At 67.2% G+C, this 228063-nt stretch carries 184 protein-coding genes and 7 pseudogenes (1 of these 191 running past the window's edge); 93 read left to right on the forward strand and 98 right to left on the reverse strand.

Translation table 11 applies throughout. The annotated features are described in order from the left end of the window. Window positions 1–44: 44 nt before the first annotated feature. A complete protein-coding gene (locus HSX14_RS16630) occupies window positions 45–611 on the reverse strand; it encodes an antibiotic biosynthesis monooxygenase (protein WP_111263907.1) in 567 nt (188 codons plus the stop codon). A gap of 49 nt (window positions 612–660) precedes the next feature. Continuing rightward, window positions 661–1098: a DoxX family protein gene (locus tag HSX14_RS16635; RefSeq protein ID WP_173180350.1), complete on the reverse strand. Its 438-nt coding sequence runs from the start codon at window positions 1096–1098 to the stop codon at window positions 661–663. Between the two features lie 255 nt (window positions 1099–1353). On the opposite strand from HSX14_RS16635, the gene HSX14_RS16640 reads away from it, so the two are divergent. The 3 genes and pseudogenes from HSX14_RS16640 to HSX14_RS31655 form a co-directional block, all read left to right on the forward strand. Beyond that, window positions 1354–2775 (forward strand): mechanosensitive ion channel domain-containing protein, encoded by a 1422-nt coding sequence (locus HSX14_RS16640; RefSeq protein ID WP_175384265.1) that lies wholly within the window; start codon window positions 1354–1356, stop codon window positions 2773–2775. 489 nt (window positions 2776–3264) lie between these two features. After that, window positions 3265–4197: pseudogene (locus HSX14_RS31650) on the forward strand (cache domain-containing protein); the annotation flags it as partial. A 306-nt stretch (window positions 4198–4503) separates the two neighbouring features. Further along, window positions 4504–5103: pseudogene (locus HSX14_RS31655) on the forward strand (methyl-accepting chemotaxis protein); the annotation flags it as partial. A gap of 295 nt (window positions 5104–5398) precedes the next feature. Here HSX14_RS31655 and HSX14_RS16650 read toward each other — a convergent pair. Together HSX14_RS16650 and HSX14_RS16655 are read right to left on the reverse strand one after the other, a co-directional pair. Next, window positions 5399–5752: a winged helix-turn-helix transcriptional regulator gene (locus HSX14_RS16650; protein ID WP_173178127.1), complete on the reverse strand. Its 354-nt coding sequence runs from the start codon at window positions 5750–5752 to the stop codon at window positions 5399–5401. A gap of 242 nt (window positions 5753–5994) precedes the next feature. Beyond that, window positions 5995–6879, reverse strand: coding sequence for a LysR family transcriptional regulator (locus HSX14_RS16655; protein WP_173178126.1), 885 nt, complete (start codon window positions 6877–6879; stop codon window positions 5995–5997). Between the two features lie 100 nt (window positions 6880–6979). Between HSX14_RS16655 and HSX14_RS16660 the strand changes: the two genes are divergently transcribed. Continuing rightward, the gene (locus tag HSX14_RS16660; RefSeq protein ID WP_173178125.1) at window positions 6980–7966 is read left to right on the forward strand and encodes a cyclase family protein; all 987 of its coding nucleotides are present in this window, start codon (window positions 6980–6982) and stop codon (window positions 7964–7966) included. A 128-nt stretch (window positions 7967–8094) separates the two neighbouring features. Next, complete coding sequence (locus tag HSX14_RS16665; protein ID WP_173178124.1) at window positions 8095–8940, forward strand: EamA family transporter; 846 nt, start codon at window positions 8095–8097, stop codon at window positions 8938–8940. A 4-nt stretch (window positions 8941–8944) separates the two neighbouring features. Here HSX14_RS16665 and HSX14_RS16670 read toward each other — a convergent pair whose 3' ends face one another. The 5 genes from HSX14_RS16670 to HSX14_RS16690 all read right to left on the reverse strand — a co-directional run bounded on the left by HSX14_RS16670 (window position 8945) and on the right by HSX14_RS16690 (window position 13765). After that, complete coding sequence (locus tag HSX14_RS16670; RefSeq protein WP_173178123.1) at window positions 8945–9601, reverse strand: DUF2848 family protein; 657 nt, start codon at window positions 9599–9601, stop codon at window positions 8945–8947. A gap of 248 nt (window positions 9602–9849) precedes the next feature. Next, the gene (locus HSX14_RS16675; protein ID WP_173178122.1) at window positions 9850–10191 is read right to left on the reverse strand and encodes an I78 family peptidase inhibitor; all 342 of its coding nucleotides are present in this window, start codon (window positions 10189–10191) and stop codon (window positions 9850–9852) included. Between the two features lie 226 nt (window positions 10192–10417). Then, window positions 10418–11713 carry an MFS transporter gene (locus HSX14_RS16680; protein ID WP_173178121.1) on the reverse strand — a complete coding sequence of 432 codons (1296 nt, stop codon included), beginning with the start codon at window positions 11711–11713 and terminating at the stop codon, window positions 10418–10420. Window positions 11714–11759: 46 nt separating this feature from the next. After that, window positions 11760–13094 carry an amidase gene (locus tag HSX14_RS16685; protein ID WP_173178120.1) on the reverse strand — a complete coding sequence of 445 codons (1335 nt, stop codon included), beginning with the start codon at window positions 13092–13094 and terminating at the stop codon, window positions 11760–11762. Further along, window positions 13091–13765: a DUF2848 domain-containing protein gene (locus HSX14_RS16690; RefSeq protein ID WP_173178119.1), complete on the reverse strand. Its 675-nt coding sequence runs from the start codon at window positions 13763–13765 to the stop codon at window positions 13091–13093. The genes HSX14_RS16685 and HSX14_RS16690 overlap by 4 nt, the downstream gene beginning before the upstream one ends. 292 nt (window positions 13766–14057) lie before the next feature. On the opposite strand from HSX14_RS16690, the gene HSX14_RS16695 reads away from it, so the two are divergent. Beyond that, entirely contained in the window at window positions 14058–14945 is an 888-nt protein-coding gene (locus HSX14_RS16695) for a pseudouridine synthase (RefSeq protein WP_173178118.1), read from the forward strand. 572 nt (window positions 14946–15517) lie between these two features. Continuing rightward, on the forward strand, window positions 15518–16918 hold the full coding sequence (gene lpdA, locus HSX14_RS16700; protein WP_173178117.1) for a dihydrolipoyl dehydrogenase: 1401 nt from the start codon (window positions 15518–15520) through the stop codon (window positions 16916–16918). Between the two features lie 357 nt (window positions 16919–17275). Here the strand turns inward: lpdA and HSX14_RS16705 are convergent, their stop codons facing one another. After that, window positions 17276–18562: a sigma-54-dependent transcriptional regulator gene (locus HSX14_RS16705; RefSeq protein WP_173178116.1), complete on the reverse strand. Its 1287-nt coding sequence runs from the start codon at window positions 18560–18562 to the stop codon at window positions 17276–17278. Window positions 18563–18878: 316 nt separating this feature from the next. On the opposite strand from HSX14_RS16705, the gene HSX14_RS16710 reads away from it, so the two are divergent. The 4 genes from HSX14_RS16710 to HSX14_RS16725 all read left to right on the forward strand — a co-directional run bounded on the left by HSX14_RS16710 (window position 18879) and on the right by HSX14_RS16725 (window position 25582). Continuing rightward, entirely contained in the window at window positions 18879–20756 is a 1878-nt protein-coding gene (locus tag HSX14_RS16710; RefSeq protein WP_173178115.1) for a di-heme-cytochrome C peroxidase, read from the forward strand. A gap of 69 nt (window positions 20757–20825) precedes the next feature. Continuing rightward, window positions 20826–21992, forward strand: coding sequence for a catalase family protein (locus HSX14_RS16715; protein WP_173178114.1), 1167 nt, complete (start codon window positions 20826–20828; stop codon window positions 21990–21992). 104 nt (window positions 21993–22096) lie between these two features. Next, on the forward strand, window positions 22097–24721 hold the full coding sequence (locus HSX14_RS16720) for an NACHT domain-containing protein (protein ID WP_173178113.1): 2625 nt from the start codon (window positions 22097–22099) through the stop codon (window positions 24719–24721). Between the two features lie 351 nt (window positions 24722–25072). Beyond that, complete coding sequence (locus HSX14_RS16725) at window positions 25073–25582, forward strand: BRO-N domain-containing protein (RefSeq protein ID WP_173178112.1); 510 nt, start codon at window positions 25073–25075, stop codon at window positions 25580–25582. Window positions 25583–25920: 338 nt separating this feature from the next. Here the strand turns inward: HSX14_RS16725 and HSX14_RS16730 are convergent, their stop codons facing one another. The 9 genes from HSX14_RS16730 to HSX14_RS16770 all read right to left on the reverse strand — a co-directional run bounded on the left by HSX14_RS16730 (window position 25921) and on the right by HSX14_RS16770 (window position 37302). Continuing rightward, window positions 25921–26298: a cupin domain-containing protein gene (locus tag HSX14_RS16730; protein WP_173178111.1), complete on the reverse strand. Its 378-nt coding sequence runs from the start codon at window positions 26296–26298 to the stop codon at window positions 25921–25923. A 76-nt stretch (window positions 26299–26374) separates the two neighbouring features. Beyond that, window positions 26375–27184: an AraC family transcriptional regulator gene (locus tag HSX14_RS16735; RefSeq protein ID WP_173178110.1), complete on the reverse strand. Its 810-nt coding sequence runs from the start codon at window positions 27182–27184 to the stop codon at window positions 26375–26377. Next, the gene (locus HSX14_RS16740) at window positions 27181–27606 is read right to left on the reverse strand and encodes a DUF1801 domain-containing protein (RefSeq protein ID WP_173178109.1); all 426 of its coding nucleotides are present in this window, start codon (window positions 27604–27606) and stop codon (window positions 27181–27183) included. The genes HSX14_RS16735 and HSX14_RS16740 overlap by 4 nt, the downstream gene beginning before the upstream one ends. Before the next feature lie 368 nt (window positions 27607–27974). Then, window positions 27975–29015: a hypothetical protein gene (locus HSX14_RS16745; RefSeq protein WP_173178108.1), complete on the reverse strand. Its 1041-nt coding sequence runs from the start codon at window positions 29013–29015 to the stop codon at window positions 27975–27977. A 107-nt stretch (window positions 29016–29122) separates the two neighbouring features. After that, complete coding sequence (locus tag HSX14_RS16750) at window positions 29123–29899, reverse strand: APH(3') family aminoglycoside O-phosphotransferase (RefSeq protein WP_173178107.1); 777 nt, start codon at window positions 29897–29899, stop codon at window positions 29123–29125. 145 nt (window positions 29900–30044) lie between these two features. Continuing rightward, on the reverse strand, window positions 30045–31568 hold the full coding sequence (locus tag HSX14_RS16755) for an MFS transporter (RefSeq protein ID WP_173178106.1): 1524 nt from the start codon (window positions 31566–31568) through the stop codon (window positions 30045–30047). Continuing rightward, window positions 31565–32989 carry an efflux transporter outer membrane subunit gene (locus HSX14_RS16760; protein WP_173178105.1) on the reverse strand — a complete coding sequence of 475 codons (1425 nt, stop codon included), beginning with the start codon at window positions 32987–32989 and terminating at the stop codon, window positions 31565–31567. Before HSX14_RS16760 ends, HSX14_RS16755 begins: the two co-directional genes overlap by 4 nt. Before the next feature lie 5 nt (window positions 32990–32994). After that, window positions 32995–36126: an efflux RND transporter permease subunit gene (locus HSX14_RS16765; protein ID WP_173178104.1), complete on the reverse strand. Its 3132-nt coding sequence runs from the start codon at window positions 36124–36126 to the stop codon at window positions 32995–32997. A 27-nt stretch (window positions 36127–36153) separates the two neighbouring features. Next, window positions 36154–37302, reverse strand: a complete 1149-nt coding sequence (locus HSX14_RS16770) for a MexC family multidrug efflux RND transporter periplasmic adaptor subunit (protein WP_173178103.1) — start codon at window positions 37300–37302, stop codon at window positions 36154–36156. A 169-nt stretch (window positions 37303–37471) separates the two neighbouring features. On the opposite strand from HSX14_RS16770, the gene HSX14_RS16775 reads away from it, so the two are divergent. Then, on the forward strand, window positions 37472–38035 hold the full coding sequence (locus tag HSX14_RS16775) for a TetR/AcrR family transcriptional regulator (protein WP_173178102.1): 564 nt from the start codon (window positions 37472–37474) through the stop codon (window positions 38033–38035). 143 nt (window positions 38036–38178) lie between these two features. Here the strand turns inward: HSX14_RS16775 and HSX14_RS16780 are convergent, their stop codons facing one another. Together HSX14_RS16780 and HSX14_RS16785 are read right to left on the reverse strand one after the other, a co-directional pair. Further along, a complete protein-coding gene (locus HSX14_RS16780; RefSeq protein WP_173178101.1) occupies window positions 38179–39309 on the reverse strand; it encodes a M14 family metallopeptidase in 1131 nt (376 codons plus the stop codon). 99 nt (window positions 39310–39408) lie between these two features. Further along, the gene (locus tag HSX14_RS16785; RefSeq protein ID WP_173178100.1) at window positions 39409–40062 is read right to left on the reverse strand and encodes a YceH family protein; all 654 of its coding nucleotides are present in this window, start codon (window positions 40060–40062) and stop codon (window positions 39409–39411) included. Window positions 40063–40441: 379 nt separating this feature from the next. Here HSX14_RS16785 and HSX14_RS16790 point away from each other — a divergent pair, with 379 nt between their 5' ends. Continuing rightward, window positions 40442–40966, forward strand: a complete 525-nt coding sequence (locus HSX14_RS16790; protein WP_175384266.1) for a hypothetical protein — start codon at window positions 40442–40444, stop codon at window positions 40964–40966. Between the two features lie 130 nt (window positions 40967–41096). Here HSX14_RS16790 and HSX14_RS16795 read toward each other — a convergent pair whose 3' ends face one another. After that, complete coding sequence (locus tag HSX14_RS16795; RefSeq protein ID WP_173178098.1) at window positions 41097–41552, reverse strand: Lrp/AsnC family transcriptional regulator; 456 nt, start codon at window positions 41550–41552, stop codon at window positions 41097–41099. 131 nt (window positions 41553–41683) lie between these two features. On the opposite strand from HSX14_RS16795, the gene HSX14_RS16800 reads away from it, so the two are divergent. After that, window positions 41684–42304, forward strand: a complete 621-nt coding sequence (locus HSX14_RS16800; protein ID WP_173178097.1) for a LysE family translocator — start codon at window positions 41684–41686, stop codon at window positions 42302–42304. On the opposite strand, the gene HSX14_RS16805 is transcribed toward HSX14_RS16800, so the two are convergent. From HSX14_RS16805 to HSX14_RS16815, 3 genes are read right to left on the reverse strand one after another with little or no spacing between them, the layout of a single operon-like run. After that, window positions 42301–43425 (reverse strand): ABC transporter permease, encoded by a 1125-nt coding sequence (locus tag HSX14_RS16805; protein WP_173178096.1) that lies wholly within the window; start codon window positions 43423–43425, stop codon window positions 42301–42303. The genes HSX14_RS16800 and HSX14_RS16805 overlap by 4 nt on opposite strands. Before the next feature lie 3 nt (window positions 43426–43428). Further along, complete coding sequence (gene rbbA / locus HSX14_RS16810; RefSeq protein ID WP_173178095.1) at window positions 43429–46158, reverse strand: ribosome-associated ATPase/putative transporter RbbA; 2730 nt, start codon at window positions 46156–46158, stop codon at window positions 43429–43431. Next, window positions 46158–47228, reverse strand: a complete 1071-nt coding sequence (locus HSX14_RS16815; RefSeq protein ID WP_173178094.1) for an HlyD family secretion protein — start codon at window positions 47226–47228, stop codon at window positions 46158–46160. Before HSX14_RS16815 ends, rbbA begins: the two co-directional genes overlap by 1 nt. Window positions 47229–47446: 218 nt before the next feature. On the opposite strand from HSX14_RS16815, the gene HSX14_RS16820 reads away from it, so the two are divergent. Then, complete coding sequence (locus tag HSX14_RS16820) at window positions 47447–47635, forward strand: hypothetical protein (RefSeq protein WP_173178093.1); 189 nt, start codon at window positions 47447–47449, stop codon at window positions 47633–47635. Window positions 47636–47697: 62 nt separating this feature from the next. Here the strand turns inward: HSX14_RS16820 and HSX14_RS16825 are convergent, their stop codons facing one another. Both HSX14_RS16825 and HSX14_RS16830 read right to left on the reverse strand, forming a co-directional pair. Beyond that, window positions 47698–47994 (reverse strand): hypothetical protein, encoded by a 297-nt coding sequence (locus HSX14_RS16825; protein WP_173178092.1) that lies wholly within the window; start codon window positions 47992–47994, stop codon window positions 47698–47700. Between the two features lie 204 nt (window positions 47995–48198). Continuing rightward, a complete protein-coding gene (locus HSX14_RS16830) occupies window positions 48199–48642 on the reverse strand; it encodes a bleomycin resistance protein (RefSeq protein WP_373874713.1) in 444 nt (147 codons plus the stop codon). A gap of 132 nt (window positions 48643–48774) precedes the next feature. On the opposite strand from HSX14_RS16830, the gene HSX14_RS16835 reads away from it, so the two are divergent. Further along, entirely contained in the window at window positions 48775–49005 is a 231-nt protein-coding gene (locus HSX14_RS16835; RefSeq protein ID WP_173178091.1) for a DUF2789 domain-containing protein, read from the forward strand. A 93-nt stretch (window positions 49006–49098) separates the two neighbouring features. On the opposite strand, the gene HSX14_RS16840 is transcribed toward HSX14_RS16835, so the two are convergent. Beyond that, entirely contained in the window at window positions 49099–49842 is a 744-nt protein-coding gene (locus HSX14_RS16840) for an SDR family oxidoreductase (protein ID WP_173178090.1), read from the reverse strand. Window positions 49843–49980: 138 nt separating this feature from the next. On the opposite strand from HSX14_RS16840, the gene HSX14_RS16845 reads away from it, so the two are divergent. Further along, window positions 49981–50895 (forward strand): LysR family transcriptional regulator, encoded by a 915-nt coding sequence (locus HSX14_RS16845; RefSeq protein ID WP_173178089.1) that lies wholly within the window; start codon window positions 49981–49983, stop codon window positions 50893–50895. 261 nt (window positions 50896–51156) lie between these two features. On the opposite strand, the gene HSX14_RS16850 is transcribed toward HSX14_RS16845, so the two are convergent. Continuing rightward, a complete protein-coding gene (locus HSX14_RS16850) occupies window positions 51157–52161 on the reverse strand; it encodes a zinc-dependent alcohol dehydrogenase family protein (RefSeq protein ID WP_197970197.1) in 1005 nt (334 codons plus the stop codon). 232 nt (window positions 52162–52393) lie between these two features. On the opposite strand from HSX14_RS16850, the gene ptrC reads away from it, so the two are divergent. Beyond that, complete coding sequence (ptrC, locus tag HSX14_RS16855; protein WP_173178088.1) at window positions 52394–52585, forward strand: type III secretion system co-regulatory protein PtrC; 192 nt, start codon at window positions 52394–52396, stop codon at window positions 52583–52585. A gap of 24 nt (window positions 52586–52609) precedes the next feature. On the opposite strand, the gene HSX14_RS16860 is transcribed toward ptrC, so the two are convergent. From HSX14_RS16860 to HSX14_RS16875, 4 genes are all read right to left on the reverse strand, one after another. Further along, window positions 52610–54847, reverse strand: coding sequence for a xanthine dehydrogenase family protein molybdopterin-binding subunit (locus tag HSX14_RS16860; protein ID WP_173178087.1), 2238 nt, complete (start codon window positions 54845–54847; stop codon window positions 52610–52612). An 11-nt stretch (window positions 54848–54858) separates the two neighbouring features. After that, window positions 54859–55317 carry a (2Fe-2S)-binding protein gene (locus tag HSX14_RS16865; protein WP_173178086.1) on the reverse strand — a complete coding sequence of 153 codons (459 nt, stop codon included), beginning with the start codon at window positions 55315–55317 and terminating at the stop codon, window positions 54859–54861. Window positions 55318–55456: 139 nt separating this feature from the next. After that, window positions 55457–56383 (reverse strand): AraC family transcriptional regulator, encoded by a 927-nt coding sequence (locus tag HSX14_RS16870; protein ID WP_173178085.1) that lies wholly within the window; start codon window positions 56381–56383, stop codon window positions 55457–55459. A gap of 218 nt (window positions 56384–56601) precedes the next feature. Next, window positions 56602–57621: a zinc-dependent alcohol dehydrogenase family protein gene (locus tag HSX14_RS16875; RefSeq protein WP_173178084.1), complete on the reverse strand. Its 1020-nt coding sequence runs from the start codon at window positions 57619–57621 to the stop codon at window positions 56602–56604. Between the two features lie 166 nt (window positions 57622–57787). Here HSX14_RS16875 and HSX14_RS16880 point away from each other — a divergent pair, with 166 nt between their 5' ends. The 5 genes from HSX14_RS16880 (at window position 57788) to HSX14_RS16900 (ending at window position 65113) form a co-directional block, all read left to right on the forward strand. Beyond that, window positions 57788–58705 (forward strand): LysR family transcriptional regulator, encoded by a 918-nt coding sequence (locus tag HSX14_RS16880; protein WP_228723450.1) that lies wholly within the window; start codon window positions 57788–57790, stop codon window positions 58703–58705. Window positions 58706–58929: 224 nt separating this feature from the next. Next, window positions 58930–59187 (forward strand): hypothetical protein, encoded by a 258-nt coding sequence (locus HSX14_RS16885; protein WP_173178083.1) that lies wholly within the window; start codon window positions 58930–58932, stop codon window positions 59185–59187. A gap of 93 nt (window positions 59188–59280) precedes the next feature. Then, a complete protein-coding gene (gene mexE, locus HSX14_RS16890; RefSeq protein WP_173178082.1) occupies window positions 59281–60522 on the forward strand; it encodes a multidrug efflux RND transporter periplasmic adaptor subunit MexE in 1242 nt (413 codons plus the stop codon). Window positions 60523–60533: 11 nt separating this feature from the next. After that, window positions 60534–63722 carry an efflux RND transporter permease subunit gene (locus HSX14_RS16895; protein WP_173178081.1) on the forward strand — a complete coding sequence of 1063 codons (3189 nt, stop codon included), beginning with the start codon at window positions 60534–60536 and terminating at the stop codon, window positions 63720–63722. Further along, complete coding sequence (locus tag HSX14_RS16900) at window positions 63719–65113, forward strand: efflux transporter outer membrane subunit (protein WP_173178080.1); 1395 nt, start codon at window positions 63719–63721, stop codon at window positions 65111–65113. Before HSX14_RS16895 ends, HSX14_RS16900 begins: the two co-directional genes overlap by 4 nt. Before the next feature lie 375 nt (window positions 65114–65488). Here HSX14_RS16900 and HSX14_RS16905 read toward each other — a convergent pair whose 3' ends face one another. The 6 genes from HSX14_RS16905 to HSX14_RS16930 form a co-directional block, all read right to left on the reverse strand. After that, the gene (locus HSX14_RS16905; RefSeq protein ID WP_173178079.1) at window positions 65489–66112 is read right to left on the reverse strand and encodes an NIPSNAP family protein; all 624 of its coding nucleotides are present in this window, start codon (window positions 66110–66112) and stop codon (window positions 65489–65491) included. Between the two features lie 82 nt (window positions 66113–66194). Continuing rightward, window positions 66195–67184: a 3-hydroxybutyryl-CoA dehydrogenase gene (locus HSX14_RS16910; RefSeq protein ID WP_173178078.1), complete on the reverse strand. Its 990-nt coding sequence runs from the start codon at window positions 67182–67184 to the stop codon at window positions 66195–66197. Next, window positions 67184–68290 (reverse strand): NAD/NADP-dependent octopine/nopaline dehydrogenase family protein, encoded by a 1107-nt coding sequence (locus HSX14_RS16915; protein ID WP_173178077.1) that lies wholly within the window; start codon window positions 68288–68290, stop codon window positions 67184–67186. Before HSX14_RS16915 ends, HSX14_RS16910 begins: the two co-directional genes overlap by 1 nt. Before the next feature lie 486 nt (window positions 68291–68776). Further along, window positions 68777–69706 carry a catechol 1,2-dioxygenase gene (gene catA, locus HSX14_RS16920; protein WP_173178076.1) on the reverse strand — a complete coding sequence of 310 codons (930 nt, stop codon included), beginning with the start codon at window positions 69704–69706 and terminating at the stop codon, window positions 68777–68779. A 54-nt stretch (window positions 69707–69760) separates the two neighbouring features. After that, a complete protein-coding gene (catC, locus tag HSX14_RS16925; RefSeq protein ID WP_021217318.1) occupies window positions 69761–70051 on the reverse strand; it encodes a muconolactone Delta-isomerase in 291 nt (96 codons plus the stop codon). 26 nt (window positions 70052–70077) lie between these two features. Continuing rightward, on the reverse strand, window positions 70078–71199 hold the full coding sequence (locus HSX14_RS16930) for a muconate cycloisomerase family protein (RefSeq protein ID WP_173178075.1): 1122 nt from the start codon (window positions 71197–71199) through the stop codon (window positions 70078–70080). Window positions 71200–71323: 124 nt separating this feature from the next. Between HSX14_RS16930 and HSX14_RS16935 the strand changes: the two genes are divergently transcribed. Continuing rightward, complete coding sequence (locus tag HSX14_RS16935) at window positions 71324–72205, forward strand: LysR family transcriptional regulator (RefSeq protein ID WP_173178074.1); 882 nt, start codon at window positions 71324–71326, stop codon at window positions 72203–72205. A gap of 360 nt (window positions 72206–72565) precedes the next feature. On the opposite strand, the gene HSX14_RS16940 is transcribed toward HSX14_RS16935, so the two are convergent. From HSX14_RS16940 to HSX14_RS16990, 11 genes are all read right to left on the reverse strand, one after another. After that, on the reverse strand, window positions 72566–73843 hold the full coding sequence (locus HSX14_RS16940) for an OprD family porin (RefSeq protein WP_173178073.1): 1278 nt from the start codon (window positions 73841–73843) through the stop codon (window positions 72566–72568). Between the two features lie 281 nt (window positions 73844–74124). Then, on the reverse strand, window positions 74125–74625 hold the full coding sequence (locus HSX14_RS16945) for a flavin reductase (protein ID WP_111262706.1): 501 nt from the start codon (window positions 74623–74625) through the stop codon (window positions 74125–74127). 18 nt (window positions 74626–74643) lie between these two features. After that, a complete protein-coding gene (locus HSX14_RS16950) occupies window positions 74644–75600 on the reverse strand; it encodes a PDR/VanB family oxidoreductase (protein WP_173178072.1) in 957 nt (318 codons plus the stop codon). Window positions 75601–75677: 77 nt separating this feature from the next. Then, a complete protein-coding gene (locus HSX14_RS16955; protein WP_173178071.1) occupies window positions 75678–76418 on the reverse strand; it encodes an SDR family NAD(P)-dependent oxidoreductase in 741 nt (246 codons plus the stop codon). Window positions 76419–76462: 44 nt separating this feature from the next. Then, the gene (locus HSX14_RS16960) at window positions 76463–76939 is read right to left on the reverse strand and encodes an aromatic-ring-hydroxylating dioxygenase subunit beta (RefSeq protein ID WP_173178070.1); all 477 of its coding nucleotides are present in this window, start codon (window positions 76937–76939) and stop codon (window positions 76463–76465) included. 178 nt (window positions 76940–77117) lie between these two features. Beyond that, window positions 77118–78392 carry an aromatic ring-hydroxylating oxygenase subunit alpha gene (locus HSX14_RS16965; protein WP_173178069.1) on the reverse strand — a complete coding sequence of 425 codons (1275 nt, stop codon included), beginning with the start codon at window positions 78390–78392 and terminating at the stop codon, window positions 77118–77120. Window positions 78393–78483: 91 nt separating this feature from the next. Then, window positions 78484–79005: a nuclear transport factor 2 family protein gene (locus tag HSX14_RS16970; protein ID WP_173178068.1), complete on the reverse strand. Its 522-nt coding sequence runs from the start codon at window positions 79003–79005 to the stop codon at window positions 78484–78486. Window positions 79006–79010: 5 nt separating this feature from the next. Next, window positions 79011–79373, reverse strand: coding sequence for a hypothetical protein (locus HSX14_RS16975; protein ID WP_021217328.1), 363 nt, complete (start codon window positions 79371–79373; stop codon window positions 79011–79013). Window positions 79374–79400: 27 nt separating this feature from the next. Beyond that, entirely contained in the window at window positions 79401–80573 is a 1173-nt protein-coding gene (locus HSX14_RS16980; protein WP_173178067.1) for an acyl-CoA dehydrogenase family protein, read from the reverse strand. Window positions 80574–80597: 24 nt separating this feature from the next. Next, window positions 80598–81710: an amidase gene (locus tag HSX14_RS16985; protein WP_173178066.1), complete on the reverse strand. Its 1113-nt coding sequence runs from the start codon at window positions 81708–81710 to the stop codon at window positions 80598–80600. A gap of 4 nt (window positions 81711–81714) precedes the next feature. Beyond that, window positions 81715–81876, reverse strand: coding sequence for a hypothetical protein (locus tag HSX14_RS16990; RefSeq protein ID WP_173178065.1), 162 nt, complete (start codon window positions 81874–81876; stop codon window positions 81715–81717). Between the two features lie 619 nt (window positions 81877–82495). Between HSX14_RS16990 and HSX14_RS16995 the strand changes: the two genes are divergently transcribed. The 7 genes from HSX14_RS16995 (at window position 82496) to HSX14_RS17025 (ending at window position 90803) form a co-directional block, all read left to right on the forward strand. Then, complete coding sequence (locus HSX14_RS16995) at window positions 82496–83647, forward strand: ABC transporter substrate-binding protein (RefSeq protein WP_173178064.1); 1152 nt, start codon at window positions 82496–82498, stop codon at window positions 83645–83647. 160 nt (window positions 83648–83807) lie between these two features. Then, complete coding sequence (locus HSX14_RS17000; protein WP_173178063.1) at window positions 83808–84845, forward strand: branched-chain amino acid ABC transporter permease; 1038 nt, start codon at window positions 83808–83810, stop codon at window positions 84843–84845. After that, a complete protein-coding gene (locus tag HSX14_RS17005) occupies window positions 84842–86644 on the forward strand; it encodes a branched-chain amino acid ABC transporter ATP-binding protein/permease (RefSeq protein ID WP_173178062.1) in 1803 nt (600 codons plus the stop codon). Before HSX14_RS17000 ends, HSX14_RS17005 begins: the two co-directional genes overlap by 4 nt. Before the next feature lie 5 nt (window positions 86645–86649). After that, window positions 86650–87435, forward strand: a complete 786-nt coding sequence (locus tag HSX14_RS17010; RefSeq protein ID WP_373874714.1) for an ABC transporter ATP-binding protein — start codon at window positions 86650–86652, stop codon at window positions 87433–87435. A gap of 49 nt (window positions 87436–87484) precedes the next feature. Next, entirely contained in the window at window positions 87485–88465 is a 981-nt protein-coding gene (locus HSX14_RS17015) for a ketopantoate reductase family protein (RefSeq protein WP_173178060.1), read from the forward strand. A gap of 14 nt (window positions 88466–88479) precedes the next feature. Continuing rightward, complete coding sequence (locus HSX14_RS17020; protein WP_173178059.1) at window positions 88480–89244, forward strand: class II aldolase/adducin family protein; 765 nt, start codon at window positions 88480–88482, stop codon at window positions 89242–89244. Between the two features lie 2 nt (window positions 89245–89246). Beyond that, complete coding sequence (locus HSX14_RS17025) at window positions 89247–90803, forward strand: methyl-accepting chemotaxis protein (protein ID WP_173178058.1); 1557 nt, start codon at window positions 89247–89249, stop codon at window positions 90801–90803. A gap of 172 nt (window positions 90804–90975) precedes the next feature. Here the strand turns inward: HSX14_RS17025 and HSX14_RS17030 are convergent, their stop codons facing one another. Then, window positions 90976–92028 carry an AraC family transcriptional regulator gene (locus HSX14_RS17030; RefSeq protein WP_228723451.1) on the reverse strand — a complete coding sequence of 351 codons (1053 nt, stop codon included), beginning with the start codon at window positions 92026–92028 and terminating at the stop codon, window positions 90976–90978. A gap of 254 nt (window positions 92029–92282) precedes the next feature. Here HSX14_RS17030 and HSX14_RS17035 point away from each other — a divergent pair, with 254 nt between their 5' ends. From HSX14_RS17035 to HSX14_RS17045, 3 genes are all read left to right on the forward strand, one after another. Further along, complete coding sequence (locus tag HSX14_RS17035; RefSeq protein WP_173178057.1) at window positions 92283–93626, forward strand: spinster family MFS transporter; 1344 nt, start codon at window positions 92283–92285, stop codon at window positions 93624–93626. 160 nt (window positions 93627–93786) lie between these two features. Further along, window positions 93787–94263, forward strand: a complete 477-nt coding sequence (locus HSX14_RS17040) for a MarR family winged helix-turn-helix transcriptional regulator (protein WP_173178056.1) — start codon at window positions 93787–93789, stop codon at window positions 94261–94263. Between the two features lie 192 nt (window positions 94264–94455). After that, a complete protein-coding gene (locus tag HSX14_RS17045; RefSeq protein WP_173178055.1) occupies window positions 94456–95028 on the forward strand; it encodes a hypothetical protein in 573 nt (190 codons plus the stop codon). A 132-nt stretch (window positions 95029–95160) separates the two neighbouring features. Here the strand turns inward: HSX14_RS17045 and pvdQ are convergent, their stop codons facing one another. The 3 genes from pvdQ to HSX14_RS17060 all read right to left on the reverse strand — a co-directional run bounded on the left by pvdQ (window position 95161) and on the right by HSX14_RS17060 (window position 99423). After that, window positions 95161–97422 carry a bifunctional acylase PvdQ gene (pvdQ, locus tag HSX14_RS17050; protein ID WP_173178054.1) on the reverse strand — a complete coding sequence of 754 codons (2262 nt, stop codon included), beginning with the start codon at window positions 97420–97422 and terminating at the stop codon, window positions 95161–95163. 58 nt (window positions 97423–97480) lie between these two features. Continuing rightward, window positions 97481–98815: a lysine N(6)-hydroxylase/L-ornithine N(5)-oxygenase family protein gene (locus HSX14_RS17055; RefSeq protein WP_173178053.1), complete on the reverse strand. Its 1335-nt coding sequence runs from the start codon at window positions 98813–98815 to the stop codon at window positions 97481–97483. Window positions 98816–98937: 122 nt separating this feature from the next. Then, a complete protein-coding gene (locus tag HSX14_RS17060; protein WP_173178052.1) occupies window positions 98938–99423 on the reverse strand; it encodes a sigma-70 family RNA polymerase sigma factor in 486 nt (161 codons plus the stop codon). Between the two features lie 185 nt (window positions 99424–99608). Between HSX14_RS17060 and HSX14_RS17065 the strand changes: the two genes are divergently transcribed. The 4 genes from HSX14_RS17065 (at window position 99609) to HSX14_RS17080 (ending at window position 105306) form a co-directional block, all read left to right on the forward strand. After that, window positions 99609–100640: a FecR family protein gene (locus tag HSX14_RS17065; RefSeq protein ID WP_228723452.1), complete on the forward strand. Its 1032-nt coding sequence runs from the start codon at window positions 99609–99611 to the stop codon at window positions 100638–100640. Between the two features lie 123 nt (window positions 100641–100763). After that, a complete protein-coding gene (locus HSX14_RS17070) occupies window positions 100764–101906 on the forward strand; it encodes an efflux RND transporter periplasmic adaptor subunit (RefSeq protein ID WP_173178051.1) in 1143 nt (380 codons plus the stop codon). Next, the gene (locus HSX14_RS17075) at window positions 101903–103879 is read left to right on the forward strand and encodes a MacB family efflux pump subunit (RefSeq protein WP_173178050.1); all 1977 of its coding nucleotides are present in this window, start codon (window positions 101903–101905) and stop codon (window positions 103877–103879) included. Before HSX14_RS17070 ends, HSX14_RS17075 begins: the two co-directional genes overlap by 4 nt. Further along, on the forward strand, window positions 103876–105306 hold the full coding sequence (locus HSX14_RS17080; RefSeq protein ID WP_173178049.1) for an efflux transporter outer membrane subunit: 1431 nt from the start codon (window positions 103876–103878) through the stop codon (window positions 105304–105306). Before HSX14_RS17075 ends, HSX14_RS17080 begins: the two co-directional genes overlap by 4 nt. Before the next feature lie 700 nt (window positions 105307–106006). On the opposite strand, the gene pvdP is transcribed toward HSX14_RS17080, so the two are convergent. Continuing rightward, window positions 106007–107638, reverse strand: a complete 1632-nt coding sequence (gene pvdP, locus HSX14_RS17085) for a pyoverdine maturation tyrosinase PvdP (RefSeq protein ID WP_173178048.1) — start codon at window positions 107636–107638, stop codon at window positions 106007–106009. Between the two features lie 178 nt (window positions 107639–107816). On the opposite strand from pvdP, the gene pvdM reads away from it, so the two are divergent. From pvdM to ppk2, 11 genes and pseudogenes are all read left to right on the forward strand, one after another. Next, window positions 107817–109190, forward strand: a complete 1374-nt coding sequence (gene pvdM / locus HSX14_RS17090; protein ID WP_173178047.1) for a pyoverdine-tailoring dipeptidase-like protein PvdM — start codon at window positions 107817–107819, stop codon at window positions 109188–109190. After that, window positions 109190–110479, forward strand: a complete 1290-nt coding sequence (gene pvdN, locus HSX14_RS17095) for a pyoverdine-tailoring periplasmic protein PvdN (protein ID WP_173178046.1) — start codon at window positions 109190–109192, stop codon at window positions 110477–110479. The genes pvdM and pvdN overlap by 1 nt, the downstream gene beginning before the upstream one ends. A gap of 26 nt (window positions 110480–110505) precedes the next feature. Further along, window positions 110506–111360 carry a dihydropyoverdine dehydrogenase gene (gene pvdO, locus HSX14_RS17100; RefSeq protein WP_173178045.1) on the forward strand — a complete coding sequence of 285 codons (855 nt, stop codon included), beginning with the start codon at window positions 110506–110508 and terminating at the stop codon, window positions 111358–111360. A 112-nt stretch (window positions 111361–111472) separates the two neighbouring features. Next, window positions 111473–113125, forward strand: coding sequence for a cyclic peptide export ABC transporter (locus tag HSX14_RS17105; RefSeq protein ID WP_173178044.1), 1653 nt, complete (start codon window positions 111473–111475; stop codon window positions 113123–113125). Between the two features lie 141 nt (window positions 113126–113266). Beyond that, window positions 113267–119173, forward strand: a pseudogene (locus HSX14_RS17110) (amino acid adenylation domain-containing protein); the annotation flags it as partial. 147 nt (window positions 119174–119320) lie between these two features. Continuing rightward, window positions 119321–121069, forward strand: a pseudogene (locus HSX14_RS31795) (amino acid adenylation domain-containing protein); the annotation flags it as partial. Window positions 121070–121155: 86 nt separating this feature from the next. Then, on the forward strand, window positions 121156–132903 hold the full coding sequence (locus HSX14_RS17115; protein WP_228723453.1) for a non-ribosomal peptide synthetase: 11748 nt from the start codon (window positions 121156–121158) through the stop codon (window positions 132901–132903). Window positions 132904–132965: 62 nt separating this feature from the next. Beyond that, window positions 132966–133916 (forward strand): alpha/beta hydrolase, encoded by a 951-nt coding sequence (locus HSX14_RS17120; protein WP_173180272.1) that lies wholly within the window; start codon window positions 132966–132968, stop codon window positions 133914–133916. Window positions 133917–134214: 298 nt separating this feature from the next. Further along, window positions 134215–134595 (forward strand): DUF3302 domain-containing protein, encoded by a 381-nt coding sequence (locus HSX14_RS17125; RefSeq protein WP_173180273.1) that lies wholly within the window; start codon window positions 134215–134217, stop codon window positions 134593–134595. A gap of 3 nt (window positions 134596–134598) precedes the next feature. Further along, window positions 134599–135558 (forward strand): HlyD family secretion protein, encoded by a 960-nt coding sequence (locus HSX14_RS17130; protein ID WP_173180274.1) that lies wholly within the window; start codon window positions 134599–134601, stop codon window positions 135556–135558. A gap of 13 nt (window positions 135559–135571) precedes the next feature. After that, window positions 135572–136375 (forward strand): polyphosphate kinase 2, encoded by an 804-nt coding sequence (gene ppk2, locus HSX14_RS17135; RefSeq protein WP_173180275.1) that lies wholly within the window; start codon window positions 135572–135574, stop codon window positions 136373–136375. 421 nt (window positions 136376–136796) lie between these two features. Here the strand turns inward: ppk2 and HSX14_RS17140 are convergent, their stop codons facing one another. The 5 genes from HSX14_RS17140 to HSX14_RS17160 all read right to left on the reverse strand — a co-directional run bounded on the left by HSX14_RS17140 (window position 136797) and on the right by HSX14_RS17160 (window position 141415). Then, window positions 136797–137654, reverse strand: a complete 858-nt coding sequence (locus HSX14_RS17140) for an SDR family oxidoreductase (RefSeq protein ID WP_173180276.1) — start codon at window positions 137652–137654, stop codon at window positions 136797–136799. A 108-nt stretch (window positions 137655–137762) separates the two neighbouring features. After that, window positions 137763–138212 carry a DUF421 domain-containing protein gene (locus HSX14_RS17145; protein WP_173180277.1) on the reverse strand — a complete coding sequence of 150 codons (450 nt, stop codon included), beginning with the start codon at window positions 138210–138212 and terminating at the stop codon, window positions 137763–137765. A 12-nt stretch (window positions 138213–138224) separates the two neighbouring features. Continuing rightward, window positions 138225–138746 (reverse strand): hypothetical protein, encoded by a 522-nt coding sequence (locus HSX14_RS17150; protein WP_173180278.1) that lies wholly within the window; start codon window positions 138744–138746, stop codon window positions 138225–138227. A gap of 34 nt (window positions 138747–138780) precedes the next feature. Further along, window positions 138781–140619 (reverse strand): glycoside hydrolase family 15 protein, encoded by a 1839-nt coding sequence (locus HSX14_RS17155; RefSeq protein WP_173180279.1) that lies wholly within the window; start codon window positions 140617–140619, stop codon window positions 138781–138783. Continuing rightward, the gene (locus HSX14_RS17160; protein WP_173180280.1) at window positions 140612–141415 is read right to left on the reverse strand and encodes a glucose 1-dehydrogenase; all 804 of its coding nucleotides are present in this window, start codon (window positions 141413–141415) and stop codon (window positions 140612–140614) included. The genes HSX14_RS17155 and HSX14_RS17160 overlap by 8 nt, the downstream gene beginning before the upstream one ends. 480 nt (window positions 141416–141895) lie before the next feature. On the opposite strand from HSX14_RS17160, the gene chrA reads away from it, so the two are divergent. Then, window positions 141896–143278 (forward strand): chromate efflux transporter, encoded by a 1383-nt coding sequence (gene chrA / locus HSX14_RS17165; RefSeq protein ID WP_173180281.1) that lies wholly within the window; start codon window positions 141896–141898, stop codon window positions 143276–143278. A 242-nt stretch (window positions 143279–143520) separates the two neighbouring features. Then, complete coding sequence (locus HSX14_RS17170; RefSeq protein ID WP_173180284.1) at window positions 143521–146091, forward strand: bifunctional diguanylate cyclase/phosphodiesterase; 2571 nt, start codon at window positions 143521–143523, stop codon at window positions 146089–146091. Window positions 146092–146151: 60 nt separating this feature from the next. Here HSX14_RS17170 and HSX14_RS17175 read toward each other — a convergent pair whose 3' ends face one another. Next, window positions 146152–146970: a helix-turn-helix transcriptional regulator gene (locus HSX14_RS17175; RefSeq protein ID WP_175384267.1), complete on the reverse strand. Its 819-nt coding sequence runs from the start codon at window positions 146968–146970 to the stop codon at window positions 146152–146154. A 136-nt stretch (window positions 146971–147106) separates the two neighbouring features. Between HSX14_RS17175 and HSX14_RS17180 the strand changes: the two genes are divergently transcribed. From HSX14_RS17180 to HSX14_RS17200, 5 genes are all read left to right on the forward strand, one after another. Continuing rightward, window positions 147107–147376 (forward strand): helix-turn-helix domain-containing protein, encoded by a 270-nt coding sequence (locus HSX14_RS17180; RefSeq protein WP_173180452.1) that lies wholly within the window; start codon window positions 147107–147109, stop codon window positions 147374–147376. Window positions 147377–147605: 229 nt separating this feature from the next. Beyond that, window positions 147606–148160, forward strand: coding sequence for a hypothetical protein (locus HSX14_RS17185; protein WP_173180453.1), 555 nt, complete (start codon window positions 147606–147608; stop codon window positions 148158–148160). Between the two features lie 170 nt (window positions 148161–148330). After that, window positions 148331–150925: a DNA ligase D gene (gene ligD, locus HSX14_RS17190; protein ID WP_175384268.1), complete on the forward strand. Its 2595-nt coding sequence runs from the start codon at window positions 148331–148333 to the stop codon at window positions 150923–150925. Beyond that, on the forward strand, window positions 150925–151149 hold the full coding sequence (locus tag HSX14_RS17195) for a DUF2188 domain-containing protein (RefSeq protein ID WP_173180460.1): 225 nt from the start codon (window positions 150925–150927) through the stop codon (window positions 151147–151149). The genes ligD and HSX14_RS17195 overlap by 1 nt, the downstream gene beginning before the upstream one ends. A gap of 68 nt (window positions 151150–151217) precedes the next feature. Beyond that, on the forward strand, window positions 151218–151421 hold the full coding sequence (locus tag HSX14_RS17200; RefSeq protein WP_175384269.1) for a hypothetical protein: 204 nt from the start codon (window positions 151218–151220) through the stop codon (window positions 151419–151421). 968 nt (window positions 151422–152389) lie between these two features. Here HSX14_RS17200 and HSX14_RS17205 read toward each other — a convergent pair. From HSX14_RS17205 to HSX14_RS17220, 4 genes are all read right to left on the reverse strand, one after another. Continuing rightward, complete coding sequence (locus HSX14_RS17205) at window positions 152390–152638, reverse strand: DUF1652 domain-containing protein (RefSeq protein ID WP_173180370.1); 249 nt, start codon at window positions 152636–152638, stop codon at window positions 152390–152392. A gap of 123 nt (window positions 152639–152761) precedes the next feature. After that, the gene (locus HSX14_RS17210; RefSeq protein ID WP_173180371.1) at window positions 152762–153007 is read right to left on the reverse strand and encodes a hypothetical protein; all 246 of its coding nucleotides are present in this window, start codon (window positions 153005–153007) and stop codon (window positions 152762–152764) included. 593 nt (window positions 153008–153600) lie between these two features. Next, window positions 153601–154119 (reverse strand): helix-turn-helix domain-containing protein, encoded by a 519-nt coding sequence (locus tag HSX14_RS17215; protein WP_173180372.1) that lies wholly within the window; start codon window positions 154117–154119, stop codon window positions 153601–153603. A 110-nt stretch (window positions 154120–154229) separates the two neighbouring features. After that, complete coding sequence (locus HSX14_RS17220; protein ID WP_111260280.1) at window positions 154230–154916, reverse strand: hydrolase; 687 nt, start codon at window positions 154914–154916, stop codon at window positions 154230–154232. Window positions 154917–155189: 273 nt separating this feature from the next. Here HSX14_RS17220 and HSX14_RS17225 point away from each other — a divergent pair, with 273 nt between their 5' ends. Next, window positions 155190–155660: a Rid family hydrolase gene (locus tag HSX14_RS17225; protein ID WP_173180373.1), complete on the forward strand. Its 471-nt coding sequence runs from the start codon at window positions 155190–155192 to the stop codon at window positions 155658–155660. Window positions 155661–155670: 10 nt separating this feature from the next. Here the strand turns inward: HSX14_RS17225 and HSX14_RS17230 are convergent, their stop codons facing one another. Then, window positions 155671–156645 (reverse strand): LysR family transcriptional regulator, encoded by a 975-nt coding sequence (locus tag HSX14_RS17230; RefSeq protein ID WP_228723454.1) that lies wholly within the window; start codon window positions 156643–156645, stop codon window positions 155671–155673. Window positions 156646–156837: 192 nt separating this feature from the next. Then, window positions 156838–157773: an alpha/beta hydrolase gene (locus tag HSX14_RS17235; RefSeq protein WP_173180374.1), complete on the reverse strand. Its 936-nt coding sequence runs from the start codon at window positions 157771–157773 to the stop codon at window positions 156838–156840. A gap of 106 nt (window positions 157774–157879) precedes the next feature. Between HSX14_RS17235 and HSX14_RS17240 the strand changes: the two genes are divergently transcribed. After that, window positions 157880–158431: a TetR/AcrR family transcriptional regulator gene (locus HSX14_RS17240; RefSeq protein ID WP_173180375.1), complete on the forward strand. Its 552-nt coding sequence runs from the start codon at window positions 157880–157882 to the stop codon at window positions 158429–158431. A gap of 295 nt (window positions 158432–158726) precedes the next feature. Next, window positions 158727–160772 (forward strand): P-loop ATPase, Sll1717 family, encoded by a 2046-nt coding sequence (locus HSX14_RS17245; protein WP_173180376.1) that lies wholly within the window; start codon window positions 158727–158729, stop codon window positions 160770–160772. A gap of 448 nt (window positions 160773–161220) precedes the next feature. Here the strand turns inward: HSX14_RS17245 and HSX14_RS17250 are convergent, their stop codons facing one another. Then, window positions 161221–162201: an AraC family transcriptional regulator gene (locus HSX14_RS17250; RefSeq protein ID WP_175384270.1), complete on the reverse strand. Its 981-nt coding sequence runs from the start codon at window positions 162199–162201 to the stop codon at window positions 161221–161223. A gap of 565 nt (window positions 162202–162766) precedes the next feature. Here HSX14_RS17250 and HSX14_RS31660 point away from each other — a divergent pair. Then, a pseudogene (locus HSX14_RS31660) lies at window positions 162767–163396 on the forward strand (PAS domain-containing protein); the annotation flags it as partial. A 222-nt stretch (window positions 163397–163618) separates the two neighbouring features. After that, window positions 163619–163987 (forward strand): annotated as a pseudogene (locus HSX14_RS31665) (methyl-accepting chemotaxis protein); the annotation flags it as partial. Window positions 163988–164093: 106 nt separating this feature from the next. On the opposite strand, the gene HSX14_RS17260 reads toward HSX14_RS31665, so the two are convergent. Continuing rightward, window positions 164094–164984 carry a LysR family transcriptional regulator gene (locus HSX14_RS17260; protein ID WP_173179607.1) on the reverse strand — a complete coding sequence of 297 codons (891 nt, stop codon included), beginning with the start codon at window positions 164982–164984 and terminating at the stop codon, window positions 164094–164096. A 103-nt stretch (window positions 164985–165087) separates the two neighbouring features. Here HSX14_RS17260 and HSX14_RS17265 point away from each other — a divergent pair, with 103 nt between their 5' ends. Both HSX14_RS17265 and HSX14_RS17270 read left to right on the forward strand, forming a co-directional pair. Beyond that, window positions 165088–166614 (forward strand): NADH-quinone oxidoreductase subunit L, encoded by a 1527-nt coding sequence (locus tag HSX14_RS17265; RefSeq protein ID WP_173179605.1) that lies wholly within the window; start codon window positions 165088–165090, stop codon window positions 166612–166614. Next, entirely contained in the window at window positions 166611–169058 is a 2448-nt protein-coding gene (locus HSX14_RS17270) for a YbcC family protein (protein WP_173179603.1), read from the forward strand. The genes HSX14_RS17265 and HSX14_RS17270 overlap by 4 nt, the downstream gene beginning before the upstream one ends. A gap of 54 nt (window positions 169059–169112) precedes the next feature. Here the strand turns inward: HSX14_RS17270 and HSX14_RS17275 are convergent, their stop codons facing one another. Next, the gene (locus tag HSX14_RS17275; RefSeq protein WP_173179601.1) at window positions 169113–169901 is read right to left on the reverse strand and encodes an EAL domain-containing protein; all 789 of its coding nucleotides are present in this window, start codon (window positions 169899–169901) and stop codon (window positions 169113–169115) included. 187 nt (window positions 169902–170088) lie between these two features. Here HSX14_RS17275 and HSX14_RS17280 point away from each other — a divergent pair, with 187 nt between their 5' ends. After that, on the forward strand, window positions 170089–170253 hold the full coding sequence (locus HSX14_RS17280; protein ID WP_173179599.1) for a hypothetical protein: 165 nt from the start codon (window positions 170089–170091) through the stop codon (window positions 170251–170253). On the opposite strand, the gene HSX14_RS17285 is transcribed toward HSX14_RS17280, so the two are convergent. Further along, window positions 170220–171653 (reverse strand): MFS transporter, encoded by a 1434-nt coding sequence (locus HSX14_RS17285; protein ID WP_173179597.1) that lies wholly within the window; start codon window positions 171651–171653, stop codon window positions 170220–170222. The genes HSX14_RS17280 and HSX14_RS17285 overlap by 34 nt on opposite strands. Before the next feature lie 208 nt (window positions 171654–171861). On the opposite strand from HSX14_RS17285, the gene HSX14_RS17290 reads away from it, so the two are divergent. Next, window positions 171862–172716 (forward strand): LysR family transcriptional regulator, encoded by an 855-nt coding sequence (locus HSX14_RS17290; protein WP_173179595.1) that lies wholly within the window; start codon window positions 171862–171864, stop codon window positions 172714–172716. Window positions 172717–172730: 14 nt separating this feature from the next. Here HSX14_RS17290 and HSX14_RS17295 read toward each other — a convergent pair whose 3' ends face one another. Further along, window positions 172731–173228: a hypothetical protein gene (locus tag HSX14_RS17295; protein ID WP_173179593.1), complete on the reverse strand. Its 498-nt coding sequence runs from the start codon at window positions 173226–173228 to the stop codon at window positions 172731–172733. Between the two features lie 132 nt (window positions 173229–173360). Between HSX14_RS17295 and HSX14_RS17300 the strand changes: the two genes are divergently transcribed. Then, window positions 173361–174284, forward strand: a complete 924-nt coding sequence (locus HSX14_RS17300; protein WP_173179591.1) for an AraC family transcriptional regulator — start codon at window positions 173361–173363, stop codon at window positions 174282–174284. Between the two features lie 49 nt (window positions 174285–174333). Here the strand turns inward: HSX14_RS17300 and HSX14_RS17305 are convergent, their stop codons facing one another. Beyond that, window positions 174334–175107, reverse strand: a complete 774-nt coding sequence (locus HSX14_RS17305; protein ID WP_173179589.1) for an SDR family oxidoreductase — start codon at window positions 175105–175107, stop codon at window positions 174334–174336. A gap of 118 nt (window positions 175108–175225) precedes the next feature. On the opposite strand from HSX14_RS17305, the gene HSX14_RS17310 reads away from it, so the two are divergent. Continuing rightward, window positions 175226–176122 (forward strand): LysR substrate-binding domain-containing protein, encoded by an 897-nt coding sequence (locus tag HSX14_RS17310; RefSeq protein ID WP_173179587.1) that lies wholly within the window; start codon window positions 175226–175228, stop codon window positions 176120–176122. 13 nt (window positions 176123–176135) lie between these two features. On the opposite strand, the gene HSX14_RS17315 is transcribed toward HSX14_RS17310, so the two are convergent. Continuing rightward, window positions 176136–177575, reverse strand: coding sequence for an HD domain-containing phosphohydrolase (locus HSX14_RS17315; protein ID WP_173179585.1), 1440 nt, complete (start codon window positions 177573–177575; stop codon window positions 176136–176138). 86 nt (window positions 177576–177661) lie between these two features. On the opposite strand from HSX14_RS17315, the gene HSX14_RS17320 reads away from it, so the two are divergent. After that, window positions 177662–178435: an alpha/beta hydrolase gene (locus HSX14_RS17320; protein WP_173179583.1), complete on the forward strand. Its 774-nt coding sequence runs from the start codon at window positions 177662–177664 to the stop codon at window positions 178433–178435. Window positions 178436–178542: 107 nt separating this feature from the next. On the opposite strand, the gene HSX14_RS17325 is transcribed toward HSX14_RS17320, so the two are convergent. The 4 genes from HSX14_RS17325 to HSX14_RS17340 form a co-directional block, all read right to left on the reverse strand. Next, window positions 178543–179805: a cyanophycinase gene (locus HSX14_RS17325; protein WP_173179581.1), complete on the reverse strand. Its 1263-nt coding sequence runs from the start codon at window positions 179803–179805 to the stop codon at window positions 178543–178545. A 250-nt stretch (window positions 179806–180055) separates the two neighbouring features. Further along, complete coding sequence (locus tag HSX14_RS17330) at window positions 180056–181351, reverse strand: OprD family porin (RefSeq protein ID WP_111260266.1); 1296 nt, start codon at window positions 181349–181351, stop codon at window positions 180056–180058. A gap of 65 nt (window positions 181352–181416) precedes the next feature. Then, window positions 181417–181743 (reverse strand): hypothetical protein, encoded by a 327-nt coding sequence (locus HSX14_RS17335; RefSeq protein WP_173179579.1) that lies wholly within the window; start codon window positions 181741–181743, stop codon window positions 181417–181419. 85 nt (window positions 181744–181828) lie between these two features. Then, complete coding sequence (locus HSX14_RS17340; protein ID WP_228723455.1) at window positions 181829–183595, reverse strand: cyanophycinase; 1767 nt, start codon at window positions 183593–183595, stop codon at window positions 181829–181831. 432 nt (window positions 183596–184027) lie between these two features. Here HSX14_RS17340 and HSX14_RS17345 point away from each other — a divergent pair, with 432 nt between their 5' ends. From HSX14_RS17345 to arsH, 7 genes are all read left to right on the forward strand, one after another. Then, the gene (locus HSX14_RS17345; protein ID WP_173179575.1) at window positions 184028–184801 is read left to right on the forward strand and encodes an ABC transporter substrate-binding protein; all 774 of its coding nucleotides are present in this window, start codon (window positions 184028–184030) and stop codon (window positions 184799–184801) included. A gap of 69 nt (window positions 184802–184870) precedes the next feature. After that, the gene (locus HSX14_RS17350) at window positions 184871–185983 is read left to right on the forward strand and encodes a succinylglutamate desuccinylase/aspartoacylase family protein (RefSeq protein ID WP_173179573.1); all 1113 of its coding nucleotides are present in this window, start codon (window positions 184871–184873) and stop codon (window positions 185981–185983) included. Window positions 185984–186053: 70 nt separating this feature from the next. After that, a complete protein-coding gene (locus tag HSX14_RS17355) occupies window positions 186054–186983 on the forward strand; it encodes a MurR/RpiR family transcriptional regulator (protein ID WP_111260261.1) in 930 nt (309 codons plus the stop codon). A 122-nt stretch (window positions 186984–187105) separates the two neighbouring features. Beyond that, window positions 187106–187444, forward strand: a complete 339-nt coding sequence (locus HSX14_RS17360; RefSeq protein WP_173179571.1) for a metalloregulator ArsR/SmtB family transcription factor — start codon at window positions 187106–187108, stop codon at window positions 187442–187444. A 21-nt stretch (window positions 187445–187465) separates the two neighbouring features. After that, window positions 187466–188749, forward strand: coding sequence for an arsenic transporter (locus tag HSX14_RS17365; protein ID WP_173179569.1), 1284 nt, complete (start codon window positions 187466–187468; stop codon window positions 188747–188749). 16 nt (window positions 188750–188765) lie between these two features. After that, window positions 188766–189236: an arsenate reductase ArsC gene (locus HSX14_RS17370; protein WP_173179567.1), complete on the forward strand. Its 471-nt coding sequence runs from the start codon at window positions 188766–188768 to the stop codon at window positions 189234–189236. Between the two features lie 13 nt (window positions 189237–189249). Beyond that, window positions 189250–189948 (forward strand): arsenical resistance protein ArsH, encoded by a 699-nt coding sequence (gene arsH, locus HSX14_RS17375; protein ID WP_173179565.1) that lies wholly within the window; start codon window positions 189250–189252, stop codon window positions 189946–189948. Here the strand turns inward: arsH and HSX14_RS17380 are convergent. Further along, the gene (locus tag HSX14_RS17380) at window positions 189916–190614 is read right to left on the reverse strand and encodes a phytanoyl-CoA dioxygenase family protein (protein ID WP_173179563.1); all 699 of its coding nucleotides are present in this window, start codon (window positions 190612–190614) and stop codon (window positions 189916–189918) included. The genes arsH and HSX14_RS17380 overlap by 33 nt on opposite strands. Continuing rightward, window positions 190611–191168, reverse strand: coding sequence for a M15 family metallopeptidase (locus tag HSX14_RS17385; RefSeq protein ID WP_173179560.1), 558 nt, complete (start codon window positions 191166–191168; stop codon window positions 190611–190613). The genes HSX14_RS17380 and HSX14_RS17385 overlap by 4 nt, the downstream gene beginning before the upstream one ends. A gap of 194 nt (window positions 191169–191362) precedes the next feature. On the opposite strand from HSX14_RS17385, the gene HSX14_RS17390 reads away from it, so the two are divergent. Both HSX14_RS17390 and HSX14_RS17395 read left to right on the forward strand, forming a co-directional pair. Then, window positions 191363–192013, forward strand: coding sequence for an SMI1/KNR4 family protein (locus tag HSX14_RS17390; RefSeq protein WP_173179558.1), 651 nt, complete (start codon window positions 191363–191365; stop codon window positions 192011–192013). 27 nt (window positions 192014–192040) lie between these two features. Further along, window positions 192041–192598, forward strand: a complete 558-nt coding sequence (locus HSX14_RS17395) for a hypothetical protein (RefSeq protein ID WP_173179557.1) — start codon at window positions 192041–192043, stop codon at window positions 192596–192598. Between the two features lie 285 nt (window positions 192599–192883). On the opposite strand, the gene HSX14_RS17400 is transcribed toward HSX14_RS17395, so the two are convergent. Both HSX14_RS17400 and metE read right to left on the reverse strand, forming a co-directional pair. After that, entirely contained in the window at window positions 192884–194959 is a 2076-nt protein-coding gene (locus tag HSX14_RS17400; RefSeq protein WP_173179555.1) for a phosphocholine-specific phospholipase C, read from the reverse strand. 520 nt (window positions 194960–195479) lie between these two features. Then, a complete protein-coding gene (metE, locus tag HSX14_RS17405) occupies window positions 195480–197783 on the reverse strand; it encodes a 5-methyltetrahydropteroyltriglutamate--homocysteine S-methyltransferase (RefSeq protein WP_173179553.1) in 2304 nt (767 codons plus the stop codon). Window positions 197784–198022: 239 nt separating this feature from the next. Between metE and HSX14_RS17410 the strand changes: the two genes are divergently transcribed. After that, entirely contained in the window at window positions 198023–198274 is a 252-nt protein-coding gene (locus HSX14_RS17410; protein WP_173179551.1) for a hypothetical protein, read from the forward strand. Between the two features lie 130 nt (window positions 198275–198404). Continuing rightward, window positions 198405–199577, forward strand: coding sequence for a hydroxymethylglutaryl-CoA reductase (locus HSX14_RS17415; RefSeq protein WP_173179549.1), 1173 nt, complete (start codon window positions 198405–198407; stop codon window positions 199575–199577). A 49-nt stretch (window positions 199578–199626) separates the two neighbouring features. Here HSX14_RS17415 and HSX14_RS17420 read toward each other — a convergent pair whose 3' ends face one another. The 5 genes from HSX14_RS17420 to HSX14_RS17440 form a co-directional block, all read right to left on the reverse strand. Continuing rightward, complete coding sequence (locus tag HSX14_RS17420; protein ID WP_173179547.1) at window positions 199627–200988, reverse strand: CSLREA domain-containing protein; 1362 nt, start codon at window positions 200986–200988, stop codon at window positions 199627–199629. A 155-nt stretch (window positions 200989–201143) separates the two neighbouring features. After that, a complete protein-coding gene (locus HSX14_RS17425; protein ID WP_173179546.1) occupies window positions 201144–201908 on the reverse strand; it encodes a CHAD domain-containing protein in 765 nt (254 codons plus the stop codon). A 200-nt stretch (window positions 201909–202108) separates the two neighbouring features. Next, the gene (locus HSX14_RS17430) at window positions 202109–202324 is read right to left on the reverse strand and encodes a DUF3079 domain-containing protein (RefSeq protein ID WP_173179544.1); all 216 of its coding nucleotides are present in this window, start codon (window positions 202322–202324) and stop codon (window positions 202109–202111) included. Window positions 202325–202584: 260 nt separating this feature from the next. Continuing rightward, window positions 202585–203214: a LysE family translocator gene (locus HSX14_RS17435; protein WP_173179542.1), complete on the reverse strand. Its 630-nt coding sequence runs from the start codon at window positions 203212–203214 to the stop codon at window positions 202585–202587. Window positions 203215–203346: 132 nt separating this feature from the next. Next, a complete protein-coding gene (locus tag HSX14_RS17440; protein ID WP_173179540.1) occupies window positions 203347–204486 on the reverse strand; it encodes a hypothetical protein in 1140 nt (379 codons plus the stop codon). 336 nt (window positions 204487–204822) lie between these two features. On the opposite strand from HSX14_RS17440, the gene HSX14_RS17445 reads away from it, so the two are divergent. Continuing rightward, window positions 204823–205212 (forward strand): YkvA family protein, encoded by a 390-nt coding sequence (locus HSX14_RS17445; protein ID WP_173179538.1) that lies wholly within the window; start codon window positions 204823–204825, stop codon window positions 205210–205212. A gap of 555 nt (window positions 205213–205767) precedes the next feature. After that, the gene (locus tag HSX14_RS17450) at window positions 205768–206739 is read left to right on the forward strand and encodes an IS110 family RNA-guided transposase (RefSeq protein WP_175384271.1); all 972 of its coding nucleotides are present in this window, start codon (window positions 205768–205770) and stop codon (window positions 206737–206739) included. Window positions 206740–206918: 179 nt separating this feature from the next. On the opposite strand, the gene HSX14_RS17455 is transcribed toward HSX14_RS17450, so the two are convergent. Beyond that, on the reverse strand, window positions 206919–207122 hold the full coding sequence (locus tag HSX14_RS17455; RefSeq protein ID WP_175384272.1) for a hypothetical protein: 204 nt from the start codon (window positions 207120–207122) through the stop codon (window positions 206919–206921). 153 nt (window positions 207123–207275) lie between these two features. Between HSX14_RS17455 and HSX14_RS17460 the strand changes: the two genes are divergently transcribed. Next, entirely contained in the window at window positions 207276–207737 is a 462-nt protein-coding gene (locus HSX14_RS17460; protein WP_173180305.1) for a methyltransferase family protein, read from the forward strand. Between the two features lie 7 nt (window positions 207738–207744). Here HSX14_RS17460 and HSX14_RS17465 read toward each other — a convergent pair whose 3' ends face one another. The 6 genes from HSX14_RS17465 to HSX14_RS17490 all read right to left on the reverse strand — a co-directional run bounded on the left by HSX14_RS17465 (window position 207745) and on the right by HSX14_RS17490 (window position 214481). Further along, window positions 207745–208962 (reverse strand): MFS transporter, encoded by a 1218-nt coding sequence (locus tag HSX14_RS17465; RefSeq protein ID WP_173180304.1) that lies wholly within the window; start codon window positions 208960–208962, stop codon window positions 207745–207747. A gap of 224 nt (window positions 208963–209186) precedes the next feature. Further along, a complete protein-coding gene (locus HSX14_RS17470) occupies window positions 209187–209387 on the reverse strand; it encodes a hypothetical protein (protein WP_173180303.1) in 201 nt (66 codons plus the stop codon). Between the two features lie 14 nt (window positions 209388–209401). Next, window positions 209402–211462 carry a pyridoxamine 5'-phosphate oxidase family protein gene (locus HSX14_RS17475; RefSeq protein ID WP_173180302.1) on the reverse strand — a complete coding sequence of 687 codons (2061 nt, stop codon included), beginning with the start codon at window positions 211460–211462 and terminating at the stop codon, window positions 209402–209404. A gap of 49 nt (window positions 211463–211511) precedes the next feature. Further along, a complete protein-coding gene (locus HSX14_RS17480) occupies window positions 211512–212141 on the reverse strand; it encodes a glutathione S-transferase family protein (RefSeq protein WP_173180301.1) in 630 nt (209 codons plus the stop codon). Window positions 212142–212670: 529 nt separating this feature from the next. Continuing rightward, entirely contained in the window at window positions 212671–213561 is an 891-nt protein-coding gene (locus HSX14_RS17485; RefSeq protein ID WP_173180300.1) for a LysR family transcriptional regulator, read from the reverse strand. After that, the gene (locus HSX14_RS17490) at window positions 213558–214481 is read right to left on the reverse strand and encodes a LysR family transcriptional regulator (RefSeq protein WP_173180299.1); all 924 of its coding nucleotides are present in this window, start codon (window positions 214479–214481) and stop codon (window positions 213558–213560) included. Before HSX14_RS17490 ends, HSX14_RS17485 begins: the two co-directional genes overlap by 4 nt. A gap of 657 nt (window positions 214482–215138) precedes the next feature. Here HSX14_RS17490 and HSX14_RS17495 point away from each other — a divergent pair. The 3 genes from HSX14_RS17495 to HSX14_RS17505 all read left to right on the forward strand — a co-directional run bounded on the left by HSX14_RS17495 (window position 215139) and on the right by HSX14_RS17505 (window position 217282). Further along, a complete protein-coding gene (locus HSX14_RS17495) occupies window positions 215139–215630 on the forward strand; it encodes a GNAT family N-acetyltransferase (RefSeq protein WP_173180298.1) in 492 nt (163 codons plus the stop codon). Further along, window positions 215627–216043 carry an NUDIX hydrolase gene (locus HSX14_RS17500; protein ID WP_373874792.1) on the forward strand — a complete coding sequence of 139 codons (417 nt, stop codon included), beginning with the start codon at window positions 215627–215629 and terminating at the stop codon, window positions 216041–216043. The genes HSX14_RS17495 and HSX14_RS17500 overlap by 4 nt, the downstream gene beginning before the upstream one ends. A 234-nt stretch (window positions 216044–216277) precedes the next feature. Then, window positions 216278–217282, forward strand: a complete 1005-nt coding sequence (locus HSX14_RS17505) for an acetoacetate decarboxylase (ADC) (protein WP_173180297.1) — start codon at window positions 216278–216280, stop codon at window positions 217280–217282. Window positions 217283–217322: 40 nt separating this feature from the next. On the opposite strand, the gene HSX14_RS17510 is transcribed toward HSX14_RS17505, so the two are convergent. Together HSX14_RS17510 and HSX14_RS17515 are read right to left on the reverse strand one after the other, a co-directional pair. Next, complete coding sequence (locus tag HSX14_RS17510) at window positions 217323–218048, reverse strand: TrmH family RNA methyltransferase (protein WP_173180296.1); 726 nt, start codon at window positions 218046–218048, stop codon at window positions 217323–217325. 11 nt (window positions 218049–218059) lie between these two features. Further along, window positions 218060–219679 (reverse strand): NAD(P)/FAD-dependent oxidoreductase, encoded by a 1620-nt coding sequence (locus tag HSX14_RS17515; protein WP_173180295.1) that lies wholly within the window; start codon window positions 219677–219679, stop codon window positions 218060–218062. A gap of 258 nt (window positions 219680–219937) precedes the next feature. On the opposite strand from HSX14_RS17515, the gene rlmE reads away from it, so the two are divergent. The 3 genes from rlmE (at window position 219938) to HSX14_RS17530 (ending at window position 222024) form a co-directional block, all read left to right on the forward strand. Then, on the forward strand, window positions 219938–220558 hold the full coding sequence (rlmE, locus tag HSX14_RS17520; RefSeq protein ID WP_173180294.1) for a 23S rRNA (uridine(2552)-2'-O)-methyltransferase RlmE: 621 nt from the start codon (window positions 219938–219940) through the stop codon (window positions 220556–220558). A gap of 147 nt (window positions 220559–220705) precedes the next feature. Beyond that, a complete protein-coding gene (gene yddG, locus HSX14_RS17525; protein WP_173180293.1) occupies window positions 220706–221605 on the forward strand; it encodes an aromatic amino acid DMT transporter YddG in 900 nt (299 codons plus the stop codon). A 65-nt stretch (window positions 221606–221670) separates the two neighbouring features. Continuing rightward, window positions 221671–222024, forward strand: coding sequence for a VOC family protein (locus HSX14_RS17530; protein ID WP_173180292.1), 354 nt, complete (start codon window positions 221671–221673; stop codon window positions 222022–222024). A 136-nt stretch (window positions 222025–222160) separates the two neighbouring features. Here the strand turns inward: HSX14_RS17530 and HSX14_RS17535 are convergent, their stop codons facing one another. Then, window positions 222161–222832, reverse strand: coding sequence for a DUF3313 domain-containing protein (locus HSX14_RS17535; protein WP_173180291.1), 672 nt, complete (start codon window positions 222830–222832; stop codon window positions 222161–222163). A gap of 409 nt (window positions 222833–223241) precedes the next feature. Between HSX14_RS17535 and HSX14_RS17540 the strand changes: the two are divergent. The 4 genes and pseudogenes from HSX14_RS17540 to rimI form a co-directional block, all read left to right on the forward strand. Next, window positions 223242–224738: pseudogene (locus HSX14_RS17540) on the forward strand (RimK family protein); the annotation flags it as partial. Between the two features lie 14 nt (window positions 224739–224752). Next, window positions 224753–225697 carry a magnesium transporter CorA family protein gene (locus tag HSX14_RS17545; RefSeq protein ID WP_173180289.1) on the forward strand — a complete coding sequence of 315 codons (945 nt, stop codon included), beginning with the start codon at window positions 224753–224755 and terminating at the stop codon, window positions 225695–225697. A gap of 73 nt (window positions 225698–225770) precedes the next feature. Beyond that, window positions 225771–225917 carry a hypothetical protein gene (locus HSX14_RS17550; protein WP_173180288.1) on the forward strand — a complete coding sequence of 49 codons (147 nt, stop codon included), beginning with the start codon at window positions 225771–225773 and terminating at the stop codon, window positions 225915–225917. Window positions 225918–225940: 23 nt separating this feature from the next. Beyond that, window positions 225941–227098 (forward strand): ribosomal protein S18-alanine N-acetyltransferase, encoded by a 1158-nt coding sequence (rimI, locus tag HSX14_RS17555; protein ID WP_173180287.1) that lies wholly within the window; start codon window positions 225941–225943, stop codon window positions 227096–227098. Here the strand turns inward: rimI and HSX14_RS17560 are convergent. Further along, entirely contained in the window at window positions 227041–227709 is a 669-nt protein-coding gene (locus HSX14_RS17560; protein WP_173180286.1) for an O-methyltransferase, read from the reverse strand. The two genes, rimI and HSX14_RS17560, sit on opposite strands and share 58 nt — an antisense overlap. Window positions 227710–227804: 95 nt before the next feature. On the opposite strand from HSX14_RS17560, the gene HSX14_RS17565 reads away from it, so the two are divergent. After that, on the forward strand, window positions 227805–228063 hold the beginning of the coding sequence (locus HSX14_RS17565; protein WP_173180285.1) for a TetR/AcrR family transcriptional regulator. It continues 377 nt past the right edge of the window; 259 of the gene's 636 nt are visible here — the first part of the coding sequence; its start codon is at window positions 227805–227807; its stop codon lies beyond the right edge, outside the window.

Here is a 228063-nt window from a genome sequence, read left to right on the forward strand (position 1 = left end):
CGGCGGCCCCGGTTGGTGTCGTCGTTGTCCATGGTGTTCTCCGATCAGCGGGCGTTGAGCCAGCCGGCGAACAGCCGGGTGGCACGGGGCATGAAGAGGTAGACGACCAGCAGCACGATGCTCGCGGTGATCACCAGGTTGCTGCCCAGGTAGCTGCCCAGCCAGGGCAGCCGCGCGAAGGCCGGTTGCCACAGCAGCGGCACCACCAGGCTCAGCGGCAGGATCACCAGGAAGGTCACGCAGGCCTGCTTCCAGCGCGGCGGCTGGGGGGCGTCCGGCGCCTGCGGGGTGAACCAGAACTCGCGTTCGTCCTGCACCTCGATGCGGTCGCCATCGGCCAGCAGCGGCTCGGCTTCGGCGATCAGGGCGCGGCGTTCGCTGGAGTCCAGCCAGTCCTGCAGCTGCCCGGTGCTGGCGAAGCGCAGCACGCAGGTGAACAGCGCGAGGCCGGCCTCGTGGCCGCGCATCACGTCGATGCCCAGGTGCCCGGGGTAGCCCCGTGCGGTGGTGATGGTGCGGCGCAGCCAGGCTTCGTAGTCGGCCTCGCTACCCGCGCGGATACGGTGGCGTACCAGCAGGGTGACGACTTCCCGCGTGAGTTCATCGGGCATGTCCAGCTCCTGTCGAGGGGTTGAGCGCCGGCAGCCGGCGCCGGAAAAATCAGCGTAGCAGTGCCGTTGCGCCCCGCCCGGCAAGGCGCGGCAGGGGCCAGGCGAGCGCCCCCGGGCCACTGATCAGCAGAGTGGTGAAGACGATCAGCAGCAGCCAGGCGAACTGGCCTTCGGCGATGGTCCAGCCCGGGTGCACGACGACGAGCGAGACCAGCAGCACGACCAGGATCGGCACGCAGGCCAGGCGGGTCAGGGTGCCGCAGAGGATCGCCAGCGGGCAGGCCACCTCGGCGAGGATCGCCAGCAGCAGCGTCGGCAGCGCGCCCAGGTGCAGCGGGTCTTCGATCACCTTCAGCTCCTGGCTGAAGCCCAGCAGCTTGGGCAGGCCGTGCACCCAGAGCAGCAGCAGCGCGCCGCCGGCACGCAGGAACAGCAGGCCCCAGTCACTCGGCCCAGCCGGCGGCAGTGTCGTGGCGGCGTTCGCCATGGTGTCGCTCCGGTCGGTTGGATTGGAGGCCATGGTGCCGCGCCAGGCCGGGGACGACTTGTATGGATGTGCTGCCTTGGCCCCGATGTGCGCTCGCGATGGCCATCCTGGCGTTCGGGGGCTGGCGAATGCTGTGCGCTGGGCCAGAATGGCATCGCCCCCTTGCGCCACGAGCGAGCCGGCGAGATGCTGCGCGCCCCCGGCCCTATGCGCCTGCCCGACCCCGTCATCGCCACCACCCGAGGCCCGTTCCGAATGCCCGACATGCTGCAGAACTACCCGCTGATCTTCGGCATCGCCCTGGTGCTGGCCGACCTGATCGCCTGGCGCCTGCTGCCGGCCAACCCGGCGGCGTGGCGGGTGCTGGCGCGGCTCGGGCTGTTCCTCGCCTACAGCGCGCTGATCATCAACGCCGGGCTCAGCCCGCTGCTGCCGCCGCCCGGCGCCGACACGGCCCAGGCACTGACCGGCACGCTGCTGGAGATCGTCTGGTGGCTGTACTGCGCGCGCACCCTGACCGTGGTGCTGGGCCTGCTGCTGATCTCCCGCAGCGGCCACACCGGGCGCCTGCTGCAGGACGTGATGGGCGCGGTGATCTTCCTCGTCGCCATCGTCGCGGCAGCCGGCTACGTGATGCAGCTGCCGGTCAAGGGCCTGCTGGCCACCTCCGGCGCCATGGCGATCATCGTCGGCCTGGCGTTGCAGAGCACCCTGGCGGATGTGTTCTCCGGGATCATCCTCAACACCACCAAGCCCTATCAGCTGGATGACTGGATCTCCATCGACGGCACCGAGGGCAAGGTCATCGAGATCGACTGGCGCGCCACCCACCTGCTCACCAGCCAGGGCAGCACGGCGGTGATCCCCAACTCGGTGGCGGCCAAGGCGAAGATCCTCAACAGCAGCCGCCCCAACGACGCCCACGGGGTTTCCATCAGCCTGGAGGTGCCCGCCAGCGTGCGCCCGCGCCGGGTGCTGGACGCCCTGGAGAAGACCCTGCAGGGCTGCAGCGCCCTGCTCGCCGCCCCCGCGCCCAAGGTGGCGATCAAGAGCGCCGGCGCCTCGGTCAATGTCTACGAGGCGAGTGGCTTCGTCGGCCCGAAGACCAGCAAGGTGGAGGTGCGCAACCTGATGTTCGACCTCGCCCATCGCCACCTGGAAGCCAGCGGCGTGGTGTGGAAGGCCGATGCCCTGCCCCAGGCGCGCCAGCGCCTGTTGCTGGACGAGGTGAAGATCTTCCGCGCCCTCGGCAACGAGGAGAAGGACCTGATCGCCCAGGCCATGGACGCCCGCGACTACCTGGCCGGCCAGGTGGTGCTGGATGTCGGCGAGGTGGCCGGGCACCTGCTGGTGATCGGCACCGGGGTGATCTCGGCGGCGGTGCCCGACGGCGATGCCTGGATCGAGGCCGGGCGCATGGGCCCCGGGGAGATCATGGGCGAGGAAGGCATCATCGACGACGCCCCGTCCAGCGCCCGCTTCACCGCCCTCACCTCCTGCCGCCTGTACCGCATCGACCGCGACAACATCCGCACCTGCCTGGAGCAGCGCAGCGAAATCCGCACCGCCCTCAACCGCCTGCATGCCTTCCGCGAACAGGCCAGCCACTCCCTGCTGCTGCAAAAGCCCACCGCCATCCGCAAGGGTGGCTTCCTGCAGTGGCTGCAGAAGCGCTGACGCGGGCCCATCCCACGGACTGCGCCCACGGGAGCCAGGGAGCGGGTAGCACCCGGTTGCACCCGCTCGTCCGGCTCATGCTGCAAAAGTGACCGAGGGGGATTCACCAGTCAAATCCAAAATGCCATCATGCGCGCCGCCCGGCGCCAGGCTTCCCGCGCCGGCACGTTCGGCGATGGAATGCCCGCAGTTACAAAGGCCCGCAACCCGGCCTCATGCCCCACGGCGCCAACGCGCCCGGGCTCTTCTCCGCGTCCTGCGGAACCCCCACAGCGTCCAGCCAAGGCCCGCCTCGTGCGCCGGCCAGGCCCTGGCTGTGTTCGCGGCCAGACGGCGACCCCGTACTCCGCGCTGTAACGACTATCCCGCAGCCTGGCAAAACCCGGCTGACGAATAACAGGCACACCCGCTGCCAGAACACGTGGATACCTTGCGATGCCCAACAACCTGAAATTCAGCCACAAGATCCTCCTGGCAGCGTCCCTGGTGATGATCACCGCCTTCGCCTGCTTCGTCCTGTTCAACGACTACCGCCAGCGCCAGACCCTGCGCACCGACGTGCACAACTCGCTGCAGGACCTCGGCGCGCTGACCACCAGCAACATCAAGAACTGGCTCGAAGGCCGCATCCAGCTGCTCGAATCCCTCGGCCAGCAGGTCGCCGCCAACGGCACCGAGAAGGAGCAACTGGCCCGCTCCATCGGCCTGCCGGTCTATGGCCAGCGCTTCCAGCTCAGCTATTTCGGCGGTGAAGACGGCCTGATGTTCTCGGTGCCGGCCGGCAACCGCCCCGCCGACTACGACCCGCGCCAGCGCGGCTGGTACAAGGCCGCCAGCGCCGCCCAGGGCACCATCCTCACCGAGCCGTACATCGCCGCCTCGTCGGGCAAGCTGGTGATCACCATCGCCACCCCGGTGCGCGTCGATGGCCGCTTCGTCGGCGTCGCCGGTGCCGACATGGACCTGGACAGCATCACCCGGCTGATCAACTCGCTGAACTTCAAGGGCAACGGCCACGCCTTCCTGGTCAGCGCCCAGGGCAAGGTGCTGCTGCACCCGCAGAACCAGTACATCCTCAAGAACCTCGGCGACCTCTACCCCGGCGCCACCCCGGCCATCCGCCCGGGCGTCTCCGAGATCGACGTGGACGGCCGCACCCAGTTCATCTCCTTCACCCCCATCGAGGGCGTGCCGTCGACCGACTGGTACATCGCCCTGGTGCTGGACCAGGACGCCGCCTTCTCCATGCTCGGCGAGTTCCGTACCTCGGCCATCATCGCCACCGTCATCGCCGTGGTGCTGACCTTCATCCTGCTGGGCATGCTGATCCGCGTGCTGATGCAGCCGCTGCTGGTGATGGGCCGCGCCATGGGCGACATCGCCGAGGGCGAAGGCGACCTGACCCGCCGTCTGGAGGTGCATTCCCAGGACGAATTCGGCGAGCTGGCGCAGGCCTTCAACCGCTTCGTCTCGCGCATCCACGCGTCGATCCGCGAGGTGTCCTCGGCCACCATCCAGGTCAACGAAGTGGCCAAGCTGGTGGTCAACGCCTCCAACTCCTCGATGCACAACTCCGACGAACAGGCCCAGCGCACCAACAGCGTGGCCGCCGCCATCAACGAGCTGGGCGCCGCCGCCCAGGAGATCGCCCGCAACGCCGCCGACGCCTCGCACCAGGCCTCCGACGCCCGCGAACTGGCCGAGGAAGGCAAGCAGGTGGTCGGCAGGACCCTCACCGCCATGCACGAGCTGTCCAGCAAGATCAGCGCCTCCAGCGCACAGATCGAGACCCTCGCCGGCAAGACGGTCAACATCGGCCAGATCCTCGACGTGATCAAAGGCATCTCCGAGCAGACCAACCTGCTCGCGCTCAATGCCGCCATCGAAGCGGCCCGCGCAGGCGAACAGGGTCGCGGCTTTGCCGTGGTCGCCGACGAGGTGCGCAGCCTCGCCCACCGCACCCAGGTGTCGGCCCAGGAGATCCACCAGATGATCGAGGAACTGCAGGTCGGCTCCCGCGAGGCGGTCGGCACCATGACCGAGAGCCAGCGCTACAGCCAGCAGAGCGTCGAGATCGCCAACCTGGCCGGCGAACGCCTCTCCAGCGTCACCCAGCGCATCGGCGAGATCGACGGCATGAACCAGTCCGTCGCCACCGCCACCGAGGAACAGACCTCCGTGGTCGAAGCGCTGAACATGGACATCACCGAGATCAACACCCTCAACCAGGAAGGCGTGGAAAACCTCCAGGCCACCCTGCGCGCCTGCGCCGACCTGGAGCAACAGGCCGAGCGGCTCAAGCACCTGGTGGGCAGCTTCCGCATCTGATCGGCAGCGCCGTGCCCGCTGGGTTGAGTGGATCCCCGCGTTCGCGAGGATGACGAGGGGGCGGAAAGGTTCGCGTTACCCCGTCACCCCGTGGGAGCGAATTCATTCGCGATGCGGCGCCCCAGGCAACGCCGTGCCCGCCGGGTTGAGTGGTTCCCCGCATTCGCGAGGATGACGGTGCGGCACACGCCATCGCCACACACCGTCACCCCCGCGCACGCGGGGGCCCACTGAACAGGTGCAACCCTGCCCTACGCCCGGCGCAACCTCGTAGGCCGGGCGGAACCCGCGTGCCCTACTCGTCTTCCATCACCCTCGGTGGCAGGCCGATCTGGCCGCCGTGGCGTCGGCCCCAGTCGTCGAGGACCTTGAGCGCGTCCACCAGGGAGGCGCCCAGCGGGGTGATGCGGTATTCGACCCGGGGCGGCACCTGCTGGTAGTCGCGGCGCAGCACCAGCCCTTCCAGCTCCAGCTCGCGCAGTTGCAGCACCAGCATCTTTTCGCTGATGCCACCGACCTGCCGGCGCAGCTCGCCGAAGCGGCGCGCCCCGTCGCCGAGGCTGTAGAGGATCTGCGCCTTCCACTTGCCGCCGATGACCTTCATGACGGCATCCAGGCCCGGGTTGCCATGTTTTTCGAAGCTGCTCATGAACGCGGCCCCCTGCTGCCGGGGTCTACGCGGGCTATTGAGGACATCGCCTGCCCCTCCGTAGGAGATTTCTGAAAAGACAGCTATTGGGCAGCAATAGGCAAGTGACGACCCTGACTTCAGTCAAATCGCACGCACAAAAACACCGGTACTCACCTTCCGGGTGGTGCCGGGCCGTTTTCGGCGCTCGATGCACAACGCCCTGCATTCAGACGATCAGCGCAACCCGCTGTGAAACGCCCTCAGCCGGCCAGCCGTTGTGCCAGGAAGTCGACGAACACCCGCACCTTCTGCTGCAGATGGCGGTTGCTGGCGTACAGGGCGTAGATGGTGCGCCGGGCCAGTTGCTGTTGCGGGAGCACCCGTTGCAACTGGCCGCTGGCGAGGTGCGGGTCGGCGATGAAGGATGGCAGCGCGCCGATGCCGGCACCGGCCAGCAGCAGGTCGCAGAGCATCAGGCTGTTGTCCACCGAGAGCCGGGTGCGCAGCTCCACGCCGCGCCCCTTTGGGCCGTCCAGGCGCCAGCCGCCGGGGTTGTCGGCCAGGCGGTAGGCGAGGCAGTCGTGGCCACACAGGTCCTCCACCTGCCGGGGCGTGCCCCGCGCCGCGAGATAGCCGGGCGACGCGCAGATCACCTGCTCCACCTCGCCCAGGCGCCGGGCGATGAGGCTGGAGTCGGGCAGGCTGGAGCGGATGCGCAGCGACACGTCGAAGCCTTCGGAGACCGGGTCGAGCAGGTGGTCGTCCAGGGTCAGCTCCACGCTCAGTTGCGGGTACAGCGCCATGAACTCCACCAGCAGCGGCGACAGCACCTTGAGGCTGAACGACAGCGGCGCGTTCACCCGCAGCCGCCCGCTCACCTCCCCCGTGCCCAGGGCGGTGGCGTGTTCCAGGGCATCCAGCTCGTCCAGCAGGCGGCAGCACTCGGCGAAGTAGGCGCGCCCGGTGTCGGTGAGGCTCATGCGCCGGGTGGTGCGTTGCAGCAACAGGCTGCCCAGGCGCGCCTCCAGCTGGCGCACCTGCTTGCTCACCGCAGCGGTGGACTGGCCCAGGTCGACGGCGGCCTTGCTGAAGCCATCGAGTTCGACGACACGGCGGAAGGTCCGCATGGCAACGAGCAGGTCCATATTTTCCCTCGGGTTGAATGTCTTTCAGCAGAGGCGGAGATTATCTCTTCAGGGCTGACAAATACCATCGCGGCATCCATCACCCACGAGGAACACCGCCATGCCCCTGCCACGTCCCCTTTCCCGCCTCGCCGCCCTGCCCCTGCTGCTGTCCCTGGCCCAGGGCGCCCTCGCCGCCGAGGAAGTCGGCAAGAGCCCCTGGGGGCCGAAGGACGAGATCGGCCGCCTCAACCTGATCACCCCCGAGTCCCGCGCCGCCATCCTCGGCCGCCTCAGCGGCGGCAAGGCCTACGACCTGGCCGTGGAGTACTTCATCGGCATGCCCAGCTGGCAGGCGGCGGGCGACCCGCCCTACCAGATGTGGATGACCCACACGCCCCACGGCAACCTGCTGGCCGACCCGATGGGCGTCGGCGAGGCGATGAACCGCCACGTCAGCTACACCGGTTCGGCGGTGTCGATGTACGCCCACATGGGCACCCACATCGACGCGCTCAACCATTTCGGGCTGGAGGGCAAGATCTGGAACGGCTACGCCGCCGCCGACCACCTGGGCGACCGCGGCTGGAACGTGACCGGCGCGGAGAAGCTGCCGCCCATCGTCGCCCGTGGCGTGCTGATCGACATCCCCGCCGCCAAGGGCGTGGAGCTGCTGCCGGACAGCTACCGCGTCACCCGCCTGGACCTGCAGCAGGCGCTGAACAAGCAGGGCGTGCGCCTGCAGAAGGGCGACGTGGTGCTGATCCGCACCGGGCGCATGCGCGACTACGAGAACGCCCAGCGCTACATGACCAAACCGCCGGGCCTGAGCCTGGACGCGGCGAAGTTCCTCGTTGAGGACGGCGGCGCCATGGTGGTGGGGGCGGACAACCTCAGCTTCGAGACCTTCCCCACCGAGGTGCCGGACAACTACATCCCCGTGCACACCTACCTGCTGGCCCAGCAGGGCACGCCGATCATGGAGCTGGTGGACCTCGAAGGCCTGTCTCGGGACAAGGTCTACGAATTCGCCTTCATCGGCGCCTCGCTGAAGTTCCGCGGCGCCGACGCCGCCCCGATCCGCCCGGTGGCGCTGCCGATCGACTGAGGCGCTTCCCGGCCCACGTAGAAGGCACGGAGGTTTCACAGCAGTGCGCGGGCTGTGTCACTATCGCGCCTCTTTCGCGGCGCCCCTCGCTGGGCGCCGCACCTCCGTCGGTACAAGGAACGTCGCGTTTGGACACCTCGGTATTTCTCGTGGTGATGGCGGCCGCCGCCCTCCACGCGGGCTGGAATGCCCTGCTGAAGATCGGCCTCGACCGCCTGCTCACCGCCACCCTGATCCAGATGGCCGCCGGCCTGGTGGCCATGCTCGCCCTGCCCTTCGTGGCCTTCCCGGTCGCGGCCGCCTGGCCCTGGATCATCCTCTCCGCCGTGCTGCACATCGGCTACAACAACTTCCTGTCCCGCGCCTACCAGTACGGCGACCTCGGCCAGGTGTACCCGCTCTCGCGCGGCAGCTCGCCGCTGATCGTGGCGCTGCTCTCGGTGCTGTTCCTGCATGACGGGCTCGACCATGCCGAGCTGCTCGGCCTGCTGACCCTGGTGATCGGCATCTGGCTGATGGCCTGGCGCGGCGGGCGCAGCAGCGCCGGGCTGAGCCGGCCGATGCTGTTCTGCTCGCTGATGACGGCGGCCTTCATCGCCGGCTACACCCTTTCCGACGCGGTCGGCGCACGCAGCAATGGCGACGCGCTGTCCTACGCCGCCTGGCTGTTCGCGGTGAATGGCTGGGTGATGGCCCTGGTGATCGCAGTGCAACGCGGGCCACGCGTGTTCCTGCAACTCGGCCCGTACTGGAAGAGCGGCCTGGCGGGCGGCGCCATGTCGCTGCTGGCCTACAGCATCGTCATCTGGGCCATGACCCGGGCGCCGGTGGCGCTGGTCTCGGCATTGCGCGAGACCAGCGTGGTATTCGCCCTGCTGATCGGCTGGCTGGCGCTCAAGGAGCCGATGCCGGCGATCCGCCTGCTGGCCTGCCTGGTGATCGCCATCGGCGTGGTGGTGATGAAGCTCGGCTAGCCGGCTAGTCCAGCGCCTGCACCCGGTAGCTGTGGCTGAGGCTGCGCCCGAGCACGGGGTCATGCAGCTCCACGCTGAAGTGCTCACCGGGCACGGGGTCGCCGATGAAGGGCAAGGTGCCGCAGAACATCGCGGTGCCGGCCGGCAGGCTGGCATCGCCGGTGCGCAGGGCGATCAGCTCGCGCGGGTCCAGCAGCGTCGCGGCGAGCCCAGCCTGGTACAGCTCGTCACGCCCCTCGACATGGCGCCAGCAACGCAGGCGCAGCTGGTCCCAATGCCCCGCCACTTCATGGAAACGCCACAGTTCGCGGCCCACCGGCTTGAGGCAGAGCTGCCGCGAGACGGCGATGTCGTACCCCTCGACGCGACGGTCCGCGTGGTCGGAACCGATGCCGACGTAGAGCGCCGTGCCCGTGGAGAAGAGCACGCACTCGACCTCGGCCGAGGAGTCCCTGCCCGGCACCTGGAAGCCGTCGTCGGTGCACAACAGGTCGGCGGACAGTTCATAGAAGCAGGGCAACGTCTCCGGCGAGCGCGCGCCAAGCTCGCGTACCTGCGCGGCGACGCTGTCGGCATCGCGCCCCGTCCAGCCGGCGACCACCAGGCTGCGTACATCGAACGCGAGGGATTCCCCGCCGGCCACGGTGAAGTGCAGTGTCATGGCTAACTCCTGTCGAACTGATTCGAGTGTTCCCGCGCAGCGTCGCGCCGGAGCGACGGAAGACGTCCGGGCAGGCGGGAAGCGGTGGAAGCCACGATGCTAGAGCGTACGCACGGAGGGGCACAGAGGAAGAATCCGCAACCCGTGAAGGACGGCACCACAACGTGTGTGGACAGAAACCCGAGCTGGCGAAAGGGAGAACGCGAGGAAGGAAACGGGCCCGCAGGCGCGGGCCCGGAGGGGGCGGTTCAACCGCAGCTGACGCCCTTGATCAGGTTGGCGTCATCGGTGTCGATGTTCAGGCGGCGGGAGTTGTATTCCAGGGTCATCACGCTGCCCGGCTTGAGCACGCGCACGTCGCTGGCACCGGCGGCCTTCTTCGCCTGTTCGACCAGGTCAGGGGTCGCGGCCTTGCCCACCAGCGAACGCACGGGGCCGGACGAGCAGCGGCCATCCTCGGAAGGCGCAGCGACCGGCAGGCTCTCGCTGGCAGCCGCGGCGGGCTTCTCCGCCGGCGCGTCGGTGGAGCTGCAACCGGCCAGCAGAGCGCCCATGAGCGCCAGGCCGAAGGTGATGGAAGTGCGAGACATACTGCGATCCTCATAGTGAAAACGAAGCTGAAATCGGTGGCAGGGAAAGGCCCGGGCCGCGTGCATGGGACACGCGCCGCCGCCTCGCCGTTCCCGACGCAGGCGCGCATTGTAGCGCGGCGCCGGCCTGGTGCAGGCGTGGCGCATCTCGCTAACCGCCTCAGCCGTCGTACTGCTCGTCAATCCGCCTGGACGTCGCGGGCTTCCCTTTCCACGGGCAAGCCCCCTACCCGCGACGCGCCTTGCGGATGAACACCACCACCAGCACCGCCGCCAGCAGCTCCAGGCCGGCGACCATGTAGAGCCCACCGGCCAGTGCGCCGGTGCGGTCCTTCACCCAGCCGATGAGATAAGGCGCGGCGAAGCCGGCGAGGTTGCCGATGGAGTTGATCACCGCGATGCCGCCTGCCGCCGCGGTGCCGGTGAGGAACAGGGTGGACAGCGACCAGAACACCGGGAAGGCGGCGAGGATGCCCACCGCCGCCAGGGTCAGTGCCAGCATCGCCGCCACGCCGTGCCCCATCAGCGCGGCGCAGGCCGCCAGCCCGACCCCGGCCAGGGCCGCCGCGCCGGCGCAGTGCAGGCGCCGCTCGCCGCTGCGATCGGAGTGGATGCCGTTGAGCACCATCGCCAGGGTGCCGACGGCGAAGGGCAAGGCCGCCAGCAGGCCGATGCGCAGGTTGCCTTCCACGCCCAGCTCGCGGATCAGCGTCGGCACCCAGAAGGCGATGGTGGCGTTACCACTCACCAGGCAGAAGTAGATGGCCGCGCACAGCCACACGTGCGGGTTCAGGAAGGCATCGCGCAGGCGGGATGCCTTGCCCGGCGCGGCGGCGTCCCGCGCCACCTCGGCGCTCACCAGCGCCCGCTCCTCCTCGCTCAGCCAGCCGACGTCCGCCGGCCGCTCCGGCAGGTAGCGCAACACCGCGAGGCCGGCGAGCACCGAAGGCACGCCTTCGACGATGAACAGCCATTGCCAGCCGGCCAGGCCGCCGAGGTCGGCCATGCGGTCCATGATCAACCCCGCCAGCGGCCCGCCTATCACCCCGGCCAAGGCGAAGGAGGTCATGAACAGGCCGTTGACCCGCGCGCGCCGAGCGGTGGGGAACCAATAAGTTAGGTAGAGCACCACACCGGGAAAGAAGCCCGCCTCGAACACCCCGAGCAGAAAGCGCAGCACGTAGAACTGGGTGGGCGTGGTCACCAGGAACATGGCGGTGGAGATCAGCCCCCAGCAAATAGTGATGCGCGCCAGGGTGCGCCGCGCGCCGATGCGCTCCAGCAGCAGGTTGCTCGGCACCTCGAAGAGGAAATAGCCGATGAAGAAGATGCCGGCTCCCAGGCCGTACACCGCCTCGCTGAAGCCCAGGTCGTCGAGCATCTGCAGCTTGGCGAAGCCTACGTTCACCCGGTCCAGCCAGGCGAGGATGAACAGCGCCACCAGGAAGGGCACGAGGCGCCAGGTGATACGGCGGTAGGCCCGCTCCAGCAGCTCTGGGCGGTGCGTGTCGTGGTGGGGCATGGGATCAGCCTCCAGCGGGCGCGACCGCCCGCGCAGGTGGGACGGTTCAGCCCAGGCAGCGCTCCATGGCGGCGCCCAGCTGGAGGATGCCCGCGTCCTGGCCGCCCAGGCCGCAGACGCCAAGGGCGATACCGGGGTGCTTCGGCAGCGGGATCGACAGTGCACAGCCATCGATGAAGTTGACCACGCTCGGGTTGGCCAGCACCCGTGCGTTGATGCGGTGGTAGGCGTCCTCGTCGAGGATGTCCGCCAGGCGCGGCGGGGATACGGACACGGTGGGCATGAGCCACGCATCGGCGCCCCGCAGCACCTCGGCGGCGCGGGCCTTCAGCCCCGCGCGTTCGAGCAGCAACTCCGTGTAGTCACGGGTGCTCAGCCGACCGCCACGCTCGATACGCTGGGCGACACGGGGGTCGTAATGCCCGCTTCCGGCCAGCAGGCGCTCGCGGTGCCAGTGCCAGGACTCGGCGGCCGCTATGCCGCCGGCGGCGTTGATCTCCGGCAGGCGTTGCAGTTCGGGGAAGCGGAATTCGACGATCTCGACGCCCTGCTCCGCCAACCGCGCCAGGGCCCAGTCGAAGGCTTCGGCCACGTCCGCGTCGAGGTCCTCGAGCACATGGTCCGCCGTCACGAACAAGCGCCGGTCCCGCAACGGCAACCCGGCATCGCACCAGGGCCCGGCACCGGTCAGCAGCGCGTCCACCTGCGCGCAGCAGGCGACACTCGGGGCCAACGGCCCGATGGAATCCAGGCTCGGCGCCAGCGGCACCATGCCCTCCAGCGCCAGCCGGCGCGCCGTCGGCTTGAAGCCGGTCACCCCGCAGAAGGCTGCGGGAATACGCACCGAGCCGCCGGTGTCGCTGCCCAGTGCCACCACCGACATGCCCAGCGCCACGCTCACGGCGGCGCCGGAGCTGGAGCCCCCGGCGATGACGCCCTTGCCCCGGGGTGACAGCGGGGTGCCGAAGTGCGGGTTGAGGCCAAGGCCCGAGTAGGCGAACTCGGTCATGTTGGTGCGCCCCATGAAAACCGCGCCGGCCTCCCGCAGGCTGGCCACCACCGGGGCATCGTCCGCCGCAGCGGGTTCGCCCTCCAGCACCCGCGAGCCGGCACGGGTGACCTGCCCGGCGACGTCGAACAGGTCCTTGATCGACACCGGCAGCCCGTCCAGCGACGAAATGCGCCGCCCCAGGGACAGCCGGTGGTCGGCGGCCTCGGCGGCGGCGCGGGCGCCCTCCTCGTCCAGTTCGATGAAGGCGTGGCCGCCGGAGGCGAAGTGCCGCTGGGCGCGCTCCAGCATGATCTCGGTCAGCTCGCGGCTGCTGATGCGCCCCTTGGTGAGGCGCGTGGACCACTCCGCCAGGGTGATGAGGGGATTCATGCGTCCACCTCCAGCACCTGCACGCGGTAGCTGTGGCTCAGGGTGCGCTCCAGCACCGGGTCGTGCAGCTCGACGGTGTAGGCCTCGGCGGGGGCGATCGGCTCCAGCGCCGCCAGGGTGCCGCAAAACATCACGTTGCCCTGGGGCAGGGTCATGCCACCGTTGCGCCGCTCGATCAGGTCCAGCGGATCGAGCATGCTGCCGGCCTCGCCCTCCTGGTACAGCTCGCGGCGACCCTCGCGCTCGCGCCAGCAGCGCAGCACCAGGCTGTCCCAGTGCCCGGCCACTTCATCGAATGGCCACAACTGGCGGCTCACAGGCTTGGCGCAGAGCTGCTTGGACAGGGTGATGTCCAGCGCCTCCACCTGGCGCTCGGTGTGGTCGGAACCGATGCCGACGTAGAGCCCGTCCCAGCCGGCGATCAGCACGCATTCCACTTCTCCGGTGGAATGGTCGCGCGGCACCTGGATGACCTCGTCAGTGGTGAGCAGCGAGGCCGCCACCTGGTAGAAGCACGGCACCTGGGCTGGTGGAGCGATGCCCAGCGCCTGCAGCTCGGCGATGTGACGCTCGACGGCCTCGTGGTCGCGTCCGGTCCAGCCGGCGATCACCAGCTCCAGGGGTTCGAAGGCCAGGCGACGCTCGCCCGCGATGATGAAATCCAGTGCCATGGTCAGTCTCCGTGCTTGCGTTGTTCGTCCCACCGGCCCCGCCTCGGATACCCGTCCCGACAGCGGGGACGAGCACGCGCCCCCGAAAAGCGTGGGTTGCCTTGGGCGATGCCCGAGCGGTGACGTGGCCGTGATCCTAGGCTCAAGCTCGATGGGCTCGACAGGTGAAAGGGTCCGCTTGCCCTGCCGGATGACGCCACGCTGGGCGGAGGGAAACCGACACGCCCGGGTTTGACCGCCCGCGCCCGCTGCGGCCTAATGCGCGCCCCGCCAGGCTTGACCGGAGATGGCCATGAGCACCGAACCCAATGTGCGCCCCAGCACGCTGCACCTGCCCCAGGGCCCCTGGACGACGGTGCTCGACTGCCTCTGCGCGCATTTCCCGGCCATCGACCGCGCCACCTGGCTCGACCGCATGGCGCGTGGCCGGGTGACCGATGGCGAGGGCCGCCCGGTGGATGCACTGCGCCCCTACCAGGTGGGGTTGTGCGTGCGCTACTACCGCGAGGTGGCACAGGAGCGCGAGATCCCGTTCGAGGAGCACGTGCTCTACCAGGACGAGCGCCTGGTGGTGGTCGACAAGCCGCACTTCCTGCCGGTGATGCCCGCTGGCGAATACGTCGAGCAGACCCTGCAGGCGCGCCTCACCCGGCGCCTGGGCATACCCGGCCTGGTGCCGCTGCACCGCATCGACCGGCACACCGCCGGCCTGGTCCTGTTCTCCCGCGAGCCGGCCACCCGTGGCGCCTACCAGGCGCTGTTCCGTGAGCGCCGCGTGCACAAGCGCTACGAAGCGGTGGCCGCGCCGCTGCCACAGCTGGAATTCCCCCTCACCCTGCGCACCCGCCTGGAGCCGGGCGAGCCCTTCTTCCGCATGCAGCAGGTGGACGGCGAGCCCAACACCGAAACCCGCCTGGAGGTGATCGAGCGCGGCCCGCAGCTGTGGCGCTACGCCCTGCACCCCGTGACCGGCCGCAAACACCAGCTGCGCGTGCACATGGCCGCCCTCGGTGCCGGCATCCTCAACGACGGCTTCTACCCCGACCTGCACGACACCCAGGCCCCCGACGACCATGCCCGCCCCCTGCAACTGCTGGCCCGCGAACTGGCCTTCGTCGACCCCATCAGCGGCGACGCCCTGCGCTTCGAAAGCACCCTGCGGTTGATGGCTATCGCGTAACGGGGCCCAACTCCGCCATGTTGGGTTTCGTGCCTCTACCCAACCTACGGATGCCGAGCGCCCACCCCCTCTGTGGGAGCGAATTCATTCGCGAAAGACCCACAGCCCCACCAACACAACCCGCGTCCCGCCTGTAGGGGCGAATTCATTCGCCCAGCGGTGCACAGCGCCGCATCCGGTGCCCGGCCCCGCGCTCTGCTGCGTTGGGCTTCGTGCCTCTACCCAACCTACGGATGCCGAGCGCCACTCTTGTGGGAGCGAATTCATTCGCGAAAGACCCGAGTCCCGCGCCCGGTGTGTTGTTCAGTGGAACCCCGCGTTCGCGAGGATGACGAGGGACCTGGGAGGCCTCGCCCCACCCGTCACCCCCGCGAACGCGGGGGCCACTTGAGCGCGCCGCTCCGTTCGCGAATGAATTCGCTCCCACAGCGCCCTGACCCCCACGAACTTTTCTTGACCGCTCATTCAGGCGCGAGGATATTACGCCCGTCATCCAAAGCCGATGGACGCGCCGTGAAGCTCCACTACGCTTGCTGGGTCGATAGACATCAACAGAGATAGAGGAAAAGTTCATGAGCCAATACGACGTGGTAGTGATAGGCGGCGGGCCGGGTGGTTACAACGCGGCGATCCGCGCTGGCCAGCTCGGCCTGAAGGTGGCCTGCGTCGAAGGACGCGAGACACTGGGTGGAACCTGCCTGAACGTCGGTTGCATGCCGTCCAAGGCGCTGCTGCACGCCTCCGAGCTCTACGAGGCCGCTACCGGCAAGGAATTCGAACTGCTCGGCATCGAGGTCAAGCCCACGCTCAACCTCGGGCAGATGATGAAGCAGAAGGCCGACAGCGTGAGCGCGCTGACCAAGGGCATCGAATTCCTCTTCCGCAAGCACAAGGCCGAATGGATCAAGGGCTGGGGGCGCATCGACGGCCCGGGGCGCGTCGTCGTCAAGGGCGCCGATGGCAAGGAGCAGGTGCTGGAAACCCGGCACATCGTCATCGCCACCGGTTCCGAGCCCACGCCGCTGCCGGGCGTGGAGATCGACAACAAGCGCATCCTCGACTCCACCGGAGCCCTGTCCCTGCCCGAGGTGCCCAAGCACCTGGTGGTGATCGGGGCCGGCGTGATCGGCCTGGAGCTGGGCTCCGTCTGGCGCCGCCTGGGCGCCGAGGTCACCGTGGTGGAGTACCTCGACCGCATCTGCCCCGGCCTGGACGTGGAAACCGGCAAGACCCTGCAACGCGCCCTGGCCAAGCAAGGCATGAAGTTCAAGCTCGCCTCCAAGGTCACCCGCGCCAAGAGCGGCAAGAGCGGCGTCGAACTCAGCGTCGAGCCGGCCGCTGGTGGCGAGGCCGAAACCCTCCAGGCCGACTACGTGCTGGTGGCCATCGGCCGCCGCCCCTACACCCAGGGCCTGGGCCTGGAGACGGTGGGCCTGAGCGTCGACAAGCGCGGCATGCTGGCCAACGAGAAGCACCAGAGCGCCACGCCCAACGTCTGGGTCATCGGCGATGTCACCTCCGGCCCGATGCTCGCGCACAAGGCCGAGGACGAAGCCATCGTCTGCATCGAGCGCATAGCCGGGCACAAGGCCGAGGTGAACTACGAGGTCATCCCCAACGTCATCTACACGCGCCCGGAAGTGGCCACCGTGGGCAAGACCGAGGAGCAGCTGAAGGCCGAGGGCCGCGCCTACAAGGTCGGCAAGTTCCCCTTCACCGCCAACAGCCGCGCCAAGATCAACCACGAGACCGAAGGCTTCGTGAAGGTGCTGGCGGACGAACGCACGGACGAAGTGCTGGGCGTGCACCTGGTCGGCCCCAGCGTCAGCGAGATGATCGGCGAGTACTGCGTGGCGATGGAGTTCTCCGCCTCCAGCGAAGACATCGCGCTGATCTGCCACCCCCACCCGACCCGCTCCGAAGCGCTGCGCCAGGCCGCCATGGACGTCAGCGGCTGGGCGATGCAGAGCTGACGGCGTGATGCCCATGAAAAAGGCGCCTCTCCGGCGCCTTTTTCATGTGAGCCTCGCCAACCACGCCCCCTGGGCGAGGTGGCCTGTGAAGAGCTGAGCCCCCGCAGGATTAACACGTGCGCACCTCCGCACGGGGCTTCCGGCGGACTCCCAGATGCGCGCGGCACACCCTACATCCGCACCCCGAAGCCTGGCCAAGCCCCCTGGCCAGGAGGACGGGTTGTGACCATTCGAATTGAAGCCTCAGAGGATGAACACGTGCCATAGGGTGTGCCGTGCGCACCTCCCCACGGAGCTCCCGGCAGCCCCCCAGGTGCGCGCGGCGCACCCTACATCCACACTCCGAGGTCTGGCTGCCTATAGAAGCTGGTGCTTGTGCAGCAGCCGGTAGAAGGTCGGCCGCGAGATGCCCAGCACCCGTGCCGCCAGGCTGAGGTTGTTGCCGTAGCGCGCCAGCGCGTCGCACAGCGCCTGGTACTCCGCGCGGCGCTTGTAGTCGTCCAGGGTGCCGATCAGCACGCTGTCCATCGGCACGCTGTGCAGGCCCAGGTCCGCCGCCTCGATCTGCTCCCCCTCCGCCAGCGCATAGCCGCGCCGCACCCGGCTGGCCAGCTCGCGCACGTTGCCCGGCCAGTGGTGGCGCACCAGCGCGGTCAGCGCCTCCTCGCTGAACTGCCGCGGCTTGTGCCCGGACTCCAGGCTGTAGAGATCGGCGAAGTAGTTGGCCAGCAGCGCGATATCGCCCTGGCGGCGGCGCAGCGGCGTCAGGCGCACCTGGTGCGGCGCCAGCAACTGGTAGAGCTCCGGGAGGAAGCGCCCCTGCTCGGCCATCAGCTCGATGTCGCGGTCCGAGGCCACCAGCAGGCGCACGTCCAGGCTGCGTGCCGGGCCCTGGGGCTGCGGCAGCTTGCGGGTACGCAGGCAGTGCATCAGGGTGCGCTGCACCTCCAGCGGCAGCTCGCTCACCGCATCGAGGAACAGGCTGCCGCCGCTCGCCGCCTGCAGGCGCCCCGCCGGGCCGAACAGCGCGGCGCTGCAGCCGGCCTCGTCCAGCACCCCGCAGTTGAAGGCCACGAAGGGCCCGCCCACGCGGCGTGAGTAGCGATGCAGCGTGCGCGCCACCAGCTCCTTGCCGGTGCCGCTCTCGCCGAGGATCAGCACCGGCCGGTCCAGCGGCCCGAACTTCGCCAGCTGCTTGCGCAGGTCACGCAGCGGCCGGCTCTGCCCCAGCAGCTCGTGGTCGGCGCCCTGGCGGCTGCCCAGACCGCGCAGCCGGGCGATGCCGAAGGCCCGGCCGAGGAGCCCTTGCAGGCGCGCGGAATCCACCGGGACTTCCACCGTGTCGAAGAACCATTCGCCGGCGAAATCCTCGACCCGCTCCTGGGGCGCGATGTCCCGCCCCAGTAGGCCGATCCACTCGGTGCCGCTGCTGCTGATGAGCGTCTTGATGCGTTCGGGGTTGTCCAGGTGCTCATGCCGCAAGCACAACAGGCCAACGTCATAACCGCCCGCCTGCGCCTGCTGCGACTCGCGACTCTCCACCGTCCAGCCGCTGGCCTGAAGGCGCGGCAGCAGCTGTCGGCACTCCTCACAAGGGTCGATCATCAGCACGCGGCGAGCAGTCGGGGTGATGGTGTCCAACATGTCCCATCCTTGGCGCCAATTTTTTGATTAATGCAATAAAAACAATGGTTTGGCGCTTCTAACTGTAACGCTAGCAATATCTTTGACGGGCTATGGAACCATTTCTTATAGGCATCATCGCGAAGGGTTCTTAAAACACCGAAGCCATCGGGCGCAGGCCCTGCGCAGTGAAAAACCCCGGAGAATCGGCCTCTCGAAAACATGACGCAGCCGACAAAACGCCCCTTGCCCAGGACATTGGTAATAGCACCTTGCCAATAGTCGTATTGATTGGCATAACGTAGGCTTTTCCCCACTAGTTACAAGGATGTATCTGATGCGAATCCTGCGTCGCACGCTGGTGCTTCTGCTCGTTCTGATCCTCCTGGGCCTGGCCGTCGTCCTTTATTACGTCGCCAACCCCAACCTGCCGACCTACAAAGCCCCCGAGCAGCTGCACTACCTCAACCAGTGGGACGAACAGGCTCGCCAGACCTACTACTACACGCCCCAGGGCACCACGGTTAAGGGCCTGCGCTACGACTGGTTCACCGCGCTCGAACTGCCCTTCTCCAGCGACAGGTTCGCCCGCCCGGAATACCTCGCCCGCTTCGGCTTCCTCGTCGACCCGCTGCAGAAGGCCACCGAGATCAACCCCGGCAACCTGCCCGTCGGCTTCGCCCGCCATGAAGACGACGACACCGGCCAGCAGTACCTCGACATCACCTGCTCCGCGTGCCACACCGGCGAGCTGCACTACAAGGGCCAGGCCGTGCGCATCGACGGCGGCGCCGCCCTGCACTCCCTCGCCTCCACCGTGCCCACCCTCAGGGGCGGCGGCTTCGGCCAGGCGCTAGGCATGAGCATGGCCTTCACCTACTACAACCCCTTCAAGTTCAACCGCTTCGCCAAGACCGTGCTCGGCAGCGAATACCCCAAGGGCAAGGACGAGCTGCGCAGCGACTTCAAGGACGTGCTCGACCGCCTGCTCGGCACCGCCTGGAACGACACCCACCGCGGCCTCTACCCCACCGAGGAAGGCTTCGGCCGCACCGACGCCTTCGGCCGCATCGCCAACAGCGTGTTCGGCGACGCCATCGACCCCGCCAACTACCGCATCGCCAACGCCCCGGTGAGCTACCCGCAGCTGTGGGACATCTGGAAATTCGACTGGGTGCAGTGGAACGGCTCCGCCATGCAGCCCATGGCCCGCAACATCGGCGAATCCCTGGGCGTCGGCGCCAGCCTCACCCTGCACCAGGAGAACGGCCAGCCGGTGCCGCTTGACCAGCGCTACGCCTCCAGCGTGCGCGTGCGTGACCTGCACACCCTGGAAGAAACCCTCAAGACCCTGAAGCCGCCGACCTGGCCGGAAGAGGTGCTCGGCAAGATCGACCTGCCCCGCGCCAGCCAGGGCCGCGCCCTGTTCGCCGAGAACTGCGCTTACTGCCACGCCCCCAACCCGCAACCGGTGGACAAGCGCCTGGCGCCCGACCGCGACCCGGAGTGGAAGATGCGCATGATCGCCACCGACAAGATCGGCACCGACCCCACCACCGCCGACAACATCGCCGACCACCGCTTCGACATCACCAAGCTCGGCTGGACCAAGGAGCAACTCTCCAAGCTCGACGTCGTCCTGTTCAGCAAGCCGCCGCTGCAGGACCTCGACTTCAGCAAGATCTCCAGCGCCAAGGGCCTGGCCTACCTCACCGCCTACGTCGAAGACCGCGCCTACGAGCAGGCCGGCATCAGCGGTGAAGAACGCAAGCAGATGGACGGCTACGGCCTGAAGATCGGCGTGCGCGAACTGCGCGCCTACAAGGCCCGCCCGCTGGACGGCATCTGGGCCACCCCGCCCTTCCTGCACAACGGCTCGGTGCCCACCCTCTTCCAGCTGCTCTCCCCCGTGCCCGAGCGCGCCAAGGAGTTCTACGTCGGCAACTTCGAGTACGACCCGCAATTCGCCGGCTTCAAGCACGACAAGTTCCCCGGCGGGTTCCTGTTCAAGACCTCCGTCACCGGCAACAGCAACCAGGGCCACGAGTTCCGCGACGGCTGCCGCCAGAACGGCGTCATCGGCCGCGCCCTCTCGCCGGACGAACGCCTCGCGCTGATCGAATACCTCAAGGTCATGGGCAACCAGAGCCTGGAAGAAAAGCTCAGCCCGGTAGCGCCCAAGCCCTGGACGCCCGGCCCCGCCTGCGAAGGCTGATAGACCGCTGTCACACCCCTCCCCGCCACGGGGAGGGCCTGGGAACGAACAACAAGGACTCCAGCTCCCATGCTCAAGCGCTTCTGGCTCTGGCTCGGCCGCCTCCTCGGCAAGCTCACCCTCACCCTCCTCGTCGTCGGCCTGCTGGGCTGGGGCATCGGCTCGCTCTACTACAGCTGGAAATTCTCCGGCCCCGTCTCCGCCGACGAACAGATCCCCCCGACCGAGGCCAGCGACGCCAAGGCCATCATGGAATCGGCCGTGCGCGTGGTCGAACAGCACCGCGACAACACCCGCGTCCTGCGCGACGCCCACGCCAAGGCCCATGGCTGCGTGAAGGCCGAAGTCACGGTCGCGAAGGACCTCGCCAGCGACCTGCGCGCCGGCGTGCTCGCCGAACCGGGCAAGACCTGGCAAGCCTGGATGCGCCTCTCCAACGGCAACGCCTACCCTCAGTTCGACAGCGCCCGCGACGCCCGCGGCATGGCCATCAAACTGCTCGACGTGCCCGGCCAGAAACTGCTCAACGCCCCGGACCACGCCAACGAACAGGACTTCGTGATGTTCAACCACGACGTCTTCTTCATCCGCGACGTGGCCGAATACCGCAGCAACTTCGAAGCCCAGGCCAACGGCCAGAAGGTCGGCGCCTTCTTCCCCAGCCTCGACCCGCGCACCTGGGAGATCCGCCACATGCTGATCGCCCTGCAGACCCTCGCCCCGGCCCCGGACAGCCCCACCGACACCGTGTACAGCTCCGTCTCCCCGTACAAGCTCGGCCAGGCCAACATCAAGTACCGCGTCATCCCCGACCCGCAATCCTGCCCCGAGTACAAACTGCCCAAGCAGAACACCGACCTGCCCAACTTCCTGCGCAACGCCCTGTACCAGCGCCTCTCCCTGGACCGCGTACCGGCCTGCTTCGCCCTCCAGGTGCAGGTGCAGAACCCGCAGTACTACATGCCCATCGAAGACACCAGCGTGGCCTGGAGCGAGAAGATCTCCCCCTTCCAGACCGTCGCCACCATCAAGGTGCCGGCCCAGGACTTCGATAGCCGCGAGCAGAACGAATTCTGCGACAACCTCTCCTTCAACCCCTGGCACGCCCTCCCCGAACACCGCCCCATCGGCGGCATCAACCGCCTGCGCAAGGTGGTGTACGAAACGGTGAGCGTGTACCGGCATGAACGGAATGGCGTGCCGCAGCCGCAGGCTGAGGTGAAAGAGAGCGAGTGATGAGAGAGGCGAACATCTGAAACTTACCATTCAGAAGCCTCAAGTAGAGCCACGCTTCCTGCCGGAATCGAGAAGCCCAAGCTGACACAAGGAGTGGATTTTTTGTGAGCAGAATCGAAGTAATAGCAGAAAAACTTGCGAACTTGATGGACGTCAAACTTTTTCACATCGAAAAAGATCTCCCTGCTTTTTTGATCGAAACAGCATTATGGATCTTTGTTGACAAGGAAAAAGCCAGCAGCATCACAGAAGCAAAAGAGAACTTAAATCTCAGTGCACTGAAGATACCTGACCAAGCAGCAATTGTTCATATCGTACTCGACAATAACGACCCATCAGAACCAGAAACAACAAGATTACGCCTCGGATTTGATGGAGTAAAACTAAAATACGCATTACAAAGAATACTAGACCTACCGGACACATTCTTTAAAAACCAAGAACAAATGATACAGGAGGCTCTTCGACCGATAGAGGGTCTCTCAGGAGGAGCGATAAAGATGCGCTCTCGCTCTACAGGACCAAACCCTTGGAGCGAATGCAGCGACGCACATAACAGTATAGCGGCATGGACCAATGCATCACTTAGTAGCAATTTACTTTTTGTCGAAGCCGAAGCTGGAAAAGGGAAAACAATACTTTTAGCCTCCTTAGCAAAAAACATATTCGACACAAGCACCGACAAACTCTCTATATACATACCCCTCCGCAAACTACCTTTATCAACCGGTATAAGCTGGGAGAACATCTCTCAACTTATTGGTGTCGTTGGCCTTGGCGCAGAGCGTCTAGCAAAGGCAGTAAAGCTGGGACTTGTAATCATATTTTTAGATGGAATCGACGAAGTCTCTGGGAGATATGACAACACACTAATAAGAGACCTTCTTGAACTCCTGACCGAAAAACTATCCAGCCAAAACTCAAAAGTCATACTCTCAGGACGAAAATCCGAAGCAAGAGCTATAGAAAAAGCCATTTGGACGACGATATCCATAGAATTGCCCTCCCCAGAAAGCCTTGAATTCGAAAGATATATAAATTTTACGATAGAAAAACTTCTTGAGGACTGGAATTATTTTTCCAAAAGCATCCCAATAGAATATCAAGAGCTTCTCGGAAATATTAATGCAGATGAAAAATTAGAGCGTGAAATCCCCGAGATAGCAAACTGGATCGCAACGGTATTCCCTGAAGTCGGCAAAGAGTCCTCTCTATTCTTCATACAAGGGCTCGCCGCTATTGCTATAGGGCGCAGAGCCGGAAATAGGCTTCCGCTAAACCTAGGGAAAAAGCTATTCATTCCGACACTAATGGATGTTTGCATTGCAGCAGCAATATTTGCCTGCCTCCGAGAGCAGAAGAAAATTGATGACATTGCAGAGAGTGCTTACACCGCACCGAAGCAATTAGAAGTTCTCAAAGGCTTTGCTCTACTGGCGTCTGCCTCCAACCAGAGAGATTTACCTACCCCTAATGAGTTAACAGCCAAAGCATTCAACGTCAATACCGTGCACGACCCAGAAATCTACGTAGCGATAAACCGCCAAAACGCAAAGCATGCACTTTTATACTCCACCGAAGCGGTTGGAAACTATCGACCTCAGTTTTTAAGCGATTGGATACGATGCGCCTTTGCTGCACGCCTTCTCAAAGAAAACCCCTCAAGCCTTGGCATATCAGACGATACTGTAGCCTCCACTATTTTTACATCAGATCGATCGCGATATTTATTTTCCGAATTCATGCCCGACATACTAAAAGGCAATTCAATTCCTTTACTTTGGAGAGAGTTCCTTTCAGGAGAAACATGGGCAGACTCTGAACATGCAGTTGCAAATATCTGGCAACTTAGAGCCGCAATAGGCGATGAAAATGTCACATTCAACATACCCAATCCCCTCCCTTTCGCTCAACTGGACCATGCCGAATTCTCTAATTGCAATATTAATCAAGAGCTAAGCGGCGAATCCTTCTATCTTGACAATGCCATATTTTCCGCCTCAACACTAAACAACGTCACCCTTTCCGGCGTCTCACTTGAGCATGTAATATTTCGAGACTGCCAACTTAGCAATATCACAATCAAAGACCGAAGCACAGGTCCAATAACATTCGAGCGCTGCACTCTTCAGAACTTTAAACTCATCGAAACGACATCCACAACCGCGCCCGCAGCAACCTTTATAGACTGCGATTTCGAAGGCTTAGATAACTTAATATCTCAACCTTTTCCAGCTCACGACTCAACAAGCTACGAAGCCTTTGCTGTCTTCCAAAACTGTACAACAGAAACACCCATAAACAAGTTACTCCAAGGAGATTGGATTAATTTACAGCGCCCCATAGAAGGCCTGAAGCCGTTCAGTGCAGAGGTGTCCGACCCTTCGATCGAATGCCTTCGCAGAACACTGGCACCCTTCTTCCCTTCTAGGGTGGGAAGTAGTCCAGACATACAGGCAAGGCGCTATATTCGCCTTTCTGCACTTGGCCGCGGACGCATGCCCGCTAAGTCACCTAGCCCAGATGAACTAAAAAGCATATTGGAAAGCATAGGATTCGCAGATGGGGGTAGATCTGACCACCTGTATGCACCTTGGGCAAGCGTCTTAGGGGGAGCTGAAGAAGAAAGAAAAATCCGAGAGGATATTATTAATTTTTTAATGCATAAGGACATTGAGAGCCCAACAATACAAAAGCTACTGCGAAGAATCAGCCCTTACTTCGTATAAATTATGGCTGTGTCAGCCTTTAACTAGCGATCTACGAGTTAGATAAACCTTGCCCTCCCCGCCCCACCTCCCTATCCTCCCCCGGTCGCGGTAAATCCCGCGACCGGGTTTGACAGCCCGACGAGCTAGGCGCGATTGCGCCACCAGGTGCATGCGAAAAACGGCGAATGTTTTTTGCAGGCATCGGTACGCATGCAGTTTTTGCAACTGCACCGCTTTATGGCGGATCGCGCGGGGAGACCTTCGTGGTCTGCCGGCCCTAGCTCCGGTCTGTCAACCCCGCGCGGTCCGTCACCCTTCGTTTGACAGCGGGTGGTGACGACTCCAAAGACCTCAGCTAGGAGTTACACCATGCACGAAGCACACACCCCTCTGTTCTTCCACCGCAACAGCTACCCCCTGCGCGCCGTGATGATCGACAACCAGCCCTGGTTCGTCGCCGTGGATTTCGCGCGGATGATCGGTGCGCTGCGCCCCTATCGCCTGCCCCAGCGCATGGACCCGTACCAGAAGCGCTGGGTGCTGCTGGAATACGGCACCGGGCTGCGCGAGGAACTGGAGGTGATCAGCGATGCCGGTGCCTACAAGGCGCTGTACCGGTTCAACCACCCGGAGCACCGCAACATCGGCCGCTGGCTCAGCGAGGCGGTGTTGCCGACGCTGTACGACCACCACCGCGACGAAGGGGCCGCGCCGAAGCGGGCCTTCATGAGCTGGGCAAACCAGCAGGTGCATGTGCTCAAGTGGCAGGGCGAGATCTGGCTCGCCCGGGGTGACCTGCCGGTGTTCCTCGCCGTGCACGACGAGCCGGCGCTGCGCGAGTTGCCGAGCTGGAAGCGCGTGCCGCTCGAAGAGTTCTAGCGGCCGGCGCGAACACGGAACGGGCCCTGCGGGGCCCGTTTCCGTGCGGCGTAGGTTGGGCTGAGGGACGAAGCCCAACGTGGCGGGGGGCGTGGTTGCACCCTGCCCCCGCCTATCGCGAATGAATTCGCTCCCACGGAGGCGTGATGCCGGGCATCGCTGGGCGACTGAAGTCGCCCCTACCCCTGCGTGCGATCGCATGCGTAGCCTGGCTTCAGCTTCGCCGGGAGCACCGAGCGTAGGTGCGCGCGGCACACCCTACGGCAGGTGTTTGTCCTGTCAGCGCCCGGTTCGAACCCTGACGGCCTGTCGCGAATAGGTGCGATGCAGGCGGGCGATCAGATCCAGACGTCGTTCTGCGCGGTGCGGTCGCCGCCCTCCTCGCCGGTGTTGAGCACGCCACGGGGCTCGATGAGCATCATCTTCACTTCACGTTCGGCATAGGGTTTGTGCTCGACGCCCTTGGGCACCACGTAGAGCTCGCCGGGGCCGAGCAGGACGGCGCCGTCGCGCAGGTCGATGCGCAGCTGGCCTTCAAGTACCAGGAAGGCTTCGTCGGTGTCGGCGTGGGCATGCCAGATGAAGTCGCCTTCGATGCGCACGACCTTGAACTGGTAGTCGTTCATCTCGGCGACGACCTTGGGGTTCCACTGTTCGCTGAACAGCGAGGTCTTCTGCAGCAGGTTGATGCTCTGGTGATTGGGCTGAAGGGCCATGGTGCGGCTCCGGGTTGGGGAATGAGCCGCCAGACTAGCGAGCCCCGCCGCGCCGCTCTTGTACGATCCTGCAGCTTCAGCGGGCGTGCATGCGCAGCCAGCGCGACGGCGGCAGGCCGTAGCACTGGGTGAAGTGGCGGGTCATGTGGCTCTGGTCGAAGAAGCCGGCGGCCAGGGCGGCGTCGGCGAGGCTGAAGCCGTCGAGCAGCATGCGCCGGCAACGGTCGAGGCGGCGCAGGGTCAGGTAGCGGTAGGGGCTGGTGCCGTAGAGCGCGCGAAAATCGCGGGACAGGCTCCAGCGTTCGCGGCCGCTGGCGTGCTCCAGTTCCTCCAGGCTGAGGTTGCTGCCGAGGTGGCTGTGGATGTAGTCCCGCGCGCGCTCGGCCGAGGCGAAGTCGAAGGCGCGGCGCCCTCGCCGTTTGCCGCCCACGGCCTGCAGCGCCTGGGCCAGGTCGAAGATGGCGTCCTGCTCCTCCAGCGCCTGCAGCGGGTGGTCGATGGCCTGCATGAAGGTTTCGGTCGCCCGGCGCAGGCGCGGGTCGTCGGAGAGGCCGCCGGTCACGAAGGGCAGCGGCTGGCCGCCAAGCACCTGCTGGATCAGCACCGGCTCGACGTAGACCATCCGGTAGTGGAAGCCGGCCTCGGTGCCGGCCATGCCGTCGTGGAGTTCGTCGGGGTGCAGCACCAGGGTGCCGCCGGGCAGGCTGTGGCGCAGGCTCTTCTGGTAGCTGAAGCTCTGCACCCCGGAAAGGGTGCGGCCGATGGCGTAGGTGTCGTGGCGGTGCGGGTCGTAGCCGTGGCCGCCGAAATAGGCCTCGATGCGCTCGATCCGCGCCGGGTGGTCGCTGCGCCGCACCCAGTCCCGCGTGCCGGGCAGCTCGGTCATCCGGCGCGCTTCCGGGGCTTGGCCGGGCGCTCGGTATTGAGCGCCACGGCGGCGAGGAACAGCGCCTGCAATGCGGCCTCGTCGATGCGCTCGCCCGGGTGGATGTCGATGGCGCGACGCGTGTTGCCTTCCAGGCTGGCGTTGAACAGCCCGGCCGGGTCGGCCAGCGCGGCGCCCTTGGCGAAGGTGAGCTTCACCACGCTCTTGTAGGTCTCCCCGGTGCAGACGATGCCGGCGTGGGACCACACGGGCACGCCGCGCCACTTCCACTCCTCGACCACCTCCGGATCGGCGGCGCGGATCAGCTCGCGCACCCTGGCCAGGGTTTCACCGCGCCAGCCGGCGAGCTCGGCGATGCGGGCGTCGATCAGGCGGGCGGCGTCGAGGGCGCCTTCTTCCTCCTTGCTGATGTCCTTGCTCATCGGGTTGTCTCCAGGCGTCGGGGGTTGGTGCCAGGGGGCCGATTGAATACCAGCCAGCGTCAACGCGCCATAGGTGCATGAAGGTGGTGAACGGGGTGGACCGCGCTTCATCGGTCCACCATTTGGGCTCGCCGGTCACTCTGCGGGTGGATGGAAAGAGCGCCATCCACCCTACGCGGCGAAGCCCTGTTGCCGGTTCGGAGGCCCAGCGCTCGCGGGGGTTACGGTGCGTGAGGGTGATGAACCGGGCGTAGGGTGGACCGCGCTTCATCGGTCCACCATTCGGGCTCGCCGGTCACTCTGCGGGTGGATGGAAAGAGCGCCATCCACCTGCGCAGCGCTGCAATCGCGTCGCCCGCCGGGCAGGCTTATCGGGTCAACGACAGCGGCACGCCCCAGAGCGGGTCTTCCTTGCCCTGCTGGCGCAGCGGGGTGAGCTGCAGGGGCACGAGCCGGGACAGCATCTCCTGGTGCCTGTCGCTCAGGTAGCGCGGGGAGATGACGGAGGTGGCGAAATCCATGGGTGCCGGCCAGGTGTAGACGGTCAGGTTTTGCAGCGGGCACTCGATCTTCTGCGCATCGGTCGCCCGGCACTTCGATTTCTGGAAGGCGTAGCTGGGGCTTTTCAGGTGCATGCGCGGGGCCAGCACCAGCTGCCCGCCCTGGACGGTGAAGCTGGCCAGCGCCTTGTCCGCCGGCAGGCGCGCCTGGACCTTGATCGAGGGGACGTCCCGGGAGTCGGTCTGCTGGTAGTAGCCAGCCCCCGCGCCCTGTGTGGTCTGGCTGTATTGTTGCTCGCCCCAGGCCACGCAGGCGCCGCTGGCCACGTGCACGGCGGTGCAGACTTGCTGGGTCTTGATTTCGCTGCCGTAGGTGGCGTCCTTCCACACCTCTTCCCGGTAGTACTCGCGGTACAGCTCGGTGGAGAGGTACGCGGTGCCGTTGGGGCCTTTGCCCGAGCCGGCCGGGCCACTGCGGGCGCCGACCTCGTCGAGCACGCCGCGGATCTGGTAGTCGTCGCCCCCGGTGAGCAGGTACTTGCCGGGCGGCAGGATGTGCACCTCGAAGGCCGTGAACAGGTTGTTGGGCTTGGGGTCGCGCTGCAGCTGGTTGGTCTTGAAGCGGCGGCCGAAGGTGATGTTCGGGTCGTTCTCGTTCTGCCAGATCACCGTGGGCGTCCATTGGGTCATGGTCAGCGCATCGTTCAGCGTCTTGTGCGGCATCACGTCGGCCACCAGCACCACGGCCATGTTCGCCTTCAGCGCGGCGTCGATCTTGTCCAGCATTGGCCCGTTGCTCGGGTCGTCCATGCCGTAGCCGCTCGTGTAGGGCTCGGGCACGCAGCCGGCGAGGGAGAAGGCAAGCAACAAGGCGGCGGACAGGGCAAAAAGCGGGCGCGGCAGTCTCATGCATCGATCCTTGATAGAGGGACCGGCGATTGTCACCGCCCCGACGCGCCAGCGAAATAGTGCGGATGGGCTAGCCCGGCACGCTCGACGAGCGTGCCGGGCGCTGCTCAGAACATCTCGTCCAGCTGCTCGAAGAACAGGCGCCTGGCCGGCTGGTCCGGAATGCCCATCCGGGCGATGAAGCGGTCGGCGGTTGCCGGCGACAGCTCCTCGGCGATGTTGCGGTGGGCGAAGGCGATGTCCAGCCAGCGATCCGCCAGGCCGCCGCGCCCCAGGTCGATGAAGTGCAGGCGTTCACGGGCGTCGATGAAGAGGTTGGCGTCGCACAGGTCGCCATGGGAGAAGACCCGGTCCTCGGTCGGCACGCTGGCGTGCAGGTGGGCGATCAGCGCCTGCGGGGTCGGCAGCTCGGGCCAGGTGTCCGGGTCCCAGTCATCGGCGATCAGCCCCTGGTCGACCAGGTACTTAAGCTCATGCAGGCGCACGGCGGCCGAGGAATCGAACGGGCAGCCGTCGACCGGCACCGCCTGCAGCAGGCGCAGGGCCTCGGCGAAGGCCTGGTACACGGAGGGCTCGTCTTCCATCAGCTCGGCGAGCGGCCTGCCGGGCACCGCGCGGGTGATCATGAACTCATGCCCCTCGCCGGCGGCGCAGGCCACCACTTCGGGCACCTGGAGCTTGCCGTCGAGCCACTGCAGGACGCTGGCCTCGCGCATCACGCTGTAGGTGGTGGGCGCGTAGATGGCGGCGCTCGCCTTGAGGAAGAAGCGGTCGTTGCCACGCTCGAACGCGTGGACTTCGCATGGGGACTCACCGACGCAATCCCGCGTCAGGGGCGCGCCGTCGATGAAGCGCGCGATGCTCTGGGGCAGTACGAATGGCATGGAACCCGCCTGTCGTGGATGGAAAGCGCGCAACGATAGCGCAGCCGGCGGGCCCTGAATGGGTGGAAATTGTGACAGGCCTTGAATGCGGAACCCCGGCACAGGGCCGGGGTTCAAGAGGCGGCGCGAGGCGCTGGCGCAGCCTTCAGTGCCCTGCCGCTGCCGCCTCGCGCCCCTCCTCCCTGCCCAGCGACAGGAACACCACCAGCGCCAGGACGGCGAGCAGCACCGCAGCTGACAGCAGCACCGTACCGTGGGCCGCGGCGAAGGCTTCGCGCCCGGCGTGGGCCAGTGTCGCGGCCAGGCCGGCGTCGAGGTGCCCGGCGGTGACCAGGGTGTCCGCCAGCGAGCGCATCGCCTGGTCCCCCAGGGCCTCGGTCAAGCCGCCCGGCAGCTGGATGGCGGCACCGTAGACGCTGGAGAGCAGCACGCCGAAGGCGGTGATGCCCAGCCCCGTGCCCATCTCGTAGCCGGTGGCCTCCAGCGCGCCGGCGGCCCCCGCCTTGCTGGCCGGCGCGGCGCCCATGATGGCGATGGACGATGCGGTGAGGCCGGTGCTCAGGGCCAGGCCCAGCAACACCAGCAGGCCAGCCACCCACACGCCGTCGTTCAGGTCGCTCAGCCCCAGGCCCGCCAACGCGGTGGCCGAGCACAGCAGCGTGGTGGTCGCCACCCGGCGCAGGCCGACCAGGGCGACGAGGTAGCCGGCCAGCGGCCCGCCGACACCGGCGGCGATCATCAGCGGCAGCAGGAACAGGCCCGCTTGCAGCGGCGTGCGGCCGAGCACCAGCTGCAGCTCCTGGGCGATGGTCAATTCGGTGCCGGCCAGGGCGCCGGAGACCACCAGCGCCATGATCAGGCCGGAGCGGATGGCCGGCCGCGCGAACAGGCCGAGGTCGAGCATCGGCTCGGCGCTGGTGAGCTGGCGGCGCACGAAGTCGGCCAGCAGCGCCAGCCCCAGCAGCAAGGTGGCTGCGCTGGCCCAGGACGGGCCGCCGGGCGTGAGGCCGGACTTGAGCGCGTGCACGGTGGCGATGATGCCGGCGATCAGCAGCAGCGCCTGGCCGATCTTCCAGCCGCCAGCGGCGCTGCCTTCGTCACGGGGCACCAGGACATGGGCCAGGGGCCAGATGAGCACCATCAACGGCAGGTTGATGAGGAACACCGAGCCCCACCAGTAGTGCTCCAGCAACGCACCGCCCACCAGCGGGCCGAGGGCCGCACCGGCGGAGGCGACGGTGCCCCACAGGCCCAGGGCGATGCCCCGCTCCCTGGGCGATTCGAAGGCGCGACGGATGATCGCCAGGGTGCAGGGCAGCACCATGGCACCGCCCACCGCCATGCCCGCGCGGGCGGCGATCAGGGCCGCGGCCGTGGGTGCGTAGGCCGCCGCGCAGGACATGGCGACGAACATCAGCAGGCCGGCGAGCAGCATGAAGCGGCTGCCGATGCGGTCCGCCAGGGTGCCCATGGGCACCAGCAAGCCGGCCATGATCAGCGGGTAGATGTCGATGATCCACAGCACCTGCTCGCCGCTGGCCCCGAGGGACAGGGTCAGCGACGGCACGGCGATGTGCAGCACCGTCATGTCGATGACGATGGGCAGGTAGGCCAGGACTACCACCAGCAGGACCAGCCAGCGGTTGCCCGGTGGATGGCCCGCTCTCATCGGCTCTCCACGGCGGCGTCGGCACCGCTCCAGCCGCCACCCAGGGCGCGGAACAGGTCGACCAGGGCGAGCTGCCGCTGGGTGCTGGTCTCGATCAGCGTCGAGTCGTTGAGGAAGGCGTTGCGCTGGGCGTCGAGGTAGCGCAGGTGGCTGTCGACGCCACCCTCGTAGCGGGCCTTGGCCAGCTTCAGGGTCTCGTTGCTGGTGTTGGCCAGGGCGCGGCGGGCCGCTTCCTCGCGACGCAGGGTGTCGGTGGCGGCCAGGGCGTCGGCCACTTCGCGGAACGCGGTCTGGATGCTGCCTTCGTAGGCGGCCACGGCGGCGTCCTTGCGCACTTCAGCCAGGTCCAGGTTGGCGGCGTTGCGACCGGCATCGAAAATCGGCAGCGTCAGGGTCGGCATGAAGCTCCAGGAGCGCGAGCCGCCATCGAACAGGCCGGACACCTCGGCGCTGGAGCTGCCGAAGCTGCCGGTGAGGCTGATGCGCGGGAAGAACGCCGCGCGGGCGGCGCCGATATCGGCATTGCGCGACTTCAGCCGGTGCTCGGCGGCGAGGATGTCGGGGCGCCGCTCCAGCAGTGCCGAGGGGGCGCCGGGGGCGATGTCCTGGATCAGCAGCGGCTCGTCACGGGGCGTCTCGGGCAGCGAGCGGGCGGCATCCGGGGTGCCGACCAGCAATACCAGGGCGTTGAGCGCCTGCTGCTTCTGGCGCTGGTTGGCCTCCAGCTCGGCACGGGACTGCTCCACCAGCCCGAGGGCTTCCTGGTGGTCCAGCGCGGTGGCGGCACCGGCGGCGCGGCGCTGTGTGGTGAGGTCGAGGGAGTCCTCGCGGCTGGCCAGGGTCTGCCGGGTCAGGGCCAGGCGGCGCTGGGCACCGTCGTAGGTCAGGTAGGCCTGGGTGACTTCGGCGACCAGGGCGATGCGCGCGCTGCGGCCCGCCTCCTCGGTGGCCAGGTATTGCTCCAGGGCCGAGTCGGTGAGGCTCTTCACCCGGCCGAACAGGTCCAGCTCGTACTCGGGCAGGGACAGGCCCGCCTGGTAGCTGCTGGTGACGGTGGAGGCACCGGTGCCGGAGAGGTCCCCCGGCACACGCTGGCGGCTGCCCGAGGCGCTGGCGGAAAGCCCCGGCACGCGGTCGGCGCGCTGGATGCGGTATTGCGCGCGGGCCTGCTCGATGTCCAGCAGGGTCTGGCGCAGCGAACGGTTGTTGGCCAGCGCCTCCCCCACCAGCCGGCGCAGGTCGGCGTCGACGATGAAGGTGCGCCAGTCCAGCTCGCTGGCGGCCTGGCCCTGCCTGGCGGCGGGGCCGGTCCATTGCGCGGCCACCGGGGCTTCGGGGCGTTCGTAGGTGGGGGCCATGGAGCAGCCGCCCAGGGTCAGTGCGATCAGGAGCGCCGATGCGCTGAAGGCGTTTCTGTGCATGGCGATCACTCCAGGACCTTGGTGGTTTCTTGGCTGGCCGCCGGGCGGCTGCGCAGCAGGGACAGCACCCAGACGAAGCAGATGGGCACGAAGATGACGCCCAACAGCGTGGCGCTGAGCATGCCGCCGATGACGCCGGTGCCCAGGGCGCGCTGGCTGGCGGCCCCGGCGCCGGTGGCGAGGGTCAGCGGCACCACGCCGAGGATGAAGGCCATGGAGGTCATGATGATCGGGCGGAAGCGCAGGCGCGCGGCCTCGATGGCGGCCTCGCGCAGGCTGTGGCCCTGCTCCCAGAGCTCCTTGGCGAACTCGACGATGAGGATCGCGTTCTTCGCCGCCAGGCCGATGATGGTGATCAGGCCGACCTTGAAGTACACGTCGTTGGGCATGCCGACCGAGGTCACCGCGAGCACCGCGCCGAGGGCGCCGATGGGCACGATGAGCATCACCGACAGCGGGATCGCCCAGCTCTCGTAGAGCGCCACCAGCAGCAGGAAGACCACCAGGATGGCCAGGGCGAACAGTTGCACCGCCTGGCCGCTGGCGACCTTTTCCTGGTACGACAGGCCCGTCCACTCGTAGCCGATGCCTGCGGGCAGCTGGCCCACCAGGTGTTCGAGCTCGGCCATGGCCTCGCCGGTGCTGACGCCGGGCGCGGCGTCGCCGGAGATGCGGATCGACGGGTAGCCGTTGTAGCGCACCAGTTGCACCGGGCCCTCTTCCCAGCGGGTGGTGACGAAGGCGGAGAGCGGCACCTGCTCGCCCTTGGCGTTGCTGACGTAGAGCTTGAGCACGCTTTCCGGGGTCATGCGCTCGCCCTGCTCGGCCTGCACCACCACGCGTTGCTGGCGGCCGGCGTTGGAGAAGTCGTTGATCACCGAGGAGCCGAACGCGGTGGACAGTGCGCTACCGATGGTCTCGAAGCTCACGCCCAGGGCGCGGGCCTTCTCGCGGTCGATCTCCAGGCGCAACTGCGGCGCTTCGGCCAGGCCTTCCATCATCGCGTAGAGGATCTTCGGGTTGCCGTTGGCCTGGCCCAGCAGCTGGTCACGGGCTGCCAGCAGCGCTTCGCGGCCGAGGCCGCCACGGTCCTGCAGGCGCAGGGCGAAGCCGCCGGAGTTGCCCAGGCCGTCGATGGGCGGCGGGGTCACGGCCATGATCGCGCCGTCGCTGACGCCGGCGAGGTTCTGGTTGGCCAGCAATGCCTCGGCCCCGGCCGATTGCTCGTCGCTGCGCTCGGACCAGTCCTTCAGGGTGGGGAACGCCAGCGCGGCGTTCTCGCCCATGCCGGAGAAGCTGAAGCCCATGACCAGGAAGGTGTTGGCCACGGCCTCGCGGGAGCCCAGGTACTGCTCCAGCTGCTGGCCGGTGACGTCGGTGCGCGCACGGGTGGCGCCCGGCGGCAGTTGCACGTCGACGATCATGTAGCCCTGGTCTTCGACCGGGACGAAGGATTCGGGCAGGCGCAAGTAGAAGTAGCCGAGCAGCGCCACCAGGCCGGCGTACACCAGCATGAAGCGCCCGGCACGTTTCACCAGGCCGCCGTTGAGGCGGGTGTAGCCCTGGGTGAGGCCGGTGAAGCCGCGGTTGAAGGCGCCGAAGAAGCCGCGCTTCTCATGGTGCCCCTTGGGGATCGGCTTGAGCAGCGTGGCGCACAGGGCCGGGGTGAAGGTCAGGGCGAGGAAGCCGGAGAACAGGATCGACACCGCCAGCGACAGGGAGAACTGCTGGTAGATGACGCCCACGGAGCCGGCCATGAAGGCCAGCGGCAGGAACACCGCCGAGAGCACCAGGGTGATGCCGAGGATGGCGCCGGACACCTGGCCCATCGCCTTGACCGTGGCGGCGCGCGGCGACAGGCCTTCCTCGGCCATGATCCGCTCGACGTTCTCGACCACGACTATGGCGTCGTCCACCAGGATGCCGATGGCCAGCACCATGCCGAACATGGTCATCATGTTCACCGAGAAGCCCAGCAGGTACATGACGCTCAGCGTGCCCGCCAGGCACACCGGCACCACGATGGCCGGGATCAGGGTGTAGCGCACGTTCTGCAGGAACAGGAACATCACCAGGAACACCAGCACCATGGCTTCGAGCAGGGTGTGGATCACCTTCTCGATGGCCACGTCGACGAAGCGCGAGGTGTCGTAGGGCACCGAGTATTCGACGTCGTCGGGGAAGTTCACCGACAGCTCGGCCAGGCGCTGCTTGATCGCCTCGGCGGTCTGGATGGCGTTGGCGCCCGGGGACAGCTGGATGGCACCGGCCACCGAGGGCTTGCCGTTCAGGCGCGAGGAGAAGTTGTAGCTCTCGCTGCCCACTTCCAGGCGGGCCACGTCCGCCAGCTTCACCGAGGAGCCATCGGGGTTGGCGCGCAGCACGATGCGGCCGAACTCCTGCGGGTCGTCCAGGGTGCCCTTCACCGCGAGGGTGGCGGTCAGCTCCTGCTGGGTGCTGCCCGGCGAGCTGCCGAAGGCACCGGCCGGCACCTGCACGTTCTGCCCACGGATGGCGGCGCTGACGTCGTCGATGGACAGGCCGTAGCCCACCAGCTTCTGCGGGTCGATCCAGACGCGCATCGCCGCTTCCGAGGAGAAGAACTGCAGCTTGCCGACGCCAGTCACCCGGCGCAGCTCGTTGTTGATGTTGCGCGCGGCGTAGTCGCCCAGGAACGTGGTGTCGCTGCGCTGGGCACCTTCCTTGTAGTTGAGGGCGTAGATGAGCAGGAAGCCGGCGCTGGTCTGCTCGACCTCGACCCCCTGGGTGAGCACCGCCTGGGGCAGGCGCGACTCGGCCTTCTTCAGGCGGTTCTGCACGTCCACCTGGGCCAGCTCCGGGTTGACGCCGGGCTGGAAGGTGACCACCACCTCGCCGGTGCCGTTGGAGTTGCTGGTGGACTCGAAATACAGCAGGCCCTTGGCGCCGTTGAGCTCTTCCTCGATCACGCTGGTGACCGAGTCCACCAGCACCTGCGCCGAGGCGCCCGGGTAGGTGGCGGTGATGGTGATCTGCGGCGGCGCGACGTTGGGGTACTGGGCCACCGGCAGCATCGGGATGACCAGCAGGCCGGCCAGGGAGATGAACAGCGCCACCACCCAGGCGAAGTTGGGGCGCTTGATGAAGAACAGAGACATGGATGTTTCCTCGCGGCGATACCGGCCTTACTGGCGGGCTGCCTGTTGCTCCTGGGTGGGACGCGCTTCGACCTTGGCACCCGGCTGCAGGCCGGTGAGGCCACCGACGATCACGCGGTCGCCGCTGGCCAGCCCCTGGCTGATCTGCCAGCGCGCGCCCTGCATGGCACCGGTGTGCACGGGGCGGGCCTCGACACGCTCGTCGGCACCGATCACCAGCACCAGGGCACTGCCGTCGGCCGCGCGCTGCACGGCACGCTGGGGCACCAGGATGGCGTTGGCATCGCTGCCCTGGGGCGCGCTCACCCGGACGTACATGCCGGGCAGCAGCACGCCGTCGGGGTTGGCGAACTTGCCACGCAGGGACACCTGGCCGGTGCCCGGGTCCACCGAGACGTCGGTGAACAGCAGCTCGCCCTGGCGTTCGTAGTCGGTGCCGTCGACACGGATGCGCAGCGCCTGGCTGTCGTCGGCGGAGAGCGTGCCGCCCTTGAGCGCTTCACGCAGGCGCAGGGCGTCGGCCACCGGCTGGGTGAAGTCGGCATAGATGGGGTCGAGCTGCTGGATGCGCGCCATGAGCGTGGTCTCGCCCTGCCCCACCAGCGCACCTTCGGTGACCAGCGCGCGGCCGATGCGACCGGAGATGGGCGCCTTGACCGAGGCGTAGCCCAGGTTCAGGCGCGCGGTCTCCAGGTCCGCCTGGGCCGTACGCACCGCCGCCTTGGCACTGCGCAGGTCGGCGGTGGCGGTGTCGAAGTCCTGCTGGCTGACCGCTTCGATCCTGGCCAGGGGCTCGTAGCGCTTGACCCGCGCCTGGGCCTCGAAGAGGGTCGCCTCGGCCCGCGCCAGCTCGCCCTCGGCGCGGGAAACCGCCGCCTTGAGCGGTGCCGGGTCGATCTGGAACAGCAGGTCGCCGGCCTTGACGTCCGCCCCTTCCTCGAAGCGCTTGTGCACCACGATGCCCGCCACCCGGGCACGCACCTCGGCCACACGCATGGGCTCGATGCGCCCCGGCAGCTCGCTGGTCAGCACCAGCGGCTCGGCCACCACCGCCACGACGTCCACCGGCCTGGCCACTTCGGCAGCCGCCTCCGGCTCGCCCGATCCCCCGCAACCGGCCAGCGCCATGGCTGCAACCCATACCGAGACGGTTCCTACTGCACGCAATCTGCCCATGTTTCACCCGGACCCTAGACTGGAAAGGCGCGCATGATCTTTCATTGATCAAAATGAGTCAATATTGTCTCATTTGAATCTTTTGTTATTAATCATGTCTTGAACCGTTGAAGCCCGAGGGTTTTTCTGCACAATGCGCCCAATCCGAAACTCAAGGCGGGACCCTTCCATGTCGCTGACAGCACAAGACGAACGACTCCTAAAGGCGCTGGCCGTCGCCTTCGTCGAGCGTCCGCGCGCCACGCTGAAGGAGCTGGCGGAAGCGGCCGGCGTGAGCAAGGCCACGCTGCACCGCTTCTGCGGCACCCGGGACAACCTGGTGGAGATGCTCATCAGCCATGGCGAGAATGTCATCGGCCAGATCCTCTCCGGCGGCGACCTGCAGCACGCACCGCCCCTGCAGGCCCTGCACAGGCTGATCGGCGAACACCTGATGCACCGCGAGCTGCTGGTGTTCCTGATGTTCCAGTACAACCCCGACACCCTCGATCCGAAGGCCGAGGACGACCGCTGGCAGAGCTACTGCGTCGCCCTGGACAAGTTTTTCCTGCGCGGCCAGCAGGAGGGGGTGTTCCGCATCGACATCAGCGCGGCGGTGCTCTCGGAGCTGTTCCTCTCGCTGATCTTCGGCATCGTCGACGCCGAACGCCGCGGCCGCATGGCCCGATCCGGCTCGGCGGCGATCCTCGAGCAGATCTTCCTCCACGGTGCGGCGGCGCCGACCCGCGCCTGACGGCGAGAGTGGTCGCAGGTTGCTCCAGCTCCACCGAAGAGCGAACCGCCCCAGCAGCACGCGCGATCGCGAAGGCCACATAAAGAAAAACGCCGCCTCCCCGGCAACGGGGAGGCGGCGTTCTTACAGGGGCGCGGCGCCTGTCAGCGCAGGCCGTCGACCATCGCGGCGGCGACGCTGAGCACGTCCTGGCCGAGCTTCATGGAGCGCTTGCCGTCCCAGCCCGTTTCCGGGTTGGGGTTGTCGTCGTGGTCCTTGAACGGCATCTCGATGGTGAACGACAGGCAGTCGAACTCCATGCCGACGGCGTTGCAGGCCAGGGTGGTGTTGGCCTTGCCGGGTTCGTCCTTGGCGTAGCCGTAGCGGGTCTGGAAGTCGGCGCCCATGTCCACCAGGCGACGACGGAATTCCTCTTCGAGGCGTTCCAGGCGCGGGCTATAGCCCGGGTTGCCTTCGCAGCCGGCGGTGAACACGTGGGGGATTTCCTCGTCGCCGTGGATGTCGAGGAACAGGTCCACGCCGACCTTGCGCATCTGCTGCTGGACGAAGAACACCTCGGGGCTCTCGGCCTCGCTGGCCGATTGCCAGGCGCGGTTGAGGTCCTTGCCGGCGGCGTTGGTGCGCAGGTGGCCACGGAAGGCGCCATCGGGGTTCATGTTCGGCACCAGGTATAGGTCGGCCTTGGCCAGCAGCGCGTTCAGCTCGGCGTCGTCCTTGTTCTTCAGGCGCTCGATCACACCTTCCATGTACCACTCGGCCATGTGCTCGCCGGGGTGCTGCTGGGCGATGATCCAGATCTTGCGCTGGGCCGCCGGGTTGCGGCTGACCCGCAGCAGCTGGATGTCGCGGCCCTCGATGCTCTTGCCGGTGGCGAACAGCTCGGCGCCGGCGTTGGCCAGGGCGTCGACGATCAGGCGGTCGTGGCGTTCGCGGCTGTAGGGCTCGAAGTAGGCGAACCAGATCTGCCCCTCGCGCGGTTGCAGGCCGAAGTGCAGGCCTTTCTCGTCGAAGTGGCTGGGCACGCGGAACCAGTTGACGTGGTCATAGGACGCGGCGGCGTTGTAGCCGGTCCAGGCGTGGGCGTAGGCCGACTGGCCGGCGTTCACCAGGCTGAAGTCGTGGCATTGGCCGGGGGTCATGCCCTCGACCTTGAAATGGAACCACTGGAAGTGGTGGCTCTTGAGGTCCGGGCGCATCGCCAGCAACAGGTGCTGCGGATTGCTGGCGTCCTTCACCTCGATATTGCCGCTATCGAAGTCCGAGCTGATTTTCATGGCTACCTCAGGCGTGGGTATCAGGGTTGCGCGAAAGGATGGCAGGTCGCCCGGCACGGCGAAACGCGCCAGGCGACAAAGAGTTGCGCAGAAGGGTAATCAGCGGGCTTCGAGGCGCGCCAGGCGCTCTTCGAGTTCGGCGACGCGGGCCTCCAGCTGCTCGATGCGCGAGTCGCTGGCGGCACGGCTCTCGCTGCGCTCCGGGGCGCTCTGCCGCGCGGCCAGCAGCTCTTCGAGGTCGGCCTTCTCGCCCAGCAGGTGCATGTAGCGATCCTCGCGCTGGCCCGACTGGCGCGGGATCAGGGTGACGAGGCCACGCGCAGCGAGGCGTTCGAGGTTGTGCTGCACCTGCTCGACGTCGTCGAACTCATGCATGCGGCCGCTGCGGGTCAGCAGCTCGTTGAGGGTCTGCGGGCCGCGCAGCAGCAACAGGCCGAGCAGGATCAACTGGCCGTGCACCAGCTCCAGGGTCTTCTCCGCGCGCTGCTCCCAGCGGTCGGCCCGGCTGCCCATCACCAGCCGCGCGAGCCCGCGCCCCTCGAGCACCCGCATGCCCTGCCCCACCTGGCCTGCGGTCAGGTTCATCACCGGCTCGCGGCTGGTCTTCTGGTTGCTGGCCAGGACCAGCGCATTGAGGGTCAGCGGGTAGGACTCCGGCGTGGTGGCCTGCTTCTCGATCAGGCTGCCGAGCAGGCGGACCTCGACGGCGGAAAGGGGCTCGTTGCTGAAGGGGGTTTCGATCTCGCTGGACATGTCGCCATCCGATGGTGGGAAAGGGCCATAGCCTAGCGTGACTCCCCGCTCCTTTGCACCGCGTTGCGCCCCTGGACTCAGCTGTTCGCTTCCCTGAACAGCCCAACCGGCCGCGACGCCCGGAAAGTGCCGTGATCAAGCAAATCAATCGAATTAATAGATTGTTATCATTTGGCGAAAAAGTCTTTTACGTAAGGTTTCAACGGCCTGAGAACACCCTATTTCATGACGTAAGCCATTGATTCCAAAGCATGCCAATTCAACTATCGACGGGATCGATGTAGACCATTACCGATATCCACTTCTTTATCGATTTTTCATCCGTAACATTGGCCCCGTGTTCACTTTCAACCCCACTTGAAATCACGAGGCACCCAAAATGAAAAAGCAAATCCTTGCCATCCTGTTCATCGCTTCCCTGTCCGCTACCGCGTTCGCCCTGCCCCAAGGCGCCGCCCAGACCCAGCAGACAGTCGCCAGTGGCGCCGAGCGCACCATCAATCGCCTGGCTGAAGATGGCTCCGACCGCACTCCGGGCTTCCGTGTCGCCGAAGACGGCTCCGACCGCACTCCCGGCTTCCGTGTCGCCGAAGACGGCTCCGACCGCACTCCCGGCTTCCGCGTCGCCGAAGACGGTTCCGACCGCACTCCCGGCTTCCGTGTCGCCGAAGACGGTTCCGACCGCACTCCGGGTTTCCGCGTCGCCGAAGACGGCTCCGACCGCACCCCGGGCTTCCGTGTCGCCGAAGACGGTTCCGACCGCACTCCGGGCTTCCGTGTCGCTGAAGACGGCTCCGACCGTACTCCTGGCTTCCGTGTCGCTGAAGACGGCTCCGACCGCACCCCGGGCTTCCGTGTTGCCGAAGACGGTTCCGACCGCACCCCGGGCTTCCGCTTCTCCTGACAGGCCGCTGCACAGGTTGCAATCCGACCCAGGAATCCCGTGCGAGGTCTGAGCGATGTACCCAGCCCGTAAATGCTGAAGGCGCCCTTGAGGCGCCTTCAGTGCTTCTACCCGTCCGCTTTTCCAGCCGTCACTCCGACGCCGTAGCCGGTGGCTGCAGAGGGCGCAGCGGAATCGGCGCCGACATCACGATGGACGTCCGCGTCTCGCCGAAGTGGTTGATGCTGCCGACGAAGCGTTCCAGGTGGCGGATATTGCGCGTCACCACCCGCAGGATGAACGAGTCCTGCCCCGTCACATGCAGGCATTCCAGCACCTCCGGCATCTGCTGCAGCAGCGCCACCAGGCGTGCCTTGTCCGGCTGGGGCGTGGTCATGCCGATCAACGCCATCACCTCGTAGCCGGCATGCTCGGCGGACACGCAGGCGCGATAGCCCTCGATCACCCCGGACTCTTCGAGGCGCTTGAGGCGCTCCGATGTCGCCGGCAGTGAAAGCGCCACCCGGCTGGCCAGTTCGGTGAGCGAAATACGCCCTTCGTCCTGAATGGCCTGGAGGATTTTCCAGGATTTGGCATCGAGCTCCATTTTTTAGGCCCCTATCGAAATTCACGTAAGCAATTCAGGCAAAGCCTGATAATTACCATAGTTACTGCATTCAAAGATCGGCATCAGCTCCGCAGAATAAGGCCATCCCAATGACCTCACCGGTGGCCCGGATGGACCTCACGCTGTTCTTCAAATCCGCCCTGATCGGCCTCTCGATCGCCGCCCCCGTGGGCCCTGTGGGCCTGCTCTGCATCCAGCGCAGCCTGGACCACGGCGCCCGCATCGGCTTTCTCAGCGGCCTGGGCGCCGCGCTGGCGGACGCCTGTTTCGGAGCCCTGGGGGCGTTCGGGGTGCAGGCGCTGATCCAGGCCTTCGTCGCGCTGGCCACGCCACTGGCGCTGGTCGGTTCGGGCTTCCTCGCCTGGATGGGCCTGCGCCTGCTGCGCGCCACGCCGGCCCGCCGCGCCGCCGCCCTGGTCGAGCCCGGCAACGGCTGGAAGGCACTGGCATCGGTCTTCGCGCTGACGCTCACCAACCCCATGACGATCCTCGCCTTCATCGCGGTCTTCGCCGGCCTCGGTGCCGGCGCGACGCCCGGTACGGCGAGCGCGCTGCTGATGGTCGCCGGGGTGTTCTGCGGCTCGGCGCTGTGGTGGCTGGCCCTGGCGCTGGGCGTGGCCGCCGTGCGCCACCACCTGGACGCTGGCCTGCTGCGCCGTGTCGACCAGGCGGCCGGGCTGTTCCTGCTCGGTTTCGCCGCCTGGCAGCTGGCGCGGGTCCTGGCCGCCTAGGCCATCTGGGTGATGGTCCGGCGGAACCGGGTCAGGGCGGCGAAGAAGAAGGCGCTGCCGATGCCGATGATGGCCAGGAACTGCGGCCAGACGATGTCCAGCCCCGCGCCGCGATAGAGGATGCCCTGGGCCAGGGCGACGAAGTGGGTGGTGGGCGCCGCCAGCATGATCTGCTGCACCAGCTCGGGCATGCTTTCGCGCGGGGTGGTGCCCCCGGAAAGGATCTGAAGCGGCATCAGCACCAGGATGGTCAGCAGCCCCAGCTGCGGCATCGAACGCGCCACGGTGCCGAGGAAGATGCCCATCGACGTGGTGGCGAACAGGTGCAGCGCCGCCGCCACCAGGAACAGCCCCAGCGAGCCCTCGATGGGCACCGCCAGCCAGCCGCGCACCACGAACACCAGCGACAGCGCGGCGGCCACCAGCACCACCGCGCCCATGGACCAGACCTTGGCCAGCATGATCTCGAACGCCGACAGCGGCATCACCAGCAGGTGCTCGACGGTGCCGTGCTCGCGCTCGCGGATCAGGGCCGCGCCGGTGAGGATGATCGACAGCATGGTGATCTGGTTGATCACCTCCATCACTCCGCCAAACCAGGCCTGGGTCAGGTTGGGGTTGAACAGCGTGCGTACCGTCAGCTCCGCCGGCATCGCCTTCGCCCCCCGGTAGCGGGCGACGAACTCGTTGACCTCGGTGGAAACGATGTTCTGGATGTAGCCCGCGCCGCTGAAGGCCTGGCCGATCTGCGTGGCGTCGACGTTGAGCTGCACCGCCGGGTTGCGGCCGGCGAGCACGTCGCGCTGGAAGTCGGGCGGGATGTCCAGGGTGAAGGTGTAGAGGCCGGTGTCCATGCCCCGGTCCATGCGCCCCTGGTCGATCAGCTCGGGCACGCGGAAGTACGGTGGCTGGAAGGCGTTGACCAGGCGCGTGGAGAGCTGCGAGCGGTCCTCGTCGACCACCGCGATGGGCGCATGGTGCAGGGTTTCCGGGATGCCGGTGGCGGAGCTGTACACGCCCAGGCTGAAGGCCCAGAGGATCAGCACCAGCATCGCGTAGTCGCGCTGCAGGCTGCGGAATTCCTTGAGCCCGAGGTTGAAGATGTTGGCCAGGCTGCGCATGGGTCAGGCCTCCTGTTTCTTCAGCGCGAGCACGCTGAACAGGGTGAGCAACGGGATGGTCAGCAGCAGCGGCACGAAGTAGTAGGCCAGGTCGGCGAAGCCCAGCGCCTTGGAGAACACGCCCCGGCTGATGATGAGGAAATGGGTGGCGGGATAGGCCTGGCCGATCAGCGCCGCCGTGCCTTCCAAGGACGACACCGGGTGCACCAGCCCGGAGAACTGGATGGCCGGCACCATGGTGGCGATGGCGACGCCGAATACCGCGGCGATCTGGCTGCGCATGAAGGTGGAGAGGAACAGGCCGAGCCCGGTGGCGGCCGTGACGTAGCACAGCGCGGCGAGCACCAGGGTCGGGAAGCTGCCCTTGAGCGGCACGCCGAACACGAACACCGCCAGGGCCACCATCAGCAGGAAGCTGACCATGCCCATCGCCACGTAGGGCAGCTGCTTGCCCAGCAGGAACTCCAGCCGCGTGACCGGCGTGACGTAGAGGTTGGTGATCGAGCCCAGCTCCTTCTCGCGCACAACGCCCAGGGCGGTGAGCATCGCCGGGATCATGATCAGCAGCAGCGGGATCACCGCCGGCACCATGGCCTTGAGGCTTTCCACATCCGGGTTGTAGCGGTAGCGCACCTCGACGCTGGCGGCACTCTGGCCGCCCCCTTCGGGCGACTGCCGGGCCAGCTCGGCGAGGTAGCCCAGGTGCATGCCCTGCACGTAGCCGGCGACGGTATTGGCGCGGGTCGGCATAGAGCCGTCGATCCACACGCCGATGGCGGGGCTGGCGCCACGCTTCAGGTCACGGCCGTAGCCGGGCGGGATCTCCACGGCCAGGCTCAGCTCGCCGCTGCGCATGCGCCGCTCCAGTTCCGCGTAGTCCTGGATCGGCGCGCGCTCGATGAAGTAGCGCGAGCCGGAGAGGTTCAGTGCGTAGGCCTGGCTGGTGGTGGTCTGGTCGCGGTCGAGCACCGCATAGGAAAGGTCCTCGACGTCCATGCTGATGCCGTAGCCGATGATGAACATCAGCAGCACGGTGCCGAGCAGTGCCAGGGTCAGGCGGATCGGGTCGCGGCGCAGCTCCATGGCCTCGCGCCGCGCATAGCTGAACAGCCGCTGCGCTCTGAAGCCGTGCCCGGCACGGGCGGTTTCCGTCGGCCGGGTCGCCGGGGCCGCCTCGGCAGGGGCCTTGCCGGCGATGCCGGCGGCCTCCTCCAGGTAGGCGATGAAGGTCGCCTCCAGGCTCGGCAGGCCGCGAGCGGCCACCAGGTTCGCCGGGGTGTCGCTGGCCAGCACGCGGCCGGCGTGCATCAGCGAGATGCGGTCGCAACGCTCGGCCTCGTTCATGAAGTGGGTGGAGATGAAGATGGTCACGCCATCGTTGCGCGACAGGTCGATCATCAGTTCCCAGAATCCGTCGCGGGCCACCGGGTCGACCCCGGACGTGGGCTCGTCGAGGATGAGGATCTCCGGCTCGTGGATCACCGCGACCGCCAGGGACAGGCGCTGGCGGATGCCCAGCGGCAGCGCGTCGGGCAGCTCGTCGGCCACGCCCGCCAGGTCGAAGCGCTGCATCATCGCCGCCACCCGTGCCTCGATGCGCTCGGCCGGCAGGTGGAACAGCCGCGCATGCAGCACCAGGTTCTGCCGCACCGTCAGTTCGCGGTACAGGGAGAACGCCTGGGACATGTAGCCCACGCGCCGCCGCGTGGCCATGTCGCCGGCATCCACCGGCTGGCCGAACAGCGCGCAACTGCCTTCGCTGGCGGGCAGCAGGCCGGTGAGCATCTTCATGGTGGTGGACTTGCCGCAGCCATTGGAGCCGAGGAAACCGAAGATCTCCCCGCGCTCGATGCGGAAGCTGACGCGGTCGACGGCGACGAACTCGCCGAAGCGGCAGGTCAGCCCGTCCGCCTCGATGGCCACGGCGCGCTCGCCTTTTGGCAACGGCGGGATCACCAGGCGGCGGTGGTCGCGGCGCTTCTCCTCCGGCAGCAGGGCGATGAAGGCCGCTTCCAGGCTGTCGGTGCCGGTCTGCGTGCGGATCTCGGCGGGGCTGCCGGTGGCCAGCACGCGCCCGGCGTCCATCGCCACCAGGCTGTCGAAGCGCTCGGCCTCCTCCATGTAGGCGGTGGCCACCAGCACGCTCATGCCGTCGCGGCCCTGGCGGATGCGGCCGATCAGCTCCCAGAACTGGTTGCGCGACAATGGGTCGACGCCGGTGGTGGGCTCGTCGAGGATCAGCAGGTCCGGGTCGTGGATCAGTGCGCAGCACAGGCCGAGCTTCTGCTTCATGCCGCCGGAGAGCTTGCCCGCCGGGCGCTCGCGGAACGGGTCGAGGCCGGTGCTGCGCAGCAGGTCGTCGATGCGTCGCTCGCGCTCGGCGCGGTCGTGGCCGAACAGGCGGCCGAAGAAATCCAGGTTCTCGAACACCGTCAGCGTCGGGTAGAGGTTCTTGCCCAGCCCCTGGGGCATGTAGGCGACGCGCTGGCAGATGGCGCGGCGGTGGCGAGCCGAGCGCATGTCGCCGCCCAGCACGTCGATCTCGCCCTGCTGCATCTTCCGCGCGCCGGCCAGCAACGCCAGCAGGCTGGACTTGCCGACGCCGTCCGGACCGATCAGGCCCACCATGCGGTTGGCGGGGATCACCAGGTCGACCTCGCGCAGGGCGAAGGTCTCGCCGTAGGCCAGGCTGACCCCGGCCAGGCGGGCGACGCCGCCGTCGGAGGCGTTCATCAGGGCACCTTCACCTGCAGGTGCTGCGGCCATTGCCGTTCGGCATCCAGGCGCAGGTAGGCCATGCCGGGCACGCCGGTCTTCACGGCGGTCATGTGCTGCTTGAGCAGCGCCGGGTCGATGCGCGCCTTGACGCGGAACATCAGCTTCTCGCGCTCGCTGGCGGTCTCCACGGACTTCGGCGTGAACTGGGCGACGCTGGCCACGTAGGAGACCTTGGCGGGGATCACGTACTGCGGCACCGCGTCGATGATCAGCCGCACCTCGTCGCCCAGGTGCACGCGCCCGGCCTGGCCGGCGGGCAGGAAGAAGGTCATGTAGACGTCGCCCAGGTCCACCAGGTTGAGCAGCTTGCCGCCGGCCGGCAGCACTTCGCCCGGCTGCGCCACGCGGTACTGCACGCGGCCGGCGCGGGGGGCCTTGAGCAGGCAGTCGTCGATGTCCGCCTGCAGGCGGGCGACGCTGGCATTGGCCGCCTCGATGGCCGACTGCGCCTCGATCACCTGGGACTTGGCCGCCTCGATGCCGGCCTGGGCGGAGATCACCTGGGAGCGCGAGGCGGCCAGTGCCGCCTGGGCGCTCTGCATCACCGCGCGGTCGTCGTCCAGTTGCTGCTGGGGCATGGCGTTGCGCTTGACCAGGGTCTCGGTACGGGCGAAGCGCTTCTGGGTGGCCACCAGTTCCGCCTCGCGCTGGCTGACCACCGCCTTGGCCGTGGCCTGCTCGCTCTCACGCTGGGCCACCAGCGCCTGGGCGGTGAGCCGCGCGTTCTCGGCCTGGCGCACCTGCGCCTGGGCCTGGGCCAGCTGCGCCTGCAGCACCTGGGTGTCCATCTGCGCCACCGGCTGGCCGGGGGTGAGGAAGTCGCCCTCATCCACCATGATCTCGGCCACGCGGCCGGCGAGCTTGGTCGCCACGTCCACCTCGGTGGCTTCGATCCGCCCGTTGCCGCTGGCAAACCCCTCGCCCAGGCCGACCGGCCGCAGCACCCACCAGGCGCCGGCGGCCACCGCCACGGCGGCCAGCAGCGCCGCCGCCCAGGTCAGTTTCTGCTTGCTTGGCTGCTTCATCTTGGTATCCCGAATGGCTGGATTTCGATGGGGAAATCATCCGCCAAACGGCAATGAGTCACTTTGACTCATGTCAGGTCGGGTCTTTTCCGGCCTCTTCCGGCTCGGTTTCCATCCAGCCGAAGCCACGGCAGTCGCAAACGACTTGATGTATGATTGCGCGCCTCGAACACGGCCAACCACGATCAAACCGGCGCCCATGCGCCCCCGGACCGACCATGAACACCAGCGAAACCACCCGCCCCGAGCAACAGCCCCAGACCGAAGGCAGCGCCGAGGCGGCCGCCCCGGCCAAGGCCGTTAAGAAGCAGAACGTGCCCTGGTACCAGACCCTCAAGACCCACGACCGCGGCCAGCGCCCCGGCGCGGCACCGCGCGGCTCGCGCCGTTCGATGGGCAAGCGCTGATCCGGCGCACCGGCACAAAAAAGCCAGCGTGATGCTGGCTTTTTTGTGGGCGCCCGGCGGGGTTACTGGCTGTTCTTCACCAGGCTCATGCGCTTCTCGGTGAACACGCAGATGACGCCTGCGTTGTTGTACATCACCTCGTGGTTGAAGTTGCAGTACGCCGCGGCAACGCTCAGGGGCAGCTGCTCGTTGCTCCAGCGGGCCGGCTTGAACCAGGACAGCTCGCCTTCCTTGCACTGGCGCGCCTCGGCATCGGAGCTGTAGGTGCAAAGCACCGACTGGTCGACTTCGCCCTTGAAGCAACCGGCCAGGGGAAGGAAGCAAAGGCCTGCCAACAGAAGTTTGGTGTGGGTACGCATGACAGCTCCGGAATCGGCATGTGAAGGAATCAGTGCCGATTTGAACCAGCGCAGCGGCGCGGGTTCCGTGGCGTCGGCAAAGATTTCACGTGCGTTCGCTCGCCCTGCCCCAGCGCTCGCGAGGGTGACAGCGGGCTGCAAGCTCGCCGCCACCTGTCATCCCCGCGAACGCGGGGACCCACTGAAGCAGTGCCCATGCCCCCGTCACGCACCAGGCGGCAAAGCTCCGCCGAACGCGCGCATCCCCAGGCTCTGGTGGAAGCGCAGCAGGTAGCCGTCCGGGTCCTGCAGGAGGAAATTGAGTTCACCGTGCGCCTGCTCGTCCTGGCGGTACCAGCGCTCCTCGGCTCCGCGCCGCAACCTCACCCCGGCCGCCTCGATGCGCGCGATCAACGCCAGCGCGTCGGCGCATCGGATCGACAGGTTGAGTCCGCGCCCGAACGGCGCTTCCAGAGGCTCGACCCGCCACTCCGAGGCCTCGCCGTCGTCCTCCTCCAGCATCAGCTGGGCCTCGCCGAAGCGCAGGTAGGCGAAGCGGTGCTCGGGGCGCTGGTACGCCACTTCGAACCCCAGGACACGGCAGTAGAAATCCAGGCTGCGGGCGAAATCGACGACCAGCAACTCCGGGACCAGGGCATTGAAATGCATGATGGGTTCCTTGCTCGGGTGCCCACCCCGCATGGGCGGGCGCGCCACCTTAGCGCAGGATTCACCGACACTAAAAGCGTGGGGCGCGGGTCTATAGTCCCTGCATCTTTCCCATCCGTAACGGAGCCCTCCATGGATACGACCCCGCACAACCTCGCCACCCTCTTCGAGCAGCTCGGCCTGGAGTCCGGGCACGACAGGATCGAAGCCTTCATCGCCGACCACCCCCTCGCCGACGGGCAGAAGATCCACGAAGCGCCCTTCTGGAACGACGCCCAGAGCGCCTTCCTGCGCAACGCCCTGGTGCAGGACGCCGACTGGGCCGTGGAGGTGGACGAGCTGGCGGTGCGTTTGTCGAAGTGAATCGGCGAACAGCCAGGGAAGCACGTCCACGTTCAAATGAAAAAACGGCCCCTGGGGGCCGTTTCGTTTCGCTGCGCAGGTACGCCCGCTCGATCAGAAGTCCTGCACGGTCGGGCGCAGCACCACTTCGCTGATGTCCACGTCCGCCGGTTGTTCCACCGCATAGGCGATGGCCCGGGCGACGGATTCGGCGGGGATCGCCAGCTTGTAGAACTCGCCCAGGGCCTGGCGGCTTTCCTCGTGGGAGCTGCCCAGCTTCAGTTCCGAATCCACCGCGCCGGGGGAGATGACGGTGACGCGGATGTCGCCGCCCACTTCATGACGCAGGCCGTCGCTGATGGCCCGCACGGCGAACTTGGTGCCGCTGTACACGGTGCCGCCCGGGCTGAACACCTTGTGGCCGGCCACCGAGGCGACGTTGATGAACTGGCCGCTGCGCTGTGCCTGGAACACCGGCAGCGCCGCCGCGATGCCGTAGAGCACGCCCTTGATGTTGATGTCGATCATGCGGTCCCACTCCTCCACCGGGGTTTCGGAGAGCGGCGCGATGGCCATCAGGCCGGCGTTGTTGACCAGTACGTCGATGCGGCCGAAGGCGTCGATGCCGCCCTGCACCAGGGCGCGGACCTGCGCCGGGTCGGTGACGTCGGTGGCGAAGGCCACGGCCTTGCCGCCGGCAGCGGTGATTTCGCTGACCAGCGCGTCGAGACGGTCGACGCGGCGCGCCCCGAGCACCACCGAGGCGCCCAGGGCGGCCAGGTGGCGGGCGGTGGCTTCGCCGAGGCCGCTGCTGGCGCCGGTGATGACGATGACTTTGCCGTTGATGTTGCTGCTCATGTCGGGTTCCTCAGGTTGGCTGCCGGCAGGAGGGGTTCCTGCTGCTGGAGGCCAGTATGGAAATCCGATGACGCCCAGGGAATGGAAGGATTAGGATTGCGGAATTCCAGGATCAGGAACAATCCGAAGGCCGCCGACATGCTCAACCGAATGGAAATGCTGCGCATCTTCTGCATCGCCGCCGAGTCCGCCAGCTTCCGCGAAGCCGCCACGCGCCTCGGCGCCTCACCGCAGACGGTGACCCGGGCGATCAAGGACCTGGAGCAACTGGTGGGCGAGCCGCTGTTCCATCGCAGCACGCGCCAGGTGCAGATCACCGCCTACGGCGAACTGCTGGCAGCCCAGGCGCGGGAGACACTGGGCAGCTTCGACCAGCTGTTCCAGCGCCACGTCCGCCGCGGCCGGGACGAGATGGCCGGCCGCGTGGGCGTCACCGCACCGCGTTCGATCGGCCGGCGCTTCGTGCTGCCGCTCTTGGCCGAGTTGCAGCGCGAGCACCCGGAGATCGTGCTGGACATGCGCCTCTCGGACCAGATGACCGACTCGGTCGACGAGCAGATCGACATCGGCGTGCGCATGGGCTTCATCCGCGACCGCCGCTACATCGCGCGCCCCACGGCGACCGTGCCGCTGTACGTGGTGGGTGCGCCGGCACTGGTCGAGCGCGTCGGCGCCCCGGAAGACACCGACGCCCTGAACCGGCTGCCGACCACCGCGCTGATCGACGGCAATACCGGGCGCCTCTGGCCCTGGACCTTCGCCGAGGGCCGCCAGCTGCAACCGCAGCGTGCCGCCTTCACCACCGACGACCAGGAGTGCGAATGCGAGGCGGTGCTGGCGGGCGTCGGCTTCGGGCAACTGCCCAGCTACCTGGTCACCCCGCACATCCGCAGCGGACGCCTGGTTCGGGTGCTGGTCGACGACGAATCGCCGTCCTGGGAGATGTTCGTCTACCGGCCCCAGCGCGGGCCGGTATCGCCACGGGTAAGGCGGGTGTTCGACCGCCTGGTGGAACGGCTTTCCGACCCGCGATGGGTGCCGCTGGAGCCGTAGGATGGCGTAGAGCGCCGCGGAACCCATCGATCCGCCGGCTTGGTGATGCACCGGCGTGTTGGGTCATCGCGAATGAATTCGCTCCCACGCGGGGAACCCGTAGCTCAGATGAAACCCGGCGCATCGTGAACGGAAAATCGCGGGTTGCACCCAAGCGGGCCTCGTAGGATGGCGTAGAGCGCAGCGAAACCCATCGATCCCGTGGCCGCCAGTGCATGGGGTTCGCACGGCCCTACCCATCCGACGGCTGCAGCTGCGGGATCACTCGGCGATATCGATGACGATCTTGCCGAAGGCCGTACCCTGCTCCACCGCGTCGTGGGCGTCGTGGGCCGTGGCCAGGGTGAAACGGCGCGGGTCGAGGATGGGTTTGAGCTTGCCGGCCTCCACCAGGCGCGTGGCGTCGGCGAGGACTTCGCCGTGGTGGGCGCGGCCTTCGCCGATGAGCATCGGCAGCAACACGAACACGCCATTGACGGTCGCCGCCCGCAGCGAGGATGGCGCCAGGCTGTGGGTGCCGAAGGCGGCACAGCTGACCACATGGCCGCGGATGCGCACCGACTCCAGGGCGTCGTCGAGGGAACTGCCGCCCACGGTGTCGTAGACCACGTCGAAGCCCTTGCCACCGGTGAAGGCCGCAACGTAATCGGCCGCCTTGGTGGTGTGGTAGTCGATGGGCGTGGCGCCCAGCCCGCGCACCATCTCGTGCTTGGCCGGCGAAGCGGTGGCGAAGACCTCGGCCCCGAAGGCCTTGGCGATCTGCACGGCGATATGGCCCACGCCGCCGGAGCCACCGGTGACCAGCACCGTCTGCCCGGCGTGCAGGCGCGCGCTGTCCACCAGGCCTTCCCAGGCGGTGAGGAACACCAGCGGCAGTGCCGCGGCTTCGCGCATGCTCAGGTTCTTCGGCTTCAGCGCCAGCAGGCGCCAGTCCACCGCGGCGAATTCGGCCAGGGTGCCTTGCAGGCCGCGCACGCCGCCGACCAGGCCGTAGACCTCGTCACCGACCTTGAAGCGGCTGACGCCCGCACCCACCGCCTCGACCACGCCGGCCAGCTCGGTGCCGAGCACCGCCGGCAGCACCGGGTCGGCATAGGGCGCCCGGCCGGTGCGGATCTTGTAGTCGATGGGGTTGACCCCGCTGGCCTCGATACGCACCAGGACCTGCCCCTCGCCGGCGACCGGGCGGGCGATCTCCTGCTGGGTGAAACGGCCGCTCTGGTAATCCTCGAGCACGAGGGCGCGCATTTTGACGGGGTTCGACATGGGATTCACTCCTTGGCAATCAGCTTCGCCGGGGCCTGGCCCGGCATCCGGCGCCCACTATAGAGCCGCCGCGAGGGCGAGGAAACAGGCACGCCGCCCCACCGGGCGTCAGCGCAACGGCAAGCATCGACGTCGCTGATACTCACCATCAGCCCCTTTCAATTCTCCGATTGCCAGCGCACCGGCAAGATTCGCTCATCGGCCTTGTGCCCCATGAACCGAGATGCCAGCCATGACCGCCCACTCGAAATTCGTCGACAGCAGCTACCTGGTCACCCACGTCACCCTGGATGAATTCCATCTGCACTTCGAAACCGAAGTCGCCGTGTGCCAGGAGGACGGCACCTTCGAGATGCTCCAGGCCCCGACGCCCATCGCCGAGCGTCGTGCCCTGCGCCAGCTGATCCGCAACCAGGCCGCCTGATTCCGGCGGCCCGGTCGCGCCGCCTCAGGCCTTGACCTGGGCGGGGAACGGCAGGGTCCGCAAGCGCACGCCCACCGCCGCATGCAGGGCGTTGGCCAGTGCCGGCGCCAGGGGCGGCACCCCGGGTTCACCCACACCGGTGGGCTGCTCGGTGGACGGCAGGATGTGCACCTCCACGGCCGGCATCTCGTTGATCCGCAACACCTGGAAGTCGTGGAAGTTGGATTGCTCCACCACTCCGTCCTTCAGCGTCACCGCGCTGTGCAGCGCCGCCGCCAGGCCAAAGCCGATACCACCTTCCATCTGCGCCCGGATCACATCGGGGTTGATCGGCACGCCGCAATCCACGGCGCAGACCACGCGATCCACCTTGTAGGCGCCATCGGCCTTCACCGTCACTTCCACCACCTGGGCCACGTAGCTGCCGAAGGATTCGTGCACGGCGATCCCGCGACCCCGCTTCTCGCCTTCGCCACCGGCCTTGAGCGGCTGCTTCCAGCCCGCCTTGTCCGCCACCAGTTCCAGCACGCCACGATGGCGCGGATGCTTCTCCAGCAGCGCGTGGCGGTAGTCGTACGGGTCCTTGCCGGCGGTGGTCGCCGCTTCGTCGATCAGCACCTCGGCAGCGAAACCGGTGTGGGTGTGGCCCACCGAGCGCCACCACTGCACCGGGACGTGGATGTCCTCGGGGGTGGCCAGCTCCACCTGCAGGTTGGGCACGGCGTAGGAGAGGTTCGCCAGCCCTTCTACCGAGGTGTTGTCGATGCCGTCCTTGATCAGGAAGGACTCCATGCCGGTGCCCTTGATGATGGACTGGCCGACGATGCGGTGATGCCAGGCCAGCAGCTTGCCCTCGGCGTCCAGCGCCAGGCGCGCGCGGTGCAGGTAGGCCGGGCGGTAGTAGCCGCCCCGGGTGTCGTCCTCGCGGGTCCAGACCAGCTTCACCGGCGCCTTGATGCCTTTGTCGCGCGCAGCCTTGGCCACCGCCACCGCCTCCAGCGGGTAGTCGGAAAGCGGGTTGGCGCGGCGGCCGAAGCTGCCGCCGGCGTAGAGCTGGGTGATGGCGACCTTCTCCACGGGGATGCCCAGGTACTTGGCCACCGTCACCTGGTCGCCGGTCTGCCACTGCTCGCCGTTCCACAGCTCGCAGGCACCGTCGGAAAGCCGGACCAGGCAGTTCATCGGCTCCATCGCCGCGTGGGCCAGGTAGGGGAATTCGAAGTCCGCCTCGATCAGCTTCGCCGGCTTGGCCAGCGCGGCCTCCACGTCACCGGTGCGCGTGGCCATCAGCCCGGGCTTGCCAGCGCTCTCGCGGTATTTGGCGAAGATCTCGGCGCTGCCCAGTTTGAAGGCCTTGCTCTCGTCCCATTCGATGACCAGCGCGTCGCGCCCCTGGCGCGCGGCCCAGGTGTTCTTCGCCAGCACGGCGACCCCGGCGCGGCCATGGGGCAGGTCGCGGAACTCGACCACCTCCACCACACCGGCGATGGCCTTGGCCTTGCTCGCGTCCACCGTCTTCGGCACGCCGCCGAAGCGCGGCGGGTAGGCGACCACCGCCACCAGCATGCCGGGCAGCTTGAAATCCTGGGTGAAGACGGCACTGCCGTTGGTCTTGTCGTGGCTGTCCTTGCGCTTGGCGGTCATCTGGCCGATGAGCTTGAAGTCCTTTGGCTGCTTGAGCTTCACCTCGGTGGGCACCGATTCCTGCGCGGCCGCCTCGGCCAGCTCGCCGAAGCCGGCCTTGTTGCCGGAGGCGGCATGGGCGACCACGCCATCGCTGACGGTGATGGCCTCGGCCGGCACCTTCCACTTCTTGGCGGCGGCGGCCACCAGCATGGCGCGGGCGCTGGCCCCGGCCTTGCGCATCTGCTCGAAGGAGTTGGCCATGGCGCTGCTGCCACCGGTGCCCTGAAGGGTGCCGAAGGCCAGGTTGTTGTAGACGGCGGCGTTGGCCGGCGCGCCTTCGACCACCACCCGGCTCCAGTCGGCATCCAGCTCCTCGGCCACCAGGGTGGCGAGGCCGGTGTAGGCGCCCTGCCCCATTTCCACGTGCTTGGCGACCACGGTCACGGTGCCGTCGCGAGCGATGCGCACGAAGGCATTGGGTTCGAAGCGCGCATCGGCGGCGAACATCTCGGCAGCGTCCAGGAGCGGCGAGAAGAGCACGCCCAGGGCCAGCCCGCCGCTGCCCTGGAGGAAGGTCCGCCGGCTGATGTTGAGGATGCCGTTGCCCGGCGTGCTCTGGGTTTCGATCTTGCCCATGTCGTCGTTCCTCAGGCCAGCTGGCCGGCTGCTTCGTGGATGGCCGCACGGATGCGCACATAGGTGGCGCAGCGGCAGATGTTGCCGCTCATGGCGGCATCGATGTCGGCGTCGCTGGGTTTGCGGTTGCCCGCCAGCAGAGCCGTGGCCGCCATGATCTGCCCCGACTGGCAGTAGCCGCACTGCACCACGTCGAGCTTGCGCCAGGCTTCCTGCACCGCCTTGCCCACTTCGCCCTCGCCCACCGCCTCGATGGTGGTGACCTTCTTGCCCACCAGCATGGATACCGGCGTGATACAGGCCCGCGTCGGCTGGCCATCCACGTGCACGGTGCAGGCCCCGCACAGGGCCATGCCGCAGCCGTACTTGGTGCCGGTCATCTCGGCGACGTCGCGCAATGCCCAGAGCAGCGGCATGTCGGGGGCGATATCGAGTTCCTTGTCTTGACCATTCAGGTTCAGGGTGATCATCGGCTTTTCCACCTCTACGGGTATGGATTCATGGGGCGCCGGCCACGGTCGGGCCGGTTCAGGGCACGGTTGTTTCAGGGTAGAAGCTCGCCGGCCATCCCTGCGCCTTTGCGGCGTCGGGACGACCAGCGGAGCGGTATCAGGCGCTCTGGCGCAGGCGGGCGATATCGCGCTGTGGCGGCTCGCCGAACAGACGGCTGTATTCGCGGCTGAACTGCGAGGGGCTCTCGTAGCCAACGCGGCTGCCGGCGGTGGCGGCGTCCAGCGCCTCGGAGAGCATCAGCCGGCGCGCCTCCTGCAGGCGCAGCTGCTTCTGGAACTGCAGCGGGCTCATGGCGGTGACCGACTTGAAGTGATGGTGCAGCGCCGAGGTGCTCATGTTCACCTCACCGGCCAGGGCGCCGATCTGCAACGGGCGGTGATAGTTGTTCTTCAACCAGCTGACGGCCTTGGCGATGCGCTGGGTGTGGCTGCCGACGCAGGCGATCTGGCGCAGTTGCGCGCTGCGCTCGCCCAGCAGCAGGCGATAGAGGATCTCGCGCTCGACCAGCGGCGCCAGCACGGCGATGTCATCCGGGGTGTCGAGCAGGCTCACCAGGCGGATCAGCGCATCCTGCAGCGGCTCGTCCAGGCTGCACACCGAGATGCCCCGCGCGGAGCTGGTGACCATGGGCGAACGCTCCATCTCCAGGAGCATCTGGCTGATGAGCGCGGGCTCCAGGTTCAGGCGCAGGCCGAGGTAGGGCACCTCGGGGCTGGCATCGAGGATCTGGCCGATCACCGGCAAATCGAGGGAGACGATCAGGTACTGGGATTGGCCATAGATGTAAGTCTCGTCGTTGAGCATGGCCTGCTTGCGGCCCTGCACCACGATGCCCAGGGCGGGCTCGTAGAGACAGTGGATGGGCTCGGTGGCAGCGCTGGCGCGGAACAGCGACAGGCGCGGGATCGGCGTTTCATTGACGCCATCTTCCCGGGTGAATCGTTCAATCAATCGTGCGAGGCGTGCCTGCGCGCCCAGGGGAGCGCTTTGCCCCTGCTCTTCGAGGGTTGCGGGTGTGGTCATGGTTTCAGCCCTCCGGATCAGGCGACAACTCTACTTGCGCGCGCGGGGCGCGTCTCGGGTCCGGAAACACTTCGGCAGGATCAGGCAATGATTCTGCAGAATCCTGCTACCGAAGCGGCCACCGGCAGTCGCAGACTGGCGCCCCTTCGACCCCGGGCCGATGCCGCCCAAACGAAATCCGGCGCACAAGGCGCCGGATCGGGTACAGCAGTCGCGGTTCAGTCGGCGACGTGGATCACCACGCGGCCACCGGCCGGGCAGGTTTCCATGTAGCGGCTCGCCTCGACGAAGTCGGCGAACTCGAAGACCCGGTCGATGCTCGGCTTGAGCAGGCGGTCGCCGGTCATCTGGTTGATGTGGGCCAGGGCCCGCTGCACGGCAGCCTCGTCACGCTCCAGGCCGGTTTCCGGATCACCGGTGAAATCCATCACGCAGTGGCGGAAGAACTGCAGGTGCTTCTTGAAGGCGGCGCAGGCCGGGAAGGCCGCATCGTTGCCACCGTTGATGCCATAGAGGATCAACTTGCCGCGCGGCGAGGCGACATCGCCCAGCAGCTTCATCTGCGGGCCGGCGCACTGGTCCAGCACCACTTCGACGCCCTTGCCGGCGGTGAAGCGCTCGACCTCCAGGACCAGGTCCTGCTCCTCGGTGACGATGACCTTGTCGGCGCCCAGCTCTTTAAGGAACGGGCGGCTCTCCGGGTAGCTGGTGGAGGCGATGACGATCGCCCCCAGCGCCTTGGCCAGCTGCACCGATTGCGGTGCCAGGCAATGCCCGGCCTCGGTGATCAGCACGTGCTGCCCGGGCTTGACCTTGGCCAGCTCGACCAGGGCGAAGTAGCCCAGCAGCAGCGGCGTGTAGTGCACGGCGGCCTCGACCGGGGTCAGCACGTCCGGGTAGCGGGTCAGGGCGCGGCGCGGCATCAGCACGATGTCGCCCCAGGCCGGATAGGTATTGGGGGTGGCGGACGGAAAGCTGGCCACGGCCATGCCGGGCTGCAGGTCGTCGACGCCTTCGCCGACGGTCTCTACCACACCGGCCAGCTCGAAGCCGAGCCCGGCAGGCAGCCGGGCCTGTTCGGAGGCCAGGTTCTGCCGCCAGAGCACGTCTTTCCAACTGACGCCCAGCGCCTGGGTGCGCACCAGAACTTCGCCGAACCCCGGTTTGGGGGTGGGCAGCTCTTCCAGCTTGAGCACATCGGCCTCGCCGAATTGATGAAAACGGATCATGCGGGACATCACACACCTCGCCTGTGACTCTGTCATGGCCATGGACTCTATCCGGGCTTTATCCCTAAAACCACCCGCGCGCATCAATAGTTGTCATAAACGCGGATGATGTGAGCCTTGACGACCGCGCTGCAGAGCCTCATTTTTCACACACTCATTTCGGAAGTAGCCCTGCATGAACAGGAACGACCTACGTAGAGTTGACCTCAATCTACTGATCGTGTTCGAGACGCTCATGCATGAGCGCAGCGTGACACGGGCGGCGGAGAAGCTCTTCCTCGGCCAGCCCGCCATCAGCGCCGCCCTCGCGCGGCTGCGTACCCTCTTCGATGACCCGCTGTTCGTGCGCACCGGCCGCAGCATGGAGCCGTCCGCCCGCGCGGTGGAGATCTTCGCCCTGCTCTCCCCAGCCCTGGACTCCATCTCCACGGCCGTCAGCCGGGCCGCCGATTTCGACCCGGCCACCAGCAACGCGGTGTTCCGCATCGGCCTTTCCGACGACGTCGAGTTCGGCCTGCTGCCCGCCCTGCTCCGCCGCCTGCGTGCCGAAGCGCCGGGCGTGGTGCTGGTGGTGCGCCGCACCAACTACCTGCTGATGCCCAACCTGCTCGCCTCCGGCGAGATCTCCGTGGGTGTCAGCTACACCGACGAGCTGCCGGCCAACGCCAAGCGCAAGACCATCCGCCGCTCCAAGTCCAAGCTCCTGCGTGCCGACGCCGTACCCGGGCCGCTGAGCCTGGAGGACTACTGCGCGCGCCCCCACGCGCTGGTGTCCTATGCGGGCGACTTGTCCGGCTTCGTCGACGAGGAGCTGGAGAAACTGGGACGCAAGCGCCGCGTGGTGCTGGCCGTGCCCCAGTTCAACGGCCTCGGCGCCCTGCTCGCCGGGACCGACATCGTCGCCGTGGTGCCCGACTACACCGCCGCCGCCCTCACCGCCGCCGGCGGCCTGCGCGTGGAGGACCCGCCCTACGGCAGCCGCGCCTTCGAACTGTCCATGGCCTGGCGCGGCGCCCAGGACAACGACCCCGCCGAGCGCTGGCTGCGCTCGCGCATCCAGATGTACTGCGGCGACCCGGACAGCCTGGAGTGATCCGCACCCGCGTGCGCAGCGCTCCCCGCGCCACCGAACCCGTAAGGTGGGCCGGGCGGTGTTCCGCTTCAGCCCACCCATGGTCGCCGCGCCAAAGCTTCGCGAGCAGAGCTCGCTCCTACAGCACCGCTTGGCGACTGAAGTCGCCCCTACAGCCCCGCCGCACGTACGCGACCGCTGCATAGGGTGGATGACGCTTTTTTCATCCACCAGCGGAGCCCGCCATGACACTGATGGGAGCGGTTTCAACCGCGAAAGGCATCGCGAATGAATTCGCGCCTACAAGAAGCACCCGCGCGCGCCCCGAATCGATGAAAAGCAACAGTCATTCGCTTCTATCGATAGAACCGCCCCGATTCGCCGTTGCAAGCAATCCCGTGAATGCTCGAAAACCGTGCAGCGGACCGCTGAAATCCCCATTCCAGGGCGGTTTTCCAGGGCAAGCCACTTACTATCAATGGAAAAAAGCGATTCATCACTGACGGTGATATTTATCTTCGTGGCGTTCGATTCGTGCGCGAACGAGCCAGCCAGCAGACTCCGCCCATCTACAAATCCAATTGGCGGAGCTACACATGGAACAGTCCACGAAATCCACCTGGCGAACCGGCCTCACCCTCGCATCCCTGCTGGTGCTGGTGGCGTGCGGTAAAGCCCCCGAAGCCACGCTTGCACCCGCTGCCGCCAAGGTCAGCGTGGCCGAAGTGCTGCAACAGCCGATCAACGAATGGGACGAATTCACCGGCCGCCTGGAGGCACCGGAATCCGTCGAGATCCGCCCGCGCGTTTCCGGCTATATCGACAGCGTGTCCTTCCGCGAAGGCAGCCTGGTGAAGAAGGGCGACCTGCTCTTCCAGATCGACCCGCGCCCCTTCCAGGCCGAAGTGAAACGCCTCGAAGCCCAGCTGCAACAAGCCCGCGCCAGCCAGACCCGCGCGCTGAACGAAGCCCGTCGCGGTGACCGCCTGCGCCAGAGCAACGCCATCTCCGCCGAGCTGGCCGATGCCCGCAGCAGCGCCGCCCTGGAAGCCCAGGCCGCCGTCGCCGCCACCCAGGCCGAGCTGGACAACGCCAAGCTCAACCTCAGCTTCACCCGCATCACCTCGCCCATCGACGGCCGCGTCAGCCGCGCCGAGATCACCGAAGGCAACCTGGTCAACGCCGGCCAGTCGCTGCTGACCTCGGTGGTGTCCACCGACAAGGTCTACGCCTACTTCGATGCCGACGAGCGCGTCTTCCTCAAGTACGTCGAACTGGCCCGCCAGGCCGGCGGCGACGCCCGTGGCGCCAGCCCCGTCTACCTGGGCCTGACCAGCGAGACCGGCAACCCGCACCTGGGCCAGCTGGACTTCCTCGACAACCAGGTCAACCCGCGCACCGGCACCATCCGTGGCCGCGCCGTGTTCGACAACAAGGACGGCCGCTTCACCCCCGGCCTCTATGCCCGCATCAAGCTGGTGGGCAGCGAAACCTACCCCGCCGCGCTGATCAAGGACGACGCCATCGGCACCGACCTGGGCAAGAAGTTCGTGCTGGTGCTGGGCGAGAACAACACGGTCGCCTACCGCTCCATCGAGCTCGGCCCGAAGGTCCAGGGCCTGCGCATCATCCGCAACGGCCTGGCCAAGGGCGAGAAGATCGTGGTCAACGGCCTGCAGCACACCATGCCCGGCGCCACCGTCGATCCGCAGTCCGTGCCCATGGCCGACGAGAGCACCCTCGCCGAACTGGCCCGCCTGCGCCAGAGCGTGGAAAGCCGCGACGCGCCCCGCGTCGCCGAACAGAACGCCAAACCTGCCGTCGCTCCGCGCGGTTGAGGTAGCACGACATGAATTTTTCCCAGTTCTTCATCCTGCGGCCGATCTTCGCCGCCGTGCTGTCGCTGCTGATCCTGATCGGCGGCGCCATCTCGCTGTTCCAGCTGCCCATCAGCGAATACCCCGAAGTGGTTCCGCCCACGGTGGTGGTACGCGCCAACTTCCCCGGCGCCAACCCCAAGGTGATCGGCGAGACCGTGGCCTCGCCCCTGGAGCAGGCCATCGTCGGCGTCGAGGGCATGCTCTACATGTCCTCCCAGTCCACCAACGACGGCAAGCTGACCCTGACCATCACCTTCGCCCTGGGCACCGACCTGGACAACGCCCAGGTGCAGGTGCAGAACCGCGTCACCCGCACCATGCCCACCCTGCCCACCGAGGTGCAGCGGCTCGGCGTGACCGTGGACAAGGCCTCCCCGGACCTGACCATGGTGGTGCACCTGACCTCGCCCGATAACCGCTACGACATGCTCTACCTGTCCAACTACGCCGCGCTCAACGTGAAGGACGAGCTGGCCCGCCTGGACGGCGTGGGCGACGTGCAGCTGTTCGGCATGGGCAACTACTCCCTGCGCGTCTGGCTGGACCCGAACAAGGTGGCCTCGCGCAACCTCACCGCCACCGACGTGGTCAACGCCATCCGCGAGCAGAACCGCCAGGTCGCCGCCGGTGCCCTCGGTGCGCCGCCGTCCGATGCCGGCAACAGCTTCCAGCTCTCGATCAACACCCAGGGCCGCCTGGTCACCGAGGAAGAGTTCGAGAACATCATCATCCGTGCCGGCGACGACGGCGAGATCACCCGCCTGCGGGACGTGGCGCGCATCGAGCTGGGCTCCAGCCAGTACGCCCTGCGCTCGCTGCTGAACAACCAGCCGGCCGTGGCCATCCCGGTGTTCCAGCGCCCCGGCTCCAACGCCATCGAAATCTCCGACTCCGTGCGCAACCGCATGGCCGAGCTGAAGAAGAGCTTCCCCCAGGGCATGGACTACGAAATCGTCTATGACCCGACCATCTTCGTGCGCGGCTCCATCGAAGCGGTGGTGCACACCCTGCTCGAAGCCATCGTGCTCGTCGTGCTGGTAGTGATCCTGTTCCTGCAGACCTGGCGCGCCTCGATCATCCCGCTGGTGGCCGTACCGGTCTCGCTGATCGGCACCTTCGCGGTGATGCACCTGTTCGGCTTCTCCCTCAACGCCCTGTCGCTGTTCGGCCTGGTACTGGCCATCGGCATCGTGGTGGACGACGCCATCGTCGTCGTAGAGAACGTCGAGCGGAACATCGGCCTCGGCAAGTCGCCGGTGGACGCCACCCGCCAGGCCATGAAGGAAGTGACCGGCCCCATCGTCGCCACCGCCCTCGTGCTGTGCGCCGTGTTCGTGCCCACCGCCTTCATCTCCGGCCTCACCGGGCAGTTCTACCAGCAGTTCGCCCTGACCATCGCCATCTCCACCGTGATCTCGGCCTTCAACTCGCTGACCCTGTCCCCGGCGCTCGCCGCCGTGCTGCTGAAGGACCACCACGCGCCCAAGGACCGCTTCTCGCGCATCCTCGACAAGCTCTTCGGTGGCTGGCTTTTCGGCCCGTTCAACCGCGTCTTCGAGCGTGCCGGCAACGGCTACGTCGGCACCGTGCGCCGCGTGCTGCGCGGCAGTTCGGTGGCCCTGCTGGTCTACGGCGGGATCCTGGTGCTCGGCTACATGGGCTTCTCCAGCACCCCGGCCGGCTTCGTGCCGCAGCAGGACAAGCAGTACCTGGTGGCCTTCGCCCAACTGCCCGACGCCGCGACCCTGGATCGCACCGAGGCCGTGATCAAGCGCATGTCCGAGATCGCCTCCAAGCACCCGGGCGTGGAAAACACCGTGGCCTTCCCCGGCCTGTCGATCAACGGCTTCACCAACAGCCCCAACAGCGGCATCGTGTTCACCCCGCTCAAGCCCTTCGATGAGCGCAAGGACCCGTCCATGTCCGCCGGGGCCATCGCCGCCGAGCTGAACAAGGAGTTCGCCGGCATCCAGGACGCCTACATCGCCATCTTCCCGCCGCCGCCCGTACAAGGCCTCGGCACCATCGGCGGCTTCCGCCTGCAGGTGGAGGATCGCGGCAACCTGGGCTACGAGGAGCTGTACAAGCAGACCCAGAACATCATCAACAAGGCGCGCCAGCTCCCCGAGCTGAACCCCATGTCGGTGTTCACCAGCTACCAGGTCAACGTCCCGCAGGTGGATGCCAACATCGACCGCGAGAAGGCCAAGACCCACGGCGTCGCCATCAGCGACATCTTCGACACCATGCAGGTCTACCTCGGCTCGCTGTATGCGAACGACTTCAACCGCTTCGGCCGCACCTACCAGGTCAACGTCCAGGCCGACCAGCCGTTCCGCCTCGAACCCGAGCAGATCGGCCAGTTGAAGGTGCGCAACAACCGTGGCGAGATGATCCCGCTGTCCACCTTCGTCAAGGTCGACAACGCCTCCGGTCCCGACCGCGTGATGCACTACAACGGCTTCATCACCGCCGAGATCAATGGCGCTGCGGCCCCCGGCTACAGCTCCGGCCAGGCCGAGGCGGCGATCGCCAAGCTGCTGCAGGACGAGCTGCCCAACGGCATGACCTACGAATGGACGGACCTGACCTACCAGCAGATCCTCGCCGGCAACACCGCGATCTTCATCTTCCCGCTCTGCGTGCTGCTGGCCTTCCTGGTGCTGGCCGCCCAGTACGAAAGCTGGAGCCTGCCGCTGGCGGTGATCCTGATCGTGCCGACCGTGCTGTTCTCCGCCATCGTCGGGGTGATCCTCGCCGGTAGCGACAACAACATCTTCACCCAGATCGGCCTGATCGTCCTGGTGGGCCTGGCGTGCAAGAACGCCATCCTCATCGTCGAGTTCGCCAAGGAGAAACAGGAAGAAGGCCTCGACCGCCTGGCTGCGGTACTGGAAGCCTGCCGCCTGCGTCTGCGCCCGATCCTGATGACCTCCATCGCCTTCATCATGGGCGTGGTGCCCCTGGTGCTCTCCTCCGGTGCCGGCGCCGAGATGCGCCACGCCATGGGTGTAGCGGTGTTCAGCGGGATGATCGGCGTGACCTTCTTCGGCCTGCTGCTGACCCCCGTGTTCTATGTGCTGATCCGCGGCTTCGTCGAGAAAGGCGAAGCCCGCAAGGCGGCCAAGGCCCAGAAACTCAAGGAACTGCACGCATGATCAACAAGGCTTTCGCCCCTGCCCTGCTGGCCCTCGCCTTGAGCGCCTGCGCCGTGGGCCCGGACTACAAGGCCCCCGACAGCGAGCCCGCGCGGCTCGCTGCCGCGGACGCCGGCCACTACGACCGCGCCCGCTTCGAAACCCTCTGGTGGCAACAGTTCGACGACCCGACCCTGAACCAGCTGGTGCAGCAGTCCCTCGAACAGAACCGCGAGCTGCGCGTGGCCTTCGCCCGCCTGCGGGCCGCCCGCGCCATCCGTGACGACGTCGGCAACGACCAGCTGCCGACCGTCACCAGCCGCGCCAGCGCCGAAGTCGGCAAGGGCCAGCAGCCCGGCCAGACCGAGCAACGGGTCAACGCCGAGCGCTACGACCTGGGCCTGGACATGGCCTGGGAGCTGGACCTGTTCGGCCGCATCCAGCGCCAGATCGAAGCCAGCGATGCCGAGATCGGCGTCGCCCAGGCCGAGCTGCAACAGCTGCAGGTCAGCCTGATCGCCGAGCTGGTGGACGCCTACGGCAACCTGCGCGGCGCCCAGCTGCGTGAACGCATCGCCCGCGAGAACCTGAAGAACCAGCAGGAATCCCGTGGCCTGACCGAGCAGTTGCGTGACGCCGGCGTCGGCAACGAGCTCGACGTGCTGCGCGCCGACGGCCGCCTGGCCGCCACCGAGGCCACCCTGCCGCAACTGCAGGCCCTCGAAGTGCGCTCGCGCAACCGCATCGCCACCCTGCTCGGCCAGCGCCCGGAACAGCTGACCGTGGACCTGGCGCCCAAGCCGCTGCCGGTGATCGCCAAGGAACTGCCCATCGGCGACCCCGCCGAGCTGCTGCGTCGCCGCCCCGACGTCGCCGCCGCCGAGCGCCAACTGGCCGCCGCCACCGCCAATGTCGGCGTGGCCACGGCGGACCTGTTCCCCCGCGTCAGCCTCTCCGGCTTCCTCGGCTTCACCGCCGGGCGCGGCTCGCAGATCGGCTCCTCCGCCGCCCGCGCCTGGGGCGTGGCGCCGACCATCAGTTGGGCCGCTTTCGACCTCGGCAGCGTGCGGGCCCGCCTGCGCGGTGCCGAAGCCGAGGCCGACGGCGCCCTGGCCGGTTACGAGCAGCAGGTGCTGCTGGCCCTGGAAGAGTCCGAGAACGCCTTCAGCGACTACGCCAAGCGCCAGCAGCGGCTGATCTCCCTGGTCCGCCAGTCGGAAGCCACCCGCGCCGCCGCCCAGCAGGCCGCCGTGCGCTACCGCGAAGGCACCGTGGACTTCCTCGTGCTGCTGGACGCCGAACGCGAGCGCCTGGCCGCCGAAGACGCCCAAGCCCAGGCCGAAGTGGAGCTCTACAGCGGCATCGTCGCCATCTACAAGGCCCTCGGCGGCGGCTGGCAGCCCCAGGCCTGAACCTCTCCTCCTGGCTCGGCCGCCCCCCGGCCGACCTCTCGCCCCGCGACGGTGCCCCTGTCGCGGGGCTTTTTTTGCCTGAAGAGTTCCACCGTAGGTTGGCGCCGAGCGCAGCTAGGCCCAACGCCGTGGTGCCGCCGAAAAGCACGGCGCAATGGCAGACCTGCGGCCTGCTGGGCGAATGAATTCGCCCCTACAGGGAGCGCGCGGCTCCATCGTGGGAGCGAATTCATTCGCGATGGGGCATCCCGCCCCATTCACAGCCCGCTGCCGGCGGCGAATCCTTCGCGGCTGAAGCCGCTCCCACAGGGGGTGCCCGTGCCGTTGTAGGGGCGAATTCATTCGCCAAGCGGTGCGCAGCACCGCCGGCCCCCCTCATCGCAACGGCGAGAAACGCGCCGGCAGGCACAGGGTGGAGTGCATGTCGCGCAGCTGCGGGCCGGAGTTTTCCGGCGGCCAGACGCCATCGGCAACGGCGCGGGTGCGCACGTCGAGGCGCTGCTCGAGGCTCGCGTAGGGCCAGATGTGCAGGTAGCGCGGGGTGCGCCCGTCGGTGGCATAGAAGGCCGCATAGACCTGGGAATAGCCCGCGCCGGTACGCGGGCCGACCGCCTTCTTCCAGCCTTCCAGGGTCGGCGCCAGGCCGGAGGGGACCAGGTCGTACACCCGCAGCTCGTAGAACGGCCCATGCGCACCCGGCGCCAAGGGTTCGAGGAAGGGGAACAGCGTGTAGTTCTCCACCTTCATGTCGGTCATGAAGCCTTCGATGCCGAAGGCGTCCCGCGCCAGCAGGTAGCGCTCGCGCTCGGCCTGACGGGCCTGCTCGTCGGCGAAGCCGCGCAGCACGATGACCTGGTTCAGCGGGCCGATCTCCGAGGCCCAGCAACCCATCAGGGTCCAGCCGGGGCTGCCGACGGCCAGGGTCTCTTCCAGGCGCGCCAGGGCATCGGCCGTGGTGCGCACGCGCAGGGTGAAGGTGATCAGTTCGAACAAACGCATGGGTGCCTCGTGGTCCGTGGTTCATGGAAGTACGCCGGCGGGCCCGTGCCCGCCGCCTTGGAACCGGGGCCACGAGGCGCGCTCACGCCCCCTGCAGCGCCCCGTTGAAACGTGGGGCGAGCCCCATCAGGTCGAGCTTGCGGGTGAACTCGCCGAGGCGCTGCAGCTTGTAGGCCTCCACGTCCACGCCCGCGTAGTCGTAGAAACCCTGCCCCTCGCGCAGGCCGTTGCGCCCCTCGTGCATGTTGTCGGCGATCACCTGGGGCGAGGCGAAGCGCGGGTCGATGGCGCCGGCCAGGTAGCGCGAGGCGTAGTAGAGGATGTCGCCACCGCCCCAGTCGATGAACTCCAGCAGGCCCAGCACCGAGAAGCGCAGGCCGAAGCCGACGCGGATCGCCGTGTCGATGTCCTCGGCGCTGGCCACGCCCTCTTCCACCATGCGCGCGGCCTCGTTCATCGCCAGGGCCTGGATGCGCGGCACGATGTAGCCCGCCGCCGGGGCGCAGAGCACCGGCACCTTGCCCACCCGGCGCAGCAACGCCAGCAGGCGCTCGACCACAGCGCCGTCGGTGGCTGCACTGCGGCTCACCTCCACCAGCGGGATCAGGTAGGCGGGGTTGAGCCAGTGGGCGTTGACGAAGCGCCCGGGGTGGCTGACCAGCCCGGCCAGTTCGGTGACCAGGAATGTGGAGGTGGTCGAAGCGATGATGCAGTCCGCGCCGCACTGCCCGCTCAGCCAGGCGAAGCACTCGCGCTTGACCTCCAGCACCTCGGGCACCGCCTCGAACACCAGCTCCGCGCAGGCCAGGTCGCCCCGCGCCTGGTCGCGGTCGCACAGGCGCACGCGGCCCAGCGCCTCGTCCGCCTGCCCGGGCTCGAGCACGCCGAGGCGCACCAGGGTCTGCAGCTCAAGGGCCAGGCTGGCGCGCACCTTGGCGAAGTAGAGCCGCTGCTGCTCGGGCTCGCGGGCCTTGATGTCGATGAGGGTCACCGGCAGCCCGGCATGCATGAAGGCCAGGGCGATGCCTTCGCCCATGCGCCCGGCGCCGACCACGGCGATGCGCGCGGCCATCAGTGGATGCCCTCGCGCAGCAGCTCGACCATCTCCGCGCGGCTGAGCCCGTCCAGGCCCAGGCGTTCCAGGGTGCGGCCCTCGGCATAGAGGTCGAAGCCGGCCACCGCCGAGGCGATGCTCAGCAGGCCCTGGGCGACGGGCATCGGCACGCCGGCCCAGCGGCCGACCGAGACCAGGAAGGACAGGCCCAGGCGGGTGTCTTCGAGCATGTAGCGGTGGCGCTGCAGGTCGATGTCCTCGCGCCAGTCGCCACTGTCGGTGAGCTTGCCGTGGGCGCCACGGCCGTACATCCACTCATCGCCCTCGGTGGTGTTGTAGTGGTCGGCAAGGGGGAAATGCGGCGCCGGGTAGCCGAGGGCCTCACGCAACGCCATGCGCTCGGCATCCAGCGCGGTGGTCACGCGGCGGATAGCCGGCTGGGTGCCTTCGTTGTGGATGTCCCAGGTCTCGAAGTGCTCCAGCGGGCCGGCGTTCATCAGGATCAGCGGCGGGTGGATGATCGGCCCGGCGTTCATCAGCGCGCCGGCGAGGCCGTCCTCGATCGGCTCGACGCTCGGGTAGGCCTGGCGCAGCAGGGCGAAGGCCGGCTCGGTCAGGCGACTGGGGAACACCCCGGTGGGCAGGCGCGTGGCGTAGCCGCTGATCACCACCTCCGCCGCCCCGTGCTTGCGGGCGAGGTAGGGCAAGGTGCCGGTCTCGGCGAAGGCCACGTCGGCGCGGTTACCGGCATCGTGCATGGCCTTGGCGAACAGGTAGCTGCCGAAGGTGCCGGGCGGCAGGAACACCACCTGGCCGTCGCGCAGCAGCGGCGCCATTTCCGGTGCCAGGCTCTCATGGGTGGTGGACGGCAGCGGCACCACCAGCAGCTCGGCGAAGGCCACGGCTTCGGCCAGGTCGTCGGTCAGGCCGAGGTTGGCGCCCTCGCCGCCCACCGCCACCTGGCGGGTGCCCCGGTAGTCCTTCACGGTGAGGCTGCCGATCGCCGCCAGTTCCTTGAGCGCCGCGCCGTCACGCCGCCACAGGCATACGCGATGGCCCTTTTCCGCCAGTTCGATGGCGGCTGCGTAGCAACCGTGTCCACCGCCGATAACGCTGATATTCATGGGTCAAGCTCCTCGTTCAAGAGCCTCGATCCTAGGGGGCCCACCCGCCACAGGCTGCGCGGGATGCGCAAGGAGGATTCGGAATGCGCAAGGGATTGGTGCCGGCTCGGCAATCGATCCCGTAGGGGCGAATTCATTCGCCCAATGGCCGCGCAGTGCTCGCCGACCACTCCGCCTTGGTGGATGAAAAGAGCGTCATCCACCCTACTCAGGTGTTCCTCATCGCTAGGGTGGGAGGGCTTTGTGGGAGCGAATTCATTCGCGATGGGCGGCGGGTTGCACCCGCCCTACGGGCTGGGTATTCCCCCGCCGCGAAGCACACACCTGTAGGGGCGACTTCAGTCGCCAAGCAGGCCGCAGGACTGCCGCAACTCCGGGTCTCCATGGGGCTCCGCTCCGGCACAAAAAAACCACGCCGGCATGACCACCGGCGTGGTTGAAAACAGCGGGGAAAAATCGGGTGAATCCCCGCCGGAACCGGGAGCCTCAGCCTTCCAGGGCGCGGACTCGATCGCGGCGCGCTTCTTCATCAGGCTTGGCGGCGGCCTGCAGCTGGAAGTCGAAGTCGATCTCGGCGAAGCGCCCTTCGATGCCGCGGGCGTCGGCCGCAGCGGCGTCCTCGATGAAGCGCACGTCGGCCACCAGGCCTTCGCGGGTGGCGTAGGCGAAGTCGTCCCACAGGTACTGGTCGCCCGAGAGGTTGATCTGGGTGGTCAGGTGGCGATGGCCGGGGGCGGAGATGAAGAAGTGGATGTGCGCCGGGCGGTTGCCGTGGCGGCCCAGGCTGTCGAGCAGTTCCTGGGTCGGGCCGTCCGGCGGACAGCCGTAGCCGGAGGGCACGATGCTGCGGGCGCGGTAGCGGCCTTCGCTGTCGGTGATGATGCGGCGGCGCAGGTTGAACTCGGACTGGGTGCTGTCGAAGTAGGAATAGGTGCCATTGGTATTGGCGTGCCACAGGTCGACGGTGGCGCCGGCGATGGGCTGGCCATCGGCGTCCAGCACCTGGCCCTGGAGGAACAGCACGGTGCCCGGGTCGGTGCCATCGTCCATGCGTGCCTCGCCCTGGGACAGCGGCGCACCGGCCACGTAGAGCGGGCCTTCGATGGTGCGCGGGGTGCCGCCGCTGTAGCCGGCGGCTTCGTCCTGGGCGTCCAGCAGCAGGTCGAGGTAGTGCTCGACGCCGAGGCCGGCCACCAGCAGGCCGGCTTCCTGGCGGCTGCCCAGGCGGTTGAGGTAGTCCACCGCCTTCCAGAACTCCTCGGTGGTCACGTCCAGGTCCTCGATGATCTTCACGGTGTCGAGGAGGATGCGGTTCACCAGCGCCTTCATGCGCGGGTTGCCCTGGTCGTTGTCGAAGCCGGAGGCTTGCTTGAAGAACTGCTGGACGCTTTCGGTCTGGGAGAGTTTGACAGTCATGGTTGGAACCTCATCTTGTAGTTATTGGCCGGGCTTGGCTGGGCGATGCGGCGATCAGCGATCGTCCTGGTGGATCGACGAAGGGTGGCGGCAGAGCCCGTCGACCTCGATCTCCATGTAGGGGAAAAGTGGCAACTGCATCAGGGTGTCATGCAGCTCCTCGACGCTGGCCAGGTCGAACACGCTGTAGTTGGCGTAGTGCCCGGCGATGCGCCACAGGTGGCGCCATTTGCCCTCGCGCTGCAGGCGCTGGGCCAGTTCCTTCTCGTCGGCCTTGAGCTTGGCGGCCTTGTCCGGGTCCATGTCGAGCGGCAGCTTCACGGTCATCTTCACGTGGAACAGCATGCGTGGGTCTCCTTCTTCAGGCGGTATCAGGTGCGACGGAAGCGCGCCAGGCGCTCCTCGTCCAGGGTCAGGCCGAGGCCGGGCAGGCGCGGTACGTGCAGCTGGAAGTCCTCGTAGCGCGGCGGCTCGGTGACGATCTCCTCGGTCAGCAGCAGCGGGCCGAACAGCTCGGTGTCCCAGGCCAGCTCGGCCAGGGTGATGAAGGCATGGGCGGAGGCCAGGGTGCCGACGCTGCCTTCGAGCATGGTGCCGCCGTAGAGGCCGATCCCGGCCGCCTCGGCGATCGCGGCGGTGCGCAACACGGCACGCGGGCCGCCGTTCTTGGCGATCTTCAGGGCGAACACCGGGGCCGCGCCTTCACGGGCCAGGTTGAAGGCGTCCTCGACGCACTCGATGGACTCGTCCGCCATGATCGGTGCCGGGCTGCGCAGCGCGAGGCGGGCCTGGCCGGCGCGGTTGTTGCGCGAGATGGGCTGCTCGATCAGGTCGATGCCGTTGTCGCCAAGCACCTGGCAAGCGCGCAGGGCCACGGCCTCGTCCCAGTACTGGTTGACGTCCACACGCACGCTGGCGCGGTCACCCAAGGCCTTCTTGATGGCGATGACGTGGCGCAGGTCCTGGTTCACCTCGTTGGCGCCGATCTTCAGCTTGAAGATGCGATGGCGGCGCACCTCCAGCATGTGTTCACCCTCGGCGATGTCGCGGGCGGTGTCGCCGCTGGCCAGGGTCCAGGCCACTTCCAGGCTGTCGCGCACGCGGCCGCCGAGCAGCTCGCTCACCGGCAGGCCCAGGCGCTTGCCCTGGGCGTCCAGCAGCGCGGTCTCCACTGCCGAGCGGGCGAAGGTGTTGCCGGTGATGGTGCGGTCGATGCGCTGCATCGCGGCATTGACGTTGCTGGCGTCCTGGCCGACCAGCAGCGGCGCGAAGTAGCGGTCGAGGTTGGTCTTGATGCTCTCGGGGCTTTCGTAGCCGTAGGCCAGGCCGCCGATGGTGGTGGCTTCGCCGATGCCTTCGACGCCGTCGGCGCAGCGGATGCGCAGGATCACCAGGGTCTGGTTCTGCATGGTGTGCATCGCCAGCTTGTGCGGGCGGATGGTCGGCAGGTCGACGATGATCGCTTCGAGGGACTCGATCGCGGTAGAAATCATTTCAATACCCATCAGGTTCTGTTTTCAATGAACCGGAGCCTAAATCCACGATTGAACCGGTTCCAATATTGAGTTTGTCTGGCACCATACTCGCTAGGTATAGAACCAGCACCACGGAGATCCCATGGAGCTTCGCCATCTGCGCTACTTCCAGGCACTCGCCGAAACCCTCAACTTCACCCGTGCCGCCGAGCGCCTGCACATCGCCCAGCCACCCTTGAGCCGGCAGATCCAGCAGCTCGAGGAAGAGCTCGGCGTCACCCTGCTCGAACGCGGCCGCCCGTTGCGCCTGACCGAGGCCGGGCGCTTCTTCCACGAGCACTCCAGCGCCCTGCTGGAGCAACTGGCCAAGGTCTGCGACAACACCCGGCGCATCGGCCAGGGCGAGAAGACCTGGCTGGGCATCGGCTTCGCCCCCTCGACCCTCTACGGCGTGCTGCCGGAGCTGATCCGCCGCCTGCGCAGCGACGCCGAGCTGGAGCTGGGCCTCAACGAAATGACCACGCTGCAGCAGGTGGAAGCGCTCAAGGCCGGGCGCATCGACATCGGCTTCGGCCGCATCCACATCGAGGACCCGGCCATCCAGCAACAGGTGCTGACCCTGGACCCGCTGGTCGCCGCCCTCCCCGCCGGCCACCCGCTGCTGGCCGCCCCGGCGAGTCTCGAGGCCCTCGCTCGCGAGCCCTTCGTGCTCTACCCGGGCAACCCGCGGCCGAGCTACGCCGACCACGTGCTGGCACTGTTCGCCACCCACGGCTTGCAGATTCGCGTGGCGCAATGGACCAACGAACTGCAGACCGCCATCGGCCTCGTCGCCGCCGGCATCGGCATCACTTTGGTGCCCGCCTCGGTGCAGCTGCAGCACCGCGACGACATCGGCTACACCCGCCTGCTGGAAGGCAACGCCACCTCGCCGATCATCATCAGCCGCCGCGTCGGCGACAGCTCCCCGGCATTGGCGGACTGCCTGGCGCTGATCGAGCAACTGGTGACGCAGGACGCCTGAGCACGCAGGCGCATCGCAATAAAAAAGGCCCGCAAAGGAGTGGCCGGGCCGAGGTGAAAACAAAGGGGTTGGTACGCGATGCGGGCTCACCACCCACACGGTCCGTAGGAGCGAGCTCTGCTCGCGAAGCGCCCTCATGCGGGCTCGCAATCCGTGCCTGTCGGGGCCGCCCGCAGCACATAGGATGGACCGTTCGTAGGATGGGTAGAGCGCAGCGAAACCCATGCTGCGCCGGGGCCGCTGCGCATCCCTTGGCGAATGAATTCGCCCCTACAGATTTGATCCGGCCCGGGCACGCTCTCCCGCATCCCGCAGGATGCGAAGTCGACGACGCCGGGCCGGCCCTTCATGCCCTGCTCCTCAGAACTTGAAGGTGTAGGTGGTGATCAGGCGGTTCTCCTTGTAGTCCGCCCCCGAGGCCGCGCCGTTGCCGTAGCGGGTCTTGACGTCGATGTTGCGCCACTCGAAGCCGACGCCCTTGAGCGGGCCGCTCTGCACCACGTAGCTGAGGAAGATGTTGCGCTCGCTCTCGACGTTCTCGTCCAGCGCGTTGTTGCCCCGGTCGATGCCGGTGCCGCGCATGTAGCGGGTCATCAGCTTGAGGCCGGGCACGCCGTAGCCGGCGAAGTCCAGGTCGTAGCGCAGCTGCCAGGAGCTCTCGTTGGGCTTGACGAAGGCGACGGTGGACCAGTTCACCAGGTACGGCTGCGGCGCATAGCCGTTGAGCGTGGGGAAGGTGCTGTCGCCGAGCATGCGCTGGTAGCCGACGCCGATGGCGTGAGCGCCCTTGCGCAGGGTGGTCATGGCCCCGTAGGAGCGGTTGTCGATCTCGCCGTAGAGCGCCTTGCCGTCTTCCTTGTTGTCGAAGTAGCGCAGGTCGGTCTTCAGGCCGAAGCCGTCGCCCAGGTCGGCGTTATGGGTCAGGCCGCCGTAGTGCTGCTCGTAGATGTCCTCCAGTTGGCCGTAGAAGTAGGTGGCCGAGAGCGAGGGGCTGAAGGCGTAGGTGGCGCCGCCGAAGTTGAGGCCGTCGCTGCGGCGTTTGATGTCCGGGCCGTTGAACAGGTACATCTTCTCCCGGTCGGACGACTCGCGGCTGCTGATCTCGGTGAAGCGCCCGCCGGTGAGGGTGAGCTTGTCGATCTCGCGGGACTCGACCAGGAAGCCATGGTAGGTGGTGACCAGTTGCCGCGAGTCGTCCATGAAGGCCACCGGCAGCATCGGCCGGTGCTCGCCGATCTTCAGCTCGGTCTTGGAGTACTTCACCTTGGCGGTCAGCGCAGCGCGGCCATAGTCGCGCACCTGCTCACCCTTGCTGTCGTCGTAGGGAATGATGCTGTCCGGGCCACGGCCACCGCCGCCATCCAGGCGATAGGCATATTGCGCGGACAGATCGAGGCCGAACTGAATGGGGCCTTCGGTATAACCGGAGATGGCGCGGAAGTCGAAACCCTGGGTCCAGCTGCCGATACGCGACTTCGGTGCATCGCTCTGCTTGTAATCACGGTCGATGTAGAAGTTGCGCAAGCCGAGGCTCACTTGCCGATCATCGATGAAGTCCGCCTGGGCGGTAATCGGCGCGAGCGCACCCATCAGGCTCGCGGCAGCAACGCCGCGGGCCAGCCAGCTTTTCTGAAACATGGGATGTTCCTTTAATACATGTGCAAGGCACTAGAGTGGGAGCAGATTAATTGGCAAATCAGCAAACGCAGGCAGTTAATCCGCAGTGTTGTTTTTATGACCACTTACTGCAAAAAGGCGAAACAGACCCTGTTACCCGAACAGAAGTAACGGGCACCCTCCTTTATTGTTATGTGTTTCATACAGCAGACTTTGCGCGGGAATAACTCGCAAAGTTTCCGGTAACGAGTACCGAAACTTTCAACACCGGGAAGTTGCTCGCCCCCGGTCTCCGGCCCGTGTCAGCAGGCCGCCTTGGAAGCGTCGCCGAGGCGGTGGTAGGCGCGGTCGAAGTACACCAGCCCCTCCCGGTTGTCGCCGTGGCGGATACCCAGCACCTCGCAGTAGAAGATGGTGTGCGAGCCCACTTCATGGGCCTGGGCGATGCGGCAGTCGAAGCTCACCAGCGCGCCGTCCAGCAACGGGGCGCCGCTCTCCAGGGTGCTCCAGCTGGCGGCGGCGAAACGCTGTTCGGAATCCAGTTCGCGGTTGGCGAATACCGCCGAGATGTCCTTCAGCTCGGCGCTCAGCACATTGACGCTGAGCACGCCGTTGCTCTTGAAGTGCACGTTGGAGAACGAGGAGCGGTTCATGCACACCAGCAGCGTCGGCGGCTGGTCGGTGACGCTGCACACCGCCGAGGCGGTGAAGCCGAAGCGCCCCGCGGCGCCATTGGTGGTGATGACCGAGACGGCGCCGCCCAGCAGCGCCATCGCATTACGAAATCCCGTGGTGTCGACCATGGTTCTACCCTCCGGTATTCAGATGTCCAGGACCAGCTTCGGGGTCCTGGCGCGCGAGCAGCAGACCAGGATCTGGTCGTTGGCGGCCTTCTCCTCGTCGGTCAGGTAGACGTCGCGGTGGTCCGGTTCGCCTTCCAGCACGTCGCACAGGCAGGTGCCGCAGACGCCCTGCTCGCAGGAGATCTCCACCTTGATGCCGACGGTCGCCAGGGCTTCGAGGATGCTCTGCCCCTCGGCCACCTGCACCGTCTTGCCGCTGCGCGCGGCGACCACCTCGAAGGCATCGCCACTGGCGTCGACCTCGACCTGGAAGTACTCGCGGTGGATGTTGGCCTCGGCGTAGCCCGCCTCGCGCGCCGCGCCGATCACCCAGTCCATGAACCCGGCCGGGCCGCATACGTAGACGTGCACGTCGGCCTGGGGCGTGCCCAGTACGCGCGGCAGGTCGAGCTTCTGCGCCGGCTCATCGTCGAAGTGGGTCTGCACGCATCCGGCGAAGGGGGCGGCGGCCAGCTCGTCGAGAAAAGCGGTGCGGCTGCGCGAACGGCCACAGTAGTGCAGCTCGAACTCGCTGCCGGCAGCCTGCAGCGCATGGGCCATGGCGATCATCGGGGTGATGCCGATGCCGCCACCGATGAGGATCGAACGGCGCGCATCGGTGGCCAGTGGGAACAGGTTGCGCGGGGTGCTGATCTGCACCTCGGTGCCTTCCAGCAGGCTGTCATGCACGCCCAGGGAGCCCCCGCGCGAGGCCGGGTCCTTGAGCACGCCGAGGCGGTAGAGGCTGGAGTCGGCCGGATCACTGCACAGCGAGTACTGGCGCACCAGGCCGGGGGCGACGTGGATGTCCACGTGGGCCCCGGCTTCGAAGGCAGGAAGCGTCGTGCCGCCGACGGGAAGCAGGTCGAGGACGACGACGCCGTCGCCCTGCAACTGGCGCTTGTGCACCACGACCTTGAGGAGTTGTTCTGTCATCTCGGGTTCACCCGCATTGCACGTCATGGAAAGAAGGCGGCCGTTCGGCGGCCGTCGCATCGTTGTTCGGTTGCGCCTCAGCGCATGTACAGGCCGCCGTTCACATCCCAAGTGGCGCCGGTGGTGAAGTAGGCTTCCGGCCGCGTCAGTTGCACGATCAGGTCGCCGACAAAATCCGCATCGCCCAGGCGCCTGACCGGGATATTGGCCAGCAGCCCGTCCATGCGCTCCGGCGGGATCGCCGCGCGCACCGCCGGGGATTCGATGGGCCCCGGGGCGATGGCGTTGACGGTGACGCCGCTGGCCGCCAGCTCCTTGGCGAAGACCTTGGTCAGGGTGACGATGGCGCCCTTCGAGGCGGCGTAATGCGCGCCGGTGGCGGTGCCGCCGTTCTGCCCGGCCAGGGACGCCAGGTTGACGATGCGCCCGTAGCCGGCCGCCGCCATGTGCGCGCCGAACACCTGGCAGCCGACGAACACGCTGCGGGTGTTGAGGCTCAGCACCCGGTCGAATTCCTCGGGGCTGATCTGCATCACCGGCGTCGTCAGGGTCATCGCGGCGTTGTTGACCACCGCGTGCAGCGCGCCGAAGCGCTCCAGGGTCGCACCCAGCGCCGCCTCGAAATCGGCCTTGCTGGCCACATCCAGCTGCAGCGCCAGGCTGCGTTCACCGCTGGGGTCGAGACGGTCGGCGGCGGCCCGGGCGCGCTCCAGCGACAGGTCGGTGATCACCACCGAATGGCCGGCGGCGAACAGCCGGCCGGCGATGGCGAAACCCAGGCCCTGGGCGGCGCCGGTGACGAGTGCGATCTGACTCATTTCAAGCTCCCAAGGGTCTGCTCATGGGTTTTCATGAAAAGCCCTCAGAGGATGTAGCCGATACCGGCGAGGGTATCGGTGGAGTTGATGAGTTGGATCAGCTTGCGCTGGATGCGGAAGCCCTCGCCTTCGCGCTGGAGCTCGAAGGTGATGTCGGCGGTGTAGTGCTTGAGCACGTCCTTGCGGAACTCCCGAAGGTTCTGTGCGCAGCGCACGGTGACCACGCCGTCCTCGTCGCCCAGCACGCGGAAGCGCGACAGGGCGCGCACGGTGCGGGCGCGCGGACTGGTGGAGATGGATTCGCCACCGATCAGGCGCTGCACGCGCAGCTTGCGCATGTGATGGTCGTCGTAGGCGTAGTTGAGGGTGTTCTCGAAGTCGGTCTCGTTGGGGTCGATGGGGATGATGTAGGTCCCCTTGTCGGCCCAGAGGTCCAGCCAGGCGTCGAATTCGCCGTGGTCGAGCATGTCCGCTTCCTGCCAGATGAAGGCGCTGACGTGGTTGAGCAATTCAAGGTTCATGTTCGGTCTCTCAAGTAGTGCGTCGAGCAGCAGTTCCGTCACTTGTTTCGCTCACAGGAATGGGGTTTTCCCATTCCGTAGGAGCGAGCTCTGCTCGCGAAGCTTTCGTGGCGTCCGTGTTCGCGAGCAGAGCTCGCTCCTACCGGCATGTGCCATCCGGGTTGGATATCGATCCGCCCTAGGCCGACATCATCTTTTTCCACTGCTGGTAGGCGGCGCGCATGCCGGTCTCGGCACTCACGTCGCTGACCCGCCCGTCCTCGCTGGGCTTCTCGCCCGGCAGGCCGCGGTTAAGCATGATCCACAGGTCGGTGCCGGCCTGGGCGCCCTTCTGCACACGCTCCCAGGCCTCGGAATCGTCCGGGGTGCCGAAGCCCATCGGGCCCTGGAAGTGCTCGTGCAGGCGCAGGCGGTAGCGGTTGGCCACGGCCGGGCCGCCGTCCATGGTGATCACCGCGTGGTGGATCTCGGTCTCGTTCACCGAGATCGGCTGCAGCACGCGGAAGAACGCCATGGAGCAGGCGACGTTGGGGAACAGGTTGAGGTTGAAGCCCGAGCCACCGACGGCGCGGACGATGCGGCGCACCTGCTGCTCGTCGATGCCTTCGCCGCGCAGCTCATCGGCCAGGGCCTCGAAGCGCTCGGGGATGGGCTTGTCGAGGTCGGCCTCGAGGTCGATCAGGTCCGGGATCATCACCATCACGCTGTGGCCGTTGCCCAGGTCCTCGACATAGCCCGGGCCCTTCACGAAGTCGAAGAGCTCCAGGGTCTGCTCGTCCACCGAGGACAGGAACGACTTGTGCACCAGCGGGAAGTGGTAGGCGTCGGTGGTGTTCTCCAGCTGGATCTTCCAGTTGCCGGGGAAGCGGAAGCGGTGCTCGCCGGAGACCTTCACGCCGTAGCCGGCGCCCTGCTTCATGAACAGGTCGATCCACTTCTTCGCAGGACCAAGGAAGTCCACCAGCGGCTCGATGTCGTCCTTGAAGGTGGCGAAGATCATGCCGTTGTACTGCTCGACGCGCAGGCTAACCAGGGGCAGTTCGCCCTTGTCCAGGCAGTCGGCGTAGCTCTCCGGGTGCGGCACGCCGCGCAGGCTGCCGTCCAGGCCGTAGCTCCAGCCGTGGTAGGGGCAGACGAAGCTGTTGGCCTTGCCCTTCTTGTGCTCGCAGACGGTGGCGCCACGGTGGCGGCAGCGGTTGAGCAGCACGTGCACGTCCTTCTTGCGGTCACGCACCACGATCACCGGCTGCTTGCCGATGTAGGTGCTCTTGTAGCTGCCGCTGTCGGGGATCTCACTGGCGTGGGCGACCCAGATCCAGGTGCTGTAGAACACCTTCTCCAGCTCCTCGTCGAAGATGCGCCCGTCGGTGTAGAGCGAGGTGTGCACGCGGTCATGCAGTACCAGGTCGGCCGGGGTGGCGGCCAGGTTCACGGTTTCGATCAGGTTGGTCACGATCACTCCTCGTCGGCGCTGAGCACCGACTTGATTTCTAGGGTGGGCTTCGGCCCACGCCTGGCCTTTCTGCGGTGGGCTGAAGCCCACCCTACGTCTGTTGGTTCTTGCCCGGCACCGGCAGGTGCGCGGCGCTGTTCCAGGTATCCACCGGGCGGCTGAACAGGTTCTCGGTCTGGAAGTGCGCCATGCGCCAGGTGCCCTCCTCCTCGCGGAACTCCACCGTCAGGCGCGCCGCATTGAGGTGCGAGCCGCCGGCGGCGAAGGTCGAGGTCTGCAACATCACCCAGCTGCCGGTCGCCACGCCGCCCTCCACGCGGATCAGTTCCGAGCAGAGGAAATGCACGTTGAGGGCGAAGTGCGCGGGCTCGACCATGTAGGTGGCGAACATCGCGGCGATGGCCTCGCGGCCCCGGTAGCCACCGAAGCTCCTGGCGTACTTCGCCCCCTTGCCTTCCCATACCGCATCCGTGGTGAACAACCCGGCCAGCTCGTCGAGCGGGGTGCTGGCATCCAGCGCATCGCACAGCACCATGTAGCGGTTCATGCAGGCGCGTATGGCGTTTTCGCTTTCCAGCTGGCGCAGGCGCGCCTCCAGGGCTTCGGTCGGCATGGCGGTCACGCGCGCTGGATGATCAGTTCGCGGCCGGTGCGGGCCTCGACCTTGCAGTAGCGCCACAGCTTGTAGGGGCCGGTGCCCACGGCGGTGGTGCGGAACAGGTTGCAGGCGGCGTGCACGGTCTCGATGTCCGGCACGTCGGCCAGCAGGTAGGTGGTCCAGGGGTAGCCGGTGGACGGGCCGACCATGCTCTGGTCGTCGTCCATGTTGCCGAACACGGTCACGCCGGGCAGGTCGTGGATGCCGTTCCACATGGCGCTGAACGCGGCCCAGACTTCCAGCTGCTCCTCGCGCGGGGCGTCGAAGAAGTTCTGGTTGATTCCCATGCAGAACAGCACGCGCAGGGCTTTTTTCTCGCTCATCACAATCACCGATCAGTCAGTTGGAATTCACAGGTAGCCGGGCAGCGGCTTGTTGCCGAAGAAGATGGCGCCGGCGTTCTGGTAGGTCATGTCACCCATGAAGGCGTGCTGGGTGATCACCAGGGTGTCGTTGACGAAGCGCGACAGCGGGTTCTCGCGGTACACGCCACTCATGCCGGACAGCATCTGCGCGCTGCGCGCCACCTCGGCGGACACGCGGGTCGCATGGGTCGAGGACAGGCGCAGCAGGTTGGTCTGCTCCACCGATACCGCCTCGCCGGCGAGGATGCTGGCCCAGGCGTTTTCCATCGCCTCGTAGAACCAGGCGCGGGCGGCGCGCAGCTCGGCTTCGGCCTTGGCCACCTGCATCTGCGCCAGCGGGCGGTCGGAGAGCGCCGGTGCACCGGTCACCGAGAAGCGGCCGCTGGCCATGCCGCCGAGGTAGTCCAGCGCGGCGCGGGCGACGCCCAGGCCGACCACGGACAGCACCTGGGTGGCGAAGGACAGCGACGGGTAGCGGAACATCGGCTCGTCGAGGTTGGCCGGGCCGCCACGGACGAAGGTCCAGTCCTCGGGCACCACCACGCCGTCGATCACCACGTCGTGGCTGCCGGTGCCGATCAGGCCCACCACGTCCCAGGTTTCCTCGATCTTCACCTTGTCCCGCGGCATCACCGCCAGGCGCGGCAGGCCGAGCATCTCGCCGTTCTTCGGGGCGATGCCGACGCCGATCAGCGAGGCCCCCATGCAGCCGCTGGAGAACTTCCAGCGGCCGTTCACCTCCAGCCCGCCCTCGACGAAGGTGGCCGGTTGCGGCGGGAAGATGCCGCCGGCGAAGACCACGTCCGGGCCGTTGGCGTAGACCTTCTCCAGGGTCGCCAGCGGCAGCGAGGCCAGGTACACCGGGTTCATGCCGAAGCTCGCCACCCAGCCGGCGGAGCCGTCGGCGATGGAGATGTCCTCGATCATCTGGCAGAACTCCATCGGCGAACGCTCATCGCCACCGAAGCGCCTGGGCACCAGGGCGCGGTACACGCCCAGCGCCTTGAAGCGCTCGATGATGTCCTGGGAGATGTATTTCTGCCGGTCGAATTCCTCGCTCCGGGCGCGCTCGCGGATCTCGCCGAGCAGCGCCTGGAAGGCCTCGCTCGCGGTGATCGACACGGGGCGCTGGTAGTCCAGCTCGCTTAGCGAAGACATGGTGTGCTCCAGGGTTGGCATGGGTTAGGGCTCCAGGCGCCGGACCAGCTCGCGGGCGACTGCGCAAAGCAGCTCGTCCGCGCCCTTGGCGGCGATCAGTTGCAGGCCCACCGGCAGTTGCGAGGCGCCCACCAGGGGGATGCTCAGCGCGGGGTGGCCGGTGAGGTTGAAGGGGCGCACGAAGGCGGTCATGCCGATCACCGCGCGGGTGTCGGCAGCGTCCACCGCCAGCAGCGGGTAGTCGGGCATGGTGGGCATGGCGAGGATCGGGCACTGCGCGAGCGCCGCATCCACCTCGGCGGTGAAGGCCGCGCGGCAGGCTTCGGCTGCGGCCAGCGCCTCGTCGGTGGTGGTGCCGGCGGCTTCCAGGCGGCCGGCGATATCCGCGCCGACCTTGCCGCTGGCCAGCAGGTGCCGGCAGGCATTCCAGGTCTCGCGGTTGATCACCGTGAGGCCGGCGTCATAGGCGGCGCGCATGCCGGGCAGCGGCACGCTGCGCAGGGGGAAATCAGCGCGTGCCAATGCGGCGTCGACGGCGAACTGCACCTCGTCCAGCGCCTGCACCGGCACCACGCCGATGCGCACGCCTTCCAGGGAAGGCAACGGGCCGAAACCGGGGGCGATCAGGCCCATGGCCTCGATCAGCATGTCCATGTCACGGGCGAAGGGCCCGACGCAATCGAGTGTCGACTGCTCCGGCATCACGCCCCGACGGCTCACGCGGCCGAAGCTGGGCTTGAGGCCGAACACGCCGCAGCAGGCGGCGGGGATGCGCACCGAGCCACCGGTGTCGGTGCCCAGCGAGAAGTCGCAGAGCCCGGCGGCCACCGCCGTGGCCGAGCCGCTGGAGGAGCCACCGGGGATGCGCCCGGGATAAAGAGGGTTGTCCGGCGTGCCGGTCCAGGCATTGATCCCGGTGGTGCCGAAGGCCAGCTCATGGAGGCTGGTCTTGCCGATGATGCGGCAACCGCCATCAAGCAGCGCCTGTACCACATCGGCGTTGCGGGTGGCGTCGGGGGCTTCTTCCAAAGCACGGCTGGAAGCGCGGGTCGGGTAGCCGGCGATGTCGATGGTGTCCTTCACCATCACGGTCCTGCCGGACCCTCCCAGCTGCAGTTTCTCGACGACTGTCGCCATGCCTTCACCTGTATTCGATTTGTTCGCGCTGTGCGCTTTCAGGGAAGCCTTCTGCCTGCCGGGGCAGGTGAACGCTTAAATCTAAAATCGGAATATTTACGTGAAATGTCAATTGAATTTTGGCAAATAAATCGGTGTGTAGATTCGGTGCATTTTTCGTCGTCACGCACCCTTTCCGTGCATTTCGGTAACAGCCTGAAAAATGGATCTTTCACTCATCAATCATATATTTATCGTTTATTTTCAATAACTTGAATATTTGTCGAGAAAAATAATCATTCAGTAAACTGTTCCCGACCCGTTATCGAAGCCGCTGCTTTAACCCCATGGAAAAAGAAATTTCAGGCACCCAAAACAGGTCAAAAATGCCACCTTAAAAATGGATTTTTTATCACTGGAAATCCACGATTTTTCGGTCAGGAAATCGGCTTTCCGAAAGCCGTATTGATCCAGATCAACGCCTTGTCGCTTGCGGGATCGAGACGCATCGGCCGCGTTGCGCGAATGGCCGCCGAAACCCCATCGCCGCCCCTTCCTCCAGCACCCGAACGCGGCGTGCCGAAACGCCCCCTGCGCGAATGCGCCGTAACGGGGTAACGATTTTTCCTGGCATGCAACCTGCTATCGCCCTACACGCCACTCGGCCCGACACGGGCTCGACGGCGCCGCCCTGCCCTCGGCAGCGAGCAGCGCACGGGCACCACAACAAGAAGGACCGCGGGCCCGCCAAGCGGCGCCCGTCGGACAACCGCCCCGTATCGCCTTGCAACTCTTCGGAGAAAGTCATGCTCTTCAAGAAAGCTGTGTCCACGTTGCTCCTGAGTGCCGCCTGCGCCGCCCTTGCGCAGGCCGACGTCAAAGTCGGCGTCATCACCTCCTCCACCGGCCCCATCGCCCTCGTGGGCCTGCCGCAGAAGAACAGCGTGCCGCTGCTGCCGACCCAGGCCGGCGACCAGCAGGTGACCTACATCGCCCTGGATGACGGCAGCGACCCCACCGCCACGGTCAAGGCCCTGAAGAAGCTGATCAGCGAGGAGAACGTCGACGCCATCATCGGCCCGAGCGGTTCGCCCAACGCCATGGGCGTGATCCAGTTCGCCGCCGAGGCCGGGGTGCCGCTGCTGGCGCCGGTCGGCACCGCCGCCGTGGTGCTGCCGATGAACGAGCAGAAGAAGTGGGTGTTCAAGACCACCCAGAACGACGACCTGATCGCCAAGGCGCTGGTCGACGACATGGTCGCCCGTGGCGTGAAGACCCTCGGCTTCATCGGCACCGCCGACCCCTACGGCGAGAACTGGTCCAAGGTGATGGGCGCGATGGCGGCCGAGCACGGCATCAAGGTGGTCGCCAACGAGCGCTTCCAGCGCCAGGACACCTCGGTCACCGGGCAGAGCCTCAAGGTGCTGGCCGCGCGACCGGACGCCGTGCTGGTCGCCGCACCCGGCAGCTCGGCGGTGATGCCGCAGACCACCCTGTTCGACCAGGGCTACCGCGGGCAGATGTACCAGACCCACGGCGCCGCCCTGCCCGACTTCCTCAAGCTCGGCGGCAAGAAGGTCGAAGGCACCATCCTGGCCGCCAGCCTGATGCTGGTGCTGGACGAAGTGCCGGACAGCCACCCCTCGAAGAAGGTCGCCGCCGACTACATCGCCGCCTACGAGAAGCTCAACGGCAGCAAGCCGGCCACCTTCGGCGCCAACACCTTCGACGCCGGCCTGCTGCTGCAGAACGCCATCCCCGTGGCCGCCGCCAAGGCCGCGCCGGGCACGCCGGAGTTCCGCGCGGCGCTGCGTGACGCGCTGGAGCAGAGCCACGAGCTGGCCGCCACCCAGGGCGTCTACAACATGACGCCCGAGGACCACAGCGGCTTCGACGAACGCGGCCGCGAGCTGATCCAGGTGAAGAACGGCAACTGGACGCTGCTGCGCGGCAACTGATCGCAGGCACGGGTTCCCCGTAGGGTGGACAGCGCTTTTCTGTCCACCAGGCGGAGCCCGGCTCAACGCCGAAAGGTGGATGAAAAAAGCGTCATCCACCCTACGCACCGGTCATGCCGCACACACCTACGCCCCCCATACCGCAACAAGAGTTCCCACCATGAATTTCCAGATAGCCATGCTGCTCGGCCAGGACGGCATCACCAACGGCGCGATCTACGCGCTGCTGGCCCTGTCGATCCTGCTGGTCTTCACCGTCACGCGCATCCTGCTGATCCCCCAGGGCGAGTTCGTCACCTACGGCGCGCTGACCATGGCCACCCTGCAGGCCGGCCACCCCACCGCACTGGTCTGGCTGCTGCTGGGCCTGACCCTGGTCGACTGCGCGCTGGACCTGTACGACGCCGCGCGCTCCAGCCACGCCTTCCGCTTCCCCAAACGCATCCTCGCCAAGCTCGCCTACGCCCTGGCCATGGTCGCGGCCATCCGCCTGCTGCCGCTGGCCGAGCTGCCCATGGCGGTGCAGGCGCTGCTGACCCTGGCCCTGGTGGTGCCCCTGGGCCCGCAGATCTACCGCCTGGTGTTCCAGCCCATCGCCTCGGCCAGCTCCCTGGTGCTGCTGATCGTCTCCATCGCCGTGCACGTGGCCATGGTCGGCATCGCCCTGCTGCTGTTCGGCCCGGAAGGCGCGCGCACCGCGCCCTTCTCCGAAGCCGGCCTGGAGCTGGGCCCGGTGACCTTCAACAGCCAGACGCTGTGGGTGATCGCGGTGTCCCTGGGGCTGATCATCGGCCTGTTCCTGTTCTTCGAACGCAGCCTCTACGGCAAGGCCCTGCGCGCCACGGCGGTGAACCGCATGGGCGCGCGGCTGATGGGCATCTCGCCGAGCCTGGCGGGCAAGGCCACCTTCCTCCTCGCCACCTTCATCGGCGCGCTGTCGGGCATCCTCATCGCGCCCATCACCACGCTGTACTTCGACTCCGGTTTCATCATCAGCCTCAAGGGCTTCGTCGGCGCCATCATCGGCGGCCTGGCGAGCTACCCGGTGGCCGCCCTGGGCGCGCTCTCGGTGGGGCTGATCGAAGCCTTCTCGATGTTCTGGGCCAGCACCTACAAGGAGATCATCGTCTTCACCCTGATCATCCCCTTCCTGCTCTGGCGCTCGTTCACCCGTCGTCACGTGGAGGAAGAGGAATGAAACCCCGCTACCTGATCCTCGGCCTCGTCATCCTGCTCGGCATCGCGCCGCTGGCGTTGCCGCCGTTCTACGTCACCCTGCTCAACTACATCGGCCTCTACACACTGGTAGTACTGGGCCTGGTCCTGCTCACCGGCGTCGGCGGCATGACCAGCTTCGGCCAGGCGGCCTTCGTCGGCCTCGGCGCCTACACCACCGCCTACCTGACCACCGCCGAGCAGTTGCCGGCCTGGCTCGCCTGGGCCAGCGCATCCCCCTGGCTGACGCTGCTGGTGGGCGTGGCCATCACGGCCCTGGTGGCGCTGCTGCTCGGCGCGCTGACGCTGAAGCTCTCCGGCCACTACCTGCCGCTGGGCACCATCGCCTGGGGCCTGTCGCTGTACTACCTGTTCGGCACCGTGGAATCCCTGGGCGGCCACACCGGCGTCAGCGGGCTGCCGTCGATCTCGCTGTTCGGCGTGCTGCTCGACAAGGGCGAGAAGGTCTTCTACCTGATCTGGGTGGTCCTCCTGCTGGCCATGCTGATCACCCAGAACCTGCTGGACTCCCGCGAGGGCCGCGCCATCCGCGCGCTCAAGGGTGGCCAACTGATGGCCGAATCCATGGGCGTCGACACCTTCCGCTCCAAGCTGGTGATCTTCCTCATCTCGGCGGTGTTCGCGGCAGTGTCCGGCTGGCTCTACGCCCACACCCAGCGCTTCGTGAACCCCACGCCCTTCGGCCTCAACATGGGCATCGACTACCTGTTCATGGCGCTGATCGGCGGCGTCGGCAGCGTCTGGGGCGCGCTGCTCGGCAGCGGCATCCTCACCCTGCTCAAGCAATGGCTGCAGGACCTGCTGCCGCACCTGCTGGGCAGCACCGGCAACTACGAGACCATCGTCTTCGGCCTGCTCATCGTGCTGCTGATGCAGCGCGCACCGGGTGGCCTGTGGCCGCTGCTGGTGCGCCTGGTGCCCAGCCGCCTGCGCCCCCGCCAGCGCCTGCCGGCCGCCGAAGCCCCGGCCCGCGACCTGCCGCAACGGCAGCGCCCGGCCCACGGCGAGGTGATCCTCGAAGCGCGCCACGTCACCCGGCGCTTCGGCGGCCTGGTGGCCAACAACGACATGAGCCTGGAGGTGCGCGCCGGCGAGATCCTCGCCCTGATCGGCCCCAACGGCGCCGGCAAGAGCACGCTGTTCAACCAGCTCTCCGGCGTCGACACCCCCAGCAGCGGCGACGTGCTGTTCATGGGCAGGCGCATCAACGGCCTGGCCTCGCGCCGTGTCGCCGGCATGGGCATGAGCCGCACCTTCCAGCACGTGAAACTGCTGCCCGGCATGAGCGTGCTGGAGAACGTCGCCATCGGCGCCCACCTGCGCGGCGGCAAGGGTGTGCTGGCCTCGGCCCTGCGCCTGGACCGCGCCGAGGAAGCCGACCTGCTGGCCGAAGCACGGCGCCAGCTGGAACGCGTCGGCCTGGGCGAGCACCTGCACGAGGAAGCCGGCAGCCTCGCCCTCGGCCAGCAGCGCATCCTCGAGATCGCCCGCGCGCTGTGCGCCGACCCTTGCCTGCTGCTGCTCGACGAGCCCGCCGCCGGCCTGCGCCACAAGGAGAAGGAGGCCCTCGGCCTGCTCCTCAGCCGCCTGCGCAGCGAAGGCATGGCCATCCTCCTGGTGGAGCACGACATGGACTTCGTCATGGGCCTGGTGGACCGCGTGGTGGTGATGGAATTCGGCCAGCGCATCGCCCAGGGCCTGCCGGAAGAGGTGCAGAAGAACCCCGCCGTGCTGGAAGCCTATCTCGGAGGCGCAGAGTGATGAACATGCAGATCGAACCCCTCAAGAGCGTGCAAAACCAGGTGGCCGACGCCGTGCTGGAGGTCAGCGACCTGTGCGTCGCCTACGGCAAGGTGGAAGCCCTGTCCAACGCCAGCCTGCGGGTCGGCCAGGGGCAGATCGTCACCGTCATCGGCCCCAACGGCGCCGGCAAGACCACCCTGCTCTCGGCCATCATGGGCGTGCTCGGCTCCCGTGGCCGGGTCGAGTTCGATGGCAGCCTGGAAGCGGTGCCGGAGGTGGAGACCCTGGTCTCCCGCGGCCTCGGCCTGGTGCCGGAGAAGCGCGAGCTGTTCACCAGCATGAGCGTGGCCGACAACCTGCTGCTGGGCGCCTTCCAGCGTCACCGCCGGGGCGACCGCAGCCACGCCGCCACCCTGGCCGAGGTCTACGCGCTGTTCCCGCGCCTGTGGGAGCGTCGCGACCAACTGGCCGCCACCCTCTCCGGCGGCGAGCGGCAGATGCTCGCCGTGGGCCGCGCGCTGATGGCCAAGCCCAAGCTGCTGATGCTCGACGAACCCAGCCTGGGCCTGGCGCCGCTGATCACCCGCGAGATCTTCCGCATCATCACCGCGCTGCGCCAGCAGGGGGTCTCGATCCTGCTGGTGGAGCAGAACGCGCGTGCGGCACTGCGCGTGGCGGACTATGCCTACGTACTGGAAACCGGGCGCATCGCCATGCAGGGCCCCGCCGCCCAGCTGGCCGATGACCCGCGCGTGATCGAGGCCTACCTCGGCCTCGCCAGCAAGCATCAGGACATGCTTGCCGGTTGACCCGTGCCCGCCCGGCGATCCCGGGCGGGCCACTCGATGGAGCGACCCCATGAAGCAACCTACCCTGCGTATCTGCATCGCCGGTGCCGGAGCCATCGGCTGCACCCTCGCCGCCCGTTTCGCCGCCAGCGGCCAGCGGGTCAGCGTGCTGGCCCGAGGCGAGACCCTGGACGCGATCCGCCGCGACGGCATCCGCCTGCACGACCTCGACGGCACGCACCTGGTGCGCGTCGACGCCAGCGACGATGCCGCCGAACTGGGCCCCCAGGACCTGGTGTTCCTCTGCACCAAGGCCCCGGCGCTGGCCACGCTGCTGCCACGGATCGCGCCGCTGCTGGATGACGAGACGAGCGTGGTGCCGGTGGTCAACGGCGTGCCCTGGTGGTACTTCCACGGCCTGCCCGGGCGCTTCGCCGGGCGTCGGGTCGCGGCCGTGGACCCGGACGGCGCGCTGCTGGCGGCCCTCGATCCGGCGCGGCTGATCGGCTGCGTGGTGTTCATCACCGCGCAGTGCCCGGCGCCCGGCGTGGCCGAGTCCGGCAACCCGCACCTGATGATCGTCGGCGAGCCGGACAACCGCCTGACGCCCCGCCTGGAACGCCTGCGCTCGGTGATCGCCGACGCCGGCATCGAAGCCCGCGCCAGCGAACGCATCCGCGACCCGCTGTGGACCAAGATCATCGCCAACCTCACCTCCAACCCGTTGTCCGTGGTCAGCGGCGCCACCCTGGAGCAGCTCTACAGCCAGCCCGGCCTGCGCGAGCTGGCCCGCGCCACGCTGAACGAGGCGTTGCTGGTGGCCGCCGGCCACGGCGCACGGGTCGACATCGACCCGCAGACCTTCCTCGAACTCGGCGCCGGCATGGGCGCGGTACGCACCTCGATGCTGCAGGACCACGACAAGGGCCGGCCGCTGGAGCTGGCCGCCATCGGCGACGCCGTGCTGGAACTGGCCGAGCTGCTCGACCTGCCCATGCCCATCACCCGCCACCTCATCGCCCTGGCGCGCTTCCGCAGCGCCAGCCACTGAACAAGGAGCCTTCCATGAACGCCATCGCCATCACCCAGCCCCCTCATTGCAGCGACGAGGAATGGGCCCTGCGCGTGCAGCTCGCGCACTGCTACCACCTGGTGGATTTCTTCGGCTGGACGGAAACCATCTTCAACCACATCTCCGCGCGCCTGCCGGGGCCCGCGCACCACTACCTGGTCAACCCCTTCGGCCTCAACTACCGCGAGGTGACCCCGGCCAACCTGCTCAAGGTCGACCTCGACGGCCACAAGCTGGAAGACTCGCCCTACGACGCCAACCCCGCCGGCTTCGCCCTGCACAGCGCGGTGCACGGCGCCCGCGACGACATCCACTGCCTGATCCACACCCACACCACGCCCATCTCCGCCGTGGTGCAGAAGAAGGCCGGCTTCGGCCACCACGATTTCTATGGCGCGCAGCTGTACGGACGCATCGGCTACCACCCCTTCGAGGGCATCACCCTGTTCGACGACGAGAAGGCGCGGATGATCGAGAGCCTCGGCGACAAGCACATCCTGGTGCTGCGCAACCACGGCATCGCGGTGGGCGAAAGCAGCATCGCCAAAGCCTTCTTCCTGCTCTGGACGGTGCAGCGCGCAGCGGAGATCCAGTGCGCCGCCGGCGCCCTCGGCGGCGAGGACAACCCGCTGCCGGAGGCCGTCAGCCAGAAGTGCGCCGACCTCACCGCCATGCTGATCCGCGAGAGCGGCTTCGCGGTGAAGTTCTTCGACGCCATGGTGCGCAAGATGCAAGCCGAACGCGGCGCGGGCTGGTGAGCATGGGCGCCTCACTCGCCACCCTGCCCGCCTTCGTCGAGCCGCCCATCTCGCGGCTCGCCCCGGACGGCCGCCTGCTGGCCTGCAACGACGCCTACCTGGCGCTCTCCGGCTACCGCCGCGACGAGCTGCTGAACCAGAGCTTCGAGCTGATCAACCACCCGCAGATGCCGGCGCGGGTGATCGAGCGCATGTGGCGCACCCTGCGCGCCGGCACCCCCTGGAGCGGCCCGCTGATGGGCCGCACGCGGGACGGCGCGAGCTTCTGGAGCCAGCTCTACGTGGTGCCGCTGTTCGATGGCGGCGAGCTGGTGGCCCTGGGCACCGTCTACCACCCCATCGACGCCGCCCAGAGCCGCCGCGCCGAGGCACTCTATGCGCGCCTGCGCCAGGGCCGCGCCCCGCTGCCGCTGGCCGGCCGCGTGCAGCAGTGGCTCGCCGGCCAGGGCCTTGGCCTCGCGCTGGCCCTGCTGCTTGGGGGCGCCACCCTCGGCGGGCATGTCGCGCCGGCACTGGGCGGCCTGGCCCTGGCGCTGCTGCTCGGCGCCGCCTGGCAACGGCAGGCGGCCCAGCGCCGCGACCTGCAGCGCGCCCTCGGCGGCCACGCCCAGGTGTACAGCGACGCGCTGCTGGCGCCGATCTACCGCAGTGCATCCAGCGGCAGCGGCCTGTTCGAGATGGCGCTCAACAGCCAGAAGCTGCGCATGCGCACGGTGATGGCGCGGATCAGCATCAACGGCGAGATCCTCCGCGCCCGCAGCGAGGAATCCGCGCAACTGGTGGCCAGCGGCGCCGAGCAGCTCGACCGCCAGCTGCAGGAAGCCGAGCAGTCGGCGGCGGCCATCCACGAGATGAGCGCCACCATCCAGGCGCTGTCACGCAACCTGCAGGAGGCCGCCCAGGCCACCACCCAGGTCGACCAGCTGGCCCACGACGGCGAGCGCCTGGCCGAGCAGAGCCAGGCCTCGATGCAGGGCATGCGCGCGTCGGTGGCGGACATCGACCTCGCCGTGGGCCGGCTGGCGGAGTCCATCGAGTCCATCAGCGGCATCGCCACGGTGATCCAGAGCATCGCCGAGCAGACCAACCTGCTGGCGCTGAACGCGGCGATCGAGGCGGCGCGGGCCGGGGAATCCGGACGCGGCTTCGCCGTGGTCGCCGACGAAGTACGCACCCTCGCCTCGCGCACCCGCGACTCCACGGGGCAGATCCAGCACTCCATCCAGCGCTTGCGCGACGGCAGCGCCGAGGCCCTGGCCACCGCGCGCCGCGGCGAGCTGGCGGCGCAGCAGTCCGCTCAGGACGTGGAGCAGGTGCGCCAGGCGCTGCACCGCATCTGCGGGGAAGTCGGGCAGATCAGCGGCATGAGCCTGCAGATGGCCGCCGCCATCGAGCAACAGGGCCAGGTCGCCGAGGAGGTCAACCGGCAGATCGCGCAGATCGCCGGGCTGGCCGAATGCAGCGCCGGCCAGGCCCAGCGCAACAGCCAGATCGGCCAGGAGCTGCACCAGTTGGCCAACTCCCAGCTGGACCTGGCCCAGCGCTTTCTCGACGGCTGAGTCGTGCCTGTTGCTCCTGCCCCTTCAAGGGAGCGAAAGCCATGCAGCCATCCCGCGTTTCGCCCCTAGGGTGTGCTGCGCGCACCTGTGCCTCGCCGGAAGCACCGAGCGGCGGTGCGCACGGCCCGCCCTGCGGCACGAGGCCAGCTCTTGGCACGGATGCAGGGTGTGCTCACCGGCCGCTGCGCAGGGTCTCCGAAGGCAGGCAGCCGTACTGGCGGCGGTAGTGGGTGGCGAAGTGGCCGAAGCTGCTGACGCCGTGGCGCAGGAGGATGTCGGTGACGCTGTCGCCGGCACCCGCCCGCTGCAAGGCCTCGTGCACCCGCGCCAGCCGCCGGCTGCGCACGTAGTCGGTGGGCGACTGCTGGAGGAAGTGGGCGAAGCCGTTCTGCAAGGTGCGGATGGAGACGCCGGAGAGCTCGGCCAGGGTGGCCAGGGCGATGGGTTCGTCCAGGTGTTCCTCGATGTAGTCGCGGGCCCGGCGCACGTGCACCGGCATCGGCTGGCGACGGTCCTCGCAGAGGGCCGCGGAGTAGTTGTGCGGCAACTGCGTCAGCAGCACCGAAAGCAGGTAGTCCGAGAGGCCGCTGCCCAGGGTCGGAGCCAGGTCCGCGGCCATCGGCCCCTGGTGCAGGCGGCAGATGTAGTCCAGCGTCTCGCGCACCGCCGCCATACCCGGGTGCCCCGGCGCCACCTGGATATCGAACAGCAGCGGCTGCTTCAGCGGCCGCTCCAGCAAGCGCTGCAGCTGGCGCTCCAGGGCATCGCGCTCGACCCGCAGGATGAGGTTGCGGCAGTCCTCGTCGATGCGGATCAGGCTGCGCTCGGAGGGCGAGGAGACGGTCAGGCTGCCACGCTGCATCGCCGCGCTCTGGCGGCCCAGGGTGAGGGTGCCGGAGCCCTGCAGGGTGACGCGCACCAGGTAGTAGCTGGCGATGTCGCCGGCATCGATCTCCACCCGTGCGCCGTAGTGCAGGTCGAACAGCGCGGAGCTGCCGAAGAACACGCCGTAGAGCGCCGAATTCGGAGCCTCGCTGCGCTGCATGTGCATCCGGTGCGGCCACAGGTAGTGGCTGACCTTGTCACGGATCTCGCCGATCCCGGCGGTCGGGTTCAACAGGCGGTGTCGCTGGAGAAGGGATGCGTCGTCGAGCATGCTGGTGGCCCCGCTGTCGCTGCGGCGCGCCCACTGCAGGCGCCGCGAAATGGTGGAAATGGAAAGCAATTTCCACGCCACGCAAAGCAAATCTGCGCAGCCGGAACAGCGGCTGCGCCTGGGGCATAGAGGCCGGGGGAACAAGCGCATAAAAAGACGGGACGGGGCTCCGCGACGACGGGTTCCGCGACTTGGCGATGCATGAAAACAAGAAAGGGCGCACCCGGGCGAGGCGCATCGGTAACGCAGGCGTCACCGATCTACCCCCACCCATTCGACGCTGCCGCAGACCTCATCACCACCGCCTCGAGGGGCCGAACCGAATGACCAGCCAGACACCCACCGACACCACCCGCAAGCGTTACGTCTACGAGTGGTACGTCGTCGCCATCTGCATGGTGGCCTACATCTTCTCCTTCGTTGACCGGCAGATCCTCGCGCTGATGATCGAGCCGATCAAACACGACCTGCAGCTCTCCGACACCCAGTTCAGCCTGCTCCACGGGCTGGCCTTCTCGCTGTTCTACGCCTTCATGGGCATGCCCATCGCGCTGCTCGCCGACCGCTTCTCGCGGCCCCGGATCATCGCCATCGGCGTCGCCTTCTGGAGCCTCGCCACCGCCGTCTGCGGGCTGAGCAGGAACTTCACCCAGATGTTCCTCGCGCGCATCGGCGTCGGCATCGGCGAGGCAGCGCTGTCGCCGGCCACCTATTCGATGCTCAGCGACATGTTCCCGCGCGAGAAGCTCGGCCGCGCCGTGGCCATCTACTCCATCGGCTCCTTCATCGGCGGTGGCGTGGCCTTCCTCATCGGCGGCTACGTGATCGACCTGCTGAAGAACCTCGACAGCGTGACCGTGCCGCTGCTGGGCAGCATGCGCCCGTGGCAGGTGACCTTCTTCCTGGTCGGCCTGCCGGGGCTGCTGGTCGCCCTGCTGATCGCCACCACCGTGCGCGACCCGGCGCGCAAGGGCCTCAAGCTCGATGCCAACGGCCAGGTGCACAAGCCCAGCCTGGGCCAGGCCTTCGCCTTCCTCGGCCACCACCGGCAGACCTTCACCTGCCACTACCTGGGCTTCTCCTTCTACGCCATGACGCTGTTCTGCATGCTCAGCTGGACCCCGGCCTTCTACATGCGCAACTTCGGCCTGGCGCCGAGCCAGGCCGGCTACATCCTCGGGCTGATCGTGCTGCTGGCCAACACCGGCGGCGTGCTCTGCGGCGGCTGGCTGATCGACTGGCTGGCCAGGCGCGGCCATGCCGACGCGCCGATACGCGCCGGTGTGATCGGCGCCATCGGCATGGCGGTGCCCGCGGTGGCCTTCACCCAGGTGGGCGAGCTGTGGCTGTCGCTCGCGCTGCTGGTGCCGGCGATGTTCTTCGCCTCCTTCCCCATGCCCGCCTCCACCGCGGCCATGCAGATCCTCCCGCCCAACCAGATGCGCGCCCAGGTCTCGGCGCTGTTCCTGCTCATCTCCAACCTCATCGGCCTGGGCCTGGGCACCACCCTGGTGGCGCTGCTCACCGACCGCCTGTTCCAGTCGCCGGCGCTGGTCGGCCACTCGGTCTCCCTGCTCAACCTGGCTGCCGTGGTGCTGACCCTGGCCCTGCTGGGCAAGGGCTGCGGGCACTTCCGCCGCAGCCTCGCGCGCGAAGGGATCGCCTGACGCCCCACCTCTCCCTCGCGGCGGCGCAGCCCGCCGCGAGCCCGCCGCCAACGCCCCGCCGAACCTGACCTGCATCAAGGCAATGGCGAGCGCCTGTCGACAGCCCGCGTGCAACCCCCTATAAATCACCCCCACCCACCCGCAGCAGCACGCAGTCACCATGACCACCCCGAAAAAACGCCAGAGCCGCTACAACCCCGCCAGCGACAACTTCCGCAAGGAAGACTTCCCCTTCTACTGGCTGGCACGGGTGCATGGCCGCTACTCCATGGCCATGGAGAAGGCGCTGAAGAAGATCGACATGGACATCCCGCGCTGGCGCATCCTGTTCATCCTCAAGGAGAACGGCGAGTCGAGCATCTCGGAAATCTCCGAGCACGCCATCGCCAAGCTCTCCACCGTCACCAAGATCGTCTACCGCATGAAGGCCGACGGCCTGGTGGACACCAACCCCTGCAGCAACGACGGCCGCGTCACCCAGGTGTCCATCACCGAGGCCGGCCGCCGCACCGCCGAACAGATCCAGGTCACCACCGCGCACATCTTCACCAACAGCTTCAAGGGCCTCAGCGAAGCGCAGATCACCAAGCTCAACGGCACGCTGGAGAAGATCTTCAACAACCTGCCGGAGGATTGAGACCCGCGCGCCCTTCCCGCTCCGGCCGGCGCACCGGGCGCCTCCAGCGCCGGGTCGTGAATCCGTGCAGGCGATTGCCCTGCGAACCGCATCCCAGACACGTCGGCCTTTCATCCGGACGCCTTTCCAATCACCGATCCGTTGCTAACCTTGCTGCGCATCCGATCAATCGCAGCAAGGAACCGGACTCCGATGAAAAAGCGCTACACCCTCGACCAGGACGTGATCTGCCACATCTTCAAATCAGGCAAGCACACCAACAATCTGTCCGAGCCCAACGACGGCGCAGGCGGGCATGCGACCCACGACATCAAGAGCAAAATCACCGAGTACACCATCCTCGCCGTGCCCCAGGCGAAACAGGGCGAGCTGGCAGGCTGGGCGGGCAAGACGCTGTCCGAGCGCATCCTCTGCCCCTATCCCCACGTCGCCACCTTCAAGATCGGCACCCAGTCGTACAACAGCAAGTCGATGTTCCCCGGCACGGGCACCAAGGCCGAACTGATCAAGACCATCGAGCGCGCGCTCACCAGCGGCACCTCGGCGCACACCTACAACGGCTCGGCCAAGGTGAACGCGGCCAGTGGCAGAGCCTGGGTCGCCCCGGCGGACTTCAAGCGGCCGCTGTCGGACATGACGGTGGAGAATGGCGACTACGTCGTCGGTCGCGCCAATGGCCTGCGCATCAAGGGCCAGAAGAAAGGCGCCGGTGGCGCCGGCCTGACCTCGGCCTTCCCCGACACCACCGGGTTCTACTGGGGCTAAGCCACTCCAAACCCCAGGGTGGATCGCGCTTCAGCGGTCCACCTCCCGCGCCTCCCGGCAACTCCGCCGGTGGAGGTAAAAAGCGACCTCCACCCTACGCCCTGCCAATCACGGCGTTGCAGGGAGCACCGCTCACTTCACCCGCAGCACCTTGCGTTCCAGCTCCGGATCGGCCTCGATCTCGGCGTTGGTGAAGGGCAGCTTCTGCCATTGCTGTCGGGCGAAGAGTTCGGTCTGGTCGCTGTGGTGCGGCGAGCCGGCTTCGCTGGATTGGGAAAAGGCCAGCAGCCCGCGCGCCTGGGGCCCTTCGCCGTCGAAGGTCACCAGCTGCAGGTAGCTGGTGCCGCTGACCACTTCCAGGTGGTCGCCCTGCAACTCGCTCTGCATGGCGTTGTAGACGCCGAAATGCCCATCACCACCGGGGATGCCGATGGCGCCCGCGCGCTGGATGTCGCCCCAGCGGGCCTGTTCGGGGATACCGGCCCTGGCCACTTCCTCGCCCGCCGTGACCAACGCCTGGATCACCTCGCCTCGCGCCGCCGGGTTCAGCCCGCGCGGGGTGACGGTCGGGCGCTGCGGATCGAAGGGCTCGCGCCAGCCATTCCCGATCCCGGCGAAGGCCTGCATGAAGTGCTGGAAATGCAGGAAGCCGATGCCGCTTTCGAGGTTGGCCTTGCCATCCCAGGCCGCCAGCGCCTTGCAGGGTGCGGCCAGCCCGGCATTGCCCGCCTCGGTCTTGCATAACGCCAGCAGTTCGGGCAGCAGGCCGGTGGCCAGCCCCACTTCGTTGTCGGTGACCAGCGCCTGGAGGACATCGGCGCCGAGCGGTGCGTCGCCCTGCAGGCGGCCCAGGGCGAAGCGCGCACGCGGCGACAGCTCGCGGCCTTCACGGCTGACCAGCGGCGAATAGCCGGTGAGCGGGCTGGCGGGGTTGCTCAGCCAGGCGCTGTCGTTGGAGTTCTGCACGAAGTCCTCGCGCTGCAGCACCGGCAACTGCGCCGCCGGGGTGATGCCGGGCTGGGCGGCGCCGGCATCGGGGGTCCATTCGCAGTCGCTGCGGTTGCCCTGCAAGGCAGGCAGGCCTTCGGCGGCCAGCTGCGGGATCACGCATTCGGCCAGTTGCCCGGTCAGCAGGTGCGGCACTACGGACTGGTTCATGTACAGCGCCTTGCCGCTGGCGTCGGCGGCCAGGGTGTTGACCCAGGGGATGCCCTGGATCTTCGTCACCGCGGCGCGCAGGGCGTCGACGTCACGCGCCTGGTTGATCGCGTACCACTGCTGCAGCACGCGGGTGTTGCCGAGGTTGGCGTCCTTCAGCGCCCAGGCTTCGCCGGCGGTCCACTCCAGCTTGCCTGGCCAGACGAGCAACGGGCCGAAGCGCGATTCGTAGAGGTCGTGGCTGCGCACCGAGAGGGTGCCGTCGGCATTGCGCACCTGCACCTGCAGGCGGGTCCTGTTCAGCGTCTCGGTGCGGCCGTCGACGCGGTAACGGGTCGGGTCGCCGGGGTCGAGTTCCAGGCGGTAGAGGGTGAAGTGCGCGGAGGTGTCGACGGTGTGGGTCCAGGCCAGCTGCCGGCCGAAGCCGATGTTGACCACCGGCAGGCCGGGCAACGCCGCCCCCATCACGTCGAGCTTGCCGGGAATGGTCAGGTGCAGCTGCCAGAAGCGCAGCGCGCCGCTCCAGGGGAAGTGCGGGTTGGCCAGCAGCATGCCGCGTCCGTTGGCACTGCGCTTGCCGCCCACGGCCACGGCATTGCTGCCGCGCTCCAGGCGGAAACCCTCGGTGCGTGCGGCGGTGTAGCCGGCGTCCAGCCGCGCCTGGCGCACACCGGGCGGGGCGGCACCGATCAGCGCCTCGGCGAACTGCCCGGCGCCACCTTCCACCAGCAGGCGCCGGGTCAGGCGCAGCAGGTCGTCGGCATCGATGGGGCGCAGCCAGCCCTCGCCCAGGCAATGGGTGGTGCGCGCGTCGGCTTCCTGCAGGTAGTGGTTGAAGCCGGCGGCGTAGCCGTCCAGCAGCTGGGCCACTTCGCGACTCTGCGCCTGGCGGAAGGCGGCGACCGAGGCCGGCTGGTTGAGCCAGGCGAAGAAGAAGTCGGACGGCAGGTTGTCGAGGTGGGCGGAAGACTGGCCCTGCTCGCCGAACCAGCGGGAGCGCTCGCCCCGGGCGGTGACGATCTCCTCGGCCAGCAGGCAGGCGTTGTCGCGGGCATAGGCGTAGCCGATGCCATAGCCGAGGCCGCGTTCGTCCGCCGCCTGGATGTGCGGGACGCCGTGGGCGGTCCAGCGGATGAGGGTGTCTCGCGGCGTGGCGGCCGGAGCAGCGGCCAGAACGGAAAAGGCCGGGCACAGCAACAACGCTGCGACACCGGCGGCAAGGCTGCGCATGGGCATCGGAAGTACTCGCAAGGGATGGGGAACCGCGCCGGCGGGGCCGGCGCGGGCGAAGCGGTCAGCTGGCGGTGGCGAGGGCCTGCTGGAGGCCGCGCTCGACACGGGCGCCCGGCTCGATGTGGGCGTAGAGCGAGGCGGCGATCTCGTCGGCGCGGATCGGCAGCACCGACAGCAGGGTGTCGCTGAGCCCGTGGCTGGCCTGGCAGAAGCCCTGCATGTAGACGGCCGCCTGGCAACGCTCGTCGGTGCGGATGCGGTAGTCGCGGCCCACTTCGAAGTCGCCCATCCACTGCGCCAGGGGCTCCAGCAGGTGGCGATGGGCCTGGCGCTCGTAGCCGGTGGCGAGCACCACGGCGTCGTAGCGCTGCACGCTCTGCTCGCCGCTGGCGTTGTTGCGCAGCACCAGCTCGATGCCGTCGGCGCCGGCATTGGCGCGCTCCACGGTGCTGAGGATGTGGAAGGCGTGGCGGCGGATGCCGGAGACCTTCTGGCGGTAGAAGATGCCGTAGATGCGCTCGATCAGGTCGATGTCCACCACCGAGTAGTTGGTGTTGTGGTACTCGCGGATGAAGCGCTCACGCTCGGCACCGGTCTGGTTGAAGATCAGGTCGGTGAACTCGGGGGAGAACACTTCGTTGACGAAGGGGCTGTCGTCCGCCGGCTTGAGCGCCGAGCCGCGCAGGATCATGTCCACCTGCACCGAGGGATAGCTGTCGTTGAGGTCGATGAAGGCCTCGGCCGCGCTCTGCCCACCGCCGATGATGGCGATGCGCATGGGCTTGCCGCCGACGCAGGGTTGCCTGGCGATGCGCTCCAGGTACTGCGAGTGGTGGAAGACCCGGGCATCGTCCTTGAGATGGCGGAAGGCCTGGGGAATGCGCGCGGTCCCCCCGGCGCTGACCACCACCGCACGCGTGGCGCGGACATGGGTCTCGCCGCCGGCATCGCGGGAGATCACCCGCAGCGCCTCGACGCGCTGGCCCTCCAGCACCGGCTCGATGGCCAGCACCTCCTCGCCGTAGCGGCTCTGCTCCTGGAACTGCCCGGCCACCCAGCGCAGGTAGTCGTTGAACTCCATGCGGCACGGGTAGAAGGTGCCGAGGTTGATGAAGTCCACCAGGCGGCCGTGCTGGTGCAGGTAGTTGACGAAGGAATAGGGGCTGGTGGGGTTGCGCAGGGACACCAGGTCCTTGAGGAAGGAAATCTGCAGCTCGCTCTGGGTCACCAGGGTGTTGCCGTGCCAGCGGTAGTCGGCCTGCTTGTCGAGGAACAGCGCATCCAGCGCACCCTGGTGGCGGGCGCGCTCCTGCAGGGCGATGGCCAGGGCCAGGTTGGAGGGGCCGAAACCGATGCCGATCAGGTCGTGGAGGGCGGTGTTCAGGGGCTGAGTCATGTCCAGTGTCCTCTGGAGGCGCCCCGGCGAGGGCGGCAGTCATTCGATGACGGCCCCACTGGCCGCCTGTTGACTAGGAACGAGGACAGGGAAATGAAATTTAGCCGGCGTGTCGGCCGGCGTCAGGCGCACTCCCACTCGCGCATGCGCAGGCGGCAGTGCTTCATGGCGTTGACGATGTGCTTCTCCACCTGAGACCGGGAGATTCCCAGGCGCGCGGCGATCTCGTCATGGGAAAGGCCCTCCAGCCTGCGCAGCAGGAAGGCGTCGCGGCACAACGCCGGCAACTCGTCGAGGGCGCGCTGCAGCAGCCCCAGCCGCTGCCCCTGGGCCAGCGAGCGCAAGGGCGAAGGCGAGCGGTGTCGCGACTCCTCCTCCTCGTCCAGCACCTCCAGCGGCTCGTTGCGCCGCACGGCGTTGCGGCGGTGTTCGTCGACCACCAGGTTCAGCGCCGTTCGGTAGAGAAACGCCCGTGGGGATTCGATCCGCTCTTGACTCGCGCGCTCCATCACCCGCAAATACGCGTCATGCGCCACATCCGCGGCCGCCTGCCGATCCCCGAGCCTGGCGCTGAGGAAACGCACCAGCTCCCGATAGTAGATTTCCAATTCGCTCCCCCGGCGCCGACCGCAAGCGGCGCTTACACTTGAGCTGGATCAAACCTCACCCACAGGGTGATGCTGGCAGTCTGAAATTATTAAATTTATAATAATTCTCATCAAGATTCATGTCTCAGTGCGCCGCGTCAACGTGTGAAGCAACCACTCGAATTCAGGCAGAACCGGTAATCCTGATGAACAACGCCTCCTCCAAACCCCAAGGCGACTCGCTGGTCGAAGTCGCCGCCCACTGGTGCATGCGCCTGCACGCAGAGGATTGCACGGACGAGGAGCGTGCCCAGTTCCAGGCCTGGATCGAAGCGGACCCGGCCCACGCCCTCGAATACGCCGAGATGCTGGAGATCTGGGAGCTCAGCGAACACCTGCCGCCGACCCAGTCGTCCCCCCGCCTGCACGTACCCCGCCAGCTTCCCAAACCGCCGCCGAGCCTCGCCCAGTTGCCGCCCCGCCAGCGCCCGCGCGGCCTCCTGCGTCGCCATGCGCGCGCCCTGGTGCTGGCCCTGGTCGCCCTGCCGCTCGCCGGCTACAGCGGCTGGATCGCCGGCTGGCTGCCCGACAGCTACCAGCGCTTCGAAGCCGAGAACAGCATCCGCCGCATCACCCTGCCCGACGGCAGCGACGTGGAACTGAACCTCGCCACGCGCCTGAGCTACGCCAACTTCATCGACCAGCGCCGCGTCAGCCTCGACAGCGGCGAAGCCTACTTCCACGTCAGCCACGACAGCGCCCACCCGTTCGTGGTGCATGCCGGCCAGGGCTCGATCACCGTCACCGGCACCCGCTTCAACGTCTGGAAGTACCAGGACAACGTCGTGGTCACCGTCACCGAGGGCTCGGTCAAGGTGCGCAGCGAACAGCGCGGCAACGACAGCAACCTCAGCCCCGGCATGCAGGCCAGCTTCAGCCCGGGCGACATGAAGCCGGCGGTCGGCGCCGTGGACACGCAGAAGGCCCTGGCCTGGCGCGACGGCAAGCTGATCCTCGACGACCTGACCCTCGCCGAGGCCGTGCCGCTGATCAACCGCTACCTCGACGCCCCGCTGGTACTGGGCGACCAGGCCAGTGCCGACCAGCGCATCGGCGGCATCTACAGCACCCGCGACATCCGCAGCCTGGTCAGCGCCCTGCCCCAGGTCCTGCCCGTCAGCCTCGCCCAGCAGGCCGATGGCAGCACTCTGATCAGCAACCGCAAGATGCGCCTGTGAAGCCGGGCGCCACGCCCGGAACGCCCCACCCGGTAAATTTCCCCGCGCCCTGATCGTTCATCTGGCAGCGCCCCTTCGCCGTCGCAGTGTGCCGGCCAGGGCCCCTCCAGAGCCGGACATCCCATGAGCGCCCCACGACTTCCACGCCGCCTGATCCTCGCCCCGCTGCTGCTCGTCCCCCTCCTCGCGCTCGCCGCCTGGAAGGCCATGCCCGACGCCGTCCATGAAGGCGACACCGTGACCGTCGCCGTCGGCACCATCGAAAGCAGCGTCAGCGCCCTCGGCACCCTGCAGCCACGCCGCTACGTCGATGTCGGCGCCCAGGCCTCCGGGCAGATCCGCAAGCTGCACGTGGAACCCGGCGACAGCGTCGAGGAAGGCCAGCTGCTGGTGGAGATCGACCCCTCCACCCAGCAGGCGCGGGTCGATGCCGGGCGCTCCTCCATCGACACCCTCGCGGCGCAGCGCGAAGAACAGCAGGCCCAGCACGCGCTGGCCCGCCAGCAATACGCCCGCCAGCAGAGACTCGCCGCCAGCGGCGCCACCCGCGAGGAAGACCTGCAGGTCGCCCACGCCCAGGTGCGCACCACCCGGGCGCGCATCGCCATGATCGAGGCACAGATCCGCCAGGCCCAGGCGACCCTGCGCAGCGACGAGGCCGAGCTCGGCTACACGCGCATCTACGCCCCCATCTCCGGCACCGTGGTAGCGGTCGACGCCCGCGTCGGCCAGACCCTCAACGCCCAGCAGCAGACACCCCTGATCCTGCGTATCGCCAAGCTCTCGCCGATGACCGTCTGGGCCCAGGTCTCGGAAGCCGACATCGGCCGCGTGCGGCCCGGCATGCCCGCCTGGTTCACCACCCTCAGCGGCGAAGGCCGGCGCTGGGAAGCCCGCGTGCGCCAGGTGCTGCCGTTGCCGCCGCGCCCGCTCGACCAGCTCAGCCAGGGCGGCGGCAGCCCCACCGGCAGCGGCGGCCGCGTGGTGCTCTACACCGTGCTGCTGGACGTGGACAACCAGGACAACGCCCTGATGACCGAGATGACCGCCCAGGTCCACTTCGTCTCCGAGCGCGTCGAGAACGCCCTGGCCGTGCCCATCGCCGCGCTGCTGGACGACGACAGGGTGCGGGTGGTCGGCGCCCGGGGCGCCATCGAGGAGCGCCAGGTGCGCACCGGCGTGCGCGACCGCATGCAGGTCCAGGTGCTGTCCGGGCTCAGCGAGGGCGAACGCCTGCTGATCGGCGAACCCGGCGACGCCCGATGAAGGCCCTGCACGAACCCGCCCTGCTGGAACTGATCGACGTGCGCAAGCGCTACGGCGGCGACGGCGCGCCGGAAGTCGAGGTGCTGCGCGGCATCTCCCTGCGCATCGAGGCCGGCGAATTCGTCGCCATAGTCGGCGCCTCCGGCTCCGGCAAGTCGACCCTGATGAACATCCTCGGCTGCCTCGACCGCCCCAGCTCCGGCACCTACCGCTTCGCCGGCCGCGACGTCGCCGCGCTGGACGGCGACGAGCTGGCCTGGCTGCGCCGCGAGGCCTTCGGCTTCGTCTTCCAGGGCTACCACCTGATCCCCTCCGCCTCGGCCCGCGAGAACGTCGAGATGCCGGCCATCTATGCCGGCACCCCCGCACCCGAGCGCAGCGCCCGCGCCGCCGAACTGCTGCGCCGCCTGGGCCTGGAGAGCCGCGCCGGCAACCGCCCGCACCAGCTCTCCGGCGGGCAGCAGCAACGCGTCTCCATCGCCCGCGCGCTGATGAACGGCGGCCACGTGATCCTCGCCGACGAACCCACCGGCGCCCTCGACAGCCAGAGCGGCATCGAGGTGATGAAGCTGCTCGAGGAGCTGTCCGCCCAGGGCCACGCGGTGATCCTCATCACCCACGACCGCGAAGTCGCCGCCCGCGCCCAGCGCATCATCGAAGTGCGCGACGGCCATGTCCTCAGTGACAGCGCCGACGCCCGGACGCCCGGCGCCAACGCCGGTGCACTGCCGGCCAGCCGCCTGCGCGAACGCCTCGAAGAGCGCCGCGAACTGCCCCCCGGCGCCTGGCGGGGCGAACTGCTCGAAGCCCTGCGCGCCGCCTGGCGGGTGATGTGGGTGAACCGCTTCCGCACCGCCCTGACCCTGCTCGGCATCGTCATCGGCGTCGCCTCGGTGGTGGTCATGCTGGCCATCGGCGAAGGCAGCAAGCGCCAGGTCATGGCGCAGATGGGCGCCTTCGGCTCCAACATCATCTACCTCTCCGGCTACTCGCCGAACCCGCGCGTGCCCGAAGGCGTGGTCAGCCTCGCCGACATCGCCGCGCTGTCCGGGCTGCCCCAGGTCGAGCGGATCATGCCGGTCACCGGCGGCGACACCCTGGTGCGCCGCGGCAACCTCGACTTCCAGGCCTACACCCGCGGCAACGGCGTCGACTTCCCCAGCATCCTCAACTGGCCCGTCGCCGAAGGCGCCTTCTTCGACCAGGCCGACGAGGACAGCGCCGCTACCGTGGCGGTGATCGGCCAGAAGGTACGCGACAAGCTGTTCGCCGGACGCGACCCCATCGGCCAGCACATCCTCATCGAGAACGTGCCCTTCCAGGTGATCGGCACCCTGGCGGCCAAGGGCGCCAGCTCCGGCGACGAGGACGCCGACTCGCAGATCGTCGTGCCCTACTCCACCGCCAGCATCCGCCTGTTCGGCAAGCCCGAGCCGGACTTCGTCGTGGTCGCCGCCGCCGACACCAGCCGCGTGCAACAGGCCGAGGCCGCCATCGACCGCCTGCTGCTGCGCCTGCACCGCGGCATCCGCGACTTCGAGCTGACCAACAACGCCGCACTGATCCAGGCCGAGGCCAGCACGCGCAACAGCCTGTCGCTGATGCTCGGCGCCATCGCCGCCATCTCCCTGCTGGTGGGCGGCATCGGCGTCATGAACATCATGCTCATGACGGTGCGCGAGCGGACCCGTGAAATCGGCATCCGCATGGCCACCGGCGCCCGCCAGCGCGACATCCTCCGCCAGTTCCTCACCGAAGCCACGCTGCTCTCGGTCACCGGCGGCATCACCGGCATCGCCATCGCCCTGCTGGTGGGCGGCGCCCTGTTGCTGGCCGATGTCGCCATCGCCTTCTCCCTCACCGCCATGCTCGGCGCCTTCGCCTGCGCCCTGGCCACCGGCGTCGCCTTCGGCTTCATGCCGGCACGCAAGGCCGCGCGGCTCGACCCGGTAACCGCACTGACCAGCCCATGACCGCACTCGCCCCCCGCACCCTGCTGCCCCTGTGCCTGGCGCTCGGCGCCTGCACCGGCGCCGATACCACACCGACGGCGGCGATCACGCCGCCTCCCCACTGGCAGTCCCCTGCCCGCCAGGGCGCCGCGCAGATCAGCGCCGACTGGTGGCACGCCTTCGGCAGCCCTGAACTCAGCCGGTTGATCCAGCAGGCCCGCCAGGGCAGCTTCGACCTCGCTGCCGGCCGCGCACGGATACGCCAGGCCAGCGCCGCCGCCGTGATCGCCGGCGCCCCGCTGCTGCCCGAAGTGAAGGCCGAGCTGAGCGGCAGCTACCAGCAACTGCTGGGTGACGAAGGCTTCAGCGCCCTGGATGCCGAGCGCGACAGGCCGCGTTTCGACACCTATGCCGCCGGCCTCAGCGCCAGCTACGAGCTGGATTTCTGGGGCGGCAGGCGCGCCGCCCGCGACAGCGCCCTGCACAGCCTGGAGGCCAGCCGCTTCGACCAGGCGACCCTGGAGCTGACCCTGCTCGCCGGCGTCGCCAGCAGCTACCTGCAGGTGCTGGCCCTGGGCGAACAGCTGCGTATCGCCGAAGGCAACCTCGACAACGCCCGCCAGGTGCTGCAACTGGTGGAAGCACGCCAGGCCGCCGGCGCCGCCACGCGCCTGGAACTGGCCCAGCAGCGCAGCCTGGTGGCCGGCCGCGAACGCGCCCTGGAACGCCTGCGCCAACAGGGCGGCGAAGCCCGTGTCGCCCTGGCCACGCTGCTCGGCCAACCGGTGCAGGCACTGGCCCTGAAGGGCGGGAAACTGGCCGGCATCCAGTGGCCCGGCATCGGCGCCGGCGTGCCCAGCGAACTGCTCGGCCGTCGCCCCGACATCGCCGCCGCCGAAGCACGCCTGGCCGCCGCCGACGCCGACGTGCGCGTCGCCCGCGCCGCGATGCTGCCGAGCCTGACCCTGAGCGCCAGCCTCGGCACCGGCTCCGAGCAGTTCTCCGACATCCTGCGCAACCCTTACTACGGCGTCGCCGCCGGCCTCGCCGCGCCCATCTTCAACGCCGGCCGCCTCGACGCCGGCCATCGCCAGCGCCAGGCCCGCGAAGAGGAGCTGCTGGCCATCTACCGCGCCGCCATAGTCGCGGCCTTCGGCGACGTGGAGCGCGCCCTGCTGGCCATCGACGGCCTCGACCGCCAGCGCCAGTGGCAAGCCGAGGAACTCGCCCAGGCCCAGCGTGCCTTCGAACTGGCGGAAAACCGCTACCGCGCCGGCGCCGAGACCCTGCTCACCGTGCTGGAGACCCAGCGCAGCCTCTACCAGGCCGAAGACGACGCCGTGCAACTGCACCTCGCCCGCCTGCAAGCCGCCGTTGGCCTGTACAAGGCCCTGGGCGGCGGCTGGACGCCAGACACCCGCCTGCAAGCCGACCGCACCCCGGGCTGAAGCCCGGGCTTCCCGATACGCACCGCCGCGAAGCATTCGCAGGATGGGTAGAGCTCCGCGAAACCCATCGATTCGGGGCCTCATGCAAAACGCCGTGCCACGCCCGACACCGCCCGGTGGAGGTAGAAAGCGACCTCCACCCTACGCACCGGGGTACGCCCTGCCCGTAGGGGCGAATTCATTCGTCTGTCTGCATTAGCTGTTGTGAATTTGATGCGAAGCCTCAAGCGCTGTGCTTTCCGGGTATTCATGACTTCCTGTCCCGGCCACCGCGTGGGTTTCGCTTCGCTCTACGCCACCCTACGGAAGCCGTTACGCACCGAGCGTGATGCGCACATCGATGAAGATTTGGCGAAGAGGTTCGGGCGGCGGCCAAACGCCCCTTCAGGAGGCCGAGCGTAATCGTCGTTTCAGGGGTTGAGCGACATGGATGTCGCGAGAGCCGCGATGGGCCAGGGATGGCCCTTCGCGGCGTGCCCCTGAAACGACGATGGAGCGAGGGAACCCGACGCAGTCGGGCCGTATGCAGGGGCGAGCGCTTTTGGTTCCTTTTAAGGCGATTGTTAAAAGGGACTCGCCCGGCAAGGCGAAACAGAAACCATCAGCAAAACTCGGCAATCGGCCTGGCCAAAGACCCTCTAGCAACACTTAACGCAGGCAGAACCAATTCATCCGCGATCCATTGCCCGGGGCGCCCCGGTCACCCCTTGCCCGGCACCTTCAGGTTGCGCGCGTACCAGGGCCGGCGCGGGGTCCGGCGCAGCAGGTCGCCGATGTCTTCCTCGCCGCTGAAGGCGATGCGCAGGGCCAGTTTCATGGCTTCGACCTCCAGCTCCCCGGCACCGCCGCCGGCATCGGCGATGCCGCCGCAACCGTGGGTGGTGGGCCCGAGCCAGGGGTCGGCCACTTCCACCCAGCGCCCCGGCGCGAACCAGGGCACGCCGTTGACTTCGCGACGCTGCACCTCGCCCGGGTGGGCGCGCTCGTGGGCGCGGAACCAGTCCTCGATGCGGTCGTCGATCCAGCCGTGGAAGCGCCAGAACACCGGGTTGACGTGGGACGAGAAGGGGTCGCCCAGGTAGTCGTTCTCATCGCGGAACCAGCGCGCGGCATAGTCGGAGGGCTCGCGATCGCCCACCACCGGCATGCCGTTGGACGGGTCGCGGGTCACGGTCGCCCAGCGCATGTGCAGCCAGTCGTGGATGTTCAGCTCCACCTCCGAACCGAACTGCGCCAGGGTCAGGCGACTCAGGTAGTCCGGGTCCTGGTACTGCGACTCCCAGACCTGGAAGTTGCCGAAGAAGGTCTCGGCCGCCTTGATGCCGTGCAGCCACTGGCTCAGCTCCTCGTCGTCAGCGGCCACCCAGGCCGGGGGCACCGAATCGCCGTCCCGGTTCTCCTGGTAGCGGATGAACCCCAGGCGGTCATGCTCGACATAGGGCGAGGGCAGCGGCAGGCGCGTCCAGTTCGGCAGGTCGGGCTGCAGGGCGCGAGCCTGGCCGAGCATGTGCCGGTGCATGAAGAAGAAATCCTCGCCCGAGCCGTTGAGGTGCTTGCGCCGCCCCCGTGCGCCGCGCTCGGCATCGCGCGGGCCGGGTTGCCAGCCGGCACCGCGCAGCGCATCGCGCCTGGCGTCGTCGAGGCGGTGCCACTTGTCCCGTGTGGCGTGCCAGAGCTGGTGGAACAGCCGGTGCCCGGGCGAGACCAGCCAGGCCAGCAGCGCCGGCGCCAGTGGGGTGACCCGCTGCGCCTCGGGGAAGGCACGCTTGATGGCGACGAAGCGACTGTCCGGCTCGGGCATATCCAGAGGCCGGTCGAGGCGGCGGATGCGTCCGCTGAGGGTGCCCGCACCGGCATCCCCCCACCCGCCCCACACCTCGTCGAGGATCGCCTCCAGCTCGTGGCTGGGCGCCGATTCGCCGGCCGGCACCAGGCGCCAGCGCACCGTGCGCGCATCCGCCGCCGCCAGTTCGCCCAGCACCCGGTAACGCGGCTCGCCACGGGCACGCAGGCGCGCGCCCACATCGATGAAACCGCGCAGGGAACGGCCACCAGGGCCGACGTCCAGCAGCATCTCGACGCCCTGCAACGGCAGGTCGTCCAGGCCGATGTCCATGCCGCTGAAGCGCAGGTCCCAGATACCGCGCAGCGTGTCGGCGATGCGCACGCCCTCGCCGGCCGCGACCTCGACGCTGGCCTCGCCGGGCGTCTCCACCTGCCCCGGCTCCAGCGTGTCGTCGTGGTCCACCGGCTGGCGCGCGTACCACACCGCGGGCGCTGCCGCCCCGACCACCGCCAGCCCCGCCATGAACCCACGCCTGGAAAACCTCATCGTCACACCCGCATCCGTGTCAGCCACGCCTATCCAGCTAGAACGAGAGGCCCTGAAACAAATTTACCGCCGCCGGGACGCTAAATTTCCCACCGCCACCCTCGTTCCTCCGTGACAGGCGAACCCCGCAGCAGCGGGCGTCGCACACGCATCGACCCTGGCAATCAACGGGATGGCAATGAACACGACCCGCTCCAGCAAGGCCCCCTACCTCGTCGCCTTGGCACTCCTCCTCGCCCTCGTCGCTGTGGCGGCCTGGTACGTCCTCGCGTACCGCCAGGCCGAGGGCTACCCGAAGGAGGTGGTCAAGCACGCCGCCGAGCTGCAGGACCGCATCCTCTCCTTCGACAGCCACATCACCGTGCCCACCGACTTCGGCACCGAAGGCAAGGAGGCCGACCGGGACGGCGACGGCCAGTTCGACCTGGTCAAGGCCGGGCGCGGGCGCCTCTCCGGTGCGGCGCTGACCATCTTCGGCTGGCCAGAGATCTGGAACGGCCCCAACGCGCCCCATCGCCCCACCGCCGCCTTCGTCGACGAGGCGCGCCACCAGCAGGAGCTGCGCTACAGGATCATCAGCGGCATGGTGCGCGACTTCCCCAACCAGGTCGGCATCGCCTACACCCCGGCCGACTTCCGCCGCCTGCACGGCGAAGGCAAGTTCGCCATCTTCATCAGCATGCTCAACGCCTACCCCCTGGGCGACGACCTCGGTGCCCTGGACACCTGGGCCGCGCGCGGCATGCGCATGTTCGGCTTCAGCTACGTGGGCAACAACGCCTGGGCCGACTCCTCGCGCCCGCTGCCCTTCTTCAACGACAGCGTCGACGCCCTCGGCGGCCTCTCGCCCCTGGGCGAGCAGGCGGTGGCACGGCTCAACGACCTGGGCGTGGTGATCGACGTGTCGCAGATGTCCACCCTGGCCCTGGAAGACGTCGCCCGCCTCAGCCGCGCGCCCATCGTCGCCTCGCACTCGGCGCCGCGCGCGCTGGTGGACATCCCGCGCAACCTCAGCGACCCGGAAATGCAGCGGATCAAGGCAAGCGGCGGGGTGATCCAGGTGGTGGGCTTCCCCGCCTACCTCAAGCCGCTGAGCCAGCCGACCCTGGACAAGCTCAACGCCCTGCGTGCGCGCTTCGACCTGCAACCGCTAGACGGCCTGGCCAACGCCCTGATGCCGGGCGACCCGATCATCGCCATCTGGCCGGAACAGCGCTTCGGCGAGTACGCCAGCGCGCTCTACGCCATCCTCGAGGAAGAGCCCCGCGCCAGCGTCAAGGAACTGGTGGACGCCATCGACTACACCGTGCGCAAGGTCGGCATCGACCATGTCGGCATCGCCAGCGACTTCAACGACGGCGGCGGCGTCGAGGGCTGGATGAACGTCGGCGAGTCGCGCAACCTCACCGCCGAGCTGATCCTGCGCGGCTACTCCGACGCCGATATCGCCAAGCTCTGGGGCGGCAACTTCCTCCGCGTCTGGGAGGAGGTGCAGCGCCGCGCCAGGCCGGCCGCCGCCAGCACCGTACAACCGCAAGCGGAGCGTGGCTGATGAGCGACCGTCGCACCTTCCTCAAGCACGCCGGCCTCATCGCCGCCGCCCTGCCCCTGGGCTCCGCCCTCGCCGGCGACGCCCGGGCCGCCACCCCGCCGGCCAGCCCCGCCCGGGACAAGTGGCAGGCCCTGCGCCAGCAGTTCGACCTGGACCCGGACTACCTGCACTTCTGCTCCTTCCTGCTCGCCTCCCACCCCCGCGTGGTGCGCGAGGCCATCGCCCACTTCCGCGCCCGGCTGGATGCCAACCCCGGCGAGGTGCTGGACTGGGACCGCGAGGAGCTCTGGGGCTACGAGAACGACGTGCGCGCCTGGGCCGGCCGCTACTTCGGCGTGCGCCCCGGCCAGGTCGCCTTAACCGGCAGCACCACCGACGGCCTGGCGATGATCTACGGCGGCCTGCAGGTGGCGCCGGGCAAGGAGATCCTGGTCAGCGCCCACGAGCACTACTCCACCAACGCCCGCCTGGACTACCGCGAGCAGCTGATGGGCACCCGGGTGCGCCGCGTCGCGCTGTTCGAGGACCCGCACCTCGCCTCGGTGGACGAGATGCTCGGCAACGTCCGCCAGGCCATCCGCCCCGAGACCCGCGTGCTGGGCATGACCTGGGTGCAGTCCGGCAGCGGCGTGAAGCTGCCGGCGCGCGAGGTCGGCCAGCTGGTGAAGGAGATCAACCAGGGCCGCGACGAGGCGGACCGCCTCCTCTACGTGGTGGACGGTGTCCACGGCTTCGGCGTCGAGGACCTGGACTTCGCCGACTTCAACTGCGACTACTTCATCGCCGGCACCCACAAGTGGCTGTTCGGCCCCCGTGGCACAGGCGTGATCATCGCCCGCGAGGAGACGCCGCAGCCCCATCTGGTGCCCAGCATCCCCACCTTCACCAAGGGCGAGACCTTCGGCACCCTGATGACCCCCGGCGGCTACCATGCCTTCGACCACCGCCTGGCGGTGGGCAAGGCCTTCGAGCTGCACCTGCAGCTGGGCAAGGCCGACGTCCAGGCGCGCATCCACCAGCTCAACGACTACCTCAAGGCGCGCCTGACCGAGCACGCCAGGGTGCAGCTGGTCACGCCGCGCAGCCGCGAGCTGTCCTCGGGCTTCACCTTCTTCCGCGTCGAGGGCCGCGAATGCGACGCCGTCGCCCGCTACCTGCTGGAGCGCAAGGTGATCAGCGACGCCGTGGACCGCGACGTCGGCCCCGTGGTGCGCCTGGCGCCCAGCCTGCTCAACGACGAAGCCGAGATCGACCGGGTGCTGGAGATCCTCGCCCCGCAGCTCGCCTGACCCTTTCGCCATTCGAGAGAACCGCCATGCATGCACTCAAGCCCCTGGCCCTGGTGGCCACCCTGCTCGCCACCACCCCCGCCATCGCTGCCAAGGCGAACGAACCCGACACCCCGTTCAGGGACTGCAAGGACTGCCCCGAGATGGTCGTGCTGCCCGCCGGCAGCTTCACCATGGGCACGCCCGAGAACGAGCTCGGCCGCCAGCCCGACGAGGGCCCGCTGCACACCGTGACCTTCGCCAGGCCCTTCGCCATCAGCAGGTTCCAGGTGCTGGCCAGGGAGCTGCAGGCCTGGCAGCGCGAGGCCAAGGTCACCCTCCCCGATGGCGACGACCGCCCCGGCCGCCTGTGCAGCAACGGCAAGCCCAGCTACCCGCAGGGCCCCGAGCAGCCCGCCGTGTGCATCAGCTACGACGAGGTGAAGGCCTATGTCGCCTGGCTGTCGAAGAAGACCGGCAAGCACTACCGCATGCTCAGCGAGGCCGAACGCGAGTACGCCGCCCGCGCCGGCAGCGAGGGCCCGTTCCCCTTCCCCCTCGACGAAGGCAAGGACTACAGCATCGCCCGGCACGCCAACACCTACGGCGCCGCCGACGGCTACAACTACACCTCCCCGGCGGGCAGCTTCCCGGCCAACGCCTTCGGCATCCACGACATGCACGGCAACGTCTACGAATGGGTGGCCGACTGCCAGAACGACGACTACCAGGGCGCCCCCGTCGACGGCAGCCCGTGGCTGGCCGGCAACTGCGCATCCCGCATGATCCGCGGCAACGACTACTCCGAGGCGCCGATCTTCTCCCGCTCCGGCAACCGCAACGACCGCGACCCCGCCACCCGTGGCGACTGGCTGGGCTTTCGCGTCGCCCGCGAGCTCTGAGCCCGCCGCGCCGCCGCGCTAAATCCACCCCGCGACGACTCGTCTTCTCTCTACACAGCCCCAGGTTCACCGCCAGGGGCTGCCTCCCCATGCGGTGAACGAGGCAGATTCCATGACTTCATCCCCACGCAGCGCCACCCGAGAACTCCTGAGCCTGATCAAGCCTTACCGCTCGACCCTGTTCGTCTCGATCCTGTGCGGCATCCTCGGCGGCCTGAGCGTCACGGCGCTGCTGGCCACGGTCAACCAGGGCCTGCACAGCGAGGCCGGCATCGACAGCCAGGTCGTGCTGGCCTTCGTCGGCCTGTGCGCCGTCGCCCTGCTGGCCAGCATCGCCGCCGACATCGGCAGCAACTCGGTGGGCCAGCGGGTCATCGCGCTGCTGCGCAAGGACCTGGGGGCCAAGGTGCTCGCCGCGCCGATCGAGCAGATCGAACGCTATCGCACCCACCGGCTCATCCCGGTGCTGACCCACGACGTCGACACCATCAGCGACTTCGCCTTCGCCTTCGCCCCCCTGGCCATCTCCATGACCGTGGTGCTCGGCTGCCTGGGCTACCTGGCCACGCTGTCGCTGCCGATCTTCGCGCTCACGCTGCTGGCCATCGGCATCGGCTCGGCCGTGCAGTTCGTCGCGCAGAGCAAGGGCCTGCGGGGCTTCCACGCCGCCCGCGACGCCGAGGACAACCTGCAGAAGCACTACCAGGCGATCTCCGAGGGCGCCAAGGAACTGCGCATCCACCGCCCGCGCCGCCAGCGCATGCTCAAGGACAACATCCAGGGCACCGCCGACTTCATCTGCCAGACCCATATCCGCGCGATCAACATCTTCGTCATCGCCAAGAGCTTCGGCTCGATGCTGTTCTTCGTGGTGATCGGCCTGGCCCTGGCCATGCAGTCGATCTGGCCGAGCGCCAACCCGGAGGTGATGAGCGGGTTCGTCCTCGTCCTGCTCTACATGAAGGGGCCGCTGGAGAACCTGATCGGCAACCTGCCCATCGTCGGCCGCGCGCAGATCGCCTTCCGCCGCATCGCCGACCTGGCCGAGCGCTTCTCCTCGCCGGAGCCGCACCTGCTGCTGGACACACCGCCCCAACCCGCCCCCGCGCTGCATCGCCTGGAGCTGCGCAACGTGCAGTACGCCTTCCCGGCGGTGGACGGCAACGCCCCGTTCACGCTCGGCCCGATCGACCTGGATGTCGAGGCCGGCGAGATCCTCTTCATCGTGGGCGAGAACGGCTGCGGCAAGACCACCCTGATCAAGCTGCTGCTGGGCCTGTACAGCCCGCAGCAGGGCGAGATCCGGGTCAACGGCCAGGCCGTCGACGCCAAGGGTCTGGACGAGTACCGGCAGCTGTTCACCACGGTGTTCGCCGACTACTTCCTGTTCGAGGACGTGCTCGCGTCCGACCGGGCCATCCCCCAGGACGCCACCCGGTACCTGGAGCGCCTGGAGATCGCCCACAAGGTCAGCGTCAAGGACGGCCGCTTCACCACCACCGACCTGTCCACCGGGCAACGCAAGCGCCTGGCACTGGTCAACGCATGGCTCGATGAACGCCCGGTGCTGGTGTTCGACGAATGGGCCGCCGACCAGGACCCGACCTTCCGCCGCATCTTCTACACCGAGCTGCTGCCGGACCTGAAGCGCATGGGCAAGACCATAGTGGTGATCTCCCACGACGACCGCTATTTCGACATCGCCGACCAGCTGATCCGCCTGCAGACCGGCAGGATCACCCACGACGCCCCCGCCCTCGCCTGACCCCTTCGCGGCGGGCGCCCCGGCGCGCCCGCCCAGCTTCCCCGCCACCTCCGGCAAAGCGCCCCAGGCGCCTAAATCCCGCTCGCCAGCCTTCGTCTTCATGACAACGTTTGTTTTCAGCCGACGGCGACGAGATCGACAATGAAGCAACTCCCCTCCCTGCCCGATGACGACCTGCTGGCCCTGCTGCTCGCCGACGAGGGCGAACCGAGCGACGCCATCCGCCGCCTTCCCGATCCGGGCCCCCGCCCGCTTTCATTCGCGCAGCAACGCCTCTGGCTGGCGCAGCAGATCGATCCCCAGGGCTCGGCCTACAACCTGCCGCGCGCTTTCACCATCCGTGGCCCGTTGCAGGCGAACCTGCTGGAGATCGCCCTCGGCAAGGTCGTCGACCGGCACGACATCCTGCGCAGCCGTTTCGAGGCCGCTGACGGCACGCCCAGTCAGTGCGTGGACGCCTCCGCCACCGTGCCCCTGGAGGTCCACGACCTTTCGGCGCTGGCCGCAGCGGAGCGCGAGGAGCGGCTCGCCCGGCACATCCGGCGGGAGGCCGCGACGCCCTTCGATCTCGCCCGGGCGCCGCTGCTGCGCTGCACGCTGCTGCGCATGGGCCGCGATGAGCACACCCTGCTGCTGACCCTGCATCACATCGTCTCGGATGCCTGGTCCAACCCCATCCTCATGCAGGACCTGACAAGGGCCTACGTGCAGGCGGCGAACGGCGACGACCGCCCGTTGCCGCGCCCCGCCATCCAGTACGCCGACTACGCCCACTGGCAGCGGGAGGTCTACCCGGGCAGCGCCGCCTTCGAGAGCGCCCACCACTACTGGCGCACCTACCTGGGCACGGACATCCCGCCGCTCGCCCTGCCCCTCGACCGGGCACCGCAGCCCACCGCCCCGGCGACGGCCCGGCAGCTCGCGCACGACCTGCCGGGCGACCTGGTGCAGCGCCTCGGCGCACGCTGCCAGGCGCTTGGCGTGGCGCCCTTCGTCATGCTGCTGGGTGCCTGGCAGCTGCTGCTGGCGCGCTACAGCGGCCAACGCGAATTCACCGTCGGCGTTCCCAACGCCGGGCGCAACCGCGCCGAAACCCAGGAGCTGGTGGGCTGCTTCGTCAACACCCACGTCTACAAGGCCCGCATCGACGGCGCGCAGACCGGCCTGGCATTCCTCCAGGGGTTGCGCCAGCAGTCGCTGGCCGCCATGGAGCATGCCGACTACCCCATCGAGTACCTGCTCGAACACCTCGACCTGCAGCGCAGCGCCGAGGGCAACCCGCTGTTCCAGACGCTCTTCAACTGGCGGGTCGCCGACGCGGGCACTGTCGCGCCGGCCCTCGCCGGCCTGTCCATCGAGCCTCTGGAAGCGGGCGAGCAGGACGCCAAGTTCGACCTCTCGCTGGACGTCGAATCCTCGCCCCACGGCCTGCGCGCGACCCTGGAATACCGCGCCTGCGCATTCGACGAGGACACCGTGGCCCGCATCGCCCGCCACTGGCAGCACCTGCTGCAGGGGCTGGTGGAGCACCCCGAGCGCCCCCTCGGTGAGCTCGCCACCCAGCCCGAGCAGGAACACCAGGCACGCCTGGCGCAGAGCCGTGGCCCGGTCGTGGCGCCGGCCCTGCAGCCCATCCACCTGGCCATCGCCGACCAGGCAAGGGCGACCCCCGAGGCCCCGGCGGTGCTGTTCGAGCAGCGCACCCTGAGCTACGCCGAACTGGAGCGCCAGGCCAACCGCCTGGCGCACCGCCTGCTGGCCGAGGGCGTGGGCCCGGAGGTGCGCGTCGGCATCGCCCTGCCCCGCTGCCCGGAGCTGGTCATCGCCCTGCTCGCCGTGCTCAAGGCCGGCGGCGCCTACGTGCCGCTGGACCCGGGCTACCCGCGCGAGCGCCTGGCGTACATGATCGAAGACAGCGCCATCGCCGTGCTGCTCACCCAGGCCGCACTGGCAGGGCAGCTGCCCGTCCCCGATGCGCTGCCGACCCTGGAACTGGATGCGGCCCGGCCGATCTGGAGCGAGGGCCCGGCGCACGCCGTCGACGCTGCCGCCCACCCCGAACAGCTCGCCTACATGATCTACACCTCCGGCTCCACCGGCCGTCCCAAGGGCGTGCAGGTGCGCCATGGCGCGCTGAGCAACCACATGCAGTGGATGCGGGGCGCGATCCCCCTGTGCGCCGAGGACCGGGTGCTGCAGAAGACCGCCATCAGCTTCGACGCCTCGGTCTGGGAGTTCTGGCTGCCGCTGATGTGCGGCGCGCAACTGGTGCTGGGCTCCTCCGCATTGGCCGAGGACCTGTCGCTGCTGTGGCGGGAAGTCGCCGAACACCGCATCACCCACCTGCAGATGGCCCCCTCGCTGATGCGCGGCCTGCTGCCCCACGTCCAGGCCGGGCAACTGGATTCCCTGCGCCTGCTAGCGCTCGGCGGCGAGGCCCTGGACAACGCGCTGCTGTGCCAGATCGGCCAGCACTGGGCCGGCCCCCTGGTGAACCTCTACGGCCCCACCGAAAGCACCATCGACGCCTGCTTCCAGCGCTTCGACCTCGCCGAGGCGCCCGGCGAGGCGATGCCGCCGATCGGCCGCGCCATCGACAACCTCGCCTGCTACGTCCTCGACGAGCACCTGCAGCCCTGCCCCGTCGGCGTCAGCGGCGAGCTGTACATCGGTGGCGCCGGGCTCGCCCGGGGCTACCACGGCCAGCCCGCGCTGACCGCCGAACGCTTCGTCGCCGACCCGTTCTCGGACGGTGGCCGCCTCTACCGCACCGGCGACCTGGCCCGCTATCGCCAGGACGGCCGCCTCGAATGCCTGGGGCGCACCGACCACCAGGTCAAGATCAGGGGCCTGCGCATCGAACTGGGCGAGATCGAAGCCGCCATCGCCCAGCTGCCCCTGGTTCACCAGGCCGCCGTGCTCGCCGTGGACATGGCCGCCGGCCGCCAGCTGGTGGCCTACTGGAGCCCCCGCGAAGCCACCCGGGGTGACGAGCAGGCGCTGCGTACGGAGCTGATGCAGGCCCTGGCGCAACGGCTCCCCGAGCACATGGTGCCCGTGCACTGGGTGATGCTCGACCGCCTGCCGCTGACCCCCAACGGCAAGCTCGACCGCGCCGCGCTGCCCCACCCCGATGCCAGCGCCACCCAGCGCCCCTGGCAGGCGCCGCAGAACGAGCTGGAGCGCCGCATCGCGGCGATCTGGCAGGAGGTGCTCAAGCGCGAGCGCATCGGCATCGACGAGAACTTCTTCGAGCTGGGCGGCGACTCCATCCTGTCGATCCAGGTCGTCAGCCGCGCCCGGCAGGACGGCCTGCGCTTCACCCCCAGGGACCTCTTCAACAACCAGACCATCCGTGGCCTGGCCACCGTCGCCCAGGTGCTGGAGCACGACGCGCCCGTGGCGGACCAGGGCCCGGTGACCGGGGCGGCACCGCTGCTGCCCGTGCAGCACGCCTTCTTCGAGCGTGAACTGCCCCAGCGCCACCACTGGAACCAGTCGGTGCTGCTGCGACCGGCCCAGCCCCTGCAGCCCGACCTGCTGACCCGCGCCCTGCACGCGCTGGTCAGCCATCACGACGCCCTGCGCATGGCCTTCCACCAGCGGGCCGATGGCTGGCACGCCGAGTACCGGGGCCTCCACGACGACCCGGAACTGCTCTGGCAGCACCGCCTGGAGCGGCTGGCGGACCTGGAGCCCCTCGCGCAGCAGGCCCAGCGCAGCCTGGACCTGGCCAAGGGCCCGCTGCTGCGGGCGCTGCTGGTGGACTGCGCCGACGAAGGCCAGCGCCTGCTGGTGGTGATCCACCACCTGGTGGTCGACGGCGTTTCCTGGCGCATCCTGCTGGACGACCTGCAGACGGCCTACCGCCAGTTCCAAGCCGGCGAGCCCCTGCAACTGCCGGCCAAGACCAGCGCCTTCAGGCAATGGGGCGAGCGGCTCCAGGCCTACGCGGCCACCCAAGCCGGGCAGGCGCTGCCCTGGGCCGACGAGCCCGCGTGCGGCGACGCGCTGCCGGGCGCCCGGGCCGATGCCAGCCTCTCGTCCCGGCACGCCGAGACCGTCGACATCTGCCTCGACCCGGAGCGCACGGCGAAGCTGCTCAACAGCGCCCCCGCCGCCTACCGGACGCGGATCAACGACCTGCTGCTCACCGCCCTCGCCCGGGCCCTGTGCCGCTGGACCGGCGCCCCGTCGGCCCTGGTGGAGCTCGAAGGCCATGGCCGCGAAGACCTGTTCGACGAGCTCGACCTGACCCGCACCGTGGGCTGGTTCACCAGCCTGTACCCGGTACGCCTGGCCCCGCAGCGGGACATCGGCGCCTCGATCAAGGCGATCAAGGAACAGCTGCGCGCGGTCCGCGACAACGGCATCGCCTTCGGGGCACTGCGCTACCTGGGTGACGAGGAAACCCGCCGACGCCTGGCGGCGCTGCCCACCCCGCGCGTCACCTTCAACTACCTGGGCCAGTTCGACAGCAGCTTCGACGACGCCTCGGGCGCGTTCCTGGCCCCCTGCGCGGGCCCGAGCGGCGACGAGCGCGACGCCGCCGCGCCCCTGGGCAACTGGCTGACCATCAACGGCCAGGTGTACGACGGCCGCCTCGGCCTCAGCTGGACCTTCAGCCGCGAGATGTTCGACCGCGACGCCATCGCCGCCGTGGCCAACGACTGCCTGGCCGAGTTCGAGCAACTGGTGGAACACTGCTGCACCGGGCGCGCCCTGGGCGTGACGCCCTCGGACTTCCCCCTGGCCCGGCTCGACCAGGCCCAGCTGGACAACCTGCAAATCGCCCCGGACGACATCGAAGACATCTTCCCGCTGTCGCCCATGCAGGAAGGCCTGCTGGTGCACACGCTGCTCGAACGGCATTCCGGCATCTACTTCATGCAGGAGTGCTACGTCATCCGCGAGGCGCTCGACTACGCCGAGTTCCGCTCCGCCTGGCGCCAGGTGATCCAGCGCCACGAGGCGGTGCGTGCCTCCTTCGTGTGGAACACCGGTGGCGAGCTGCTGCAGGTGATCCGTCGCGCCCCGGAGGTCGATGTCGCGCTGCTGGACCTCAGCCTGCTGCCCGCCGACGAAGCCAAGGCCCGTATCGAGGCCATGCTCGAAGCGGAGCGCAAGGCCGGCTTCGACCTGGCCGATGCGCCGCCGATCCGCTTCCACCTGTTCCGCCTGCCCGACCAGACCCACCTGTTCGTCATGAGCAACCACCACATCCTGCTCGATGCCTGGTGCCGCTCGTTGCTGATGGCCGACTTCTTCGAGATCTACCGCGCTCGCCTGGAAGGCCGCCAGGAACACCTGGAGACGCCCTACCGCTTCCGCCACTTCATCGAATGGCTGCAACGGCAGGCGCCCGAAGCCGCCGAGGCGTTCTGGCGCCAGCAGCTCGAAGGGTTCGAGCAGCCCACCGCCCTGCCGATGGACAGGCCGCCGGTGGGCGAACAGGCGGCACCGTCCGCCATCGACGACAACTACACCTGGCTGGAGCTCGACGAGAGCCGCCTGCTGCAGGAGCGCGCCACCCAGCACCGCCTGACCCTGAACACCTTCGTCCAGGCGGCCTGGGCCCTCACCCTGCACCACCATTCGCGGGCCCGGGACCTGGTCTTCGGCGTGACCGTATCCGGCCGCCCGGCGCACATCCCGGAGATGCAGCGCACCGTGGGGCTGTTCATCAACAGCGTGCCCCTGCGCGTCGGCATTCCCGAACCGCACCTGGGCACCGGCGTGCTCGAATGGCTGCAGGGCATCCTCGCGACCAACGTCGCGATGCGCGAGTACGACTACCTGCCGCTGGTGAAGATCCAGGCGTGCAGCGAGCTGCAACCGGGCCTCTCGCTGTTCGACACCCTGTTCGTGTACGAGAACGCCCCGCTCGACGATTCGGTCGGCGAGGACGCCAGGAACCTCGGCGTGGCCGCCGAGTCCTCGCGCACCCACACCAACTACCCGATCACCGCCGTCATCTACCCCGGCGAGCAGATGGGCCTGCACCTGTCCTACGACACGCGCTACTTCGACCGCGCGACCATGGACGCGATGCTCGCGCGCTTCCGCGGCTTCCTGGTCGCCCTCGCCCATGGGCTGGAAGGCCCGGTCGAGCCGTTGCTGGACGCCGGGGCGGACGACCCCGAGCAGGTCCTGCGCCATAACCGGACCCAGGTCGGGCACGACCTGTCGACCGGCTACGTGGCGCAGTTCGAGGCCCGCGTCGACCGCCACCCCGAGCGGATCGCCGCCTCCTGCGAGGCCCGCAGCTGGACCTACCGCGAGCTGGACGGCCACGCCAACCGCCTCGGCAACCGCCTCGTCGAGGCCGCAGTGGTGCCCGACCAGGCCGTGGCCCTGCTGGCGGACCGCGACCTCGAACTGCTCGGCATGATGATCGGCACCTTCAAGGCCGGGGCCGGCTACCTGCCCCTGGACCCCAGCCACCCGGACGAGCGCCTGAGCGACATCCTGCAACGCAGCCGCGCACCGGCGCTGGTCTGCACGGCGGCCCATCGCCAGCGCGCCCAGGCACTGATCGCCGGCGCCCGGCGGGAGATCGAGCTGATCGTCTGGGAGTCGTTGCCGCACGGCCCGCACCGCGAGGCGCGCCCCGGCATCCCGACCGGGCCGCGCCACCTGGCCTACGTGATCTTCACCTCCGGCTCCACCGGCCAGCCCAAGGGCGTGATGGTCGAGCAAGCCGGCATGCTCAACAACCAGTTGAGCAAGGTGCCCTACCTCGGGCTGGACGAGCACGACGTCATCGCCCAGACCGCCTCCCAGGCCTTCGACATCTCCGTCTGGCAGTTCCTCACCGCACCGCTGTATGGCGCCCAGGTACGGATCTTCCCCGACGCCGTCTCGCGCCACCCCGCCGCGCTGCTGGAGCAGACGCGTGCGCACCGCATCTCGGTGCTGGAGATCGTCCCGGCCCTGATCCAGGCGATGCTGGAGGAGCCGCCCCAGCCCCTGCCCGGGCTGCGCTGGCTGCTGCCCACGGGCGAGGCCCTGCCGGCGGAGACGGCCGCCGCCTGGCTGCGCCGCTACCCGGGCATCCCCATGGTCAACGCCTATGGCCCCGCCGAGTGCTCGGATGACGTGGCGTTCTGCACGCTGACCCCGGCCTCCGCCCAGCGCCCCGTCGTGCCCATCGGCCACCCCACCGACAACAACCGCCTGTACCTTCTGGACGACTACCTCGCCCTGGTTCCGGACGGCGCCACCGGCGAGATCGGCGTGGCTGGCGTCGGTGTCGGCCGCGGCTACTGCGCCGACCCGGTGCGCACCGCCCTGCAGTTCGTGCCCAACCCCTTCGCCCTAGTGCCCGGCGAACGCCTGTACCGCACCGGCGACCTGGCCCGCCGGCGCACGGACGACCACGCCCTCGAATACATCGGCCGCGTTGACCACCAGGTGAAGATCCACGGTTTCCGCATCGAGCCCGGCGAGATCGAGGCCCGCATCGCCCAGTACCCCGGCATCCGCGAGGCCGCCGTACTGGTCTGCGACAGCGGCCGGGGCAAGCAGCTGGTGGCCTTCCTCACCCTGCACGAAGGCGCCGAGGCGCTGGCCGAGGACCTCGAGCCGCTGCGCGCCTTCCTCAAGAGCCAGCTGCCCGCCTACATGGTGCCGCCGCTGTTCCAGGTGCTGGAGCAGATGCCGCGCAACGCCAACGGCAAGCTCGACCGCAAGGTGCTGGCGACCCTGGAGCTGCGCACCGCCGCGCAGCTGCACCGCCCGCCGGAAGGCGCCCTGCAGGAAGGCGTCGCCGCCATCTGGCGCGCCGTGCTGGGCATCGAGCAGGTCGGCCAGGACGACAACTTCTTCGCCCTGGGCGGCAACTCGCTGCTGGCGACCCAGGTGATCTCGCGGGTCCATCTGGAGCTGAAGATCGAGGCGCCGCTGGCCAGCCTGTTCGAAAGCGCGACCTTCGAGGATTTCGCCGGCCGGCTCGCCGCCCACCAGACCCCCACCACCGATTCTGACCTGAGTGATCTGTTCGATCTGCTCGATGTGCTGGAGACGCACTGATGCAAAGCCACTCCCTGTCCGCCCTGGTCGAACGCTTCATCAAGCTCCCCGCCGAGCCGCGCAAGACCCTGTACCGGCAGATGAGCGACAAGGGCATCAGCCTGTCGCGCCTGCCCATCCCGGTCACCCGGGGCCAGTTCGAGCACCTGCCGCTGTCCTTCGCCCAGGAGCGCCAGTGGTTCCTCTGGGAGCTGGACCCCACCAGCACGGCCTACAACATGCCCCTGGCCCTGCGCCTGCGCGGCCCGCTGGACCGCGCCGCCCTGCAGCATGCGTTCGACGGCCTGGTGGCGCGCCACGAGAGCCTGCGCATCCGCTTCTACGAGCACGACGCCCGCCGCTACCAGCGCGTCGAGGTAGCGGCGCCGCTGGCCATCGTCGACGAGACGCTGCCGCCGGGAACCGACCTGCACAGGCACCTGGAAGCGCTGATCGACGAGCCGTTCGACCTGCTCACCGGTGACCTGCTGCGGGTGCGCCTGATCCAGCTCGGCGAGCAGGACCACATCCTGCTGCTGGTGCAGCACCACATCATCTCCGACGCCTGGTCCATGCAGGTGATGGCCCAGGAACTGGTGCAGCTCTACAGCGCCCGCCAGGCCGGCCAGCCGGAAGCCCTGGAGCCGCTGCCCATCCAGTACGGCGACTACGCGCTCTGGCAGCGGCACTGGATGGAAGCCGGCGAACGCGACCGCCAGCTGGGCTGGTGGAAAACCCAGCTGGGCGCGCACCACCCCGTGCTGGAACTGCCCACCGACCGCCCCCGCCCGGCCGTGCAGAACACCCAGGGTGCCAGCCTGGACGTACCGCTGCCCGCTGCGCTGGCGCGCCGCCTGCACGCCCTGGCCCAGCAGGAAAACGCCACGCCCTTCATGCTCCTGCTGGCCTCCTTCCAGGCCCTGCTGCACCGCTACAGCGGCCAGCAGGAAATCCGCGTCGGCGTGCCCGTGGCCAACCGCCAGCGCGCGGAAGTCCAGCGGCTGATCGGCTTCTTCGTCAACACCCAGGTGCTCAATGCGCGCTTCGAGGAGAACCCCGGCTTCCGGTCCCTCCTGCAACAGGTCCGGCAGCTGGCCCTGGGCGCGCAGACCCACCAGGACCTGCCCTTCGAGCAACTGGTGGAAGCCCTGCAACCGGAGCGCAGCCTCAGCCACACGCCGCTGTTCCAGGTGATGTACAACCACCTGCAGGCGGAGCGCGGCACGCCAGACCAGGGCTCCTCCGAGCTGCAGGTCGAGCCGGTGCCGCGCGAGGTGCGCAGCGCCCAGTTCGACCTCAGCCTCACCACCTTCGAATCGGCGGAAGGCCTCACCGCCACGCTGGTGTACGCCACCGACCTGTTCGACGCCGCCACCATCGAGCGCATGGCCGGCCACTGGCTGGGCCTGCTGGAAGCCATCGTCGCTCAACCGGATACGCCCATCGCCGAACTGCCGCTGCTCTCGCCCAGCGAGCGTGAAACCCAGCTGCACGGCTGGAACGCCACGGCCACCGCGTACCCGCTCGATACCCCGGTGCACCAGCTGATCGAGACCCAGGTGCAGCGCGCTCCCGATGCGCCGGCCCTGGCCTTCGGCGCTGACACGCTCAGCTACGCCGCACTCAACCAGCGCGCCAATCGCCTGGCCCATGCACTGATCGCCCAGGGCGTCGGGCCGGACAGCCTGGTGGGCATTGCCGTCGAGCGCTCCATCGAAATGGTCGTGGGCCTGCTGGCGATTCTCAAAGCCGGCGGCGCCTATGTGCCCCTGGACCCGGAATACCCCGCCGAACGCCTGGCCTACATGCTCGACGACAGCGGCGTGAACTTGCTGCTGAGCCAGTCGCACCTGGACCTGCCGCTGGCCGAAGGCGTGCAGCGCATCGATCTGGACATTGAGTCGCTGGCTGATTTCCCGGAAACCAATCCGGGTGTCGCACTCGATCCCGAAAACCTCGCCTATGTGATCTACACCTCCGGTTCCACCGGCAAGCCCAAGGGCGCCGGCAACCGTCATTCGGCGCTGACCAATCGGTTGTGCTGGATGCAACAGGCCTATGGCCTGGATGCCAGCGACAGCGTGCTGCAAAAGACCCCGTTCAGCTTCGACGTATCGGTCTGGGAGTTCTTCTGGCCGCTGATGACCGGCGCTCGCCTGGTCGTTGCTGCCCCGGGCGATCACCGTGACCCGGCCAGGCTGGTGGCGCTGATCGAGCGCGAGAACATCACCACGCTGCACTTCGTCCCTTCCATGCTTCAGGCCTTCCTGCTCGACCCGCAGGTGGAGCGCTGTGTCAGCCTCAAGCGCATCGTCTGCAGCGGCGAAGCACTGCCGGTGGATGCCCAGCAGCAGGTCTTTGCGCGCCTGCCGCAAGCCGGGCTCTACAACCTCTACGGCCCCACCGAGGCGGCCATCGACGTCACCCATTGGACCTGCGTCGACGAAGGCAAGGACGGCGTGCCCATTGGCCAGCCCATTGCCAACCTGGGCTGCTACATCCTCGATGCCAACCTCGAACCGGTGCCGGTGGGCGTCCTCGGCGAGCTGTATCTGACTGGTGTCGGCCTGGCCCGGGGTTATCACCGTCGCCCGGCGCTGACCGCCGAGCGCTTCGTCGCCAATCCCTTCGTGGCCGGCGAGCGCATGTACCGCACGGGCGATCTGGCGCGCTACCGGGAAAACGGTGTGATCGAATACGCCGGCCGTATCGACCACCAGGTGAAGATCCGTGGCCTGCGTATCGAGCTCGGCGAGATCGAGGCGCGGCTGATGGAACTGGATGAAGTCCGCGAAGCCGTGGTGCTGGCCGTCGATCAGCGCCTGGTGGGTTATGTGGTACCCGCTCAAAGCGATCTGGACACCGAGCAGCTGGCCAGCCAGTTGCGCAATGGGTTGCCGGACTACATGGTCCCGGCCCAATGGGTGCTGCTGGAGTCCATGCCGCTGAGCCCCAACGGCAAGCTGGAACGCAAGGCGCTGCCACAGCCGGATGCCGTGCAGTCGCGCAAGGAATACGCGGAGCCGCAAGCCGGCCTGGAACGCCAGCTGGCGGATATCTGGCAGGCCCTGCTCGGGGTCGAGCGGGTTGGCCGCCACGACGGCTTCTTCGAGTTGGGTGGGCACTCGCTGCTGGCCACTCAGGTGGTGTCGCGGGTGCGCCAGCAGCTGCAACGGGAGGTGTCGCTGCGCACGTTGTTCGAGCACCCGCAGCTGAGCGATTTCGCCCGTGCCATCGAGCGACCACTGGCCCAGGCCGAGCCGCCGCTGCTGCCGGTTTCCCGCGAGCAGCCGCTGCCGCTGTCCTATGCCCAGGAACGGCAGTGGTTCCTCTGGCAGCTGGAGCCGGAAAGCGCCGCCTACCACATCCCCTCGGCGCTGCGCCTCAAGGGCACGCTGGAGATCGCCGCCCTGGAGCATGCCTTCAGCGACCTGATCGCCCGGCACGAATCGCTGCGCACGCACTTCGGCCAGCAACAGGACACCACCGTCCAGATCATCGCCGCGCCCTACCCGCTTTCCATCGACGTGGATCACCTGGCGGCCACCGCCAGCGCCGAGAGCTGGCTGCAAGCGGAGATCAGCCGTCCGTTCGACCTGCGCCGGGGGCCCCTGCTGCGTGCCCGCCTGCTGCGCCTGGACGAGCGCGACCACATCCTGGCGGTCACCCTGCACCACATCGTCGCCGATGGCTGGTCCATGCAGCTGATGGTCGAGGAGCTGGTCCGGCTCTACCACGGTCATGCGCAAGGCCTCGCCACCAGCTTGCCGGCGCTGCCGATCCAGTACGCCGACTACGCCGCCTGGCAACGCCAGTGGATGGACGCCGGCGAACGTGACCGGCAACTGGCCTACTGGACCGCGCAGCTCGGCGGCGAGCAACCGGTGCTCGAACTGCCGCTGGACCACCCGCGCCCGGCCGTCAGCCGCCACCTGGGGGCTCGCCTGCACGTCGAGATCCCTGCGGAACTCACCGCCCACCTCAAGCAACTGGCCCGCCAGCACGACGTGACCCTGTTCACCCTGCTGCTGGCCTCCTTCCAGGCCTTGCTGCACCGCTACAGCGGCCAGGCGGACATCCGCATCGGCGTGCCCATCGCCAACCGCAACCGCCTGGAAACCGAGGGCCTGATCGGCTTCTTCGTCAACACCCTGGTGCTGCGCGCCGAACTCGACGGCCAGATGCCGCTGCCGGCCCTGCTGAAGCAGGCCAGGCAGGCCCTGCTCGCCGCCCAGGCGCACCAGGACCTGCCCTTCGAGCAGCTGGTGACCGCCCTCTCGCCCGAGCGCAGCCTGGCCCACAGCCCACTGTTCCAGGTGATGTACAACCACCAGACCGCCAGCGGCAGCGAGCGCGCCCTGCCCGTGATCGCCGACCTCGAAGTCGACGCCATGGGCTGGAGCCACCACACCGCCCAGTTCGACCTGACCCTGGACACCTTCGAGCGCCAGGGCGACGACGGCACCTTGCAGGCGATCCTCACCTACGCCACCGACCTGTTCGAAGAGGCCACCGTGCAGCGCCTGGCCGATCACTGGCGCAACCTGCTCACGGCGATGGTTGCCAGCCCCAACCAGCGCCTGGCCGAGCTGCCGATGCTCTCGCCAAGCGAGCAGCAAGCCAACCTGCTGGCCTGGAACCCCGCACCCACGCGCTTCCCGGTGGAGTCCTGCCTGCACTCGCTGTTCGAGCAGCGCGCTGCCGAGGCGCCCGACTCCATCGCCCTCAGCTTCGAGGACCAAAGCCTGGCCTATGGCGAACTCAACCGCCGCGCCAACCGAATAGCTCATCGCCTGATTGCCGAAGGCGTGAAGCCAGACACCCTGGTCGGCCTGGCCGCCGGGCGTGGCCTGGAGGTGATCGTGGGCTTGCTGGCCATCCTCAAGGCGGGTGGCGCCTATGTGCCGCTGGACCCGGCCTACCCGGAAGACCGCCTGGCCTACCTGATCGAAGACAGCGGCTTAAGCCTGTTGCTGGCTGAAGACGGTGCCCGCGAGCGGCTGGCCATTCCCGCTCAAGTCCGCGTCCTGGCGCTTGAGACCGACGATGGGCAAGGCCGCGACGACAACCCCAACGTAGCCCTCAGCCCCGCCAACCTGGCCTATGTGATCTACACCTCCGGCTCCACCGGCCAGCCCAAGGGCGCCTTGCTCAGCCACGCCAACGCCCTGCGTTTGTTTACGGCCACCGATGCCTGGTTTGGCTTCGGCCCCCAGGACGTCTGGAGCCTGTTCCATTCCTTCGCCTTCGACTTCTCGGTATGGGAGATCTTTGGCGCGCTGCTCTATGGCGGCCGCCTGGTGATCGTCCCGCAGTGGGTGACCCGCTCGCCGGACGAGTTCCATGCACTGCTCTGCCGTGAAGGCGTCACCGTGCTCAACCAGACGCCGTCGGCCTTCAAGGCGCTGATGGGGGTGGCCTGCGCGGCGAGCGATCAGGCGTCGGCGCTGCGCTATGTGGTCTTTGGCGGTGAAGCGCTGGAAGTGAAGGGCCTGGCGCCCTGGTTCGAACGCTTCGGCGATAGCGCACCGCGCCTGGTGAACATGTACGGCATCACCGAAACCACAGTTCACGTCACCTGGCGCCCGCTGTCGAAGGCCGATCTGCACCAGGCCGCCAGCAGCCCCATCGGCGAAGCCATCCCCGACCTGACCTGGTACCTGCTCGATGGCGCCCTCAACCCGGTGGCCCAGAGCTGCACCGGCGAGCTGTATGTCGGCGGCCCCGGCCTGGCGCGGGGTTACCTCAAGCGCCCGGCATTGAGCGCCACACGCTTCGTGCCCAACCCCTTCTCCAAGGACGGCGAACGGCTGTACCGCACCGGCGACCTGGCGCGCTACCGCAGCGATGGCGTGATCGAGTACATCGGCCGCCTGGACCAGCAGGTGAAGATCCGTGGCTTCCGCATCGAGCTGGGCGAGATCGAAGCGCAGCTGCTGGCGCACGCGTCGATCCGCGAAGCGGCGGTGCTGGCCCAGGACGGCAACGCTGGCCCGCAACTGGTGGCCTACCTGGTGCCCGGCGGCGACTTCGACGAGGCCCCGCTGCGCGAGGCCCTGAAAGCCCACCTGCGCGAGCACCTGCCGGACTACATGGTGCCGGCGCACCTGCTGTTCCTCGACCACCTGCCGCTGACCACCAATGGCAAGCTCGACCGCAGGGCGCTGCCGGCGCTGGATGCCGGCGTGGTGCAGGCCGCCTACGTGGCGCCGCGCAACGACCTCGAACGGGGTATCGCCGACATCTGGCAGGACATCCTCAAGGTCGCGCGCATCGGCGTGACCGATAACTTCTTCGAGCTGGGCGGGGATTCCATCATCTCCATCCAGGTGGTGAGCCGGGCGCGCCAGGCGGGCATCCTGTTCACCCCGAAGGACCTGTTCCTGCACCAGAGCGTGCAGGAGCTGGCCGCCGTCGCGCGCCTCGGCGATGCCCAGGTCATCGACCAGGGGCCGGTGACCGGGCCGCTCGCCCTGCTGCCCATCCAGCAGACCTTCTTCGACACCGACATCCCCCAGCGCCAGCACTGGAACCAGGCCGTCCTGTTGCGCCCGACGGTGGCCCTGCAGCCGGCGCGCCTGGAACAGGCACTGGCGGCCCTGCTGGTCCACCACGACGCCTTGCGCCAGGGCTTCGAGCAGCGGGACGGCGCCTGGCAGGCCCAGGTGCTCGCACCCGACGCCCTGCGCCCGGTGCTCTGGCACCGCCAGTTGGCCACGACCGCTGAGCTCGCGGCCCTCGCCGACCAGGCCCAGCGCAGCCTCGCCCTGGAATCGGCCGAGCTGGTCCGTGCCGTGCTGGTCGACCTGGCCGACGGCAGCCAGCGCCTGCTGCTGGCCATCCACCACCTGGCGGTGGACGGGGTTTCCTGGCGCATCCTTTTCGAGGACCTGCAAAGCCTCTACCGCCAGCTCGACGCCGGGCACGCACCGACGCTGCCCGCCAAGACCAGCGCCACCAAAGCCTGGGCCGAGCGCCTGCACGGCTACGCCGCGAGCACCGCCGGCCGCGCCGCCCTGCCCTACTGGCTGGCGCAACTGGCCGACGCCCCGGTCGACCTGCCTTGCGACAACCCCCACGGCAGCCTGCGCAACAGCCAGGCCAGGACCCTCAGCAGCCACCTCGACCAGGCCGCCACCCGGCGCCTGCTGCAGATCGCCCCGGCGGCCTACCGCACCCAGATCAACGACCTGCTGCTGACCGCCCTCGCCCGCGTCGTCGCCCGCTGGAGCGGCCACCCGGACGTGCTCGTGCAGCTGGAAGGCCACGGCCGCGAGGACCTGTTCGATGACATCGACCTGACCCGCACCGTGGGCTGGTTCACCAGCCTGTTCCCGGTGAAGCTGAGCGTCGGCGACGACCTGGCCGGCTCGATCAAGGGCGTCAAGGAAGCCCTGCGCGCCCTGCCCGACAAGGGCCTGTCGTTCGGTGCCCTGCGCCACCTGGGCGAGGCCGACACCCGCCAGCGCCTGGCCGCCCTGCCGAGGCCGCGCATCACCTTCAACTACCTGGGCCAGTTCGATAACAGCTTCGACGATGCCGAAGGCGCGCTCTTCGTGCCGGCGCCGGAAGGCAGCGGCCAGGAACAGAGCGAGGAGGCCCCGCTGGGCAACTGGCTGACCCTCAATGGGCAGATCTATGGCGGCGAGCTGAACATCGGCTGGACCTTCAGCCAGGACATGTACGACGAGGGCACCATCGCGCGCCTGGCCGAGGCTTACAGCCGCGAGCTGCACGCGCTGATCGAGCATTGCTGCAGCGCCGGCAGCCGGGGCGCGACGCCGTCGGACTTCCCCCTGGCCGGGCTGACCCAGGCGCAACTCGACAGGCTGCCGCTGGACCTGGCGGCGATCGAAGACATCTACCCGCTGTCGCCCATGCAGCAAGGCATGCTGTTCCACACCCTGGAGGCCTCGGAAGCGGCCTACTACATCAACCAGATGGCGGTGGACGTCGAGGGCCTGGATGCCGAGCGCTTCGTCGCGGCCTGGAACGCGGTGATCGCCCGCCACGAGATCCTGCGCACCGGCTTCTGCAGCGAGAGCCACCTGGCCCAGCCCCTGCAGGTGGTCTACCGCAGCGCCCGCCTGCCGGCGACGCTACTGGACTGGAGCCAGCGCGAGGTGACGCCCGAGGCCCTGCTGGCCCTGGCCGAGGACGAGGCCGCACGCGGCTTCGACCTGCTGCAGGCGCCGCTGATGCGCCTGACCCTGGTCACCCTGGGGGACGGCCGCGCACACCTGGTGTGGACCAGCCACCACATCCTCATGGACGGCTGGAGCAACTCGCGCCTGCTGGGTGAAGTGCTGGAAACCTACAACGGCCTGGAGCCCGCGCCGCGCCGTGGCCGCTACCGCGACTACATCGCCTGGCTGCAGGCCCAGCCCGGCGAACCCCTGGAAGCCTTCTGGCGGCAGAAGCTGCAAGCCCTCGAAGGGCCGACCCTGCTCGCCGACCACCTGGCACCGCGCCCCGACGCCCACGGCGTCGGCCACCAGGCGCTGTACCTGCACTGGGACCGCGACGCCACGCAGCACCTGCGCGAGCAGGCACAGCGCCTGCGCGTCACCCCCAACACCCTGATCCAGGCCGCCTGGCTGTTGCTCCTGCAACGCTGCACGGGGCAGGCCACCGTCTGCTTCGGCGCCACCGTGGCCGGCCGCCCCACCAGCCTGCCCGGCGCCGACGAGATGCTCGGCCTGTTCATCAACACCCTGCCGATCATCCAGACGCCGCGCCCCGAGCACTCGGTGCGCCAGTGGCTGGAGCAGCTGCAGGGCTACAACGTCGAAGTGCGCGAGCGCGAACACACCCCGCTGGCGGAGCTGCAACGCTGGTCCGGCCAGGGTGGCCAGGCGCTGTTCGACAGCATCATCGTGTTCGAGAACTACCCGGTGGACGAACGCCTGCAGGAGGCCGAGCAGGAGCACCTGCGCTTCGGCAAGGTCAACGGGCGCGACGTGACCAACTTCGCCATGGACCTGGCGGTGCACCTCGAAGACACCTTCAGCATCGAGTTCCTCTACCTGCGCAACGCCTTCACCGAAGAGGCCGTGCAGCTGATCCGCAGCAGCTTCGAAACCCTCCTGCGGGCGCTGCTGGCGCAGCCGGACGCGCGCATCGGCAGCCTGCCGATGCTGCCCCCGGCGGAGCAGGCGCTGCTCGAGGAGCAGAACCACTTCCTGCCCTCGCAGGCCCAGCCGCTGCTGGCGGAGCAGATCCGCCGGCACGCCCTGGTGCAGCCCGAGGCGATCGCCGCGGTGTGCGCCGGGCACAGCCTGAGCTACGCCGAACTGGAGCAGCGCGCCACCCACCTGGCCGCCGAGCTGAGCCAGCGGGGCATCGGCCCGGAGAGTATCGTCGGCGTCGCCCTGGAGCGCTCGGTGGACACCCTGGTGGCCTTCTACGCGGTGATGAAGACCGGGGCGGCCTACGTCCCGCTGGACATCGAGCACCCCGCCGAGCGCCTGCGCTGGGTGGTGGAGGATTCCGCCATGCGCCTGCTGATCAGCAAGCGCCCGCTGTGCGAGCGCTTCGACGGCTTCTGGGCAACGCCGCTGCTGCTGCTCGACGAGCCGCTGCCCGCACGTGCCGCCGATGAGCTGCCGGTGCACGCCGAAGGGAGCCACCTGGCCTACCTGATCTACACCTCCGGCTCCACCGGCAAGCCCAAGGGCGTGGCGGTGGCCCACGAGGCCATCCGCATGCACTGCCAGGCCATCGGCGAGCTGTACGAGATGACGGCGCAGACCCGCGAGCTGCTGTTCATGTCCTTCGCCTTCGACGGCGCCCAGGAACGCTGGCTGACCACCCTGTCCCACGGGGGTTGCCTGGTGATCCGCGACAACCGCCTGTGGACCGCCGAGGAAACCTGGCAGGCCCTGCACGAACAGCGCATCGACATCGCCTGCTTCCCGCCCGCCTACCTGCAGCAGCTGGCCGAATACGCCCAGGCCCGGGAGCAGTCGCCGCCGCCGGTGCGGGTCTACTGCTTCGGCGGCGACGCGGTGGCCGAGGCCAACTTCGAGCGGGTCAAGCGCGCGCTGAAGCCGGTCACCCTGACCAATGGCTACGGCCCCACCGAAACGGTGGTCACGCCGATGCTGTGGAAGACCGCCGCCAGCGGCACCTGCGGCGCTCGCTACGCGCCCATCGGCTCGCGGGTCGGCCAGCGCAGCCTCTACGTGCTGGACGGCCACCTCAACCCGGTGCCGCGCGGCGTCGCCGGCGAGCTCTACATCGGTGGCGAAGGCCTGGCACGCGGCTACCACCAGCGCCCAGGGCTCACCGCCGAACGCTTCGTCGCCGACCCCTTCTCCATCGGCGGCCGCCTGTACCGCACCGGTGACTGGGTGCGCCAGCGCGCCGATGGCGTCATCGACTACCTCGGCCGCCTGGACAACCAGATCAAGATCCGTGGCTTCCGCATCGAGCCGGGCGAGATCGAGGCGCGCCTGCGGGCCCTGCCCGGCATCCAGGACGCCGTGGTGGTCGCCCGCGAGGTCAACGGCAGCCAGCAACTGATCGGCTACGTGTCCGGCGCCGCCGACCTGCAGGGCGACAGCCTGCGTGCGGCGCTGCAGGGCGAGCTGCCGGAGTACATGGTGCCGGTGCACATCGCCGTGCTGCCGGCGCTGCCGCTCAACGCCAACGGCAAGGTCGACCGCAACGCGCTGCCGGCGCCCGACCTCAGGCTGCGCACCTTCGTCGCACCGCGCAACGACACGGAACGCGCCCTGGCGGACATCTGGCAGGAGGTGCTGGAGATCGAGCGGGTCGGGGTCACGGACAACTTCTTCGAACTCGGCGGCGACTCGCTGCGCATCCTCAAGGTGCTGTCGAAGCTGCGCGCCCGCCCGGAACTCGGGCTGACCCTGAAGCTGCGCGACATGATCGGCAAACCCACCATCGCCGAGCTGTCCGGCTACGACGAGCAGGTACGCGAACCCGATCCGCTGCTGGCGCTCAACACGCCCGGCCAGGCCGGCGCGGCGCTGTTCTGCCTGCACGCGGGCTTCGGCACGGTGTTCGACTACGAGCCCCTGGCCCGGCGGCTCGAAGGGCGCTGCAGCGTCCATGGCATCCAGTGCCGCATGCTGCTGGACCGCGACTGGCAGGACCACTCCCTGGAGGCCATGGCCATCGACTACACCCGCTTCATCCGCCGGCAGCAGCCCGAGGGGCCGTACCGCCTGCTGGGCTGGTCGCTCGGCGGCGCGCTGGCGTTGCTGGTGGCCCAGGAGCTGGAGCGCCAGGGACAGGAGGTCGAGCAGGTCGGGTTGGTGGACTGCTTCACCCCGGTCGGGTCGCACGAGGACGACGGCGAAGGCTGGGAGCGCGAGCTGAGCGCCTTCCTCGCCACCCTGCTGGGCGTGCCCGCTGATGCGCTGCCGAGCACGCCGCTGCCCCCGGGCAGCGATTCGCAGGCGGTGCGCCGCTGGATCACCGGGGCCCTGGAGGCTGCCGGCGGCGATGTCGCCCGCTCGGCCATCACGGCGGACGAGCTGGCCCAGACCTTCCTCGCGGCGATGAAGCTCAAGCACCTCTCGCTGGCCTGGCGGCACGTGCCCCGCATCGCGGCGCCGACGGCCTGCTGGTGGGCGACGCAGGGCCGGCCCGCCGGCGAGCAGCGCCTGTTGCAGGGTCACTTCCCCGCTGCCGGCTCGCACCAGGCCGTGGCCGCGGGGCACTACGACATCCTGCGCCACCCGGCCCTGCTCGACGACCTCCTCGACTGGGTGCTGGACAGCGAGCCGGTCGCAGGCTGACACCCGCCCCCCGGCCTGCCGGGGGCCCCTTTTTCCATCCGTACCGACGATAAGGAACACCTATGTCCCTGGACCCGAATCTCGAAGCCTTCCTGGAGCTGGCCGAGCTGGGACGCTTGAGCGGCAAGAGCCGCCCGATGCACGAGCTCAGCGTCGAGCAGGCGCGGCAGGAGTTCTCCACGACCTCGCAAGTCCTCGACCCCGACCCGCCGGGCTCGGTGGCGGTGACGCCGCTGGGCATCCCCACCCGCGACGGCGCCGAGCTGGAGGCTCGCCTCTACCGGGCGGAACACCGGCAGGGCGAAGCGCTGCCGACCATTCTCTACTTCCACGGTGGCGGCTACGTGGTGGGCGACCTGGACTCGCACGACCCGGTGTGCCGCCGCCTGGCCGCCAGCGGGCGCTTCGCGGTGCTGGCCCCGGCTTATCGACGCGCCCCCGAGGCGCCCTTCCCGACCGCCGTCGATGACGCCAGCGACTGCGCCAACTGGCTGGTCGGGCACGCCCGGGAACTGGGCCTCGCCCAGCGCTTCGCCGTGGCCGGCGACAGCGTGGGCGCCACCCTGGCCACCGTCCTCGCCGCCGAAGCGGTGATCGCGCCGGAGCGGCAGCACCTGAAGCCCTTCGCCCAGCTGCTGTTCTACCCGGTCACCGACATCAGCCGGCAACGGGACTCCCACCGCCGCTACGCCGAGGGCTACCTGCTGGAAAGCCTGACCCTGGAATGGTTCTACCAGCACTACTGCAGCGCCGGGCAACGCCTGGACTGGCGTGCCTCGCCGCTGCTCGGCCCAGCCACCGCACCGCTGGCGCCGACCTACCTGTCGCTGGCCGAGTACGACCCGCTGGTGGACGAAGGCCACGCCTATGCCGACCACCTGCGCCAGGGCGGCACCGAGGTGACCCTGTCCCTGGAACGCGGCTTCACCCACGACTTCCTGCGCATGTCCGGCATCACCGACGAGGTGGCCTCGATCTACCGCAACGCGGAGCAATGGCTGCTCGCGCGCTGACCCGCTCGCCAGATCATCCCCGGGCTGAAGCCCGGGCTACGCGGCCAGGGGTTGGGCTCTTGTAGGGTGCGCCGCGCGCACCACCGCGCGGTGTTCCCGGCAAGGCAGTGGACGCCTGGCACGCCCGCAGCATGGGTTTCGCTTCGCTCTACGCCATCCTGGAAGGGTGGAAATCGCCGCGCGGCAAGGTCGCGATCCCCCGCCATGAGCACCAAGGCCCAAGGCGACATACGGGCCAAGCGCCGCTCCGTTTTGCCTGCTAGCGTCTTTGTTGCACACACGTGCCAAGGAGGCCGGAATGCTCGACTACGTCGCGCTGGGAATGCTCATATTCGTGGGCATCGTGTTGTTCTACGGGGTCATCGCGATTCACGACATCCCCTATGAAATCGCCGTGCACCGCAAGCATCCGCAACAGGATGCCATTCACGTCGCCGGCTGGATCAGCCTGTTCACCCTCCACGCCATCTGGCCGTTCCTGTGGATCTGGGCAACGCTCTACCGCGAAGACCGTGGCTGGGGCTTTTCCACCACGCCGAAGCCGACGCACGTGGACGACGCCCGCCTGCAGGAACTGGAACGTGAGCTGGGCGAGCTGAAGCTGCGCCTGGCCGCCCTGGAGGCGCCCCCCGCCGTACCAGCCGAAGCGCCCGTGGAACTGCCACGGCAGGAGGGTTGAGCCATGGACCTGTTGCTCATCCTCACCTACACCGCGATCTGCGTGGCGATCTTCAAGCTGTTCCGCATCCCGCTGAACAAGTGGACCGTGCCGACGGCGGTGCTGGGCGGCATCGTCCTCATCGGCGCGCTGATCTTCCTGATGAACTACAACCACCCCTACTCCGAGGTCTCGCGCAGCTACTTCGTCAGCACCCCGATCGTGCCCGCCGTGAGCGGCCAGGTGATCGAGGTGCCGGTGCAGGGCAACCGCATCCTGGAGAAGGGCGACGTGCTGTTCCGCATCGACCCGACGCCCTTCGAGAACCGGGTCAAGTCGCTCAAGGCCCAGCTCGTCTCGGCCAAGGCTGACCAGTTCCGTGCCAGCGAACTGGCCCGGCGCAACGTCGGCAACCTGCGCGATGTCGACACCACCCGGGCGCGCATGGACGACCTGCAAGGCCAGCTCAACATCGCCCAGTTCGAACTGGACAACACCACCGTCCGCGCTCCGGGCAAGGGCTACGTCACCCAGGTGTCGCTGCGCCCGGGCATCTACGCGGTGAAGATGCCGCTGCGCCCGGCGATGGTCTTCGTGCCCCTGGAAGACCACTCCTACGTGGCCTGGATGCGGCAGAACAGCCAGCTGCGCCTGACCCCGGGCGACGAGGCGGAGATCGCCTTCGACGGCATCCCCGGCGAGGTGTTCGCGGCGCGCGTGAAGATGGTCATGCCGGTGATCGCCGAAGGCCAGGTGCAGCCCAGCGGCAACCTGATCGGCTTCACCGGCTCGCCCCCGCCGGGCCGCGTGCCGGTGGTGCTGGAGGTGACCGACCCCGACTTCGAGCAGTACCGCAGCCTGATGCCGGGCGGCGCCTACGGGCAGGCGGCGCTGTACTCCGAGCATTTCCACCATGTCGCCATCATGCGCAAGATCCTCCTGCGCATGGCCGCGTGGATGAACTACATCTTCCCCTTCCACTGATGGAGCACGGGACATGGCCAGGAAGAAACAGCAGGCTGCCGAGAAGCTGGAGCGCAAGGTCTACGAGAAGGAACTGAAGCGCCTGCACATCGAGCTGGTCAAGCTGCAGCAGTGGGTGGTGGCCAAGGGGCTGAAGGTCTGCGTGATCTTCGAGGGCCGCGATGGCGCCGGCAAGGGCGGCACCATCAAGGCGATCACCGAGCGGGTCAGCCCACGGGTGTTCCGCGTGGTGGCGCTGCCGGCACCCACCGAGCGCGAGAAGACCCAGATGTACGGCCAGCGCTACCTGCACCACATGCCTGCGGCCGGTGAAGTGGTGATCTTCGATCGCAGCTGGTACAACCGCGCCGGCGTCGAGCGGGTCATGGGCTTCTGCACCGAGGAACAGGCCGTCAAGTTCCTCTCCGTGGTGCCGCTGTTCGAGAGGATGATCGTCGAGTCCGGCATCCTCCTCATCAAGTACTGGCTGGAAGTCAGCGCCGAGGAGCAGCAACGCCGCCTGGAGGAGCGCATCCACGACGGCCGCAAGATCTGGAAGCTCTCGCCCATGGACATCAAGTCCTTCCACCGCTGGGACGACTACACCCGCGCCCGCGACGAGATGTTCGCCGCCACCGACTCCTCCTGGGCGCCCTGGTACATGGCGCGCTCCGAAGACAAGCGGCGCGTGCGCCTGAACATCATCAGCCACCTGCTGGCGCAAGTGCCCTACCAGGACATCACCAAAGAGCAGAAAATCGAGCTGCCCAAGCGCGGCAAGATCGGCCGCTACAAGCCCGTGCCCTACCCCTTCCGCATGGTGGACGAGCGCTTCTGACCCGGGGCGGGCCGGCGTCATGGATGAGCGGGACGAGCACCATGAAAAACGCCGCGCCTTCCTGTAGGAGCGAATTCATTCGCGAAATGCCCTGCAGGCAGGTGAACGGCGCATCACCGCTCTTCGCAGCCCGGAACGGCACAGCCGGTGGAGGTGAAAAGCGACCTCCACCCTACGCAGCGGTCATGCCTAGCGGCGGCACGATGCCTTTGCGTGGGAGCGAATTCATTCGCGAAATGCCCTGCACGCAGGTAGACGGCGCATCACCCGCTCTTCGCAGCCCGGCACGGGCACAGCAGGTGGAGGTGAAAAGAGACCTCCACCCTACGCAGCGGTCACGCCCAGCGGCGGCACGATGCCTTTGCGTGGGGCGAATTCATTGGCCGGCAGGCGGAGGCCTGGGCCTCCGCCTGTCTGTCGCTCAAAGCATGGGCTTGCCGCCGGTCACGCCGTAGCGCGAGCCCGAGGTGTAGCTGGATTCGTCGCTGGCCAGCAGCACGTAGATGGGGGCCACCTCCACCGGCTGGCCGGGGCGGCCCAGGGGCGTTTCGGCGCCGAAGCTCTTGATGTCTTCCTCGGTCATGGTCGCCACGATCAGCGGGGTCCAGATCGGCCCGGGCGCCACCGAATTGACCCGTATGCCCTTTTCACCGAGCAACTGCGCCAGGCCGGCGGTGAAGTTGGCAATCGCGCCCTTGGTGGTCGCATAGGCCAGCAAGGTGGGCTTGGGCGTGTCGGAGTTGATCGAAGTGGTGTTGATGATCGAACTGCCTGCCGCCATGTGTGGCACCGCCGCCTGGGTGATGCGGAAGATGGCGGTGATGTTGATGTCGAAGGTGCGCACCCATTCCTCATCGGGGATGTCGGCCAGTTCGGCATGGGTCATCTGGAACGCGGCGTTGTTGACCAGCACGTCGATGCGGCCAAAGGTTTCCACGGTCCTGGCCACCACGTCGTGGCACTGCTCCTTGCGCGCCAGGTCGCCCGGCAGCAGCAGGCACCGGCGGCCGGCCTCTTCCACCCAGCGGGCGGTCTCCCTGGCGTCTTCGTGCTCGTCCAGGTAGGCGATGGCGACATCGGCGCCCTCGCGGGCAAAGGCGATGGCCACGGCGCGGCCGATGCCGCTGTCGGCTCCGGTGATGAGGGCGATCTTGTCAGCCAGGCGACCGCTGCCCTTGTAGCTCTGCTCGCCACAGTCGGGGTAAGGCTCCATGCGTTGCTGCGAACCGGGCACCGGCTGTTTCTGGGCGGGGAACGGGGGCGTTGGGTACTGTTTCATCGCTGCTCTCCAGTCACGATTGGCAGCCGGAGGAATTACCGGCTGCACAGGGGTCGACTGGCCGGCTGCGGCCACCGTTCAACCTTTGCGATCACAGGCGACGGCCGTTCAGCCGTCCTCGGCGGGGATGATGGAGATCTTGCCGTTCTTCTCGACGATGGCGAACTTGATCTGTTCCAGGCGCTCCAGGCCCTGCTTTTCCCGGGCGGCCTCGAGGATGTCTTCCACCCGTATGCGCATGGCGCGCAGCCGACCTTCAATCGGCGTTCCGTTTTCCACCACTATGGTGGGCGACCCCTCCATCCACAGGTCGAATTGCGGCCAGCGCCATTTCAGGCGGGCCAGCACCACATCGATGGCCACCAGGGTGATGATCACCAGCGCCGCGTTGGTGAAGGAGAAATCGTCGCCCAGCAGCGCCTGCTGGGTCGCCTCGCTGATGATCAACAGCAGGATCAGGTCGAAGAGGGTCAGCTCGGCCAGCGAGCGCCGCCCGGCGAACTTGAAGATCAGCAACAGCACCAGGTAGATGCCGGCCGCGCGTAGCACTGCGTCCATGGTCGCCTCGGATCAGGGGTAGATGAACTGGTTGAGGTGCACGCTGCCCGTGCCGCCCCGGACCTCGGAGCGGTACAGCCCGACCCCGTCGGCGCGGATGCCCAGGTGCACCCGGGCATGGCCGTCGGAGCCGGCCAGCAGTTGCAGCCGCATGCCCGTGCTTTCGAAGGTGGCGGCCCCGGGCACAGGTGGCGTGATGCTTTCCACGGTCAGGCCATCGAGCAGCTCGCCTTCGATGGCCAAGGGCAGCGTTGCCCCCGGCTGCCCCTGAAGGTCGATAACCAGCACGGAAGTGGCGCCATTACGCAGGAAGCCCTCGTACTCGACGCTCAGGTGCCCCTGCGCGCTGCTGATTCGGTGGCTGCTCAACACCCCCTTGGAGAACAACCCGGCCAGGGTCAGCAGCACCATCAGCAGCATCCACCAAAGCCCCAGCCGTTCGAAGAGCCACAGGCGCTGCTGCACCGGCATGTTCTCCTGCACCGGGTAGCTGCGGCTTCTGGCCTCCTGCTCGGTCAACTTCACGTCCGACATGGGTTCACCTCCGCGCTGCGGCCCTCGGTCCCGTTCAGGGTTGCCAGAGGGTCTTGTCGCCGTCGAGCTTGCGATTGAGAAAGGTGGCGGCGCTGATCAGCGCCAGGTGGCTGAGTGCCTGGGGCGTGTTGCCCAGGTGATTGCCCTGCACGTCGAATTCCTCGGCATACAGGCCCAGGGGGCTGGCGAAACGCAGCAGCTGTTCGAACTCCAGATGGGCCTTTTCCACCTGGCCGGCGCGGGCCAGGCATTCGACGTACCAGAAGGAGCACGCGGTGAAGGCGCCTTCTTCGCCCACCAGGCCGTCGTCATGGGCGTCGTCGTTGCGGTAGCGGTAGACCATGCCATCGCGCATCAGGGCGCGCTCGATGGCCTCCAGGGTCGCCAGCCAGCGCGCATCGCTGGAGCCGACGAAGCGCATCAATGGCATCAGCAGCATGGAGGCGTCGACGCTGCGCCCGCCCCGGTACTGGACGAAGTGGCCCAACTCGTCATTCCAGAAGTGCTGCCAGATATCGTCGTGGATGGCCTGCCGGGTCCGCACCCAATGGTCGAACGGCGCCGGCAGGGAGCGCTTGTAGGCCAGGCGCAGGGCACGGTCCAGGGCCACCCAGCACATCAGCCGCGAATGGAGGAAGTGCCGGTCGCTGCCGCGCATCTCCCAGATGCCCACGTCCTTTTCCTGCCAGTGCTCGCAGACGTGATTCACCAGGCGGGTGGCATGCTGCCAGCCATCGTGGGAGATGGCGTTGCCGTATTTGTTGGCCAGGTAGACGGCGTCCATCAGCTCGCCGTAGATGTCCAGCTGCACCTGCTGGTAGGCGTCATTGCCCACGCGCACCGGCGTGGAGCCGGCGTAGCCCGCCAGGTGCGGCAATTCCTCCTCGGGGACTGCCGCGCGCCCGTCCAGGCCATAGAGCACACCGAGCGTGCGCGATGCGTCGCAGCAGTCGCCCATGCGCTGGCGCACCCAGCCCATGAAGGCGTTGGCTTCGTCGGCATAGCCCAGGCGCATGAAGGCGTAGACGGTGAAGGACGCATCGCGGATCCAGGTGTAGCGGTAATCCCAGTTGCGCTCGCCGCCGAGGGTTTCCGGCAGGCCGAAGGTGGCCGCGGCGATGATGCCGCCGTGTTTGCGGGAGGTCAGCAGCTTGAGGGCCAGTGCCGAGCGGGTGACCATTTCCTGCCAGCGGCCCCGATAGCTGGATTGCCCGCACCAGCGGCGCCAGAACGCGAGGGTGTCGGTCAGGTAGCTCGGGCACTGGCCGGCATTGACGCTGGGGTCGTCCGCTGCGCCGATCACGAACTCGACCACCTCGCCCTGTCGCAGCGCGAACTCGGCGACGGCGCTCTGCCCTTCGACCGACAGGGCGGTCGTCGACGACAGTCGCAGGCTGGGCTGCCCGACAGCGGCGAAACGGACATCGTCGCCGTCCCGACGCACCGTCATCGCGGCCCGGCCGTAATCCAGCCGCACGTTGCAGCGCATGCGCAGGGTTGCCTCGCCATTGCGCATCCGGACACGCCGCACCAGGCGCGGCAGGTCATCTTCGTGGCGACCGATGGGCATCAGGTCGGTGATTTCCACCACCGTGTCGCGGGCGATCCAGCGGGTCAGCAGCACGTTGGTGTTGGGGATGTAGATCTGTTGGCGGCGGGCGTCGGGCAGGTCCGGCGCCAGATGGAATACACCGGCGTCATCACCGTCGAGCAAGGCACCGAACACCGTCGGGCTGTCGAAATCCGGCCAGCAGAAGAAGTCGATGCTGCCCGTATCCGCTACCAGCGCCGCGCTGCGCATATCGCCGATGATGCCGTGGTCGCGGATCGGGGCTTGCCGCGACACGCCCTCGGTGGCACGGGCGTCAGCCATTGTGGCGAAACTCCGGGTACAGGCTCATGCCGCCATCGATCACCAGGGTGGCACCGTGCATGTAGTCAGCCAGGTCGGAGGCCAGCCACACCACCGCATTGGCCACATCCTCCGGCTCACCCACGCGCCCGTAGGGAATCAGCTCCAGCAGCTTGCGCTCGGCAGCGGCATCGGCGGTTTCCTCGGCATTGATGGCGGTGCGGATGGCACCGGGAGCGATGCTGTTGACGCGAATCCCGTGCTCGCCCACTTCCTGGGCGATGGAGCGCATCAGCAGGTCGACACCGCCCTTGGACGCGGCGTAGTTGGCATGCCCGGCCCAGGGAATGCTCTGGTGCACCGAGCTCATGTGGATGATCTTGCCCCGCGCCCGGGAAAGCCCGGGGCGCGGCGCCTGGGCGAGAAACTGACGCACCGCGCTGCGGGCACAGAGGAACTGCCCGGTGAGGTTGACGCCGATTACCCCGTTCCAGTCGTCCAGGGTCATCTCGGTGATCGGCGCATCCTTCTGCAGCCCCGAATTGGCCAGCAGGATATCCAGCCGGCCAAAGCGCTCCAGGGCGCGCGCGAAGAGCCGCTCGACCTGATCCTCCCGGGAGATATCGGCCCCCACGGCGATGGCCTCGCCGCCGCTGGCGGCTATCTCATCGGCCAGCGCCTCTGCCGACTCGCCATGGGCGTGGTAGTTGATCACCACCGCAGCCCCGGCCACGGCCAGCGCCCGCGCAGAAGCAGCCCCCAGCCCGGAACTGCCGCCGGTCACCAGGGCGACCTGGCCCCGCAACGAAATACTCATGGTTACTCCCCTTTCCGCGCTTGTAGAAGCTGACCGGGGAGGAGCAAGAGAGGTTCAGGGAGTCTCGTTCCGAGGGATGTGGCAGGGGCTGGTGGAAGTGGAACGTTGCCCTCGCCCGGCTGAGGGGCGCCCGTGCCGGCAGGCGGCTCCTCGTGCAAATGCCCTTCGCCCCGGAGCGCTATCGGACATGCTTGGCCATTCGAACCAGGCCACAGACGGCCAACTGCCGGATATTCACAATGGGTAGAAGCAGGCGTAGCGTAGCGATCATTATGTGATAAGTGTCTGGCAGGGCTCGCCCGGCCCGGCCGGGGCACTGCTGCACTGCCTGGAAGTCGGTGCCGCTCGATCCGCCGAAGCACGGGCGGCGAGCGTATGTCGCCCGGGCTGCACGAACCGTTCCCGATGACGATCACCTGCTGACAGCCGCCTGCACGTTCGATCGGCTGCTGGCGGCACCTGCAAACAACGAGAGCGCCAATGGATGAGACCACCCTGCCCCCGGCAGCACAGGATCTACCCCGCACCGAGCCCGTCAGCCTGTTCCAGGCCTTCCTGTTCTGGCTCAAGCTCGGTTTCATCAGCTTCGGTGGCCCGGCCGGGCAGATTTCGATCATGCACCAGGAGCTGGTGGAGCGCCGGCGGTGGATCTCCGAGCGCCGCTTCCTGCATGCCTTGAACTACTGCATGGTGCTGCCCGGCCCGGAGGCCCAGCAGTTGGCGACCTATATCGGCTGGCTGATGCACCGCACCTGGGGCGGTGTGATCGCGGGGGCGCTCTTCGTGCTGCCCTCGCTGTTCATCCTGATCGCGCTCTCGTGGGTCTACATCGCCTTCGGTGACGTTCCGGTGGTGGCCGGGTTGTTCTACGGGATCAAGCCCGCCGTCACCGCGATCGTGGTCCAGGCCGCTCACCGCATCGGCTCCCGCGCCCTGAAGAACAATTGGCTGTGGGCGATAGCCGCCGCCTCGTTCGTGGCGATATTCGCCCTCAACCTGCCGTTCCCGCTGATCGTGCTGGGAGCCGCCGTCATCGGTTACTTAGGTGGGCACCTCGCCCCGGGGATCTTCAGCGTCGGCGGTGGCCATGGCGCGGCCCGGCAGTCCAGCGGCCCGGCGCTGATCGATGACGACACTCCCACGCCGGAGCATGCGCGCTTCCGCTGGTCACGCCTGGCTTCGCTGGCGGCGATAGGTGCGGCGCTGTGGGTGTTGCCCATGGGGCTGCTGACAGCGCTGTTCGGCTGGGACGGCACGCTGACGCAAATGGGCTGGTTCTTCACCAAGGCGGCGCTGCTGACCTTTGGCGGCGCCTATGCCGTGCTGCCCTATGTCTACCAGGGCGCGGTCGGCCATTACGGCTGGCTCACCCCCACGCAGATGATCGATGGCCTGGCCCTGGGTGAAACGACGCCGGGCCCCCTGATAATGGTGGTGGCGTTCGTCGGTTTCGTGGGGGGCTACGTGCAGCAGGTGTTCGGCGCCGAGCATGCCTTCCTCGCCGGTGCGGTCGCCGCCAGCCTGGTCACCTGGTTCACCTTCCTGCCCTCCTTCCTGTTCATTCTCGCGGGTGGGCCCCTGGTGGAATCGACCCACAACGAGCTGAAGTTCACGGCGCCCCTCACGGCCATCACGGCCGCCGTGGTCGGGGTGATCCTCAACCTGGCGCTGTTCTTCGGTTATCACGTGCTGTGGCCGCAGGGTTTCGCGGGGCACTTCGACTGGCCCTCGGCGCTGATCGCGCTGGCCGCCGCCGTCGCCCTGTTCCATTTCAAGCGCGGCGTGATCCAGGTGCTGCTGGCCTGTGCGCTGGTCGGATTGACGGTGTACCTGCTGCAAGGATCGCCCGCATCGGCCGCCTGACCGACCCTGGCAGAGGCGAGGCGTAATCGTGCGCACCCCATTCCACCCGGGTTCGCACCGGTACGGCTTCGCTGCGCAATCCCTGCAACTTTCCGCCCTGCGCAGGTCTGTTGTTCTAGGCCGTGGCTGCATCGCGGCCCGGGCGGCCTTGCGCATACTCCCCAGCATTTTCTCCGCGCTCACATAAACTGAAATGGCCTGGGCCGCGCCGAGCCGCGCGGCCCTCCACCAGTGAGGACTTGATGACAGACGTAACCCCGCGCACGGACAGGCCATCACCCAATCGCTCCAGCGTGGCGTTGACGCGGGCGTCTCTCTTGAAGTTCTTCGGGCTGCTCACCAGCGCCTTCCTGCTCGCTGCCTATCTGCTCATCTACCTGGGGCATGACCTGGACAAGACCGAGGAGATAGAGAGCGCGTTCTACACCGAGAAGGCCATTCACTCACTCGATAAATCACTGCGTTCGACCCTCCGGGACTACGCGTTCTGGGGGGATGCCTATCGCCACCTGCATCAGGAGGTGGACCCGGACTGGGCGTATGTTCGGCAGAACCTGGGGCCGACCCTGTTCGACGACTTCGGGCTGCAAGGGGTGTTCGTCGTGGATGGCGCCGGCCACACCCGGTACGCCGTGATCAATGGCCAACAGCAACCCACGGACGCCTCGCTTTGGCTCAAGCGCGCCCTCGGGCCACTCCTCGACCAGGCCCGCCTCGGAGCGGAGTCGGAAACCCCCGTCACGGCATTCGTGGATATCGACGGGCAGCCCGCCCTGGTCGCGGCAGCAGCCATCACGCCGGGATCGGACCCGTCCATTCGGCCGGATACCGGGCCATTTTCGGTATTGATCTTCGTGCGCATCCTGGACCCGGCCTCCCTGGAGCAACTGGGCAGGGAGTACGGCGTCGAGGGGCTGCGCACTGCAACCCCGGCCGACCTGAACGACAAGACGATTCTCGCCCTGGGCGAACACGGGGCCGCAGGCAGCCTCCACTGGGATGCGGAAAAACCCGGCCGGCGCCTGCTGGCGCTGGGCTTCCCGCTGCTGGGCGTCATCGCGTTGCTGGTGTGCCTGATGGCCTGGGCGTTGCTGCGCCGCACCACGGTCGGCGCCATGGCGCTGGATGCGAGCTATGTCTCCCTGCAGCGCAGCCAGGACGCCCTGGCGATCAGCGAGGCGCGTTTTCGCGACATCGTGGAAACCAGTTCCGACTGGATATGGGAAATCGACAGCCAGGGACGCTTCACCTTCCTTTCCGAGCGTTTCCAGGCGGTCACCGGGCTGGACCGGGACGCCTGGATCGGCCAACCGATCGACGAGCTGCTGTCTCCCGAGGGCGGCGCCCTGTCCGAGTGGCTGAGCCGCACCGGCCTCCCTGCGGACAACAGCATCCTCTGCCGCTTCCTCGGCTGCGGCGGCCAGGAGCGGGTCACCCGCATTTCGGCGCGAGCCATCGACGGCCAGGGCTTTCGGGGCACCGCAACCGATGTGACCGGGGAGATCGAAGCGCGGCGGAGAATCGAGTTCCTGTCCCGCCATGACGCCCTCACGGGGCTCGCCAACCGTGCGCGACTCAGGGAGTTCCTCGACGGCAAGCTGAAAGCCAGGCCGACGCGCGAGCAGCCGCTGGTGATGCTTTTCGTCGGGCTGGACCGTTTCAAATCGGTCAACGACCTGCTCGGCCACGCGGCGGGGGACCAGGTGCTCAACGAGATTTCGGATCGCCTGGCCGATTGCGTCCGGCACAAGGACCTGGTCGCCAGGATCGGGGGCGACGAATTCGTCCTGCTGCTCTCGCATATCGGCTCGCAAGCCAACGTCGAGACCCTGTGCCAGCGCGTGCTCGATTCCATCAAGCGGCCCATCAGCATCAACCAGCAGCCCACCTACGTGAGCGCCAGCATCGGCATCGCCATGGCGCCCAATGATGCGGCCGAGGCCAGCGAGCTGCTGCGCTATGCGGACATCGCCCTGTACGAGGCCAAGGCGGCGGGCCGTGGCACCTGGCGGTTCTACTCGGGCGAGATGAACGCCAGGATCATCGAGCGCCGGCGCCTGGAAACCGACCTGCGCAACGCCATCACGCAGGGAGAGCTGAGGCTGCACTTCCAACCGCGCTACCGCCTCGCCGACGGGCAGATGACAGGTGCGGAGGCCCTGGTCCGCTGGCAACACCCCGAGCTCGGGCTAGTCCCGCCGAGCACCTTCATCCCCATTGCGGAGCAGACCGGGCTGATCATCGCGCTGAGTGACTGGGTGATCGCCACCGCCTGCCACCAGGCAGCGCAATGGCCGGCCCACCTGTTCCTGTCACTCAACCTCTCGCCCCTCGAATTCAAGGGCGACGGCCTGGCCGGGCGGATCGGCAAGGCGCTCGCCGACTCGGCCATCAGCCCCTCCCGGCTCGAACTGGAAATCACCGAAAGCGTCATGCTCGACGATGCCGGAGGAGCGCTGGAGCTGATGCGCAGGCTCAAGGGACTCGGCGTGCGCCTGGCGATGGACGACTTCGGAACGGGGTATTCGTCCCTGAGCTACCTGCGCAGCTTCCCCTTCGATGGCCTGAAGATCGACCGGAGCTTCCTCAACCGCACGCACGTCAGCGAGGAGGACAAGGCGATCATCCGGGCGATCGTGGAGCTGGGGCACGCCTTGTCGCTGACCGTGACCGCGGAGGGGATCGAAACCGCCGAGCATCTGGACATGCTCAAGGCGATGTCATGCGAGGAAGGCCAGGGCTATTTCCTCAGCAGGCCGCTGGATATCGATGGCTTCACTGCGTTGCTGGGCAAGGCGACCGCGAAGGAGTGAACCGCCGCTGCGGCCTCACGGAGGCGCCCTTGCCCCTCCGACAGCTCCAGCCGCAGGCGATCACCTGCGCACACGCCTCGGCCGGCTGAACATCCGCGCGCCCATCAGCTCACGCACGAACAATCCGAACAGCTCCGCCTGGGTGCCGATCTCCAGCTTGTCGTAGAGGTTGCGCCGGTGGACCTTCACCGTGCCCCGGGTGATGCGCAGCTGCTGGGCGATCTCGCTGCTGGAATAGCCCTGCAACAGCAGCTGCACCACCTTGCACTCGCGCGGCGTCAGCAGCTCCCGCGCAAACAGGCTGAACACCTCGCGCACATGGTCGCTGGGCTGCAGCGCATCCACCGGCGGCTGGCCCCGCGCCTCACAGGCCAGGCGCACCACCTCCTGCACCACCGGCGCCGCGATGCCCAGGAGCTCCAGCTCCTCCTCGCTGAACGCCGCCCCGCCCTGCCCGCGCATCAACGACAACACCGCGCGACACCCCGGTGCCGGCGTGGTGAAGAAGCCCAGCTCCTCGCTCAGCTCAAGGCGGCGGTAGTAGAGCTGGAAGTAGTGGTTGTCCCGAAAGCTCCCCGGCGCCAGCGTGCGCATGCTGTAGAGGCCATCCGGCCGCTCGAAGGTGCAGGCGAGGAAGAACGGATCGAACAGGTACGCGCCGCCACGGTAGTCGTCGATGAAAGTGGCCTGCAGCTCGGCGGGCAAGGTGTGGAACAGCGGCAAGGGCGCATCGCTGCCTTCGAAGAGGAACAGCGCGAAATAATCGACCGGGACGGTGCGCTGCAGCCAGTCTGCCAAAGCCTGCAGCTGGGGTTGGCCCGGGGGTTGGGTGAGGACGGTGGTGATGTCCTGGGTCCATGTTTTCAGGTCGCTGTGCATTGGCCGGGAGCCTCCATACCAAACCACGAGAGAGGGAGAATGTAAGAGCAAATCTCACTCGACCAAACATACTCCTTTGAGTATAGATTAATGGCCGAACGGAGGGCTTCATCGTTCCTTTTTGCGAGTAGGCGGGATGGAACTGAAGCAAGCACTCGGGCAGGCCATCAAGGAATTGAGAATCAGCAAAGAGCTTTCACAGGAAACGGTAGGAGCAAGCCAGAGCTACGTCAGTGATGTAGAGCGCGGCATCAAAAGCCCCACAGTGATCAAGCTGGTAGAACTGGCGGAGAACATGGGGGTGCATCCTCTTACAGTTCTGGCCAAGAGCTATCTACTGGCCGATCCGAACCTGAATGTAGAAAAACTTCTTGAGCAACTGCGCCAGGAGCTTGATGTTCCTTAGCGACGCTGGCTCGACCCCACGACGTTCTCTTCCTTTTTCTTACCGAGGGTGGCGCGGAGTGACTCACCGGGCAGCCGCACAGGTACGAATTGATAGAACCCAATAGAGAAAGTGGCGACATGCAAGGCGAAGGCTCCCTGTCTGATAGATCACCGAGCCATTGTTAGCTGCCACTCGGAAAGGGACCACGGTATTTACGACCCATTTGGCCACGAAAGGGAGCAACTGGATGCTCCTGAAATTAACTCCCTCCAAAAGATCCCCACCAACAAGGATCGTCATGCGGCACAGCCCCGAATCCACCCCACCACGCCGCCAGCCCACGCACCGACTTGCCCATCGCCTGAAAATCCCAATCGCAGCGCTGCTGCTTCTCACCGCCCTCCCCGCCCTGTGCGGCCCGGAGCCCTCCTTCACCGGGCACTGGTACCTGGACCTGCGCACAGCGGAACAGAAAGAAGCAAAGGCCGAATGCGGCGGCACAGGCTTCGACCTGGTCCAACAGGGCAACGCCATAACCGGCACCCACTACTTCGCCACGCTCGACTGCGGTCGGGTCAACGAAGGTGGGGAAGTCAAAGGCGTGGCTGCGGGATCGGAAGCCATTCTTCATGTCACCAGCGGCAGGAATGGGGCGGCCACAAGAGGCACGGCCACCCTGCGAGGCGGCCGCCTCGAATGGCAGGCAGAGAACGAGTTGAAAGCGGCCGTGCCGGAGGGTGACGCCAGCCTCATCCTGGGCGAAGGGGTTCTCGAAAGATTGCCTGGGTCGGATGCGAAGTAATGGGAGTGTGGACTGTCCGGGTGTGGCTGCTTTCGGTCAGGAGTTGCCGTTTGTCTTCGCTCCGGAACGAACATGATCCATACCTCGTCCTCTTCTAAGGGCGGCGGATAACAGCTAGCCCTATCGACGCGGCGCATGCGCCGCTCCTGGCTACCTGTACGAGCCTGCTCATGACCAAGCGATTGGACGAGTACAACCGTAAGCGCGACTTCACAGCTACGCCCGAGCCATCGGGAAATTCAAATGCGAGGAAACGTCGCTCGCCTGCTGCCCATGCCCTGCAGTTTTGCATCCAGAAGCACGATGCAACCCGCCTTCATTACGACTTCCGCTTGGAGTTGGATGGCACGCTCAAGAGCTGGGCGGTCCCGAAGGGGCCGAGCCTCGATCCTAAGTCGCGAAGGCTTGCAGTTCATGTGGAAGATCACCCGCTCGACTACGCCACCTTCGAAGGCAACATTCCCGAAGGCCACTACGGAGCTGGCGATGTCATCGTCTGGGATAGAGGGGTGTGGATTCCGATTGGGGATCCAGCCGAGGGCTACCGAAAAGGGAAGCTCAAGTTCGAACTCGAAGGCGAAAAGCTAAGCGGTACCTGGAACCTCGTTCGCACCCATATCGAGGGGAAGCAGGAGCAGTGGTTTCTTATCAAGTCCAACGATGCGGCAGCTCGGCCTGCTTCCGACTATGACATCGTAAAAGCCCTCCCCGACAGCGTGTTGAGCGACCGTACCATCGTGCCGAAGAAGCGCAGCGGCAAGGTGGCCGAACCAAAACCCGCCAAGACTGTGTCGAGCAGGACGACGAAAAACAAGAGCGTCACCCTGAAAGGCGCCCGCACAGCTCCGCTACCGGAAACCCTCAAGCCCCAGCTGGCCACGTTGGTTGAATCAGTACCGGAAGGCGATTGGCTCTATGAGATCAAGTTCGACGGCTACCGGATCATGGCTCGGATCGATGACGGGGCCGTCAGGCTGTTCACCCGCAATGGGCATGATTGGACGTCCAAGATGCCCCGCCAGGCCGAGGCACTTGCCAGTCTCGGTTTGGAATCGGCCTGGCTGGATGGCGAGGTCATCGTCGCGAACGAAGACGGTGTGCCTGATTTCCAGGCACTCCAGAATGCCTTCGATTCGGGCAGTAGCGGCAACATCGTCTTCTATGCCTTCGACATGCCGTACCTCAATGGCATGGATCTACGAGACGTCCCCTTGGAGCAACGTCGCTCTGCCCTGGCGCAGGTCATGGAGCGCAGTGAGGATGAGGTTCTTCGCTATTCCGAGGACTTCGCTGAGTCAGCTGAAACGATGCTCAACAGCGCCTGCCAGATGCACCTCGAAGGCCTTATCGGGAAGCTGGCCGGAAGCCCGTATGTTTCTCGGCGAAGCAGTACCTGGATCAAGCTCAAGTGTAAGCACCGTCAGGAATTCGTGGTCGTTGGGTATACCGAGCCGAAGGGGTCGCGAAGCGCGTTCGGCGCGTTGTTGCTCGGTTTGCACGACGCTGATAGTGGCGAGCTTAGGTTTGCCGGGAAGGTCGGTACCGGATTCAACGAATCAACGCTGAACTCAATCTTCTCGCAGCTCAAATCGCTGGAAATCAAAAAGACGGCATTGGTGAACCCGCCGACCGGCTTCGAAGCGAAAGGTGTCCATTGGCTCAAGCCGGAGCTACTTGCCGAGGTCGCGTACGCGGAGATCACCAAGGACGGAATCGTTCGCCACGCGGTGTTCCATGGGTTGCGTAACGACAAACCCGCCAAGGCGATCACTGAAGAGCGCGCGAAGCCAGCCGCTGAGGTTGAGAAGCCTGTTCCCAAGAAGCCACGGACGAAGAAGAGTGTCGGGGAAGAGCCTTCACCTTCTGCAAAGCAGATTCGTATCACTCACCCAGAGCGCGTCATCGATGCCACCAGCGGATCGACGAAGATGCAGCTCGCCGAATACTACGCGTGGGTGTCGCGGTGGATGCTCACACACCCCCATCTGAAAGATCGCCCCGTTGCGCTGGTTCGGGCCCCTGAGGGAATCGCTGGCGAGCTGTTCTTCCAGAAAAACGCCGAGCGCCTGGCTATTCCCGGAATCGAGACCATGGGCAAGGAGTACTCGGGACAACCAGTGATGCTGATCAATCGAGTCGAAGCGCTGGTGGGCGCCGTGCAGATGAGCACGGTCGAGTTTCACACCTGGAACGCAACATCTGCAGATCTCGAGCGACCGAACCGCTTTGTGCTGGATCTAGACCCCGATCCTGCGCTGCCCTGGAAACGCATGGTTGAGGCGACCCAACTGACGCTCACCATTCTGGATGAGCTGGGTCTGGCCTCCTACCTGAAAACCAGTGGCGGCAAGGGTATCCACATAGTGGTGCCGCTGGCGCCAAAGGCCAGTTGGGACGAGGTGAAAGAGTTCAGCCACGCCATCGTCAAGCACATGGCCAAGCTACTGCCGGATCGCTTCTCTGCTGTTTCCGGCCCCAAGAACCGGATCGGCCGGATCTTCATCGACTACCTGCGCAACAGCCAGGGTGCCACGACTATCGGCGCCTACTCGGCGCGCACCCGTGAAGGCTTACCCGTATCGGTTCCGATCTTCCGAGAGGAAGTCGCAGAGCTCAAAGGTGCGAACGCCTGGAACATCCACAACCTGCACGAGCGACTGACCGAACTGGGGAGCGACGACCCTTGGGCGGGCTACCCAAAAACGAAGCAAGTCATTACCAAAGAGATGCGCGAGCGCATCGGTCTCAAGAAGAGGGTTGGCTGATGAAAAATTATCACTTGGTACCCAAAGACAACGAGTGGGTTCTGCATGAGGAAGGCAGCACGAAGTCACTCAAGAAGGCAGCTACCAAAGACGAGATGCTTTTGCTGATACCGATGCACTTCGCTGGAAAGGAAGCGTCGGTAAAGGTCCACCGGGCCGATGGCACCCTCGAAGAAGAGCGGACCTATCCGCGGAAGTCTGATCCCCGCGAGAGCAAAGGTTGACCTCGTCGTCCAGGTATCGGCAGAGCCCAACGTCCATTGAAGCTTGCATAGCCATCGAGGAGAAAATCATGAACAACCCAGACCACGATAAAACTCCCGTTCCCGAAAGCTCGCAGGAAACTCAACAGGGGTCGAAGAGAGGGGCCGGCAAACTTGAGACCCCCGATCCTGCGACCGAGACAGTGGACAAAGTGATCACGCCCACATCAGTTAAGAAAATGGAAAAGGAAACAGAGGAGATCCGTTCAAAAACGGGTACGAGCAAGCCTTAAGGACCAACCGTGGGTTACCGCTTGGGGTGGCAGTGACCGAACGGCGGCCACCCCAAGGAATGCAGGAGAACACTGGGCGATGAGAATAGCCTGCCTCGGCTGGGGATCGCTGATATGGAAACCGGGAATACTCCCCGTGAGGGAAGCCTGGAGGCACGATGGACCAGATCTCCCAATAGATTTTGTACGCGAAGGGGACAACGGTGAGCTCGATGCGGTCATTTCCCCGGGGGCACCGATGACTCGCGTGTTGTGGGCCTTGGTTGAAGCGGACTCTATCGCTGCTGCGAGAGAGTTTTTACGGCAGAGAGAGAAGATCCCTTCATCACAGCCAAGGTGTATTGGCAGCATTCCAAACAACAGGCATCGGTACCGGTTCGCGGAAGAGATATCGCGCTGGGCCCGCTCGAAGAGGCTCGATGGCGTGATCTGGACGGCACTGCCACCGCGATTTAACGGCGAAAATGGGACGTGCCCCACCCTTGAAGAAGCCGTGAATCACCTGAGCAATCTGCCTGCGGACATACGCGGTCATGCTGAGTTCTATATCCGATCAGCGCCCCGGGTTGTTCGAACGGAAATCAGATGCGCTCTGGAGAAAGAACTGGGCTGGTTCCCAAATGAAGTTGCAGCGCGTGCGGTTCCTGCTCGGCAAGGTGCCCCGTGGCCGGGTTCAAGTCGCCGGCGCATTTGAGGCTGCTTCATTGAGAATGGACATGATGCTGGGAGCACAAACGCAGGGCACCAGCGGATCTTTGGGCCCTATTCCCGTTCCCAGGGTAGGCGAAGCCCGTCACGAGCGTGGACAAGATATTTCTCAGCGAGGGCTTCCGGTTCGCACCCCGCCGCTTCAGCTCTGCCCAGAACTTGGGCAATTATCCTGTCGGGTGGCAGGGTCGGGCGCCATTGGGCGATCTTTTCCGCTATCCGCCTCAGCTCATCGGAGGCGTGTGGACCGCGCTCGACATTCACGCACGAATGCCCTTACGCGCGATCGCTACCGCAAACTCTTCGCTTAAGGATTTGCTCAGCTTCTTGATAGCCGGTGCGGAACCCAACTGAGTTGTAGGAAGCCCAGGAATAGTGACGATATCCCGATTGGCCTTGCTGCAGAATTGAAGCGTGACGCTGCCGTCCGCCATCCGTGACGCTTCGCAGCTGTAGGCTGGCATGTAGATTCCGAAGAGCTTGCTGATGTCGCCAGTAGTGAGATTCATAATGAGCTCCGCCCATGAATCGAGCCAATAAGATGACGTCAGGATAGCGAGGACAAACAGCGAGGCGTAGACCGCATGGTCAGTTTCTGATCGATGGCACGGAACGTTTGCAAACAGCCGCAATCAGTTGACGCTTCGCCGAAAGGTGGTAACTCCAGGCGCCTGACTGATGATGTTGCCCTGGATTGATTTCTGATTGATGGGCGTAATGATTAAACGACGAGCGGTGACTTGGCGCTTCGAGCGGAGCTCGTAAGTCGAATTACCGAGGTCAATGAGTGCAATCTGGGTGAGTTCTACAGGTGACTGCTCAGAGAGGGTTTCAAAAGTTACGTACGCGAGGCCTTGATACTGCATGGCTCCGTTCATTCCACGCACCTTTAACACGGTTGTTGATTGACTATTCAGGGAACCATAGACCACTACCTTGCGGAAAATCATCCAGGCATGGTGAGTCAGGGGTAGCAAGGCTCTACCCGCTTAAGCTCAGCTTTTGATTGACGAGTCCATGGCCACGGCCTAGCGCCGTATCACCAAGCTGGAAGATAGAGTCAGCACTCAGCTCGGCCGGCTTCAGTTCATATGGGTTCTACCCCGTTAGCCTCGTATCTCACTGGAGGCGGGCAAGGTGTGGAAGATCTACTTCCCCAACCCCAAGGCGGCCAGCCCGGCATCGCCCCCTCCCAAGTGCCTAAGGGCAAAGCCTTCGAGTACAGGGTGATTGGCGAGGGAGAGGATCGGCGGGTGTATGTGGTCACCACCGACCCGCCGGGGGAGTTTGCCTGAATACATGATCGGTGGCCGGTGCTGACGTAACGGTAGTGGTGCGAAGCAAGAAGTGTTCACCCGCCCCATTGCTCCAGGCCGGCTGCAGCCCTTACCGAGCGGTGGTTGCCAGTCCGCCATCGGCCGATGCCTACCCTACACCTGCGCCCGCTACCGCTGCTCGCCCGAAATCGAACTCACGCAACCTGAAGCGATGACTGCTGGCTACGCTGCCAGCGCTTGGGGGAGATGCCGGTCAGCTTGCGAAATGTCCGGGTGAAATGGGACTGGTCGGAGAATCCGCACTCGAAGGCGACTTCGCACATGGACATCGAGCCTTCGGCGATCAGGAGCTGGGCACGTTCGATACGGGACTTGAGCGTCCATTCCTGCGGCGACATGCCGGTGGTTTTCTTGAAGGCGCGGGAGAAATGACTCCTGGACATGGAGCATTGCGAGGCGACTTCGGCGATGGAGAGCTTGTCCTGGCATGTGGACGCCAGAATCCGTTTGGCCTTGCGCTCCTGCCAGGGCGCCAACGCGAGCCTGTCCCGAATGTCCGCCACGTGGTCCTCGTAGCGGACGACCAGGTGCTGGCAAAGACGCATGCCCAGTTGGTGCAGGGACTGGGGTTCGGGCCGCGCACTGTCTTGCAGCGCTGCCTGGAACGCCATGGCGAGTTGGTAGGTTTCCTGATCGAGCACGGCCATGTTCATCGCTATCTCCTGGTAACGCGCGCAGCCGTGCCCACCACCGAGAGGGTATCGGCTTGCGTCTGAATCTTTCGGTTGGAAGGGCCGCCCCCGAGAACCGGGGGCGCCCAGGCTTAGAGGGGTGCGGCGACCGGGGCCAGGGTCGGACCGTGCGCAACGCGCTCAGGCGCCTTGTGGACCATGGTGTAGGCGTAGTCGACGCCCATGCCGTATGCGCCGGAGTGTTCCTTGACCAGGTTCATGACGGCGTCGTAAGTGTCGCGATTCTTCCAGTCGCGCTGCCATTCCAGCAGCACCTGCTGCCAGGTCATGGGCACCACGCCAGCCTGGATCATGCGCTGCATGGCGTAGTCGTGCGCTTCCTTGGTAGTGCCGCCGGAAGCGTCGGCGACCATGTAGATCTCGTAGTCGGCATCGTGCATGGCCGAGAGTGCGAAGGTGGTGTTGCACACCTCGGTCCAGAGGCCTGCGACGATGATTTTCTTGCGCCCGTTCTTCTTCAAGGCATCACGGACCTTCTGGTCGTCCCAGGAATTCATCGAGGTGCGCTCGAGCAGCGGCGCATCGGGAAACACTGCGAGCAGCTCGGGGTAGGTATGGCCGGAGAAGCTCTCGGTCTCCACCGTGGTGATGGTGGTGGGCACGTCGAAGATCTTCGCGGCCTTGGCCAGGGCCACCGTGTTGTTCTTCAGGGTTTGCCGGTCGATGCTCTGGACACCGAAGGCCATCTGGGGTTGGTGGTCGATGAAGATCAGTTGGCTGTTCTGGGGCGTCAGGACTTCGGTTTTCGGATTGTTCATTGTCGTTACCTGTCGATGGTGTGGAGGGTCTTGGTGAGGTTTTCGGCGGCTGCATTGGCGTCGTGATCACCTGGGGATCCAGGAGGCTTTCGGAGCGGCTGCGGCCTGAACACGAATCCAAGTTAGCCGATCGACTGGCACTTCGTTTGTGCATTTTTGCGCTCTTGCTGGCGCAAAAATGCGCCATCGAGTGCGCGTTGGCGCTGCTAGCATCCGCCTTCCACCCACCGAACCGACGCGATCCAGGCGTCCGATCCGAGCAAGGAGAATGCAATGGCAGCTTCACGACCCGATGGCCAGAAAACCGCGTACTGGGGTGTCCCCTGGGAAGAGGGATATGGCTACCCACAGGCGCGGCAGGTGGGGAACGAGGTCTATGTATCCGGCCAGTTCAACCACGATGAAGACGGCAACCTGGTTGCCCCTGCACCGCTGGATGGCAAGGGCAAGCCCCGTGATTTCTCCGCGATGGGAGAACAGATGCGCACCGCCTATGCCAACATCGCCAAGCTGCTCGCCCTCTATGGCGCCACGCTTGAGGACGTAGTCGAAGAGACGCTGTACGTACTGGACATGGACGCGGCATTCGCCGTGGTGGGCAGTGTTCGCAAGGCTGCCTATGGCACCGAACGCCCGCAGTGCGCGAGCAATATCATTGGCGTGTCCCGGTTGGCGCAGCGTCCGCAACTGGTCGAAATCGCTTGCAAGGCCGTTATCGGCGCGCAGGCCGATCAAGCGAGATAACCGACCGGAACTACTCCGCCGGGTGAGCGAGTTGCCCCTCGATGAGGGGCTTCTGGTTCGCCACTGCGGCGGCGCAGAAGGTCATGAATGCCTTGACTCGCCAGGACTTCCGGATGTCCTGGTGGGTGAGCAGCCAGAGTTCGTCATTGAGTTCGGGCACCACGGGGCCGACGCGCCTCAACCCCGGCGTGATATCGCCCAGCATGCAGGGCAGGAACCCCAGGCCGAGCCCCGCCGCGATTGCCGCGCTCGCTGCGGCGACGGAGTCGGTGCGGTAGGAGATGCAGTGCGCATCCACTCGGTTGTCGACGTAGCTGGTGGCCTTCAGGCTGCTAAGGCCACCGGAATATGACACCCACGACTGGCCTTCGGCGAAAAGCGCAGGGGCAGGCGCGCTTCTGAGGGTGCCGTACGGTGCCCAGGCGATCGTCGCGAGTTTTCGCCCCACCAGGCTTTCCGAGGGTTTCTTGGTCGCTCTCACCGCGATGTCCGACTCGTCCCGGGCCAGGCTCAGCGTTTGGTTACCCACCAGGACCTCGATCGTTATCCCTTCGTTGACCGCCCTGAAGTCGGCAATGATCGGGGTGAGGAAGTACAGGAGCAACGAGTCGCTGGTGGTGATTCGCAGCTTGCCCAGGAGCCCGTGCTCCGCACGTGATATGCGCCGGGCGACGCTGACGAGATCGAGCTCGACGCGTTCGGCCAGGGCTCGCAACTCGGCACCTTCCGTGGTGAGCATGTAACCCGAGCGGCGGTGATCGAACAGAGCGATCCCCAGTGTTTTCTCGAGCTGGGCCACCCGGCGTGAGACGGTGGATACGTTGATCCCGAGCTTCTTGGCGGTGACGGCGCGATTGCCGCATTCGCTGAGCGTCTTGATGATCCGGAGATCGTCCCACGAAAGCTGGTTTACAGCTTCGCTCAGGTCCCATTTGGCACTGCCCTGCGTACCCTGCCCCGATGAAACGCCTCTAGGTGATTTCACGCCAAACCTTCCAGATCTCGTGTGCGCGCATCATACGAAAAGGCCTATGGGAGAACCATCGTGAGGCTGGAGCAATACCGTCGGCAGCCATGAGAGCCAAAGGAGTGAGGGTCCTGGGGCCGGCTGCAAGCGCAATCGGCCAATAGCGGATTCCGACATGGCTTAGCGGTCTTCATTGAGGCTTGAGGGTATCTACGAATCCAGGGGCGTCGCGTGATGCAGGCCTTTCAGAAACTCCAGTTCCCTGGATATGACCTCGCTGAAGAAAGGCTCGAAGTAAGGCTGGAAATGGTTGGCCTTGATCTTTTCCACGGTGATGTAAGGGTTTTTCACCTTGCTGATTGCCGGCTCTACGAAGGGGGCGACAGTGTCCTCCGTAGCGCCCAGCAATAAAGTGGGAATCTGGATCTCCTTCAATCGTTTGAGCGGGCGATAGGGACCCATTGTGATCAGGGAGCGCGCAGCGACACGATTGTCATACTTGCGCCTCAAGCTGCGCTCGGCCAATTGCAGTGCCGTGTTGGCGTCATCCCTGTCCATTGAAGAAAAAGCCCCGGGTTCGCTGACAACCGGAATATAAATTGGCCGCCCGGGTTTGATCAGGTCGGACAAACAGTAAACAGCGAATTTCATCAAGCGGAGGGCAGGCAATCCCAATACCGTAGCCATGCCATCGAGCATGGGGACCTGAGCGATCACCCCTGCCAGTTCTGGATGATCGGCTGCAAGCTCCACCGCATGGCCACCGCCGAACGAAGACCCCCAAACCACGATCTTGGTTGGGTCGATGCGTGGATGGGATTTCAGGAAGGCGAGCGCTGCATCGGCGTCTCGCATGCGCTGGCGAGCCGAAATGGTCTGCCGAGGAAGCCCGGCGCTCTCACCCCAGCTGCGGTAGTCGAAAGTCATGACCGCATACCCGGCGCGCGTGAACTCTTCATAGAATGGCACCGTCAGTGCGTTCTGAATGCCTCCCCATCCGTGCACCATGAGAATGGCCGGCCGGGCTTGTTGGCTGGCACTTGCCGGCCAATGCAGCGTGGCTGCGCACCAGATACCCTCCGAATAGAAGCCTGTACGTTCACTTTCGCACGTAAGGTCTTCAGGGTTATGTCTCAGTTTTTCCAAGGCGCAGCTCCAGAGGCAGGATTATCTTGGATGGCATTCAAGACTTGAATCTAGCCCTCTTGAATGCACATCAAGAATGGCCCGGGCGACATTGGGAGTTGGCAGCATGGCCAAGAACAAGCGTGACATTGATCTGGATGTGAAAAGAGGGGAACTGGAAGAAACCGCCGCCAGGCTGTTCATCACATGTGGCTACGACGCCACTTCCATGGGTCGAATTGCCCAAGAGTTGGGAGTGACCCCGAATACCCTCTATTGGTACTACGGCAGCAAAGACGAACTCCTGGTTGGGGTACTCAACCGCCTGTTATCGGACAGCCTAAAGCGGCTGCCCTCGATAATGGGATTAACCCTGAAGGACCAGATTGCCTGGGCGTTACAGGAATTCGAACAAAGCCGAGCGCTGGTCAATACGGTTCACGGCAAACTTGGCCAATCCGCAGTGATTCATGATTGGCATGAGGGATTTCACAGGATCCTGGAAACGACGGTGGTCCGCGCGCTGAAGACCCAAGGCGTGAGTGAAGGGCGAGCCGGGATGTTGGCCACGGCAGCGACGTTTCTCGTAGAAGGCCTCCTGGCACATCCGCACACCGAGCAGCAGCGTGACGACATTCTTGAGTGGTTTTCCCAAAACGCCTTTGCAGACCTGGCCTGATCATGCAAAGCCCGCTTTGCATAAAAGACAGCTGTAGCTGAATGACTGCTTATGGCCGGTAGCTGCCTATCATCAGCGTCTGCTTTCGGCCAATAGCGGACGGTGGGCTTTGCCGGTGTTCGGCCATGCGGACACTTAACAACTCTGGGTCAACCATGACCCATGCGTGAATCATGTCATTGCGGCTGTGACGTTTCCTTCCAAGAGCGTATGGTGACCTAGAAATCAGCGCTGGCTTTATGCCAGTATTTCGTTGAGCGCATATCTGCATGCAGACGATCAAAGGGAAATTGTAATGGCACGTATTCAGCTACCCAAGGACGCATTGCAACGGGTCAAGTTAGGTCAGGCATTCGCAGAGTACGACATCATTCGAAGTGATCATGAGCTTTTTGTTAGCACGCCAGCTACGCTTGCGGCGTTAAATCCAGAGAGCTCAAACTGCTTTTTCGTCGGCCGAAGAGGTGCGGGGAAAACAGCAATTACATTTGAAGTGGAAAGAAGGTTCACCAGAAGCATTGGGATTGTCCCCCAAATATTTGACCTGCTTAAACTGCCTCTTGAGCAAGATCAATTTCGCGACACTAGGCAAAGGCCTTTCAAGTCGCTAATGCACTCTATGGAGCGCGCATTAATTGATGAGGTAATTAAAAACTGGGTCGAGGAAGACGTCCTGTCATTTGACAAGGCGCCTGACACAATAAGAAGGGAGAGAGGCCTTATTGAAGATTGCGATTTCGATCAAAGGGTTCTGAATCTCACAGAGGAGATCTTCGATGCTTACACCAAAGACAACGATAAATTGTGGCTGAGGCAAATTAGCCGCAGTAAAAATTTGTTATCAGAAATAAATCAAGTTACAACGAGTGGGCCCGCCGGCCATATTTTACTGATAGATCGGCTAGATGAGTCTTGGGACGGGTCGGACTCTGCAATAATTTGTTTGATGGCTCTCATGCATGCCGCTGTTAGATTGATAGCCTCGACTCGGCATATAAAACCCTATGTATTTATTCGTGAAAATATATACGACAGAATCCGAACGATAGATAATGAATTTTCTCGACTAGAAACTTCTGTAGTGTTTCTTGATTGGTCTACTGAAAAGCTCACCGAACTAGTAGAGCGAAGATTAATTAAGCCGTTTACTACCAAGCCTTCACTCGGTGGAGAGGCATGGCAATATTTTTTTGAGTCCGAAGACATCAAGACCAGTATCAGTTCAGTGATGGGGCTCTGTCAGCATCGACCGCGGGACGTGCTTATGCTTACCAGTTACGCAATTGACTCTGCGATAAATCATGGGCACCAAAAGGTACGAGACTCTGACATGGAGGTGGCGTCAAAGCGGTATAGCACTAGTAGATTGAAAGACCTTGGTGATGAGTACGCAGAGAATTACCCAAATATCAGTCTTATTTTGGAATATTTTTTTGGGCTAGGCAATGAATATACCCTCGTTGCTATTGAGGACTTTATTCAAAAATTACTGGTAACTGCGTCAGTTAACAAATACTGCAGCTCATGGTTTTATGACTATACAACCCCATTCCGTTTTGTGGAGGTCTTATATAGTATTGGCTTCTTGGGCATCCGCAGGAAAAAGCATGTTGAATATAAAGAGTCTGGGAAGGACTCAAACGCCAAGCCGTCATTTGATCATGGCTCAACCTTTTACATACATCCAACTTATCACGAAGCCTTAAATCTGCAGCCGATTCTCTTGAAAGATCTGCGAGACGAAACGCCACTCAAAAGTGAGGGTGTTTTGGAAGATCTCCCTGATACATTCAAGCTTGATGAATACAAAGGCGCTCTGCAAGAAAATCTCGACGATTTGAGAACATTGCCCAAGGGCACTGCGGGTGCAGCCAAGTTTGAGGAGATAGTTGGAAATGTGATTAAGCTATGTTTCTTTAGGTCTCTAACTAACGTGCAGCCTCACGAACGCGATCATGAGGGGAGTGTGGTTCGTGACTGGGTTGCCTCTAATAGGGCCCCGAATGGGTTCTGGGAAGTCATAAGGAACAAGTATGGTTCAACCCAGGTTGTCTGGGAATGCAAGAATTATGAAGACCTGTCTGCTAGCGACTTTCATCAAATAAATTACTACCTCAATGATACTTTTGGCCGGTTCGGGATAATTGCTTTCAGGGGGGAAGAAGTTAAAAGCAGCTACTACAGACATATATCTAATATAATAAATAGAAATAAATCAGGTCTCGTTGTGTTGCTCACTCAAAAAGATCTTGAGGTTTTTTTGCGCCAGGCAATCAAGGGCGCCTTCAAAGAATCACACTTGCAAGACAAGTATGACCAGACCATCCGGCAAATCTCTTGAGTTAGGCTCTATATCGATGTACCAGCGAAGCTGACGTTCCGCTTTGGGTCGATACGGCCTATCACCAGCGTCCGCTACTGGCCGATTGCTGCCTTTCGTCACCTGCTGCAATCGGCCAGAAGTGACCTGTCGCACTAGGCGGCCAGTGACCGATAACATCCCACCACTACCGCACGGGCTTTCTTCCCTCACAGACAAAAGCCCGCCCCCATGTACGACCTACACGACCGATTCGACGTCGCTTCCACGCAAAGGACATCGACGCCATCTCCCATCTACTGGCCGGCCTCGATGATCAGGTAGCCAAGCCGCTGTGGGCGAAGCTGCCAGAGAACTGCCGATGCCGACGCGTGCGCCCTCCCCTCACACCACTGGCCACCACAGCCGGGCGTGAAGGGGTGAGTGACGACGAGATTGAACAGGAGCGGCCGTGAGAGCGCTCGCCGGCCTATAGCGCCCGCACCGGAATACAGATATCGCAGCTGAACTCGCCGGTTTCAGGGTCGACCGCCGTGGCAGCGGAGAACCTCTCAAAGCATGGACGGTCGTCGCATTGCAGGCCGCTCGAGGGCATCCATTCACACATCAGCCACGTCCAGGCGTCCGCCAGCTTCTCCGTCTTCCCCTTGAAGCTCGCGACGGCATAACGACCACCCGGCAGGGTCCTGATATCGGCCTGGCCACCGGCAACGAAATGCGCGGGCACTTCGACGCAGGCGTCATACCGGCACTTGCTGGCGGGCGTTATCGAGGGATCATCATAACCCACGCCGTAGCAAGCCTCCCCGCTGAGGCCGTTCGAGAGCATCCAGGGCGCAATCGTATCGCGCCAGAATGCGCTCACTGCCGGGCCGTAGGGGCCAATCAAGCGTTGATAGGCGACTCGCACCCGGGGTAGATCGATGATACGTACGTCCATGGAGGTCTCTTCCGTTGATAGACAAGAGACTTCAGCCTCCCCGAACGCAGCCTCGCATGCCTGACCACCATTGCCGAGGACCTGATCAGGATTGCTATTCAGTACGCCAGGCTGCTGGCCGAGGGCGGCCGCCTGTGCAGCCACACGCTGCGGAGCATGGCTGCGCCAGTCCGACGGTGTGCAGCCGAACTTGAGCTTGAAGGCCCGCGCAAACGCCTCGCCCGAACTGAAGCCAGTGGCCAGCGCGGTTTCGAGAACCGTTTCAATGGGGCCGCAGGACAGACGAAAGGCCGCCTTCTCGAGCCGACGCCGACGCGCATAGCTGCCAAGCGTTTCCCCCATCCACGCGGCGAAAATGCGATGGAAATGGAAGCGCGAGAAATTGGCGATATCGGCCAATCGCTCGCCATCCAACGGCTGATCGAGATGAGCATCGATGTAGTTGAGCACGCGGTTCATGCGTCGCGTGTACTCGGCGCGTGATGCCTGGGCGCAAGGTTTGCTGGTCATGGTCCCTGGATCCGAAACGTCCCTGTCCCGCCAATATTCGCTTATCGGGCCGCCCCTGGAAAAGGACCACGCGGCAGCAGCAGCTACCTACCGACGCGCACGCCTCGGCCGGCTGAACATCCCGGCACCCATCAGCTCGCGCACATGCTCGCTGGGCTCGATGGCATGCTCCGGCGGCTGACCCTGCGCCGATCAGGCCTGGCGCGCCACCTCCTTCACCACCGGTGCCGTCGTGTGCAGCAACTGCAACGCCTCCTCGCTAATCGCTGCCTGCCCTGCACGGCGCATCAACGACAGCCGAACATCCAGCAATAGCCGAACGCAACCGCTCGCCAGGCGCAGCTGGCGTCCATCGGGCCGACTGCACCCACTTGGGTGAATTTCATCGCCGGCCCTCACCCTTGACGGCCTTCGGACGATATTCTTAAAGAAGAATTCTCTGCCCCTTAGCCGCTGCATCGAGGTCCTCATGTTCGGTTCACACCTTCGCAATGAATTGCAGGCCTACAAGAATCGCTTCCAGAACATCGACCAGAAACTGGCGGCGATACGCAGCAGCATGGCGATGATCGATTTCACACCGGCTGGCGAGATCCTGGACGCGAACCAGGCGTTCCTGAACGTGGTGGGTTATCGCCTCGAGGAGGTGGTAGGCCAGCACCACCGGCTGTTCTGTCCCGCGAGCCTGGTGAACAGCCCGGAGTACCGGCAGTTCTGGAACCGGCTCTCGAAGGGCGAGAGCTTCAGCGACCGTTTCATGCGGCTGACCAAGGATGGCCGCGAGATCTGGCTCGAAGCCACCTATATGCCCGTCCACAACGGCGAGGGCCAGGTGGTGAGCGTCATCAAGATTGCAGCCGATATCACCCGGCAGATCCAGGCGGAGAACAAGCAGATCAGCATGCTCACCGCCCTCGACCGCTCGATGGCGGTGATCGAGTTCAACCTGAACGGGGAAGTGCTGGAAGCCAACGAAAACTTCCTGGCCACCATGGGTTATCGAGCCGAAGAAATCCGTGGCAAGCACCACCGCATGTTTTGCGAGCCGGCGGAGGTCAACAGCGACGATTACCGCCGTTTCTGGCAACGCTTGAATCAAGGCGAATACATCCACGAAGTCTTCAAGCGCGTCGCCAAGAGTGGCCGTGTCGTATGGCTCAGAGCCACTTACAACCCGCTCTATGATGCGGCCGGCAAACTCTATGGCGTCGTCAAGTTCGCCAGCGACATCACCGCGCAGGTCGAGCGCCGCAACGCCGAGTCGGCCGCAGCGCAACTGGCCTATGAGATCGCCCAGAAAACCGACGGGAGCTCGGTGAAGGGCGCGGCCACGGTGGATGAAACCAGGCAGGTCGTTCGCGGCATTTCCGAGGAACTGGACCAGGTCTCCGAGCAGATCGGCGCGCTCAGCACCCAATCGGAGCGCATCGGCAGCATCGTCCAGGTCATCAGGGGCATCGCCGACCAGACCAACCTGCTCGCCCTCAATGCTGCGATCGAGGCTGCACGGGCAGGTGAACTCGGGCGAGGCTTTGCGGTGGTGGCGGATGAGGTTCGCAACCTGGCGTCGCGGACCAGCCAGGCGACCCTGGAAATCAACGAGGTCGTGCAGCTGAACCAGAACCTGACCCAGAGCGTCGTGACGAGCATGCTGGGCAGCCAGGAAAAAGTGAGGAAAGGTGTCGCCCTGGCAGGAGAGGCCGGAGAGGTCATGCTGGAGATCCGCGCAGAGGCGCAGCGGGTGGTGAGCGCGGTCGGCCAGCTACGAGAAACCGTTCAGAACTAGACCTGAGGCCCTGGCCGCCGGCCGTCAGCTTGCGCTCCGCAGCGCCCCTCCTCCGCCCAGGTGCGCCCTCCTCCTCCGCCACTGCCCGCGCACGCAGCCCACGCCCTCATTTCACGTCGTGCGCCCTCGGACCGCCGAACATCTCGTCGAGGATATTGAGGTTGAACTGGCGCTGCAGGGTGACGGCGTAGAACCGTTCGGCGATGTCAGGGACTTCGGCGTACAGCTCCAGCGCGCCGCTGCGCAGTTCGTCCTGCACCACCACGGCAGGCAGCAACGCGATATCGCCGGAGTCCCGCGCCAGCAGGCGCAGCATGGCCATGTCGTCGACCTCCGCGCAGATGTCCGGCTGCACGCCGTGGCTGTTGCAATAAACCTCGAACTGGCTGCGCACATCGCTGCTGCGGCCGGGCACGATCAGGCGGGCCTGCTGCAGGTCGCGGCGCAGGTCGAAGGGGTGGGCATCCTCGCGCGGCGGGCCGATCAGACACACGGCCTGGCGATCGAGCAGCCGGCACTGCCAGGTGCGCTGGCTATCGGCGCTGACCGCCTTGTTGGTCAGCACCACATCCAGCTTGTGCAGGGCCAGGCGCTCCAGCAGCTCATCCACGCTGCCTGACTCCAGCGTGATGCGCAGGCCTTCACGGCCGAGGAAGGGGCGCAGCAGGTTCTCCTGGAAGTTCCGCGACAAGGTGGCGACAGCGCCGATGCGCAGCGTCTGGCTGGCCTGCCGGGTGTTCTGCAGGGTGGTCTGCAGTTCGCTGCCGAGGGCGAAGATGGTGTCGGCGTAGTCCAGCACCAGCTGCCCCGCCTCGGTAAGCCGCAGGCTGCGGCCGGAGCGGATGAACAGGACATGGCCGAGCTGCTCCTCCAGCACGCGGATCTGCGTGGAGAGGGCCGATTGCGATACGTGCAGCGCGTCGGCGGCCCGGGTGAGGTTGCCTTCCTTGGCCACGGCCCAGAAGTAATGCAGGTGATGGAAATTCAGTCGGCGCATTTTTCGTTCTTCTAAAGTGAACGATCAGTTCTTATCAATCTATTTTTAATAGTTCAAGCACTCTCCGACACTGGCGCCATCCAGTGTTCGCGGAGCGTGCGCCATGCCCACCCTGTCTCTTTCCCTGGCCCAGCTGTTGCCCTGGGTCTACGCCCTGGCCCTGCTGCCGGCGGCCTGCATCGGCTCGCCACGCCGGCTCTGGTGGCCGGCCCGCACGGCCGGCTACCTGGGGCTGGCCGTCGTCGCTGCCGCCTGGCTGCAGGCCGCCCTGGACGGGCAGGACAACGACCGGCTCGGTCTTGCGATGGCCGGCCTGGTCGCCCTGCTGGCCATGGTGATCACCGACTACTCGCTCCGCTACCTGGATGGCGAGCCGGGGCAGCGCCGTTATGTGCTGGCCTTGCTCGGCACCCTGGCCGCCGTGGCGACGGTGGTGACCAGCGCTGACCTGTACCTGCTGGTCGGTGCCTGGATCTTGTCCAGCCTGTGCCTGCACCCCTTGCTCACCTTCTACCGCGACCGCCCCCAGGCCGTCGTGGTGGCCCACAAGAAATTCCTCGCCAGCCGGCTGGCCGATGCCTGCCTGTTGCTGGCCACGGTGCTGCTGGTGCGCGCGAGTGGTGACAGCCAGATCGCCGCCATCCTGGAAGCGGTCGACGCACGCCTCCAGGCAAGCGGCCAGCTCGGCTGGGATCTGCACCTCGCAGCCCTGCTGCTGGCCCTGGCGGTGATCCTCAAGTCGGCCCAGCTGCCGGTCCACGGTTGGCTGATCCAGGTGATGGAGGCGCCGACACCGGTCTCGGCGCTGCTGCATGCCGGGCTGGTCAACCTGGGGGGATTCCTGCTGCTGCGCTTCGCCCCGCTGCTGTCCGCTGCCACTCCGGCGCAAAGCCTCCTGGTGCTGGTCGGCGGTCTCACGGCGGTGATCGCCGCCCTGGTGATGATGACCCGCATCAGCATCAAGGTCCGCCTGGCGTGGTCGACCTGTGCGCAGATGGGGCTGATGCTCCTGGAGTGCGGCCTTGGCCTGTACGAGCTGGCCCTGGTGCACCTGCTGGCCCACTCGCTGTACAAGGCCCATGCCTTCCTGGCTGCCGGCGAGACCGTGGCCCAGGCCCGCCACCACGCGCTGCACCCACAGGCGCCCGCGCCCGGGTTGGGCAGCCTGGTGCTCGCCCTGTTGCTGGCGGGCGTGACGCTGGCCGTGCTGCACTGGCTCTGGACATGGGCGTTGCCCGGCTACGCGCTGCCGCTGGTGGCCCTGACGCTCCTGGCAATCGGCCTGGCGCCCTGGTGCCTGCGCCGAGGCCAGCTGGCATATGGGTCGGCCATGTTCGCCCTGCTGCTGGGCGCGTACCTGGCCTGGCACCAGGCGGCCGGATGGATCCTCCACCAGCAGCTCGCCGAAGCGCCGACGCCGCTGAGCGGGCTGGCCGTGCTGCTGTTCCTCGGCCTCTATCTACTGCAGGCCGTGATTCTCGCCCGTCCCCACGGCGCCCTGGCGCAACGCCTCTACCCCCTGGCCTTCGCCGGCTTCTACCTGGACGAGCACTTCACCCGCCTGACCTTCCGCCTGTGGCCCGTGCGCCCGCCGCAGCACGCTCTTTCACCCCACGGAGACCGCCCATGACCGCGCTCGAACCCATCACCGGCCTCGAGCCGGACGCCCTGCACGAGATCGCTCGCCAGGCCTGCGCCCGGATCGCGCCAACCTGGCCACTGGATCGGATGATCGCCGTCAGCCCGCTATGGGAACGGCGCGACCAGGACTGGCAGACCGTCGCCAGGCAGCTCTGGCAGCGCGCCGGCATCCGCTTGACCCTCGGCGCCGCCGACTATCGCCAGGCGTGGCGGGACGGGGGTATCGCCACGCGCCATCTGCACCAGGCACTGGCCGAGCACGGCGCGGCGGGAACGACCGCACAGCTGCTGCAGGCACTGGACGCTGCCGAGGAGCCCGGTCCGGGATTGCCGCTTCTGGAGGACCTGACCGAGCCGGGCATCCCGCTGCCCGGCTGGCCCGTGCTGATCACCCAGCAGATCGGTCAATGCTGCGCCGCCTGGTTCGACCACGAGCAGGCGGACTGGCGTCCAGGCGAGGGCAGCGGGCTCTACCAGGCCTGGCACAGCAGCATGCTGGCAGACAAGGGCTTGAGCGTGCTCAGCGCGTGTCGCGACCTGCACCAGCGCATCGTCGAGCTGCCGGAACACCCCCAGGCAGCCCTGGAGACGGCGGTGCGGCGGCTCGGCTTGACGCCGGACGACTGGGCACCCTGGTTCGACTGCCTGCTGCTGCGTTCCCTGGGATGGGCGTCCTGGTGCGCCTACCGCCGCTGGCAGGCCAATCTGCGGGGCGAAGACGACCAGACGATGCTCGAGCTGCTCGCCATCCGGGCGGCCTGGGAGTCGCTGGTGGATGACCGTCGGCGTGACGGTGACAGCCGCTGGCGGCGTTGGCGTTCGGCCTGGCAGGAGCACCTGCTGCAGCCGCCGTCGGCCACCTGGCAGGCGCTGCAGGTGTGGCAGCGGGCCGACGAGCTGGCGTGGCAGGAGCGACTGCAACACACACTGTGCCGGGCCACACCCGCCGAACGGCCGCAGCAACCGCTGGCCAAGCTGTTCTTCTGCATCGACGTACGCTCCGAACCGCTGCGACGCGCGCTCGAACACGCCTGCCCGGAGCTGGAAACCGGCGGCTTCGCCGGCTTCTTCGGACTGCCGATCGCCTACACCCCGCTGGGTACCCGGGCCACGCGCCCGCAACTGCCGGGCCTGCTCGCCCCGCAGCTGCAGGTCAGTGACGGCAGTGGCGACGCCATCCGGGACCGGCAACTGGCGCGGGAACGCCGGGGCCGCCTGGCGCGCCAGGGGCACTGGCGCCTGTTCGAGCGGCTGCCGGCATCGACCTTCACGCTGGTCGAGAGCCTGGGCCTGGGCTACGCCGGCGCGCTGCTGGGCCGGACCTACGGCCTGGCCGGCGGCGCAGCCCAGTCGGAGCGCAGCGCCTGGCGCCGCGTCGAATGGCAATGCCTGGAGCCACGCTTGCTGGAGGTGACGCTGCAACAGAAGGTCGAGCTGGCCGAGCGCATCCTCAAGGCCCTGGGCCTCGACGGTCCCGTGCCTCCGCTGCTGGTGCTGCTCGGCCACGGCAGCCAGAGCGCCAACAACCCCCAGGCGGCCGGGCTCGACTGCGGCGCATGCTGTGGCCAGAGCGGCGAGATCAACGCGCGCCTGCTGGCCAGCCTGCTCAACGACACCGAGGTCCGGGAGGGCCTGCGCGAGCGCGGGCTCGACCTGCCGGCGCACTGCCATGTCCTGGCCGGCCTGCACAACACCACGACCGATGAGGTGCAGGTGTTCGGCGTCGAGACGCTTGCGCAGGCCCTGCAGCCCAGCTGGCTGCGCCTGCGCGCGGCGCTGGACAGCGCCACCATGGAAGTACGCCGGCAACGGGCCATCAAACTGGGGCTGGCCCCGGTGCGCGAGCAGCCTGGCAAGCTGCTCGGACGGCTGCGCCGGCGCGCCCGCGACTGGGCTCAGACCCGCCCCGAATGGGGCCTGGCCGACAATGCCGCGTTCATCGCCGCGCCCCGTTCGCGCACCCGTGGCGTGGACCTGCAGGGCCGCGCCTTCCTGCACGACTATGACTGGCGGCGGGACGAGGACGGCCGGATGCTTGAGCTGATCATGACCGCGCCCATGGTGGTAGCGCACTGGATCAACCTGCAGTACTTCACCTCGACCACCGACAACCTGCGCCTGGGTAGCGGCAACAAGCTGCTGCACAACGTGGTCGGCGGGCAGATCGGCGTATTCGAGGGCAACGGCGGCGACCTGCGCATCGGCCTGGCCCGCCAGTCGCTGCACGATGGCCGGCAATGGATGCATCGTCCGCTGCGCCTGCACGTGGTGATCGAGGCGCCGCAGGGCATGATCGACCGGGTCATCGCGACCCAGGCGGTGGTGCGCGACCTGGTGCAGCACGGCTGGCTGCACCTGCTGCGCATCGACGGCCATCCCGCGCGAATGGAGCGACGCACATCCGCAGGCTGGCAGGCGCTACCGATGGACTGAGCGCCCCGTCACAGCCGCCGCCCGAACCTTCAGGCGGCGGCTGTGGCGATCGATCTAGTTCTCGGCATCCCGCGGAAAGACAGCCTGTGCCAGCCGTGCGATTTCGGGCCGGGCGAAGAGGTAGCCTTGCATGAGCTCGATGCCGAGAGTGAGCAGCGCATCGCACTCCTCGCGCGTTTCGATGCCCTCGGCCACGACCACGATGTTCAGGCGTTTGGCGACCAACACGATGCCTTCGACTATCGCGGCCCTCACCGGGTCCCGATCGATGTTCCGGGTGAGCGCCATATCGATCTTCAGCACCTGCGGCTGGAACATCGCCAGTAGGTTCAACCCGGAGTAACCCGAGCCGAAATCGTCGATGGATGTGGTGAAGCCGCGGCGCTCGTACTCCTCGAAAATCGACTTCAGGTGCAGCGGGTCGTCGACACGCTCACCTTCGGTCACTTCGAACATCAACCGCTCCGGCGGGAACTCGAACAGCCTGGCCGCCTCCAGGGTGGCTCGGATGCAGGTCTCGGCCCGGTACACGGCCTTTGGCAGGAAATTGATGCTGAGCTTGCAGTCCGGAATGCCCAGCAGCCCCAGCGCCGTCGCCCTCTCGATGGCCTTGACCCGGCAGGCCTGGTCAAAGCGGTACCGGTTGGCATCATCGACCCGCTCCAGGATGCTGGCCGCGGACTCGCCGTTCACGCCGCGAACCAGGGCCTCGTAAGCGAAGGGCTTGCGGGTTCTGACGTTGACTATCGGCTGGAACGCCATCGTGAACTCGAACCCCAACCCTTCCAGGTTGCGACACTCTGCGCAGCCGACCGATTCGAATCGCGCGAAATCCTGGGGCATGGCTGTTCCTCGAAGTGTTTGGCAAGCGCCGGATGCAAACGTGGCGCCTCGACAGATTGATCGGGCTGCATAGACGTTAGCAGTGCTGCCCGATGCGCATTTTTGAAAGCGTTCCACAGCATCGTGCTTCAGGGACGCGTCCAGGATCGCAGCCAGTCTCGGCACCACGGTACTCAGGACTGAGGCCATGGTAATCCACCCCATCCAGCGCCTGCATCTGCAGGATGGCATCGGCCGGCGTGGCGATCACATCGGGGCTGGCCACGCAGCCTGGCGGCACGATGGCAACCCCGAGTTCGGCCGGCGCCTGGATGGACGTTATCGGGAATCCGAACGGGGCGCCGTGGCGTAGAGCGCGAGCACGGCGGACAGGCTCAGGCACAGGGCGATGCCCAGCAGTGCGGCGATAAAGCCCTGGGCGACCGTGGCCGGGCTGTGGGCCGGCGCGGCGACGGCGTAGAACAAGCCGCCGAGCACCGCCACGCCGAGGGCGGCACTGATTTGCAACGCGGAGTTGACCAGGCCGGAAACCATCCCGGAACCACCCGCCGGGGCGCGGTCGATCACGCTCCGGATCAGGGTCGGCAGTGCCCACCCCTGACCGAAGCCCAGCAGCCCGACGCCCAGGATCATCGGCACCAGGGCGGGCCGTTCACCCGCAGCCGCGGCCCCCACCGCTGCGCTCAGGACCAGGCAGCCCAGCGCTTCCAGGAGCATCCCCAGGGCAGGCACCCAGCGACCGAAGCGGCGGATGGCGGCGGGTGTGGTCAGCGGCCCGACCAGGAAGCCGACGCCGAAGGGCACGAACATCAGGCCGGTGACCACCGGTGAGGCGCCGAGGGCGTCCTGCAGGTACACCGAAAAGGACAGGAAGAAGGCGGCCACCACGTAGAAGAACAGCGCGCCGACCAGCCCCGCCAGCAAGCGCGGCGACCGGGCCAGCTGGGGGCTGAGCAGTGGGGTGCCGCCGCGCCGCTGAAGGGCCGCCTCATGGCGCCAGAACACCACGGCAACCAGGGGCGCGCCCAGCAACATCAGGCACAGCCACCACGGCCAGCCCAGCTCGCGGCCTTGCACCAGGGGCACCACCAACAGCCCCAGCGTGAGCGCACAGAGCAGCACGCCGAGGCGATCCAGCGCGGCCGGCGTGGCGCTGCGGGTATCCGGCAGGAAGGGTATGCCGGCGAGGAAAACCGCAGCCACGATGGGCAGGTTGATCAGGAAGATCACCCGCCACTGCAGCCCGAACACATCGGCCGCGATCAGCACACCGCCCAGGACCTGGGCGAGCACGGCGGCGAAGCCAAGCGCCGCGCCATAGACCGCCAGTGCCCGCGAGCGCTCCTGCTCGGGAAACAGGGCATGGATGGACGCCAGCCCCTGCGGCGCCATGGCGGCGGCACTCAGCCCCTGCAGCACCCGGCCAACGATCAGCACCGGCGGCGAGGCCGCCAGCCCACAGATCAGCGAAGCCACCCCGAAGCCGGCCATCCCCGCCAGGAACACCCGGCGCCGGCCGAACAGGTCGCCCAGGCGCCCGCCGGAGATCAGGAAAACCGCATAGGTCGCGGCATAGGCCGAGATCACCCATTCGATCTGGGCGGGCGTCGCACCCAGCCCCTGGCGAATGGACGGCAAGGCCACATTGACGATGAAGAAATCCAGCGGGGGCAGGAACGCACCGGCCAGCAGCACCGCGAAGGCCAGCCAGCGCCGAGGCGCCGTGGCGACGGCCGAAGTGGGAAGAGTCATGGCATAGCCTCCGTAAACAGCACGTGCCGGCAGGGACGAACACGGGCGCCTGGCCTGGCCAGCGCGCCGCTACGTACACTGTCGAGCGGCGAGGGATTGGCCTGGCGACACCGCCAGGCCGAACGTGGCCGCAGTTTGGAAGTCGGGAGGCGCTGGCGGGACTGCCATCGCTGCACATTGCGCGTTCATTTTTGTAAGGGGTGGCAGGGTGGATTGGGACGACTTGCGGTTTTTCCTGGCGATAGCACGTACCGGCTCCCTGGGCGCTGCAGCCAAGTACCTGGGCGTCAGCCACCCCACCGTGGGCAGGCGTTTGCAGGCACTGGAGCAGGCCAGCGGCCAGGCGTTCTTCCGGCGCACCAGCGAGGGCCTGGTGCCGACCGCGATCGGCGACGGCATCCTGAGCCTCGCGGAGGAAATGGAAAGCAGCGCCCTGGCCATCGCCCGGCGCATCGATGGCAGCGACGAACAGCCCGAAGGCATCCTGCGCATTTCTTCGGCCGACTGGTTTGCCGGCTACGTGCTGGCACCGGTGCTGAGCGAACTGGTGCGCCGCTACCCCGCCGTGGTGCCCGAGGTGATGGCCGGGCAGCGGCTGTCGGACCTCACCCGCCGCGAAGCGGACATTGCCTTTCGCATCGTGCCGTTCGACCAGCCGGACATCGTGCAACGCCGGCTGATGACCATGCCCTACGGCCTGTACAGCAGCGCCGCCCTGCCCTTCGAACCCGGCCCGGATGGCGCGGGCTGCAAGTTGATCCTGATGAACACCGCGCAGGCCTACTACCCCGATGTGATGTGGGCCCAGCGCATGCTGCCCGCCGCGCGCACGGTGTTCACCAGCAGCAGCCGCACCGTGCAGGCGCGGATGTGCGCGCAGGGCCTGGGGGTGGCGGTACTGCCGCGCCTGCTGGGCGATCAGCTGCCGGCCCTGACCCGCATCGATCTCGGTGAGGCCCCGCCATCACGGGATATCTGGATGGGCTACCACCAGGACATGCGGCGCCTGGACCGCCTGCGCGCGCTGGCGGAGCTGGCCGGCGAGATGCTCGGCAACCCCTGAGGCAGCAGCGGCAGCTAGCCCGCCACCGCGCGCAGCTGCGCCCCCTGCCTGCGCAGGTACAGCACCTGCGCCGTCACCCCCATCACCAGGGCCACCAGCAGCCCGAGTTGGGCACCGATCAGCAGCGGCGCGTGCAGGTCCGTGACGATGGGGTGGCCATCCGGCACACGGCGCAGCACCTCGGAGACGGTGGGCAGCATGAGGAAAAACGCCGTCACGCTCAGCAGGATGGTTTCCAGGTACAACCCGGCGCGGCCCAGCGCACGGACGCGCCCTACCCCGTAGCCGGCCAGCAGCAGAGCCAGGGTGAGCAGCGCAATGGCATTGCTCACCGGCTGCCGGGCGATGAGAAACACCGAGCCGGCCCCGAGCAGCATGAACACCAGGTAGGCCACGCCGGGCCTGGAGCGGGGAACGATGCGGCCGTGACGCACGAACATGTAAGCGGCCAAGGGAATGGCGGGCAGGCTTCCCAGGGTGTGGAGCCAGCCAAGTGCAGAGATTCCGAACATGGAACACCTCCTTCGGGTTGGATGATCGGCATAGCTCGTCGCCACGGCGGAAGGAGCCGGAACATTCCGGGCGCCTCCCGTGGCTGGGCTATGCTTGCGGCCCTACGGTAGACAAAGCACGGCCAGGGCTACATGACCGATTCACCGGAACACTTGACCATTCTTCCGGAAATGCAGCTGGAAGGTTTCGCCAACGGCGACCTGCTGTCCCAGGTGCTGACCCATATGCGCCTGACCGGCGACCGCCTGTACTCCGCCACCCTCGCCCCCGGCGAGCGCCTCGTGCTGGACTGCAACAGCGCCCATGTCTGTGTGCTGCAAGGCGGCCAGTTGCACATCCAGCGCGACGACCAGCCCGCCACCCAGGTGCAGCCCGGCGATGTGGTCCTGTTGCCCCACACCCTGGAACAGCTGCGGCTCACCGCGGGCGACGGGCCCACCACGCTTGCCATCTGCCGCTTCTGGTTCGATGCCGGCAGTTTTCGCGCCATGCTCTTCGCCCTGCCCTGGCTGATCCATATCCGGCAGGCCGAGGCGGCGCCCTGGTCCGAAGGCCTGCTGCATTTCATGCTGCTGGAGGCCCATGACGTGCAGCCCGGTGGCGCCTTGATGGTGTCGCGGCTGATCGACCTGACCGTCATTCGCGTGCTGCGTACCTGGGTACAGCAAGGCTCCGCGTCCGGCTGGCTGGGCGGTTTGTCCGATGCACGCATCGCCCGAGTGCTGCGGGCCATCCACGAGCAGCCCAGGCAACAGTGGCGAATCGAGGCACTGGCGAAGCTGGCGGGCATGTCGCGCTCCAGCTTCTGCGAACGCTTCAACGCCCTGGTGGGGCGTGCGCCCCTGCGCTACCAGAACGAATGGCGGCTGACGCTGGCCAGAAGCATGCTGGCCACGCAGGCCAGCCGTATCGGCGATGTGGGTTTTGCCGTGGGCTATGAATCCGAGGCGGCGTTCAGCCGCGCCTACAAGGCCTTCTTCGGCCGCTCGCCCCGGGACGACCACCCCGCCCGCCCCGGGGACGCCCTCACCCGCCGGGAGCCTGCGCCAAGGTGAGTGCAGTGCCACCGCGCAGGACGGGCATCCGGCCGGGTGGGGCTCCGGCCTACGCCGTCGGCACCGTACCGCCGTCGATCACGAACTCGGTGCCCGTGATCGACGCCGCACGTGGCGACGCCAGAAACGCAATCAGCTCGGCCACCTCGGCGGGCTTGGCCGGACGGCCCAGGGGGATGCCGCCCAATGAATCCATGATCAGTTGCTTGCCGCCTTCGTAGTCGGTGCCGGCTTCCTGCGCCAGCCGTTCGGCCAGTGCCACCGAGGCCTCTGTCTCGACCCAGCCGGGCGACACCCGAACCACTCGCACGCCCTTGGGCGACACCTCCTTGGACAGGCTCTTGCTGTAGGTGGACAGCGCCGCCTTGGCCGCTGCATACGCCGTGGTGGCCTCGGGTAGCGGCAGGCGGTTCTGGATGGACGTGACGTGGATGATCACGCCGGCCCTGCGCTGCAGCATGTCCGGCAGCAACGCGCGGTCCAGCCGCACCGCCGGAAACAGATTCAGGTCCAGTTCGTTCCGCCACTCGTCTTCGCCCAACGCGGCAAATCCGCCGCCAGGGGCGGAGGAGCCGCCGAGCACATGCACGATGACATCGACGCCGCCCAGGCGCTCCCGGGTGGCCGCCGCCAATGCGTCACACCCTTGCGTGGTCGTCAGGTCCGCCGCGAAGAACACCTCTCGCGGCGTGTCCTCCGTAGCCTGCCGCGCCGAAGTCAGGACCTTGGCGCCCTCCTCCAGCAGCAGTCTCACGACGGCGCTGCCTACGCCTTTGGTGCCGCCGGTGACCAGGATTCGTTTGCCGCTCAGGTCAAGGTTCATGGCCTGTGTCCTCTCGTTGGGGAAGGTGGATGGAACGAGAGCCATCTTGCTGCGCCCTGGATTGCTTGCTCAACTGGGACAACCGTTAACGAGTCATCCCATATTTCTGGACAATCCTATGTCAGACCCTCGCATCGGCCTCCACGAACTGGAAGCGGTCATGGCCGTGGCACGCCGGGGATCGTTCCGCCAGGCGGCGGTCGATCTCGATATCTCGACCACCGCGCTCAGCCACACCATCGCCAAGTTGGAAGCGAGCCTGGAAACGCGGCTTTTCAACCGCACCACGCGCAGCGTGTCGCTGACCGAGGCCGGCGAGATGTTCCTCGAACAGGTGGGGCCGGCCTTGCAGGATGTGCGTTCGGGGCTGGACGCGGTGCGCTCGCACAACGCAGGGCCGGCGGGCGTACTGCGCATCAACGCATTCGCCAGCGCCGCCCGTGCGGTGCTGCTGCCATTGGTGCTGGAGTTCTTGCAGCGCCACCCCCAGGTGCATGTCGATCTGGTGACGGAGGAGCGCCTAGTCGACATCGTTGCCGACGGGTTCGACCTCGGCGTGCGAGCGGCGGGCCTGGTGCCCAGCGACATGATCGTGATCCCCCTGGGCCAGCCGCAACGCTACGCCGTGGTGGGCACCCCCGACTACCTTGCCGCGCACGGCCGCCCACTCAACCCGACGGACCTGGCCCGGCATGCCTGCTTGCGAATCCGTTTACCCAACGGGGCGATCTTCCCCTGGCAGTTCGAGCATGATGGCGAGGTCATCCGCCTGGATGTGCACGGCCCGCTCACCCTGGACGAGCCCGGCGTGGCGAAGGCAGCGGTGCAGGCCGGCATCGGGCTCGGCTTTTTCATGGAGCAGGACGTCAGGGAGGAAATCGAATCGGGCCAGTTCGAACGGGTCCTGCACGCCTGGACGCCACCGCGCGACAAGCTGTGCCTGTACTACGCCAACAGGCGCAATCCGTCGGCGGCACTCAAGGCCTTCATTGCCCTGGCCCGCGCCGCCGTCTAGTCCACGGCGGCCTTCAGGCGATCAGCCCCAGCGTCAGCCCTTTCAGCGTCGCCGCCGCCCGGGTGGAGCACCCCAGCTTGCGAAAGATGCTTTCCATGTGCGTGCGCACGGTACTCGGGCTGATGGCCAGGTTGCGCGCCACCTCCTTGTTGCTGGCGCCCTGGCTGATCTCGAGAAGAATCCGGCATTCACGCGGGGTCAGCAGTGCGCTTCTAGGCTGGGTGAAGGTGCGTTCGCCACGGGCGGCGGCGATCACTGCCTCGCAGATTTCCTCATCGAACAGGCCACGGCGGGCATCCTGCTTGAGCAGCCTGGCGGCATCGGCCTCGCCGTGCGCGGTGCGCCAGGGCCTGGTACCGCGCAATGCCACCCACGCCACGGCAGTGGCCAGCAGGCGGTTCTCGACGCACAGCGCTTCCGCCCGTGCCCCCCGGTAGTAGCCGCTGCCGTCGAGACGTTCGTAGGCATGGGCAGCGATCTCGCCCGGCATGTTCAGTTCGCGGATGGACCGGGTCGCCTTTTGCGTCCAGTACGGCACCAGGTGCACACGCTCGGCAGCGCCGTACGGCAACGGCCCGGTGGTATTCCAGACGTGGTTGGAAACGGCCGCCCGGCCCAGGCCATGGATAAGCGCGGCCTTGCCGATTTCCGCCCGCCTGGGCTCGGCCACCCCCCACAAGCGGGCGGCCTCCGTGGCGACATGGGCCACCTGCCGCGAATGCCCTGCCAGCCACGGCAGCTTGAGATCGATCACATCGCCCACCAGGCTCAGGCACACGGGGCGTTCGCTGTCGGCATCACCCGGCTCATCGGCCATGCCGTCCAGCGCGGCCAGCCATTGCCTGGCATCTTTCACCAGCAGGTTGGCGAGGTCGGCCGGGTAGCGTCGGTCCGCCTGCTCGCCGATCCACGCCAGCGCCGCCTCCACGCCGTGGGCGCGGCTGAGAATATCCAGGTCCCCGGCGAGCACCACCAGGTAGGCCGCCTCCGGGATGTGTTCGTGGGTCAGCCCCATCGGCCTGCCGCTGCCATCGAAGGTTTCGAAGACCCGGCTCAGCGCGGTCTGCACGGCGGCGCCCAGCTCCAGCGTCCTGGCGATTTCGCTGGCCACTTCGCAATGCACCACGGCGAGCGGTGCCGCCTTGTGCACGGCGTTCATGTCGTCGGCGTTCAGCGTGCCGTCCAGCATCGCGCGGCGGCCGTCCACATCGTCACCCAGAAGGTGGGCAAACCCGTCGGCGTTGGCCGTGCAGCCCGACCAGCGCAGCAAGGCCACCTGCTCGATCTCCCTCACCTGCCCGGGGTCGGCCCGCCTCGCCTGCGCCAGCTGCCCGGCCAGTTGCGCCACGCGCAGGGAGTGCCCCAGCGGCTGGCCCATGCTGAGGTCACCGACCTGGGCGATGGCCGCCAGTGCTGCGTTCAGGGAAACCTCGTATCGCGGTGCGCTATCCATGAAAACTCCCCGGCTCGGATAAATGACCGATATCGGCCTTGCAGGCCCATCAGCAAACTGAAGCTCCCTACACAGGAGCCACCCCCATGAAAACGTTCAACACTCGCATCGCCACCCTCGCCCTCGCCATGGCTACCACCCTGGGTGCGAGCATCAGCCACGCCGAGAGTACCCCGCCTTCGGTGGTGATCGTACACGGCGCCTTCGCCGACGGTTCGGACTGGGCCAAGGTGGTTCCGCTGCTACAGGCCAAGGGCATCGCGGTGACCGTCGTGCAGAACCCCCTCACCTCCCTGGCCGATGACGTCGCCGCCACTCAGCGCGCACTGCGCAACCAGCCGGGCAAGGTGGTGCTGGTCGGCCACTCGTGGGGCGGTACCGTGATCAGCGAAGCGGGTGACCAGAACAACGTCGGTGCACTGGTGTACGTGGCCGCGTTCGCACCCGAGGCCGGGCAGATCAGCGGCGAACAGGGCAAGGGCGCGCCGACGCCGCCCGGCATCAGCCAGATCAAGCCCGATGCCAACGGCTTTCTCTACCTGACGCCGGAGGGCATGGCCAAGGACTTCGCCCAGGACCTGCCGGCTGAGCAGACGGCCGTGATGACCGCGACACAAGGGCCGATTCGCGCTTCCGCATTCGAGGAAAAGACCACGGTCGCGGCCTGGAAGACCAAGCCCTCCTGGTACGTACTGGCCAGCGAAGACCGCATGATCCACCCCGATGTACAGCGCTCGTCCGCCAAGCGCATCGGCGCCCGGCTGACCGAGCTGCACAGCAGCCATGTGCCGCAACAGTCGCAACCCGCCGATGTCGCTGCGGTCATTCTCAAGGCGGTGGACAGCGTCGCCGGCCAGTGATCGGCGCCGCCGGAACCTGGGCGCCCATGCGGGCGAAGGGGGCTATCGGGCTGCAGGAACGCAGCCCGATAGCGGACCCGGAGGCGATCCGAGCCGCTGCGAGTGGATCAGTTGGGAAGCATGTCCACCAGGAGGCGCAGGTAGGACGTCATGGTCTGGCCACCCAGGGTGCCCTTGTAGCCCTGGCTGTCGAACTGGGTGCTCTTGACCAGGTTGACGCGGTAGCGTGGGTTGGTTTCATAGGTGCGCCCCAGCGTGCTGGTCGAACGGCTGTTGAAGAGATCGGCACTGACGGTGACGAACTCGCGCGGCTTGCGCCGGCCGTTGGCGCCACTGTTGTTGGGGCTGCTGAAGATGTCGCCGGTGGCCGTCATCGCGCTGCTGTACTGCTCGCGACCGCGCAGGCTGGTCTTGCCGCTGGCAATCACGTACTGGCCTGTCTGCGGGCGGTACTTGTCGCCACTGGTCAGGTAGCTGGCCAGCACATCGTACAGGGCCCAGCTGCTGCCACCGCCGAGTTCGGCATTGCGCAGGTCGAAGACGAATACGCCCCCGGTGCCGATCACCTCCATCTCCACCTGGCCGAGGCTGGCGTTGTTCTGCACCAGCAGGCCGGTGTTCTCGTCGACGCCGAAGGCGAAGGGGACGCCGGTGTAGTCGGCCAGGCGCACGATGCGGCCCTGGCGGCCGCGCTCGCTGAAGTGGGTATCGAGCAGGCCGTAGTCGAAGAAGCCGAAGCCGCCGTCCGGGTCATAGGAGAGGTCATCGCCGGACGGGGTCGTGTAGGGGCCGTAGCGCAGCGCTTCATAGCTCTCCCCGCCCGTGACCATCGGGCCGTCGACCATGATCGCCGTGCCGGCACTGGTGCCGGCCAGCACGGCACCGGCGGCATACCGACTGCGGATGGCCGCCAGTGCCGGCGAATCACCGCGACTGGCCGTCTGCAGGGTCTGGACCAGGCGCGACTGGTCGCCACCGCCGAAGAAGAAGCCGGTCATGCCGTTGATCTGGCTGATCACGGTCGGGTTGGCGTTGTTGGCGATAGTGTCCAGGTCGATGGGAATCCACTCTGCCTTCACGGCGCCATAGCTCTTCAGCAGATTGGCGTAGTAGAGGCCGTTCGCCCTGGCGTTGGCGGCATTCGCCGTCCCGGCATCCGGGTCCTGACTTTCCGGGATGGAGGCGGCGGTGATGACGCCGATCCTGGCCTGGCCGCTGCCGCCGGCCAGCTGGATGAAGCGTTGGTAGATGGCGCTGTTGTCGTCCTTGAGGCCCCCGCCGACCAGAAGCAGCGCACCGGCCGCATGACCCAGCCCTGGAACCAGGGCGACCAGCAGGACGACGTGGCGACACAATTTACTCAGTCTCATCTTCAGTTCTCCGTGGCTGCAGTCAGCTGCAGCGTCGTTGTGGATGTTGTGCAACGGGTACTGCGAAAACGGCGGACCGCAGGCAGGGCATTCCCATGAGCGTCGCCCCGTGGAAAAAAAGGCGCCGGGCAGGCGCCCCAAGGCCAAAGGAGCAATCGAGCGGACCTTGCAATCGAAGCGGCCGGCATCCGTGCCCGAGGGACGGCGGCCGGCGCCCTGGAAACGGCCCGCGAGCGCGCGGGCCACAGCGTCAGAGGATGCTCAGCGGGTAGTCGACGATCACGCGGAACTCATGCAGGTCCCCCTCGCCCTGGTCCTCGTTGGCGTAGTGGAAGGCCTGGCGCAGGCGCACCGAAAGATCCTTGGCCGGCCCGTCCTGGACGACGTACTTGATGTCGATGTCGGTCTCGCTGTGCTCGCCGTCCTCGCCGTAGAAGCCGGCGTAGCCGCCGTTCGCATCCGCATCGGTGCCGTCGATGTCGGTGCCCTTGACGTAGGTGACCTTGGTGGTCAGGCCGGGCACGCCGAGGCCGGCCCAGTCGTAGCCGTAGCCGATGCGCCAGGACCGCTCGTTGGGCGCGTTGAAATCGGAGAACTGCATGGAGTTGGAGAGGAAGATCGAATCGCCTCCCACATAGTCGAACGGGGTGTCGCCGTCGACGCGCTGGTAGGCCAGCAGGATGGAGTGCGAACCCAGCGCGTAGGTGGCCGCCAGGCTGTAGGTGGTGTTGCTGATGTCGCCCTGCAGGGCATCGCCCGTGTCGCCGGTGCGGTACAGGTTGAAATCGACGTTCAGGCTCTGCCCTTCGCTGATGCCCAGGGTGTAGTTGAGGTTGCCGTAGTACTGGTTCCAGGTGTCTTCGAAGCGCGAGGCATACAACGCCACGGACAGGTCATCGCTGACGGCGTAGGAGCCGCCGGCGAAGTCGATGGTCTTGCCGACCTCACCACTGCCGTAGTTGAGGTACAGCTCTTCGTCGCTGTTGGTCGAGTTGCGGTTGTTGTAGGCGGTGAAGTGACCGGCCTCCAGGGCCAGGCCCTCGATCTCGCCGCTGGCGATATGGAAACCCGTCGCGGTTTCCGGCAGCAGGCGGCTGTGCGCCGTGGCGAACACCGGCGCCTCGGTGCGCATCTCGCCGTACTTGAGGGTCGTCTTCGAGATCCGCAGCTTCGCCGCCCCGCCGGCCTCGCCGTACTCATCCTGCGCGCGCCCCTCGTCGCTGATCGGCAGCAGGCCCGTGCCGGCCCGACCACGGCCGCTGTCGAGCTTGATCCCCAGGTAGCCATAGGCATCGACCCCGAAGCCGACAGGCCCCTGGGTGAAGCCCGAGGCGAACTCGGCCATCACGCCATGGGCCCACTCCTCGCGGTAGCTCTGGCTACCGGGCTGGTTCTTGAAATCGCGGTTGAAGTAGTAGTTGCGATTGAGCAGCTTCAGCGCGCTGTCGTCGACGAAGCCCTTGGACTCGGCCTGGCCGGCAACGGCCAGCTGACTCCCGGCCGCAGCGACCGCCAGTGCGAGACAACTCAGTTTCACGAGGTTCATGCCTTACTCCGTTCTTGGTGTTGTTGTGGTGGCTGGGCCCTCGGGCCCTTTCTGGTTTTGCCCGGTCAGGCGAAGAGCTCCGCCGTCAGCACGTCCGGGCGCCGGCCCTGGCTGATCACCTCCTCCAGGCACAGGGTCGACTCGCCATCGGGCCAGCAGACGAAGTAACCCGCGGCCTTCCTCGGGCTCTTCAGCTTGAATTTCCACTCGCGTTCGGAGAGCTCGCCGACATCCCGCAGGCGTTGCTGCAGCTCGATCACCGCGAAGAAACCGTCACGGGTCTCGACACGCTCCAGCACGCGGGCCCCGGCGTCGTGGAGGACCTGGTCGGCGATCTCGTGGTCGTGCAGCAGCTTGTCCAGGGCGAACAGCTCCAGGTTGTTCAATTGCATCGGTGCCTCTCGTTTGGGATTTCACGGGCAAAGGCTGTCCGTCCGCCCCGTCACGACGGGGCGAAGCAGGTTTCGGAACAGGGGGTCAGGAAGGTTTGGCGAGCCCTATCAGGCGGGCCAGGGTGCGGGCAGCCTCTTCGCGGCTGACCGTCGCCTGCGGGCGGAACCGGCCGGACTCGGCGGCCATCCAGCCCTCGCCCACCAGCAGTTCGGCAGCCTCGGCGACGGCAGGATCGACTCCGCCCAGGTCCTTCAGCGGCGAGCGGCTTCGCAGGCGGGTCCCGGCGAAGCCCTCGACCAGCGCCTTGCAGGCCAGGGCCCACTCCGCGCGGGTCACCTCGCGTTCGCCCCCGAAGCGTTCCCCGGCCGGCAACCAGCCGTTGGACACCACGACCTCGATCTGCTCGCGAAGCGGATGGTTGCGCTTGACGTCGCTGAACGTCGGCAGCCTGTCCGGGACGGGCTCGGCGGCCAGCGTCATCTGCAAGGCGTTGGCCAGTTCGAAGCGGGTCAGCGCGCGCTTGGGTTCGAAGTGATTCGACGCATCGCTGGTCATCAGGCCGCGGAAGCTCACCGCGCGTACCGCATCCGGCCAGCGACTGGTGACGGCATCCTGCGGGCTGCTGCGCGCCGGGTCGCCGAGGAAGGCATCCACCGGGGCGATGTCCAGGCGCACGTTCTGCACCGTGTAGCGGGTCAGCGAATCCTGGAAGCCGCTGTGGGCCAGGAAGCCCGGAGCCTCGCTGAACTCGAAGCGATAACCATAGTGGTAGCCGTTGGCCGGGTTGTAGCGGGTCATCAACCCCACCTGGCGGGTGGCGGTGTTGTCGGCCAGGCCGTAGAGCACCGCTCGCGACATGGCGGAAACCGCGGAAAGGTCCGTGATCAGCTGGTTGCCCACCAGGTACTCGTTGCCCGCCACTATGGCTTCCTGGCCCTCGGCCGGCTGCACCTTGCCGGTCGCCAGGTCGTAGCGGTCGCCGTTGCCGAGCATGGCCAGCCGTACGTTCTGCAAGCGCGTGCCGTACAGGCCGAACTCCTTGCGCGCCTGGCTGGCGTCCATCACCGTGAGGTAGCCCTCGCCCAGCACCTGCAACTCGCCGCCGGGCTGCACCCAGATGGCGGTATTGGTATCCAGGCCGAACCCCCTGGCCGGCTGCTGGCCGACCAGGTAGCTGGCCATGCGCGCGGCGCGCCCGGTGCTGGTCTCTTCGATCCGGTCGAAGTGCTGGTCGATGATGCCGGCCTTGAACAGCCCTGCCCCCTTGAGCAGTGCGGTGCCGCGCTGGTCGGCCCTGGCTGCCACGCCGAAATCCAGCGTGTCCATGACCACGCCGTAGGCGGTCGGCATGGTGCCGCCGAGAATGCTCGCCCCGGCACTGGTGCCGGCCACCACGCCGCCCTTGTCGAACACGCCACGCACCGCCTTGAGCGTCAGCGACTCGCTGCCATCGGCGTTGTACAGCGCACGGGCGATACGCGCCTGATCACCACCGACGAACCAGACGGCGCTGGCTTCGCCCAGGGGCTCGAGCACCGCCGGGTCGTTCATGGTCCTCTGGTAGTTCTGCTTGTCGATACCCACGATGGTGATGCGTTCGGCCGGGACCCCGAGCGCCTGCAGCTCGGCCTGGAAGCGTTTGCTGGAGCCCAGGCTGCCGCTGGCCGTGGGCATGATCGCTATGCGTGCCCGCTCGACACCGCCGGCCAGCTCGATGAGCTTCTGGTAAACCGCGGTGTTGCTGGCACGCAACATGCCGCCTACCGCCAGCAGGTGGCCTTCGGCACGGGTCGGCGCGCTATGGCCGGCGAGGATCAGGGCGGCGAGCAGCACGCCCGGCTTGGTCAGCATTCTCATTTCTTGTTGCTCTTCTGAGGATAGGTGCGGACCTTTCGGATGAATCAAACAAATTCACCGAAAGCAATTTGTGAAATGTTTTATATCACCAAAAAACACTCCACAACCCCTCTCATCGCCCTCGAATCCATCCAGACGGCCAGCTTTAATGACAGAAAGGCCCCTGGAAAGCGCCTTCCGGCGGAATTGCGCTAATGAAATTATTTTTTCATCAAAATCACGCATTGACACAAATAATTCTTCTAATTAGCTTTGCTGACACAGAACGTGTCACGCCTCGCAAGCACCACGCAGCGAGCCGGGCCACCTCGCCGAGGGGCGCCGGGGTCCGCCCCCAGCCAGGGCCGGGCTCCGGCGCTCGTCGCACGCGAAGCCTCAATCCCGCCGTATTGGCGGGCCCCAACCATCCGCAACTGGAGTCATAAGATGAACAAGATCGCTCTGCTCGGCGCCCTGGCGCTCTCCGCCTGCGCATCCCTGGCGAACGCCCAGGACACCCTGCGCATCGGTATCGAGGCCGCCTACCCGCCCTTCGCTTTCAAGACACCGGACGGCCAGATCAGCGGATTCGACTACGACATCGGCAATGCCCTGTGTGCCGAAATGCAGGTCAAGTGCGAGTGGGTCGAGCAGGCCTTCGACGGCCTCATCCCTTCGCTCAAGGTGCGCAAGGTCGACGCCGTGCTGTCCTCCATGTCGATCACCCCGGACCGCCTGAAGGCCGTGGACTTCACCAAAAAGTACTACCACACCCCCGGCAAGCTGGTGATGAAGGCAGGCACCGAGGTCAAGGACCCGCTGGTGGACCTCAAGGGCAAGCGGGTCGGCGTGCAGCGCGCGTCGACCTACGATCGCTACGCGAGCGACAAATTCGCGGACGCGGGCATCGAAGTGGTGCGCTACGGCTCGCAGAACGAAGCCTTCCTCGACCTGGCCTCCGGCCGCATCGATGCCTCCCTGGCCGACGTGGTGAACATCGGCGAGGGCTTCCTCAAGACGCCGGAAGGCAAGGATTTCGCCCTGGTTGGCCCCGACTTCAACGACCCCAAGTATTTCGGCAACGGTGCCGGCATCGCCGTGCGCAAGGGCGATAAGGCCACGGCCGAGAAGTTCAGCAACGCCATCGCCGCCCTCCGCGAGAACGGCAAGTACAAAGAGGTCCAGGACAAGTACTTCGCGTACGACATCTACGGCCAGTAAGAGCCGGCTCCGCAGGGGTGTCCGGCACGACCGGGTGCCCCTTTTTTCTGCCCAGACATCAGGCTTCCCATGCATCGGATCGAGCATTCACTTCCCTGGAGCACACCCGGAACGGAGCGCCGCCTGACCCTCTTCGCCTTCGGCCAGGGCCCGCGCAAGGCGTACATCCAGGCGGCGCTGCATGCCGACGAACTGCCCGGCATGCGGGTCGCGGCGGAGTTGCGCTGGCGCCTTGCCGAACTCGAAGAGGCCGGGCGACTGCTGGGCCGCGTGGAGCTGGTCCCCGTGGCCAACCCGATCGGGCTGGCCCAGGTCATACAGGGCACCCACCAGGGGCGCTTCGACTTCGCCAGCGGGCGCAACTTCAACCGCGACTTCCCCGACCTGGCTTCGCTCGTCATCCCCACCATCGAGCGGCACCTCGGCCAGGACGCCGACCACAATGCCCGACTGCTGCGTGAAGCCATGGTCGATGCGCTCGGGCAACTTCCGCCGCCCGCATCCCCTCTGGAGGGCCTGCAACGCCTGCTGCTGCGCCACGCCTGCACGGCCGACCTGGTGCTCGACCTGCACTGCGACTTCGAATCGGTGCTCCTGCTGTACGCCCTTCCCCAGGTGTGGCCCGCGCTGCGCGGCCTGGCGGCGCACCTGCGCGCCCGGGTCGCACTGTTGGCAGAAGACTCCGGCGGCTTCTCGTTCGACGAAGCGTGCGCCGGCCCCTGGCTGAAACTGGCGGCCGCCCTTCCCGGACACCCGATTCCCCAGGCGTGCGTTGCCGCGACACTGGAGCTGGGCGGCATGGCCGAGACCGAGCCTGATCGCGCCAGGCACAGCGCCGAGGCCATCCTGGCCTTCCTGGCCCGGGACGGCTTCATCGACGGTGAATGGCCCGACGAGCCCGAGCAGGACTGCCCCGCCCTGCCCTTCGCCGGCGCCGAATACGCCTATGCCCCGCACACCGGCGTCGTCAGCTACCTGCAGCCGCTGGGCGCGCAGGTATCCCCGGGCGACCCACTGTTCGAAGTCATCGACCCCCTTTCCGGCCAGCGAAGCGTGGTACGGGCGAGCACCACCGGCATCCTCTATGCGCGGGAACGCCTGCGCTTCGCCCAGCCCGGGCTCTGGCTGGCCAAGGTCGCCGGCTCGTCGCCCATCCGCAGCGGCCGCCTGCTGAGCGACTAGGGCTGCCTGGGATCCGCCGCCATCGGATACACTCGCCCACCCGCCCTCCAGACCGAATTCAGCGACCGCCATGACTCCAGCTCCGAACGATCTGACTGTCTACACCTCGCCGATGATGCGAAAACTGGCATCGGCCTCGCCGGACCTGCAGCCGTCGCTGCGCAAGGTGGCGGACTTCATCCTTCGCCACCCGCTCAAGGCGGCGACGCTGACCATCGAGGAGCTGGCGCAGGAAACCTCGACCTCGGCGGCAGCAGTCAATCGCCTGGCCCGCGCACTCAAGCTGCCCGGCTTCACCGCCCTGAAGGCCGCCCTGGTGAGCACGCTGCAGGACCTGGTTTCCCCCGTGGACAAGTTGCGCAACGAGCTGGCACAGCGCCCGGACGGTGCCTTCGGCCTGCACGAGCAGATCCAGGTCGCCAGCGGCAACCTGGGATCGGCGGCGAGCAGCAACAGCCCCAGCACCTTCGAGGCCTTCGTCGACTGCCTGACCCAGGCCCGTCGCATCTACATCCTCGGGTTCGGCAACAGCGCCTACATGGCCGGCCTGGCCGCGGCGAACCTGATGCCCTATTGCGCCGACGCGGTGGCCATCAGCATGGAAGGCGGCAACGAAAATGCGGCCTACCGCCTCGCGGCGATCACCGAGCACGACGTGCTGCTGGCCATCTCGTTGCCGCGCTATTCGCTGGACACCATCCACCTCGCGCGCTTCGCCAACGAGCGAGGAGCGCGGGTACTGGCCATCACCGACTCACCGGCCTCCCCCCTGGTACGACTGGCCGAGCAGGTGCTCTTCGCGCCCGCCGATCACCCGGTGCTGATCAGCTCCAACACCGTGGTGCTGGCCCTGATCGAAAGCCTCGTCGCCGCCGTCATGACCCGCAACAAGGAGGCGGTGAAACTCGCCGCCGAGCTCACCGAGAGCGTGCTGTCCTACCTGCACGTGCAGGCCGAGCAACCCCGCCCGCGCAGAGCCATCCGCAAGCGCAAGGAGTGATCGCGGCGCGCCGCGACCGGATGGCCATCGCTGGGTTCACCTGGCGATGCCCATGAAGCCGGGGTTTCCAATACATATGGATTTCCGTATATTCACAAATCCATATGTAACAGGAAGCTGCCGTGCTGACCCCGCCCGAGCTGTTCAAGTGCCTGGCCGACGAAACCCGCGCGCGCGCCACATTGCTGATCGTCGAACACGGAGAGCTGTGCGTCTGCGAGCTGATGTGCGCGCTGGACGAAAGCCAGCCCAAGGTATCCCGTCACCTGGCACTGCTGCGTAGCACCGGCCTGTTGCTCGACCGCCGCCAGGGGCAATGGGTCTACTACCGGCTCAACCCGGAGCTGCCCGCCTGGGCCGCCGAGGTTCTCGAGACCACCCTGAAAGCCAGTGCCGACTGGCTGGGCACCAACACCGCCCGCCTTTGCAATATGGATGGACGCCCTGTCCGCTGCTGCTGATCCCTGCCCGAAGAGCCCGCCATGCTGATTGCCGCTGCCGTTTTCCTTCTCACCCTGGTCCTGGTCATCTGGCAACCCAGGGGCCTCGGCGTTGGCTGGAGCGCTGCGCTGGGCGCCCTCCTCGCGCTCGTCGTCGGGGCGGTATCGCTGCAGGACATTCCCACCGTCTGGGCCATCGTCTGGAACGCCACCGCGACCTTCATCGCCGTCATCATCATCAGCCTGTTGCTCGACGAGGCCGGCTTCTTCGAGTGGGCCGCGCTGCACGTGGCCCGCTGGGCGGGAGGCAGCGGCCACCGCCTGTTCGCTTTCTGCGTATTGCTGGGCGCCGCCGTATCCGCGCTGTTCGCCAACGACGGGGCCGCGCTGATCCTCACCCCCATCGTCATATCGATGCTGCTGGCGCTGCGCTTCTCCGCCGCGACGACACTGGCCTTCGTCATGGCGGCCGGGTTCATCGCCGATACCGCCAGCCTCCCACTGGTGGTGTCGAACCTGGTGAACATCGTCTCGGCGGACTACTTCGACCTGGGTTTCGCCGAGTACGCCTCGGTGATGGTGCCGGTCAACCTGGTCAGCGTCGCGGCGACATTGCTGGTCCTCTACCTGTTCTACCGTCGAGACATCCCGGGACGCTTCGTCCCCGAGGCCCTGCGCGCACCCGTCGAGGCGATCCGCGACCGTCCGACCTTCATCGTCGGCTGGTGGGTGCTGCTGTTGCTGCTGGTCGGCCTGTTCGCGCTGGAGCCACTGGGCATCCCCATCAGCGTGGTAGCGGCCATCTGCGCGGCCATCCTCTTCGCCGTGGCGGCCAGGGGACATGTCATTTCCACGCGCCGGGTGCTGCGGGAAGCCCCCTGGCAGGTCGTGGTCTTCTCGCTGGGCATGTACCTGGTGGTCTACGGCCTGAAGAACGCCGGCCTGACCGACGCCCTCACCCAGGTACTGAACCGCCTCGCCGAGCAGGGCCCATGGGCCGCGGCCCTGGGTACCGGATTGCTGTCGGCGGCCCTGTCATCGGTCATGAACAACATGCCCAGCGTGCTGATCGGCGCCCTCTCCATCCAGGCCAGCGAAGCCAGCGGCATCGTGCGCGAGGCGATGATCTACGCGAACGTCATCGGCTGCGACCTGGGCCCGAAGATCACCCCCATCGGCAGCCTGGCCACCCTGCTCTGGCTGCACGTACTGGAGCGCAAGGGCATCCGCATCACCTGGGGGTACTACTTCAAGGTCGGCATCCTGCTGACCTTGCCGGTCCTGTTGATCACTCTCTCGGCCCTGGCCCTGCGCCTGGCCATCTGACCGAACGGAGCACAGCATGCGAGTCCTCTTCATGTGCACGGCCAACAGCTGCCGCAGCATCCTTTCCGAAGCCCTGTTCAACCACCTGGCGCCCGAGGGTTTCGAAGCCGTCAGCGCCGGGAGCTTCCCCAGGGGCCAGGTGCTGCCACGCAGCCTCACGACCCTGCAGCAGGCCGGCATCGCCATCGACGGGCTGAGCAGCAAGGGCAACGATGCCTTCGAGAACGACCCGCCGGACATCGTCATCACCGTCTGCGACAAGGCGGCGGGCGAAGCCTGCCCGGTGTACTTCGGCCCGGCGCTGAAAACCCATTGGGGCCTGGAAGACCCGTCCGAGGTTCAAGGTGACGAAGAGCACGTGGAGGCGGCCTTCCACGCCACGCTGGCACGCATCGACGTGCGCTGCCGCGCCTTCTTCGCCTTGCCCTTCGGGCAACTGGGGCGCGAGGCGCTCAAGCGTGAACTGGACAGGATCGGCACCCTATAAGCGAGCACGAGCGATGACAGACCCCCTACCGAATCTCGACCCGACCCTGTTCGACGCAACACCGGCAGCCCATGCAGCCAGCCAGCACAAGCCGCGCATCCTGCTGCTCTACGGCTCGACGAGGGAGCGCTCCTTCAGCCGCCTGCTGACGGAGGAAGCGGCGCGACTGCTGGAACACTTCGGCGCGGAGACCCGCCTGTTCAATCCCTCCGGCCTGCCGCTGCCGGACGATGCGCCGGTGGAGCACCCCAAGGTCCAGGAGCTGCGTGACCTGATCCTCTGGTCGGAGGGCCAGGTGTGGTGTTCGCCTGAGCGTCACGGCGCGGTATCGGCCGTGTTCAAGGCCCAGATCGATTGGGTTCCCCTGGCCCTGGGTGCCATTCGGCCCACACAGGGCAAGACGCTGGCGGTGATGCAGGTCTGCGGCGGCTCGCAGTCGTTCAATGCCGTCAACCAGCTGCGCATCCTGGGTCGCTGGATGCGCATGTTCACCATCCCCAACCAGTCCTCGGTGCCGAAGGCCTACATGGAGTTCGACGACGCAGGCCGCATGAAACCCTCCGCGTACTACGATCGCGTCGTCGATGTGATGGAGGAGCTGGTGCGGTTCACGCGGCTCCTGAGGGATCACCCCGAGCTGGTGGATCGCTACTCGGAGCGCAAGGAGGCCGCACAAGCGCTATCCGAACGGGTCAACCTGGGTTCGATCTGATTCCGCTGCCGGCGGCTCGAACCACTCCACCCCCTCCATCCGGATCCCCCGCAGGCCCGCCGTCTGCAGATGCGACGCATGCAGCGCCTCGGCGCAGTAGGCGATGAGGAGGGAGCGGCGGCGCGTGCCGAGCAGGTTCAGGCTGCCCGCATGCACCAGGTCGACATCGAACACGAGGACATCACCCGCCGAACCGGAAAGCTGCACGCTGCGGGATTCATCGCTGAAGTCGAACGGCGGCTCGCCCGGCTCCGGTCGGTGGCTGGCGGGCACGATGCGGGTGGCGCCGTTGCCGGGGCCGTAGTCGTCGAGGAAGACCAGGGCGTTGGCGATGTCGCCCGGGCGGTACGTGGAGAGGTCACGGTGCAACTGCTGGTGGCCGCCGCCTGCCAGCGGCTCGCGCCCTTCCGCCTGGGCGAGGAAGTAGCGCTCGCCGATCAGCTCGCCCACCACCGCGAGCAGCGACGGCAGGCGGCACACCGCCCGCACCCGCGGATCAAGATCCAGCAGCGAGTGGCGCCAGTCCCTGCCGCGCGGCACGGGCCATTGGTCCGAGGGCTTCACGCCGGCATCGAAGGTGGCGCGCAGCTCTTCCAGCCACTCGGCGGGCACGGCCTGGCGCAGCAGTGCATAGCCGTCGCGATGGAGTGGTTCCGGGTTGCTCATGGTGCTGTCGATGTCCTTATCGTGGGTCGATCCTGCAGCGAGAACCGCCAGTGCCAGGGCTCGTAGTCGTAGCCGTTGGGATTGTCGCGCGGGTACGACAGCTGGAAGCCGAACGAAGCCGCATGCGCGCTCAGCCAGGCGAACGCGGGCGTATCCTCGAACTCGCGCTGCAATGTCATGCAGCCCGGCGTCCCGACATCCACCGCAAGCCCCGTATGGTGCTCACTGAAGAAGGGTGGCGCCGATACGGCCAGGATCTGCTCGATGCTCTGTCCGGCCTTGAGCTTCTTCTCGATGATCGACACCTGGTAATCCACGCTTCTGAAGGCCGAGACGATATGCAGCTCAACCCCCTCCGCGCCCGCACGGGCCCTGAGTCTCGACCACGCCTGGGCGGCCGGCGGGACCAGGCGGTGCGTCCTGCCGCCCGCCCCTACCTCCACGACCTCCAGCGTGGTCGCTTCGGTGAACTCCATCAGGCGTTTGGCGACGACCAACGCGACAGGGATTCCCAACCTGTCGAGCATGCTCAGGGCGGCGGCGGAATAGGCCATTTCATGATTCCGGATACGAGCGAGTAGCTCTCCATTTAGCACACGCCCCGATGACGTGCGCACAATGCTGCCGACTTCTAGCCGGCTCCGCCTCGATCGGCACTGTGAGGCCCGTAACGCCAGCCGAGGGGCACGCAGGGTAATCTGCGCCGATATCCACCCCGCCATCCACCACAGGGCAGACCAGGGACGAAATGAGATTCTCCGATGAGGTTGCAGCCGCCTTTCCGGCCGCCAATCCGATGCCCAGCCTGTTGCGCCAGGCCATCGAACTGATGGAAGCGCACGGCTGCGTCCGCACGCTCCGCAGCGGGGCCCGCTACATGACCCTGCACCCCGAGCCCGAATTCAGCGACATCTCCACCACCTCCATCCACGTACCGGACCCAACCGACACCCGCGCCTGGACCAACAGCGACGACCCGGCGGTGAACGAGCGGTTGGTGATCTTCCTCAGGACCGGCGGAGACGGCTCCTGGGCGGGCCTCTGGCTGGACGATGCAGGCGAGCAGCGCATCGTCCACCTGGGGTCGGGCTCCGGCTCGGTGATGCTGTGCGTGCTGACGCAGACCATCGAAGACCTGCTGCGCCTGCTCGCCATCGGCTACGACGAACTCTGCTGGCCGGAGCAGTTCGGTGTGACGCCCCAGCAGATCAAGGACGCCGACTACGAAGACGCCGACTACCCGCCGCCCCCACGCCTGTTCCGCGAGCACGTCGAGCGCACGCTGGGGCTGGGCATCCCCGCGCGCGCGAAGGAAATCATCCACAGCACCGCGAGCATGGACGACGAGGAATCGAGCGATCCGTTCTGGAACTGGCTGAAGCGGGTTCGAGGGGATTGATCCACCAACAGGGCAAAGGAATTGCGAATGAGACGATTTGAACGGATACGCCAGGCGGCCTGCGTTGTGCTGCTGAGCCTGCTTTCGTCGGTGGCGCTTGGGGATACCGAGGAAGGTATAGAGGACTACATTCGCCTCCAGGAACAGCACATCGCCAAGGAGATCGAGAATATCCCGTCACTGGTGGAGCGATACGCCAGCACCCCCGGTTGCAGCTATGCGATGGACCCCAAGAACGTCGTGCCTTACACCCTCGACCGGCATGTCCACGTGGCGCTGTATGCATTGGACATAGGGTGCAGCGGCGGCTCACAGATGCAAGCAACGCAGATAGCGGTGGTGACCTATGGGAGCTATGACAGGCTCTTTATCAGCCCCGAGCTCTCCCGAATCGCAAATAGGCCCCCCAAAATCGTCGATCGAATCTATGTGGAGAACGGCGCATTGCGCTATGAAGGCCGGAAACCCAGCGGCGACGATGCGCTGTGCTGCCCAAGCGGGATCGTTCGCGGCACGCTGAAATTCGATGGGAGCATGTGGACATTCGTGGACGATGCGGAGCCTGGAGAGAGCCGTTCCGAATAGACCCTAGCCCAGGGCTCACCGGAAGCACCGAGCGGAGGTGCGCACGGCACACCCAACGGCACGAACCCTCGAGTACAGGACGACCACTGAAACGCCTGTCGGTGGAGGCGCAGAAAGATGGCACGGCAGAAATCGCCCACGCGCCGCTGAGCTGCGAACACCATCTCGCTATCGTCACCCGAGTCTTTCCGCAGGATGGCCGATCAGTCCGGGAACCAGGCCGGAGCGATTTTCAGAGTCCCGCCCTCCCCGACCTGGCCCGCCAACGCGGGCCAGGCCTCCCCCTCAGAAGGTCAACGATCCCAGCCCCATGCCCGGATCACTGAAGCCCGCGCGGCCGTCTTCCATGCGCCCGCTGAAGCGGCGCAGGAAGCCTTCCACGCCTTGCGCGCGGACGCTGAAGTCGTACCAGTTGCCGCTGCTGCGCAGCGAGAAACGCACTTCCCTGCGCTGGCCCGGCGGGACGGTGAGGGTCTGGCTTTCGCCCCGGAAGTAGAGGTTGTCCTTGAGGGTCAGCTTCAGCGGCTGGCGGCCACGGTTGATCAGTTGCACCTGCAGCCTGCCGAGCGTGGGCTGGTAGTCGACGCGCACTTCCGGCAGCGGCGCCTTGCGGTCCGAGGCGTCGCGCCGCAGGTTGCCGCGGAACACCCGCAGGAAGCCGTTCGGGCCGTGCACTTCCAGGTGGTAGTCGCCGCTGGCGTCGCCCGGGAAGCTGTCGTGCAGGCGTCGGTGCGCGCCCACCGTGTAGCGCTTCGGGGCGCTGACGTTGTCCAGCAGGTTGAACACCTGGAACACCGCACCGGCCTTGCCGGTGTTGGCGAAGGTCAGGCTCAGCGCCGCCTCGCCACTGCGATAGCGCGCGTGCACGCCCAGTTCGTAGGGCAGCGCCCGGGCGCGGCGGATGCCCATCTCCTGGACGGGCATGGCAGCCACCGCCGGCGGCCTGGGTTTTGGCAGCTTGATCTGGCTGGCGACGATGGCGTCGGCCTGGCTGGTGTCCGGCAGCCCCGGGAACGACCCGTTGGGATGGGCGAAATCGAAGGCCGAGGTCAGGTCGCCACACACGGCGCGGCGCCAGGGGCTGATGTTGGGCTCCATGACGCCGAAGCGCTGTTCGAGCAGGCGGATCACCGAGGTGTGGTCGAACACCTGGGAGTTGACCCAGCCGCCCTTGCTCCACGGCGAGATCACGTACATGGGCACGCGCGGGCCAAGGCCATAGGGCTGGTTGCGGTAGCGGGTGTCGCCCAGGGTGTGCCATTCGAGGGTGGCGTCGGCGGTGGTCTTGCCGTGCAGCGTGCCGTCGGCGTTCAGGCTCGGCGCGGCAGGGGGTGCCATGTGGTCGAAGAAGCCGTCGTTCTCGTCGAACATCACCAGCAGCGCGGTCTTGCTCCACACCTCGGGGTTGGCGGTCAGCGCGTCCAGCACCCAGGCGGTGTACTCGGCGCCCCAGATCGGGCTCGACGGGCCGGGGTGCTCGGAATATTTGGCCGGCGCCACGATCCACGACACCTGCGGCAGCGTATTGGCCAGCACGTCGCGCTTCAGCGCATCCAGCTTCCAGGTGCTCAGGCCGTTGACGATCAGCGGCGAGTCCGGCCCGGCCGCGCGGTACTGGCGGAAGCCGATCAGCGGGTTGTCGGAGAAGTTGTCCGCCATGTCCTGGTACACGCGCCAGCTGATGCCGGCGGCCTGCAGCCGTTCCGGGTAGGTGGTCCAGGTGTAGCCCTCTTCCACCGGGCCTTCGCTGTCGTGGTCGTTGGTGGTCACCGGGCCGCCGTGCTGGCCGAGCGGGTCGTTGGTGCCGGTCCAGAGGAACAGGCGGTTGGGGTTGGTGCCGCCCTGGAACGAGCAGTGGTAGGCATCGCAGACGGTGAAGGCATTGGCCAGGGCGAACTGGAAGGCGATGTCCTGCTCCTTGTAGTAGCCCAGGGAGCGCTCGGTCTTGGCCGGCAGCCACTTGTCCATGCGCCCCTCGTTCCAGGCCTGCTGGGCGTCGGGCCAGGTGTGCGGGGTGCCGTCCACGCGCTGGGCGCTGGTGGTGAGGGTGTCAAAGTGGTACGGCAGGACCTCGCCCTTGCTGCCCTTCTGGTGCCACACGCGCTGGCCGTCGGGCAGCGGGATCGCCATGCGGTCGCCGAAGCCGCGCACGCCCTTGAGCGTGCCGAAGTAATGGTCGAACGAACGGTTCTCCTGCATCAGGATCACCACGTGCTCGATGTCCTTGAGGTTGCCGTGGCGGCGGTGCGCGGGGATCGCCAGCGCCGCCTGGATGCTGGCCGGCAGCAGGCTGCTGGCGACGGTGGCACCGACCGTGCCGGCCGCCAGCTGGATGAAGCTTCTTCTGCTTTTCGAAATCATCGGGGAACTCACCAGGTCGTATGAGTGGCAAAAGGCTGCTGAGCGCTTCCATGACGCTGGCAGCGAGATGTTCGAACACAGGCGACGCTAGTAATGGAAAAAGACGCTTTGGTTTCAACACGTCTTGCAACGGCGATTCATGCCAACCCGATCACGTTTACAGACCATGTTCTTGGTCTAGGCCAGCTTTCGCTTGACAGGCTCGACCGATTGGAAAAGCCCAGGATAGAGCGGCGCCTGACATCGCCGTGCCAGTACGCAATGCCGATTCCGGGTGGTACAGACCAACCCTCGGAAAGCGCGTGACAGCCGCTCGGTGTGGCGGCGGTTGCAGGGTGGTTGACGCGCCGCCCCTCCACCATCGGAGCGCCACCCGGCACCGAGGGGTGGAGGTAAAAAGCGACCTCCACCCTAAGCAAGAACCAGCCTCGCGCCTCACAGGGCACCGTTGGGCCCCGGGTGCACCGTGCAACGCAAAACGGGACGCATGGCGTCCCGTTGGTTGGCTGCGCGCCTGGGCTCAGGCCAGCTCGCGGCGCAGTTGCCGTGCCGCCGCCACCATGTTGACCAGGGCCGCTTCGGTCTCCGGCCAGGCGCGGGTCTTGAGGCCGCAGTCCGGGTTGACCCAGAGCCGCTCGACCGGCACGCGCCGGGCGGCCTTGCGCAGCAGCTGGATGATCTCGTCCGTGGTGGGCACGCGCGGCGAGTGGATGTCGTAGACGCCCGGGCCGATCTCGTTCGGGTAGGCGAATGCCTCGAAGGCCTCCAGCAGTTCCATGTCCGAGCGCGAGGTCTCGATGGTGATCACGTCCGCATCCATGGCGGCGATGGATTCGATCACGTCGTTGAACTCGCTATAGCACATGTGGGTGTGGATCTGCGTCTCGTCGCGCACGCCGCTGGCGGTGAGGCGGAAGGCCTCGGTCGCCCAGTCCAGGTAGGGCTGCCACTGCGCCTTGCGCAGCGGCAGGCCCTCGCGGAAAGCGGCTTCGTCGATCTGCACCACCTTGATGCCGGCGGCCTCCAGGTCGACCACTTCGTCGCGGATCGCCAGGGCCAGTTGGCGGGCCTGCACCTCGCGGCTCACATCCTCGCGGGGGAAGGACCACATCAGCATGGTCACCGGGCCGGTCAGCATGCCCTTCATGACCTTCTGCGTCAGGCCCTGGGCGTAGCGGATCCACTCCACGGTCATGGGCTTCGGACGGCTGAGGTCGCCGACAATCACCGCCGGCTTCACGCAGCGGGAACCGTAGCTCTGCACCCAGCCGAAGCGGGTGAAGGCGTAGCCGTCCAGCTGCTCGGCGAAGTACTCGACCATGTCGTTGCGCTCGGCCTCGCCGTGCACCAGCACGTCCAGCCCCAGCTTCTCCTGCACGTCCACCGCGTGGCGGATTTCGCTGTGCATCGCCTCGGTGTACTCGGCCGGGGACAGCTTGCCTTGCTTGTACGACTGCCGTGCAAGGCGGATGGCGGAGGTCTGCGGGAAGGAGCCGATGGTGGTGGTCGGGAAGGCCGGCAGATCCAGCAGCGTGCGCTGCTGGGCGATGCGCTTGGCAAAGCGCGAGGCACGCCGGGCGTCTTCCGGACGCAGGGCGGCGACGCGGGCCTGCACGGCGGGCTTGTGGATGCGCGGCGAGGCGGCGCGGCTGGCCTGCACCAGGCGGCTGGCTTCGCGGGCGGCGAGCACCTCGGGCGCTTCCGGCTCATCCAGGGCACGGGCCAGCACGGCCACCTCACCGCACTTCTGCACGGCGAAGGCCAGCCAGCTCTTCAGCTCGGCATCCAGCTTGTCTTCACGCTCCAGGTCCACCGGGCTGTGCAGCAGCGAGCAGGACGGCGCGACCCAGAGACGATCGCCCAGGCGCTCGTGGGCGTGCTGCAGCACCTCCAGGGCCCTCTCCAGGTCACAGCGCCAGACGTTGCGGCCGTTGACCACGCCCAGGGAGAGGACCTTGTACGCCGGCAGGCGGTCGAGGATGGTCGGGTACTGCTCGGGAGCGCGCACCAGGTCGATGTGCAGGCCATCCACCGGCAGGCCGGCGGCCAGGCCGAGGTTGTCTTCCAGGCCGCCGAAGTAGGTGGCGACCAGCTTCTTCAACGGCTCGCGCTGCAGCAGGTTGTAGACGCGCTCGAAGGCGTTCTTCCAATCCTGGGGCAGGTCCAGCACCAGGATCGGCTCGTCGATCTGCACCCACTCCACGCCCTTGGCGGCAAGACGCTGGAAGATCTGGCCGTACAGCGGCAACAGGCGCTCGACCAGTTCCAGCCTGTCGAAATCACCGCCCTTGGCCTTGCCCAGCCACAGGTAGCTCAGCGGGCCGATCACCACGGGCTTGACCTCGTGGCCCAGCGCCCGGGCTTCGTCCACTTCCTCGAACAGCTGCTCCCAGCTCAGCTCGAACTGCTGGTCGGCGGCGAACTCGGGTACCAGGTAGTGGTAGTTGGTGTCGAACCACTTGGTCATCTCCTGCGCATGGGCGCCACCGCAGCAGCTGTCGCCATGGCCGGTCGCCACGGACCCACGCGCCATGGCGAACAGGGTCTGCAGGGTGGGCTTGGCGTTGCCGTGACGGAAACGCTCGGGAATCACGCCGAAGGTCAGCGAGTGGGTCAGCACCTGGTCGTACCAGGCGAAGTCGCCCACCGGCAGCAGTGCGATGCCGGCGTCCTTCTGCAGCTGCCAGTGCGCCGCGCGCAGCTCGCGGCCAACGGCGCGCAGGCCGGCCTCATCCAGTTCGCCCTTCCAGAAGGCTTCCTGGGCTTTCTTCAGCTCGCGGTCACGACCGATCCGTGGGAAGCCAAGCGTGTGTGCCAAGGCCATGGGTGTTCCTCCATCGAAAATGTATGGGGGAATTCTCGGCGCCCGGCAAACATGAGACAAACTCAATTAATTCTTCATGAACTCAAGTTTCACTCATGTTTACGCGCATCGGAAAAACCGTGCTCACCGAGGGAAACGAATGTGCGGGGCGTCGCAATGCCGGGCCGGCGATGCATCGCCGTCCCTCGCAACGCGGTATGTTCGGGCCAGCCCACGCGGCACGGGAATGGAGAGGAACGATGAAGGAACTGGAAAGCTGCCCCCGGTGCTCGGCACTCTTCCCGGCGCGCAAGGCGCTGGTTTCCAGCGGCGTGGGCGTCAGCCAGAGCGCATTCGCCTCGCGGATGCAGGTGCGCTGCCCCGAGTGCTGGCACATCTTCACGGCGCGCACGCTGCGCCTGTTCGGGTTCCTGCCACCCAGCGGCTTGCGCTGGGTGGTGCTGGGCCTGCTGGTGGCGTGCGTGGTGCTGGCGAAGGTATTGCCTCGCTGAACATCCATCGATTGACGCGTTGGATCATCCGATTGGCGTGGTCGGTCATGTCGGCGCCGCCGCTCGTGGGCACACTCGGGGTCACGGATTCTCGCCTAGGCTGAATCACCCGACCCCGCAGGAGAGCACGATGTCCAGAGGCGCCCCCATTCCCCGCAGCCCCGAGAACGACTACACCCGCGAGCAGGCCACGCTGCGTCGTGACTTCATCAAGGAGCAGACCGGCGCCGCGCTGGACACGGTCGGCCAGTACGCCATCGACCCGGCCGCCACCCGCGGCAATATCGAGAACTTCATCGGCGTGGTGCAGATGCCCCTGGGGCTGGCCGGCCCGCTGCGGATAGAAGGCGAGCACGCGCGCGGCGATTTCTACATCCCCATGGCCACCACCGAAGGCACGCTGCTGGCCAGCTACAGCCGGGGCATGCGCGCCATCAGTGCCTCCGGCGGGGTGAAGACCACAGTGGTCAAGCACTCCATGCAGCGGGCCCCCGTGTTCTTCTTCGAGGATGCGCTGCAGGCCCGCGAGTTCGGCGTCTGGCTGGTGCGCGAGTTCGAGGCGATCAAGGCCGCGAGCGAAACCACCACCCGCAGCGGCAAGCTGTGCGAGATCGAGCAGTACCCGGTGGCCAACATGCTCTACACCCGTTTCTGCTACACCACCGGCGATGCCGCCGGGCAGAACATGACCAGCAAGGCCACCTACGCGGCCTGCGAATGGATCAAGGCCAACCACCCGTTGCAGCCGCGCTACATCCTTTCCGGCGCCATCGACACCGACAAGAAGCACTCGGCCATGAACATGATCCAGACCCGGGGTAAGCGGGTGATCGCCGAGTTCACCCTCAAGCGCGAGGTGGCCCACGAGCTGCTGCGCGTCGAGCCCGCCAACCTCTACCGCTACCGGCAGATCGCCGCCGTGGGCGCCTTCCAGGCCGGTTCGGCGTACAGCGGCGCGCACTCGGCCAACGGGCTGGCGGCGATGTACATCGCCACCGGGCAGGACGCGGCCAACGTGGCCGAATCCCATGGCGGCATCACCTACGGGCAACTGCTGGACAACGGCGACTACTACTGGTCGGTGACCCTGCCCGCGGTGATCTGCGCCACCCATGGCGGCGGCACCAACCTGCCGACCCAGCGGGAATGCCTGGAGCTGCTGGGCTGCCACGGCGCCGGCAAGGCGGACAAGCTGGCGGAGATCATCGCGGCCGTGGTGCTGGCGGGGGACGTATCCCTGACCTCGGCGATCCTGGCCGGCGACTGGGTCAGCAGCCACGAGGCGCTGGGGCGCAACCGCTGAGGGTGCAGGCCCGGCGGACCGGCCGGGCCCGCCCGCCTCTGCCACGGGCTCAGGGATAGGCCCGTTCGAACGCGCCGAGGTCGCAATTGACCACACCGTCGCCATTGCCATCACGCGGCCGGTCGAGGCCACGCTGGTCATGGCTGGCGCAGTTGCCGACACCGGCGTCGATGGCGGCGCTGTTGCGCCTCAGCGGGTGCACCAGGGCGCCGTTGTTGTCCTGCAGCGGGAACAGGTGGCGGGTGAAGGTCGTCTCGTCGGCGATGTAGGTTTGCGCGACGCAGTTGCCGCCGTCCGTGCCAAGCAGCAGGCCACGCACGCGCAAGTCCACGGCGCCCGGCTGGTTGCGGCAGTTGCGTACGTCCTCGAACTCGCTGGAGCGGTTGCCGGCGATCAGGCTGTTGCGCAGCAGCACGTCGCCCCGGTTGGTCAGCCCCCAGCCGTCGTTGCCGGCGATGGTGACGTGGACCAGCTCGGCGCGTGACTGCGCGGACATCTCCGTGAGCCAGGGGTGGCCATTCTCGAAGGCGCCACGCTCGATGCTGCGGTTGCCGGAGAGGGTGCTGTTGGCCAGGCGCATCCACCCGGCGTTGGCGATGGCCGAACCAAAGCCGCTGCGCAGCACCTGGTTGCCCTGGAAGGTGGTGCGGGCGATGTCCGCCGTGCCCTGGTTGTAGAGCGCGCCGCCCATGCCCATCTCGCTGTAGTCCGATGCCCAGTTGGCGCTGAACAGGCTGTCGCGCACGGTGATCGCGCCCTCGTTGTAGAGCGCTCCGCCCAGGCCCGCGCCCTGGGCCTCCTCGCCCGCGTTGCGGTTGTCGCGGAAGGTCGTGCGCTGCACCTCGAGCACGCCGAAGTTGGCGATGGCCCCGCCGTTGCCGGCCAGCGCAGCGGGATAGGGCATGTAGACGGCGACGCGATTGCCGACCAGTTCCACCTGGTACAGGTGCAGCTGGCCCCGGTTGAGCACGGCGCCCCCGTCGTAGATCTGGCGGCCGCCGGTGAGGGTCAGCCCGCGCAGCTTCACCTGCGCGCCGGCGTGCACATGGAACAGCCGGTCCAGGCCCTGCCCGTCGAGACGGGTCACGCCCACGCCCTTGCCGATCAGGCTCACCCGGCCATGGACATCGAAGTCGCCGATGGCGTTGGCATCCTCCTCCACCGGCCAGTTCAGACCCGGGTCGGGGTTGGCCTTCTGCAACAGGTAGTTGCCGGACTCCAGGCGAATGACGCTTTCACCCGGCGCGGCGTTGGCGGCCGAGACGGCCTCGCGCAGCGAGCAGTGGGCGGGCGTGCACTGGCCATCGTCCTCGTCGGCGAAGGTGCTGACCCGCAGGTCCAGCGCATCGGCGGCCAGGGGCGAGGCCAGGGAAAAGGTGAGCAGCAGGGTTCGGTGGCAATGGCCTGGCATGGGAAATTCCTCGTTCAGGAATCAGCGCTCGACAGCCCGGCTGAGGCCAACATCACTGGGGTTTCAGGGGTACTGCGGCGGGTGCCGCTAGCAACTGACCCGCCGAACCCACGGAAGATTCCTGAAGACTGTCCCGCGCCCGCCGAACGCCCCGGTCATTGCGCCTGCAATCGCTCCAGCAGGTTCTGCAGCTCCGCCTCCGCCGCCTTGAGGGACGCGTCCATGGCGATCTCCCAGGGGCGGCGCAAGGGTTCGAGGTCGCGTTCGGCGTCGACCTTCAGGCACCACTGGAAGTGGTCGTGCCAATCCCCCAGGGCGCCTTGCACGGCCTTGAGAGAGGCCGCGGCCTTGGGCGAGATCGGCGACAGGCTCGGGTAGGCCTCGTGGGCGTAGCGCATCCGCTTGATGAGGATGCGCAGTGCGTGACGGTCGTAGGCAGGGTCCTGCAGGGCGGCGACCAGCAGGTCGCGCTGCTTCTTCAGGCGCTTGCGGATGAAGTCGCGCAGCGCTCGCAACTCGCCTGCCCGCTGGGCATCGCGGAAGGACTCCGGCCAGTCGTCCAGGCAGGCCATCAACCGGCGCACGGTGGGGCTGTCCTCGACCATCCGGTAGCCCTGCTCCAGGCGCTGGCGACGTGGTTGCGCCAGGTCGGGCAGACCCTGCCGCTGCAGCTCGATGATCATCACCTCCAGATCGCGGATCGGCGTGGTCAGCCGCCCCACTTCGGCTGCCGCGGCGTCCAGCTCGCGCACCGGCTCCAGGTTGCGGATGGGCCGCAGCAGGCTGCGCAGCCGTCGCAGGCCGATGCGCATGTCATGCAGCGCCTCGTCATCCGTGCGACAGAGCAGGCGCACGCAGCTGTGGTGGATCCCCAGTTCTATTCGAAGCACTTGCTCAACGATCGAGTCGACGAAGGACATCGGGCACTCCAGGGTGAGTCGTCAGTGGCCGGGCGTGGAGCCGGGCCTAGCATAAGGGCGTTGGTGCAGCGCCAGGAACATGGGATCGTCACGCCATTTTTCATCCCGGCGCAGGCATGCTGCGCCCCCTGCATGACGGTCATGCCTTCACGTGCAATACCCGGGTGCCGAGCAACACCCGCGGCAGGTGCCCCGGCGGCTCATCGCGGCTTTTCTTCCGACTGGACATCCGGGCCCATCACCGGCCCGATGCCCCAATCGCCCTGCTCGTGCCAACCCTCCCCGAAGGTCTCGACGGGGTGCATGGTGCGGTCGGCGCCATTGCCGCACGCCAGGTCGCTCGCCGCGCAGTAGCGGTCACACCCCCAGCAGATACGCTCGGGGTGCCTGGGATTGACGGGAAAGGGCTTGGCCATGTGGACGCTCGGGCCTGGTCTGGGGATGCATCACGTTACCGCGCACGCACCGCAGCGCCTTGATCGCGATCAACGTCCCCATCAAGCGAAAACAGGCAGCCCGACCAACCGCTCGAGGCATGACCGCTGCGTAGGGTGGAGGTCGCTTTTCACCTCCACCAGCGCTGCCACCTCGGGCTCCGAAGGGTGGACGGATGGAGCGTCGTCCACCCGTCCCACTCGCGACGATGCCCACGCGAATCCAGCAGGCTGCGAGCGCCTCAGCGCGCAAGCATCCTCTGCAACCCCAGCGCCACCAGGGCCGCGCCGGCGCTGCCGTTGATGCCCCGCTCTATGCGCAGGTAGGAGGCACGCAAGGCCGCGGAACCGAACACCTGGGCGAGCCCGATGTGCCAGCCGAACGACAGCGCGCCGATGAGCGCGACGGTGACCGGGTAGAACCAGAGCGGCGCGCCGACCGGGAAGATGGCCGCGAAGGCGCTGGTCCAGAAGGCCGCGCCCTTGGGGTTGGTCACGCAGGTCAGCAGGCCCGTGCGATAGGCCGCCAGCCGCGAACCGCTCAGCTCCGGCTGCTGCACATCCGTGCGCCGTGGCACGGGACGGAAGGCGGACCACAAGAGGCGGCCGCCGTACCAGACCAGGTAGGCAGCGCCCAGCAGGCGCACGCCGGACTCCAGCCAGGGATGCTGCGACAGCAGCGTCGCCAGGCCGGCGATCGACACCACCACCCAGAACACCGAGCCGGTGGCGATGCCATAGGCGACATGGCGCGCATCCCGGTGCCGTTGGCTCAGCGCCATCTGGCTGAGGATGAAGAAGTTCGGTCCGGGGCTGGCGAGCACCGCCAGGTAGATGCCGCTGATCAGCAACAGGGAATAGGCGTAGGTCATGGTCCGACAGGGCTTCTGGTGGGCAGGGCGTGCTCGAACACTACCAATGACCTCCCTGGGCCGATAGATACAGACGGGCGTGATTTGCGGGATACAGGGCCAGGGGGCAGCGTACCCATGCTCCTCCCGCGATCAGCCCACCGCAGGCCGGTCGAGGAAGCACTCGAAGCCTTTCTTCCACACCTTGAAGCGCACCCGGATACCCTCGTGCAGCCAATGCAGCGTGTACACGTTGGGGTGGTCGTCCCGGTAGGTGGCCGCCATATCGAGCCCGTTCAGGTGCTGGCGGGCGGCTTCGAGGTCGAGCTCCGCATCGCCCACGGTGTAGATCTCGAAGGCCTCGCGGCTGCCGTCCGAGAGCGCGACGTAGTGGCCGAAGCCGTCGAAGGAATAGGCGTCGATGCCCTTCAGCAGGGCGAACAGCTCCGTCAGCTCCACATCCAGCAGCGAGGTGGCGCCCAGCCGTTGCACGAAGGCATCCGGCTTGCCCTCCAGCGCCTGCAGGTAACGGCTGATGAGCGGCGCGAACGGCCCCTCCATGAAAGCCTTGTTGCGGCCACTGAACCTGACCTTGCGGACCTTGGTCGGGGCGATGCCGCCGAGCTGGACCTTGCTCGGCCGGCGAGCGAAGGCCACCGTCTCGCCCTCGTATTCGCCCAGCTCGAAGGTGGCGGAGAAGGTGAAGGTCTTCTCATGGTCGTCGGCGGTCATCGCCGTCAGCCCGGACGCGCCCTTGTAGAGGAACAGGCGCCCATCCTCGGCCTGCATGCGCATCACGCAGAAGCGTTCGAACAGCGATTCCTTCCACTCGTGGCTGAGCAGCGTGGCCTTCACCGTCACCCGGCCCTCGGGCAGGAACAGCTCGGCGCCCGCCTTCAGGGGCGGCTTGGGCATGAGCGCGGCACTGGCCTCGAAGGCTTTCTGCGACACCTTCTTCGGCCCGATGAAGTAATGCCGCTGGCCGCCTTCATCACGCGCTTCGCTCAGCACCGTGCGGGTCGCGCCCAGCTGGACCAGGCCCGGGACCAGCCAGAGCGGCGGGTCGATGCGCCCGGCGTAGCCCGCCACCACCAGCGTCGAATCCTGGCGCTCCAGGCGCTCGATATCGATGCCCTGCTCCGCCCCGTACGCCCCGACCGGCGCCAACGACGCGAGGCTGGCCGTCAGCTCGTGGCCGTGCGCCTCGGCGGCCGTGGTGAAGGCATCCAGAACCTGCTGGGCCTGGGCCTCATCGCGAAACTGCGCGCGCAGGGTGATGGTGGTCTCGGACATGGACGACAGTGCCTCCTTGCAGCAGCGGGCCGGGTCCCCCCGTGAAGGCGCCTACGATAGTGCCTCGCCCTGTCACCGGCTCGACCGCCCTGGCACATTGCCAAACCCCGCACAAAAACGCCGCCCAGGCCCTGAGCCGGTTCAAAGGCCAGGCGACCCGGTAACGCGGGCGGCTGGAGTGATCCGGGTCGAGGCGGCGTCTCCAGCCCCGATCGCCCGCCTCTTCGCCTGGACTAGGCTTCAGGCAGCCGCGCAGATTGGCTCGCCCAGCCACAAGGCGCCGGCCAGCCCGGAGCACCCGCATGAACGCCCTGATCCCTCGCACGCAGGAGCCCCATGGAACCGAGCCACCCATCACTGCCCGAACGCATCCGCCGCTGGGCGCGTGCGCTCAAGCGCGACGTGCACGCCCTGTGGATCGCCGCCCGCGACTCACGCACCCCCTGGCAGGCAAAGGCCCTGGCGCTGGTGGTAGCGGCCTACGCGCTGTCGCCCATCGACCTGATTCCGGACTTCATCCCCGTACTGGGCTACCTGGACGATCTATTGATCGTCCCGCTGGGCATCTGGCTGGTGATCCGGCTGATCCCGCCGGAGCTGATGGAGGAGTATCGCAGGGCCGCCGCCGTCGCCACCCAACGCCCCTCAAGCCGCGTGGCAGCGGCCTTGATCGTGGCGCTCTGGCTCGCCTTGGCGCTCGGCTTGCTGGCATGGCTCGCCCGTTGATGCCCGGGGGCGCAGGGTGGAGGCCGCTTTCTACCTCCACCAGCGAGGCCATGTCAGGCCGCGAATGGTGGACGGGTGAAGCGTCGTCCACCCTACCCGTTCCCACCCACACCGGTGCATCCCGGGCGTAGGGTGGAAGTCGCTTTCTACCTCCACCAGCGTGGCCATATCGGGCCGCGAATGGTGGACGGGTGAAGCGTCGTCCACCCTACCCGTTCCCACCCGCACCGGTGCATCCCGGGCGTAGGGTGGAGGTCGCCTTCTACCTCCACCAGCGGGGCCACACCGGACTCCGCAGGGTGGACGGGTGAAGCGTCGTCCACCCTTGTATCTCGACTAAATACCTCCACAGGGGTAATAGTCCCCGACTGATCATCGGGGGAGGGGCTGGAAGTCGTGTCCACCCTTAGGCCGCGAGCCTGCAACGTAGATAGTGCTCCGCCCCTCCACACTCACTCGAACAGCCCGAACGGTATCCAGAGCCTCGAGCTCGCATTCACAAGGTTGGGCCGGGTGCAGTGATGATCGCGTCTGAACGGATCGAGAGGAGAATCCATGCCCAGCGTCATCGGCATCGACATCGCCAAACACACCTTTGACCTCGCCACCCTGCAGCCCAACGGCAAGTACCGCACCAAGGCCAAGCTGGCCAACGACAAAGCGGGCTTCGCCGTCTTGCGCGACTGGCTGAACAAACACAGCGAACCCGGAGCCTGGGTCGTGATGGAGGCCACCGGCATCCACCATGAAGCCCTGGCCGAATGGCTGTTGGAGCAAGGCTATCGGGTCTGTGTCCTCAACCCGGCGCAGGTCGCCCACTATGCCCGTAGCCAGTTGCAGCGGGTGAAGACCGACAAGGTCGACGCCAAGCTGATCGCCGAATACGGCGAGCGCCATCAGGACAGTCTGCGTCCCTGGCAACCCGAGCCCCGTGCCGTGCGGCGTTTGAAAGCCCTGGTACGGCGCCTGGAGGACCTGCGCGAAATCGAGCAGATGGAGCGCAACCGCCTGGAAGTGGCCGATGCCAGCGTCCAGGCCTCGATCCAGTCGGTGCTGGAACATATCGGTCAGGAGATCGAAGAGACCCTCAAGGCGATCGACGACCACATCGACAACGACCCGGATCTGCGCGGCAAGCGCGACCTGCTGACCAGCATCGACGGGATCGCCGACAAGACCGCTGCCCTGCTCCTGGCGGAGCTGGGCGACCCACTGCGCTTTGCCAACAGCCGCGCCGTCACTGCCTTTGCCGGGCTCAATCCGCGGCTGCAGGAGTCCGGGAACCACCGGGGACAGACGCGTATCTCCAAGACGGGCTCATCGCGCCTGCGGGCCGGCCTGTTCATGCCCGCGATCAGTGCCCTGACGTACAACGAGGCGATCAGGGCCCTGAGCGAACGGTTGAGGGCGAAGGGCAAGACCGGCAAGCAGATCGTCTGCGCTGCCATGCGCAAGCTGCTGAACATCGCCTACGGCGTACTGAAATCGGGCCAGCCATTTAACGCAAAACTGGCCCTTGCTCACTAGAAATCAAGACGGTATCTACCCGTTCCCACCCGCACCGGCGCATCCCGGGCGTAGGGGCCACGATGCCGGCCAGCAACCAAGCCGAGCGCCGGCGAGAAGAAACGCAACGGCGGCTGATGACACCGCCCATGAAAAAAGCGCCCCGAAGGGCGCTTTTTTTCGTGGCGTGGCGGCCTTGCTCAGAAGCGCGAGCCGGGCCGGCGCTTCGACAGTTCCTGGACCATCGCGCTGGCGATCACCGCCGTGGGCAGCAGGGTCTGCGGGGCACCGGGGCCCCTCAATCGATAGCCGCGAACCTCGGTGGAGCCGTCCTGCCGCACCGCGACCCACTGCACCACGCTGAACTCGCCCTTGGTGAAAACCGTTGCCCCTGAGTGTTCCATCATGCGTTCCGTTGCTGAAATCAGAACGGTCGAGCCTAGCCCCTGGGGCCCGCAGCGCAAGTCGGCGGTGGTGGACCACCGGGTCGATGGCGCTTGACCCTGGAGTCGCTACAGCCTTCATCCTCGGGCCCGAACACTCCCCGAGGAACGATGATGGACCGCCTGGAAAAACGCATTCCCCCCGTGCTGGCCACCCTGGTCTGCGCCCTGCTCATGGCCCTGCTGGCGTACCTGCTGCCCCCTGTGGGGATTGCCTGGGCCTGGCGGCTCGGGGCCGCGCTGGCGTTGGCGGCGCTGGGCGCGGGCGTGTGCCTGGCCGGGGTGGCGTCCTTCCGGCGGGCTCGTACCACGGTCAACCCGCTGGTGCCGGAGCAGGCCTCGTCGCTGGTGCAGGCCGGCATCTATCGCCACACGCGCAACCCCATGTACCTGGGCTTCGCCATCCTGCTCGTCGCCTGGGCGGCCCTGCTGGGGGCGCCGCTGTCCCTGTTCGCGGTGGCGGGGTTCGTGATGTACCTCGACCGCTTCCAGATCGTCCCCGAGGAACGGGCGCTGGCCGGGCTGTTCGGCGCCGACTACACCCGCTACCGGGAGCGGGTGCGGCGCTGGGTCTGAGCGGGGCTCAGGCCTTCTTCGTCGAGGGCAGGAGGATGGTGAGAATGCCCAGCAGCGGCAGGAAGGAGCAGAGGAAGAACACGTGCTCGATGCCGTGGATGTCCGCCAGGTGCCCCAGCAGCGCCCCGCCGATGCCGCCGAAGCCGAACATCAGGCCGAAGAACACGCCGGCGATCATGCCCACGTTGCCGGGCACCAGCTCCTGGGCGAAGACCACGATGGCGGAGAAGGCCGAGGCGAGGATGAAGCCGATGACCATGCTCAGCACGCCGGTCCAGAACAGGTCCACGTGGGGCAGCGCCAGGGTGAAGGGCGCAACGCCGAGGATGGAGAACCAGATCACCTTCTTGCGCCCGATGCGGTCGCCGATGGGGCCACCGAAGAAGGTGCCAGCGGCGACGGAGCCGAGGAACAGGAAGAGGTAGACCTGCGAGGTGGCCACCGACAGGTCGAACTTCTCGATCAGGTAGAAGGTGAAGTAGCTGGTGAGGCTGGCCATGTAGAAGTACTTGGAGAACACCAGCAGCGCCAGGATCACCAGGGCGAAGGTCACCCGGCGCCTGGACAGGCCGTGGGTCGCGGCGCCGCCCTGCTTGAGGCGGAACAGGTTCAGGTGGTTGCGGTACCAGCGGCTTAGGCCATAGAGCACCAGGATGGCGAAGGTGGCGAACAGCCCGAACCAGGCCACGTGGCCCTGCCCGTAGGGGATGACGATGGCCGCCGCGAGCAGCGGGCCGAACGCACTGCCGGCGTTGCCGCCGACCTGGAAGGTGGACTGCGCCAGGCCGTAGCGCCCGCCCGACGCCAGCCGGGCGATGCGCGAGGCTTCCGGGTGGAAGGTGGACGAGCCGATGCCCACCAGCGCCGAGGCCATGAGGATCGCCGGGAAGGAGCCGACGAAGGCCAGCAGCAGGATGCCCACCAGGGTGCACAGCGAGCCGGCCGGCAGCAGCCAGGGCTTGGGATGGCGGTCGGTGTAGTAGCCGACCCAGGGCTGCAGCAGCGAGGCGGTGAGCTGGAATGTCAGGGTGATCAGGCCGACCTGGGTGAAGCTCAGGCCGTAGTTGGCCTTGAGCATCGGGTAGATCGACGGCAGCACCGCCTGGATCAGGTCGTTGATCAGGTGGGCCAGCGCGCAGGCGCCGATCACGCGCATGACCAGCGGGCTGGCCGGGTTCGCCGCCGCAGTCGCGGCCAGGGGAGAAGCGGTGGTGCTGACGGACATGGTGGAGCTTCCAGGCAGGAGCAGCGCACACCGCGCTCTGGACGACCGCGGCACGACGCTGCCGGAATTCGGGATCGGGCGCCATCCTATGCCGCGCCGCCCTGGCTGTCTCACGCAATCCGGCCAACCACCATCGCAAAAGAGACATCCTGCGCCGCCTCCAGGCGCCCACTTTCCGTAGGGTGGTGTAGAGCGCAGCGAAACCCACCGCTCGGCCGCTCGGCTCAGCAGCGCCAGTCCCCTTCCCCGCATTGCATGCCCGAATCTCGCCTCGGCAGGTCCAGCGGGAACAGCAGTTGCGACAGCAGGAAGCCGGCCTCGGTCTCCACGCACGCGGGCGTGCCGAGGCGGGATTGCGCGTCGCGGTCGGGGGTGTCGTTCCAGCGGGGAATGCCGTTGGCCAAGGGGTTTTGCTGGATGGTCATGATGGCGAGCCTCCTCACAGGTCGAGCACTAGGGGTTGGGCGCCCTCTTCGCCCGCCGCCGGGACGGCGCAGCAGATCAGCACCATGTCGGCCTCGGGCATTTCCGCCGGCGGGTTGGGGTAATGCACCTCGCCGCTGATGCGGCGCGTGCGGCAGGTGCCGCACGAGCCGCCCCGGCAGCTGAACTCGGGGGTCAGGCCGCGGCTTTCCGCCAGCTCCAGCAGGCTGCCGCTCTCCGGTGTCCAGCGTGCTTCCTTGGCCGAATGGGTGAAGTACACCGGCACCGGGCTCGTGGCCGCCGGTGGCTGGACCCGCGTGGGCGCCTGCCCGTCGACCTGGCGCCGCAACGTCGAGGGGCCGAAGGCCTCGGCATGGATGCGCGAATCGGCGATGTTCAGCCCGCGCAGGCCGTCGTAGATCGACTGGGTAAAGGCCGCCGGGCCGCACAGGTAGAAGTCGTAGTCGTCGAACGGCAGGCTGGCCTGGATATGCGCCAGGTCGAGGCGGCCGTTCAGTTCGAAGTCATGCCCCAGACGTGCCTCGGCTTCCGGGGCGCTCAGGGCGCGCACCCAGCGCAGCAGGCCACCCGAGCGGCTCGAAAGCGCCTGCAGCTCTGCCTGGAACGGCAGGTCGTGCAGCGCCCGCGCGCCCTGGAACAGGTGGATGCGTCGGCCTTGCGGCTGCCGCTGGTTGAGCGCCACCAGCTCGCGGGCCATGGAGACCATCGGGGTGATGCCCACGCCCGCGCCGATCAGCACGACGGGGCGCTGGCTGTCGGTCTTCAGGGTGAAGCCACCCAGGGGCGGGCGGGCTTCCAGCACATCGCCGACCCGCACTTGCTCGTGCAGGTGCCGCGAGCCCTTGCCCTGGGCCTTGACGCTGATACGCAGCTGACCGTCGCTCGGCGCGCTGGAGACGCTGTAGGTGCGCACCAGGGCCTCGCCATCAGCGGTGACCAGGCGCAAGGGAATGTGCTGGCCGGGGGCGAAGCTCACCTCGCCACCCTCCTCGGGCGCCAGCACCAGCGAGCGGATGTCGTGGCTTTCCTGCTGCTGGCTCAGCACGCGCCAGCGCTGCCACTGGCGCCGCCGCTCGGTCTCGCGCAGGCGCTCGTCCGCCTCGGCCCAGGTGCCGGTGAGCAGGCTGGTGGGCGCGTATTCGTCGAAGTCCCAGCGCAGCGACACCGCGTTGGGGCGGAACACCACCTGCTCGATATCGAGGGTCCAGATGCGCTCGGCACCGTCGAAGGCGGCGATCAGCGGGCTGTCGAGGATCACCTCGGCACGGCCCTGTACCTGCAGCACGTTGCCCTGCTCGAAGTCGACGAACAGCAGGCCGGCGCGCGGGTTGCTCAGCAGGTTGCCCAGGGTGTTGAAGTGCAGGTTGCCGGCGTAGTCGGGGATGGTCAGGCGGTTGCCCTCCACCCGCACGAAGCCTGCGCGCCCGCCACGGTGGGAGACATCCACGGAGCGGCTGCCGTCCTCGTGGTCGACGTAGCTGGCGACGAAGAAGGTGTCGGCGGCGCGGATCATCGCGCGGGTGCGTTCGTCCAGCTCGGCGGCGTCCTCGCGGACGGTGCCGCGCGGCTCGGGGGAGCTGCTCCATTCCCGTCGCTGGATGTACTGCGGGCAGTTGCCGAAGGAGTGCTCGACCTGCACCACGAACTGCTGTGCCGAGGCCTGGTCGATCGCACCGTTGAGGCGGTTGCGACGCCGCGTGTGCAGTTCGATGCCGAGCAGGCCGAGGGCGGCGCCGGCACCCAGGCCGGGGGTGGCCGGGTCCAGCGGGTCCAGCGGGCGGGCGGCCAGGTCGAAGACCAGGTGCCTGGGGTCGGGCGAGGTGACGAAGCCTTCGGGGCCCTCGATCAGGGTGGCCCAGGGTCGTCCCTCGCCATCCACCGCACCGGCGATCAGGAAGGGCAGTTGATGGAAGAAGGCACGGTGCTGGTCGGGCATATGGTCGCGGATGACTTTCTGCCCGTGGGCTTCCATCCGCTCGGCCACGCCGACCGTTTCCTGCAGTTGCCTTTCACCGGCATGCCAGGGCGAGGGGCGCTGGCTGGGAGTCTGTTCCATGGTCTGCCCTCCGGAAAGGGGCTGCCGGGGCTCGGCAGCCCGGGGTGGCTCAGGCGGCGTTGAGGCCGGCGGCGGTGCGTTGCATCGGTACGAAGCCCGGCAGCGCCTCGATGCGGGCCAGCCAGGCACGCACGTTGGGATAGGCCTCCAGCGACACGTTGCCCTCCGGCGCATGGGCGATGTAGCTGTAGTTGGCCACGTCGGCGATGGTCGGCGTGTCACCGGCGAGGAAGAGGGAGGCGTCCAGCTCGCCTTCCATTACCGCGAGCAGCACATGGGCCCGGTGGATCACTTCCTCGGCATTGAAGGAGGCGCCGAAGACGGTGATCAGGCGCGCAGCGGCAGGACCGTAGGCGACCTGCCCGGCGGCCACCGACAGCCAACGCTGGATACGCGCGGCGGCGACGGCTTCCTCGGCCAGCCAGCGCCCCTCGCCGTAGCGCTTGGCCAGGTAGACGAGGATGGCGTTGGAGTCGTTGACCACGGTGCCGGCGTCATCGATCACCGGCACCTGGCCGAAGGCGTTGAGGGCAAGGAAGTCGGGCTGCTTGTGCGCGCCCTTGGCCAGGTCGACGAAGACCAGCTCGGTGGGCAGTTGCAGCAGCGAGAGCATGAGTTCGACACGATGGGCATGGCCGGACAGCGGGTGGCGGTACAGCTTGATGGCGGGACGAGACATGACGGTGGCTCCTTATCGGTTCGGGGTGGTTCACCGTGAACCGCCCGGCTGGGCGTTCGCGACGATGGAGGCATGTTGAGCTCACGCAGCTACGAGCAGAATCACCACGAATGACAATCCACTCTTTCATTTTTTGAAATAACCGGAGGTCTTGCGCGGATGCTGCAGCGGCATCGTCGGGTTGCACCCGACATGCGGCTCATATCCTGTAGGGGCGACTTCAGTCGCCAAGCGGCGCGCAGCACCGCCCACCTTGTGGGAGCGAATTCATTCGCGAAGAAGCCCGCATAAAGCATCGCGGTTGAAACCGCTCCCACATTTCACCGGGATGCTTCGTCGCGAAACCCGTCGATGCGGCGTTACACCCGAGTCCGCCCGGTGGAGGTAAAAAGCGACCTCCAACCTACGCAAGGGTCATGCCCGCGCGCTGGCTCGGCCTGCTTTCTGTAGGGGCGACTTCAGTCGCCAAGCGGCGCGCAGCGCCGCCCCGCCTGGTAGGAGCGAATTCATTCGCGATGGACCATCAGGTTCACCCCTCGAGCGCAGGATGGGCGCGCAGCCGTGGCACGGCGAAGTCGAGGAAGCTGCGCACCCGCGCGGCGGCGCGGCGGCCTTCGCGGTAGACCAGGTGCACCGGCAGCGGCGCGGCGGCGAAGGGTTCCAGCACCGTTTCCAACTGGCCGGCCTGCAGCTCCTGGTGCACCTCGTGGCTCAGGCAACGGGTCAGCCCCAGCCCGGCGACGGCGGCGCGGATGGCGGCCTGCGGGGTGCTGCAGAGCAGCCGGGGCGTGACCTTCACCGCACCGTCGGCGAAGCGCCACTCGCCGGCATGGCCGGTGGAGGTGGCGACTATGGTCGGCAATCCGGACAGCGCCTCGGGGCGGTCCGGCCGGCCGTGGCGCGCCAGGTAGCCGGGCGCCGCGCAGACGAGGGGGCGGACCCGCCCCAGCGGCACGGCGAACCCCGAGGAGTCCGGCAGCGGGCCGGTCACCAGGGCGACGTCGATCCCCTCCTCCAGCAACCGTGGCAGCCCCTCGCGGGCCCGGATGTCCAGGGTCATCCCGGGGAAGGCGTTCAGGTAGTCGAGGGCGATGGGGGTGAACACTTGGTGCGCCATCAGCAGCGGCATCGCCAGGTGCAGTGCACCGGCCGGCTCGGTGTGCAGGCCGGTGACGGAGCGCTCCGCCTCCTCCACCCGCCCGAGGATGCGCTCGCAGCTTTCGGCGAAGCGCTCGCCCTCCGGGCTCAGGCTGGCCCCGCGCGGGCCGCGCAACAGCAAGGCGCTGCCCAGCCGCGCCTCCAGGGCGGCGAGGGTGCGCATCACGGTGGCCTGGGACAGTTGCAGGCGGCGCGCGCCCCCCGCCAGGCTGCCCGCGTGGGCCACGGCCAGGAAGACCTGCATCTCGCGGTGGCGGCTCATCGCGCGACCGGCGCCCCCGCCGCGCGCAAGGCGGCATCGGCGCGGAAGCGCGTAGCGCAGTGGTCGACGAAGGTACGCACCTTGGCCGACTCGCGCCGGCCCCCCTGCTGGATGATGTACACCGGCAGCGCGGGCATGGCGAAGGCGTCGAGCACCGTCTCCAGTTCACCCTTGGCGATGGCCTCGGCCACCTGGTACGACAGCACGCGGGTGAAGCCCCAGCCCAGGCGCGCGGCCTTGATCGCCGCCTGGTTGGAGCTGACCAGCAGGCGTGGCGTCGGCGTGAACCCGAACGGGCCGTCCGGCCCCATGAACTGCCAGTGGGTGAGCAGCCCGCTGGCCGACGACATCACCACCTGGGCGTTCTCCAGGTCCTCGGGGCGGCTCGGCCGGCCGATGCGGTCGAGCAGCGACGGCGCGGCGCAGACCACCGGGCGTATCTGCCCGACCTGCAGCGCCAGGTGCTCGCCTTCGCGGAGCGAGCCGATGCGCACGGCGACGTCCACGCCCTCCTCGACCATGTTCACCACGCGGTCGACCAGCAGGGCGTTGATTTCCACCTCCGGGTACAGGTCGAGGTATTCGGCGATCAGCGGGATGAGGAACAGCTCGCCGAACATCACCGGCGCCGTCACCGTCAGCCGCCCGCGCGGGCGCACGTTGCTGCCGGCGGCCAGCTCCTCGGCCTCTTCCAGCTCCAGCAGGATGCGCCGGCAATCCTCCACATAGCGCCGCCCCGCCTCGGTGAGGCGCAGGCTGCGCGTGCTGCGCGCCAGCAGCAGGGTGCCGAGGCGTGCCTCCAGCGCAGCGATGGCGCGCGTCACGCTGGGCGGCGAGAGGCCCATCAGCTTCGCGCCACCGGCGAAGCTCTCCGCCTCGGTCACCGCCAGCAGCACCTTCATTTCCTGGAACCTGTCCACCCTCACCGCCTGGCGTCGTGCCCTTTCCGAGAGGCCGACAGCTTAGCGCCCGGGCCGGGGCGAAGACGAGAGACGGCGCACCTCACCTTCTTGTGGGGGCGAATTCATTCGCGATGGGCATCCGGCCATGCGCAGCCCCGTGCCGGCGATGAGTCTTTCGCGGCTGAAGCCGCTCCCACAGGGGGTGTGTAGCGCGGCCAGGCGGTGCCCTGCGAATCCCGATCCGAGGCACAAGCCGTAGGAGCGAGCTCTGCTCGCGAAGCCTCGTGGGAGCGAATTCATTCGCGATTGGGCATCCGGCCAGTCGCAGCCCTGTGCCGGCGATGAGTCTTTCGCGGCTGAAGCCGCTCCCACAGGGGGTGTGTAGCGCGGCCAGGCGGTGCCCTGCGAATCCCAATCCGAGGCACAAGCTGTAGGAGCGAGCTCTGCTCGCGAAGCCTTGTGGGAGCGAATTCATTCGCGATTTGGCATCCGGCCAGTCGCAGCCCTGTGCCGGCGATGAGTCTTTCGCGGCTGAAGCCGCTCCCACAGGGGGTGTGTAGGTTGGGGGGAGGGGCGAAGCCCAACGTCGCGTGGCCAGGCACCGTGCCCATGCCGGCCGTGCATGCACCCGGCCGCTGCTTTACCATGCCGCGCCGAACTGCCATCGAGGCCCCCATGAGCACGCCCACCTTCCGCAACGCTACCCTCCCCGACACCGACCGCTGCTACCAGATCGAGACCTCCGCCTATGAAGGCGACGAGGCCGCCACGCGGGAGAAGATCGCGACGCGCATCGGGCGGTACCCCGAGGGCTTCCTGATCCTGGAGCTGGACGGCGCGGTGGTCGGCTTCATCAACAGTGGCTGCGCCCACGAGGTGGTGATGTCCGACGAGGCGCTCAAGGAGCTGGTGGGCCACGACGCCGAGGCGCCGAACGTGGTGATCATGTCGGTGGTGATCGACCCGGCGTACCAGGGCAAGGGCCTGTCCTCGCTGCTGATGCGCACCTTCGTGCAACGCATGCGCGAGAAGGGCAAGGCGACCATCCACCTGATGTGCAAGGAGCGCCATGTCGAGTTGTACCGGCGCATGGGCTACCGCTATGTGCAGCCTTCCTCGTCCGACCACGGCGGCATGGCCTGGCACGAGATGGTGATGGACCTTTGAATGGCACCCTGACCGTGCACAAGACCTGCCCCGTGGTGCTGCGCCAGCGGGGCACGCTGGAGATACTCGCCTTCCTCCACCCGCTCGCCGGCCGGCAACTGGTCAAAGGCAGTGTGGAGCCAGGGGAAACCAGCGCGGCGGCAGCCGTGCGCGAGCTCGCCGAAGAGGCCGGCGTCCAGGGCGAAGTGATCCGCGACCTGGGCACCTGGCAGGCCACCGGCACCGGCCACACCTGGGCCTTCCATGCGTGCCGGGTCGACCCGGACCTGGCAGACACCTGGAGCCACGACACGGAAGATGACGGCGGCCACAGGTTCCGTTTCTTCTGGCACCCACTGGATGCCGAACCCACCGAGGAATGGCACCCGATCTTCCGCGATGCCCTGACGTTCATCAGGCAGGCACTCCGCTGAGCGGACCCCATCGACGATCCCGCACTGCGATTCCGGGGCGAATGCACCGTCCTTTCACTGAGCGTTTCATCGAGCGTTCGCCGACCGAGAAAAGCCTGCAATCGAAGGCTTGACCTTCAACTTCACTTGAACGTTAAGGTTTTTTCGCCCCCCGGAACGAGCCTGCGGAAACACGCTCCCAGGCAGCCGGGCATGGGCTTCAACCATGACGCAGACAGTGGAGATCCAGAGACGATGAAACTCAGAAACATGGCGGTGATGGCGGGCGCGCTCCTGGGCGCCGTCGCGTTTTCCTCCTGGGCGGGCGACGCGGCCACGGCCCCGGAAGCCACCGCCACCACCCGCATCGCCGGCCAGGACATCCCCGTGGTCGCCGGCGGGCTGTACGACCGCTACCACTCCAACCCGCCGCTCGAGGTCATCGCTGTCGAAGCCCCGGACATCGACCTCAGCTGGTTCAAGACGCTGCACAAGACCCGGGTGGATATCGGCTTCGAGTCCTATTCGCCGAACTTCTACTACCGCAACAGCCGGGTAACGGCGGTGTTCACCGCGGACCTGGAAAAACTCCGCTCGCTGATGCCGGCCAAGGTGCTGGAACAGGTCCAGCCGCTGCAGGTGTGGCCCGGCCGTGGCCTGGTGGCGCTGACCGCCTACGCCTATCACTACTGCGACAATGACAGCTACAACGAGATCGCCCTGTCCATCGTCACCAACAAGCCCGGCAACGCCAACCTGGGCCCCATCACCCTGGTCGGCCAGTCGATGTCGAAGGATTTCTGGGGCTATGTGCTCAAGCTGCCGGTCAACACCGAGCTGGCGCGGGTGCGCGGCGTGGTCGGCTACAACCTGCCCAAGTGGCTGACCGGCATCGACTACCGCGAAAGCGACACGTCCATCACCTACGAGATACGCGACAGCCAGACGGGCAAGGTGGATGTGACCCTGGAGACCCGCAAGCTGGACGACCTCTCCAATGAAGTCGAGCTGGCCACCAGCAGCTTCACCAACCTCGACCACGACGGGAAGCTGACCTATGGCTACGCGATCTCCCGCCAGCAGAGCCACGCCTCCAGCGGCGACGAGGACGCGGTGAAACTGGTGCTGGGCGACGGCAGCCTGTCCAGCTACATCAAGGAACTGAAGATCGGGAAGATGATGAAGTACGAGTACGTGCCCGAGTTCCAGAGCGCGCTGTATGCACCGGCGCCCCTGGAAACCCTGTTGCAGGCCGAGTGATCGCCAGGCGTGCCCGGCCGGGGAACGGCCGGGCGCGTCATCAGCGGGTCAGCTCGTAGGCGCACATGTTGACCGTCGAGGCCAGGTTCAGCGATTCGATGGCACCGCTGCCGGGGATGGTGAAGGGCCGGGCGTCGAGTGCGGTGAGCTGTTCACGCGGCACACCGCGCGCCTCGTTGCCGAACAGGTAGCAGTCGAAGGCCTTGAAGGCGGCGGACTGCACCGGCTCGCCGTGCATGTCCAGGCAGGCGATGCGCTCGAAGCGGCTGCCGAGGGATTCCAGCGCCACATCCAGTTCCATGGGCGCATGGAAGATGGCGCCCATGCTGGCGCGCACGACCTTGGGGTTGTACGGGTCGACGCTGCCGGGGCTGAGCAGGCAGCGGAAGCCGCCGAACCACGCCAGAGTGCGCAGGATGGTGCCGAGGTTGCCCGGGTCCTGGATCTCGTGCAGGTAGATGGCACGCTCGCCGGCGACCGGCGCCGGCGCGGACGCATCCGGCATCGGCACCAGCGCGATGATGCCCTGGGGCGTCTTGGTATCGGCCACCTGCGCCATCTGCCGGTCGCTGATCACGTGGGTCTCGAACGGGCTCTGCCACTGCTCGTAGGCGGCGGTCACGTAAAGCTGGCTGCGCAGCAGCTGCGGGTTGTGCTCGGCGGCCTTCTGCAATTCCAGCAGCAGGTGCTCGCCCTCCACCAGGAAGTGACCGAACTCGGCCCGGTACTTCTTCTGGTGGAGCTTCTTGATGTCGTCGAGTTTCATCGATACGGCGCTCAGTGGCTGTTGGCCGACAGCATCGACCTGGCCAGTGCCTCGGCCACCTTGATGCCGTCCACCCCCGCCGAGAGGATGCCGCCGGCGTAGCCGGCGCCTTCGCCGGCCGGGTACAGGCCCTTGAGGTTGAGGCTCTGCAGGGTCTCGTTGTCACGGGTGATGCGCACCGGGGACGAGGTGCGGGTCTCGATGCCGGTGAGCACCGCGTCGGCACGGTCGAAGCCACGGATCTGCTTGCCGAACGCCGGCAGTGCCTCGCGGATGGCCTCGATGGCGTAGTCCGGCAGGGAAGGCGCAAGGTCGCCCAGGCGCACGCCGGGCTTGTAGGAGGGCTCCACGTCGCCGAACTCGCTGGACGGCACGCCACGGATGAAGTCGCCCACCAGTTGGCCGGGGGCGCAGTAGTCGCTGCCGCCCAGCTCGTAGGCACGGGATTCCAGGCGCTCCTGGAACTCCACGCCGGCCAGCGGGCCGCCGGGGAAATCCTGCTCCGGGTTGATGCCGACGACGATGCCCGAGTTGGCGTTGCGCTCGTTGCGCGAGTACTGGCTCATGCCGTTGGTGACCACGCGCCCCACCTCGGAGGTGGCCGCCACCACGGTGCCGCCCGGGCACATGCAGAAGCTGTAGACGGCGCGGCCGTTCCTGGCGTGGTGCACCACCTTGTAGTCGGCGGCGCCCAGTTCCGGGTGGCCGGCGTACTTGCCCAGGCGCGCCTCGTCGATCAGGCCCTGGGGGTGCTCGATGCGGAAGCCGATGGCGAAGGGCTTGGCCTCCAGGAACACGCCCTGGCGGTGCAGCATGCGGAAGGTGTCGCGGGAGCTGTGGCCCAGGGCCAGGACCACATGGCGGCTGTGCAGGGTCTCGCCATTGGCCAGCACCACGCCTTCGAGCTGGCCGTCGTCGATCAGCAAGTCAGTCACCTTGCTCTCGAAGCGCACCTCGCCGCCCAGGGCGATGATCTCCTCGCGCATGGTGGCGACCACGCCGGTGAGGCGGAAGGTGCCGATGTGCGGCTTGCTCACGTACATGATCTCTTCCGGCGCGCCGGCGCGGACGAACTCGTGCATCACCTTGCGGGCGTAGAACTTCGGGTCCTTGATCTGGCTGTAGAGCTTGCCGTCGGAGAACAGGCCGGCCCCACCCTCGCCGAACTGCACGTTGGACTCGGGGGTGAGGACCTTCTTGCGCCACAGCGCCCAGGTGTCCTTGGTGCGGCTGCGCACGTCCTTGCCGCGCTCCAGCACGATGGGCCTGAAGCCCATCTGCGCGAGCAGCAGCGCCGCGAACAGCCCGCAGGGGCCGAACCCCACCACCAGCGGACGCTCGGCCAGCCCGGCCGGCGCCTGGGCGACCGGGTAGTAGCGGGTGTCCGGGGCCGGGCGGATGTTGTGGTCGTCGGCGAAGCGCACCAGGATCGCCGCCTCGTCGCGTGCCTCCAGGTCGATGATGTAGATGAACAGGATGACGCTGTTCTTCTTGCGGGCATCGTAGCTGCGCTTGAAGACGGTGAAGCCCAGCAGGTCGGCGTCGCCGATACCCAGGCGCTTGACGATGGCCTTGCGCAGTTCATCGGGGGAGTGGTCGAGGGGCAGGGACAGTTCGTTGATGCGAATCATGGCGGTAATCCTGGCCGGTCAACCCGGCAAAGGAAGCAACAGGGGAAGGGGTAAGGCGCGAGATTGTACCCGCCGCCCCGGCCCCTGTCAGTGGCGGCCTGACGGTCGCGCAGCCGGGCACGGCACCCTCCCCGTCCGGCGAATTTAACCTGTGCGTCATTCTCGGCTTATAATCGCCGCCGCTTCGCACCCATGGCCTCTCCTCTGCACCGCCCATGGGTTCGCTCCTCACCTTGATTTTCCGTGGTTGGCTCTAACATGAAACGATCCAAAAGCAGCCGCCGCTGGCTGGATGAACACGTCAACGACCCCTATGTGAAACGGGCCCAGAAGGATGGCTTGCGCTCGCGCTCCAGCTACAAGCTGATCGAGCTGAACGAGAAGGACAAGCTGATCCGCCCCGGCATGCTGGTCATGGACCTGGGCTCCGCCCCGGGCGGCTGGTCGCAGGTGGCCGGCAAGCTGGTGGGCGATACCGGGCGCGTCCTGGCCACCGACATCCTGCCGATGGACGGCCTGGACAACGTCGACTTCATCCAGGGCGACTTCACCGACGACGGCGTGTTCCAGCAACTCCTCGACAAGCTCGACGGCCGCAAGCCCGACCTGATCGTCTCCGACATCGCCCCCAACATCAGCGGCGTCGCCGCCGCCGACCAGGCGTCCTCGATGTACCTGGTCGAACTCACCCTCGACATGGTCCGCCAGGTGCTCAAGCCCAACGGCAACTACGTGGTCAAGGTCTTCCAGGGCGAAGGCTCCGACGAGTTCCTCAAGGACGTGCGCACCTCGTTCGAGAAGGTCTTCATCCGCAAACCGGAAGCCTCGCGCCCGCGCTCGCGGGAGGTCTACCTGGTGGGCAAGGGCTTCAAGGGCTGAGCCCACCTCTGCCCCCTCGTCGTTCGGCCAGCGCCCGGCCGGGCGTCGCTGAGCGGCGTCAGGACGCGGATCGCGGCGCCCCACACCGCGTCCCCCTCGCCAGGTCCCAACCTGTAGAATCGCCGCCCCTTTCGAGATGAGTGGACCATGCGCATCAGCAACGGACGCAGCGCGACGGCCTGCGGGCTGGCGGCGATCCTCCTGTGGAGCACCGCCTCCGGCCTGATCCGCAGTGTCAGCGGCTTCTTCGGCCCCATCGGCGGCGCTGCGCTGATCTACACCCTGGGCGCCATCCTCCTCGTCGCCCTCCTCGGCCGCCCGCGCCTGCGTGCAGGTTCGCGTTTCTACCTGGTCACCGGCTCGGCGCTGTTCGTCGCCTATGAAGTCTGCCTGTCGCTCGCCCTCGGTTTCGCCACAGACGGCACCCAGGCCATCCAGCTCGGCGTGGTCAACTACCTGTGGCCGAGCCTCACCGTGCTGCTGGCCATCCTGATGAACCGCCAGCCGGCCCGCTGGCTGGTGCTGCCCGGCACGGCCATCGCCCTGTTCGGCATCCTCTGGGTGGTCAGCACCGACGGCCTGTCGTGGCCCAGCCTCATCGCCAACGTGCAATCCAACCCGCTGAGCTACAGCCTCGCGGCGACCTGCGCCATCACCTTCGCGCTCTACTGCAACGTCACCCGGCGCTACGCCCGGGGCGAGAACCACGTGGCGTTCTTCTTCATCCTCACGGCGGTGGTGCTCTGGGTTAAATTCGCCTTCGTCAGCGAGCCGCTGCCTGCCTTCACCCTGCGCGGCACCCTCGAACTGCTCGCCGCCGGCATCGCCATGGCCGGCGGCTACGCCCTGTGGAACATCGGCATCCTGCGCGGCAACCTCACCCTCCTGGCCACCGTCTCCTACTTCGCCCCGGTGCTCTCTTCCGCCTTCGCCGCGCTCTGGCTCGGCGCCAGCCTGACGCTGCAGTTCTGGCAGGGCGCGGTGCTGGTCACCGCCGGCTCGCTGGTCTGCTGGCAGGCGACCCGCGAACGCGGCGCGAAGGCCTGACAAGCGCTTCCGATGGCGGGCGGAGCGCTCTAAGATGGCCCTCCCCACCATGCAAGGAAGCCACGATGAGCACCAAAGGAAACGACCGCAAGATCGACAACATCGAGTTCAACGTCAGCGACATCGCTCGCAGCAAGGCCTTCTACGGCGAGGCCTTCGGCTGGACCTTCACCGACTACGGCCCCACCTACACCGAGTTCAGCGACGGCCGCCTCACCGGCGGCTTCACCACGGGCGAGGCGGTCCGCCCCGGCGGTCCGCTGGTGATCCTCTACGCCGACGACCTGGCGCAGGCCCAGGCCAGGCTGGAGGCCGCCGGCGCCACTATCAGCCGTGAAGTGTTCGCCTTCCCCGGCGGGCGTCGCTTCCACTTCATCGACCCGGACGGCTACGAGCTGGCGGTGTGGTCCGCCGCGTGAGCAGGGCGTCCGGGCCGATCACCGTGCGGCCGATCGAACCGGAGAACGGCTTCCGCCCCATCGGCGAACCCGAGCCGCTGCGTGACGACACCGCGCTTCCGGCCCAGCCCAGGTGAGCGCCAGGCCCGCTGGAGGCTCACTTCGCCTTGAGCTTCAGGTAGCTCTGGTGCATGTCCTTCGCCCAGCCATCGATCACGCCCGTGACATCCGCCGGCTTGAGCACCTGGGCGCTGTTCTCCAGCGGCGTGCCGGTGCCCTTGCGCACCACCTGGGCGATCACCTTGTTGCTGCCGCCGTCGAGGAACTGCGCCTCGGTGGCCAGCTCGGTCTCCTGGTCGCGGATGCCGCTGGCGGTGCTCACCGCCGCCGCCAGCAGCGCCACGGGAACGACCTCGTAGGGCTTGAGCCCCTCGGTCTTGCTGCTCACCCCGGTGATCGCCGCACGCACGACGATGACGCCGGGCCCGGGCTTGGTGGCCAGCGACAGGCTGTTGCTGATTTCGCGCTTGAGCGCCATGTCGTAGTAGCGGGTGATGCCGTCCAAGGTGCTCTGCGGGATTTTCTCGGTGGCCTGGGGGCGCGGGTAGAACTGGGTGGGTTCGACGTAGACGGCGGTGTAGCGGCCGATGTCCACCTTGGGATCGATCCAGCGCATCACCTCCGCGCCGGAGGGCGTGGTCGCCTTCTGCAGGCTGCCGTAACTGGAGAGGAACCCGGAATACTCATCCGGCTGGGTCACCGTACTCGAGCAGCCGACCAGCGCGGTGGAAAGCGCCAGCGCCACGCCCAACGCCAATGCATGTTTCATCGAAGACTCCTTGTCCGAGCAAGTTTGGGAAGGCAGTAAGCGTCGGCGACGCCCTCACGTCATCGCCCCACGGGCACGCCACCGAAGGTCTCGCACGGCTGTGAGAAGTCGACCCCCGGCGTCTTGCACCCCCCGCCCGAGCGCGAGCCCCAACGAAACGGCGGATGCTGGATTGACGCTAGCAGACTCCCGCCAACTGCCAAGGCGCCGCGCAACGATTGCGTAAGGTTCGCCAGCGCCCCGTAAAGCCTGCGTAACGACGCGAGACAGGGCTGCGGCTTGCTGCTTAATTGAGGCGCACCACCTCTCAAGCGGGCCCGTGAAGATGTCTTCGGTTCAAGCCAGTCTCAGCAGCATCCCCCCCGACTCCATCCAGGCCGTCGGCCTCGCGCAGGGCCTCCTGCAGCGACGCAACGGCGGCCAGGTGCTGATCATCGTCGAGCGCAAGGAGGACTGGTCCTCCTACATCCCCAGCGAGGAGATGCTCACCGCGCGGGAGTACCTCGAGCAGTCGCGGGGCGGCGAGCTCGACAAGAAGGTCCAGGTCATCAACCTGTGCCGCCACTACAAGTACCTCGGCCACGGCTACTACTGCTCGCTGCTGGCCGAGGCACGCGGGCACAAGGTCATCCCCTCGGTACGCACCATCAGCGAACTGGCGCGCAAGTCACTCTACGGCCTGGCCCTGGACGACCTGGAGAAATCCCTGGAGGTCGCCCTCGCCCAGCACCCCTGCGCCAACACCGAAGGCTTCACCCTCAGCCTGTACTTCGGCCGCACCGACTTCGAACCGCTGCAGGAGATCGCCCGCCAGCTGTTCGAGGCCTTCCCCTGCCCCATCCTGCTGGTGGACTTCCGCAAGGGCGAGACCTGGCGCATCGCCGGCCTGCGCACGGGCTCGCTGCACAAGCTGCGCGAGGACCAGGAAGACCTCTTCGCCAGCGCCCTCGACGGCTTCAACCGCAAGGTCTGGCGCCTGCCGCGCTCGCGCCAGGTGGCGCGCTACGACCTGGCCATCCTGCACAACCCGGACGAGCCGCTGCCGCCCTCCAACGCCCGGGCCCTGGAGAACTTCGTGCGCGTCGGCAAGCGCCTGGGTATCGAGGTCGACCTGATCGAGAAGAAGGACTATTCGCGCCTGGCCGAGTACGACGCACTGCTGATCCGCGAGACCACCAGCGTCGACGACCACACCTACCGCTTCGCCAAGAAGGCCGAGAGCGAGGGGCTGATCGTGATGGACGACCCGGCCTCGATCCTGCGCTGCACCAACAAGGTCTTCCTCACCGACCTACTGCGCAGCCACGGCCTGAGCATGCCGGCCACGGAGATCCTCTACCGCGACAACCCCCAGGAGCTGGAGAAGGTCGGCGAGCGCCTGGGCTTCCCGCTGGTGCTGAAGATCCCCGACGGCTGCTTCTCGCGCGGGGTGATCAAGGTGGAGAACCTGCAGCAGTTGCGCGAGGCCAGCGCCGGGCTGTTCGAGCACTCGGTGCTGCTGCTCGCCCAGGAATTCCTCTTCACCGAGTACGACTGGCGCATCGGCATCCTCAACCGCCGGCCGATCTTCGCCTGCCAGTACTTCATGTCCAAGGGGCACTGGCAGATCGTCAACCACAAGGCCCAGGGCGCCGAGGTCATCGGCGAATGCCGCACCCTGCCGGTGGAGCGCGCGCCGAAGGCGGTCGTGGAACTGGCGCTCAAGACCGCCAACCTGATCGGCGACGGGCTCTATGGCGTCGACCTCAAGGAGATCGGCGACAGCGTCAAGGTGATCGAGGTGAACGACAACCCCAACCTCGACGCCGGCATCGAGGACGCCCACCTGCAGGACACCCTCTACAGCCTGGTGCTGGAGGACTTCGTCCGCCGCCTCGAACAAAAGCGCCGCGGCGGCGCCCACTGAAGGAGCACCGGCCCATGCGCCAGAGCTACAGGCTGATCGACGGCACCCTGCGCCCCTGCACGGACGAGGCGGCGCCGCTGCAACTGTGCATCGCCCCGGAGGCCGAGGAACTGGAATGGCTGCGCCAGCGCTACGGCCTCGATGCCCACGCCCTGGCCAGTGCCCTGGACCCGGACGAAGTCGCCCGCATCGAGTTCCGCACGGGCTCGCTGTTCCTCATCTGGAAGCGCCCGGAGAACTACTCGGGCGACGAGCGCTTCGCCTTCGAGGTGTCCTCCTTCGGCATGCTGCTGGACGAGCGCCAGCTGGTGCTGATCTCCCACGCCGATTCGCTGCTCGAAGGCCTCGCCGGGCGCCACGACCTGCAGCAGCCGCTGGATGTGCTGCTGGCCATCCTGCTGGGCAACATCCACCACTACGAGGGCCACCTCAAGGTCATCAAGCTGGTCGCCCGCGAGCTGCAGCAGCGCTTCAACCAGAGCCTGCACAACCGCCACCTGCTGCAGATGTTCGGCCTCAGCGAGAGCCTGGTGTATTACCTCAACGCCATCCACGGCAACGGCGCGGTGCTGGCCCGCCTGCGCGGCCAGGGCGAGCGCCTGGGGTTCGCCCCGGCGAGCCTGGAGCTGCTCGACGACCTGATCATCGAGAACGAGCAGTGCATCAAGCAGGCGGAGATCTACTCCTCGGTGCTCGCCGGCCTGATGGAGGCGCGCGGCAACCTGCTGAACAACACCATGAACGAGATGCTGCGCAAGCTCACCCTGATCAACGTGGTGTTCCTGCCGCTGAACCTGATCGCCGGCATCGGCGGCATGTCCGAGTTCAGCATGATGACCGCTGCCGTCCCCTGGTGGGTCGCCTACCCGCTGTTCGTCCTCGCCCTCGCCGTGCTGGCGGGCCTCATGCTGCTGGCCCTGCGCCGGCTGGTGGCCGCCCGCACGGCGCCGCCCGGCTGAGGCCGGGCCGCCCCTGTCCCATCGCCACCGGGCATCCCGCGCCGGTGGCAGCACCCAGCAGAAGGAAATACCCATGGAACCCCTGCACATCGCCCTCGGCGTGCTCGCCGCCATCGTCGCCCTGAGCATCGCCATCAACTACTTCGACAGCCGCATGAAGCCCGGCGAGATGGGCCGCCAGGCCCGCGACGGCGGCCCGCGTCGCACACCCCGCCGCTGACCATGCCCATGCCGGGAAGCCCCATGGACTTCAGCTTTCGCGACGCCCGCCCCGACGACCTGGTCGCCCTGCTCGAGCTGGAAAACCTGTGCTTCGAGCACGATCGCCTGTCGCCGCGCAGCTTCCAGTGGATGATCGCCCGCGCCCACGCCAGCCTGGCGGTGGCCGAGGCCGGCGGCCGGGTCATGGGCTACGCGCTGCTGCTGTTCCACCGCGGCACCTCGCTGGCGCGCCTCTACTCCATCGCCATCGCCCCCGGCGCCCGTGGCCACGGGCTCGGCAAGGCGCTGCTGGCGGAGGCGGAGCGCCGCGCCCGCGACCACGACTGCGCCTACCTGCGCCTGGAAGTGCGCCCGGACAACCTCCCCGCCATCGCCCTCTACGAGCGGTTCGGCTACCGCCGCTTCGCCTGCATCGACGACTACTACGAGGACCACGCCCAGGCGCTGCGCTACGAGAAACGCATCGTCCAGCGCCCGCTCGACGCCGCGCGGGCGGTGCCCTACTACCAGCAGAGCACCGAGTTCACCTGCGGCCCCGCCTGCCTGATGATGGCCATGGCCGGCCTGCGACCGGGCCGCCCGCTCACGCGGCGCGAGGAAGTGCAGCTGTGGCGCGAGGCGACCACGGTGTTCATGACCTCCGGCCACGGCGGCTGCAGCCCCCAGGGGCTGGCCCTGGCCGCCTGGCGCCGGGGCTTTCGCGTGCGCCTGCAGGTCAGCGTCGAAGGCCCCTTGTTCCTCAGCGGCGTGCGCAGCGAAGGCAAGCGCGAGGTCATGCGCCTGGTGCACGAGGCCTTCTGCGACGAGCTGCGCGAAAGCGACGTGGAGCAGGTGCCCGCCAGCCGCCAGGACCTGCCCGCGCAGCTCGCCGAAGGCGGCCTGCCGCTGGTGCTGATCAGCAGCTACCAGCTGACCCGCACCAAGGCTCCGCACTGGGTGCTGGTCACCGGCTGCGACGAGGATTTCGTCTACCTCCACGACCCGGACATCGACCACAGCCGCCACCGCCAGGCCCTGGACTGCCAGCACATGCCGGTCAGCCATGCGCGCTTCCAGCGCATGCGCCTGTTCGGCGGCAACAAGCTGCGTGCGTCCGTCGTCCTCTACCCGCCAGGCGATCCTCACGCCGCCAGGCGCAGCGACAGTTCCACGTCCTCGGCGAAGGGCACGGAGAGGTAGCCGCTGCCCGCCTCGCGCACCCGCGCCAGGTACTCGGGGCTGTGGTCGGCGTTGTCGGCGATCACCAGCGCGCCGGGGCGCAGGCGGCTTTCCACGAGGGCGAGGATCTCCGGGTAGAGCGCCTTGGCACCGTCGAGCAACAGCAGGTCGATGGAGTCGGGCAGGTCCTGGGCCAGGGTGCGCAGCGCATCGCCCACGCGGAACTCCACCAGGTCCTCCAGCCCGCCGACGCCGAGGTTGCCCCGGGCCCGCGCCACCTTGGTGGGCTCGAACTCGCTGGTGATCAGCCGGCCGCCACCGTTGTCACGCAGCGCGGCGGCCAGGTGCAGCGTGGAGATGCCGAAGGAGGTGCCGAACTCGACGATGGTCCGCGCACCGCTGCTGCGCGCCAGCAGGTACAGCAGGCGGCCGGTCTCGCGGGAGACGGGCAGCGCCACGTCCTTGAGGCGACCGTAGAACTCGCGGTACTCGGTCTTGCTCTGCATCAGCCGCGCCACTTCGCCCTCGGCGAGGTCGGAAAGGCTCGGCCCCAATGCCTGCCAGGCCGTGTCGGCCTCGGCGAACAGGCGGTCCAGCAAGGCGGTGAGAGCGGGTTGGGTCAGGGTGTTCATGCAGTGTCTCCAGGGGTTGTTGAGCGCATCGTTGGCGCCGGAATAGAATGCGATCAATCCGTCAGGTTTTACTATTCGCATTGCCAGGCCCCGTCATGACCGAACGCCAGAACCCGCGTATTTCCTCGCGCAAGCAACCCCAGCAGGCCCGCTCCAACGAGCTGGTCGCCACCATCCTGCAGGCCGCTATTCAGGTTCTGGCCAAGGAAGGCGCCCAGCGCTTCACCACCGCCCGGGTGGCCGAGCGTGCCGGCGTCAGCGTCGGCTCGCTGTACCAGTACTTCCCCAACAAGGCGGCCATCCTGTTCCGCCTGCAGAGCGACGAGTGGCGCCAGACCAGCGAGCTGCTGCGCC

This window comes from Pseudomonas tohonis, assembly GCF_012767755.2.
In the GTDB taxonomy this organism is placed as follows: Bacteria; Pseudomonadota; Gammaproteobacteria; order Pseudomonadales; family Pseudomonadaceae; genus Metapseudomonas; species Metapseudomonas tohonis.

What these genes read in the sequence shown, in the direction of transcription:
- HSX14_RS17470 (WP_173180303.1), bottom strand. Translation starts at nt 209,387, where the DNA reads ATGACCATCCAGCAAAACCCCTTGGCCAACGGCATTCCCCGCTGGAAC.
- HSX14_RS17200 (WP_175384269.1), top strand. Translation starts at nt 151,218, where the DNA reads ATGAACAACCCAGACCACGATAAAACTCCCGTTCCCGAAAGCTCGCAG.
- HSX14_RS16910 (WP_173178078.1), bottom strand. Translation starts at nt 67,184, where the DNA reads ATGGCCGCGCGCATCGCCGTGGTCGGCGCCGGGCGCATGGGCGAAGGC.
- HSX14_RS17445 (WP_173179538.1), top strand. Translation starts at nt 204,823, where the DNA reads ATGGAACCGAGCCACCCATCACTGCCCGAACGCATCCGCCGCTGGGCG.
- HSX14_RS17280 (WP_173179599.1), top strand. Translation starts at nt 170,089, where the DNA reads ATGGTAATCCACCCCATCCAGCGCCTGCATCTGCAGGATGGCATCGGC.
- HSX14_RS17005 (WP_173178062.1), top strand. Translation starts at nt 84,842, where the DNA reads ATGAAACCCCGCTACCTGATCCTCGGCCTCGTCATCCTGCTCGGCATC.
- HSX14_RS16795 (WP_173178098.1), bottom strand. Translation starts at nt 41,552, where the DNA reads ATGGAGCTCGATGCCAAATCCTGGAAAATCCTCCAGGCCATTCAGGAC.
- HSX14_RS16730 (WP_173178111.1), bottom strand. Translation starts at nt 26,298, where the DNA reads ATGGCCCTTCAGCCCAATCACCAGAGCATCAACCTGCTGCAGAAGACC.
- HSX14_RS16765 (WP_173178104.1), bottom strand. Translation starts at nt 36,126, where the DNA reads ATGTCTCTGTTCTTCATCAAGCGCCCCAACTTCGCCTGGGTGGTGGCG.
- HSX14_RS17285 (WP_173179597.1), bottom strand. Translation starts at nt 171,653, where the DNA reads ATGACTCTTCCCACTTCGGCCGTCGCCACGGCGCCTCGGCGCTGGCTG.
- HSX14_RS16680 (WP_173178121.1), bottom strand. Translation starts at nt 11,713, where the DNA reads ATGCCCCACCACGACACGCACCGCCCAGAGCTGCTGGAGCGGGCCTAC.
- HSX14_RS17505 (WP_173180297.1), top strand. Translation starts at nt 216,278, where the DNA reads ATGAAACTCAGAAACATGGCGGTGATGGCGGGCGCGCTCCTGGGCGCC.
- HSX14_RS17195 (WP_173180460.1), top strand. Translation starts at nt 150,925, where the DNA reads ATGAAAAATTATCACTTGGTACCCAAAGACAACGAGTGGGTTCTGCAT.
- HSX14_RS17140 (WP_173180276.1), bottom strand. Translation starts at nt 137,654, where the DNA reads ATGAAACAGTACCCAACGCCCCCGTTCCCCGCCCAGAAACAGCCGGTG.
- HSX14_RS17385 (WP_173179560.1), bottom strand. Translation starts at nt 191,168, where the DNA reads ATGGCCTATTCCGCCGCCGCCCTGAGCATGCTCGACAGGTTGGGAATC.
- pvdN (WP_173178046.1), top strand. Translation starts at nt 109,190, where the DNA reads ATGAGCGACCGTCGCACCTTCCTCAAGCACGCCGGCCTCATCGCCGCC.
- HSX14_RS16735 (WP_173178110.1), bottom strand. Translation starts at nt 27,184, where the DNA reads ATGACCGAGCTGCCCGGCACGCGGGACTGGGTGCGGCGCAGCGACCAC.
- HSX14_RS17440 (WP_173179540.1), bottom strand. Translation starts at nt 204,486, where the DNA reads ATGTCCGAGACCACCATCACCCTGCGCGCGCAGTTTCGCGATGAGGCC.
- HSX14_RS17300 (WP_173179591.1), top strand. Translation starts at nt 173,361, where the DNA reads ATGACCGATTCACCGGAACACTTGACCATTCTTCCGGAAATGCAGCTG.
- HSX14_RS17070 (WP_173178051.1), top strand. Translation starts at nt 100,764, where the DNA reads ATGAGCGCCCCACGACTTCCACGCCGCCTGATCCTCGCCCCGCTGCTG.
- HSX14_RS16755 (WP_173178106.1), bottom strand. Translation starts at nt 31,568, where the DNA reads ATGAGAGCGGGCCATCCACCGGGCAACCGCTGGCTGGTCCTGCTGGTG.
- HSX14_RS16955 (WP_173178071.1), bottom strand. Translation starts at nt 76,418, where the DNA reads ATGAGTCAGATCGCACTCGTCACCGGCGCCGCCCAGGGCCTGGGTTTC.
- HSX14_RS17310 (WP_173179587.1), top strand. Translation starts at nt 175,226, where the DNA reads ATGTCAGACCCTCGCATCGGCCTCCACGAACTGGAAGCGGTCATGGCC.
- HSX14_RS16785 (WP_173178100.1), bottom strand. Translation starts at nt 40,062, where the DNA reads ATGTCCAGCGAGATCGAAACCCCCTTCAGCAACGAGCCCCTTTCCGCC.
- HSX14_RS17025 (WP_173178058.1), top strand. Translation starts at nt 89,247, where the DNA reads ATGGGCGCCTCACTCGCCACCCTGCCCGCCTTCGTCGAGCCGCCCATC.
- HSX14_RS17145 (WP_173180277.1), bottom strand. Translation starts at nt 138,212, where the DNA reads ATGGACGCAGTGCTACGCGCGGCCGGCATCTACCTGGTGCTGTTGCTG.
- HSX14_RS17045 (WP_173178055.1), top strand. Translation starts at nt 94,456, where the DNA reads ATGAAAAAGCGCTACACCCTCGACCAGGACGTGATCTGCCACATCTTC.
- HSX14_RS17040 (WP_173178056.1), top strand. Translation starts at nt 93,787, where the DNA reads ATGACCACCCCGAAAAAACGCCAGAGCCGCTACAACCCCGCCAGCGAC.
- HSX14_RS16830 (WP_373874713.1), bottom strand. Translation starts at nt 48,642, where the DNA reads ATGCATTTCAATGCCCTGGTCCCGGAGTTGCTGGTCGTCGATTTCGCC.
- HSX14_RS17295 (WP_173179593.1), bottom strand. Translation starts at nt 173,228, where the DNA reads ATGTTCGGAATCTCTGCACTTGGCTGGCTCCACACCCTGGGAAGCCTG.
- HSX14_RS16675 (WP_173178122.1), bottom strand. Translation starts at nt 10,191, where the DNA reads ATGTCTCGCACTTCCATCACCTTCGGCCTGGCGCTCATGGGCGCTCTG.
- HSX14_RS16985 (WP_173178066.1), bottom strand. Translation starts at nt 81,710, where the DNA reads ATGGCGACAGTCGTCGAGAAACTGCAGCTGGGAGGGTCCGGCAGGACC.
- HSX14_RS16935 (WP_173178074.1), top strand. Translation starts at nt 71,324, where the DNA reads ATGGAGCTTCGCCATCTGCGCTACTTCCAGGCACTCGCCGAAACCCTC.
- HSX14_RS16860 (WP_173178087.1), bottom strand. Translation starts at nt 54,847, where the DNA reads ATGGGCAAGATCGAAACCCAGAGCACGCCGGGCAACGGCATCCTCAAC.
- HSX14_RS17105 (WP_173178044.1), top strand. Translation starts at nt 111,473, where the DNA reads ATGACTTCATCCCCACGCAGCGCCACCCGAGAACTCCTGAGCCTGATC.
- ptrC (WP_173178088.1), top strand. Translation starts at nt 52,394, where the DNA reads ATGACCGCCCACTCGAAATTCGTCGACAGCAGCTACCTGGTCACCCAC.
- HSX14_RS17075 (WP_173178050.1), top strand. Translation starts at nt 101,903, where the DNA reads ATGAAGGCCCTGCACGAACCCGCCCTGCTGGAACTGATCGACGTGCGC.
- HSX14_RS16940 (WP_173178073.1), bottom strand. Translation starts at nt 73,843, where the DNA reads ATGTTTCAGAAAAGCTGGCTGGCCCGCGGCGTTGCTGCCGCGAGCCTG.
- HSX14_RS17480 (WP_173180301.1), bottom strand. Translation starts at nt 212,141, where the DNA reads ATGTCTCGTCCCGCCATCAAGCTGTACCGCCACCCGCTGTCCGGCCAT.
- HSX14_RS16670 (WP_173178123.1), bottom strand. Translation starts at nt 9,601, where the DNA reads ATGACACTGCACTTCACCGTGGCCGGCGGGGAATCCCTCGCGTTCGAT.
- rimI (WP_173180287.1), top strand. Translation starts at nt 225,941, where the DNA reads ATGGACTTCAGCTTTCGCGACGCCCGCCCCGACGACCTGGTCGCCCTG.
- HSX14_RS16695 (WP_173178118.1), top strand. Translation starts at nt 14,058, where the DNA reads ATGAGCACCGAACCCAATGTGCGCCCCAGCACGCTGCACCTGCCCCAG.
- HSX14_RS17225 (WP_173180373.1), top strand. Translation starts at nt 155,190, where the DNA reads ATGGCAGCTTCACGACCCGATGGCCAGAAAACCGCGTACTGGGGTGTC.
- HSX14_RS17350 (WP_173179573.1), top strand. Translation starts at nt 184,871, where the DNA reads ATGCATCGGATCGAGCATTCACTTCCCTGGAGCACACCCGGAACGGAG.
- lpdA (WP_173178117.1), top strand. Translation starts at nt 15,518, where the DNA reads ATGAGCCAATACGACGTGGTAGTGATAGGCGGCGGGCCGGGTGGTTAC.
- HSX14_RS16905 (WP_173178079.1), bottom strand. Translation starts at nt 66,112, where the DNA reads ATGCGTTTGTTCGAACTGATCACCTTCACCCTGCGCGTGCGCACCACG.
- HSX14_RS17215 (WP_173180372.1), bottom strand. Translation starts at nt 154,119, where the DNA reads ATGAACATGGCCGTGCTCGATCAGGAAACCTACCAACTCGCCATGGCG.
- HSX14_RS16885 (WP_173178083.1), top strand. Translation starts at nt 58,930, where the DNA reads ATGACACTGATGGGAGCGGTTTCAACCGCGAAAGGCATCGCGAATGAA.
- HSX14_RS17465 (WP_173180304.1), bottom strand. Translation starts at nt 208,962, where the DNA reads ATGTCCGTCAGCACCACCGCTTCTCCCCTGGCCGCGACTGCGGCGGCG.
- catA (WP_173178076.1), bottom strand. Translation starts at nt 69,706, where the DNA reads ATGACTGTCAAACTCTCCCAGACCGAAAGCGTCCAGCAGTTCTTCAAG.
- HSX14_RS16870 (WP_173178085.1), bottom strand. Translation starts at nt 56,383, where the DNA reads ATGACCACACCCGCAACCCTCGAAGAGCAGGGGCAAAGCGCTCCCCTG.
- HSX14_RS16710 (WP_173178115.1), top strand. Translation starts at nt 18,879, where the DNA reads ATGCGAATCCTGCGTCGCACGCTGGTGCTTCTGCTCGTTCTGATCCTC.
- HSX14_RS16915 (WP_173178077.1), bottom strand. Translation starts at nt 68,290, where the DNA reads ATGAATATCAGCGTTATCGGCGGTGGACACGGTTGCTACGCAGCCGCC.
- HSX14_RS17245 (WP_173180376.1), top strand. Translation starts at nt 158,727, where the DNA reads ATGGCACGTATTCAGCTACCCAAGGACGCATTGCAACGGGTCAAGTTA.
- HSX14_RS16945 (WP_111262706.1), bottom strand. Translation starts at nt 74,625, where the DNA reads ATGGTCGACACCACGGGATTTCGTAATGCGATGGCGCTGCTGGGCGGC.
- catC (WP_021217318.1), bottom strand. Translation starts at nt 70,051, where the DNA reads ATGCTGTTCCACGTGAAGATGACCGTGAAGCTGCCGCTCGACATGGAC.
- HSX14_RS16800 (WP_173178097.1), top strand. Translation starts at nt 41,684, where the DNA reads ATGGACCTCACGCTGTTCTTCAAATCCGCCCTGATCGGCCTCTCGATC.
- rbbA (WP_173178095.1), bottom strand. Translation starts at nt 46,158, where the DNA reads ATGAACGCCTCCGACGGCGGCGTCGCCCGCCTGGCCGGGGTCAGCCTG.
- pvdQ (WP_173178054.1), bottom strand. Translation starts at nt 97,422, where the DNA reads ATGCCCATGCGCAGCCTTGCCGCCGGTGTCGCAGCGTTGTTGCTGTGC.
- HSX14_RS16820 (WP_173178093.1), top strand. Translation starts at nt 47,447, where the DNA reads ATGAACACCAGCGAAACCACCCGCCCCGAGCAACAGCCCCAGACCGAA.
- HSX14_RS16725 (WP_173178112.1), top strand. Translation starts at nt 25,073, where the DNA reads ATGCACGAAGCACACACCCCTCTGTTCTTCCACCGCAACAGCTACCCC.
- HSX14_RS17410 (WP_173179551.1), top strand. Translation starts at nt 198,023, where the DNA reads ATGAAGGAACTGGAAAGCTGCCCCCGGTGCTCGGCACTCTTCCCGGCG.
- HSX14_RS17365 (WP_173179569.1), top strand. Translation starts at nt 187,466, where the DNA reads ATGCTGATTGCCGCTGCCGTTTTCCTTCTCACCCTGGTCCTGGTCATC.
- HSX14_RS16995 (WP_173178064.1), top strand. Translation starts at nt 82,496, where the DNA reads ATGCTCTTCAAGAAAGCTGTGTCCACGTTGCTCCTGAGTGCCGCCTGC.
- HSX14_RS17120 (WP_173180272.1), top strand. Translation starts at nt 132,966, where the DNA reads ATGTCCCTGGACCCGAATCTCGAAGCCTTCCTGGAGCTGGCCGAGCTG.
- HSX14_RS16740 (WP_173178109.1), bottom strand. Translation starts at nt 27,606, where the DNA reads ATGAGCAAGGACATCAGCAAGGAGGAAGAAGGCGCCCTCGACGCCGCC.
- HSX14_RS16840 (WP_173178090.1), bottom strand. Translation starts at nt 49,842, where the DNA reads ATGAGCAGCAACATCAACGGCAAAGTCATCGTCATCACCGGCGCCAGC.
- HSX14_RS17510 (WP_173180296.1), bottom strand. Translation starts at nt 218,048, where the DNA reads ATGAAACTCGACGACATCAAGAAGCTCCACCAGAAGAAGTACCGGGCC.
- HSX14_RS17485 (WP_173180300.1), bottom strand. Translation starts at nt 213,561, where the DNA reads ATGAGCCGCCACCGCGAGATGCAGGTCTTCCTGGCCGTGGCCCACGCG.
- HSX14_RS17450 (WP_175384271.1), top strand. Translation starts at nt 205,768, where the DNA reads ATGCCCAGCGTCATCGGCATCGACATCGCCAAACACACCTTTGACCTC.
- HSX14_RS16845 (WP_173178089.1), top strand. Translation starts at nt 49,981, where the DNA reads ATGCTCAACCGAATGGAAATGCTGCGCATCTTCTGCATCGCCGCCGAG.
- pvdP (WP_173178048.1), bottom strand. Translation starts at nt 107,638, where the DNA reads ATGAGGTTTTCCAGGCGTGGGTTCATGGCGGGGCTGGCGGTGGTCGGG.
- HSX14_RS16640 (WP_175384265.1), top strand. Translation starts at nt 1,354, where the DNA reads ATGCCCGACATGCTGCAGAACTACCCGCTGATCTTCGGCATCGCCCTG.
- HSX14_RS16655 (WP_173178126.1), bottom strand. Translation starts at nt 6,879, where the DNA reads ATGGACCTGCTCGTTGCCATGCGGACCTTCCGCCGTGTCGTCGAACTC.
- HSX14_RS16780 (WP_173178101.1), bottom strand. Translation starts at nt 39,309, where the DNA reads ATGAAAATCAGCTCGGACTTCGATAGCGGCAATATCGAGGTGAAGGAC.
- HSX14_RS16970 (WP_173178068.1), bottom strand. Translation starts at nt 79,005, where the DNA reads ATGCCGACCGAAGCCCTGGAGGCGCGCCTGCGCCAGCTGGAAAGCGAA.
- HSX14_RS17130 (WP_173180274.1), top strand. Translation starts at nt 134,599, where the DNA reads ATGGACCTGTTGCTCATCCTCACCTACACCGCGATCTGCGTGGCGATC.
- arsH (WP_173179565.1), top strand. Translation starts at nt 189,250, where the DNA reads ATGACAGACCCCCTACCGAATCTCGACCCGACCCTGTTCGACGCAACA.
- HSX14_RS17180 (WP_173180452.1), top strand. Translation starts at nt 147,107, where the DNA reads ATGGAACTGAAGCAAGCACTCGGGCAGGCCATCAAGGAATTGAGAATC.
- HSX14_RS16775 (WP_173178102.1), top strand. Translation starts at nt 37,472, where the DNA reads ATGTCGCTGACAGCACAAGACGAACGACTCCTAAAGGCGCTGGCCGTC.
- HSX14_RS16980 (WP_173178067.1), bottom strand. Translation starts at nt 80,573, where the DNA reads ATGTCTTCGCTAAGCGAGCTGGACTACCAGCGCCCCGTGTCGATCACC.
- HSX14_RS17210 (WP_173180371.1), bottom strand. Translation starts at nt 153,007, where the DNA reads ATGAACGGAGCCATGCAGTATCAAGGCCTCGCGTACGTAACTTTTGAA.
- HSX14_RS17265 (WP_173179605.1), top strand. Translation starts at nt 165,088, where the DNA reads ATGCCCACCCTGTCTCTTTCCCTGGCCCAGCTGTTGCCCTGGGTCTAC.
- HSX14_RS17160 (WP_173180280.1), bottom strand. Translation starts at nt 141,415, where the DNA reads ATGAGTATTTCGTTGCGGGGCCAGGTCGCCCTGGTGACCGGCGGCAGT.
- rlmE (WP_173180294.1), top strand. Translation starts at nt 219,938, where the DNA reads ATGAAACGATCCAAAAGCAGCCGCCGCTGGCTGGATGAACACGTCAAC.
- yddG (WP_173180293.1), top strand. Translation starts at nt 220,706, where the DNA reads ATGCGCATCAGCAACGGACGCAGCGCGACGGCCTGCGGGCTGGCGGCG.
- HSX14_RS16975 (WP_021217328.1), bottom strand. Translation starts at nt 79,373, where the DNA reads ATGAGCGAGAAAAAAGCCCTGCGCGTGCTGTTCTGCATGGGAATCAAC.
- HSX14_RS17425 (WP_173179546.1), bottom strand. Translation starts at nt 201,908, where the DNA reads ATGTCCTTCGTCGACTCGATCGTTGAGCAAGTGCTTCGAATAGAACTG.
- HSX14_RS16705 (WP_173178116.1), bottom strand. Translation starts at nt 18,562, where the DNA reads ATGTTGGACACCATCACCCCGACTGCTCGCCGCGTGCTGATGATCGAC.
- HSX14_RS16850 (WP_197970197.1), bottom strand. Translation starts at nt 52,161, where the DNA reads ATGTCGAACCCCGTCAAAATGCGCGCCCTCGTGCTCGAGGATTACCAG.
- HSX14_RS17185 (WP_173180453.1), top strand. Translation starts at nt 147,606, where the DNA reads ATGCTCCTGAAATTAACTCCCTCCAAAAGATCCCCACCAACAAGGATC.
- HSX14_RS17270 (WP_173179603.1), top strand. Translation starts at nt 166,611, where the DNA reads ATGACCGCGCTCGAACCCATCACCGGCCTCGAGCCGGACGCCCTGCAC.
- HSX14_RS17430 (WP_173179544.1), bottom strand. Translation starts at nt 202,324, where the DNA reads ATGGCCAAGCCCTTTCCCGTCAATCCCAGGCACCCCGAGCGTATCTGC.
- HSX14_RS16635 (WP_173180350.1), bottom strand. Translation starts at nt 1,098, where the DNA reads ATGGCGAACGCCGCCACGACACTGCCGCCGGCTGGGCCGAGTGACTGG.
- HSX14_RS17150 (WP_173180278.1), bottom strand. Translation starts at nt 138,746, where the DNA reads ATGTCGGACGTGAAGTTGACCGAGCAGGAGGCCAGAAGCCGCAGCTAC.
- HSX14_RS17175 (WP_175384267.1), bottom strand. Translation starts at nt 146,970, where the DNA reads ATGCACAGCGACCTGAAAACATGGACCCAGGACATCACCACCGTCCTC.
- HSX14_RS16790 (WP_175384266.1), top strand. Translation starts at nt 40,442, where the DNA reads ATGAAAAAGCAAATCCTTGCCATCCTGTTCATCGCTTCCCTGTCCGCT.
- HSX14_RS16760 (WP_173178105.1), bottom strand. Translation starts at nt 32,989, where the DNA reads ATGCACAGAAACGCCTTCAGCGCATCGGCGCTCCTGATCGCACTGACC.
- HSX14_RS17475 (WP_173180302.1), bottom strand. Translation starts at nt 211,462, where the DNA reads ATGGAACAGACTCCCAGCCAGCGCCCCTCGCCCTGGCATGCCGGTGAA.
- HSX14_RS16650 (WP_173178127.1), bottom strand. Translation starts at nt 5,752, where the DNA reads ATGAGCAGCTTCGAAAAACATGGCAACCCGGGCCTGGATGCCGTCATG.
- HSX14_RS16950 (WP_173178072.1), bottom strand. Translation starts at nt 75,600, where the DNA reads ATGACAGAACAACTCCTCAAGGTCGTGGTGCACAAGCGCCAGTTGCAG.
- HSX14_RS17020 (WP_173178059.1), top strand. Translation starts at nt 88,480, where the DNA reads ATGAACGCCATCGCCATCACCCAGCCCCCTCATTGCAGCGACGAGGAA.
- HSX14_RS16895 (WP_173178081.1), top strand. Translation starts at nt 60,534, where the DNA reads ATGAATTTTTCCCAGTTCTTCATCCTGCGGCCGATCTTCGCCGCCGTG.
- HSX14_RS16685 (WP_173178120.1), bottom strand. Translation starts at nt 13,094, where the DNA reads ATGAATCCCCTCATCACCCTGGCGGAGTGGTCCACGCGCCTCACCAAG.
- HSX14_RS17545 (WP_173180289.1), top strand. Translation starts at nt 224,753, where the DNA reads ATGCGCCAGAGCTACAGGCTGATCGACGGCACCCTGCGCCCCTGCACG.
- HSX14_RS16960 (WP_173178070.1), bottom strand. Translation starts at nt 76,939, where the DNA reads ATGAACCTTGAATTGCTCAACCACGTCAGCGCCTTCATCTGGCAGGAA.
- HSX14_RS17390 (WP_173179558.1), top strand. Translation starts at nt 191,363, where the DNA reads ATGAGATTCTCCGATGAGGTTGCAGCCGCCTTTCCGGCCGCCAATCCG.
- HSX14_RS16930 (WP_173178075.1), bottom strand. Translation starts at nt 71,199, where the DNA reads ATGATTTCTACCGCGATCGAGTCCCTCGAAGCGATCATCGTCGACCTG.
- HSX14_RS17035 (WP_173178057.1), top strand. Translation starts at nt 92,283, where the DNA reads ATGACCAGCCAGACACCCACCGACACCACCCGCAAGCGTTACGTCTAC.
- metE (WP_173179553.1), bottom strand. Translation starts at nt 197,783, where the DNA reads ATGGCCTTGGCACACACGCTTGGCTTCCCACGGATCGGTCGTGACCGC.
- HSX14_RS17530 (WP_173180292.1), top strand. Translation starts at nt 221,671, where the DNA reads ATGAGCACCAAAGGAAACGACCGCAAGATCGACAACATCGAGTTCAAC.
- HSX14_RS17420 (WP_173179547.1), bottom strand. Translation starts at nt 200,988, where the DNA reads ATGCCAGGCCATTGCCACCGAACCCTGCTGCTCACCTTTTCCCTGGCC.
- HSX14_RS17205 (WP_173180370.1), bottom strand. Translation starts at nt 152,638, where the DNA reads ATGAATCTCACTACTGGCGACATCAGCAAGCTCTTCGGAATCTACATG.
- HSX14_RS17355 (WP_111260261.1), top strand. Translation starts at nt 186,054, where the DNA reads ATGACTCCAGCTCCGAACGATCTGACTGTCTACACCTCGCCGATGATG.
- HSX14_RS16630 (WP_111263907.1), bottom strand. Translation starts at nt 611, where the DNA reads ATGCCCGATGAACTCACGCGGGAAGTCGTCACCCTGCTGGTACGCCAC.
- HSX14_RS16900 (WP_173178080.1), top strand. Translation starts at nt 63,719, where the DNA reads ATGATCAACAAGGCTTTCGCCCCTGCCCTGCTGGCCCTCGCCTTGAGC.
- HSX14_RS17395 (WP_173179557.1), top strand. Translation starts at nt 192,041, where the DNA reads ATGAGACGATTTGAACGGATACGCCAGGCGGCCTGCGTTGTGCTGCTG.
- mexE (WP_173178082.1), top strand. Translation starts at nt 59,281, where the DNA reads ATGGAACAGTCCACGAAATCCACCTGGCGAACCGGCCTCACCCTCGCA.
- HSX14_RS17435 (WP_173179542.1), bottom strand. Translation starts at nt 203,214, where the DNA reads ATGACCTACGCCTATTCCCTGTTGCTGATCAGCGGCATCTACCTGGCG.
- HSX14_RS17170 (WP_173180284.1), top strand. Translation starts at nt 143,521, where the DNA reads ATGACAGACGTAACCCCGCGCACGGACAGGCCATCACCCAATCGCTCC.
- HSX14_RS17015 (WP_173178060.1), top strand. Translation starts at nt 87,485, where the DNA reads ATGAAGCAACCTACCCTGCGTATCTGCATCGCCGGTGCCGGAGCCATC.
- HSX14_RS16770 (WP_173178103.1), bottom strand. Translation starts at nt 37,302, where the DNA reads ATGGGCAGATTGCGTGCAGTAGGAACCGTCTCGGTATGGGTTGCAGCC.
- HSX14_RS17065 (WP_228723452.1), top strand. Translation starts at nt 99,609, where the DNA reads ATGAACAACGCCTCCTCCAAACCCCAAGGCGACTCGCTGGTCGAAGTC.
- HSX14_RS17250 (WP_175384270.1), bottom strand. Translation starts at nt 162,201, where the DNA reads ATGACCAGCAAACCTTGCGCCCAGGCATCACGCGCCGAGTACACGCGA.
- HSX14_RS16750 (WP_173178107.1), bottom strand. Translation starts at nt 29,899, where the DNA reads ATGCCATTCGTACTGCCCCAGAGCATCGCGCGCTTCATCGACGGCGCG.
- HSX14_RS17315 (WP_173179585.1), bottom strand. Translation starts at nt 177,575, where the DNA reads ATGGATAGCGCACCGCGATACGAGGTTTCCCTGAACGCAGCACTGGCG.
- HSX14_RS17370 (WP_173179567.1), top strand. Translation starts at nt 188,766, where the DNA reads ATGCGAGTCCTCTTCATGTGCACGGCCAACAGCTGCCGCAGCATCCTT.
- HSX14_RS17305 (WP_173179589.1), bottom strand. Translation starts at nt 175,107, where the DNA reads ATGAACCTTGACCTGAGCGGCAAACGAATCCTGGTCACCGGCGGCACC.
- HSX14_RS17275 (WP_173179601.1), bottom strand. Translation starts at nt 169,901, where the DNA reads ATGCCCCAGGATTTCGCGCGATTCGAATCGGTCGGCTGCGCAGAGTGT.
- HSX14_RS17010 (WP_373874714.1), top strand. Translation starts at nt 86,650, where the DNA reads ATGCAGATCGAACCCCTCAAGAGCGTGCAAAACCAGGTGGCCGACGCC.
- HSX14_RS16875 (WP_173178084.1), bottom strand. Translation starts at nt 57,621, where the DNA reads ATGTCCCGCATGATCCGTTTTCATCAATTCGGCGAGGCCGATGTGCTC.
- HSX14_RS17345 (WP_173179575.1), top strand. Translation starts at nt 184,028, where the DNA reads ATGAACAAGATCGCTCTGCTCGGCGCCCTGGCGCTCTCCGCCTGCGCA.
- HSX14_RS17320 (WP_173179583.1), top strand. Translation starts at nt 177,662, where the DNA reads ATGAAAACGTTCAACACTCGCATCGCCACCCTCGCCCTCGCCATGGCT.
- HSX14_RS17495 (WP_173180298.1), top strand. Translation starts at nt 215,139, where the DNA reads ATGAGCACGCCCACCTTCCGCAACGCTACCCTCCCCGACACCGACCGC.
- HSX14_RS17400 (WP_173179555.1), bottom strand. Translation starts at nt 194,959, where the DNA reads ATGATTTCGAAAAGCAGAAGAAGCTTCATCCAGCTGGCGGCCGGCACG.
- HSX14_RS17340 (WP_228723455.1), bottom strand. Translation starts at nt 183,595, where the DNA reads ATGCTGACCAAGCCGGGCGTGCTGCTCGCCGCCCTGATCCTCGCCGGC.
- HSX14_RS17115 (WP_228723453.1), top strand. Translation starts at nt 121,156, where the DNA reads ATGCAAAGCCACTCCCTGTCCGCCCTGGTCGAACGCTTCATCAAGCTC.
- HSX14_RS17260 (WP_173179607.1), bottom strand. Translation starts at nt 164,984, where the DNA reads ATGCGCCGACTGAATTTCCATCACCTGCATTACTTCTGGGCCGTGGCC.
- HSX14_RS17335 (WP_173179579.1), bottom strand. Translation starts at nt 181,743, where the DNA reads ATGCAATTGAACAACCTGGAGCTGTTCGCCCTGGACAAGCTGCTGCAC.
- chrA (WP_173180281.1), top strand. Translation starts at nt 141,896, where the DNA reads ATGGATGAGACCACCCTGCCCCCGGCAGCACAGGATCTACCCCGCACC.
- ligD (WP_175384268.1), top strand. Translation starts at nt 148,331, where the DNA reads ATGACCAAGCGATTGGACGAGTACAACCGTAAGCGCGACTTCACAGCT.
- HSX14_RS16865 (WP_173178086.1), bottom strand. Translation starts at nt 55,317, where the DNA reads ATGATCACCCTGAACCTGAATGGTCAAGACAAGGAACTCGATATCGCC.
- HSX14_RS16825 (WP_173178092.1), bottom strand. Translation starts at nt 47,994, where the DNA reads ATGCGTACCCACACCAAACTTCTGTTGGCAGGCCTTTGCTTCCTTCCC.
- HSX14_RS17155 (WP_173180279.1), bottom strand. Translation starts at nt 140,619, where the DNA reads ATGGCTGACGCCCGTGCCACCGAGGGCGTGTCGCGGCAAGCCCCGATC.
- HSX14_RS16815 (WP_173178094.1), bottom strand. Translation starts at nt 47,228, where the DNA reads ATGAAGCAGCCAAGCAAGCAGAAACTGACCTGGGCGGCGGCGCTGCTG.
- HSX14_RS17415 (WP_173179549.1), top strand. Translation starts at nt 198,405, where the DNA reads ATGTCCAGAGGCGCCCCCATTCCCCGCAGCCCCGAGAACGACTACACC.
- HSX14_RS16660 (WP_173178125.1), top strand. Translation starts at nt 6,980, where the DNA reads ATGCCCCTGCCACGTCCCCTTTCCCGCCTCGCCGCCCTGCCCCTGCTG.
- HSX14_RS16690 (WP_173178119.1), bottom strand. Translation starts at nt 13,765, where the DNA reads ATGGCACTGGATTTCATCATCGCGGGCGAGCGTCGCCTGGCCTTCGAA.
- HSX14_RS17080 (WP_173178049.1), top strand. Translation starts at nt 103,876, where the DNA reads ATGACCGCACTCGCCCCCCGCACCCTGCTGCCCCTGTGCCTGGCGCTC.
- HSX14_RS17325 (WP_173179581.1), bottom strand. Translation starts at nt 179,805, where the DNA reads ATGAGACTGAGTAAATTGTGTCGCCACGTCGTCCTGCTGGTCGCCCTG.
- HSX14_RS17220 (WP_111260280.1), bottom strand. Translation starts at nt 154,916, where the DNA reads ATGAACAATCCGAAAACCGAAGTCCTGACGCCCCAGAACAGCCAACTG.
- HSX14_RS17560 (WP_173180286.1), bottom strand. Translation starts at nt 227,709, where the DNA reads ATGAACACCCTGACCCAACCCGCTCTCACCGCCTTGCTGGACCGCCTG.
- HSX14_RS17455 (WP_175384272.1), bottom strand. Translation starts at nt 207,122, where the DNA reads ATGGAACACTCAGGGGCAACGGTTTTCACCAAGGGCGAGTTCAGCGTG.
- HSX14_RS17125 (WP_173180273.1), top strand. Translation starts at nt 134,215, where the DNA reads ATGCTCGACTACGTCGCGCTGGGAATGCTCATATTCGTGGGCATCGTG.
- HSX14_RS17330 (WP_111260266.1), bottom strand. Translation starts at nt 181,351, where the DNA reads ATGAACCTCGTGAAACTGAGTTGTCTCGCACTGGCGGTCGCTGCGGCC.
- HSX14_RS17240 (WP_173180375.1), top strand. Translation starts at nt 157,880, where the DNA reads ATGGCCAAGAACAAGCGTGACATTGATCTGGATGTGAAAAGAGGGGAA.
- HSX14_RS17000 (WP_173178063.1), top strand. Translation starts at nt 83,808, where the DNA reads ATGAATTTCCAGATAGCCATGCTGCTCGGCCAGGACGGCATCACCAAC.
- HSX14_RS16715 (WP_173178114.1), top strand. Translation starts at nt 20,826, where the DNA reads ATGCTCAAGCGCTTCTGGCTCTGGCTCGGCCGCCTCCTCGGCAAGCTC.
- HSX14_RS17460 (WP_173180305.1), top strand. Translation starts at nt 207,276, where the DNA reads ATGGACCGCCTGGAAAAACGCATTCCCCCCGTGCTGGCCACCCTGGTC.
- HSX14_RS17535 (WP_173180291.1), bottom strand. Translation starts at nt 222,832, where the DNA reads ATGAAACATGCATTGGCGTTGGGCGTGGCGCTGGCGCTTTCCACCGCG.
- pvdO (WP_173178045.1), top strand. Translation starts at nt 110,506, where the DNA reads ATGCATGCACTCAAGCCCCTGGCCCTGGTGGCCACCCTGCTCGCCACC.
- HSX14_RS16880 (WP_228723450.1), top strand. Translation starts at nt 57,788, where the DNA reads ATGAACAGGAACGACCTACGTAGAGTTGACCTCAATCTACTGATCGTG.
- HSX14_RS17380 (WP_173179563.1), bottom strand. Translation starts at nt 190,614, where the DNA reads ATGAGCAACCCGGAACCACTCCATCGCGACGGCTATGCACTGCTGCGC.
- HSX14_RS16745 (WP_173178108.1), bottom strand. Translation starts at nt 29,015, where the DNA reads ATGAGACTGCCGCGCCCGCTTTTTGCCCTGTCCGCCGCCTTGTTGCTT.
- HSX14_RS16835 (WP_173178091.1), top strand. Translation starts at nt 48,775, where the DNA reads ATGGATACGACCCCGCACAACCTCGCCACCCTCTTCGAGCAGCTCGGC.
- ppk2 (WP_173180275.1), top strand. Translation starts at nt 135,572, where the DNA reads ATGGCCAGGAAGAAACAGCAGGCTGCCGAGAAGCTGGAGCGCAAGGTC.
- HSX14_RS17550 (WP_173180288.1), top strand. Translation starts at nt 225,771, where the DNA reads ATGGAACCCCTGCACATCGCCCTCGGCGTGCTCGCCGCCATCGTCGCC.
- pvdM (WP_173178047.1), top strand. Translation starts at nt 107,817, where the DNA reads ATGAACACGACCCGCTCCAGCAAGGCCCCCTACCTCGTCGCCTTGGCA.
- HSX14_RS17055 (WP_173178053.1), bottom strand. Translation starts at nt 98,815, where the DNA reads ATGACTCAGCCCCTGAACACCGCCCTCCACGACCTGATCGGCATCGGT.
- HSX14_RS16805 (WP_173178096.1), bottom strand. Translation starts at nt 43,425, where the DNA reads ATGCGCAGCCTGGCCAACATCTTCAACCTCGGGCTCAAGGAATTCCGC.
- HSX14_RS17515 (WP_173180295.1), bottom strand. Translation starts at nt 219,679, where the DNA reads ATGATTCGCATCAACGAACTGTCCCTGCCCCTCGACCACTCCCCCGAT.